This window comes from Adhaeribacter radiodurans (assembly GCF_014075995.1).
Lineage (GTDB): Bacteria > Bacteroidota > Bacteroidia > Cytophagales > Hymenobacteraceae > Adhaeribacter > Adhaeribacter radiodurans.
In genome coordinates this window covers 1,326,444-1,557,129 of sequence record NZ_CP055153.1, presented here as the reverse complement: position 1 = coordinate 1,557,129, position 230,686 = coordinate 1,326,444, and the positions used below count along the sequence as shown (strand labels likewise).

The 230,686-nt window shown below is 39.4% G+C and carries 180 protein-coding genes and 2 tRNA genes (1 of these 182 running past the window's edge); 102 read left to right on the top strand and 80 right to left on the bottom strand.

What is annotated here, in order from left to right; all coding sequences use genetic code 11:
• Positions 1–178 carry the 5' portion of a sensor histidine kinase gene (locus tag HUW48_RS06565; RefSeq protein ID WP_182414920.1) on the bottom strand. It extends 1,001 nt beyond the left edge of the window, so only the first 178 of its 1,179 coding nucleotides appear in the window; it begins with the start codon at positions 176–178; its stop codon lies beyond the left edge, outside the window.
• Between the two features lie 246 nt (positions 179–424).
• On the opposite strand from HUW48_RS06565, the gene hemA reads away from it, so the two are divergent.
• The 3 genes from hemA to HUW48_RS06550 all read left to right on the top strand — a co-directional run bounded on the left by hemA (position 425) and on the right by HUW48_RS06550 (position 3,219).
• Complete coding sequence (hemA, locus tag HUW48_RS06560; RefSeq protein WP_182414919.1) at positions 425–1,702, top strand: glutamyl-tRNA reductase; 1,278 nt, start codon at positions 425–427, stop codon at positions 1,700–1,702.
• Between the two features lie 604 nt (positions 1,703–2,306).
• Positions 2,307–2,912, top strand: coding sequence for a TM2 domain-containing protein (locus tag HUW48_RS06555; RefSeq protein ID WP_220463996.1), 606 nt, complete (start codon positions 2,307–2,309; stop codon positions 2,910–2,912).
• Entirely contained in the window at positions 2,902–3,219 is a 318-nt protein-coding gene (locus HUW48_RS06550; RefSeq protein WP_182414918.1) for a DUF2752 domain-containing protein, read from the top strand. Before HUW48_RS06555 ends, HUW48_RS06550 begins: the two co-directional genes overlap by 11 nt.
• Positions 3,220–3,282: 63 nt before the next feature.
• Here the strand turns inward: HUW48_RS06550 and HUW48_RS06545 are convergent, their stop codons facing one another.
• Positions 3,283–3,591 carry an ArsR/SmtB family transcription factor gene (locus HUW48_RS06545; RefSeq protein ID WP_106929154.1) on the bottom strand — a complete coding sequence of 103 codons (309 nt, stop codon included), beginning with the start codon at positions 3,589–3,591 and terminating at the stop codon, positions 3,283–3,285.
• 132 nt (positions 3,592–3,723) lie between these two features.
• On the opposite strand from HUW48_RS06545, the gene HUW48_RS06540 reads away from it, so the two are divergent.
• Both HUW48_RS06540 and HUW48_RS06535 read left to right on the top strand, forming a co-directional pair.
• Positions 3,724–4,806, top strand: a complete 1,083-nt coding sequence (locus HUW48_RS06540; protein WP_182414917.1) for an anhydro-N-acetylmuramic acid kinase — start codon at positions 3,724–3,726, stop codon at positions 4,804–4,806.
• Positions 4,807–5,038: 232 nt separating this feature from the next.
• Positions 5,039–6,172, top strand: coding sequence for a mechanosensitive ion channel family protein (locus HUW48_RS06535; protein ID WP_182414916.1), 1,134 nt, complete (start codon positions 5,039–5,041; stop codon positions 6,170–6,172).
• A 162-nt stretch (positions 6,173–6,334) separates the two neighbouring features.
• Here the strand turns inward: HUW48_RS06535 and HUW48_RS06530 are convergent, their stop codons facing one another.
• The 3 genes from HUW48_RS06530 to HUW48_RS27215 all read right to left on the bottom strand — a co-directional run bounded on the left by HUW48_RS06530 (position 6,335) and on the right by HUW48_RS27215 (position 11,323).
• Positions 6,335–7,597: a PepSY-associated TM helix domain-containing protein gene (locus HUW48_RS06530; RefSeq protein WP_182414915.1), complete on the bottom strand. Its 1,263-nt coding sequence runs from the start codon at positions 7,595–7,597 to the stop codon at positions 6,335–6,337.
• Between the two features lie 78 nt (positions 7,598–7,675).
• The gene (locus tag HUW48_RS06525; RefSeq protein ID WP_182414914.1) at positions 7,676–10,165 is read right to left on the bottom strand and encodes a TonB-dependent receptor; all 2,490 of its coding nucleotides are present in this window, start codon (positions 10,163–10,165) and stop codon (positions 7,676–7,678) included.
• Positions 10,166–10,540: 375 nt separating this feature from the next.
• A complete protein-coding gene (locus HUW48_RS27215; protein WP_262891494.1) occupies positions 10,541–11,323 on the bottom strand; it encodes a tellurite resistance TerB family protein in 783 nt (260 codons plus the stop codon).
• A 309-nt stretch (positions 11,324–11,632) separates the two neighbouring features.
• Here HUW48_RS27215 and HUW48_RS06515 point away from each other — a divergent pair, with 309 nt between their 5' ends.
• Positions 11,633–12,277: an alpha/beta hydrolase gene (locus HUW48_RS06515; RefSeq protein ID WP_182414913.1), complete on the top strand. Its 645-nt coding sequence runs from the start codon at positions 11,633–11,635 to the stop codon at positions 12,275–12,277.
• A 15-nt stretch (positions 12,278–12,292) separates the two neighbouring features.
• Here the strand turns inward: HUW48_RS06515 and HUW48_RS06510 are convergent, their stop codons facing one another.
• The 3 genes from HUW48_RS06510 to HUW48_RS06500 all read right to left on the bottom strand — a co-directional run bounded on the left by HUW48_RS06510 (position 12,293) and on the right by HUW48_RS06500 (position 20,646).
• Entirely contained in the window at positions 12,293–14,722 is a 2,430-nt protein-coding gene (locus HUW48_RS06510; RefSeq protein WP_182414912.1) for an outer membrane beta-barrel family protein, read from the bottom strand.
• A 552-nt stretch (positions 14,723–15,274) separates the two neighbouring features.
• Positions 15,275–16,555, bottom strand: coding sequence for a glycoside hydrolase family 2 TIM barrel-domain containing protein (locus HUW48_RS06505; RefSeq protein ID WP_182414911.1), 1,281 nt, complete (start codon positions 16,553–16,555; stop codon positions 15,275–15,277).
• A 119-nt stretch (positions 16,556–16,674) separates the two neighbouring features.
• Positions 16,675–20,646 (bottom strand): glycosyltransferase family 2 protein, encoded by a 3,972-nt coding sequence (locus HUW48_RS06500; RefSeq protein ID WP_182414910.1) that lies wholly within the window; start codon positions 20,644–20,646, stop codon positions 16,675–16,677.
• Positions 20,647–21,533: 887 nt separating this feature from the next.
• Between HUW48_RS06500 and HUW48_RS06495 the strand changes: the two genes are divergently transcribed.
• The 15 genes from HUW48_RS06495 (at position 21,534) to HUW48_RS06425 (ending at position 39,548) form a co-directional block, all read left to right on the top strand.
• A complete protein-coding gene (locus HUW48_RS06495; RefSeq protein ID WP_182414909.1) occupies positions 21,534–23,483 on the top strand; it encodes a response regulator in 1,950 nt (649 codons plus the stop codon).
• A gap of 435 nt (positions 23,484–23,918) precedes the next feature.
• Complete coding sequence (locus HUW48_RS06490) at positions 23,919–24,296, top strand: response regulator transcription factor (RefSeq protein WP_182414908.1); 378 nt, start codon at positions 23,919–23,921, stop codon at positions 24,294–24,296.
• Between the two features lie 12 nt (positions 24,297–24,308).
• Complete coding sequence (locus HUW48_RS06485) at positions 24,309–25,478, top strand: sugar transferase (protein ID WP_182414907.1); 1,170 nt, start codon at positions 24,309–24,311, stop codon at positions 25,476–25,478.
• Complete coding sequence (locus HUW48_RS06480; protein ID WP_182414906.1) at positions 25,478–26,221, top strand: TolC family protein; 744 nt, start codon at positions 25,478–25,480, stop codon at positions 26,219–26,221. The genes HUW48_RS06485 and HUW48_RS06480 overlap by 1 nt, the downstream gene beginning before the upstream one ends.
• The gene (locus HUW48_RS06475) at positions 26,218–28,413 is read left to right on the top strand and encodes a GumC family protein (RefSeq protein ID WP_182414905.1); all 2,196 of its coding nucleotides are present in this window, start codon (positions 26,218–26,220) and stop codon (positions 28,411–28,413) included. The genes HUW48_RS06480 and HUW48_RS06475 overlap by 4 nt, the downstream gene beginning before the upstream one ends.
• 49 nt (positions 28,414–28,462) lie before the next feature.
• Complete coding sequence (locus tag HUW48_RS06470) at positions 28,463–29,887, top strand: O-antigen ligase family protein (protein WP_182414904.1); 1,425 nt, start codon at positions 28,463–28,465, stop codon at positions 29,885–29,887.
• An 18-nt stretch (positions 29,888–29,905) separates the two neighbouring features.
• Positions 29,906–30,823 (top strand): glycosyltransferase family 2 protein, encoded by a 918-nt coding sequence (locus HUW48_RS06465; RefSeq protein ID WP_182414903.1) that lies wholly within the window; start codon positions 29,906–29,908, stop codon positions 30,821–30,823.
• Between the two features lie 61 nt (positions 30,824–30,884).
• Positions 30,885–32,087, top strand: a complete 1,203-nt coding sequence (locus HUW48_RS06460; RefSeq protein WP_182414902.1) for a glycosyltransferase family 2 protein — start codon at positions 30,885–30,887, stop codon at positions 32,085–32,087.
• 64 nt (positions 32,088–32,151) lie between these two features.
• Positions 32,152–33,360, top strand: a complete 1,209-nt coding sequence (locus HUW48_RS06455; protein WP_182414901.1) for an acyltransferase family protein — start codon at positions 32,152–32,154, stop codon at positions 33,358–33,360.
• A 234-nt stretch (positions 33,361–33,594) separates the two neighbouring features.
• Positions 33,595–34,836 carry a glycosyltransferase gene (locus HUW48_RS06450; protein WP_246343718.1) on the top strand — a complete coding sequence of 414 codons (1,242 nt, stop codon included), beginning with the start codon at positions 33,595–33,597 and terminating at the stop codon, positions 34,834–34,836.
• 69 nt (positions 34,837–34,905) lie between these two features.
• Positions 34,906–35,538, top strand: coding sequence for an acyltransferase (locus HUW48_RS06445; protein WP_182414900.1), 633 nt, complete (start codon positions 34,906–34,908; stop codon positions 35,536–35,538).
• A 22-nt stretch (positions 35,539–35,560) separates the two neighbouring features.
• Positions 35,561–36,421, top strand: a complete 861-nt coding sequence (locus HUW48_RS06440; protein WP_182414899.1) for a glycosyltransferase family 2 protein — start codon at positions 35,561–35,563, stop codon at positions 36,419–36,421.
• Positions 36,422–36,432: 11 nt separating this feature from the next.
• A complete protein-coding gene (locus HUW48_RS06435; RefSeq protein WP_182414898.1) occupies positions 36,433–37,236 on the top strand; it encodes a glycosyltransferase in 804 nt (267 codons plus the stop codon).
• Between the two features lie 43 nt (positions 37,237–37,279).
• Positions 37,280–38,068: a glycosyltransferase family 2 protein gene (locus tag HUW48_RS06430; RefSeq protein ID WP_317173766.1), complete on the top strand. Its 789-nt coding sequence runs from the start codon at positions 37,280–37,282 to the stop codon at positions 38,066–38,068.
• A 127-nt stretch (positions 38,069–38,195) separates the two neighbouring features.
• Entirely contained in the window at positions 38,196–39,548 is a 1,353-nt protein-coding gene (locus HUW48_RS06425; RefSeq protein ID WP_182414897.1) for a lipopolysaccharide biosynthesis protein, read from the top strand.
• A gap of 97 nt (positions 39,549–39,645) precedes the next feature.
• Here the strand turns inward: HUW48_RS06425 and HUW48_RS06420 are convergent, their stop codons facing one another.
• Complete coding sequence (locus tag HUW48_RS06420; RefSeq protein ID WP_182414896.1) at positions 39,646–43,155, bottom strand: PA14 domain-containing protein; 3,510 nt, start codon at positions 43,153–43,155, stop codon at positions 39,646–39,648.
• 484 nt (positions 43,156–43,639) lie between these two features.
• Here HUW48_RS06420 and HUW48_RS06415 point away from each other — a divergent pair, with 484 nt between their 5' ends.
• Positions 43,640–44,824, top strand: a complete 1,185-nt coding sequence (locus tag HUW48_RS06415; RefSeq protein WP_182414895.1) for a glycosyltransferase family 2 protein — start codon at positions 43,640–43,642, stop codon at positions 44,822–44,824.
• Positions 44,825–45,081: 257 nt separating this feature from the next.
• Here the strand turns inward: HUW48_RS06415 and HUW48_RS06410 are convergent, their stop codons facing one another.
• The gene (locus HUW48_RS06410) at positions 45,082–45,378 is read right to left on the bottom strand and encodes a DUF4349 domain-containing protein (RefSeq protein ID WP_182414894.1); all 297 of its coding nucleotides are present in this window, start codon (positions 45,376–45,378) and stop codon (positions 45,082–45,084) included.
• Between the two features lie 261 nt (positions 45,379–45,639).
• Positions 45,640–45,706: transfer RNA gene (locus HUW48_RS06405), tRNA-Phe, on the bottom strand.
• An 84-nt stretch (positions 45,707–45,790) separates the two neighbouring features.
• Here HUW48_RS06405 and HUW48_RS06400 point away from each other — a divergent pair.
• The 6 genes from HUW48_RS06400 to HUW48_RS06375 all read left to right on the top strand — a co-directional run bounded on the left by HUW48_RS06400 (position 45,791) and on the right by HUW48_RS06375 (position 53,329).
• A complete protein-coding gene (locus tag HUW48_RS06400; RefSeq protein ID WP_182414893.1) occupies positions 45,791–46,930 on the top strand; it encodes a tyrosine-type recombinase/integrase in 1,140 nt (379 codons plus the stop codon).
• A 103-nt stretch (positions 46,931–47,033) separates the two neighbouring features.
• Positions 47,034–47,747 carry a hypothetical protein gene (locus tag HUW48_RS06395; protein ID WP_182414892.1) on the top strand — a complete coding sequence of 238 codons (714 nt, stop codon included), beginning with the start codon at positions 47,034–47,036 and terminating at the stop codon, positions 47,745–47,747.
• A 288-nt stretch (positions 47,748–48,035) separates the two neighbouring features.
• Positions 48,036–50,378, top strand: coding sequence for a sensor histidine kinase (locus tag HUW48_RS06390; protein ID WP_182414891.1), 2,343 nt, complete (start codon positions 48,036–48,038; stop codon positions 50,376–50,378).
• A gap of 11 nt (positions 50,379–50,389) precedes the next feature.
• Complete coding sequence (locus HUW48_RS06385) at positions 50,390–51,061, top strand: DNA-binding transcriptional response regulator (protein ID WP_182414890.1); 672 nt, start codon at positions 50,390–50,392, stop codon at positions 51,059–51,061.
• Positions 51,051–51,713 carry an HNH endonuclease gene (locus tag HUW48_RS06380; RefSeq protein ID WP_182414889.1) on the top strand — a complete coding sequence of 221 codons (663 nt, stop codon included), beginning with the start codon at positions 51,051–51,053 and terminating at the stop codon, positions 51,711–51,713. Before HUW48_RS06385 ends, HUW48_RS06380 begins: the two co-directional genes overlap by 11 nt.
• Positions 51,710–53,329 (top strand): Eco57I restriction-modification methylase domain-containing protein, encoded by a 1,620-nt coding sequence (locus HUW48_RS06375; protein WP_182414888.1) that lies wholly within the window; start codon positions 51,710–51,712, stop codon positions 53,327–53,329. The genes HUW48_RS06380 and HUW48_RS06375 overlap by 4 nt, the downstream gene beginning before the upstream one ends.
• Before the next feature lie 691 nt (positions 53,330–54,020).
• On the opposite strand, the gene HUW48_RS06370 is transcribed toward HUW48_RS06375, so the two are convergent.
• From HUW48_RS06370 to HUW48_RS06350, 5 genes are all read right to left on the bottom strand, one after another.
• On the bottom strand, positions 54,021–54,371 hold the full coding sequence (locus HUW48_RS06370) for a hypothetical protein (protein WP_182414887.1): 351 nt from the start codon (positions 54,369–54,371) through the stop codon (positions 54,021–54,023).
• An 824-nt stretch (positions 54,372–55,195) separates the two neighbouring features.
• Positions 55,196–56,503, bottom strand: a complete 1,308-nt coding sequence (locus HUW48_RS06365; RefSeq protein WP_182414886.1) for a VapE domain-containing protein — start codon at positions 56,501–56,503, stop codon at positions 55,196–55,198.
• A gap of 178 nt (positions 56,504–56,681) precedes the next feature.
• Entirely contained in the window at positions 56,682–56,867 is a 186-nt protein-coding gene (locus HUW48_RS06360) for a hypothetical protein (protein WP_182414885.1), read from the bottom strand.
• A gap of 119 nt (positions 56,868–56,986) precedes the next feature.
• Entirely contained in the window at positions 56,987–57,832 is an 846-nt protein-coding gene (locus HUW48_RS06355) for a hypothetical protein (RefSeq protein ID WP_182414884.1), read from the bottom strand.
• A 570-nt stretch (positions 57,833–58,402) separates the two neighbouring features.
• Positions 58,403–58,475, bottom strand: a tRNA-Phe gene (locus HUW48_RS06350).
• Between the two features lie 139 nt (positions 58,476–58,614).
• Here HUW48_RS06350 and HUW48_RS06345 point away from each other — a divergent pair.
• The 7 genes from HUW48_RS06345 (at position 58,615) to HUW48_RS06315 (ending at position 66,887) form a co-directional block, all read left to right on the top strand.
• A complete protein-coding gene (locus tag HUW48_RS06345; protein WP_182414883.1) occupies positions 58,615–59,970 on the top strand; it encodes a (Fe-S)-binding protein in 1,356 nt (451 codons plus the stop codon).
• Between the two features lie 281 nt (positions 59,971–60,251).
• On the top strand, positions 60,252–61,025 hold the full coding sequence (locus HUW48_RS06340; RefSeq protein WP_182416290.1) for a (Fe-S)-binding protein: 774 nt from the start codon (positions 60,252–60,254) through the stop codon (positions 61,023–61,025).
• A 201-nt stretch (positions 61,026–61,226) separates the two neighbouring features.
• Positions 61,227–61,739, top strand: coding sequence for a hypothetical protein (locus tag HUW48_RS06335; RefSeq protein WP_246343715.1), 513 nt, complete (start codon positions 61,227–61,229; stop codon positions 61,737–61,739).
• Between the two features lie 182 nt (positions 61,740–61,921).
• Positions 61,922–63,835 carry an OmpA family protein gene (locus tag HUW48_RS06330; protein WP_182414882.1) on the top strand — a complete coding sequence of 638 codons (1,914 nt, stop codon included), beginning with the start codon at positions 61,922–61,924 and terminating at the stop codon, positions 63,833–63,835.
• Positions 63,836–64,019: 184 nt separating this feature from the next.
• A complete protein-coding gene (locus HUW48_RS06325; protein ID WP_182414881.1) occupies positions 64,020–65,183 on the top strand; it encodes an AIR synthase related protein in 1,164 nt (387 codons plus the stop codon).
• A 234-nt stretch (positions 65,184–65,417) separates the two neighbouring features.
• Positions 65,418–66,197, top strand: a complete 780-nt coding sequence (locus HUW48_RS06320; protein WP_182414880.1) for a DUF4476 domain-containing protein — start codon at positions 65,418–65,420, stop codon at positions 66,195–66,197.
• A gap of 210 nt (positions 66,198–66,407) precedes the next feature.
• Positions 66,408–66,887, top strand: coding sequence for a hypothetical protein (locus HUW48_RS06315; RefSeq protein WP_182414879.1), 480 nt, complete (start codon positions 66,408–66,410; stop codon positions 66,885–66,887).
• A gap of 86 nt (positions 66,888–66,973) precedes the next feature.
• Here the strand turns inward: HUW48_RS06315 and HUW48_RS06310 are convergent, their stop codons facing one another.
• Complete coding sequence (locus tag HUW48_RS06310; RefSeq protein ID WP_182414878.1) at positions 66,974–67,399, bottom strand: hypothetical protein; 426 nt, start codon at positions 67,397–67,399, stop codon at positions 66,974–66,976.
• 384 nt (positions 67,400–67,783) lie between these two features.
• Between HUW48_RS06310 and HUW48_RS06305 the strand changes: the two genes are divergently transcribed.
• Positions 67,784–68,701: a hypothetical protein gene (locus tag HUW48_RS06305; protein WP_182414877.1), complete on the top strand. Its 918-nt coding sequence runs from the start codon at positions 67,784–67,786 to the stop codon at positions 68,699–68,701.
• A gap of 211 nt (positions 68,702–68,912) precedes the next feature.
• Here HUW48_RS06305 and HUW48_RS06300 read toward each other — a convergent pair whose 3' ends face one another.
• Positions 68,913–69,767, bottom strand: coding sequence for an AraC family transcriptional regulator (locus HUW48_RS06300; protein ID WP_182414876.1), 855 nt, complete (start codon positions 69,765–69,767; stop codon positions 68,913–68,915).
• 151 nt (positions 69,768–69,918) lie between these two features.
• On the opposite strand from HUW48_RS06300, the gene HUW48_RS06295 reads away from it, so the two are divergent.
• From HUW48_RS06295 to HUW48_RS06255, 9 genes are all read left to right on the top strand, one after another.
• A complete protein-coding gene (locus tag HUW48_RS06295) occupies positions 69,919–70,731 on the top strand; it encodes a phytanoyl-CoA dioxygenase family protein (RefSeq protein ID WP_182414875.1) in 813 nt (270 codons plus the stop codon).
• 855 nt (positions 70,732–71,586) lie between these two features.
• A complete protein-coding gene (locus HUW48_RS06290; protein ID WP_182414874.1) occupies positions 71,587–75,084 on the top strand; it encodes a PVC-type heme-binding CxxCH protein in 3,498 nt (1,165 codons plus the stop codon).
• 79 nt (positions 75,085–75,163) lie between these two features.
• Positions 75,164–76,075 (top strand): sugar phosphate isomerase/epimerase family protein, encoded by a 912-nt coding sequence (locus tag HUW48_RS06285; protein WP_182414873.1) that lies wholly within the window; start codon positions 75,164–75,166, stop codon positions 76,073–76,075.
• A 723-nt stretch (positions 76,076–76,798) separates the two neighbouring features.
• Positions 76,799–77,911, top strand: a complete 1,113-nt coding sequence (locus HUW48_RS06280) for a Gfo/Idh/MocA family protein (protein ID WP_182414872.1) — start codon at positions 76,799–76,801, stop codon at positions 77,909–77,911.
• 1,032 nt (positions 77,912–78,943) lie between these two features.
• The gene (locus HUW48_RS06275) at positions 78,944–79,375 is read left to right on the top strand and encodes a hypothetical protein (protein WP_182414871.1); all 432 of its coding nucleotides are present in this window, start codon (positions 78,944–78,946) and stop codon (positions 79,373–79,375) included.
• Between the two features lie 72 nt (positions 79,376–79,447).
• Positions 79,448–79,984: a hypothetical protein gene (locus tag HUW48_RS06270; protein WP_182414870.1), complete on the top strand. Its 537-nt coding sequence runs from the start codon at positions 79,448–79,450 to the stop codon at positions 79,982–79,984.
• Positions 79,985–80,102: 118 nt separating this feature from the next.
• A complete protein-coding gene (locus HUW48_RS06265; protein WP_182414869.1) occupies positions 80,103–81,461 on the top strand; it encodes an SMP-30/gluconolactonase/LRE family protein in 1,359 nt (452 codons plus the stop codon).
• Positions 81,462–81,771: 310 nt separating this feature from the next.
• Positions 81,772–86,499, top strand: coding sequence for a DUF3320 domain-containing protein (locus HUW48_RS06260; protein WP_182414868.1), 4,728 nt, complete (start codon positions 81,772–81,774; stop codon positions 86,497–86,499).
• A 144-nt stretch (positions 86,500–86,643) separates the two neighbouring features.
• Positions 86,644–88,023 carry an aspartate kinase gene (locus tag HUW48_RS06255; RefSeq protein ID WP_182414867.1) on the top strand — a complete coding sequence of 460 codons (1,380 nt, stop codon included), beginning with the start codon at positions 86,644–86,646 and terminating at the stop codon, positions 88,021–88,023.
• A gap of 440 nt (positions 88,024–88,463) precedes the next feature.
• On the opposite strand, the gene HUW48_RS06250 is transcribed toward HUW48_RS06255, so the two are convergent.
• The 4 genes from HUW48_RS06250 to HUW48_RS06235 form a co-directional block, all read right to left on the bottom strand.
• Positions 88,464–91,790, bottom strand: a complete 3,327-nt coding sequence (locus HUW48_RS06250) for a choice-of-anchor tandem repeat GloVer-containing protein (protein ID WP_182414866.1) — start codon at positions 91,788–91,790, stop codon at positions 88,464–88,466.
• Positions 91,791–92,190: 400 nt separating this feature from the next.
• Complete coding sequence (locus HUW48_RS06245; protein WP_182414865.1) at positions 92,191–92,733, bottom strand: hypothetical protein; 543 nt, start codon at positions 92,731–92,733, stop codon at positions 92,191–92,193.
• Between the two features lie 204 nt (positions 92,734–92,937).
• Positions 92,938–93,225 (bottom strand): Crp/Fnr family transcriptional regulator, encoded by a 288-nt coding sequence (locus HUW48_RS06240; protein ID WP_182414864.1) that lies wholly within the window; start codon positions 93,223–93,225, stop codon positions 92,938–92,940.
• A gap of 49 nt (positions 93,226–93,274) precedes the next feature.
• Positions 93,275–93,529: a cyclic nucleotide-binding domain-containing protein gene (locus HUW48_RS06235; protein WP_182414863.1), complete on the bottom strand. Its 255-nt coding sequence runs from the start codon at positions 93,527–93,529 to the stop codon at positions 93,275–93,277.
• A gap of 741 nt (positions 93,530–94,270) precedes the next feature.
• Here HUW48_RS06235 and ggt point away from each other — a divergent pair.
• The 8 genes from ggt to HUW48_RS06195 all read left to right on the top strand — a co-directional run bounded on the left by ggt (position 94,271) and on the right by HUW48_RS06195 (position 103,397).
• Entirely contained in the window at positions 94,271–95,983 is a 1,713-nt protein-coding gene (gene ggt / locus HUW48_RS06230; RefSeq protein ID WP_182414862.1) for a gamma-glutamyltransferase, read from the top strand.
• A gap of 196 nt (positions 95,984–96,179) precedes the next feature.
• Positions 96,180–97,352, top strand: coding sequence for a dipeptidase (locus tag HUW48_RS06225; protein ID WP_182414861.1), 1,173 nt, complete (start codon positions 96,180–96,182; stop codon positions 97,350–97,352).
• A 215-nt stretch (positions 97,353–97,567) separates the two neighbouring features.
• On the top strand, positions 97,568–98,629 hold the full coding sequence (locus HUW48_RS06220; protein ID WP_182414860.1) for an NAD(P)H-dependent flavin oxidoreductase: 1,062 nt from the start codon (positions 97,568–97,570) through the stop codon (positions 98,627–98,629).
• 41 nt (positions 98,630–98,670) lie between these two features.
• The gene (locus HUW48_RS06215) at positions 98,671–99,627 is read left to right on the top strand and encodes a nitrilase family protein (RefSeq protein ID WP_182414859.1); all 957 of its coding nucleotides are present in this window, start codon (positions 98,671–98,673) and stop codon (positions 99,625–99,627) included.
• 275 nt (positions 99,628–99,902) lie between these two features.
• Entirely contained in the window at positions 99,903–100,487 is a 585-nt protein-coding gene (locus HUW48_RS06210; protein ID WP_182414858.1) for a hypothetical protein, read from the top strand.
• Between the two features lie 127 nt (positions 100,488–100,614).
• Positions 100,615–101,187, top strand: coding sequence for a Crp/Fnr family transcriptional regulator (locus tag HUW48_RS06205; protein ID WP_182414857.1), 573 nt, complete (start codon positions 100,615–100,617; stop codon positions 101,185–101,187).
• 74 nt (positions 101,188–101,261) lie between these two features.
• Positions 101,262–101,690, top strand: coding sequence for an ester cyclase (locus HUW48_RS06200; RefSeq protein ID WP_182414856.1), 429 nt, complete (start codon positions 101,262–101,264; stop codon positions 101,688–101,690).
• A 564-nt stretch (positions 101,691–102,254) separates the two neighbouring features.
• A complete protein-coding gene (locus HUW48_RS06195; protein ID WP_182414855.1) occupies positions 102,255–103,397 on the top strand; it encodes a DUF3179 domain-containing (seleno)protein in 1,143 nt (380 codons plus the stop codon).
• Between the two features lie 347 nt (positions 103,398–103,744).
• On the opposite strand, the gene HUW48_RS06190 is transcribed toward HUW48_RS06195, so the two are convergent.
• The gene (locus tag HUW48_RS06190; RefSeq protein ID WP_182414854.1) at positions 103,745–105,205 is read right to left on the bottom strand and encodes a polysaccharide lyase; all 1,461 of its coding nucleotides are present in this window, start codon (positions 105,203–105,205) and stop codon (positions 103,745–103,747) included.
• Positions 105,206–105,753: 548 nt separating this feature from the next.
• Between HUW48_RS06190 and HUW48_RS06185 the strand changes: the two genes are divergently transcribed.
• The gene (locus HUW48_RS06185) at positions 105,754–106,107 is read left to right on the top strand and encodes a YciI family protein (RefSeq protein ID WP_182414853.1); all 354 of its coding nucleotides are present in this window, start codon (positions 105,754–105,756) and stop codon (positions 106,105–106,107) included.
• 42 nt (positions 106,108–106,149) lie between these two features.
• Positions 106,150–107,379 carry an RNA polymerase sigma factor gene (locus HUW48_RS06180; protein ID WP_182414852.1) on the top strand — a complete coding sequence of 410 codons (1,230 nt, stop codon included), beginning with the start codon at positions 106,150–106,152 and terminating at the stop codon, positions 107,377–107,379.
• A gap of 209 nt (positions 107,380–107,588) precedes the next feature.
• Here the strand turns inward: HUW48_RS06180 and HUW48_RS06175 are convergent, their stop codons facing one another.
• Entirely contained in the window at positions 107,589–110,336 is a 2,748-nt protein-coding gene (locus HUW48_RS06175) for a T9SS type B sorting domain-containing protein (protein WP_182414851.1), read from the bottom strand.
• A 391-nt stretch (positions 110,337–110,727) separates the two neighbouring features.
• Between HUW48_RS06175 and HUW48_RS06170 the strand changes: the two genes are divergently transcribed.
• The 4 genes from HUW48_RS06170 to HUW48_RS06155 all read left to right on the top strand — a co-directional run bounded on the left by HUW48_RS06170 (position 110,728) and on the right by HUW48_RS06155 (position 114,961).
• Positions 110,728–111,399: a succinate dehydrogenase cytochrome b subunit gene (locus HUW48_RS06170; RefSeq protein ID WP_182414850.1), complete on the top strand. Its 672-nt coding sequence runs from the start codon at positions 110,728–110,730 to the stop codon at positions 111,397–111,399.
• 18 nt (positions 111,400–111,417) lie between these two features.
• Entirely contained in the window at positions 111,418–113,331 is a 1,914-nt protein-coding gene (locus HUW48_RS06165; RefSeq protein ID WP_182414849.1) for a fumarate reductase/succinate dehydrogenase flavoprotein subunit, read from the top strand.
• Between the two features lie 185 nt (positions 113,332–113,516).
• Positions 113,517–114,272, top strand: coding sequence for a succinate dehydrogenase/fumarate reductase iron-sulfur subunit (locus tag HUW48_RS06160; protein ID WP_182416288.1), 756 nt, complete (start codon positions 113,517–113,519; stop codon positions 114,270–114,272).
• Positions 114,273–114,436: 164 nt separating this feature from the next.
• Positions 114,437–114,961 carry an NADPH-dependent FMN reductase gene (locus HUW48_RS06155; protein ID WP_182414848.1) on the top strand — a complete coding sequence of 175 codons (525 nt, stop codon included), beginning with the start codon at positions 114,437–114,439 and terminating at the stop codon, positions 114,959–114,961.
• A 291-nt stretch (positions 114,962–115,252) separates the two neighbouring features.
• Here the strand turns inward: HUW48_RS06155 and htpG are convergent, their stop codons facing one another.
• A complete protein-coding gene (gene htpG, locus HUW48_RS06150; protein WP_182414847.1) occupies positions 115,253–117,076 on the bottom strand; it encodes a molecular chaperone HtpG in 1,824 nt (607 codons plus the stop codon).
• 469 nt (positions 117,077–117,545) lie between these two features.
• Here htpG and HUW48_RS06145 point away from each other — a divergent pair, with 469 nt between their 5' ends.
• Positions 117,546–119,849: a LysM peptidoglycan-binding domain-containing protein gene (locus tag HUW48_RS06145; RefSeq protein ID WP_182414846.1), complete on the top strand. Its 2,304-nt coding sequence runs from the start codon at positions 117,546–117,548 to the stop codon at positions 119,847–119,849.
• A 155-nt stretch (positions 119,850–120,004) separates the two neighbouring features.
• Here HUW48_RS06145 and HUW48_RS06140 read toward each other — a convergent pair whose 3' ends face one another.
• The gene (locus HUW48_RS06140; protein ID WP_182414845.1) at positions 120,005–121,342 is read right to left on the bottom strand and encodes an MFS transporter; all 1,338 of its coding nucleotides are present in this window, start codon (positions 121,340–121,342) and stop codon (positions 120,005–120,007) included.
• 324 nt (positions 121,343–121,666) lie between these two features.
• Positions 121,667–121,792, bottom strand: coding sequence for a hypothetical protein (locus tag HUW48_RS27210; RefSeq protein WP_262891493.1), 126 nt, complete (start codon positions 121,790–121,792; stop codon positions 121,667–121,669).
• A gap of 37 nt (positions 121,793–121,829) precedes the next feature.
• Between HUW48_RS27210 and dnaE the strand changes: the two genes are divergently transcribed.
• Positions 121,830–125,465, top strand: coding sequence for a DNA polymerase III subunit alpha (dnaE, locus tag HUW48_RS06135; protein ID WP_182414844.1), 3,636 nt, complete (start codon positions 121,830–121,832; stop codon positions 125,463–125,465).
• 220 nt (positions 125,466–125,685) lie between these two features.
• On the opposite strand, the gene HUW48_RS06130 is transcribed toward dnaE, so the two are convergent.
• On the bottom strand, positions 125,686–126,765 hold the full coding sequence (locus tag HUW48_RS06130; protein ID WP_182414843.1) for a DUF4056 domain-containing protein: 1,080 nt from the start codon (positions 126,763–126,765) through the stop codon (positions 125,686–125,688).
• Between the two features lie 273 nt (positions 126,766–127,038).
• Positions 127,039–128,943 (bottom strand): tetratricopeptide repeat-containing sensor histidine kinase, encoded by a 1,905-nt coding sequence (locus HUW48_RS06125; protein ID WP_182414842.1) that lies wholly within the window; start codon positions 128,941–128,943, stop codon positions 127,039–127,041.
• Positions 128,944–129,302: 359 nt separating this feature from the next.
• Here HUW48_RS06125 and HUW48_RS06120 point away from each other — a divergent pair, with 359 nt between their 5' ends.
• From HUW48_RS06120 to HUW48_RS06095, 6 genes are all read left to right on the top strand, one after another.
• On the top strand, positions 129,303–129,875 hold the full coding sequence (locus HUW48_RS06120) for a pyridoxamine 5'-phosphate oxidase family protein (protein ID WP_182414841.1): 573 nt from the start codon (positions 129,303–129,305) through the stop codon (positions 129,873–129,875).
• Positions 129,876–130,397: 522 nt separating this feature from the next.
• The gene (trxA, locus tag HUW48_RS06115; protein ID WP_182414840.1) at positions 130,398–130,724 is read left to right on the top strand and encodes a thioredoxin; all 327 of its coding nucleotides are present in this window, start codon (positions 130,398–130,400) and stop codon (positions 130,722–130,724) included.
• A gap of 215 nt (positions 130,725–130,939) precedes the next feature.
• The gene (locus tag HUW48_RS06110) at positions 130,940–131,347 is read left to right on the top strand and encodes a 6-pyruvoyl trahydropterin synthase family protein (RefSeq protein WP_182414839.1); all 408 of its coding nucleotides are present in this window, start codon (positions 130,940–130,942) and stop codon (positions 131,345–131,347) included.
• Positions 131,340–132,020, top strand: coding sequence for a GTP cyclohydrolase I FolE (gene folE / locus HUW48_RS06105; RefSeq protein WP_182414838.1), 681 nt, complete (start codon positions 131,340–131,342; stop codon positions 132,018–132,020). Before HUW48_RS06110 ends, folE begins: the two co-directional genes overlap by 8 nt.
• A gap of 161 nt (positions 132,021–132,181) precedes the next feature.
• The gene (locus HUW48_RS06100; protein WP_182414837.1) at positions 132,182–133,099 is read left to right on the top strand and encodes a TIGR01777 family oxidoreductase; all 918 of its coding nucleotides are present in this window, start codon (positions 132,182–132,184) and stop codon (positions 133,097–133,099) included.
• A gap of 128 nt (positions 133,100–133,227) precedes the next feature.
• The gene (locus HUW48_RS06095; protein WP_182414836.1) at positions 133,228–133,689 is read left to right on the top strand and encodes a DUF4268 domain-containing protein; all 462 of its coding nucleotides are present in this window, start codon (positions 133,228–133,230) and stop codon (positions 133,687–133,689) included.
• Positions 133,690–133,728: 39 nt separating this feature from the next.
• Here HUW48_RS06095 and HUW48_RS06090 read toward each other — a convergent pair whose 3' ends face one another.
• Positions 133,729–134,064 (bottom strand): DUF2628 domain-containing protein, encoded by a 336-nt coding sequence (locus HUW48_RS06090; RefSeq protein WP_182414835.1) that lies wholly within the window; start codon positions 134,062–134,064, stop codon positions 133,729–133,731.
• 171 nt (positions 134,065–134,235) lie between these two features.
• On the opposite strand from HUW48_RS06090, the gene HUW48_RS06085 reads away from it, so the two are divergent.
• From HUW48_RS06085 to HUW48_RS06010, 16 genes are all read left to right on the top strand, one after another.
• Positions 134,236–135,780 carry a TolB family protein gene (locus HUW48_RS06085; protein WP_182414834.1) on the top strand — a complete coding sequence of 515 codons (1,545 nt, stop codon included), beginning with the start codon at positions 134,236–134,238 and terminating at the stop codon, positions 135,778–135,780.
• Between the two features lie 148 nt (positions 135,781–135,928).
• Entirely contained in the window at positions 135,929–136,762 is an 834-nt protein-coding gene (locus HUW48_RS06080; RefSeq protein ID WP_246343708.1) for a 3-keto-disaccharide hydrolase, read from the top strand.
• Positions 136,763–136,995: 233 nt separating this feature from the next.
• Positions 136,996–137,643 carry an OmpH family outer membrane protein gene (locus tag HUW48_RS06075; RefSeq protein WP_182414832.1) on the top strand — a complete coding sequence of 216 codons (648 nt, stop codon included), beginning with the start codon at positions 136,996–136,998 and terminating at the stop codon, positions 137,641–137,643.
• 94 nt (positions 137,644–137,737) lie between these two features.
• Positions 137,738–137,938, top strand: a complete 201-nt coding sequence (locus tag HUW48_RS06070) for a hypothetical protein (protein ID WP_182414831.1) — start codon at positions 137,738–137,740, stop codon at positions 137,936–137,938.
• Between the two features lie 510 nt (positions 137,939–138,448).
• Positions 138,449–139,057: an SET domain-containing protein gene (locus HUW48_RS06065; RefSeq protein ID WP_182414830.1), complete on the top strand. Its 609-nt coding sequence runs from the start codon at positions 138,449–138,451 to the stop codon at positions 139,055–139,057.
• A 286-nt stretch (positions 139,058–139,343) separates the two neighbouring features.
• Positions 139,344–140,387 carry a nucleoid-associated protein gene (locus tag HUW48_RS06060; RefSeq protein WP_182414829.1) on the top strand — a complete coding sequence of 348 codons (1,044 nt, stop codon included), beginning with the start codon at positions 139,344–139,346 and terminating at the stop codon, positions 140,385–140,387.
• 147 nt (positions 140,388–140,534) lie between these two features.
• On the top strand, positions 140,535–141,119 hold the full coding sequence (locus HUW48_RS06055; protein WP_182414828.1) for a hypothetical protein: 585 nt from the start codon (positions 140,535–140,537) through the stop codon (positions 141,117–141,119).
• Positions 141,120–141,273: 154 nt separating this feature from the next.
• Positions 141,274–142,182 carry an FkbM family methyltransferase gene (locus tag HUW48_RS06050; protein WP_182414827.1) on the top strand — a complete coding sequence of 303 codons (909 nt, stop codon included), beginning with the start codon at positions 141,274–141,276 and terminating at the stop codon, positions 142,180–142,182.
• A 159-nt stretch (positions 142,183–142,341) separates the two neighbouring features.
• Positions 142,342–143,673, top strand: a complete 1,332-nt coding sequence (locus HUW48_RS06045; RefSeq protein ID WP_182414826.1) for a Gfo/Idh/MocA family protein — start codon at positions 142,342–142,344, stop codon at positions 143,671–143,673.
• 102 nt (positions 143,674–143,775) lie between these two features.
• On the top strand, positions 143,776–144,585 hold the full coding sequence (locus tag HUW48_RS06040; protein ID WP_394368453.1) for a 3-keto-disaccharide hydrolase: 810 nt from the start codon (positions 143,776–143,778) through the stop codon (positions 144,583–144,585).
• Between the two features lie 218 nt (positions 144,586–144,803).
• Positions 144,804–145,580: an SDR family NAD(P)-dependent oxidoreductase gene (locus tag HUW48_RS06035; RefSeq protein WP_394368471.1), complete on the top strand. Its 777-nt coding sequence runs from the start codon at positions 144,804–144,806 to the stop codon at positions 145,578–145,580.
• A gap of 78 nt (positions 145,581–145,658) precedes the next feature.
• Positions 145,659–146,513, top strand: a complete 855-nt coding sequence (locus HUW48_RS06030; protein WP_182414824.1) for a fumarylacetoacetate hydrolase family protein — start codon at positions 145,659–145,661, stop codon at positions 146,511–146,513.
• A 379-nt stretch (positions 146,514–146,892) separates the two neighbouring features.
• Entirely contained in the window at positions 146,893–150,492 is a 3,600-nt protein-coding gene (locus HUW48_RS06025; protein ID WP_182414823.1) for a PAS domain S-box protein, read from the top strand.
• A 245-nt stretch (positions 150,493–150,737) separates the two neighbouring features.
• Positions 150,738–152,015, top strand: a complete 1,278-nt coding sequence (locus HUW48_RS06020; RefSeq protein WP_182414822.1) for a purple acid phosphatase family protein — start codon at positions 150,738–150,740, stop codon at positions 152,013–152,015.
• A gap of 3 nt (positions 152,016–152,018) precedes the next feature.
• Positions 152,019–152,852, top strand: a complete 834-nt coding sequence (locus HUW48_RS06015) for an amidohydrolase family protein (protein ID WP_182414821.1) — start codon at positions 152,019–152,021, stop codon at positions 152,850–152,852.
• A gap of 192 nt (positions 152,853–153,044) precedes the next feature.
• Positions 153,045–153,836: a glutaminyl-peptide cyclotransferase gene (locus tag HUW48_RS06010; protein WP_182414820.1), complete on the top strand. Its 792-nt coding sequence runs from the start codon at positions 153,045–153,047 to the stop codon at positions 153,834–153,836.
• A gap of 115 nt (positions 153,837–153,951) precedes the next feature.
• Here the strand turns inward: HUW48_RS06010 and HUW48_RS06005 are convergent, their stop codons facing one another.
• Positions 153,952–154,557, bottom strand: a complete 606-nt coding sequence (locus tag HUW48_RS06005; protein WP_182414819.1) for an HAD family hydrolase — start codon at positions 154,555–154,557, stop codon at positions 153,952–153,954.
• Between the two features lie 221 nt (positions 154,558–154,778).
• On the opposite strand from HUW48_RS06005, the gene HUW48_RS06000 reads away from it, so the two are divergent.
• The 5 genes from HUW48_RS06000 (at position 154,779) to HUW48_RS05980 (ending at position 159,000) form a co-directional block, all read left to right on the top strand.
• A complete protein-coding gene (locus HUW48_RS06000; RefSeq protein ID WP_182414818.1) occupies positions 154,779–155,636 on the top strand; it encodes an alpha/beta fold hydrolase in 858 nt (285 codons plus the stop codon).
• Positions 155,637–155,830: 194 nt separating this feature from the next.
• Positions 155,831–156,505: an oxidoreductase gene (locus tag HUW48_RS05995; RefSeq protein ID WP_182414817.1), complete on the top strand. Its 675-nt coding sequence runs from the start codon at positions 155,831–155,833 to the stop codon at positions 156,503–156,505.
• Positions 156,506–156,781: 276 nt separating this feature from the next.
• A complete protein-coding gene (locus tag HUW48_RS05990; protein WP_182414816.1) occupies positions 156,782–157,573 on the top strand; it encodes an SAM-dependent methyltransferase in 792 nt (263 codons plus the stop codon).
• Positions 157,574–157,682: 109 nt separating this feature from the next.
• Positions 157,683–158,195, top strand: coding sequence for a hypothetical protein (locus HUW48_RS05985; protein WP_182414815.1), 513 nt, complete (start codon positions 157,683–157,685; stop codon positions 158,193–158,195).
• A gap of 130 nt (positions 158,196–158,325) precedes the next feature.
• A complete protein-coding gene (locus tag HUW48_RS05980) occupies positions 158,326–159,000 on the top strand; it encodes a response regulator transcription factor (protein ID WP_182414814.1) in 675 nt (224 codons plus the stop codon).
• Between the two features lie 74 nt (positions 159,001–159,074).
• On the opposite strand, the gene HUW48_RS05975 is transcribed toward HUW48_RS05980, so the two are convergent.
• The 3 genes from HUW48_RS05975 to HUW48_RS05965 are packed head-to-tail and all read right to left on the bottom strand — an operon-like array spanning position 159,075 to position 161,422.
• On the bottom strand, positions 159,075–160,037 hold the full coding sequence (locus tag HUW48_RS05975) for a succinylglutamate desuccinylase/aspartoacylase family protein (RefSeq protein WP_182414813.1): 963 nt from the start codon (positions 160,035–160,037) through the stop codon (positions 159,075–159,077).
• Positions 160,037–160,951 carry a 30S ribosomal protein S6--L-glutamate ligase gene (gene rimK / locus HUW48_RS05970; RefSeq protein ID WP_182414812.1) on the bottom strand — a complete coding sequence of 305 codons (915 nt, stop codon included), beginning with the start codon at positions 160,949–160,951 and terminating at the stop codon, positions 160,037–160,039. The genes HUW48_RS05975 and rimK overlap by 1 nt, the downstream gene beginning before the upstream one ends.
• Positions 160,952–160,972: 21 nt before the next feature.
• A complete protein-coding gene (locus HUW48_RS05965; protein ID WP_182414811.1) occupies positions 160,973–161,422 on the bottom strand; it encodes an ATP-dependent zinc protease family protein in 450 nt (149 codons plus the stop codon).
• Between the two features lie 194 nt (positions 161,423–161,616).
• Between HUW48_RS05965 and HUW48_RS05960 the strand changes: the two genes are divergently transcribed.
• Positions 161,617–162,141, top strand: a complete 525-nt coding sequence (locus tag HUW48_RS05960; protein WP_182414810.1) for a hypothetical protein — start codon at positions 161,617–161,619, stop codon at positions 162,139–162,141.
• A 144-nt stretch (positions 162,142–162,285) separates the two neighbouring features.
• On the opposite strand, the gene HUW48_RS05955 is transcribed toward HUW48_RS05960, so the two are convergent.
• The 5 genes from HUW48_RS05955 to HUW48_RS05935 form a co-directional block, all read right to left on the bottom strand.
• Complete coding sequence (locus HUW48_RS05955; RefSeq protein WP_182414809.1) at positions 162,286–163,086, bottom strand: alpha/beta fold hydrolase; 801 nt, start codon at positions 163,084–163,086, stop codon at positions 162,286–162,288.
• Between the two features lie 95 nt (positions 163,087–163,181).
• Positions 163,182–163,724 (bottom strand): DUF502 domain-containing protein, encoded by a 543-nt coding sequence (locus HUW48_RS05950; protein WP_182414808.1) that lies wholly within the window; start codon positions 163,722–163,724, stop codon positions 163,182–163,184.
• A gap of 84 nt (positions 163,725–163,808) precedes the next feature.
• Complete coding sequence (locus HUW48_RS05945; protein ID WP_182414807.1) at positions 163,809–164,690, bottom strand: 4-hydroxy-3-methylbut-2-enyl diphosphate reductase; 882 nt, start codon at positions 164,688–164,690, stop codon at positions 163,809–163,811.
• A 191-nt stretch (positions 164,691–164,881) separates the two neighbouring features.
• The gene (cmk, locus tag HUW48_RS05940) at positions 164,882–165,595 is read right to left on the bottom strand and encodes a (d)CMP kinase (protein WP_182414806.1); all 714 of its coding nucleotides are present in this window, start codon (positions 165,593–165,595) and stop codon (positions 164,882–164,884) included.
• A gap of 18 nt (positions 165,596–165,613) precedes the next feature.
• Positions 165,614–165,775, bottom strand: a complete 162-nt coding sequence (locus HUW48_RS05935; RefSeq protein WP_182414805.1) for a hypothetical protein — start codon at positions 165,773–165,775, stop codon at positions 165,614–165,616.
• A gap of 82 nt (positions 165,776–165,857) precedes the next feature.
• On the opposite strand from HUW48_RS05935, the gene ade reads away from it, so the two are divergent.
• Positions 165,858–167,507 carry an adenine deaminase gene (gene ade / locus HUW48_RS05930; RefSeq protein WP_182414804.1) on the top strand — a complete coding sequence of 550 codons (1,650 nt, stop codon included), beginning with the start codon at positions 165,858–165,860 and terminating at the stop codon, positions 167,505–167,507.
• Between the two features lie 124 nt (positions 167,508–167,631).
• Positions 167,632–168,468, top strand: coding sequence for a sulfite exporter TauE/SafE family protein (locus HUW48_RS05925; RefSeq protein WP_246343706.1), 837 nt, complete (start codon positions 167,632–167,634; stop codon positions 168,466–168,468).
• Between the two features lie 506 nt (positions 168,469–168,974).
• Here HUW48_RS05925 and HUW48_RS05920 read toward each other — a convergent pair.
• The 8 genes from HUW48_RS05920 to cysQ all read right to left on the bottom strand — a co-directional run bounded on the left by HUW48_RS05920 (position 168,975) and on the right by cysQ (position 176,407).
• Positions 168,975–169,952, bottom strand: a complete 978-nt coding sequence (locus HUW48_RS05920; RefSeq protein ID WP_182414803.1) for an EamA family transporter — start codon at positions 169,950–169,952, stop codon at positions 168,975–168,977.
• Positions 169,953–170,320: 368 nt separating this feature from the next.
• Positions 170,321–171,259 (bottom strand): NAD-dependent epimerase/dehydratase family protein, encoded by a 939-nt coding sequence (locus HUW48_RS05915; RefSeq protein WP_182414802.1) that lies wholly within the window; start codon positions 171,257–171,259, stop codon positions 170,321–170,323.
• Between the two features lie 3 nt (positions 171,260–171,262).
• Positions 171,263–171,940 carry a phosphoadenylyl-sulfate reductase gene (locus tag HUW48_RS05910; RefSeq protein WP_182414801.1) on the bottom strand — a complete coding sequence of 226 codons (678 nt, stop codon included), beginning with the start codon at positions 171,938–171,940 and terminating at the stop codon, positions 171,263–171,265.
• A gap of 171 nt (positions 171,941–172,111) precedes the next feature.
• A complete protein-coding gene (gene moeB, locus HUW48_RS05905) occupies positions 172,112–173,254 on the bottom strand; it encodes a molybdopterin-synthase adenylyltransferase MoeB (protein ID WP_182414800.1) in 1,143 nt (380 codons plus the stop codon).
• A gap of 99 nt (positions 173,255–173,353) precedes the next feature.
• A complete protein-coding gene (locus HUW48_RS05900) occupies positions 173,354–173,629 on the bottom strand; it encodes a MoaD/ThiS family protein (RefSeq protein ID WP_182414799.1) in 276 nt (91 codons plus the stop codon).
• A gap of 3 nt (positions 173,630–173,632) precedes the next feature.
• Positions 173,633–174,070 (bottom strand): Mov34/MPN/PAD-1 family protein, encoded by a 438-nt coding sequence (locus tag HUW48_RS05895; protein ID WP_182414798.1) that lies wholly within the window; start codon positions 174,068–174,070, stop codon positions 173,633–173,635.
• Positions 174,071–174,232: 162 nt separating this feature from the next.
• A complete protein-coding gene (locus HUW48_RS05890) occupies positions 174,233–175,165 on the bottom strand; it encodes a PLP-dependent cysteine synthase family protein (protein ID WP_182414797.1) in 933 nt (310 codons plus the stop codon).
• A 462-nt stretch (positions 175,166–175,627) separates the two neighbouring features.
• Positions 175,628–176,407 (bottom strand): 3'(2'),5'-bisphosphate nucleotidase CysQ, encoded by a 780-nt coding sequence (cysQ, locus tag HUW48_RS05885; RefSeq protein WP_182414796.1) that lies wholly within the window; start codon positions 176,405–176,407, stop codon positions 175,628–175,630.
• Positions 176,408–176,665: 258 nt separating this feature from the next.
• On the opposite strand from cysQ, the gene cysC reads away from it, so the two are divergent.
• From cysC to cysN, 3 genes are all read left to right on the top strand, one after another.
• Positions 176,666–177,274: an adenylyl-sulfate kinase gene (gene cysC / locus HUW48_RS05880; RefSeq protein WP_182414795.1), complete on the top strand. Its 609-nt coding sequence runs from the start codon at positions 176,666–176,668 to the stop codon at positions 177,272–177,274.
• Positions 177,275–177,428: 154 nt separating this feature from the next.
• Positions 177,429–178,334 (top strand): sulfate adenylyltransferase subunit CysD, encoded by a 906-nt coding sequence (gene cysD / locus HUW48_RS05875; RefSeq protein ID WP_182414794.1) that lies wholly within the window; start codon positions 177,429–177,431, stop codon positions 178,332–178,334.
• Between the two features lie 191 nt (positions 178,335–178,525).
• On the top strand, positions 178,526–179,794 hold the full coding sequence (gene cysN / locus HUW48_RS05870; RefSeq protein ID WP_182414793.1) for a sulfate adenylyltransferase subunit CysN: 1,269 nt from the start codon (positions 178,526–178,528) through the stop codon (positions 179,792–179,794).
• Positions 179,795–179,900: 106 nt separating this feature from the next.
• Here cysN and HUW48_RS05865 read toward each other — a convergent pair whose 3' ends face one another.
• The 4 genes from HUW48_RS05865 to mutL form a co-directional block, all read right to left on the bottom strand.
• Positions 179,901–180,290, bottom strand: coding sequence for a hypothetical protein (locus HUW48_RS05865; RefSeq protein WP_182414792.1), 390 nt, complete (start codon positions 180,288–180,290; stop codon positions 179,901–179,903).
• A gap of 194 nt (positions 180,291–180,484) precedes the next feature.
• Positions 180,485–181,384 (bottom strand): rhomboid family intramembrane serine protease, encoded by a 900-nt coding sequence (locus tag HUW48_RS05860; protein ID WP_182414791.1) that lies wholly within the window; start codon positions 181,382–181,384, stop codon positions 180,485–180,487.
• A 9-nt stretch (positions 181,385–181,393) separates the two neighbouring features.
• Entirely contained in the window at positions 181,394–182,170 is a 777-nt protein-coding gene (locus HUW48_RS05855) for a rhomboid family intramembrane serine protease (RefSeq protein WP_182414790.1), read from the bottom strand.
• An 11-nt stretch (positions 182,171–182,181) separates the two neighbouring features.
• The gene (gene mutL, locus HUW48_RS05850) at positions 182,182–184,047 is read right to left on the bottom strand and encodes a DNA mismatch repair endonuclease MutL (RefSeq protein ID WP_182414789.1); all 1,866 of its coding nucleotides are present in this window, start codon (positions 184,045–184,047) and stop codon (positions 182,182–182,184) included.
• A gap of 481 nt (positions 184,048–184,528) precedes the next feature.
• On the opposite strand from mutL, the gene HUW48_RS05845 reads away from it, so the two are divergent.
• The 3 genes from HUW48_RS05845 (at position 184,529) to HUW48_RS05835 (ending at position 190,403) form a co-directional block, all read left to right on the top strand.
• Positions 184,529–187,486, top strand: a complete 2,958-nt coding sequence (locus HUW48_RS05845; RefSeq protein WP_182414788.1) for a glycoside hydrolase family 3 N-terminal domain-containing protein — start codon at positions 184,529–184,531, stop codon at positions 187,484–187,486.
• A 462-nt stretch (positions 187,487–187,948) separates the two neighbouring features.
• Complete coding sequence (bshA, locus tag HUW48_RS05840) at positions 187,949–189,097, top strand: N-acetyl-alpha-D-glucosaminyl L-malate synthase BshA (protein WP_182414787.1); 1,149 nt, start codon at positions 187,949–187,951, stop codon at positions 189,095–189,097.
• A 154-nt stretch (positions 189,098–189,251) separates the two neighbouring features.
• On the top strand, positions 189,252–190,403 hold the full coding sequence (locus HUW48_RS05835) for a hypothetical protein (protein ID WP_182414786.1): 1,152 nt from the start codon (positions 189,252–189,254) through the stop codon (positions 190,401–190,403).
• Between the two features lie 107 nt (positions 190,404–190,510).
• Here the strand turns inward: HUW48_RS05835 and HUW48_RS05830 are convergent, their stop codons facing one another.
• On the bottom strand, positions 190,511–192,532 hold the full coding sequence (locus HUW48_RS05830) for a tail fiber domain-containing protein (protein ID WP_182414785.1): 2,022 nt from the start codon (positions 192,530–192,532) through the stop codon (positions 190,511–190,513).
• Between the two features lie 694 nt (positions 192,533–193,226).
• Here HUW48_RS05830 and serA point away from each other — a divergent pair.
• Positions 193,227–195,119: a phosphoglycerate dehydrogenase gene (gene serA, locus HUW48_RS05825; protein WP_182414784.1), complete on the top strand. Its 1,893-nt coding sequence runs from the start codon at positions 193,227–193,229 to the stop codon at positions 195,117–195,119.
• A 132-nt stretch (positions 195,120–195,251) separates the two neighbouring features.
• Positions 195,252–196,340 carry an aminotransferase class V-fold PLP-dependent enzyme gene (locus HUW48_RS05820; protein WP_182414783.1) on the top strand — a complete coding sequence of 363 codons (1,089 nt, stop codon included), beginning with the start codon at positions 195,252–195,254 and terminating at the stop codon, positions 196,338–196,340.
• A gap of 189 nt (positions 196,341–196,529) precedes the next feature.
• Here HUW48_RS05820 and HUW48_RS05815 read toward each other — a convergent pair whose 3' ends face one another.
• Positions 196,530–197,054: a DUF7935 family protein gene (locus HUW48_RS05815; protein ID WP_182414782.1), complete on the bottom strand. Its 525-nt coding sequence runs from the start codon at positions 197,052–197,054 to the stop codon at positions 196,530–196,532.
• A gap of 143 nt (positions 197,055–197,197) precedes the next feature.
• Between HUW48_RS05815 and HUW48_RS05810 the strand changes: the two genes are divergently transcribed.
• A complete protein-coding gene (locus HUW48_RS05810; protein ID WP_182414781.1) occupies positions 197,198–197,551 on the top strand; it encodes a HesB/IscA family protein in 354 nt (117 codons plus the stop codon).
• Between the two features lie 95 nt (positions 197,552–197,646).
• On the opposite strand, the gene HUW48_RS05805 is transcribed toward HUW48_RS05810, so the two are convergent.
• From HUW48_RS05805 to HUW48_RS05760, 11 genes are all read right to left on the bottom strand, one after another.
• Positions 197,647–198,504 (bottom strand): bestrophin family protein, encoded by an 858-nt coding sequence (locus tag HUW48_RS05805; RefSeq protein ID WP_182414780.1) that lies wholly within the window; start codon positions 198,502–198,504, stop codon positions 197,647–197,649.
• Positions 198,505–198,570: 66 nt separating this feature from the next.
• A complete protein-coding gene (locus tag HUW48_RS05800; RefSeq protein WP_182414779.1) occupies positions 198,571–199,866 on the bottom strand; it encodes an ABC transporter permease in 1,296 nt (431 codons plus the stop codon).
• Positions 199,859–200,770, bottom strand: coding sequence for an ABC transporter ATP-binding protein (locus HUW48_RS05795; protein WP_182414778.1), 912 nt, complete (start codon positions 200,768–200,770; stop codon positions 199,859–199,861). Before HUW48_RS05795 ends, HUW48_RS05800 begins: the two co-directional genes overlap by 8 nt.
• A 534-nt stretch (positions 200,771–201,304) precedes the next feature.
• Positions 201,305–202,444, bottom strand: coding sequence for a molecular chaperone DnaJ (gene dnaJ, locus HUW48_RS05790; RefSeq protein WP_182414777.1), 1,140 nt, complete (start codon positions 202,442–202,444; stop codon positions 201,305–201,307).
• 3 nt (positions 202,445–202,447) lie between these two features.
• Positions 202,448–203,026 carry a nucleotide exchange factor GrpE gene (locus HUW48_RS05785; protein ID WP_182414776.1) on the bottom strand — a complete coding sequence of 193 codons (579 nt, stop codon included), beginning with the start codon at positions 203,024–203,026 and terminating at the stop codon, positions 202,448–202,450.
• Positions 203,027–203,173: 147 nt separating this feature from the next.
• Positions 203,174–204,169, bottom strand: a complete 996-nt coding sequence (gene obgE / locus HUW48_RS05780; protein ID WP_182414775.1) for a GTPase ObgE — start codon at positions 204,167–204,169, stop codon at positions 203,174–203,176.
• A gap of 360 nt (positions 204,170–204,529) precedes the next feature.
• Positions 204,530–205,120, bottom strand: coding sequence for an adenylate kinase (locus tag HUW48_RS05775; protein ID WP_182414774.1), 591 nt, complete (start codon positions 205,118–205,120; stop codon positions 204,530–204,532).
• A 587-nt stretch (positions 205,121–205,707) separates the two neighbouring features.
• Entirely contained in the window at positions 205,708–205,839 is a 132-nt protein-coding gene (locus tag HUW48_RS27205; protein WP_262891492.1) for a hypothetical protein, read from the bottom strand.
• 186 nt (positions 205,840–206,025) lie between these two features.
• Positions 206,026–206,568, bottom strand: coding sequence for a hypoxanthine phosphoribosyltransferase (gene hpt, locus HUW48_RS05770; RefSeq protein ID WP_182414773.1), 543 nt, complete (start codon positions 206,566–206,568; stop codon positions 206,026–206,028).
• Between the two features lie 460 nt (positions 206,569–207,028).
• Entirely contained in the window at positions 207,029–209,242 is a 2,214-nt protein-coding gene (locus tag HUW48_RS05765; protein WP_182414772.1) for a sodium-translocating pyrophosphatase, read from the bottom strand.
• Between the two features lie 125 nt (positions 209,243–209,367).
• Positions 209,368–210,282, bottom strand: a complete 915-nt coding sequence (locus tag HUW48_RS05760) for a M20/M25/M40 family metallo-hydrolase (RefSeq protein WP_182414771.1) — start codon at positions 210,280–210,282, stop codon at positions 209,368–209,370.
• A 600-nt stretch (positions 210,283–210,882) separates the two neighbouring features.
• On the opposite strand from HUW48_RS05760, the gene HUW48_RS05755 reads away from it, so the two are divergent.
• Complete coding sequence (locus HUW48_RS05755) at positions 210,883–212,157, top strand: tetratricopeptide repeat protein (RefSeq protein WP_182414770.1); 1,275 nt, start codon at positions 210,883–210,885, stop codon at positions 212,155–212,157.
• A gap of 131 nt (positions 212,158–212,288) precedes the next feature.
• The gene (locus HUW48_RS05750; protein ID WP_182414769.1) at positions 212,289–213,587 is read left to right on the top strand and encodes a hypothetical protein; all 1,299 of its coding nucleotides are present in this window, start codon (positions 212,289–212,291) and stop codon (positions 213,585–213,587) included.
• Here the strand turns inward: HUW48_RS05750 and HUW48_RS05745 are convergent.
• From HUW48_RS05745 to HUW48_RS05670, 16 genes are all read right to left on the bottom strand, one after another.
• Positions 213,539–214,603, bottom strand: a complete 1,065-nt coding sequence (locus HUW48_RS05745; RefSeq protein ID WP_182414768.1) for a glycosyltransferase — start codon at positions 214,601–214,603, stop codon at positions 213,539–213,541. The genes HUW48_RS05750 and HUW48_RS05745 overlap by 49 nt on opposite strands.
• Positions 214,604–214,608: 5 nt before the next feature.
• Positions 214,609–215,871, bottom strand: coding sequence for a glycosyltransferase (locus HUW48_RS05740; RefSeq protein ID WP_182414767.1), 1,263 nt, complete (start codon positions 215,869–215,871; stop codon positions 214,609–214,611).
• A 182-nt stretch (positions 215,872–216,053) separates the two neighbouring features.
• Positions 216,054–216,953 (bottom strand): glycosyltransferase family 2 protein, encoded by a 900-nt coding sequence (locus HUW48_RS05735; protein WP_182414766.1) that lies wholly within the window; start codon positions 216,951–216,953, stop codon positions 216,054–216,056.
• Positions 216,943–218,061 (bottom strand): glycosyltransferase family 4 protein, encoded by a 1,119-nt coding sequence (locus tag HUW48_RS05730; RefSeq protein WP_182414765.1) that lies wholly within the window; start codon positions 218,059–218,061, stop codon positions 216,943–216,945. The genes HUW48_RS05735 and HUW48_RS05730 overlap by 11 nt, the downstream gene beginning before the upstream one ends.
• A gap of 351 nt (positions 218,062–218,412) precedes the next feature.
• Positions 218,413–219,201 carry a glycosyltransferase family 2 protein gene (locus tag HUW48_RS05725; protein WP_182414764.1) on the bottom strand — a complete coding sequence of 263 codons (789 nt, stop codon included), beginning with the start codon at positions 219,199–219,201 and terminating at the stop codon, positions 218,413–218,415.
• Positions 219,202–219,210: 9 nt separating this feature from the next.
• Positions 219,211–219,846: a CatB-related O-acetyltransferase gene (locus HUW48_RS05720; RefSeq protein WP_182414763.1), complete on the bottom strand. Its 636-nt coding sequence runs from the start codon at positions 219,844–219,846 to the stop codon at positions 219,211–219,213.
• Positions 219,847–219,856: 10 nt separating this feature from the next.
• A complete protein-coding gene (locus HUW48_RS05715; protein WP_182414762.1) occupies positions 219,857–220,786 on the bottom strand; it encodes a glycosyltransferase family 2 protein in 930 nt (309 codons plus the stop codon).
• Between the two features lie 46 nt (positions 220,787–220,832).
• Positions 220,833–221,738: a hypothetical protein gene (locus HUW48_RS05710; RefSeq protein WP_182414761.1), complete on the bottom strand. Its 906-nt coding sequence runs from the start codon at positions 221,736–221,738 to the stop codon at positions 220,833–220,835.
• Positions 221,723–222,715 (bottom strand): hypothetical protein, encoded by a 993-nt coding sequence (locus HUW48_RS05705; protein WP_182414760.1) that lies wholly within the window; start codon positions 222,713–222,715, stop codon positions 221,723–221,725. The genes HUW48_RS05710 and HUW48_RS05705 overlap by 16 nt, the downstream gene beginning before the upstream one ends.
• 11 nt (positions 222,716–222,726) lie before the next feature.
• Positions 222,727–223,698, bottom strand: a complete 972-nt coding sequence (locus tag HUW48_RS05700) for a glycosyltransferase family 2 protein (protein WP_182414759.1) — start codon at positions 223,696–223,698, stop codon at positions 222,727–222,729.
• Positions 223,699–223,802: 104 nt separating this feature from the next.
• Positions 223,803–224,600, bottom strand: a complete 798-nt coding sequence (locus HUW48_RS05695; protein ID WP_182414758.1) for a glycosyltransferase family 2 protein — start codon at positions 224,598–224,600, stop codon at positions 223,803–223,805.
• An 81-nt stretch (positions 224,601–224,681) separates the two neighbouring features.
• The gene (locus tag HUW48_RS05690; RefSeq protein WP_182414757.1) at positions 224,682–225,521 is read right to left on the bottom strand and encodes a DUF5672 family protein; all 840 of its coding nucleotides are present in this window, start codon (positions 225,519–225,521) and stop codon (positions 224,682–224,684) included.
• 141 nt (positions 225,522–225,662) lie between these two features.
• Positions 225,663–226,592 (bottom strand): glycosyltransferase, encoded by a 930-nt coding sequence (locus tag HUW48_RS05685; RefSeq protein ID WP_182414756.1) that lies wholly within the window; start codon positions 226,590–226,592, stop codon positions 225,663–225,665.
• A 2-nt stretch (positions 226,593–226,594) separates the two neighbouring features.
• Positions 226,595–227,335: a hypothetical protein gene (locus tag HUW48_RS05680; RefSeq protein WP_182414755.1), complete on the bottom strand. Its 741-nt coding sequence runs from the start codon at positions 227,333–227,335 to the stop codon at positions 226,595–226,597.
• 1 nt (position 227,336) lies between these two features.
• Positions 227,337–228,605, bottom strand: coding sequence for an ABC transporter ATP-binding protein (locus tag HUW48_RS05675; RefSeq protein WP_182414754.1), 1,269 nt, complete (start codon positions 228,603–228,605; stop codon positions 227,337–227,339).
• A 73-nt stretch (positions 228,606–228,678) separates the two neighbouring features.
• Positions 228,679–229,530 (bottom strand): ABC transporter permease, encoded by an 852-nt coding sequence (locus HUW48_RS05670; RefSeq protein ID WP_182414753.1) that lies wholly within the window; start codon positions 229,528–229,530, stop codon positions 228,679–228,681.
• Positions 229,531–230,686: the final 1,156 nt, after the last annotated feature.

Here is a 230,686-nt window from a genome sequence, read left to right as displayed (position 1 = left end):
TCTCGCTATCAATCATAAAGCGTAACCCTCTGGCATATAGAGCTATTCGTTGTCTTTCGATTTCCGATAGTTTACTTACCAGAATGTTACTGTAAATAACAGTTGCCGCTCCAATGAGTAAAGCAATAACTATAATAACTAACTTTAATCTGGTTTTTTTGGAATAAATTGGTATCATTCTTTGTTAAGATATCAGCATACCTACTTTAAATTTGTAGGCGTTTTTATAGAAAATTGTACCAGTGCTGTTAATAAACGAAAGTTACTTCAGAAACAGATACCTTGAGTTGAAAATAATTATTAGGTTATCGGGTTAAGTCATCAGATTTATTTAAAATGATTATAAATAAACTTGGTTTTTGAATAGATAGTTTTAAATTAATAAATAGCAACGTAATATTACGGGCTAGTTCGTACCTTTATTATGCTTCAAAATTTTAAAGCAGTATCGTTATCGTATAAAAAGGCACCTTTGGATATCCGCGAGCTAATAGCTTTAGACGAGATATCTTGTAAGCAATTCTTACAGAACCTAAAAGATTTTATTCAGGCGTCAGATTTGCTGGTTCTTTCTACTTGTAACCGTACCGAGGTTTATTACACTTCCGACTCGGATGCCAGTGCTGAAATTGTTAAACTTTTAGGTATAACTAAAGGCATTACCAATATAACGCAGTATCTCGATTATTTTACCATTATCAATAGCCACGCCGATGCTGTTCAGCATTTGTTTGACGTATCTATGGGGTTGGATGCACAGGTAGTAGGCGATATTCAGATTTCTAACCAGGTTAAACAAGCTTACCAATGGTCAGCGGATAATGCTACTGCAGGTCCGTTTTTACATCGTTTGCTGCATACTATATTTTTCACCAACAAACGCGTAGTGCAGGAAACTTCTTTCCGCGATGGGGCAGCCTCCACTTCCTACGCTGCTATTGAGTTGGTAGAAGAGTTAACCGTCGATATTCCCGAACCAAAGATTCTGGTAGTAGGTATTGGGGAAATTGGAGCAGATGTTTGCCGTAATCTGAAGGAATCATCTGTTTTCCAACACATAACTATAACCAACCGTACGCAATCAAAAGCCCAGCTTTTAGCCGACGAATGCCAGTTACAGGTACTTCCTTTTGAAGATATTGTACAAGGCTTAAAAGAAGCCGACGTTATTATTTCTTCTATTGCCAGCAATACGCCTTTTTTTACTTCCGAAATGATAAAACGGTTAAATGTTTTATCGTATAAATTTTTTATTGACTTAGCTGTACCCCGTAGCATTGAAGCCGAAGTAGAAAATATTCCAGGAGTATTGGTTTATAATATTGATACCATTCAAAACAAGGCTACCAAAGCTTTAGAACAACGCTTGGCGGCTATTCCCAAAGTACGGGAAATTATTGCCGAATCAATTGATCAATTTAACGATTGGTCGAAAGAAATGATGGTATCTCCTACCATTCATAAACTAAAGAATGCCTTAGAAACCATTCGGCAGGAAGAAATGGCCCGTCATCTGAAGAAATTAAGTCCGGAAGAAAGCAAGCGAGTGGATGAAATTACCAAGTCGATGATGCAAAAAATAATTAAATTGCCGGTACTGCAATTAAAAGCTGCCTGTAAACGAGGCGAAGCCGAAACTTTAATTGACGTTCTGAACGATTTATTTGATTTAGAAAAACAACCCGACGAACATCAATCATAAAATATAAACTTTTAAAAAGCCCGAGTTCTTCGGGCTTTTTCATTTACTTAAAGTTCGTTTTTATTTACTATTTGCTCGTTTAAACGAATCAATCTATCCTCAATTTACTAAATCCTGAGCGATTACCTAGTACCAACTTCTACCAACCTATACAAACTTGTTACAAGAAAGTACAAATCAGGTATAGCTCTTATCTATTTCTTTTACAAGCATTTACAATATGCATTAAACCTTTAAAAATAAGCAGGTTAAATAATGAAGAAAAAACAAGTAGTCTACGTAATTTAAAATTTAACAAAAAGCATATTTCTTACAATTGTTTTATTTAAAATTTGTTTAGTACATTAATAAACTTTTATATATTTGAAAAAACATTTAAATAGCAATTAACTTTTATATGCCTATGTAACAAGATAACTCTTTCTCTCTATGCCTTTTAAACCCACTTAAACTTTTCTAACTAAAGTTTAGGTTGAGTTTTATTCTAGTCGAATCTAAAAATTTATTTAATCCTGTTTTTAACTGCCTCTACTTAGAAGCACGCAATCTTTTTGCGTTTTTTTTAAGTCAAACAATTCATTTAAACTAAATCAATTCTTTAATCATGAAACTAAAGTTTTTACTATCCAACCTTATTGTAGTTCTATTATTATCTGCTTGTGCCAGAGAAACTTACTATTTTCCTAAAGTAGGAGATCCTTATGGCAGCTACCATAAGAAAGTCGCTCCAGCTCCTGAAAAAGTAATTACTGCTGCTGAAATGGTAGCCGAACCAAATCCGGCTAAAGAAGAAGCTGTATTAACGGCTTCTACCAATAAAGCTTCGGTAGCTCCTGTTAAATCCAGAATAACCGTAATTAAACCAGTAGTCACTAAGGAAACTAAAATTTCTAAAATTGCTGAAATTAAAGCGGCGCTAAAAGTTAAAAAACAAATTAAAGCGGTGGTTAAAGCTGCCGAGAAGAAAGAAAAAGCCGCTAACCCAGCCGAAGCTGCTTCTGGCAAAAGCCAGTTAGTAGCTGCTGTTCTTGCTTTTGTGGTTGGTTATATTGGGATTCACCGTTTTTATTTAGGCTATACTGGTATTGGTATTGCGCAAATATTAACTTTAGGTGGTTGCGGTATTTGGGCCCTTATTGACCTTATTCGTATCCTGATGGGTGACTTAAAACCAAAAGATGGCGATTACACTGAAAAACTTGACTTCTAGTCATTTCAGAAGAATTTTGTCGTATGGTAAAATTAGCGGGTACATTCTTATTCCAATTATCCTGCTGCTTTTACCTGCCAATCAGTTTGATACCGGTACTTCGCTCTGCTTGAGTAAGCTCTTACTGGATACTGAATGTTACGGCTGTGGTATGATGCGCGCCATTATGCACCTGATTCATTTAGATTTTAGTGCGGCATTAAATTTTAATAAATTATCTATTATTGTTTTTCCCTTGCTTAGTTATTTGTGGGCACAATCTTTCTTGCGGGAAGTAGCTAAACATCGAAAATACCGGCGAGTATAAACCGTATAATAAAAAAGGATGGCTGTTATAGCCATCCTTTTTTATTATACGGTTAGTAGTTTATTAAATATCGGTGCAGCATTCTTCCAGGCAATCGATAACATCAATAAGCTTGGGAATAGAAAGTGAATAGTAAATTTTAGTACCCACTTTAAAAGAAGATAATACTCCTTTATCTTTTAAGGTAATCAGGTGTTGAGAAGCAATGGCCTGCGGTAAATCTAAATACTTATAAATTTCCGTTACAGTCATTTTTTCTTCTTTCCCTAAAAGATCAACTATCGCAAGGCGTTTCGGATGAGCTAACACCTTGAGCATCGAGGCAGCTTTGTCTATTTTCTTAGACTCCACCCTCGATAATAAATTTCTCATACTCATAATTAAAAAATTAAAACAAGTTCCTACATACAACACACAGTTTTTAACGTCATTGGGATTCAAGCGCGTATGAACAAGGCCCTAATAATAAGCTAAGCATTTATAAAAAAAGTATACCTTTAAATTATGAATACTTACCATGTTATCGGGCTCATGTCGGGCACCTCTCTGGATGGAGTCGACTTAGCATACTGCATATTTACGAAAAAAAATCAAAATTGGATATATAAAATATATTATACTACTACTTTGCCATATACTTTTTTTTGGAAACAGCGTTTAAACACTCTAATGGATGTTTCGGCAGAAAAATTTATTTTGGCCGACCACCAATATGGCACCTATTTAGGCGAAGCAGTACGGGAGTTCGTAAGTAAAAACGGAATCTCTCCTGATTTTATTGCTTCTCATGGCCACACCATTTTTCACCAACCCAGTCAACATATTAGCTATCAATTGGGGCACGGTGCTTACCTGGCAGCAGCTGCTGGTTTACCCGTAGTATGCGATTTTCGGACGCTCGATATTGCCCTTGGAGGGCAAGGTGCCCCCCTTGTACCTATTGGCGATCGGTTGCTGTTTAACCAATATGATTGTTGCCTAAATTTAGGTGGTATTGCCAATATATCGGTGGCCAGTCCAAACGGGCGAATTGCTTTTGATACGGGAGCTTGTAACATCTTATTAAATACTCTGGTAAGCGAAGTAGATTTATCTTACGATGAAGATGGCCGCTTGGCCCGCCAAGGCCAGGTACAAACCGATTTACTGGAACAACTTAACCAGGCTGATTACTTTTCGGCCCCACCGCCCAAATCCTTAGGCAAAGAGTGGATAGATGCCCATACTCTACATTTACTTTTGGCCGCTAATTGTTCTTTAGCAGATAAACTACAAACCGCCTGCCACCATATTGCCTACCACATAGCCCGAAGCATAAAAGAAGTATTAACCAATACTAAACCATACCAGGTACTAGCTACGGGTGGTGGTGCTTTTAACACCTATCTAGTTGAACTTATTCAACGAGCTTTGGGTAACCAATTTGCTGTAATAGTGCCTGAACCGGAGTTAGTAAGTTTTAAAGAAGCCTTGGTTTTTGCTTTTTTAGGAGTACTCCGTTGGCAACAACAACCCAATTGTTTGAGCAGTGTAACAGGCGCATCACACGACAATGTTGGCGGCGCTATTTATTGGGGAAAAAAGTAAAAGATAGCCTTAATTTTAGCTTATTTCTTTTACGCGGCCAGTTATCGTTCCGCACTATAATCAACACCTATCACCAATCTAATTTATCTTTGTAACTAAAAAATCTTCACGAATAGTAATAAAACAGTTTTACAGGAGGTTTTCTAAAAATATAAGAAACTTTGCCTGCTATTTCAATCTGCCTTATTTACTCAATAGATAGAGTAAAATCCTTGTATGTACTTTTATGATTATGGATATACGTGACTTGTTACAGCAAAAATTCCTGGGAAATACTCTGGAGAACTTCATTTGGTTTGCCGGTATTATGTCGTTCGGTTACATATTTAAAACCATGTTATCGCAATTACTTTCCGGTATTTTATACGGGTTTGTGAAGAGCTACTCCGTTGATGTAACAAAAGCTGATTTCCGGCGCTTATTGGTAACCCCTCTGGCTTTCTTAACTTTTTTAATTTTTCTGTACCTGGCGTTCGACAGGCTTCATTATCCAACTGAATTTTTTGGTTTACCGGAGAAAGGGAATTTGGGCTTTAAGACGATTACGCAACGGATTTACCGCATATTTTTAATATTATCCATAACCTGGGTGATACTAAGGTTAGTAGATTTTTTTGGAATGATCTTTATGAAACGGGCCGAAAAAACAATTTCGAAGCTCGATGACCAATTAGTACCGTTTTTTAAAGATTTTACTAAAATTATTTTAGTGCTAATTGGCTTTTTTGTAATACTGGGAACGGTTTTTTACGTGGATGTAACCAAACTAATAACTGGTTTGGGAGTAGGCGGACTAGCCTTAGCTTTTGCCGCTAAAGAAAGCATCGAAAATTTATTAGCATCGTTTACCATTTTTCTGGACCAACCATTTGTAGTAGGCGATTTGGTGCAGGTTGGAGAAATAACCGGGGTAGTAGAAAAAATTGGATTCCGGAGTACCCGCATCCGTACACTCGAAAAAAGTTACGTAACGCTGCCCAACAAACACATGATTGATAAACCTTTAGATAACCTTACACTACGTACCTTCCGGCGGGTTTTATTTGATGTGTCGGTTACCTATAAAACTACTTCTGAACAAGTTCGGGCTATTGCTGCCGAAATCCAGACCTTTATTGATAATCATCCTCATACGAATCAGGATGGCCGGGTGCGTTTCAATCGGTTAGGCTCACATTCTAAAGACATTATGGTGCAGTACTTTGTAGATACCATGGACTGGAACGAATATATTAATATAAAAGAAGAGATTAACTACAAAATTGTAGAGATAGTAGAAAAGCACCAAGCCGAATTTGCCTTACCTACTACTTCTATTGTATTGCAAAAAACGGAGCAAGACAAACTGAATACAACAGCCAAGTAGCTTTTTTAAAATTTCTGTAAAAGATTTAGCAGATAGATTTAGTAAATAATTATTAATATCAAATGCGTATCTGGCTTCAGATAGAACATAAAAAATAACCCTGGTTGAAGTTAAATTCCACCAGGGTTATTTTTTATGTTCTATAAACCTTTACTTTCTAACTTATATCGCTTGAGCTAAAGCTTTTTTTATTTTTTTCTTTTTATTCTTACGTAAGCGGTTGATCCAAAGTATAACCCCCGTAATGGGGAATGTAAAGCCTGCCAAGCACGAAATAAAAGCAATAATGCGACCCGGTAAACCGCCAATAGAACCTACGTGAACCGGATAAAAAGTACTACGAACGCGTTGCCCTAAATTCTTATCCTGAAATAATAGCTGGCCAATTTTCGCGCCAGAATACTGATCTAAAAATAATTGGCTGGTAGCCCGCTCATGAGCAGCATCTTTTGGCATTACCATTACCGTAAAGGCATCTTCGGCCTCCCGCGGACGATTGAACTGGTAGAATTCAGCAGAAGGCATTTGCTGCTGTGCCGTTGCATAAGCTTGATCAAAAGTAATTGGCTGGGCGCTTTCTTTAACCTGCGATTGAGGCGGTTCAGGTTGTTCTTTATTTGTGTTGGTAATGGTATAAATGCCATCGTTAAACCATTCGAACGACCAGGCTAAGCCGGTAAAAGCAAAAACAAATAAGAAAATAGCAGTATAAAAACCAATAACAATGTGCCAGTCGTGGTTAATGCGCTTCCAACCGGCATTCCATTTAATAGTCAGGCGTTGCTGAAGGATTTTTTTGTTTTTAGGCCACCACAAAATAATACCTGTGATCAAAATAAATAGAAACACCACAGTGCTTACCCCCACAATCATTTTACCGGGTTCTTGCACTAACAGCCAGCGGTGCAACTCAAACATATTCCGAAAAAAAGCGTTTTTTTGCGTAGAAGTAGCTACTAACTGACCGGTGTAAGGATTAATGAAAGCCACATTGCCTGGTCGGCCGCCGCCTTTACCACCTTTACCATGGCCGCCCTTTTCGCCTTTAACGGCTTTTTCATGGCTTTCTTTGCCTTCTGCTTTCGCTTGTTGGTCTTTGTTTTCCCGGGCCTTATGTTCTCCTTTGCCCACCTCTTTGTTGCCGGGTTTTTCATCGGAGTAGCTTAATTCAACGGTACGATTAGGATCGCTGTAAACTTTTACGCCAGCTACTTTTACGCCTGGTTTAGCCTGGTTAAAGTTGGCCAACAGTTGTTCCAGGGGTAAGCGTTGGGTACCCGGAATTACTTTGTACCGATCCGGGTAAATAGCCTGCATCATTTCCTTCTCAAAAACCATAGCTGCTCCCGTAAAGCAAACTAAGCCAATTACCAATCCGCCGGCCAGGCTCAGGTATAAGTGGATAGACCGAAAGAAGTTTTTCATATATTTAAGTTTGTAATAATATCAGCGAAACAGCCAAGCCTACTAGTGTTAGTAGGCTTGGCTGTTTTTAAATTTTAATTAAAACCGGAACGATACAGTAGTTACAAACTGACGTGGCGGTATCGGGTTCACGCTGTAGTTTTCGTGTACGTAGTAATTCAGTTCATTCGTAATATTAGATATTTTACCCAAGATAGTGAATTGCTTGATGTTGTATCCTAAGCTTAAGTCTAAAGTAGTAAAACTAGTTACAGGAACTAAACGCTTGTTCAGGGTTCTGGTAACGGTGTTATCCGGATTTCTTGTAACAACATGCTGTGTATTCCAGCCGGCATTGCGCTCGCCAGTATAAAAACCAGATACACCTACTTTTAAACCTTTTAAAGCTGTATTCTGGAGGGTGTAAAATAAGGTAGCGTTAGCAGTGTGTGCCGGATTGCTAACTAACCGTTCTCCTTCTAAATAACTGCCGTTTTCCGAGGAGGTTTTTGTGTAGCGCATGAAGTTATAGCTATAACCGGCCAGAAAATTTAATCCTTGAGTAATGTTACCGCTTAAATCTAGTTCAGCGCCATCGCTGGTGGTTTGACCGGTTAATTCTTTAATGTTTGCATCGGTGTTAACCGTAACGCCATCAGCTAAGAATTGCGCTTGTTGGGCCAGGTTGTTATTAATGATGTGGTACAAAGTGAAATTGGCCGAAAGTTTATCGTTGAAAAAGTCGTTTTTAATACCCACTTCATACTGATCAATGATAGAAGGAGCCAGGTTTTCGTTGAAAACATCTCTGCCGGTATTAGGCGTAAAGTTGTTAGAGTAGCTGGCAAAAAAGGCAGTATTAGAAACCGGCTGGTAAACAATACCTACGCGCGGCGAGAAAGCCCGGTCGTAACGGTCTGCAGCAGTAGGGTTAGGCGTTTGTGCATCGGTAGCTACGTCGTAGGTTTTAGCGGCAACTGTTTTTTGGTAAGACCAGCGTAAACCAGCTAAAACTTTGAATTTTTCTGAAATTTTAATTAAATCCTGAACATAAGTTCCAAAACGGTAAGTTGGTGCTTCGGTACGGGTAGTATTCGTTGCCAGTGGCTCATCGGTGCGGGCTATAAACTTGATCGGATTCAGGATATTGATAGAGTCATATACGCCACCTAGACCCAGCGAAGCAATATTAAAAGCGTTCGAGGTGTTTAAATATCTTTCGGCATCAGTACCCACTAATAATTTGTGTTCAAAAGCACCTGTGTTAAAGCTTCCAGTTAAATTAACCTGACCGGTATAATAATCTTCAGCAATTTTAGAGCGGGTTAACTTCCGGCCCCAGTCTCCGTCCGCATCGGCTTGAATCCGTTCGGTAGAAAAATAATTGCGGTCGAATGATTGATTAGAACCCATTACACTCAACTTCCAGGAGTTGCTCAGTTGGTGGTTAATGTTGATAGAAGCCGTACGTTGCTCAATTTCATTATAAGCCCAAGGAGCGTTAAAAAAGCTGGATCGCGAAACAGAAGTAGGAATCTTGCTATCTAGTGTTCCGATACCGAAATCCGGAGTTAAATCAGCTTTTAAATAATCTCCTTGAACTAAAATTTCGGTTTTGGCGCCTAGTTTATAAAGTAAAGAAGGGTTAACGTATAATCTTTTAGATTCTACGCTCTTGCGGTAGCTCTCTGCGCTTTCGTATGTACCAATAACCCGAAAAGCCAGGTTTTTAGAAATCGGGCCGTATACGTCAGCAATAGGCTTCCAGAGGTTATAGCTGCCCGCCCGCAGCGAAACTTCGCCGCCGTACTCAAATTTAGGTTGTTTGGTAACCATATTTATCACCGCGCCACCGCTTACGTTCCCGTAAAGCAAAGCCGCGCTGCCTTTTAACACTTCTACTTTTTCTAAAGTACTGGCTTCCGGAATAGCACCCGAATTTACCCGGGCACCATTTTTCATGATATTATTAGCACCCAAGTTATACCCTCGGGCAAAAAAGGTTTCGGAAGTAGTACCGCGGGTAGTACCTAAACTAACACCATTTACGTTCCGGATTACATCGCTTAATTTAGAAGCTTGCTGGTCGGCAATTACCTGGCTGTTTACAATGGTAACACTTTGCGGTAAATCTAGTGGACTAATGGCAATCTTACCAATGGTTACCGGAGTTTTGTTTTTACTCCGAGTAGCGGTTACCATTACTTCGTTTAGTTGTTGGCTATTTTTAGGCAGTGTAAAGTCGGCTAGGCTGGATTCATTGTTGGTTACTGAAACGGTTATTTCCTGAGCTTGTAACCCCATAAAGCTAGCTATTAAAGTATAAGAGCCTTCTTTAATATTCTTGATGTAAAACTTACCGTCTTCGGTAGTAATTGCACCTTTATTAGTACCTTTTATATAAACATTTACAAAACCTACCGGATTGCCATCGGTAGAAGTGATACTTCCTTTAATAGAACCATTACCCACATTTTCGTCTAAGTAGGCAAACTCTTGCGCATTGGCATAAAGATTAGTAAAAAAGCTTAGTAGAATAAATAAAAATCCCGTTTTAAGGAATTTAGGTAGAAGGTCGAAATCTATCATGAGCAATTTTTTATGTTTATTTATTAAGACTAATTCTAAATTGATGCAAAGCAAATTATTATTTAGAATCAATCCAAATAAATTTGTTTAATTTTTTGCTCATTTTGGAACTAAATTTTAATAAAACAAATACAATACTCACTATCAATTATTTAGCTAAAGAAGGTTCTATGTGTAGAAGGAATGCTGTAATGAGCGCTCTTACAGTATTATCACAAGAGCATATTTTAGAATTATAAAGAAATCCTTTTAGCATTAAGAGCTATTTCAATTTTACCTAAAAATTCAGGAAACATGTAAAACAAAAAAGCCGGCATTGAACCGGCTTTCTTAATAATGATATAAATTATTTTTATCGGCCGCCTAAAACAGAGCCTAAAATGGAACCCAAACCGCCTCCACTAAAGCCCCCCCTTGCTTACCTAGGCCACCAAGTACGCCCATTAAACTACCTAAACCTCCACCGCCTAATCCGCCGCTCGTAGAACCACCGCCCATTAGGCCGCCTAAACCACCCATGGAGCCGCTACCGCCTAAAACGCCATCTAATAAACCACCTAAACCGCCCATCCCGGTATTCATTCCTCCACCAGAACGGCCACCCAGCACCTTAGAAATAACCATGGGAGCCAAAACGCCGAGTAGGCCCTGCATTAAACCACTGGTAGGAATACCGGCCTGTCCCAAAGAATTTGCTAAGCCGGTTTGTTCCAAAAATGAATGATCCGTAGGATTCTGGCCTTGCTGCTGTGCTTGGCTAGCTTTATTTACATACTGATGCAAAGCACCGTATTGTTGCTGATTAATATTGAGATATTGCGCCATTTCCTGAATTCTTTTTTCTTCTTCGCCGCTTAACTTTCCATCAGCTTGGGCAAAACTCATAATATCTGTTATAAGGGAAAAACGCAATTCGCTATTTTTTAACTGATCAAGGTACCTTCTTACATTTGCATTAGATGGATCTTGAGCCGCTTGAACAACTGATTGCTGCTGTTCAGGCGATAAACCCGTATTTTGCGCTAATGCTTCCAGAAAAGTAATTTCTTCCTCAGAAGCTACCCGGTCAGCGGAGGCAATACTGGCAATGGCACCTAAATAAGCGGCTCTTTCATTTTCAGAATAATTTTGTAACAACTGTGATTCGTGATTTTCCATAGTTTTAAATTTAGTTTGGTGCCTTCTGGTAAACGAGATAAAACCGGAATAGTTAAATGTCTTTTAGGACTAATGTTGCCTGAAAGTAGCGTATCACTTTAGTGGCCAAATAAATTTAATACGGATGTAATAATGTTTTTCGATAGGAAACTTGGTCTATAAGTAGTCGAATTTTTCAGCTTTATTTGAGAAAATGCCTGATAACCTCGTAACAAGTTAAAACTTGTCAGTATACCCATAATTAATTCTTATAATTGAACTGAATTCTGGCTTAATCCAGATTAGCAATTACATAACAGCTAATAGTACATGTATACACATCAAAAAAATATTATAACGGCTGGTAAGCCTTTGCAAGAAACAGGTAAAGCTTTAATTATGATTCATGGCCGGGGAGCTACTGCCAAAAGCATTTTATCTTTAAATGATTACCTGAATGTAACTAATTTTTCTTTTTTTGCCCCTCAGGCTACCAATCATAGCTGGTACCCCTATAGTTTTATGGCTCCGGTAGAACAAAATCAGCCTGCCTTGGATTCAGCTTTATCGCTCCTGAATGAAGTAGTTGATAGTATTCAAAACCAGGGAATTAATAGTAAATCCATTTATTTACTGGGTTTCTCACAAGGCGCTTGCTTAACAGCTGAATTTGCTGCCCGAAAGGCCCAACAATATGGCGGCTTAATACTTTTTACAGGCGGCCTGATAGGGCAACAGCTAAATACGCAGAATTACACCGGTGATTTCGGTGGTACACCGGTTTTAATAACTACCGGCGACCCCGATCCACACGTACCCGTAAGCCGGGTAAACGAAACAGTACAGATTTTAGAAGAAAAAGGCGCGACAGTTACTAAAAATATTTACAAAGGACGTCCTCATACTATTTTACCAGAGGAGATTGCCTTAGCAAATAAAATTTTAAATAATGCCGCTGCAAATACAAAAAATTAGATTATCCTATAAGTTTTAGTAATCGCCTTCTCCTGGTTCTTTTACTGCTTTTTTAGCTTGATGCAAACGGTAGTTAAGCGTTAAGTTAACTTGACGTAGTCGCCCCTGCGAATTGGTTTCGGTATAGAAGTTATCTCCTTCCACAATGGAGCGGAACCGGCGGGAGTTAAAAACATCGATTACGTTAAGAGTAAGAGTTCCATTGTCTTTCAGGATATCGCGGCTAAGCGCCAAATCCAAAGTAGCAATAGCTTTGCGCCTGCCTTGAGGCATTTGTTGTGGGGCTTCGTAATTACCGCGTAATTGCAAATCAGTGTCTTTCCAGAGAGTAAACCGGGATGTCTTCCGTACAAACCAACTGTAAGCATCGCTATTAAAATCTTCGTCCAGGTTACCACCATCGGTTATAGCCCGGAAAAAATTAAAGCTACCGTCTATTTTCCACCAGGAAAAGGGAGTATACGAAACTGCGAACTCCGCTCCAAATGCATCTTCGGTAGCTAAGTTTTCGGGTAAAGTAGTGGAATAACCTAATTCGTTTACTCGCCGGATACGCAAAATTTTATCCATTGTATAGCGGTAATACAACGAAGAGCTAAGGGAACCTTTATCAAAATACTTAATATGCCCTAATTCAAATGCATCGGTAAACTCAGGATTTAAGTCTGGGTTACCGCTGAAAAAATTACGGCTATCGCTAAAAGTCATAAACGGACTTAAATCATTGTATTGCGGCCGACGTACCCGGCGGCTGTACGAAAGTTGTAAGGCATGTTGTTTCGGCAAATCGTAGGTTACATGCACACTCGGGAACAAGTTGGCATATTTGCGCGGATTCACTTCGTTTGTCTTTTTTAGAGTAGTAGTTACTCCGGTCCACTCGGCCCGTAAACCTACCTGGTAACTAAACTTGCCCATTTTATTACCTAAAATACCATAAAGAGCATGGATGTTCTCTTCGTATAAAAAGTTATTTGTTAAGCTATCAAAAGGCATCCAGGCACCGTCCGCCACTTGCTGGGTAACCGAAAAATTATTAGTCATGTCACGGGAACTGCTGCGCAAACCTGCTTCTAATTTACCGTCCTTACCAAACGGGTGTACGTAATCTACTTGAACTAAAAATTGCTTTTCGGTTTCATCATTCAAGGAACGCTGCAAAATATCTTCGATAGTAGATGGGTTTCCATCGGGCAATAAGGTTTTCTGAGTGTAATACTGATCCGATTTTTCCCAATTATCCAGGTACCGGACATCGGCCGTGAGTTCTTGCCCTTCGCGGGTAAAGGTTCTTTTGTAACTCAGCGCGTACTCCGAATTTGGTTCTGTTTCTGTTTCGTCCTGAGTCCGGTTTGTAATACTTTGCAGATTTGTAGTATTAGATAAATAATCTAAGTATTGGATATCTGAAAACCGCTTCCCCTTATTAAGTCGGTAGGTGTATGAACCCGTGAGTACATTTTTAGGATTAAAAAAGTAATCTATACCCGCACGGGCATTATTATACATTCCTTTTAACTCATTTTCGGAACGCTGGCGGGAAATAAAAGTAGAATCGTTGCGCCATAATTCCTGATAGAGCGTGCTTCGACCGGGTGCCTTGCGATAAGAAGCCGTATAATTAACGAAGAAATTTAAATTTTTCTTCCGGTAGTTTACGTTTGCCCCTAATCCAAAATTATCCGGATTTCCGGTAATAAAATCAAAAGAGCCATTAATTCCTTCTTTGCGTTCTTTCTTCAGTACGATGTTGATTATCCCTCCCATACCTTCTGCTTCGTAGCGGGCGGATGGATTAGTAATAACCTCTACCCTCTCAATGCTGCTGCCCTGGAGCTGCTGCAAACCACTGCCGCCTTTTATACTTACCAAACCAGATGGTTTCCCATCAACTAAAATTCGCACGTTACCACTCCCGCGCAAACTTACATTTCCTTCCACATCTACCGCTACTGAGGGCACATTACTTAATATATCAGAAGCCGTACCACCAGAATTTGCAAGATCTTTACCAACATTAAAAACTTTCTTATCTAAGGCTAATTCCATTGTGCTGCGTTCGCCTTGCACCACTACTTCTTTCAACATTTCGGTACTTAAATTTAGTACTAACGAACCCAATTGCACATCTTGATTTTGAATATTTACATTCGGAATTACTCTCTCCCGAAAAGAAACCATGCTTATTTTTACGAAATACCTGCCCTCTTTAGCAGACAGCTCAAATTTACCAGCATCATCTGCCGCAGTTCCCGTAACTAAACTGGAATCCACAACTCGGTACAATCCTACGCTACTATATGGAATAGGTGTTTTTTGGGCATCTGTTATAGTGCCCCGGATAAAGAATGAGGGTTGACCCTGGATTTGAGCGAAAGTCCAATTAGGTAGTAAGAGAAAAAGTAACCAATAAACTTGTTTAATTTTAGTAAATAGTTGACTCATATATGTAGTAAGTTTAATCCTCTCTTTGCCCTATAAAAGTGGTACAAGACTTTGAAGTAATTTTGAAGTTTTAAAGAAATTTGCTTTTAGTGACAAATGTTTCTTATAATCTTTTCAAAATAGCGCAAAATAGCGCTTGTGCCGGATTAAACCTACTTCTTAATCTTTCTTAATTTAAATAAAGGATTTTTTAAGTAACTATTTACTATTTGTACCTTTTTAAAGGCATTTTCCGTCGTAAGAATGTTTACTGAGCTTGCATTTTAATACAAGTAATGAACATTGGTTTAAACAAAATACAAGTTGCTTTATTTTATTAGTATAACTTTTAAATAGAGTATAGAGTTTTGGTAAATGCACTCTTAAACAATGTTAGAAAAGCGATTCTTTGCCATTTAACGAGTTCAGAGTCTGTAAGTAAATCTTAAATAGGCTGATGGTCAAACAATAAGCATCAGGCAAATACTTTGGTTAACGCGTTTAAAGATTTCACCAACCCGGTTATCAATTTTATAGTCTATAATTTGTTAATAAAGATCACTTATATTTTTTTTAGTTCATTACGTAAAAAGCCACATTACCTGTAGCTACTTTATTATGTTCATCGGTTAAATATAAAAATAACCTATAAGGTCCTTCATAGGTTGGAGAAGGAAATTCTAATTGATAATTTTGCCAGGTGGCAGAGGTCGTTTTTACTTTACTTTCTTGCAACTTCTTAAAATTCAGGTTACCTCTAGCAACAACCTCGGGTTTATTTTGTGCCAGAGTAGGATCAAAATAAATTTCTACGTTATCTTTATGTATCTCCCAATTTAGCTGTAAATTCTCGTTTTCGGGATCATAAGCTTTTAAAACTGCTTTAAACTTTTTAGATGCCGATTCTAAATATACATTTTTTGTATTTTTAGGGTTATTAATGATCAGTGAAGCAATACTTGGAGCCCGATTCGCTGGCCATTCATTCATCCAATTATGCTGTAACGCATCAATCATTTCGGTAGGTTGGCCTGTTTCCGTAAACAAACTAAACCAAGTGGTGGTATATTCTTGTTTCTGGCTCCACAAGAAAACATAAGATCCTAGGCATTTACTATTACCTTTAAATAGCTCTTGGTATTGTTTTCGAATATTATGCGATTTAGTATAACTTGTTGGTTCTACTTTAGCGTACCAATCCGTTTGGTCTGCAATCCAATAACCAGGAGTACCGTATTCTGATGCAATGTAAGGGCCTCGCCAGGCCCAATCAATTGTAGATTTTAATACACCTGACATTTTATCGAATATGTTTACAGATAAAATATCTATTTCATCGCACAGGAGACTAATAAGTACTAAAGGTTTTACATCTGATGAAATCATAGTGGTAGTAGGATGATTGGGATCCACATCATGAATCATTTTACCAATGTCATTAACCGCCCGCCACAAACGGTAATGCTCAGTTAGACGTTTGAATTCCAGTTTAAAGCTTAATTCATTCCCAATTCCCCACATGAGCAAGGCCGGATGATTTTTCAACTTCAACACATCTTGCCTTATTTTTTGTTGTTGAGCCGCTACTGCCTCATCATCGCTGTAGTCTAAAGTTCCGGCTGGTAGTACATTTAACCCTACAGTTACCGTAAGTCCATCTTTTTGAGCCTTATCTAAAATTACTAAAGCACTATCGGCATCTACGTTATATAAACGAATGGAATTTCCGCCGCTTTCTTTTAGTAAATGAAAGTCTTTATACACACAGGCCCCTTTTATAAAATAAGGTATCCCGTTACGATACAATTGATATTGCCCATTCTGTTCCCGTATCTCTACGTACGGAGGTCCCATGTGATTCTTAAGTTGAGGTTTTCGACTGCAGGCGATCAGGGGCAAAAAGCAAATAAGTAAATAATATAGATTCCTACGCAGCATAAAGTAATTAATAAAAAGCATCCTATACTTACCCCTTACATTATAATGGATTTACTGGCAGTAAGCACATTTCCTTTACCATCCGTCACATAAACATACAGTCGGTAATTAGTGCGATGGTACGCGCCACCTGGCTCGGGTAAAGTAATTACCACTCTACTGGGTTGATTGATTTTTTCTGAAATTTCCATTTTTTCCAGGTAGTCGTCCTTGTACAACTGCCATTCTACTTTAGTAGTACTATCCATATCACCGATTACGGTAAATTCAAAAGGTGTCTCAGGAATTAGAAAGCCGGATGGGCCCACTATCCGCACTTGAGGCATAGGAGTAGGTGCTTGATTTTTCCATGTATCCTGCAAGGCATAGTACACCGGCTTTTTACGACCGCGAAAATCGGTTAATCCAAACCAGGTAGCTGAACCTTCGAACCGGTCGCGCCAGCAAAAAGCAACCCCTCCTATATTATGGCCTTTATTTTTCTGAATAAATTGCTGCCATTCCTGCGTATATAAAGCTGCTTTTTGGGCGTTCGACTCTTCTATTAATAAGCTATTTTTATCTGTTTGCGAATACTCAGGATCCCAATACCCACTCGGGCCAAATTCGGATATTAAATAAGGCCGATGTGGGTTAAACTGTGCCGTTATTTGTTGTAATTTACTAATTTGCTGCGTGTAATACGAGTTAATTCCTACTACATCTACCGAAGGAACCAATTGGTCATAAGCCAGCAATTCACCGGGCAACTGCCGCGAATGTTCCAAGGAGGTAAAAACGGGCTTGGAAGGATCGATTTGGTGGATGCGCTCAGCCATGAGTTCAATCATGTGCATGTAGGCTTTTCGGTTCAGGCTCAAGTAAGGTTGGCTGAAATGTTTTTTAAGCAAACTGCTCGTTTCGTTTCCTATTGACCAACCCAGTACAGCCGGTGCCCCTTTAAACTTACTTACGGTTTCTTCTACCTTTTGCAAGTATTTCTTAACCTTTACCGTATCCTTATAATAATCTACTTGGGGGTCGAACCAGAAACCGTAAAGCACTTTCAAATCGTTTTCCTGGGCAATCGTCAGAATATTATCATCGTATAAACTAGGGCTATACCGACGAATAGTATTAGCTCCCATCGCTTTTATAGCAGTAAAATCCTGTTCAAGTTGATGACGGGTAAGCGGATAATGACCATCCCGCCAATCGTGCCCGGGGTTATAAGCGACTCCCTTCACATAAAAAGGCTGGTTATTTACTAACAAAGTATACTGACCCATTTTACCCGTTAAATAACCTTCTTGGTTTTTCCGGAAAGTTTTGGCTAAATCAGGTCGTAAAGCTTTCTGTTCCAACGTAGGCTTTTGCCAAATAAATGATTCTTGTTTTATTTTCCGGTAAAACTTAGCTATTTGGTTCGGGTTTTTAATAGTCCAATCCATTTCTAAAGCATGGCTGCTAGGACGCCAGGTACCAGGCCAATTTTGATCTTGGTTATTCGTAAAAAATACCAAAGAGCGAATTTCCCGATAGTAATTCGGAATTAAAGGCAGGTAATATTCTAGCCATTCCTGCCCATTACCCCCGTAGTGCGTAGAACCAAATTCGGTGAGTATAACGGGTTTGTTCAACTTGAGTATTTCGTTTCGAAAAGGCCGGTAAAGTTCTTCAAAGGTGCGCCATTTGCCATCTTCGGCAGCCTTACCGTAATTTAAACATGTTACCCCTACCCAATCCACGTAGTTCTCGCCCGGGTAATAAGCTTCTATGTTTTGAGGACTGGCTGGGTGCCAAATCCAACTTACATTATTGACGCCGGTGGTAGCAAATGTAGCCACCACATGCTGGTAAGCCGCAACAAATACTTTCGGACTAATTTTTAAAGGTTGATTGTAACTATCCTTATAATTATCGGCTTCGGGAGCAAACTGAATATAAATCGGATGATTATACCGCTGAATACGACGCGCGTAGGATTGTATATAGGAATCATACTTACCGGCCGCAATTGCTATTAAAATATTTTCATTAGTTTCATTTGATTTTTCTCCCGGTTTATTATAAATCGGGTTCCAGGTAATAAGAGGAATGGCCCCACGCTGGGCAATGCGGTCCAATAAGGTTTGCGGAAAAATGGCAGCATTCTCCGGTTCCCAAGGTTGCTGCACTGTAAGAATATTTAGGTTACTACCTAATTGCTTCTGGAAAGTATCGGCAATAGGTAAGGTTTTTTCTTCTTGTCCGGCTGGCAGGTACATACCGGTATAAAAACCACCTGTAGCTTTGGTTTGCGGTCCGTTGAGTACTTCTACGTCTTTGCTGGGATTATAATCCATCAGGATAAAGCTGTTGCAGGTTAAGAAAAGAAGAATAGCAAAGGCAGGTGCTCCCTTCCGCAAAAGCCGGTAAGTATCTGGTAAAATAACCTGGTGTATTAACTTTAATGGTTGGTAAAGCAAGTGCGTAATAGAAAAAGGCTGCAGCCAAATTTTTACTTTCTTAAGCAAAACGGGTTGAGCTGCCACAATTGTAACACTTAAAAGCAAACTGTTTAGCCCTACATAAGATGCCATCATCCAGCTATAAGGGCTCCAATCGCGCGATAAGCCGTATACCATAACCGCTAAATTCAACCCGCATACAATTATATTGGGCATACTTAAAGACCAGTTGTTACGATCTTCATCGTTTTTGGGGGTAGCGATATACGGTACTTTAATATTAAAAATTGTATAGATTAATCCTAAAGAAAATACCCACCAACTGGCAAAGAGCAATATTCCACCGGAGATATGAAAACCCTTTTCGTGGTCTTCCAGCAACCACCGTTGAGCGTACTGCCGAATAAGGGTAGTAAACCCTAGATAAGGGAGTAGTACCCAGAAAAATTGATGCCATTCAATATTAACAGGAGTTTGCCCCAGTAATAAGGAAATTACTGGAATTAAAATGTCTAATAAAACAATCAGGCCAAAAGCATAATGCAGGGGCAACAATAAGTAATGTAATTTCTGGCGCCAGGTAAAATTTTTAAATAGCCGAGGGTATACATGAGCCAATAAATCAAAAGTACCACGGGACCATTTTATTTGCTGTTTAAAATACGAAGCCAGCGTATTTGGCACGAGCCCCCGGGTTAATATTTTGGGTGTATAAACGGATTTCCAACCTTTAGCGTGCAACTGCATGGCCGAATGCATGTCTTCGGAAAGACCGGGAGCATGACCGCCAATAGAATCTAAGGCTGCCCGGCGAAAGGTACAATTCGCGCCAATAGCCTGCACCGTACCATGCCCATTCATGCCCAGCATCATGGGGCCATAAAATAAATAAGTCTGTTGGGCGGCTCCCCGGGCAAAAAAGCTATCTTCGGCATTGTAGTAGGCTTGTACCATTTGCACGTATCCTAATTCTGAGTCTTCGAAATAAGCTACTACTTCGTCTAAGTAAGAAGGAACCGGAATGTGGTCGGGGTCCATAATAACGCACAGTTCTCCGGTAGCCTGCTGCAACGCATTATTGATATTACCGGCCTTGGCATTAATCTTAATAGAGCGGGTAACATGCACCACCTCTAACTCCTGACATAGTTTAATTAAAGCCGGGTCATTACCTTCGTCACAGAGATAAGTAGTATGGGGGTAACGCACTGTTTTCATCGCTTTAAGGGTTTGCTCAATCATCGCGAAGGGCTCACCAGGCACGGCGGTGGTCAGCATATCTACGGTCCAGGTGCGGGTAGGCTTGGGGAGCGGCGTAGTTTTGATACCCCAGTAATGGTACCACTCGTGGAGTACCCGCAACATTTTATATCCTAAGGAAAGTAAGAGTGAAACATAAAGAGGGAAATAGCCAACTTGCTCCTCACTTAATAACCAGCGGGCAAATATAACCAAGCTGATGAGGCCTCCGCCAATAAGAATTTTGAGAATAAGCAACTCTCTCTTGGTGGGGGTTTTTAAGCCCACAATGTTTGTAACCTTCAGCCCTCCAGCTTCTTGGTCGATTTTATTAATCATCTTACAATAAGTAAACTGTATACCATACTCAATTCTTCTGATAATTTAGAGTGAGCAACTTATTTAATGCTTATAAATCTGAGGTTAAAAGGATTAACAGCTTAGATTGTGATAATCTTTAAATATTTACTCAATTATAGTACTTGAACTAAGTTGATCTTTTCCTTCTTAACTTCTTCTAATTAGTTCAAGCAGTACTAACATTTATTTAAAAATAGAAAACACATTCTTTCTAAATATATATTTATTAAATTATTCAAATATTATTCCAAACATTTTGCTGAATTATACCGTAGTTTTGAATAACAATGAAATAATTTTTCAATTAAATAGTAATATATAAGGGTATGATATAATCAATAAAAAATATATTTAATTGAATATTATTTAAAATATACAAATTAAATAATTAGTGAAAGTATAAAATAAGCATTATACCTTAAATAAACATAATCCAAAGTTAGTTAAAACAAAATCCTTGCTTTTAGGAACCAAAATTATAACATATAAGCTCCTGTCAGTAATTAAATTCTATGTTAATTTAATTTTACAAGTTAAACCCACCATAATATTATAAAAAAAGTAATATTTAAGTTATATAAAATTTTTGCTTTTATTTTAAAGTACTACCTAATTCCTGTACTTTTGCTCAAATTTCAAGAATTACTACTATCATCATTGCTTATATAACTATTCAATTGTAAAGATTAATTCACTTTCTTATAAATGAAATTTTACTTTACCTTAACATTATAAATATTTTATAATCAAGTCTACTTACTATCATCAACAACTCTGTAAAACTAAGACTAAACACAAACGTTAAGTAAAATGCCAAGCCAATCAATTTTACAGACAGTTGGTTATTTTTTCAAAAAAGAAACAGAATGGAATTTATTCGGCAACTAGTTGAAATTAGCCCTAATCCTATTTATGTACGAGATGAGCTAGGTAAGTTTGTGCTTATGAACGATGCTTACGCTCAGTTACACCAGCAAAGTGCATCGTATATCTTGAATAAAGGCTTTCTAGATTCTGATTATTCTTACGAATCTGATTTGGAGATTATAAAATCAAACAATCAGGTTACTATAGAAGATTTATTTGAGCAAGAGAATGGCCAACAAATTTGGTTTAATACTACTAAAAAGCCATTTACATCACCGGATGGTGCCCGTTTTCTTTTATCTACTTCCAACGACATTACTACGTTTAAAAAATCTATACTAGAAAAACAAGAAGCTAATCAGATTAAGCTGCAATTTGTAAATAACTTAAAGGAAGAATTTAAAGCTGATATAAATACTATTGTCGGCTTAACAAGACTTTTAAAGAAAGGCTTTATTAGCGTAGAGCAGGAAGATTACCTACGCCTGATTCAATCTATTGCTGATAATCTTTTAGATGCTCCTGACCATGTTCTGGAATTTACTAAATTACAAACAGGCGACATTGTTTTTAAAGCTACAACGTTTGACATTGCTTCTATTTTACATTACTCCACCAGCGCACTAGTTACAAAAACTGAAGACCATAAGATAGAAGTACAAATTGGTGAATTACCTAACCAGCTTCCTTTGGTACAAGGCGACCCTTATCGTTTAAACCAAATTTTTACTAATTTGATCTCCTACTCTGTAAAACATGCTTCTAAGGGTCAGATATCAGTTGGTGCCCGAATTCAAGCTAAATTGGTTAAAATAGTAAATGTGGAGTTTTCGGTTAGGGTTAATAATTGGAATAGTAACTCAGATAAACTAGAAAGCATTTTTGCTAGTTCTACAAAGCCCGATGGCAACGAACATTTTACGTTTGACAACCTGGATGTTAGACTAAAAATTTGCAAAAAAATAGTAGAACTTCAGGGTGGTAAGATGTGGTTAAAAACAATATCCAACCAAGAAAAGGAATTTTCTTTTATTATACCCTTTCCAATAAAGGAAGAGAAAAATGAATCAGGCAAGCCAGAAATACCAGAGAATTCAGATGAATTAAAAGGACTGCACATTTTATTAGCAGAAGATAATCCAGCAAATCAACTTTTAGTAATTTCACAGCTTAAATATTGGGAAGCACAAGTAGAAGTAGCCCAAGATGGAGTAGAAGCTTGTGAGAAAGCCAGAGCAAAGCCGTATGATCTTATTCTGATGGATATTGATATGCCGCATATGAATGGGATTGAGGCAACCGCTACTATTCGAAAAGAGTCTAATCCCAATCAAAACACCCCAATAATTGCATTTACGGCTAATGCCAGTAAAATTGATGTAAACAGATATAAAGAATCCGGCTTCTCTGATTATTTATTTAAACCATATCCTGAAGCGAACTTGTACCTGACCGTTGCTCGTAACGTTATAACTCAAGGTGAAGAAAATCTTGTGAAAGGCTCTGCTGAAAGCAATTTACTTTCTTCTACTATCCATAATCAGGAACCGCCTACTATTACTCCATTAGAAAGTGCGCTAGAACCAATAACTCTGGAACCTGCATTGTACGACTTTTCGGGTTTAGGCAATTTGGCTGAAGATGCCAATTTCGTGAGAAAAATGCAGCAACTGTTTATTGATTTAGTGCCCAGCCAATTAGAAAAGCTTTCTTTCTCTATTTCTCAGGAAGATTGGAGTACCGTTGCGCATATTGCCCATAGTCTTAAATCTACATACGGGAACATAGGAATTAAAGGAGCTGCTCAAGCTGCCACAAAAATGGAAGAAATATGTAATAAGAGAAACAATTTCTCTGACCTGGATAATCTTCTTAAAATAGTTAATAGTACCACTGATAAGGTAATCGCTGTATTCCAAGAACAACTTCACTCCACGATCAATTCTTAAACGAGTCTTAATTATTAAATTTTATATATATATTAAATATAATTTAATTAACTCCATCTTAGATAACAACTCTTATATTTTTATTCAAAAAAGGCTAAAGTCCTATAATTTTATAAAATTATTAATATTATAATACTGTATGCATTTGAACTTAAGCAATATGGTTCAAGTTTATAGTTATTATAAAGGCTTTTTTATTGGTTATTAGTAAGGAAACTGGACAAAAAAATATTTTTACAAATATTACTTTTTTAATAAAAAGAAATATACATTTGTTTCATCATACTCTTAATAATTTAGTATAGCACAATTTCTTTTCTGGATTAAGATTTAAATAAAGGCAATAAATTGCCTTAATGGAAGAATATTGTATTTAATAAAGAAAACGGCTGCTACTATATAAATAATTTAAACAATAATCGAAACTACTTATCTATGAAGAAAAGATTACTTATTGTAGACGATGAACCATCTATAGGTCTGATTTTAGAGCATTATTTCGCAAAAGAATACTTAGTACAAGTAAAGTCAAACGGACAGGAAGCCATGACCTGGCTCCAGGAAGGTCATCACATAGATGCTATAGTAGCCGACTTTGAGATGCCCTTGATGAATGGCCTCGATTTTATTAAGCAATTACGTGCTACTACTAAGTTTAGTGATATTCCCTTAATCATGCTATCGGGTAAAGATGAAACCAGCAACAAAATTACCTGCTTAAAACAAGGAGCCGACGATTACATGATAAAACCTTTTAACCCGGAAGAATTGGATATCCGGATTAAAAATGTACTAAGAAGAATTAAAGCTTAATTAATCTTTACTATGAGAAAGAGAGTAGTTTGTCTCGGCTCTAACGAACAAGAAGTTCAAGACTTCACTTCTGAATTTGCAGCAGATGTAGATGTTCAGCATTTTGATAATCCAACCAATTTTTTGTCGTGGTTAGCCAAAGGTGAATACTTTGATGCCATCTTAGATTCGGCTAGTCTTACTTCGCCCCTAGGCTTAAACTTAATCCGGACCTTAAAAAAAGATATCGGAATTAAAGAACCCATTTTCTGGTTAACTAACGATTCTGTTTCATCGGGTTTACAATCGATGCTGGTTGATGCAGGAGTAACGGATATCTTTTCGCAAAAAATAGAAAAAGAAAAACTACTCGCCCAACTTCAATTAACCGATACCGGCAAAACAGCTATTTCTGCAACCCAGAAAAATCCTTACGCCTACCAAAATCCTATAGGTAAGCGTACTTTTGATATTCTGGTTTCTGCTACTGCCCTATTATGCCTTTCTCCTTTATTTCTGCTAGTTGCTTTATTAGTTAAGCTGGAGTCTAAAGGACCGGCTTTTTATTATTCTTACCGGGTTGGCACTGGTTATCGTATTTTTCGCTTCTGGAAATTCAGGTCTATGCGGCAAAATGCAGACAAGATGCTGACTTCCATGAAAAATTTAAATCAGTATCAGACTGCTATTGCAGAAGAGCCTGCTCAACAATTTACCAGTTTATGTGCGGCCTGTACGGCTGCCGGTACCAATTGCCAGAGCCCACTTATTGATAGCCAGGGAAAAACCATTTGTGAAAAGCAATATAAGGTTGCGAAACAAGCCGAAAATGGAGCTGCTTTTATTAAAATAGCGAATGATCCCCGCATTACTAAAATTGGCATGTTTTTACGTAATACCAGCCTGGACGAGCTCCCGCAGTTGTATAATGTATTGCGTGGCGATATGTCAATAGTCGGAAACAGGCCATTGCCTTTGTACGAAGCTGAAAAAATTACCACAGATCATTTTGCCGCCAGATTTATTGCTCCTGCCGGAATTACTGGCCTTTGGCAGGTAAGTAAACGCGGTAAAGGAGGAAATATGTCGGAAGAAGAGCGCAAAGAGTTGGACATTGAATACGCCAAAAATTTCTCCCTTAGAAAAGACTTGCAAATAATTCTAAAAACTTTTCCGGCTTTATTTCAAAAAGAAAACGTTTGATGAAAAAAATATTAGTATCTCTTCTTCTTTCTTCCAGTATACTGCTGGCATTTGGGCAAAATAATCCCCAACCAACAGATTGGCAGGAAAAGTTCTTCAAATCGCCGGAAATTGCGCTTCCGCTGTTGATTGATGCGGCCGTAAAGTACTCTGCCCAAATTGAAAAATTGGACGCGGCCAAACAAATTGCTTATGACAATATTCGGCTATCCCGCAAACAAATATTAAACGGGCTAGCAGTGGGGTCAGGCTACAGTTATGGCACCATGTTAAATACCGTTAACGGCGACCAACAAGTGAGTCAGATCAATGCTTTTAATTTACCAGCCCGGGCACAGTACAATTCCGGAATAAATTTAAGCCTTTCTCTGGGCCAGCTACTTGGCCGCAAGTATGAAGTGCACCGGCAAGAATTAACTTTAAAACAAGCCGAAGCGGATCGTAAAACCGAAGAAAGAGAAATCAGGCAGTTAGTTATTAAAACCTACCAAGAAGTAAGCTTAGCAAAAGTTACCTGGGAGCAATCGGTAGATGCCTTGCAGTCGGCGGATATAAACAAAAAATTAGCTGATAAAAAATTCAAATTAGGTCAGATTGAACTGGATGAGTTAATGGTGGTGAATGATTTCTACACCAAGTCGGCCATGGCGCAAGAACAATTTAAAAATAAGTACGAAACAGTATACCTAATATTAGAAGAACTAACAGGAATCACCATTAACGATTTAATGAACCGAAAATGACATTTAAGAGTTTTTACCGGTTAATGCTGCGCAATTGGCTTATACTTATAAGCATACCATTAATTACTGCAGCCTCCATATATTACTTTGCCCGTAAAATGGATAAAGAATACACTTCAGATACTGTTATTTACACTGGTATCGCATCTGGAGTAGGCATAAAAACAGATAACAGCTCAGATTACTTTGCTACCAATCGGGCTTTTGCCAATTTGCTTAACCTTATTAACTCCCGCGAAACTAAACAAGAAGTTGCCCTGCGTATATTGGCTTCGCACCTACAGCTAAAGAAGTATGACCCGGCAGTACTTAGCTGGAAAACGTATACTCATTTAAATGAACTAATTTCAGAGCCTTTAAAGAAAAAGTTAGTTGGCACAACAGTAGAAGAAACTGTTAAAAAGCTGGAAAATTATTTAAAATCTAACCAGCAGAACGAAATCTATACTATCCTAAACTCCGAGGAACCTGGGTATTCTTTAAAAGCACTTTCTAAAATTAACGCTACCCAACTACCTAATAGTAATTTACTAAAAATAGATTTTTCTTCTAATGATGCCGTTATGTGCCAGCAAACTCTTGAAATTCTAAGCAATGTTTTTATCCGGAAACATACAGAATTGATGGAAGGCCAAAACGAATCGGTAATGAACTACTTTGAAACTGCTACTACTAAGGCCTATAAGAGACTGGAAGCTGCCGAAGAAAATTTCTTGAAATTCCATAAAACTAATAGCCTCATTAATTATAATGAACAAGCATCTGCTATTGCCGCCGACAAGCAGCACATGCTCGAAAATTACAACTCCTTAGAAATGCAGTATGCCGGTGCTTTTGGTGCGCTTAAAGCAGTTGAAAAAACATTAAAGGAACGGGGTGCGGTTAATCTTTATAATCAAGAAATTTTACAATTAAGAGATCAGCTTTCTAAACTCAATACGCAACTTGCAGAAGTAGAAGTAATAAATCGGGGAAAATCTAATGCAGCAGCTACCAGTCAAATAGCTACTTTAAAACAACAAGCTGATGTAATTGAAAACAAAATTAGAATAACCATGGATAATGCGTATTCTAAAATTCAATCTGTTCAAGCGGTATTAAGCAAAGACTTACTGAATGAATGGATCAAAAATACCGTTTTAGTGGAGGAACTAAAAGGTCAGCTTTTTGTAATTCGCCGGCAATTAAAAGTTTTTGGAGAAGAATACGACAAGGTGGCTCCTTTAGGAGCAGAGCTTCGTAAAATAGAACGGGAAAAAGATTTAGCTGAGAAAGAGTATTTTTCTTTGCTCAATGGCTTAACCGAAAGCAAACTTAATCAACGGAACATCGAAATCACATCGGAACTTACCGTAGTGGATCCGCCTTATACCCCAGTTAAGGCTATTAAATCTAATTTGCTATTACTCCTCTTATTTGGCGCCTCCGGTACCTTCTTTATGGTTACTGCTTACTTGGTTGGTTCTGAAATGTTAGACAATTCGTTAAAGAATACCTTTGTAGCAACTCAGCAAACCGGATTCCCGATAGTAGGTATTCTCCCCGTATTATTTGGCAAAAAGAAACAGCAGATTTTACAGGCTAAAACCGCAGAAGAATTACTTTCTCGGCAAGTACTCCTAAAAATGCAACAACGGAACAATGCCAATGAGCCATTTATTATAGGCGTTTTAAGCAGTTTAGCGGAAGAAGGAAAAAGCACAGCAATCAGCATTTTAACGAATCAGTTAAATACCAAAGGTATAAAAACGCTTGCCTTATTTCCTGAAGATCATACTAACCAAATTGCTTCTGGTACGCATACTTCTTTTTACTCTCCTCTTTACGGCTTAAATAACCGGATAACCATTGCTGATATATTAATCGGTAAAAATTATCCTTCTTATTCTGTGATTTTTATTGAATTTCCGGCTGTTTTAGAAAATACCTATCCCGCATCGCTATTAAAGTACCTGGATTTTATAGTGCTTACTGTAAGAGCAAATCGTACCTGGCAAAAAACAGATCAAGCAGTATTTGAAGAGATTAAAAAAGTTTCGCATGCTCCCATTGAAGTTTTACTAAATGGAGTACTGGCCAAAAACGACGATACGCTCACAAGCATTAAGCACACAGCAACTCCCAAAGCGGTAAAGCCAAAAGTAATTCAACCAATTATAGGCCAGCAAGAGGAAGTACACCTGCCAGTTTAATTTAGTAAGATTTACTGGTGTACTTTTAAAGCTAATCATATAAAAAGGCATGCATTCAACCATCATTAAAGAGCCTAAGGCAAATAATATTATTTTGCCTGTAGCCATAATCGCTGCTATTGCATCCGGTTGGCTAACGGTTAAAGTTGGCGTGTTCATGCCTTTGGCACTGGTGGGTATAGTTATAGCATTTGCTTTTACGGCCGCCGTATTTATTCAGCCTAAAGTAGGGTTTATTGCTTATATTATTTATTGCTTTATAATAACCGCTATTCTTAGAAATTCACCTGTTGCTCCTCCCATTGGCCCTTTAATGGACGGGTTATTGTTACTTTCCTGTGTTGCAGTAGCTTTCAATAGGTACCAATACCATTGGAGCAACCTTCGAAACGGGCATTTTTTGCTTGCTTTTGTTTGGTTCCTGATAAACTTAATTGAAATAGTAAACCCAGCAGGTGCCAGCAGGATAGGCTGGCTTCAGGAAATGCGGTTTACTTCATTAAACTGGTTATTGATTGCCCTGCTCAGCGCTGTTTTATTTACGCAGAAGAAAGATTTAGACTTTTTTTTAAAGCTTGTACTGGGCTTATCTCTCCTGGCTACTTTATATGGCATGAAACAGCTGTATATTGGATTAACCGAAGGGGAGCAAAGATGGCTGGATGCAGGCGCAGACCTAACCCACATCGTTTTTGGTAAGCTACGGGTTTTTTCTTTGTTTACCGATGCCGGTCAGTTCGGGGCATCCCAGGCGCATTTGGGTTTAGTAGCCCTGGTTTTGGCCCTAGGCCCGTTTAAATGGTGGAAAAAAATAGTATTAGGCATAGCTTCGGCCATTTTGCTGTATGGTATGCTAATATCTGGCACCCGCGGTGCTTTATTTGCCCTGGTAGTAGGCGTTTTTGTGGCTTTATTCTTAAGCAAGCAAACTAAAACGTTAATTGTAGGTTGTGCACTGGCTTTAGGCAGTTTGTATATTTTAAAATACACTACTATCGGTAATTCTTATTCTTACCACATAGTAAGGCTCCGCACAGCACTTGATCCCGAGGACATATCTTTAAACGTACGGTTCAATAACCAACAAAAATTAAAAAAATACCTCGCTGATCTTCCTTTTGGCGGTGGTGTTGGCGTAAGTGGCATGAATGGCACTACCTACAATTCAGATAAGTTTCTTTCAATCATCCCGCCCGATAGTTACTGGGTAAAAGTTTGGGTAATGTACGGCGTGGTTGGTTTAGTTATCTGGTTTGGCATCATCATGTACATTCTGGGTAAATGCAGCGGCATTATCTGGAACCTAAAAGACCCCAAATTACGCATAAAATTAATAGCCCTAACGGCTGGTACCGCCGGAGTTTTCGCCTGTAGCTATGGCAATGAGGTAATAAACGGCATTCCTTCGGCCCTGATTGTTTATATCTCCTGGTCCTTCGTTTTCCTGGCTCCCAAATTAGATTCAAAAAATTAATAATATTTACTATTTTATATGTCTACCCCTTTAGTTTCTATCATTTCGGTTAACTACAACCAAGCCCGGATTACCTGCGAAATGCTGGCTTCATTGCGGCAAATTACTTATCCGAACATTGAAGTAATTGTAGTGGATAATGCCTCCCCTACCGACAAACCTGATGTAATTAAAGAACAATATCCCGAGGTAAACCTTATTCGCTCGGCAAAGAATTTAGGGTACGCCGGCGGTAACAACTTAGGCATAATTCAGGCTAAAGGAAAATATCTTTTCTTTTTAAATAACGATACCGAAGTAGAAGTTGGATTTTTAGAACCTTTAGTTAATTTTTTTGAGAAAAATCCGCAAGCAGGAATTGCTTCGCCTAAAATTAAGTTCTACGATAGCACAAACATTATTCAATATGCTGGCAGCACGGGCATTAATCCTTGGACAGGCCGTAGCAAAACCATTGGCAACCACGAGGCAGATTTAGGGCAACATAACATTTCTATTTCTACTAACCTGGCAGATGGCGCTGCTATGATGATTCCGATGGAAGTGGTAAAAAAAGTTGGATTAATGCCGGAAATTTACTTTTTGTATTATGAAGAACACGACTGGTGCGAAATGATTAAAAGAGCTGGCTACTCTTGCCACTATATCGCCGAATCAGCGATTTACCATAAAGAATCGATGTCGGTTGGTAAAATGTCGGTTCTTAAAACGTATTACCTGAATCGCAATCGTTTACTTTTTATCCGGCGCAACTTAAAAGGCAAGCAATTTTATATGAGTGCTGTATTTTTCTTTTTGCTTGCTCTGCCTAAAAATTCTTTAATGTTTGGTGTAAAGCGCCAATGGCAACATTTAAAAGCCCTTTGGTCCGGATTATTCTGGCACCTGCAACCTGTAAAGGTTCACCAAAATATTGCTTTTAAATCAGTAATATAAACCCAAAAACACCATTCTTTCCCACCTAATTATCCACCCACTCATTTAACAAATTATTCAAATGCACATCCTGGAGCCTGTTTTAAACATTTTGCTTTATGTTATAGGTGGATACGCGTTTTTCAACGTTAGTTATCTTTTATTCTTTTCACTGGCGGGGCACAAAAGTATTCGGCAAAATACCCGAACTGCTTTAACTGCCAGAAGAATGTGCGTGCTTTTTCCGGCTTATAAAGAAGATGTTGTTATTATTGAATCTGCTTTAAAAGCGAAAGCCCATTCGTACAATGGCTCATTTGATATTTGCGTGATAGCGGATAAACTAAAACCCGAAACCATTGTAACTTTAACGCGAAATGGCATTAAGGTAATAGAAGTAAATTTTGAAAAAAGTACCAAAGGCAAAGCTTTATTAACTGCTCTTAACCAGCTACCAGAAAGCAACTACGATGTGGCGGTAGTATTGGATGCCGACAACCACATGGGTAAAGAATTTTTAAAAGAAGTTAATTTAGCTTTTGAATCCGGCTATAAAGTAGTGCAAGCCCACCGTACGGCCAAAAATTTAGATACTGCCTTTGCTTTTTTAGATGCCTGCAACGAGGAAATTAACAACCATATTTTCCGGAAAGGTCATTTTGCGCTTGGCTTATCTTCTGCTCTGATTGGCTCGGGCATGGCCTTTGAATTTTCCTATTTAAAAAATTTACTGTCGAATATTGGCGAAACCGTAGGAGAAGATAAAGAAATTGACTTTAGGATTGCCCGGGACCAGGTTAAAATTTGCTACCTGGATAAAGTTTACGTTTACGACGAAAAAATTGATAATGCCGCTGTATTTACCCAACAAAGAACCCGTTGGATTGCCGCGCAATTAGAATTTTTAAAAAAATATTTTTGGCAAGGTTTTGTACAACTATTTAAGAATGGCAACGTGGAGTTTTTTAATAAAATGGTGCAGGCCATGTTAGTACCCCGGATTTTACTTTTAGGCTTATTAGGTTTCTTATTTATGTTGTCTCTTGTAGTGCCTTATGGCCCATCCGTTAGTTTCTGGGCAGTTTTATTGGGTATGGTTAGCACTGCTTTATTTATTGGTGTTCCTGGTCGTTTATATAATAAACAACTTTTCGAAGCCTTATTACGGATTCCTTACGCTTTTTTCTGCATGTGCTTGGCCTTGTTAAATACAAAAAAAACCAAAACTTCTTTCCTGGCTACCCCCCACAAAACCAAAGTAGTTTCAGCTAATTTAGACAAGTAATCAATCTAGTTAAATATAATTTAGAAAGTACCCACTCAAAGTTTCAGAGCTTCATATTCCAATTATGTTATCGTTCATTAAGTTAATTCCAGAAAAATTAAGCCGGGTAACATCCGGAAGAAAGCTGATAAAAGAAATAGATGGGCTTCGTTTTATGGCTATTCTGCCGGTACTTATCCAGCACATGGCCGAACGGTTTGAACGGAATACAACTATAAATTTTACAACTCCGCTCAGTGAAAACGGTTTTGCCTTTTTGGCTTCGAGAGGCTTTTTAGGAGTGTACCTTTTTTTCGTTATAAGCGGCTTTATTCTGGCACTTCCTTTTGCTTCCAGTAGATTAAATAATACTAAAAAAGTAAAATTATCCGATTATTACTGGCGCCGGGTAACCCGCCTGGAGCCACCGTATATTTTCTGGATAACTATCTTTTTCTTAGTGATCATATTTTACGGTCAGAGAAACTTTTTAGAATATTTACCGCATTACCTCGCTAACCTTACCTATACGCACGGTCTCATTTATAAAGAATGGTCACCAATAAATCCTCCTACCTGGACTTTAGAAATTGAGATTCAGTTTTACATTCTGGCGCCGTTTTTAACTCATTTATTTTTTTCGATTAAGAACAAAACGTTAAGAAGAGTTTGTAATTTATTTATCATTCTGGGATTAATGGTTGCCCAGCAATACCTTAAATTTTATGCAAACCCGGCTAACTTAAGTATCCTGGGCCATTTACATTACTTCTTAATTGGCTTTATGCTAGCCGATATTTACTTATGCGATTGGAGTACTAAAATTAAGAAGCAAACTATATATGATTTTACCGCTGTACTTGCTTTAGGTACCTTAATTTATATTTTTAGCTGGGAATTCAATTTTACCAACCGGATTTTAGTAGTTGCTTTGTTGTTCACCTTCTTTTATTCGGTATTTAAAGGCAATTACGTAAATAGATTTGTTTCCAACAAATGGATTATGTCCATTGGAGGCATGTGTTACACTATATACCTGATTCATTTACCTTTAGCCGAATTAATAGTTGTTTTCACAAAAAACATTCATATCACAAACTACTACAGCGTTAATTTGCTGGTACAACTTCTTATATTTTTACCTATTGTTCTTGCCCTTAGTGCTTTATTCTTTTTATTCTTCGAAAAACCATTCATGAACAAAGACTGGTCAAAGTCTTTGTTCTCCAATTTCCCCAAGTACGCAAACTCTTTGGTTCCCTTTAAATATGTTTTAGGCAGAAAAACCAAGTAATCTGGTTAATAATTTTGCATTTTTCTAATAAAACAGTTTAACAAACGAAAGAACAATATTAATATAGTGTCATTACAGAACTAAGCTATCGGCATTATTGTAGCTTTGATGTAGTATATATATGGTAAAAAAATGCCTTGGGAGATTATCATTATACCAGCCTTATTGTGCCTGCTGTTTGGGTTTAAAAGTGGCTTAGACGAACATAAAAAACAATAAAAAGATAAAGCTAGCGTGAAAGATAAAGATATTATAATGATTGGGCAACAAAGCTGGGATGTAGGCATTGGCAGCAATGCCCACAATATCGCTGCAACTTTTGCTCAAGCCAATAGAGTACTTTATGTTAATCCTCCGTTAGATATTAACTCGTTACTAAAAGGCAAGCTAAAATCCAGGCTAAAAACCATTTCCCAACTTTTATTTGGGAAAAAAGAAGCTATGGTGAAGCATTCCAAAAATTTGTGGATTTATACTCCCGGCATTCTTTGCCTTTCAAATAACTGGATAACTTCTTCTAAAATCTTCAGATTATTAAATTATTTCAACAATAAACTATTTGCTAATAGTATAGCAAAGACTATCCATAAGCTAAATTTTAAAAATTACACTCTTTTTAACGATAGCTTAATGTTTCTGGGTCTGGAACAAAAAAGACTACTCCAGCCTGTTAATTATATCTATTACGTGCGCGATTACATGGTAGCGGTTCCTTATTTTAAGAAACACGGTACCTGGGCCGAAGCCGAACTTATGGCAAAAGCAGATTTAGTTGTCACTAATTCTTTATTCCTGGCAGAATACGCCTCTCAATTTAATCCTAAAAGTTATGATGTAGGTCAAGGTTGCGAATTAAATTTTTTTAATCCAGAGGTAGAAACAAAAATACCAGCCGACTTAGTAGACTTGCCACAACCCATAATTGGTTACGTGGGGAATCTTACGGCCAGCCGCTTAGATATAAATCTCTTAGAGCAACTGAGTACTGCCCAACCAAATTGGACAATTGCATTAGTAGGATTTGAAGACGAGCATTTTAAAGCTAGTCGCTTGCACAAACTTGCGAATGTACACTTTTTAGGCGCAAAAGCACCAGCAGAACTACCATCCTACATTCAACATTTTGATGTGTGTATTAATCCGCAAGCAGTAAATGAGATTACTATTGGCAATTATCCGCGCAAAATAGATGAGTACTTGGCAATGGGAAAACCAGTAGTTGCTACTAAAACTAAAGCCATGCACATGTTTGAAGACCATACTTACTTAGGTTCTTCGGCAATAGAATACATTAGTTTAATACAAAAAGCTTTATCTGAAAATTCATTTAACAAAGCCGAGGCAAGAATAGCCTTTGCAAAAAGTCATACTTGGGAAGCTTCGGTGCAAGCAATATATAATCTTTTAATCCAACTGGAACAAAAGGATAAAGAACTGTCCGTTAAGGAAAATGCGCAACCGGCACTTTCTTATTAATTAGTAGAAAAAACTACTTAATCTGAGCTCAAAACTAAAAGCTTCATAGCAGACCTTTCAATTACCCATATGAGTTTTATTCAATCTATAAAAAATAATCCAAAGCTTAAAAATTTAGCGCTTTGGTTGCTTATTCCTCAAAATCAAGCCAGACCGCGCTTATGGGTTAAACTGTTTCTCAATCCTTTTAAACATAATAAAGGCAAAGGGGCAACGATTAGAAGAAATACCCGGATGGATGTATTGCCTTTTAACAACTTTTCAATTGGCCAGAACTCAACTGTTGAAGATTTTTCTACAGTTAATAATGGCATGGGCGATGTACTAATTGGCCGAAATAGCCGGGTAGGTATATCTAACGTAATAATTGGCCCAGTTGCAATAGGCAACTATGTTATACTGGCTCAAAATGTAGTTATATCGGGTTTAAACCATGGCTATGAAGATATAACTATTCCGATTGACCTGCAGCAGTGTACGACCAAAGCCATCACGATTGAAGATGAGTGCTGGGTGGGGGCTAATGTAGTAATAACGGCGGGGGTTAGGCTAGGAAAACACTCGGTGGTGGCAGCCGGTAGCGTCGTTACCAAAAACGTTCCACCTTATTCTATTGTGGCTGGTAATCCGGCCAGAGTTATTAAACAATACAGCCACGAAACAAAACAGTGGGAAAGAACAAACATATTAGCTACCATATAGAACATCTTTACAATTATTCTTTATGAGAATTTTTAATAATCCAGGCTGGATAAATCAATTTGAATATCCTTACGAGAAATTTGAAGATATTCCGCAAAGTTTATTTGATAAAATTAATACTGATTTAAATCGGGTACAAAGCCAGCAACCTGTAGTAAGTGTAGTTATTACTGCCTGGAATGAAGAAGTAAACATTCTGCGTTGTGTAGCGAGTCTCTCCCGGATGAAAACCAAACATCCTTTTGAAATTATTGTGGTAAACAATAATTCTACGGATAGAACGCAAGATACAATCGATAAATTAAGTATAAAATCCTATATCGAAAGAGTTCAGGGCGCTGGTCCGGCCCGGCAGTTGGGTCATGAAAAAGCTACCGGCAAATACATTTTAACAGCCGACGCCGATTGCTTTTATCCTGCCTGCTGGATAGATGAAATGATGCAGGTTTTACAACAACCAGATGTGGTATGTGTGTACGGACGGTATTCTTTCATCAGCGAACCCAGCTTTCCTCGTTGGAAACTAGCCATTCTGGAGTCCATGAAAGATATCATTGCAGAAGTACGTCATATCAACCGACCGTATTTTAATGCTTTTGGAATCAGCATGGGCTACGTAAGAGAATATGGATTAAAAATAGGGTTTATTAAAATAAACCGGCGCGGTGAAGATGGCCAGCTTTGCCTAGATTTAATGAAATACGGTAAAGTAAAACAAGTACGCTCAAACGCTGCCCGGGCCTGGACCGGAATACGCACTTTACAACGTAGTGGCAACTTTTTTCAAGCTTTAAGCACACGTATCGGGCACGAATTAAGTCGGTTCTTTAACAATTTTCACTCTCGCTTACCGGAAGAGAAAGAAGCTTCTAAAAATGCTTAATGGTAAATCGAATGACAAGTACTAACTATTATTTCCCGGAAGTTACCTTACTGGTTACGCATTATAACCGGAGTAATTCTCTTGAAAATCTACTTCATCAATTCCAGGATCTTAATATATCTTTTCATGAGATAATAGTTTCTGATGATGGCAGTAAGCCTGAGCATTTACATAAAATTAAAGATTTACAATCAAACTTTGATTTTCGGTTAGTTACTACTCCCCAGAACAAAGGGTTAGGTAATAATATAAACAAAGGACAAGCGCAGGTAATGAGCCCATATACCTTATACGTGCAAGAAGATTTTTTACCAAAACCGGCCTTTGCCCAGCACTTCCGGGATGCATTGGATTTTATGCAGGCTGATGCTGATTTAGATATTGTCCGGTTTTATGCCTATTTCAGCTATCCAACTCTTAAACCGTTTAAGAAAGGCTTTTCCGAAATGGTTTTGAGCCCTTGGTCTTTAAATCATTTAAAATTTTATTACTACAGCGACCATCCGCATTTAAGAAGAACTTCTTTTTCGGAGAAATTCGGCCCTTATGCTGAAGGGGTAAACGGCGACCTTACCGAATACCGGATGTGTATTTCTTTTATTCAGAACAAAGGCAAAGGGCTCTTTTTTAACAATTTTACGGAGTTGTTCGACCAGGTAAACACCAGCCAGGAACCAAGTACGGCCACCTTCCGGAGTGCCTGGAAGCAAGAAAGCAACAGCATCGTTCGTTTAATGCGGTTAGTTTACCTGCGGTATAAATTTTTAAAATTCCGGTGGGATGTAGCTTTCCTGAAGCTGCCTTCTTACAGATAAATCAAATTCTTTAACAACAATTAACGCAATCTATTATTCCAGTATGATGCCTATTACCCAAACTTTTGAAGAAGTTACTTTACTGATAACGCATTATAACCGGAGCAACTCTCTTGAAAGATTACTGCGGACTTTTAAACAGCAGAATTGTTCTTTTCAGGATATTGTTGTTTCTGATGATGGCAGTAAAACCGCACATCTGGATAAGTTAAAAGAATTACAAGTTGTTTATCCTTTCCGGCTTATTACTACCGATAAAAACCAAGGCCTTGGTAACAACATCAACAAAGGTCAGGATGCGGTAAAAACTCCATATACTTTATACATCCAAGAAGATTTTGTTCCAAAGCCCATTTTTATAAATACGCTTCGGAATGCCTTGGGCTTTATGGAAGAAAAGAACGAACTGGATATGGTTCGTTTTTACGCTTACTTTAAATATCCTTACCTGAAACCATTAAAAAATGGCTTTTCGGAAATGCTTTTTAGCCCTTGGCCTTGGTACTGGGGTTACCAGAAGTTTTATTATTACAGCGATCATCCACACCTGCGCCGTAATAATTTCCTGGAAAAATTTGGCCGTTACCCCGAAGGATTAAAAGGAGACGTAACCGAATACCGGATGATGATGTCTTTTATACAGAAAAAAGGGAAAGCCTTATTTTACGAAGATTTTCAAGGCTTATTTGATCAGGAAAACTCATTCGCAGAACCCAGCACCATGAAAAGAAATTATTGGCGCGAAAGTGAACAACCATTAGTTACCGCAGCCCGGCATTTGTACCGGCATTTACGGTTTAACTTAGATTTTCATTTTTCCCGGTTTGCTTAAATCAGAACGCATTTTGGGTTAACTCAAAAAGGTATTTTTAAATAATTCACCCAAACGAGCAACGCCAATTCAAAAAGTTTACAATACCATTACCCATCTACTCGCATTTCCTTATTCATTCACTTTTATGCAAGGTATTCTCAAAAAATTCAGCAACATGCACTTTTTATCGTTGCTGGGTAATGGCAGTATGTCGATAATAAACATGGTTACAGTAGCCTTACTTTATCGTTCTTTGCCAATTGCAGATAATGGGATTTGGATTTTATACCAGACAGTAACATTGTTTATAGATACTTTCCGGCACGGCATTCTAAATACTGCCTTCATTAAATTTTATGCGGGTGCTGCTAAAGCCCGCGCCGAAGAAGTTATAGGTTCTACCTGGTCTATTGCCGTAACTATTTCGGGTTTCTTTATTCTGCTAAACATTCCCATGTTTTTCTTAATTAGCTATGTTCAGGATAAGGCCATTGTTCTTTTTATAAAATACTTAGCGATAAACCTGATTTTTAGTTTGCCAAGCTTAGTAGCCATTTGTATTGCGCAGGGCGAATTACGCTTCGACCGACTCCTTTACCTTCGGGTGTCGAATAATGGTTTATTTTTACTTTTCTTGTTGGTTTTATTTTTAGTAAATCAGGCAACCCTGCAAAACATAGTTTACGCTAATTTATTAGCTATTTTATCGGCCAGTTTAATTGCTTTGTTTGCCGGTTGGACCAAAATCCAATTCTTCTCTAAAAGCAGCACAGCCTGCGTGAAAGAAATTGTTCATTTTGGCAAATTTACTGTAGGTACTTTCATCAGTTCGAGCTTATTTAAAATTACAGATACTTTTATTATAAATTTTTTACTGGGACCAGCCGCTCTGGCAATTTATAGTCTGGGGCAACGATTAATGGAAATTGTAGAAATACCATTGCGCAGCTTTGTTGCTACTGCCATGCCATCTATGTCTGCAGCCTACAACCGGGGAGAGAAAACAGAAGTTATCTACATTATGCAAAAATATATTGGCATGATTACTTTGCTTTTGATTCCGGTATTATTAGGTGCATTCGCTTTCTCAGATTTAGCTATTGGCCTGATTGGCGGAGGAAAATACGTTGGCACCGAAGCCGCTAATGTATTTCGTTTGTTCATGACCTTTGCTTTACTTTTCCCAGCCGATAGATTCTTTGCTATTGGTTTAGATGTAATAAATAAACCAAACATTAATTTCCAGAAAGTTTTAGTAATGTTGGTGATTAACCTGGTAACCGATTTTGTAGGAATTTATATTTTCGGTAATGTTTACGGTATTACTATTGCTACTTTATTCCCTACCCTTTTTGCCGTTATAATTGGGTATAAAGCAATGCAGAAGCATTATATCAGTTTTAACTTCTGGGATGCTTATCAGGTTGGATTTAATGAGTTAAAGTCATTAATCCGGTTTACTCTGTTTAAAAAACAAGAAACTTTCCAAAATCATTAATCCAGAAGGTGTACCGTACAAATCAGAACATGTACGGTACACCTTTTTTAAAAAATAAATTTTTAGCAAGAATTAGGTACAGCCCTGGTTAGATTGATTACTTAGTTAATATAACTTTTTGAGTTAAAACTTTAGCACCGGTATTTAATAGAACAATGTACATTCCAGGGGCTATCCCTTCCGCATTAAAAGTTACATGTTTCGTAACTCCTGCTTCGGTCTTTCCTGTAAATAATTGCCGTACCAGCTTACCTTGGGCATTATACAACCCTACAGTAGTTTCACCAGTTTCTTCCGGATTGTATTGAATATTTAGTTGTTTCTTAAATGGGTTAGGATAAGTAATGAAGGAAGCGGCCTGTTCCGCTGAATGGTTATTACTTGAATCAACAACTAATCTACTAGTTTGAGAATTACTACTTTCTGCCCCACTTGGTTTGAAAGGAGAAAGGCGACTACCTGAAATAGGTGCCTCAACCACTCCGTTGGGTAATTGCCAGGAAACGGAAATATAATCTTTGCCCGTAGCTTCTTTGTGCAAAGCCTCTACGTAATAACGTTTACCAGCTATTAAATTTATCTTTGCTGATTTTTGTGAAGCAAACTTATCCCATTGCCGGAAAGTGGTATAACTTTTAAATTCAGCAATTTTCTTTTTATTAGCTGGGTTATCATCGGTACTAAGCCAAAGTTCTCCGCTATCGTCGCCGGCAATCCTAAAAGTATATGCCCCGCTCTGAGGCGGGCAAATATAACCCCGAATGCGGGCGCCGTAATTATCCTGGCTATTACCTTGGCTTTCAAACTGCTTTAACTGAACAGAACTGGTAGGCGTTTTTTGTACCGGAACAGCAGTAATTAACTTACCTGCTATCCCACTCCATTGTTCTTTCAGAATGGTTCCGGAAGCGGTGCAATTATTAATAGGCTCAGGCACTACAAATACTGGCGTTTCGGTAACTACAATTTCTACTTTACCATTCTTCGGATATATTTTTTGCTTCTCCATGGCATCCTGCCCAATTTTTGGTCGGTACACGTAAGCAAAAGGAGATTTACCTATGTCTAAAAAATAATCCGTAGTTCTGTCAACCTCATTCGGTACTACTAAAGCGTAAGCCGATTGCCCGTTTAATTCATATCGGTCTACAATTGGATCGTTCAATAATGTTTCTTTATACGTGTATTCACCAAACTGCTTTTTAACCTGATATATATAATCGGCGGCTGGTCGGCGGGTTTTATTATTATTCACTAAGCCCATGGAGCTAAATTGCATTGGGTTAGCTGGGTCCGTAGGATCATACATAATAAAGAAGAAAGTTTTATCAATCCCCATCCGGGCATAAAGTAAAGATGATCTTAAAATCCAATCGGCTTGGGTTGCTAAAACGCTTTTTTTACCAACTGCCACCGCTTTTAACGGACTAGCCTGATTAAAATCGTACCCTAATTCGGTTATCCAAACAGGCATATCTTTGGTGTACTCGTGCGCCATTTGCACAAAATCTGCGGCCACTTTACCTGCTTCCGAAACCTCTGGGGCAGCCCCCCGGGATGGACTTTCTCCTTGTAATGTTTGGGCATCGGTAGCATACAAATGGTAATTTAATACATCCCAGCATAAATTAACCGAACCATCCGGATTATATCCTCTGAACTCCTTACACCAGTCAATCATGCCTTTTACATAATCAATACTCGGGAGCGCCAAACCACCCATTACCACTTTCATGTTGGGGTCGGCATTTTTTACGCCTACCCCCGGCCCCATGGTATTTTTGTGCCCATCGTAAAAAGCTGATAAATTAGCCGCATACTCCCGGGCTGTTTGGTAAGCTTTCCGGCCTTTCCACCATTTATCGCGCTCGTTATCGCACTCTATGTACTTAATCAAATCCAGGCCAATTTTTACCGTATTAATGCCATCGTTTGTCCATCTTTGATTTTTATTAACACTCAACAAAGCCGGGTTAACCTTTTTGTTACTACCATAACGAGCCGCAAACTGAAAAGCCACTTTTGCTTGTTCAATATAAGATTTAGGGTCAGAAAAATTTTTACCATACTTCACAGGCACATTTTCATCGTCGCGCTCTTTCTCCGGGTAAGTGGCCATCATCCAGTGGGGCAATGTCTTTAAACAAGCTAAAACTTCTATCTTTTCGGCTTTACATCTTTCGTATATGGCATCGTAGTTCCAGCCACCGCTGTGCGCAGGATTGTAAGTATAACTGCCTTCTTTTGATTCCAGCCTTTCCCAATCCAGATAATGCCGGATGCCCGAAAAGCCTTTTACCAATTTCATTCGGGTTTCATCTATTATTACCGGATTATTTGGTTCTAAAAAATCCCACTCAAAAGCATTTACCCCAAATGCATCTTTTAACTTTATTTCTTTTTTAGGAGCTAAGGTTACAGGAGCAATAGTACCCGATGTTGTTTTATAGGTACCATATATTTCTATTTCCGTTGGATAAGCCCAGGAAGTTGTTATAACCAAATACTTAATATTTTTTAAAGGAGTCTGTAATTTAAAATTTTCCGGATTACTTGGGTTGGGGCCTACCCACGTGTTGTATTTTTCGCCCAGGAAAGTGGCGATGGGAATGCGTTTCCAATCGTTTGTAATAACGGATAAAGTCATGGGGTTATCTTTGTTATGCCCTTCACCGTCGTAGAATTTAATACTTTGAATAACAAGTTCTTCTCCTTTTAAAATTGGGTAATAAGAATCATAAGTATTCAGAATTTTACTCCAACCCGTTTCTATTCTTTTATCAGTTTTACCATCAAACAATGCTACTAAGCTATTACTCGTATTATTTAACTGGTACCAACGGCGGGAATCAATCGGGATTTTGCCCGTTAATGAAGTAATTGCTGGTTGCACCACTTGTTCGCGGGTTACATTTTGGGCGGCAATGTAATTTGTACTCCCGGCTTGCGAAGCAGTAATTTTTGCTACTCCTGGTGCCAGAACCGTAGCTTTCCAGGTGCCACCTACATTAGAAACAGTTACAACACTTGGATTAGTAGAAGTAAATATTATTGGGGTTCGCGGGTTATTGCTTGTAGCTAATAAGTCGAAAGGAGCCCCTCCAACCCTTTTAGAAGCAAGTGCCGGGAAATTAATAATAGATTGAATTTTGGAAGCCGGTAACCCGAATACTTTTATTTTTTGCGGAATATTATTGTTGTATTTGCGAATAATAATGGCATCGGCCCAGGTTGGTTCTTTTAACAATAAGTCCACAAAGCTTAAGTAAGCCTCTCCTTTAAATAAGCCCAAAAACACTTTTTGTTTCCCATTAAGCGCGTACACTTCGGCCGGCTTAGCAGTAAATACGCCTTCGTGGTCGTAGAAAGACAATTTTTTAATTTTACTTCTTTTCTCTAGTTTAAGCGTTACATCCACGTATTTTAAATTGGCGGGCAACCAACTGCTTTTCACCAGATGCTGCAGGTTATCATCTAACCAGGGCGAATAATCCAGGCCAGTATCTTCGGTAGTTGTAATAGAAGTAAATCGGATTCTTTCCTCTTGTTGCGCAAAGCTCAATAAGCTAATTAATATTAGTACAATGGTGAAAAAAGGAACTCTCATAAGGCAGGCATCAATAAGGTTCGTTAAAACCTTTAAACACATAAGGTATTTACTAAGGGTGTAGGGTATGGCTAAATATTTGTACTATTTTTTTTAAATTAATTATAGCGTTTAAATATAGCGCTGCTGCATTGTTAAGAATTAAATAAAAATAATACAAAACAGATCAACTAATCACTTCAGCTTTCTACTTTAAATTAATATAAATTAAATAAAATATATTAATAATAAAATATTATTCCATCAGTTTACGAAATAATTCTCATAAACAACTTAGGGTTTCTCAAAAGCTACAAATACGAAGTAAATTTCTCTACAATCTTTATTTTTCGTCTTAAGGCAAGCTATTTTATTGGAGTCTGGCGGGATTTGTATATAACTCTTCCAAATAAAATAAATCATATTGCTGTATTTCGCATAACAAGAAATTTACTGCTTCTATCTTTAGTTAGTTAAAGCAAACCGATTTAATTTTTCTAAGTTCATGCTAATATTTTTTACTATTTGTTTTTGGTTAAGTCTGGGCATATTATTTTACTCCTACTTCGGGTATGGTTTAGTTTTATTTGGTTTAGTTAAAGCCAAAAGAATTTTTAAACCCACGGTTCCTTATTTTACTGACTCAGAAGAATTGTTACCAGACGTAACCGTTGTAGTAGCCGCTTATAACGAAGAAGATTATATTACAGAAAAAATTGAAAATACGCTGGCTTTACAGTATCCATCAGAAAAGCTAAAGCTGCTCGTAGTAACCGATGGTTCCTCAGACCAAACACCGAATTTAGTAAAAAAATACCCTCAAGTTACTTTATTACACCAACCCGAACGAAAAGGGAAAATTGCGGCCGTAGAAAGAGCGATGCCTTACGTTAGTACCGGAATTGTTGTATTTACCGATGCCAACACCATGCTTAACCAAGAGGCTATTGTAAAATTGGTGCGGCATTACCAAGACGAAAAAGTAGGAGCTGTTGCCGGGGAGAAACGCATTTTAGTAAAAGAAAAAGATGCTGCCCATGGCGCCGGCGAAGGCATTTACTGGAAGTATGAATCTGCGTTAAAAAAGTGGGATTCCGAACTTTATACCGTTGTAGGAGCTGCCGGAGAACTGTTTTCTATCCGTACCAAACTTTTTGAGCCAGTACCCCACGACACGCTTATTGAGGATTTTTATATGACCTTACGCATCGCCCAGAAAGGCCATAAAGTGCGCTACGAACCCGAAGCTTATGCCTTAGAAGGTCCATCGGCCTCCGTAGGCGAAGAATTGAAACGTAAAATTAGAATTGCCGCGGGTGGCATTCAAGCTGTTGTACGCTTAAGCTCTTTGTTGAATTTGGCGAAGTATGGCTTACTAAGTTTTCAATATATCTCGCACCGGGTTTTAAGGTGGACCCTGGCTCCGCTTGCTCTTTTAATGCTATTAATCAGCAATATAGTTTTAGTTAAAATAAGCTATAATCCGTTTTTTCAGTTGGTGTTGGTGCTTCAACTGTTCTTTTATTTGGCAGCTTTGTTAGGCAAAATTTGTGAAACCCGTAAATTAAAGATAAAAGCATTTTTTGTCCCTTATTACTTTTTAATAATGAACTATGCCGTGTATTTGGGATTTGCCCGGTTTTTAAAAGGGTCGCAATCGGTGCTTTGGGAAAAAGCGAAGAGAGGGTAAGCTTAGAATCTTAATAATTATAAAATCTATATTTCTTTCGTTATAAGTAGTACAACATCAATTTACTTTATAGAAGTACTCTGTTTAGTAACTCAAGTTAGTTCCAAGGATTATTGAGTAACTAAACCAAGTACTAAGCTATTTTAAATAGAATAAAGAATTTTTAATAAAACCATTCTATTTAAATCATTCTTCCATTATTAAGTAAGCAGTTATTTGTTAATAATCAGAAGTTATTTATTAAAACTACTTTCGATTTAATTATCACTGGGTTTAAAAAGAAGTAACACTGCTTTCAACGGAATGCCTACTAATCCTCTTTCAAGATATTTCAATCTTTCTTCATTTCTGCAAATTTCTTGTTTTATTATAGCTAATCTTCTTTCTACAGTATCCATCTCTTCCATATTCTTTAATAATAGAGCCCTTTCTGTTTGCAAAGATTTAAGCAGGCGCTTAGCTTGTAGATAAAGTCTGATATTAATAAAAGTAATTAAAAGAATAATAACAACCAGAGTTGTTATACCGAAAATTAGAGGATAAGAGTTCTGCATTCGTAAATAAATATATGAAATACCATATACAAATAAAGAACCAGAATATATATTATTATATATATAATAAATTAAATTTTTAAAGGATAGCTAAGTTTTTAAAAATCAGCGCGAAATTTATTAAGTATAAAACTTTAAAATTTTTAAAAGTAAGTAAAGAATATGTTATTACGGAAGTGCTATGTGTATGTAGGAACTTAGCCTATTTTTAAAATGAAGCATAAAAAAAGCCCCAGAAAAATCCGGGGCTTTTTATTTTCGTGGTGATGATTGGAATCGAACCAACGACACAAGGATTTTCAGTCCTTTGCTCTACCTCCTAAAAGCTGTTTTTAAGCTAAAAGGAGCATGTTTTAGTAGAGATTAACCTAAGTGAGTCAGTAGGTGAGGCAGTAACCTTATAAGACTGCTTATGTACACTGACCCACAGATCCACAATCCTAAGGATGTAGCTCAAAGAAGTTATATCCTCTTCTATTACAATGGCAAACGCTGTCGTTATTACAATGGGAAAGCTCTAAACATTTCCTGCTTTCCCAATAATGCTAAAACCTATAGTGAACGTGAACGCCTGTTAAAACAACTACAAAGGGAGTATTCACGAGCCCTGTTGAAAGGCTGGTCGCCTGAGACTAAAGAGGCAGAGTCACTACCTAAGCCTAAACAACCCTCTTTTATTGAACTATTACACAGGGTTACTAAAGAGATAGATAATAGTTCTTATAGCAAGACTTATAAACGTGATATAAGGAGCGTTGCTGAACAGTTCACACAGTTCCTTGAAAAGAGTAAAAGAGAAAATGTATTACCAAACCAAGTTACATCTGCTGATGTGGAGCGATTTCTACAACAGTTCTCTTCTTCAGGAACATACTACCAAAATAAGAGAAGAACATTTGCTGCATTGTTCTCCAAGTTGGTTAATCAGGGATACTGCCAATCTAATCCTGTATTTGCTACAACAAAGCGTAAAGCAAAGGCAGTGCTTCATCAGGCGTATACCACTGAACAACTGTCCCTGGTGCTACCTTATCTTAAAAAGCATTATCATAACCTATTTCTTTGCGCATTACTAATGTATGGCACGCTTCTTCGCCCTCATCAAGAGATTAGGTTGCTTAAACGTAAGCATTTCGATGAATATTTCTCTCGCTTTATACTAGCAGGTGATGAGAATAAAGGAGGCAGAATAAGAAGTTTACCAGTTCCAGAGTTTGTTAAACAAGAGCTTCTAAACAGGAAGATACATGAGCTATTACCAGAACAGTACATCTTTACTGGTAATTCCTTGCCCTTTAATGATTCTTACTTTAACACAGTGTGGTCCAGGGCAAAAGTAAGAATGCTACAATTAGAGCTAATTGGGCCTAACCAAACCTTGTATAGCTTTCGTCATGCTGCTTCAGTAAATGTGTTCGAACGTTCTCAGAATCTCAAGTTGCTTCAGCAGTTGCTTGACCATTCTAGTATGACTACTACCTTAACCTATTTGCGAAGTATTGGGGTAATACAATTAGAGAACTCAGTAATGCCTGAACTTGGATTAATATGAGGTAATGAGTTAAAAGATGTATCATTTAAATCAGTACCTTGTCTGATTACTAGTCTTTTGTATATTGATAAAGGTTAGGTATTAACTAAAAAATGGGAGTTCTATGAAACAGCATTTCTGGCATATCAATTATGTTTTAGTATTAGACTTAATTTCTATGGTTTTTATTGCCATAGCTTTCTATCTACTTACCCATGAGCAGATTTGGGTAGCAATTTCAACTCTGGCTGCTATATGTTTAATTGCTATAATTATTTTTAAAGCTAATCACAACATGAAAGGTGCTGCATTGATAAAGAATCCAACCTTTGAAGGTGCAAAGGATGCATTAGAACGTTTATCAGATTGGGCGAAATGGTTATCAGGTATCCAGACAGCTGCCTTAGGAGGCCTTGCTCTATTAATAAATAATAGACCAGGAATAGAGAAAGAACCATTTGTATTAGTAACTGCTCTTCTCTTTGGAGTAGCATTAATTTGTAGTGCTTGGGTATTATCCTCATTACCTTCCATCTCTTTAAGAATATATGCAACATATGGTAGTCAAATGAGACTTAAGTCACCTAGAACTGGAACCTCCAAAAAGTATGAAATTTATGAATTACCATTCTACCATGCATTTAAAGGCATCCCTCTTTCCTATGTTGTAACGCTTCAGCACTGGTATTGGGGGATTGGTATACTAAGTTTTACTTGGGTATTGATTCAGTTACCTAACTATAAGCCAAAACAAAAAGATAAAGCTTCATTGATTGACATACAAATAAATAAAGAATCAAACATCGCTTTATATAGAACCAAAAATATATATACTTAGTTATATAGAAAAAATATTATATATTTCCTTGATAATCTCAAGTAAAAAGCAATTTAGAATACATAATAATTAAAAAACATACAAGTATATTAGAATACATATAATTACTACACATTAAAAAGCTCAGTACTCAATAATAAACAAACATAAAGTATAAGAAATAATGTAAGGCTAAGCAATAATATTTGCTTGGTAATCATTTCCTTCATATAATTAGAATATATAAGTATTTTATAATAAAGAAACTTAAAAGAAAGTATAAACTAAAGATGTCACTTAAAATTTTGTATGGAATCAAAGGAAGAAGTAAAGGATAAGCTTAAACATTTGTTAGATGCTGACGAAACTGATATAAGAGCCATTTTTAAGTTATCTAATGAATTGTCCAAGTTTGATGATAGATTCCAACGATTCTTTGTTGATGCAAAAACTCTTATACACTTGGGAAGGGATAGTATAAAAGATCATGCTACAGCCTTAATAGAATTAGTAAAAAATAGCTATGACGCTGATTCGCACAATGTTGAAATTGAAATATTATGCAACAATGGAAGCGATATAATCAGAGTGGCTGACAATGGATTTGGAATGTCTAAAGACGAGTTATTTAACAACTGGCTTAGAATTGGATTTTCGAAAAAAAGAAAAGAAAAAACAAGCGGATATGGGAGGAGACGAACTGGAGAAAAGGGCATAGGAAGGATATCCACAGATCGATTAGGAGCCGAATTGGAGTTAATTACTAAAACAAAAGAGGATGGCATTATAGGTTTAAAAGTAAATTGGGATGAATTTGACAAAGAAGGAAAAGATATCTTTGACATTAATGTAGAAGTAATACATCCTGAATCTATAAATATACCAGACACAAATGGTGTTGTTAGTGATACTGGCACTGAGATTAAAATAACTAAACTACGTCAAACGTGGACACCAAATAATATTATAAATTTATTTAATGAATTGTCATCATTAACTCCTCCATTTAATGAAGTTGAAGATTTTGTAATTAACCTTAAAAACGATGTATTACCTTCCTTTTCTACAAGAGTAAACTCTGACTTTTATAACTTAGCTGAAATACAATTAACTGCAATCTATGATGGCAAGGGCCCTAATATAATTTATAGTATCAAGGATAAATATACTAATAATGAAACAACTAGTATTGTTGAATGGAAAACATTACTACAGAAAATTGGAATTATTCCAAAAGATTTCAAGGGCTATGTTGAGGATTTAAAATGTGGCCCAGTAACAATCAAATTACTTTTCTTTTTAAGAACTGGAGCTTCAGTTGCGAGTAGTGATTTTAAACTGTCTGATTTACGTGAATTTTTAGACACTAATGTAGGAGTAAAAATTTATCGTGATAACATTGCAGTCAAACCATATGGATTTTCTAATTCTCAATTTGGTTATGATTGGTTAGATCTAGCAGAAAGAAAGGCTAAAAACCCTGCTGGAATAAGTAGAGCAGAAGATTATAAAGTTACCCCTAACCAACTAATTGGAGCAGTCTTTATTTCAAGGGATACAAACATAGCATTATCTGATAGCGCTGCAAGAGAAGGTCTAATTGAATCAGAATCCTTTTATGAACTTAGAAATTTAACTTTAGCTTCAATCAATATGCTAGAATCATATAGATCCAAATTATATCCTAGCATAGAGAAAAAAGAACAAAATAAAAAGACAAAAAAATCTTTTAATGAAGAAGCTGAACAAATAAACCAAAAACTTATTGATGTAAAAGGAGGGTTAAACACATTAAAAGAAACAATAGAGAAAGGGGGTGCTGAAATAAAGCCAGTCCAGTTACTTAAACCCTTATCAAACAGCATTGAGCAAGTTGACACTATTTCTAATGAAGTAAATAATACAATAACAGGATTATTAAATTGGCAAAGAGTTTTGGGAGGCTTAGCAACAATTGGTATATCATCTGCGGTGTTTGGCCATGAAACTGAAAATGCTATGTCTGCCTTTAGGATTGCTTTAGACAACGCAATATCAGAAATAGAAGAATTCGAGCCAGACTTGGACATTGTTAATTCTGAACTAAATAAAGCAGTCAAGAATTCGAATAAAATTTCTGCATGGGGAGCTTTTGCATTAACAAGAGTTCAAAAAGAAAAGAGGAGCAAAAAACCAGTTAATATAAAAAAAACTGTTGAGAATGTTGTAAAGGAGCTTAGACCTGTCTTTGAAGCTGCATCAATTTTATTAAAAGTTGAAGGTGATTCATTGGTAACAAAGACTTATCAAATGGATATAGAATCATTACTTATAAATCTGCTAACAAATTCATATACCGCCTGTACTCAAAATGGAGATGATAGAAAAGTATTAATTAACATATCTCGAGAAGATTTAGATAGTACAAGAGGATATAAGATATCAGTTTCAGATTCAGGTCCTGGAATAGCTGATGAACATATACACAGGATTTTTGAACCACTATTCTCTACAAAAGCGATTGCGACTAATCAAAGCAAAAGTATTGGTACTGGATTAGGATTAACAGTAGTTAAATCTATAGTAGATGATTTAAAAGGTAATATTAAAGTTAATAGAGATACTGTTTTAAAAGGCGCTCTTTTCGAAGTTTGGTTACCTATAGAAAAATAAAATAAATTAAAATGGCAAAAATTGCTTTTGTTGATGATGATAAAGAGATCAGAGAAAGCCTTAGTATAAAGCTTTCCAAAATGCTAAGGAAAAGTGGCAGCACTTTAGAAGTTATAGATATTTTTCCATTTCAAGATTTTGCCTATTACTTTCCTTGGATTGAAGAGAATGACATTTGCGTGATAATCCTTGATGAAAGGTTATTTAATGGTCGAGAAAATGGAAAAGGTCCTGTAAAATATAGGGGTAGTGAATTGGTGAGAGCCCTTAGAGAAAGGTTTAAAGATATGCCAATCTATACTCTATCAGCATATACAGCTGATGATGACTTACAACATGAATTTAACGAATTTGATAGTATTATTAGAAAGAGAGACTTTGCTGATAAAAATAAAGCTTCTAAATACGTTGAAATTATCATAAGAGCAAGCCAGAGATATTTAAAAGAAAACGAAAAGGAACTTTCCACTTATGACGAACTTACTAGGAAAGTAGCTTCTGGTCAAAGCGATGAAGATGATATTCAAAGATTACAAGCCTTACAAACGAAGCTTCATTTACCAATGATGGATAGCTTAAAAGATCGTAATACTTGGCTTGATGAGTATGAAAGCCAAGTAAATTCTTTAAATGACATTAAAAGAATCTTAGAAGAAAAGATTAAAAAGATTAATGAACAATGATTTAGAACAATGCCTGAAGTGGAAGAAGGTTCATAAAGCCCCTTCAAAACAACCACTTACAGGAACCTATTCTGAATGGAAAGAACAAATAGCTTCTGAATGCTTTCACCAATGTGTTTACTGTTCTATACACGAAGCTCAATTTGGAGGAATAAATAATTACCATATTGAACATTATAAACCTCAATCTAAATTTAGACATTTAGAAAATGATATATGTAATTTATTTTTAGCATGTCCCATTTGTAATAAGTTCAAAAGCGATGATTGGCCCTGTGATTCTGATGATTTAAATAAAGTTTGTTATCCTGATCCATCTAAAACAAATTATAATAGTATATTTGAAGCCAATTCTGATTTTAGGCTAGTGGGGAAATTTACAGCGTCTAGGTACTTGATTACTAGACTATTTTTAAATCGTCCTCAACTAATCTTCGAGAGAAGGGAAAGTGTTTTAAGATATAAATGTTCCAAATTGATTGAAAATATATCGAGTCTCATTCAAATACTAAGTGATGACTCAGATAATTTATCTTTTATTCTAGATGTTTTACGTAAAATAGATTTAGTTAAAACAAATATTTTAAAGCTTGATAATCAACGTAGAACTATCAGGCCTTATTCCTTATTAGATATCAGAAAAACAAAGTGACTACTAAGAAAAAGATTGGTTCATACTATACTCCATCAATTCTTTCAACGTTTATAGTTAAGCATTCATTTAGAAAAATTCAAGATAAAAGTTCTATAAAAGTTCTCGAGCCTAGTGTAGGAGATGGTGAATTTATTAGAGCTTTAAGTTCAGTAAAAATCCCTAAAGGGCTAAATACAATTGAATTTTTTGCTGTTGAAAAAGTTGAATGCGAGTATCTTAAGGCTAAGGATGCAGCTTCAAATAGCACCATAGCAAACATAACATTTGATATCGTAAATCAAGATTATTTAAAATGGCAAAAGACTAACAACATTAAATTTTCTTTAATCATAGGAAATCCACCCTACATTAAAAAGGAATTACTAAATGAGGAGCAAATTAGTATTTGTAAAGAAATCCATTCTTCTGTAGGACTGAATAATTCTATTAACAATATATGGAGTAGTTTCCTCTTTAGTTGTTCATTGATTTTAGACAGCCAAGGAATTCTTTCCTTTGTATTACCTGCTGATTTATTACAGCATAAGTCCTCAGAATTTATAAGAAGTTTTTTAGCTATACATTTCCAAAGAATTGAAATATTTACATTTGACCAACTATTATTTGAATCAATTGGTCAAGACACTATTTTATTATTCTGTTATAAAAAGTCTAACGATCCAGGGCTTTTTTACTCAAGAATCAAAGATAAAGATCAGTTGACAACAAGCAACTTTACTCTTGCTTCTAATAACATATTAATTTCTACTAATACCAAATGGAGCCACCACATCTTGGATCAGGATGAAATTCAATTTTTACATAATTTAAAAAATAATTTAAGTCCTATAAGTAATTACTGCATATCAAAGCCAGGAGTTGTAACTGCAGCAAATAGCTTTTTCATAATCACATCTGAAACTGAAAAAAATTATAATTTATCAGAATTCACTATTCCAATTGTTCAAAAAGGACAGTTTGTTAATGGCAAGTTATTGTTTACTTACAATGATATGATGAACTTAATTGAGTCTAAAAAGCCATCAAAGTTTTTAATGCTTTCTGACGAAGTCCCTGACAATGGTTCCAAATCTTTATTAGAATACTTATCAATTGGAGAAGAGAAAGGATTACCTTTTAGATATAAGTGTAGAAACCGTAAAATATGGTATTTGATACCTAATGTTCCTTCAAAAGCTAGTGATGCATTCTTTTTCAAAAGAAGTCATAATTACCCCAAATTTTTAATTAACTCTGCAAAAGCATATGTTACTGATTCAGCTTATATGGTTGATGTAAAACCAGAATTTACAATTGAAAGCGTTGTTGTAAGTTTTTACAACTCTTTAACCTTAACATTTGCAGAGCTAGAAGGAAGATATTATGGTGGAGGTGTTTTAGAACTTACTCCCAGCGAATTTAAAGGGCTACCTATACCATATACAACTGTTACTAAATCGTATTTTGATACTTTTACTGAAGCATTTAGATCTAAAATTAATATAGATGAAATTACTAATCTCAATGATAATCTTACTCTATCTAAACTTTTATTATGTAATAATGATGATTTAATTAAAATTAGGTTAATAAAAAATAAATTATTAAATAAGAGGTTAAGAAAAGACTTTTAATGTAAAGTTGAAGATGACCTTATTGATCTTCTGAAATTTTCTTTAATTAAGTTTGAATTAAGCAAAAATTTTGAATCAATTAAATAATCATGATTTTATATTTAGAAAAATATTTTTTGATATAATTAACTATTTTTATCATGGTATAGCAAATTGGATAGATAGTAGACTCACATAGCCTACTATCCTTTTTCCATCTTGCTGCAGCGAATGGCAATGGCTACGTTGCTTTCAGTGGTTTTTTTATTGAGGAGAGACCATCTCAAAGAACTATGGCCTAAGAAATACAGCATAACTCCTACTACTCGCCAAAAGGCCTTGGGAAAGAAAAAGAATGGTCAAGTAATCTATCTGAGGCGAGTAATAACGAAATGGTTAGGAGGGTAATGGTGAAAACAGTAATGAGGATAATAGCTACCTTCCACTTTAAAGAGCAGTATACTTGCATCCAAGCCAACAACCTGGCTGACCTCAACTTTATCTCCAGTCAGGAAATCTTTGGTCGATACAAGACATGTAACCTGGAAGGGACAGGAAGCTCTGTACAATTTATAAGAAGATAAAAATAAACAGCTATCCTCATCTGTAGAACTATAAAACTCCTCATCCTGTGATTCCTTCAGCATAGTGCTTGTTCGTTGTTGATGAGTTATATGATAAAAAGAGTAGCATAAGCTACCCTTTAGAGCTATTAAGCAGCAGCTCTTAGTACTGGCTTACCAAATACCTCCTGCTCCATCGTTCTGGGATTGGGATTATAGTAATAGGTGTGATGCAGAGTAATCAATTCTCCTGTGGAAGGTACTGCGTATTGGTATGGTTCGCATTCCATCCTCTCAATACTGCCTGGTATGTTTCTGCCTTTTAGGCCTTCACAAATAACATCATTAAATGTACAGGAAATGGTACAAGTCTTCGCAGTGGCATAAATTCTACCAGTTTCTTTAGATTGAACCATTTCGATATCACTCTGCAAAACTAAAACATTAAATTCTTTACCTTCTTGAGTAGTTCTTTTCTTGTAATCAATAATAGTTACCATAATGCTATATAATTAAAATTGTTATACCTAGCGAGAGGCCCCATGCCAGTCGCAGACCTAAGCTGGGGGGGAGACTTATTATGTTATCTCTCGAAAAGAGACACACCAAAAAATTATAAAAAATTTTAGTAGGGCAGTTTACATATACATATTAAGGTACCAGAGTTCTTGGTTAGAGAAGGTCTAACGTTTGTGGAACCAACATACTATGGCAACTTAAAACAAGGTTGATTAAGGTAGATTGTTATTACATTTTTACTCTTTCCAAAGCACTTAAGCATACGTTAAGCTTAAAAAATAGTACTATAATCCTTTACAGTTCCTTGCAAAGATAGAATGACATAAGGCTTATTCCTTTCTTTCCAAGATACTATGATGAGCTACTATAAAAGTATATTGATATTTGCCCTCCACATTAAAGCTATATTAATGTAATATGTGGGCTTTTTTAGATAGGTAAAACTAGGCTAAACCCGCTCTTTCGCATAGCCTCTCGAATGCACAGACATAGCAAAATTGTTAAAGCAGGATCTTGGGGTTATGGCTCCTTATTGCTTGTGGGAGTTGTTTTACTATCTTTTAAAAAACTATGCTGAGCCTGTTAAACGAAAGTAGAATAGACTAATTTACTTATCTCCTTTAAAAAAAGCTATATATATACTATGCCTGAGGTTTTCTGGAAAGTTATTTTAAGATATTATTTATATAGTAGGGTAGGTAGGGTAACTACTTTTATCTAAATCTATTTATAAAGACACTTAGTGTACAAACTAATAGGGCCCACCAATTGGGTGAGCTCTATTTTAATAAGAGTTTTAGGACAATTATCCTACCTTACCTACCTCGCTCTCTTCTAAGGTTGAAGATTGAGTTTGTTTAAGCATTACAGCATACTTTTGAGATCCACTCCTTTTATATGTTTTAAACCCATGCTTTTTTAAAGCACTTCCTAAACGCTTAATTGTTGCGTTATTCACCTGAAATCCAGTTGTTGAATCTGCTACATATCTAGCAATTTGGGTAGTTGTATAAAACAAACATGCTGCATCACCTTCTTTTGCTGGCTGGAATACTTCAAGAACCAAGTCCTCTTCTACTGTTGAACGCTGAAACTTACTGTTATTAGCTTCCAGTTCAGCAATATCTTCTAGATCAAGCCAAAATTTAAAACCTTGGTTAAATAGAGCATAAGCCTGTGCATAGACTTTGTCCATATCTACACCATGATTATATTCTATCTCTAAAGATTCAAAGCAGAGAAACCTACGAGAACCAGTAGAATCATTAAGGAATTGTGCAGAATTAACAGAACCAACAAATGAAGCTCTTCTAGGCATTTCTTCAGTATTCCTGCCATAAGGCCTTCTAAGCTTTATATTAGGCTTAGTAATTATCTCCTTTATCGCTCCAACTTCTGTACTATTCAAGTTCTCCAATTCATCCAGGTTAATCAACATATTAGTTGCCATATGAATTAATGTGTCCTTGTTATCAGGATTAATAGTTCCAGTGTACACATATCCTTTAAGAGCCTTTGGGGCAAGATTCAACATCCAAGTTGATTTACCAATCCCTTGCTTTCCTGAAAAGATAAGTGCAGTATGGTTTATAATCTCAGGTTTAATAAATGAACCAACTGTTGCTACCAACCAAACCTTTAAGCATTTACGAAACAGCTTATCATTATCAGTTTTAACAGTATTTGCTAATTGATCAATATAATCAGTATTGTTATTCCAACTTGGCAGAGCTAAAATATATTCATTGAAAGGATCGTAAGAAGTAGTGAAATCAGAATTTAATAGATTTCTAAGATATGACAAGCTAAAGGTTCCCTTATCTTCACTAGAGGAAATACGCTTTTGAATTAACCTCCAAATGGTAGTTTCATCACGATCTTTTATAACCTTAAAACTTTTTCCTTCAACAGGCTTTGTACGATATTCCAAAACACCAGTTACCGTATTATACCTAAATTCAAATTTTGTTTTAAGGAAATTCTCAAGTCGTTCAACTTCAGTTGCTCCCCCCTTTTCTTTCTTATTCTTTTCCCAAATTACATATTCAATATATGTAACAGGATCTAATGACTGCTCTTCCTGAGCAGCCAGCATATTATTATTTGTATTCATTTTATAACAGTTTATATGGCCATTTCGAATGATTATTAGGTAAGTACTTTATGACCTTTTCAATACTACCAATAGCCTTTTATAAAGGCAACAAAATAGGCGAAAGAGGCTTCCTGCTCTGGCAGCAGTAGTAAGCTCGATATTTGCAGGAAGGTCTCTTTCTGTATGTGATAAAGAATTAAATTATGTCATGCATTCTCGTTTTTTTGACTACTAACTTGTAGCCTAATCTATCTGGTAGTTCTGGAACCTGTGCTTCCATAGTTTTGAATTTCCTCCCAGACTCATTTTCAAGTTGTTCTATTTGTTTATTTAAGTTGCTCATTATAGAGCTAACCTTAATCCAATATTCTACTTTTGTCATTGTATTATATTTAAAAATTTAAAAAATGTGCCTAACCCAACCTAACAGAGGCACTTACTGTTGGAAGGGGAACAAATGTCAGAAAAGTAGATAGTAGTAACTGGGGTACAGGAGGGGTACTATTTTCTTGAACTGCTATTTTTCTTTTTTTGGTTATCGATTTCAGTAATTACCTCTGATAGAAGTTTTTTTACTGTATCTAAGTTATAATCAGGAACATGGTTGAAAGTATTATCCTTTACTGTGTCTTCCATTATATCCCAAATAACACCTAATCCTTTTTCAGTTCTTAATTTTTGTTCAGAATGGCCTGTTAAAGCATGCATGAGCTTTGCAAGGCTAGTATCAGAATAATTTAGAATAGCATCGAATTTTCTTAGATAAAAGTAAAGTAAAGCACTTTGCCTGGTATCTAGCCTCTCAATCTTTTTGCTCTTTTTAGGGAGGGGTAGTTTGATCTCACTTGGCAACTCTAACTCAAGCTGCTTTTCTTCATGTATTGGCTGGGGAAAAGTATTAAGATTAGAATAAAGCAGAAGATTCATTTCGATCTTATCCCTAAATCCAATCAATACAGTTAATGTAGCTGAATATTTTGAAGTAATTAATAGGTTTTCCCAATTTCTGATTACTTGGTCTAAGCGATTTAGAATTAATAATATAAAGCTATGCCTTTCCTTTTCATTGTTTATAGAAAAAATTTTGTCTTCCAACTCTATGTATATTCTATCTAAAAGGGAGGTTAGCTCTTTTTGTAAAATAAAGGAGAAAGATAAAGATCCTTCTAATTCTTCTTCTGTAGCATCATTTACATAGATAAAATTGTAAGTTTCTTTATCCTTATTATAGTCAATATCAAATGCTGATTGAGGTAAATATGTTGAATCTGATGAGAGAAATTTGCTTTTCAGAGCTTTCATTCCTTCATCTGATAAGAATTGGTCTAGTTGTAAAAGTGGGTTCATTATAGAAATATGTATATTTTACAACTGCAATATAAATGCAATTCGAATACAAGTATTCCTCTGATTAGCTAAACAAATAAAATTTTTATCAGAAAATAGAGGTTACTGCTAAAGTATTGTTTTATGAATGGCTCTTTAGCATTAACTAGAGTTAGGAGCTGTTTCGCAAGCTTTTTTCTTAAGTTCTGGGTAGAGGCAGCTAAAAGGGTATCAGTTACTTTGGCGTAGTTTAGGATGTTTTAACAAGGAATAGAATACTATCTTTTTTACTATACATAAATGAGAGCTGGTGCATTATTTACCTTTCCCAAGAACAGCTTCAGTTTAGCCTAATAAGGTAGATATATAGCCTTAATCTTAAAACTTCCTTAATCAAGAGGATTAGTTAAGATGAGTGAGTCAGTAGATGAGTCAATTCTTAGATAAAATTTGTTAAGAACTAAGCTTTTCCCCTCAAATTACGTATATTTATATAGCCCTCCTTATTGACTTATCAAAGGTAAGGCACTGGAAATCAAAGAAATAAAAAAAGCAGCTACAGAACTGAGTCCATAACTGCTTTTTATTTCGTGGTGATGATTGGAATCGAACCAACGACACAAGGATTTTCAGTCCTTTGCTCTACCGACTGAGCTACATCACCAACGACTTTTGTTAAAAGTGATGCAAAAGTAATAATTTGAGCGGATGATGCAATAGATTTTAGAAATTATTTTAGCTGGATTTTGTAATAATAGTTTAGTAAATTACGTACTCGTTATGCATAACAAATTTGCGTACTCATGCTAAGCAACTTTATATTTCTGATAATTACGGTGTTGGCTGTTGGTCTTTTTATTTGGCAGATAAAAAAAATACGCCGCAACATTAAACTGGGACGCGAAAAAAAAATTAATAATAATGCTTCGGAACGCCTGAACAAACTATTACTGGTGGCTTTTGGTCAGCAGAAAATGTTTAAACGCCCTTGGCCGGCAATTCTGCACGGCGTAGTTTACGTGGGGTTTGTGGTAATTAACATTGAATTACTAGAAATTATCACCGACGGCATTTTTGGTACTCACCGGGTTTTAGGCTTTCTGGGTCCGGTTTACAGTGCCTTAATGGCAATTAACGAAATCCTGGCATTTCTGGTAATAATTGCCTGCGTTATATTCTTAATCCGGAGAAATATCACCAAAGTGCCCCGGCTTACCCGTGGTCCGGAAATGCGGGCATGGTCTAAGCTTGATGCAAACGTTATTTTAATTACTGAGATTGTTTTAATGCTGGCCTTGTTTGCCTTTAATATTGCCGATTTAAAATTAGCAGCTATCTCGAACGAAGAACTAGCGGGCAGTTTCCCGATCAGTAATTGGCTGGTAAATGGGTTAAATACTTTTAACGTATCGGCTTTAGAAGCTGTACGCAGCGTTGGATGGTGGTTTCACATACTGGGCATATTTGCTTTTTTAAATTATCTGCCCAGCTCCAAGCACTTCCACATTATCATGGCTTTTCCGAACGTGTATTACTCCAAACTAGAACCTAAAGGTAAATTTACTACTAACGAGAGCATTACTCACGAAATAAAAGCCATGCTCGATCCTAGTTACCTAGTTCCGACATTGCCGGAAGGTGTAGAACCGCAAAAGTTTGGGGCGAAAGACGTAGAAGACCTTACGTGGAAGCAACTTTTAGATGCTTATACTTGTACCGAATGCGGGCGTTGCACGGATGTTTGCCCGGCTAATTTCACGGGTAAATTACTATCGCCTCGGAAAATTATTATGGATACCCGAGACCGTATGGAGGAAAAAGGGGAACATCCGGCCATCTTCCGACCTAATCATTACAAAGAACAAGGTGAGCCCCGGGTGAAAGTAACCGAAGAAAAAACGTTACTACGCGGCTATGTAACTCCCGAAGAACTTTGGGCCTGTACTACCTGCAATGCTTGCGTAGAAGCTTGTCCCGTAAATATCGACCAATTATCTTCTATTATGGAAATGCGTCGTTTTTTAGTACTCGAAGAATCAGCGGCACCTACAGCATTAAATGCTATGTTCACCAATATCGAAAATAACGGGGCTCCTTGGGCTTTCTCCCCCTCCGACCGCCTTAATTGGGCCGATAACTTGTTCGTGAATGTAAAATAGTTGAAGGTGGTTACAAGTTAAAGGTTGCAAGTTGCACATTGGAAGGTTTTAAAGGTAAAAGGTTAAAAGTTGTTTATTTTTTAATTTTAATCCGAATCCAGATAGCACTACTGTTATTAGAACAATCAACCGGTGAAATTCAAAATATTAAAATTTAACAGCCGAACATACGAACGAACTAGATCCAGAAAGGGCTTTGACTAATCTTAGTCTAACATCTACTATCTAAGGTCTAATATCTAAATAACATGAGTGAAAAAAAACAAATTTTGGTACCGGTTATGGCCGACTTAATGGCTAAAGGAGAAGAACCGGAAATATTATTTTGGGTAGGTTGTGCCGGTGCATTTGACGACCGTTATAAAAATGTAACCCGTGCCTTTGTCCGGATTTTAGAACATGTAGGAATAAAATATGCGGTATTGGGTTTAGAAGAAAGCTGCACCGGTGATCCAGCCAAACGAGCCGGCAACGAATTTTTGTTTCAAATGCAGGCCCTGACCAACATAGAAGTACTGAATGGTTATAACATAAAAAAAATTATTACTGCTTGTCCGCATTGTTTTAACACGATTAAAAACGAATATCCCAGCTTAGGTGGCAACTACGAAGTTATCCATCATTCCACTTTTTTACAGCAATTAATTAATGAGGGTAAAGTGCGCGTGGCTGGTGGCGAAGCTTTTAAAGGCAAGCGCATTACTTTTCATGATTCGTGTTACTTAGGCCGAGCCAATGGAATATATGAAGCTCCGCGCGAAGTTTTAGCTACCTTAGATGCCGATTTAGTAGAAATGAAGCGGAGCCGGGCCAATGGTCTGTGCTGCGGTGCAGGTGGCGCTCAAATGTGGAAAGAACCCGAACCTGGTAATAAAGATATCAACATTGAACGTACCGAAGAAGCTTTGGCTACCGGTGCTACCGTTATTGCCTCTGCCTGCCCTTTTTGCCTGACCATGCTCAGTGATGGGGTAAAAAACAAAAACCAGGAAGATCAGGTAAAAGTATTTGATATTGCCGAACTAATTGCTTCAGCCGAAAACTTAAATGCTTGAGCTAGTCCATAGTCCATGGTCGACAGTCCATAGACACCATGGTTATAAAGAATTTATTAGTAGATTACTTTATTATTAAGATTGATACATTTACAAAATGATAATCATTCGGTACTTTAGTGATACTATGACCAAAAGGAAAGTCCGATATTGCTATTGATAGATTAAAATTCAATAATTTACAACTACATTCCGTGGACTGTGGACCATGGACTCTTGACTAAAACCATGTACGTACCTTTTCAACAATTACCTCCCCGTTCCCGCATTTGGATTTACCAGGCAAACCGGCCTTTAACAGATGCTGAAGTTGAACAAGTAAAACCGCAGTTAATCCATTTTATAACTCAGTGGACGAGTCACGGTGAAGAATTGCAAGCCTCTGCCGAACTTCTATATAATCGTTTTTTAGTAATTGCGAACGACGAAGATATTAATTCTCCCAGTGGGTGTTCAATCGATGCTTCTGTCCGGTTTGTAAAACAATTAGAAGCCGAATTAAATGTTTCGTTCTTTGATCGTACCCAATTGGCTTTCTTGCAAAACGAAACCGTAGAAACAGTATCATTACCCGAAATAAAAAACAAAATAAAAGAGGGTCTTATTCAAGCCGATTCGCTCTACTTTGATACCTTGCTCAGCACCAGTGGGCAATTGCAGGCAGCCTGGCCTAAACCGGCAAAAGAAAGTTGGCTCGCCAAATATTTTGCCTAAGTTTTACGTTTACTTATTATAATTTATGGGAGTAATATTAATTTTTTTAAGTAAATACGGGCACCAAGTTTTTATTTAACGCAGAGGGCTTGTTTACTTTTAATTTTATGATTGCCAAACAAAACATAAAACGTACAACGTATTACTTAAAATTCACGACCTTCTTGCCACACTACCGCTATATGAATAGATTTTACCTGACTCTTCTACTTGCCACTCTGGTGGGTTTTACTTCCTGCAAAACTTTAAGCAGCGTAGGAAAAGCCGATAAAAAATTTGCTCAGGGAGAGTACGATGATGCCATTCGTTTATACCAACAGGCTTTAAAAAACACCAAAGAACCGGGTCCGGTTAATTATAAACTTGCCGAATCGTACCGTTTATCTAATCGTATTTCGCAAGCCGAGCCTTTTTACCAGGCAGCTGTAAACTCTGGTTTCAAAAAAGAAGATGCCATATTTTATTATGGTTTAGCTCTGAAAGCCAATGCTAAATACAACGAAGCCGGCGCTCAGTTTACCCGTTACGCCCAATCCGGAGGCAGTAAAACCTTAGTGCCACGCGCTAAACTAGAAGCGGCCAACATGAGCGCTATTCCAGGCATTATCAATACCAAAACGTACAACGAGATTACACCGCTCGATCAGTTAAATACCGCAGCAGCGGAGTTTGCTCCTACTATGCTGAACGGCGAACTATATTTTGCTTCTACCCGAGATGGTAAAAAATATACTGGTAACGGCGAAGGTTTCAACGATTTATTTGCTGTTCGTTTCGCTGACTCAACGCAAATGACAGGCGGAGCCGTACGCAAAATAAATGAACCCATTAATACTCCGGAAGCCCATGAAGCGGCCGTAACTTTTAGTAAAGATGGCACCACCATGATATTTGCCCGCAGCAACACTGGCAAACGAAAAGGCACTTTAAACGTGGATTTATACGTTTCCCGGTTTAAAGGCAGTTGGTCGGAGCCACGTTTGCTTAGCGTTAACAGCAAAGATGCCTGGGATTCGTCGCCGGTACTTTCGCCGGATGGAAAAACTTTATACTTCTCTTCTGACCGGAAAGGCGGCCAGGGAGGTAATGATATTTACCGCTCTACCCTGGATGGTCAGGGCCGTTTCTCTACTCCGGAAAACCTGGGACCTGAAATTAATACGCCGGGCAACGAAAACTTCCCGTTTGTTGCCGAAGATGGCACATTATATATTTCTTCAGACGGGCATCCGGGTTTAGGCAGTTTGGATATTTTTCGGGTAGAAAATGGTAGACCGGTAAACTTGGGAGTTCCTGTTAATTCCAATGCCGATGATTTTGCGCCTTATATGCTCAATAACGAATCGGGCTATTTTTCTTCTAACCGGGCAGGTGGTAAAGGCAGCGATGATATTTACTATTTTAAGAAAGCTAAGCCCAAAATGGTCAATTTCTACGTGGATGTAACCGTGCGGGAGTTACTACCTAATACGGCCAATTATAAACCAATGAGTAGAATCCGGGTAGAACTGCAAGACGCCAAAGGTATTGCCGTAGACCAGGCTTTTACATCCGTAGATGGTAAACTAAGCTTTAAACTCGATACTGCTACTGCTTATTCCGTGTTAGCTGAAAATCCGGGATACTTTGCGGCCCGCCAGGCCGTAACTACCATTGGCAAAACCCCTCCGCAGGCAAGCTTAACCAAACCCGAAACCGACATTCGCTTAACGGCTGATTTAGTTTTAAGTAAAATCGTGAAGGATAAAGCAATTGTAGTAGAAAATATTTACTACGATTTAGATAAAGCTGATATTCGTCCGGACGCTGCCATAGAACTAGATAAGATAGTTCAAACCTTGAACGACAATCCTAAAATTACCATAGAGCTGAGCTCCCATACCGATGTACGCGGAAAAGACGCTTACAATTTAGACCTTTCGCAACGACGCGCCCAATCAGCGGTAGATTATATTATTTCTAAAGGCATTGCACCTAATCGAATTACGGCAAAAGGATACGGCGAAACCCGCCTGGTTGTAAAAAATGCTAAAACCGAAGAAGAACACCAGCGTAACCGGCGCACCGAGTTTAAAGTAACCAAAATTGCTCAATAATATAGTTATTGGTTGCTGGTTGTTCGTTACTGATTAATTTAAATTAATAATTAAATCTTAAAGGATACAAAATAGAAAGCCGCTTATTAGAGCGGCTTTCTTATTTTTGCAGCATTGTTAAAGTTGGCGATTTTTCTTGAATGATAATTCTAACAACAAACAACGAATAACAAACAGCTATATCATGGAAAACAGGTATCTCCGGCGGGGCGTTTCGGCCTCGAAAGAAGACGTACACGCAGCTATTAAAAACATAGATAAAGGGCTTTTTCCGAAAGCATTCTGTAAAATTATTCCCGATATTTTGGGTAATGATCCGGATTACTGCAATATTATGCACGCCGATGGGGCCGGTACTAAATCGTCGTTAGCGTATCTTTATTGGCGCGAAACTGGTGATTTATCGGTTTGGAAAGGCATTGCGCAGGATGCCATCATCATGAATACCGATGATTTACTGTGTGTAGGAGCAACAGATACTATTCTGTTATCGTCTACCATTGGCCGGAACAAAAACCTGGTACCCGGCGAAGTAATTGCCGCTATTATTAATGGTACCGAAGAAATTCTGCAAATGCTCCGCGATAACGGCATTGGCATTTACAGCACGGGCGGCGAAACCGCCGATGTAGGAGATTTGGTCCGGACGATAATTGTAGATAGTACTGTTACTGCCCGCCTACGCCGCGACGAAGTTATTTCCAATAATACCATTCAACCCGGCGATGTGATTGTTGGGTTTGCTTCCTTCGGACAAGCAACTTATGAAACAGAATACAATGGCGGTATGGGCAGCAATGGTTTAACTTCGGCCCGGCACGATGTTTTTCATAAATATTTAGCAGCCAAATACCCCGAAAGCTTTGACCCAAGTGTACCCAAAGATTTAATTTACTCCGGTAAATATAAACTAACCGACCCAGTAGCCGACACGGGTTTAGATGTAGGCAAATTAGTACTCTCCTCTACCCGTACGTATGCCCCGGTAGTAAAAAAAATATTAAACCAGCACCGGGCAAATATTCACGGCATGGTTCATTGCAGCGGTGGCGGCCAGACCAAAGTGCTGCACTTTACCGATAAGGTGCACATTGTAAAAGACAATCTATTTGAGATACCACCTTTATTTCAAATTATTCAGGAAGAAAGCCAGACCAGTTGGGCCGAAATGTATAAGGTGTTCAACATGGGCCATCGTCTGGAAATTTACTTAAATGAAGAACATGCTGCAGATTTAATTGCGATTGCCAAATCGTTTAACATCCAAGCTCAAATAATCGGCCACGTAGAACCAAGCGATAATAATAACCTGACCATTCGAAACAAACAAGGTGAATTTACCTATTAAATAAGATCGAAAAAACAGTTAATAAAAGCTGTTGCAGGAAACTGTAACAGCTTTTTTATTGGCATAATAATTGGCTTTTTACTCGTACAAAATTGTTCTTTTCAGCAAGCTTCTACATAAGACTATTACTGTTTTTTTTTAAATGCAATGATTTTAAGTTCAAGTATTTAAATATTAAAAATCTGATTTAATTAAATGAATTAAACATTCACCTTTTAGATAAGCTTTAAGAAAATGAAACGTTTGGGTATCTTGTTATTCGGGCTCTTCTTCTGGACTCAGTATGCGCTTGCTTTACCAAGCGCTACCGCCACCTTTTTTAGTAAAAAAGGCGAAGCCTTTCAGTTTATTTTTGATGGCCGGTTTGTCAATCGGGGTGGAACCAATGTAGTGCGCCTGTACGATATTCCGGCGGGTTATCATACTGCTGAGTTCCGGATACCCGGTCGGCGGGGAGTTTTAGTTCACCGAACGCAAGTATATATAGAACCAGCCCGGCAAAGTGAATTTATACTGCAAATAGTTGGCTATGGCCGGCAGGCTTTAGTGCGAAAAGTAGCTGAAAAACCCTTACGCCCCTATCATCCTAACCAGCGACCATCCTCATCACATTATCAGGAAACCGAACCTTATGGTAATAACGATTATGAGTCTAATGTTGACCGGTATGGACAAGACGACCGTTACAACGAATCTGATAATACGAACAGGCCAGAACAATGCCGTGATATACTGGGAAAACAGCAAGTAGACCTTTTACTGCAAAGTATGGCCACTCGCAACAGCGAAACCAGTAAAGAATCTATTGCCCGGCAGGCTTTGAGCCAGAACAGTGTATTAGCCGAAGATTTAAAAGAAATTCTGGCGCAATTTCAATACGAAAATACCCGTTTAGAATTTGCTAAGTTTGCCTACAATGCCACCTGCGATCGTCGCAATTTTTATGTTGTAAACGAAGTATTAACCTACGATGCTAGTATTCGCGAGTTAGAAGAATATATTAACCGGCGTTAAAAAGTTAATTAATAGATAAATTATTCAACAGGTAAGAAATTAAACTTCTGCCTGCCTGGTATTTAAAAAAAGGAATAAGGATTTTGGGCATTTACCGACTCGTAATCCTTTTTTACTTTTATCCTAACTCAACTTGTAGTGCCGTTAGCGCGTAAACTTTAAGCACATGTAAATGCATGGCGAGAGTTTTAACTGTAAACCAATAAAACGATGGCAACAAAAGATAGTGGAAATAGTCAGGGACAGAATACACCTAATGCGCCTCAGATAGATAATATTGATGAGGTAACCAACGTAGATGAAAACAACCGTAACCTGGACGATGTAAACGATGTGGGCGGCGAAATTGATAAAGGTCAGGCACATGATGATTTCAACGGCGGCGGCGACATACTAGGAAGACAAGGCGGCGGCCCCGGTGAAAAGAGTGGTTTAGGCAAGGAACCAACTCCTCATGGTAAACAACCTCATACCATTAGCGATAAAGACACCGGCCACGGCACGCACCGGGGCGGTATGGGTCCTGGCCACAGTGGCCAAAAAGGTAACCACCAAGGCGAAGATACACAAAGTCCAGGACAGAATACGCCAGGTAAAAACCGTAAAGAAGAACTAAATACCGGTAGCCTCGAAAACCAGGCAGGTTTAAAAGAAGAAGGGGAAGGCGGTCAACAACCCAGAAACAGGTAAGCTTCTATATTTAAAAAATAATTTTAACTACAAAGGCTGCTTTTTAAATACGCAGCCTTTGTAGTTAAAATTACTAAATAAAGCTTTTATTCCGATTTACGCGCAATTTCGTCTAGTACGCAACTTTGGACAAACGAAATATTTGCGCAAATTTCAAATTCTTCTAATTCTGCAAAAACTAACTCCTGAAAACGGAGATTAAGTAAAATTTCCTGCAAATCTTTCTGTAAAGCAAAAAACACCAATTGGTTAATTACTGAATAAGTTTGCTGATCAGTTGCTTGTAACAAATTATTATTAAATACAAGCTGGCACATATTATCCAAGTGCAAACAAAGATTTTCTAAGTATTGATCGTTGTAATTATTTTTTACGCCGCTTTCAAAAATTAAATGCAGAAAGCGCATACGGGCAAATAATAACATATCGTCTTCCGTGCGGTACATTTGTACTACGTCGCCTACTAAGTATCCTTTGTCTTCAAAGAATTGCTTGCTCTCTTGAATGGTCATGTACTTTAATTTAATACGGATTATATTGGTAATTTACAGGTAACTTATAAAAATCAAAAAAACTGATTTATAATTTTTTTAATTTCTTTTAATTTCACAAAATAAACTTGCTATTTAAATATAGGTATTAGTAATTGTTTAAAAGCCGCTTACTATATTTAATTAAGCTATATAACCTTATCTAAATATAATTAGAATAAGATTTACTTTTTTGCTGCATCGTTTCTATTTGTATAATAGTAATAAGGCAAAACTCAGGTAATAAATTAACTCCTCCACTTATCTTATTACAACAGAAAGCTTAACCCTAAAAAATAGTCTTCGTAATAAATGAAACTTAGCCTTTGTAAGAGGCAGTTTTACTCTCATTTAAATAGAAGCTATATGCAAGAATATCAAAATAGAAACCGGAATGATCGGGATGATCATCTCGAAGAAAACCAACGTATAGGTAAACGCATTGCTGAAGAAAATCGCAACCGTAATAGGAACGATCAATACGGGAGCAGTAACAATTACCGGAATAACAACAATGTAAATAACAGAGGCGGCCAACACTACGGCGCCGACCCCAATAGTGCTTACCGGAATGCCGACATTAACTTCGGAGACAGCCACGACCATCGTAGAGATTCTAACCATAATTATGACCAGAATCAGGTATTCGGGCAAAACAATTCTCGTAACCAGCAGCAATGGCCGGTAGATAAAGGTCAGAATAATTACCGACACGAAGAACGTGTTCGGGATAATCAATTCAACCAGAATAATAGAAATCAGAATAATTTCAGTTCAGGTAACCAATATTCAAACGATCGGTACCAGGCCAATCGGTACAATAATAATGAACGCTACGATGTAAACCGATACAACGAAAGTGATAATCGCTTTTACGCCGGAGAAGAGCCGCGCATGTTCGACGACCGCAAACAATTTGCCGCCGAAGATTATCGGTATGGCAGCGGAAACCGTCAATGGGGATCACCGGGCCATGATAACGATTACGATGCCGATAACGACCGGAACCATAATCGTCAACGCCACAACGATGACCAGCGGGAGAATCGGGGCTTTTTTGGCCGGATAGCTGATCAGGTTCGCGAAGACTGGCGTACTTTTACGCATCCTGATGATGATCGTGACCAGAATAATCGAAATTATCAAAATAACTGGCGCGGCGAATCTCGTAACTTTAACCGGGGCTACGAATCCGGACCACGTTGGGCCGATGAAGATGATGCCCAACGCAGGAACGACGACCGTTGGCGCGACCGTAATTTCAACGAAGATAACCGCAGATAATAAAAATAAAAAAGCCGGATTTTTATCCGGCTTTTTTATTTTCACGATTCCGGAAAGAAACTTTAATTTAAGTTGGAATGCGGATTTTATATTTGCCTGACCATAGAAGAACCAGCAGTTTAATTAACCGGCTTACGAATACCTGGTTTCATTTTAACCTTTAACCACTATCATCATTTTATTTTAAATAATGTTTCCTGCACTTAAAACATTAAAATTGCCGGCGGTATTCTAAAGGCGAAATATGTTGAAGTTCTTTAAACCGCCGGTTGAAATTGGATAAATTACGAAAGCCACTGGCATAACAAATTTCCGAAATAGTACGGTCGGTTTCCATGAGCAACTTACAGGCATTCCCAATCCGGATTTCATTCACAAATTGCGAAAAGCTGCGGCGAGTTCGTTTTTTAAAATAATAACAAAAAGCGGGTACACTTAAATGAGCTAGCGAAGCCGCGTGAGTTATTGTTACTTCTTCGGTGAAGGAATTAAATACATATTGGCAAACGCTGTTAATCCGTTCACAATCAAAAGTATCGGCGTACAAACTAAAGCCCGCACTGGCTATTTGCTGTTGGCCCGGCGAACTTGCCAGAAAATCTAAAAGTGCTAAAAGTTCAAATAATTGTTTGGCCCCATTTAGTTGCAATAAATGCTGCATGCGACGGGCTGTTTCCAGGCGAACTTTCTCCTCAAAAGAAAGACCTTGCCGGGCTTTATCGAGTAAGCGCCGGATATTTGTCATTTCGGGTATGGAAAAGAACTTCTCGCCTAAAAAGTGGGAATCAAATTGAATTACAATAGATTGCGAGCTTAACTTACCATTATCATATTGTTTATCGCTGTGCCAATAATGGGGCAAATTAGGACCTAATAAAGCCAAATCGCCCGGTTTAAAATCCACAATTGAATCTCCTACAATTCGTTTACCTTGGCCGGCTAAAATTAAGGTAAGCTCAAATTCCGAATGAAAATGCAAGGGCGCATCAAAAAAAGGCAACTTAAATTCTCGAACCGTAAAAGAACCTTGCTCGGTTGTGGGTATTTTCTCTAATAAAGCACGCATTGGTACTAATTTAAATTATTTTTCAATAATTCTAGATCTTATTTTAATAGAGTATCATAAGTTATAAATACAGGTGTAGCATTCATTTTACTATTATCATTCATTTGTTAAGTAAATTAACTTTTTAATAAACTCTTCTGAACGGACCAATATGATAAACGAAACGCTTGCTTCTCCTACAAATTACCCGCTTAGCTCCGCTGATATAGATTCGTATCACCGGGATGGCCACATTTTACTGCGTCAGGTGGCCAGTACCGAGGAGGTGAAAAATTACCGCACCGCCATTAATGAGGCAGTTACTAAATACAATACCGAAACCCGCGCTTTATCAGAACGCGATACTTACGGGAAGGCTTTTTTGCAGATTATGAATTTATGGGAACAAGACCAAGCGGTACGTAAGTTTGTGCTGGCCAAACGATTCGCCCAAATTGCCGCAGACCTGATGGGTTGCGAGAACGTACGTATTTACCACGATCAGGCTCTTTTTAAAGAACCCGGTGGCGGTTTCACGCCCTGGCACCAAGACCAATATTATTGGCCTTTAGATACTAACAAAACCATTACCCTTTGGATGCCACTGGTGGAAATAACCGAAGAAATGGGAATTATGAAATTTGCCTCCGGCTCCCATACCGAAGGCTACATTGATAAATTAGGCATATCAGATGCTTCCCAAAATTTTCTGGAGGAATATATTAAAAAGAATAATTTTCCGGTTAGTACCACTTCGTTCATGCAGGCCGGCGACGCTACTTTCCATTCTGGCTGGACTTTACACGGTGCTCCCGGAAATAATTCTGGTACCATGCGCGAGGTAATGACCATTATTTACTTTGCCGATGGTGCACGCGCCTTAGAACCCGATAATAAAAACCGCGTAGCTGATTTGGAACGTTGGTTACCCGGCATAAAGCCAGGTGAATTAGCAGCTAGTCCGCTAAATCCTTTGGTGCTATAGAAAAATTTACTAAATAAGTAAAGAGGCACAATTATCAAGATATTAGACTTTTGTGGGTGTAAGTAATAGAATATGAATGCAATATTTTGTTTATCTCGACATCCAGTATATTAAACTAATTTTGTACAGTTACTTAGTTAAAAATAATTGATTCTTTGAACCATAAAAACCGGTGAACTTTGGAATATTATCCAGCTCACCGGTTTTTTATTTACTTATTTAAAGTAGTTAAGTCTTTAAGAAGCGGTGGAACAATAACCAGTTTACCTCGTTGCTGGTGGTACTCGTTTTGATTTTTTAGAAGGGCCGATGCTTATTTTGTTCGTTCTTAACTTTGCCTCGTGTCTCAACACCAATGGCAAACAATCAAAAAATTAAATAACATTAGTTTAGTTAACAAGCGCCTGCCAGGTTTCCCATATTGCGCAGCAGGATTCTGTAAACTTAGCCAAGTAAAAAAGTAATAACGTTCTCTCCTCCTCAGTTATTAAAAAGGGCACCCTTTAAGGCGGAGAGGTTTACCATACCCATCAGTTAAAAGACGACTCGGTCACTTGGTAAATAGTTAATTTTATGATTAGTTCGTACCATCACGTGAAGGCTTAAATAGGCTTCAAAGAAATACTTAAAATATCTAGGCTTTGCAAAAAATTAAACATAGCCACAAATACTTTCCTGTTTATGTACCATATTTTACTAAAAACTAATCAAACAAGTCAAAATACAGTCAGTTTCAGTTAAAAAACAGGCAGTTTTAATTCTAGAATTGAAGTAAACTTGTAAATGCGTCTGAATTTTTACAGGCTTATACTATAGCATTACAAGTTCTTGCAAATAAGAAATAAATTATACCCTATGCAGCGAAGTATTTTTATCTTTTTCTTTATTACTCTGGTTGTAGGCGGTTGTATGAAAAACCCCAACTCCAGCCAAGGTACCAGTCAGGCTCCCCGGCGGGTCGAAGTTTTGTTTTTGGGCCATAAAAGTGAGCACCACAACTCCGATAAATATGCGCCTACTTTAGCCACGGCCTTGTTCAGCCGCGGCATTAATATCACGTACACCACCACCCCTACCGATTTAAATCCGGAAAATTTAAAAAAATACGACGGTTTAATTATTTACGCCAACCACGAAAAAATTGAGCCGGAGCAGGACCAAGCTTTAACGGAGTTTGTGGAGAGTGGTAAAGGATTTATTCCTATTCACTGCGCGTCGTTTTGTTTCCAGAACTCCGAGAACTACATAAAAATGGTAGGTGGGCAGTTCAAGACTCATAAAACCGGCGACTTTACCGCTAAAATTACGGATGCCAAACACCCAACCATGCAAGGCATTACCGAGTTCTCTACCTGGGACGAGACCTACGTACACGACAAATTGAACCCCGATAACAAGGTACTCATGACCCGCGACGAAGGCGGGCGTCCGGAGCCCTGGACCTGGGTACGGGAGCAAGGCAAAGGCCGCGTATTTTATACCGCTTACGGCCACGACGAGCGCACCTGGAACAATCCGGGCTTTCAGAAATTAATTGGCAATGGTGTTTTATGGGCCGTAGGTGACAAAGTGAGCAAGCAAGTTGAGAAATTAGCTTTGCCGACCTTAACCTACGTAGATGCCGCCGTTCCGAACTACGAAAAACGCGATCCGGCTCCAAAATTTCAAAATCCATTAAGCCCCGCCGAATCGCAGAAATTAATACAAGTACCCGTTGATTTTGATATCCAATTATTTGCCGCCGAACCAGATATTATCAACCCGATCTCTATGGCCTGGGACGAACGCGGCCGTTTGTGGGTAATTGAAACCGTAGATTACCCCAACGAAGTGCGCGAAGAAGATGGCGTGGGCGACGACCGCATTAAAATTTGCGAAGACACCAATGGCGATGGCAAAGCTGATAAGTTTACCATTTTTGCGGATAAGCTCAACATCCCTACCAGCATTGTGTTTGCCAACGGCGGTATTGTTATTTCCCAAGCCCCGGTATTTATGTTTTTAAAAGATACCAACGGCGACGATAAAGCCGATGTGCGCGAAGTAATTATTGATGGCTGGGGAAAATCGGATACCCACGCCGGACCATCTAACTTAAAATATGGCCTGGATAACAAAATCTGGGGCACGGTAGGTTACTCGGCTTTTAAAGGCACCGGCGAGAATCAAAATCTTGCTTTCAGCCAGGGCTTGTACCGCTTTAACCCCGATGGTAAAAATTTAGAATTTTTAGCGAAAACCAGCAACAACACCTGGGGTTTAGGCTTCAACGAAAACTTTGACGTGTTTTTATCCACAGCTAATAATACGCATAGCGCTTATTATTACATGCCCGATAAAAATTTAAAAAGAGTATTAGTAGGTGGCAGCGGCGCCCAAGGAATTAAAAAAATCGATGGCCACTACGACATGCACACCATGACGCCTAATTTGCGCCAGGTTGACGTACACGGTGGTTTTACCGCCGCCGCTGGTCATAACCTGTATACGGCCCGTAACTTCCCGAAAGAATACTGGAACCGCATTGCTTTTGTGTGCGAACCAACCGGCCGCGTAGTACATAACGCCATCATGGAGCCGAGCGGCGCTGGTTACGTAGAAAAAGACGGGTGGAATTTCCTAGCTTCTTCTGACGAATGGATGGGCCCGGTTCACGCCGAAGTTGGTCCGGATGGCGCCGTGTGGGTTGCCGACTGGTACGATTTTATTATTCAGCACAACCCTACCCCAACCCCGGAGCGCGGTGGTTACCAAGCCGAAAATGGTAAAGGAAACGCCTACATCAACCCATTGCGCGACCATGACAAAGGTCGGATTTACCGGGTAGTTTACAAAAACGCCAAACCCTACGAGCCAATTAAATTAGATAAAAACAAACCCGAGACTTTAGTAGCTGCTTTAAACAACGACAACATGTTTTGGCGTACTACGGCCCAGCGGTTAATCGTAGAAGGCAAACATCAATCTGTATTACCAGAGTTATATAAAATAGCCGCTAACCAAAGCGTAGACGAAATTGGCGTAAATGCTCCGGCAGTTCACGCCCTTTGGACCATGCACGGTTTAGGTGCTTTATCGGGCTCTAACCCCGAGGCTTTGCAGGTAGCTATTAGAGCTTTATCGCACCCGGCAGCTGGCGTTCGTAAAACCGCCATTCAGGTATTACCCCGTACGCCGGAAGTAAAGCAAGCGTTATTAAAATCTAATCTGATTAATGATCCGGCGCAGCCTACCCGTTTAACCGCTATCCTGGCCATGGCCGAAATGCCGACTGCTTCCGATATTGGGCAAGCAGTTTATACCGCTAGTTTATCCCCGGACAACGACAAAGACCCGGCTTTAGCGCAAGCTTTATTTGTAGCCACGGCCAAGCATCAAGCGGGCTTTAAAGAAGCCATGCAAAAAGATACGAAAGCAGCAGAATCAGCTTCGGCTGGTTTAGTACCTCGCATTACTCAAAGCTTAGATAAAGATGTGCGGTTACTGGAAAGATGGTCCCGGATGCCGGCTGCCGAAGCACCGAATGTAGCAGGCAAAGAAATCACCATTAAATCAGCGGTTATTAAGCCCAGAACCGGCAAACCTAGCGGCGTTATCATGACGCACGGCGATACCAACCAAGGTTACGGATTGTACATCGATGATGATAAGGTAAACCTGTTGGTGAAACAAAACGGCAAACCTTACTCTATTTCGGCCCCCGTACCGCAGGAAAACCGCTTCGAAGTAATAGCCCAAGTGGCGCAAAATGGCAAGCTAGTCCTACAACTCGATGGTAAAACCGTAGCCGAAGGCAAAGCGCCGGGTTTGTTTAAGCAACCGCTTACTTCTGATTTGGCTATTGGTGTAGGTGGAAAAGACGACAAAAAATTCGGCCCGTATAAAGACGATTTTAACTTCGATGGTAACTTATCCAACACTTTCCTGGAAGTAGGTTCTATTGTGGTTACCGCCGTTCCTACTACTGAAAAAGCTGATGTTACCATTAACATGAAGGTGGTGAAAGATCAGATGCAATTCGATAAAAAAACCTTTACGGTTAAAGCCGGTCAGGTAGTAGAACTGGTACTGGAAAATCCGGATTTTATGCAGCACAACTGGGTACTTGTAATGACGGGTATGGCCGATAAAGTTGGTGCTGCTGCCGATAAACTAGCTGCCGATCCCAAAGGAGCTGAGAAAAACTACGTACCCAAAATGAATGAAGTAATTGCCGCCACTGACTTAGTAAATCCCGAAGGCCGTACGGTAATCCGGTTTAAAGTACCGCAAAAAACCGGTGACTACCCTTATGTGTGTACCTTCCCGGGCCACTGGCGCATCATGAACGGGGTAATGAAAGTAACTAACTAAGGCAAACCAGCTAAAATTTAAAAATCCGGCAGGTTGCTAAATTCTGCCGGGTTTATTTCCCACAAATTTTTAAAATTTTATGGCATTAAACGTAAAATTTGGAGTAAGCACCTGGCTCTGGACATCCCCTTTCGATTCTACTACGCTGGACTTGTTTCCAAAAATTAAGTCGATGGGCTACGACGTAGTAGAGATTCCCGTGGAAGATACAAGCCTGATAGATGCTCCTAAGTTAAAAGAAGCACTGGAGGCAAATGGCTTGGAAGGACTAATCTGCGGCGCCTTTGGTACTACCCGCGATTTAACCCACGAAGACGAGCTTTACCAACGCAACAGCATCGAATACATTACCCAGTGTTTTCAGATTTCTGAAGCCATTGGCTGTTCGTTCGTGTCGGGCCCCATGTATTCGGCCGTAGGTAAAGCCCGCTTGGTATCGCCGGAGCAAAAGAAAATAGAATGGGATCGCGCTGTAACCAACCTGCGGAAAGTTTGCGAAATAGCCAACCAATACGGCCAGGCCATTGCATTGGAACCTATCAACCGTTTCGAAACGGACTTAATTAATAACGCCGAAGATGTCATGCAATTAATCCGCGACATCAACCATCCGGCCGCCCAGGTTTCCCTAGATGGTTTTCACATGAACATTGAAGAACCCGATATCGAGAAAGCGATCTTATTAGTTGGGGATAAACTACGACACGTGCAAGTATCCGAGAATTACCGCGGTACGCCCGGCACCGGCCAAACCCGCTGGGATGCTTTCTACCGCGGCCTCACTGCCATCAATTACCAGGGCACCGTCGCCATCGAAAGTTTTACGCCTAACGTGAAAGAACTTGCCGGAGCCGTGTGTATCTGGCGCCCTTTGGCCGAAAGCCAGGATGGTTTTGCTTCGGAAGGCATTCAATTTTTAAAAAAATGGGCCAGAGGGGAAGAAAAAGTAAAGAATGAAGATGGTATTGCGAGTGCTTTAGTAGGGAGGTAATATGTTGTTTGCATAGCACACTATGGCGCGGAAGTTACTTCCGTGCCTTGCGAATCAGATCAAGTAGATAAATTTAAAAATTCTCGTTCACATAGCGGCGGCTGATGCTTAGTTCGCTAAGTGAAGTTATTTCATTGCCAAGTTCTGTTCTTTTTGTCTTGACACAAAAAGAACCAAAAAAGTCAAGACGCTAAAAACTCGCTGACCGCTCGAACAGTTTAGCGTCATTCTTTGCACCTGGCTTAGGCTACTTGTTGCATAGCAGACTAGGGAATTTTAAAAATTTAATTTTTAAAATTCCGTCATTCAGGAGGAACTTATTTAGCAACGTAGCTAAATAGGTTCCTCCTGAATGACACTAAATGGCATTAATAAATAAAAAGGCTTAATCGAATTGTAAAGTTAAAGTATTATCTATTTACACTGATTGAATCTAAACATTCTTCTATCCTAAATGAATGAGTAAAAGCTGAAGCTAAGCATAAACGACACCAGTTTGGCTTTGGAGGGCCTTCTAAGGTTCCAGTGCCGAGGCACGAGGCATTGTGAGGAACGAACAAAACAAGCTTAGACCAGCCCGGAAGAGCCAAACGAGGCCCGCCGGCCAGGAGGCAAACTGGTTACTTGTCAAGCTAGATAGCACCAGCACATGGAGACTTGCAAAGGCTCCAAAGAACAAATTAAAAAACTGAAAACGTACTAATTTCAAAAATCATAAAAACTATGACGCAACAAAAAATCAAAGTAGCCATCGTCGGATTGGGCTTCGGTGCCGAATTTATTCCGATTTACCAGAAGCACCCGAACGCCATTATGTACGCCATTTGCCAACGCAACGAGGACAAACTAAATGAGATTGGCGATGCCTTTGGTATTGAAAAACGCTACACCGATTACGCCGAGTTGTTAAAAGACTCGGAAGTAGATGCGATTCACATAAATACGCCCATCCAAAGCCACGCCGAGCAGTCGCTGGCCGCTTTGCGGGCTGGCAAGCACGTTGCCTGTACGGTGCCTATGGCTACTACCGTAGAAGAATGCCGTCAGATTGTAGAAGCCGTAAAAGAGACCGGCAAAACTTACATGATGATGGAAACGGTGATTTACAGCCGCGAATTCTTGTTCGTGAAAGAAATGTACGAGAAAGGCGAGTTGGGTAAACTGCAATTTATCCGGGCTTCGCACCAGCAAGAAATGGCAGGTTGGCCGGGTTACTGGGAAGGTTTGCCACCCATGCATTACGCCACCCATTGCGTAGGTCCGGTGCTGGCTTTACCCAAAGCGCAAGCCGAATACGTGTCGTGCTTTGGTTCGGGTCGCATCGATGAAAACTTAATTTCGAAATATGGTTCTCCGTTTGCCATAGAATCCTGCCACATTAAATTGAAAGATTCCGATTTATCTGCCGAAGTAACGCGTTCCCTATTTAACACAGCCCGCCAATACCGCGAGAGCTTTGATGTGTATGGCTCGAAGAAGTCTTTTGAATGGACTTTAGTGGAACACGAAGACAACGTAATCCATACCGGTGAAACCCCCGAAAAAGTAAAAACCCCTGATTACGCGCATTTGCTGCCGCAAGAAATTCAATCGTTCACCCAGCAAGGCGTTTACGATTCCGGTGACAATCAGCACTTATCTTTTATTCAGGGTTCCGGCCACGGTGGTTCGCACCCGCACCTGGTACACGAATTTTTAACCGCATTAGTAGAAAATCGCGAGCCGTATCCCAATGCGCAACAATCCGCTAATATTACCTGCGTCGGTATTCTGGCACACGAATCGGCCATGAAAGGTGGCGAGATTATTCCTTTACCGGATTTTACGCTGGCTTAAGCATTTAGTAAATATTATCTTAATCCCGCTACCCGGTAATACATCTACCAGGTAGCGGGATTTTTTATGCGGTTTAACTTAAAAGTAATAACCGGAAAATTTCTCATGTTGTCGAGGAAAGAAGATGTTTATTAGGCATGTAGTAATATATTTCTTTCCGGTTTATATAGAAAGTATATCCGTGTACTACTCGATTATAAACGGATAGTACACGGATAAAGGCGTAATAACCATTATCTGTCTTGCCGGTAAAGAGCAATAAAGTAAGATCCTATTCTTTGTTTACTTTTATACTACGCTTATTTTTTGAGTACAAAGATTATTAAAAGTTTTTACAACCCTAAAAGGCTAGCCAGAAGTATTTTGGAAAGAAAATTTTAGGCTAACTTAGCTAATTGGCAAAATTTATATATATTACTTGTAATATATAATATACAATTATACGTAGGTAAAGTCAGTAAAACCCATTAAACAGACCTACTATTCCTCCGTACATAGTGCAGATAACCGGAACAACTCCGTTTATCTGCTAGTTGGCAGTAATTTATAATATGAGATTAGAACCGATATCCGCTTTATTGATTATGACTTATTGGGTTTTTCTGATAGACCCATTCAGAAGGAGGCCATTAAAGCGCAATTACTTACGACTTTATAAAGACTCTCAATTTTTAGTTATAAATCTAATATTGTCCTTAGGATTCGTAATTGCGAGGTTTATTTATTCTCACCCTGACAATACGATTGGATTTGCTACACTTCCATTGGCTTTCATAATTATAGATTTGTTACTTGTTCAAGTATCGGTATCTCATTTTGGAAGACCTTTCAAATTCATTCAACGCTGGGACATGGTGAATGGAAGCTTTGCTGAACACAGTTATTCATTTATTCTTTTGCTGTTTCCTTGGCTTCTCTCATTGATAATAGAAATAATTTTAAAATAGAAAAACTACTGCCAACAACAGCTAAACGTCATCTCGGCCGACGGCCTCCGCCGCCGTTTAGCCTATTACGTTGTGGTACATTAAAATGACAGAAGAACAAAAATATCTACCTTCCGAAATTCTGCTTAAGTCAACTCTAAGCGGTCAAGAATATGGCTGGAAAAGAGAAGATTTTAAAGAAGTTGTAGACTACGCTGTTAAAGCTGGACTTGCAATAATAGGTGGACAGGTTCAATTTAAGTTTCCTGATGGAACGTGTGAACTGTACTGGCGAAAGTATGACACCAATGAAAGAAAAGCAAATGAAGATTGTACAAGCTATTGTAATAGAACCAAAACGGAATGTCTGGAGCAGTTTAAAGAAACACCTAATAATCAGAAATTAATAGAAGAAGGAATCGAGAGTTTTAAGTTCTTGAGAGCGAAATCGGAAGAAGGTATAAATCTTGAAAATCACTTAATATTCATTCTTTACTTTGAGGATTCTGAAACGGAAATAGCTAAAAAAGAAAAATAACGACACCACAACAAAACCTATACGGCAGCTACGCAGCCGCATAGCCAAGAACGTTAGCTGCTATATATTGAAATGGACGATAAAGAAGAAAGAAAAGAAAGGATAAAACTTTTAAGGCGACAGGAAGACCGTAAGCATAGGCTTCCTAGCTTAATAAATTATTTATCTATAATAGCTGACAGAGAAATTCTTGAGAATGAAGTTCTAACGCTTGAAGAAATTGACAATTATAATATTTCTGTTAACTGTTCTGACTTTGATTTCAATTATTTAAACATCAGCTTTCCTCAGGAGAGAGCCCAAGACCTGCTTGATAAGCTGCAAGTATTAGCAAATGAATTAGAAGGCAGGAATTTTCTAACTCTTCCCCAATGGGCTGACATTGCTGTAATGAAAGTTAAAGCAGATCTTGTTCTGTTGAAATTTCAAGAATTAATCGATTTAGACAAAAACAGTATTTACGTTTATGACCTTAACTACCAGAACGGGTTATGGATTGATTTATACAGTGAGTATTGGTACTTAGATGGAAGTGCGAAGTTGAGGCAAATCCTTGAACTACGGATATTCGGGAAAGAGTGGATGAAAAAAGTAGCAGCATCACTGTAGTTATAAATACAACAGCTAACAAAAATTATAGCCCCTCAAAACGTGCCATAGCAAATCCGTTGGGCGGCATACGCCTTGTTATTCTTTTAACGCTAACTTTATTGAAACCTCTGCTTAGATGAGAATTGCTTCACTGAAGTCAACTTTACTTTTTTTTGCCTTGTGGTCTGTCTTTTTTGCGAAAGCACAGACGACATATACCACAATTGGAATAATTGGTTCTTCTACTTCAAAAGGATGGGATGCTTCCATTCCGATGAAACCAGCCGCAGGGAACAATCCGCATCAATGGCAGGTAACGTTGCCATTGTCGGAGGGGGAAGTAAAATTCATAGCAAACAACAGTTGGGATGTGAACTGGGGCAATAGCCCTTTTCCTTTGGGTATCGCTATTCCAGGCGGAGCAAACGTTCCCATTTCCCTTGCTGGCACCTATAAAGTGACCTTTAACAACATTACAGGAGACTACTCGTTTGCTACTATTTCCTATGCGGCCCCACAAAAAAGAAGTGTGCAAAAAAGCTTAGGCAGCCAAAAAACCGGTGGCGTTAACATTTTTCCAGCAGAGGCAAAGGTTCAGGAGATCTTTTCAAACGGCGAGGATTTTCTGGAAGGACCTGTGATGTCCCCGGATGGTCTTCTTTACTTCTCCGACTTTAGTGAGCAAACAAGAACAGGCATCATCTGGACGTTGAACCCGCAAACCAGAGCTTATAAAGCCTTTCGTTCTCCAAGTGGAATGGCAAATGGGCTTGCATTCGATGCCAACGGGGACCTTATAGTTTGCGAACAGGCAGGTGGTGGTGGCAGACGCGTGACAAAGACAAACATGAAAACGGGCATTACCCGCATCATTGCCGGTCAGTATCGAAACAAGCCGTTCAATTCTCCCAATGATCTTTCTATTGATGCAGAGGGAAGAATTTACTTTACTGATCCCAGCTACGTTGTAAATGATCCGGTAGAGCAGAATCTAATGGGCGTGTATCGCATTGACAACGACAGTAGTGTTCATTTGGTTGCTGCTAATGTGAATAAGCCCAATGGCATTGCTGTTTCTCCCGACCAGAAAACCCTTTATGTAGTAAATTGTGATTACCCGGGGAACGGCAACAGGTGGTTTTTGCCAGAAGAAAAGGCAGTTGTAAAGCCAAACGGTGAAGGTTCAATACTAGCCTTTGAACTAAAGGAAGATGGTTCGCTGCAGGCCCCTTCGAAACTTATTGAATTTGGGAACAGCATTGCACCGGACGGCATGACAGTCGATGCTGACGGCAATCTTTACATAGCTGTTGGAAGCCGTGTTGTTGTTTATGATCCTAATGGAACCAAACTTTCGGAGATTAAATGTCCACAAGCAACTAACCTTTGTTTTGGAAGAAGTAAGTTTAGTAAAACACTATTTATTGCGGGTGGTAAAAGCATCTTTATGGTAGAGACAAACAAAGAAGGATTTGCGTCTTCAGGAAACAAATAAAACAGCCAACACTAACGCACAACATGGTGTTTCTACAACAGCGTCTTGCCTATAAATACTCAACAACATATCTTTATTCATCAACAAATCATAGTTGTGGCTGAAGGTACATGAAATACCACTGCTTCAGAAACACCTTAAACGTTACTCAGCATTTCCGTCGAATTCCGTACACCTCATTCCATTCTTTCTTTCAGAATCAGACTAACTTATTAATTCCAGTTATAAAATACCTAATATATGCCGGAAGAAAATACCGGTTTTGTTGCCAGAAAACGTTTAGATTCGCATAGAATCTGAATCTTTTCCTATGACTGCCGCATCCCAGGTAAATGCCCGCCTAGAAGCTTCGCGCCGCGATTTGCTCGATTTAAGTTTACGTAATCCGCTCCTCCATTATCGGCCTTTGCAAGCCAAAGGGGTAGAAATAGTAAATGAAGTACCCGCCGAGGTGTACCGATTACTTGTGCTGGAAGGCAAAGCCATGACCTTTCTGTCCATGGACAGCAAAACGGCGAACAGCCTCCTGAATACCCAACAAAATACTCCGGAAAATGAGAAAATACCCAGTGCGTCAATAGCTATAACGCCGGCCCAAACCGACAATAAACTGCAAACCCGCGAAACAATACCTAAACTGGAAAACCGCTTATTGCAGACGTATCATGCGGCCAGGCTTTTTGTGGAAGAACAAGGCGTCAATATTCTGTACCTGGCATTGGGCGCGCTAACCTGGTACGAAGCTGGTAATACCGAGGACCCGCGTCAAGCACCATTGCTGTTAATACCTGTAGAATTAACGCGTTCCTCGGCGCGGGAGCGGTTTCAGTTGCGGTACACCGGCGGTGAAGTAGGCGAAAATTTATCTTTAATTGCTAAAATGAAAGCCGACTTTGGCTTGCAGATTCCGGAACTGCCCGATACCGAAGAAGTAGATGTAACCGCTTACTTTGATGAAGTCTGGAAGGAAATTGTGGGGCGGAAAGGTTGGCTGATTAATTCTTCGGCCATTGCGTTGGGCTTTTTCTCTTTCGGGAAGTTTATGATGTACAACGACCTGGATGCCGCTAACTGGTCCGAAGAAGCAGGTCCCGCGCAGCACCCGTTGCTGCAAGCTTTGCTGCACGAAGATGGCTTTCAGGAGCCAGATCCACTTATTTCCGACGAAGATCACCTCGATCCACATTTAAATCCCGCCGAAGTGCGCCAGGTAGTAGACGCCGATTCATCGCAAACGCTGGCCATTCTGGACGTAAACCAAGGTCGTAATTTAGTAATTCAGGGACCGCCCGGTACCGGAAAATCGCAAACCATAACCAATTTAATTTCAGAAGCGATTGGTAAAGGAAAAACCGTGTTGTTTGTGGCCGAAAAAATGGCGGCTCTGGAAGTAGTAAAACGGCGGCTGGATAAAGTTGGCCTAGGCGAAGCTTGTTTGGAACTGCACAGCCACAAAACGAACAAAAAAGAAGTAACCAAAGAACTCGCCCGCACCCTGGACTTAGGCAAACCCAAAGTAAAAGAACAGGAAAGCGAACTAAATTTGCTAATTCAACTGCGTGAACGCCTGAACAACTATTGCGAAGCCGTAAACCAGCCCATTGCCCAAAGCGATTTAACTACTTACCATGTTTACGGCGAACTTTTGCAATTGCGGCAACAGTACCCACAAGTAGATTTGCCCCGTTTTGCTTTGCCTACCCTGCTTAACTGGTCGCGCGATGAATTTCGCCGCCGCGATGCGCTGGTGCAAGAATTACAAGCTCGCCTAAAACAACTAGGCGAACCTATAAATTTACTATTTTGGGGCAGCCAACGTCAGCAATTATTGCCCGCCGATGAAAACCAATTAACGCGAGCTTTAGAGGCTGGCCGTCAATCCATAACTACCCTGCAACCAAAGGCGCAACAATTAGCCCTTATTGTTATGTTACCGCTCCCAATTAACTCTTCGGAAACAGTGGCGTTGGTTACTTTAGTAAATCGTTTGCTCCAAAGTCCGGATTATGCGGGAGTAGCGGTAAAAACAAATAATTGGCTGCAACAACAAGCCGACTTAGAGCAGTTGCTAACTGCGGGTAAAGCCTTTGCCACTATCCAGACCCAGTTTCAGGATAAGCTGCTGCCCGAAGCCTGGACAGCTACCACCGAAGCTTTAGAAATCCGGGAAAATATAATTGCTTATGGTGAAAAATGGTGGAATTTTTTGTCAGGAGCTTACCGACGAAGCAAGAAAAAACTGGCCGGTTTAAGTAAAACCATTCTGCCGGATAATACCAATGAGCAATTAAAATTAGTAGATGCCATCCTGGAAGCGAACCGACAGCAGAAAATTATCCAGCAACATCAGGAATTAGGCCAGGCTACTTTTGGAAAACAATGGCGCGGAGAACGTTCCGATTGGCTGCATTTAACGAAAATAAAAAACTGGCTTACCGAAATACATCAGGATGTAGCCAACCAACTTATTCCCCAGACAGTTCTTGAGTTTCTGGCGAGCGAACCAAATTTACCTTCTTTACAACTAACTGCACAGCAAATAGAGCAGAATTTACTAAACTACCGCACCCGCTTAGCCGAGGTAAAACAATTGCTCTTGCTGGATGAAGTTCTCCGCTTTGGTCAGGATAATTACTTCCGGGAACAATCTTTTACCGAACAATTAGGGCTGTTGCAACAATGGCAATCTCACTTACCTGAGTTGCACCAAATAGTAGGTTGGAATAATTTAACCGTTAGGTTACAACAAGAAGGCTTGCAGGAAATTACTAATCGTGCTACTAGCTGGCCCGAAGCAGCTCGTTATTTGTATCCGGCTTTCCAGCAAACCTGGTTGGAAGCGCTCCTGGAAAAAGCTTATACCGAACGGCCCGCATTGCAGCAGTTCCAGCGGGCAGGTCACGAAGAGGTTATTCAAAAGTTTAACCAGTTAGATACCTTAATGCTGGCGTATAACCGGGCAAAGCTGGCAATGGCGCACTGGCAGCATTTACCTTTGCACCAGGCCGGTGGGCAATTAGGTATTCTGCGCCGGGAATTTGAAAAAAAAGCTCGCCATTTACCTATTCGGCAATTAATGACTAAGGCCGGAAATGCTATTCAGGCAATTAAACCGGTATTTATGATGGGGCCACTTTCCATTGCCAACTTTCTACCACCCGAATGCTTGCAATTTGATTTAGTAATTTTTGATGAAGCTAGTCAGGTAAAACCCGTAGATGCGTTTGGAGCCATTTTGCGGGCCAAACAAGTGGTAGTAGTGGGCGATAGCAAACAAATGCCGCCAACGAGTTTTTTCGATTCATTGGTAAACGAAGAAGAAGCCGACGAAGAAAATATAACCACCGATGTAGAAAGTATACTGGGCTTGTTTGCCGCTCAGGGTGCACCGCAACGCATGTTGCGCTGGCATTACCGTAGCCGCCACGAATCGCTAATAGCGGTTTCGAACCAGGAATTTTACGAAAACCGTTTAGTTATTTTCCCGAGCCCGGATGCCGCCAGAAAAGAAATCGGATTACTGTACCATCATCTGCCGCACACCTTTTACCACCGCGGAAAAACGCGCACTAATCCGCAGGAAGCCGAGACTGTAGCCCAGGCAATTATGCAGCACGCCCGTACTCATCCGGAATTAACGCTGGGAGTAGCTGCTTTTAGTATGTCGCAAATGCAAGCCATAATTAACCAACTCGAGATTTTACGCAAAGCCGATCCAGCAACCGAAGCTTATTTTCAGGCTCATCCAAACGAACCATTTTTCGTGAAAAACCTGGAAAACGTGCAAGGCGATGAACGCGATGTAATTTTTATTAGTACCGGCTACGGCCGCACTGCCGACGGTAACTTAACCATGAATTTCGGGCCACTTAATAGTACGGGCGGCGAACGGCGTTTAAACGTATTAATTACCCGTGCCCGTCTGCGCTGCGAAATATTTACTAATTTATTACCCGATGATATTGATTTAAACCGCACACCTTCCCGCGGGGTACAGGCTTTTAAAACTTTCCTGACTTACGCTAAAAACGGGCACTTACTCCACGAAAACAGCAATGCCTTACCCTCAGAAACAGATAACTTGCCTTTTGAGCAAGTAATTTACGATGCTTTAACCCAACAAGGATATCAGTTAAAACCCAAGGTGGGCTCCGCCGGATTTTACGTGGATTTTGCCGTGGTTGATCCACAGCAACCCGGCCGTTATGTTTTAGGAATTGAATGTGATGGTGCCACTTATTATAGTGCTCGTTCGGCCCGCGACCGGGATCGGTTGCGCCAGTCCGTTTTGGCAAGCTTAGGCTGGAATTTGTACCACGTTTGGAGTACCGATTGGTTCCGGAACCCTGAAGCAGAATTAAAGCGTCTGATTTCGGCAATAGAACAAGCATTAAATAATACTCCATCAAAAGGAACGGTAAATAAAAGCAACCAGGAAGAACCCATAATAACCCGGCAGGCCGTTACCAATCAGGAGCAAACCACAGGCTTGCCGCTTTACCAGGTGGCTACTGTTCCGGTAAAATTAGTAAATCCAGAGTTAGCAGAAGTGCCCACTACTAAATTGGCCGATTGGATTTGGCAGATAGTGCAGGTAGAAAGTCCGGTACATATTACTGAAGTTACCCGGCGGCTAGCCGAGGCAAGCGCACTAACCAAAGTTGGCCCCCGGGTAAAAACCGCCGTAGAACAGGCCATTGATTTTGGTATCCTGCAGGGAGTTTTCCGGCGGGAAAAAGATTTTCTTTGGTTACCCACCATGGCGCATCCTCCCCTTCGCGATCGCAGTCAATTACCTGCTTCCTCCCGCAACATAGATTTTATTCCGGCGGCCGAAATCAAATTAATCATTCAAAAAGTGGTTACGCAATCTTACGGTCTGGCTACCGAAGAAGTGGCACCCACAGTTGCTAAATTAATGGGCTTTCTGCGGGTAACGGACGATATTCGGGAGCAAATTGAAGTGTTGGTAGAAGAACTGCTACAAGCCGGAATCTTAGCTCAGCAGGAAGATCATATTGTAAAAGCCCGTCCTTAGAAACACTTATAAAATCAGCTTGAAAGCGTAAGTCTAGTAAATGACTGATAAAATATAGTTAAAATTGCCAATGAACTAGTATTTTTGAAGTTCAGGTTTTAGCAAATACTTATTACATAATATATAATTTTCTTTTCGGAACACATGTTAACAGTAGAAAAAATTGGCGGCACTAGTATGAGTGCGCTGGACAAAGTTTTAGAAAATATAATTTACCACGGCCGAACTGGTGATCAACTATATAACCGGGTGTTTGTGGTTTCGGCTTTTGCAGGAGTAACCAATTTGCTCCTCGAGAATAAAAAAACCGGTGAACCAGGCGTTTACCACCACATTGTAGGGCATAAAGACTTTCACCAGTCGTTAAACCTAGTGTCTGAGAAGCTACAAGAAATAAATAAAAGTTACGAATACCTGGGTTTGAACCTGGAGGTAGCCAATGATTTTATTCAGCAACGCCTGCACGAAGCACAGTTATTTTTAGAAAATCTGGTAAATGTTTTGGCCTCTGGTTACGTGAGCGCCGAAAGTATTTTACAAGCCGCCCGCGAAATTTTAGCCTCTATTGGAGAAGCCCATTCGGCCTTTAACTTTGTTAATATTCTGCAAAACCGTGGTTTACACGCTACTTTAGTGGATTTAAGCGGTTTCCACGATCACGAACCTTACACCATCGATCAGCGCATTGCTCATTCGTTAAAAGGTATAGATTTTGACAAAACCATTACCATAGTTACTGGTTACACCAAAGGTACCGAAGGTATTATGCGGGAATTTGACCGGGGCTATTCCGAGGTAACTTTCTGCAAAGTGGCGGTGGCTTTAAAACCCAAAGAAGCTATCATTCACAAAGAATATCACCTTTCCTCGGCTGATCCGGCTTTGGTAGGTTTAGAAAATTGTGTTCCTGTGGTAAATACCAATTACGATGTAGCCGACCAATTAGCTGACGTGGGCATGGAAGCTATTCACCCCAAAGCCAGCAAGCCTTTGGAAATAAGCGGTATCGACCTGCGCATTAAAAACACCTTCGAACCCGATCATCCGGGTACCTTAATTACCCGCGATTACGTTTGGCCAAACAAGCGCGTAGAAGTTATAACGGGTACTAATAAAGTAATTATTCTGGATATCTACGACCCTCTTATGGTAGGAACGGTAGGTTCCGACTTTGCTGTAATGCAGGCTTTTCACCAGTTTAACATCAGCTATATTTTTAAAGCTACCAGTGCCAACAGTATTTCCATGGTTATCTGGGAAAAAGATTATAAATCTGAATTAGTAGAAGCCCTGGAAGCTCAATTTCAGGAAGTAACCGTTGAAAAAGTAGCTATTGTGTGCATGATTGGTTCTAACATCGATCAGCCGGGTGTGTTGGCCAAAGCTGCCGGAGCTTTAGCGGAAAACAACATTAATATTAAAAGCGCCGGTTTCTCTCTTCGAAAAGTGAACGTACAATTTGTAGTTGCCCGCGAGGATTTTAAATCTGCCGTAGTAGCCTTGAATAAAACTATGTTTTTTTAAAATAATAACCATCTTTTTCTCCTGGCTAAGTTGGGGAAAAAGATGGTTATTATAGTTGTTGTATACAGATTTAACAAAGCGCTATACCTACTTTCTGAACAGCCAATCTCTTTCTCGGGTTAGTTCCTTTAGTAGATGATAATCCTTTAATATGACCTTTTAATATGGCGCGGAAGTTACTTCCGTGCCTTACCCAAGTACTTTCTTCGTTGCGTGATACAACTTACTAACTTTTCGGCAAAACGCGAGGAAAGTCACGGAAGTAACTTCCGCGCCATAGGGAGCCATATTGAAGGAAGGCTATAGGACCTTATAGAGATGTGTAAGATTAAAAACAACTTTATACAGTAGTTTGCTTTAAAAGAAAAGGGTTACTTAGTTGAGTAACCCTTTTCTTTTTAATAGGATTGATTAAATTATTTTTCTGATTTGTCCAATGCTTACTTTTTAATAAACCGTAAGATTTGCTGACCACCGTTATAATTAACCAGTAGCGTGTACAACCCGGGTGGTAATTGATCAACGGTAAATTCAAGTTTACCGGTTTCTACCCTAATTTGAATATTTGCTTTTACTACAATACCCGAGGCATCCAGAATAGAAGTACTAATTTGCTCTGTTGGTACTTTTAAATCTACCGTAAACTTATAAGTAGCTGGATTGGGATAAAGGTTTGTTACTAATTCGCTTTCCTCGCGCGTGGGTATATCCGCCACCAGTTGCTCTGTTCCGGAAACAGGCAGCACTTCAATAGCCGACACACAAGCTTTATCTACTGTAGAGATGAAATTTAAATTGAGGGTACCATCGCTTACGGTCACGTTCCGGGTTGCCACTACTGCTTTGCGTGCCCCGCCGGCGGCCGCGTATATGTCATAATTAGTTAACCAAATAGCCCCTTCCGCCGTGACGTTAAACTTGCGTTGTCCGGCTGCAGAATAATAAATTTCGGCAAAGTGGAGTTTTACCGTATACGTGCCGTTAGTTACCGGAATAACATACTGGAAACTTCCTCCGGCCGCACTGGCCCGGCGATTATCCTGGTACAAGTCCTCATTAGTCGTATTGGCAATAGCCGAAGCAGTTGAAGAAACATCTGTTGCGCCCGTAAAGTAAGTATCGGCACTAAAGTTACCCAGCGAAGTAGTTAAACCGCTTCCTCCGGTATTAATCCGGATGGTGCTGGCCACTGCTTTACCTACCTGAATGGTAATAATTTTAACGGTAGAACTTTGGCAGCCCCAGCTTACCCGGTAAGTAAAGGTATCGGAACCATTAAAATTAGAGTTAGGCGTGTAGGTGCGTTTGGCTCCGGAACCACTTAGGGTACCATTTTTTGGTTGGGATATAATTTCGTAGACCAACGGACTACCACCGGTTCCTTTTAAGGTAATGGCCTTAGCTGTGTTCACCGCTGTGGTAACACTCTGGGCGTATGCCGTTGGGTTTGACTTCTGGAAAATCAGACTGCCAAAAGGACTTCTACCTTCGGTAGGGCCATCCAGATGGTGCAGAATGGTATACTTACCGTCCGGCGTAATTTTAAAAATAACACCGCTAAAGTTATGTCCTCCTCCCCAGGTTAAACCGTAAAAGTTGCCCACCTTATCCATTATTAAACTACCCTGCGGGTTAGCGCCATCCGAGATCTCATCCGTCATAAACTTTAAAACGGTTATTTTTCCGGCGGGGGTAAATTTAAAAATTGTACCATGTCCATTTTTACCACCCCGCGCTGCCATGCCGTAAAAGTTACCGTCTTTACCTTGTACCAGGCTACCCGCCGGCAAATCGCCATCGTCGTACTGGTAGAAAGAATGCAGTTTAGTAACGGTACCATCGGGAGCCATCTTAAAAAAAGTACCGGTATTGTAATCGCCGCCTACATTGGTAAGGCCGTAAAAATTCCCGTCTTTACCTTTAATTAAATTTCCTCTGGGCGAGGAACCATCTTCGTAATTATCAAAGCTGTGCATTACCGTATATTCGCCGGATGGAGTTACCCTGAAAATTACGCCCGCTAAAAACGAACCTCCGGCATTTGTCATGCCGTAGTAATACCCGTCGTTCCCGTCTAGCAAAGTGCCCCAGGGCGAATAGCCGGTATCGTCGTTCTGGAAAGAATATAATACTTTAAAATCACCTTTAGGCGTTATCCGGAAGTAGGTGCCACTGCCATTAACACCGCCATGGCTGGTTAAGCCGTAAAAATTGCCGTCTTTTCCCAACATTAAGTCGCCCCGGGGATATCCTCCATCGTTTACATCATCTAATGACCTTAAGATTTTAAAGGAGCCATCGGAACACAACCGGAAAATAGTGCCGTGATTATACTCTCCTCCCCATTCAGTCATGCCGTAGAAAAAGCCGTCGCGGCCTTGTACTAAGCCACCCCGGGGAGTTACCCCGCCAAAAGTACCCGGCAAGTCTACTAATATTTTAAAATTACTGCCATTGGGTAAAATACGATAGATAACGCCATCACCTTGGGGTCCACCGATTTCGTTCATGCCGTACAAATAACCATCGGAAGCTTGCATCAGACCGTTCGCCCGTCCACCATCTTCTGAAGGTAAAAAAGGGTGCAAGGCACTTACGGTACCACTTGGAGTTACTTTATAAACGGTGCCGTTGAACCAGTCTCCCCCATTCATCGTGGTACCGTAAAAATTTCCATCCTTTCCCAGCTTCAGACTTCTTTTGGGTGTGTCGCCAATTTCATCGAAGCCATAGTGATGGAGTACCTTATAGTCTCCGGTAGCAGTTATTCGGTAGATGGTACCACTAAAGTTATCGCCCCCAGCCGTAGTTACTCCGTAGAAATTACCATCTTTGCCTTTAGTCAGGCTACCAATAGGAGTACCTCCGGTGGCTGTTTCAAAAGTATGCAACAAAGTAAAGGTTCCAGTTGGAGTTATTTTAAAGATGGTTCCCAACTGGTTAGCGCCGCCGCTGGTGGTAACCCCATAATAATTGCCATCGTTACCCCGCACTAAATTGCCCGTAGGCCAACCGCCCCGGGAAGTACCATTAAAGTTATGCAGCACGGTATGCGTACCTGTTGGGGTAAGTTTAAAAACCGTGCCCTTATCAAAAGTACCACCGTAATATGTCATCCCGTAAAAATTGCCATCCGTACCCTCCACTAAATCGCCGTAGGGCCGATAGCCTAGGTGCCTGATAAAGGAAAAGATAACTTTATACTCGCCACCCGGAGTCATTCTGAAAGCTACCCCCGGTTCTGCTCCCTCGTTATTCAGTCCGCCGGAGGAAGTCATGCCGTAAAAATTGCCATCAGAGGCCTGGATAAGATTGTTACCACCCGGGGCGTTACCATCATAACCAGCAAAACTATTCATAATGGTAATCTTACCAGCCGGGGTCATTTTAAAGATGGTTCCGTAATTACTGGCGCCTCCGCGAGCAGTCATCCCGTAAAAGTTACCATCTTTGCCTTGAATCAGCTCTCCGCCTGGGTTAGAACCCAGTTTGGTAAAGGTGTTATGAACGGCAAAGCTGGTACCATTTGATTTAATGGAAAAGGCAGTTCCCCCACCTTGTAAACCATAATCAGAAGTGAGCCCCAGTAGAACCTCCTGCGCTTGAACCTGAAAGGTTGTAAATAAAACAAGCAGTACTGCTGCAATTCTGACTGGCACCAAACGAGGTAGAAACAAAGTACTAGAAAGGTTGTATACCAACCATTGAAGAATTGAACTTCCCTCGAAAGTGTTTTTCCGGTTTGGGGAAGGTAAAAGATGTTTCATAGTTAAAGAATAGGTTTGTGGATTGTTAAATGTTTAAGAATTAGAGGAGAAGAATATAGTGTAGCCGAGTTATCAAAAATTACTATTTTATTACCCTGGTGGGGATTGTTTGTTGTTTTACATAAGTAGTTTTATGGCTAGCACAGTAAATAGAACAGGAATTAACAAATTGATTTATAAGCTATAAGGGTTTAATTTAGACTAGAGAGTTAATTTTAAAATAAATGGTTGCAAGCTTCCATCAAAAAATTATCTAATTCTTTAACAGCAGCTTACAACTAAATAAAAAGAATTTGCAAATCGGCTTTTACATTAAATTATAAACCAGTTTTTGAGTTTAAACCTAAATAGCACAGTTGCTATTACCAATGTATTTATATCGTAACAGATGGTTTGTTTGCTAAACCAAATGCAATTGTTTGCGCAAAAATAACTGACTAATAGAAGCGTAAGTAAACCCAGCAGGAATACTAATAAAAGTCCAAAGAAGAATATCCGCTCCCATGCCGGTCATATTTTTGATAAAACCAAAGTAAGCCCCAAAACCACAAGCTGCGCCAATGGCCAGAGATAGTATTATTTGCCAGGTCCATTTTTTAGCATCCGCAAAATACTTTTTCAACCGCCAGGCGTTGAGGATGCCAATGGTGAGGTACATAAAAATAATATCAAACGGAATGTACAAGGTGTAATATCCCAACCAAAAAAACAGGGGAATCAGCACCGCAAAATAACCTGCATCGGCAAAGGTAGGCCGAGCAAATTTATGCTGCAAAGCTTTGTTTTGCAGCCCGTTGAGCAGTAAAGCAAAAATTACAATAGATAGAGTATGCCATACCAATTGGACAACTGTTAAAGAAACCCCGTGCGCCCCACCGAAGCCGTGTGCAATAAGGGTATGTAGTAAAGCTAAACCCAGCGTATTTGCTACAAGGTGGTTCATTTTCTAGGCTTTCAGAAAAGCTCGGTTGTTGTCGGTTGTTTCCGCTGACGATTGAATGGTTAAAGTTTGTTCCATGGTGTAAGTTTTAAGTTAAATAATAACGAAGCAGCGATAATCGAATAAAATCCTGGGTGGTAGGTTATTGAATATCATAGCTTTATTTACTTACAAAACTAAGGGGGTGGAACCTTTAAAATTCTTGACTTAAGTTAAGAATTTAGCGGGAGATAAAATTCTTTTCCGGATGCGGCTCAAACTTTCGGGGCTGATACCCAACATGCTGGCAATATATTTTTGCGGCACCCGCCGGAACAAGTCTTGATTTTGCGTCATTAAAGAAAGATAACGTTCTTCCGGAGTATCGCACGAAAGTGCGGCGGCCCGCTCTGAGGCACTTTGCACGGCCCGTTCGGCCATTATTCTTCCTAAAAATTCGAAGCCGGGACTTTGCTGATAAAGCAATTGCAAGTTGGGCCGGGTAATGGTGAGCACCACAGAATCCTCTATTGCCTGCGAGTTAGTATGCGTAGATACATGATTATTAAAAGCTATTATAGTCCGTAAAAAACATGTTTTCTAAAGAAATGCCACAGGTTTTTTCTTCTCCTTCTTTATAAAAGAAATGCCGGATGGCACCTTGGCTAACAAAACCGATTAGGCTGCACACCTCTCCTGACCGCCACAAAAAAGCTTTTTTCCGGAGTTTTACCGGTTTAAAATACACATCAACCAAGGCCAAGTCTTCGTCGGACAAGCCACCAATTTGTTTGCAAAAAACTTTCAGCTTTTCAGTCATGGATAATTAAAAAATTATAGTAAACCGGATAAAACAGGAAGAAGCGTAAGTAATTGACACTACTAAATCAGGATACCTAAGTTATAAATTTTATTAAAAAAATCAAATTCAAATTTCATTTCTTCTAGTAGATAATCAATAGAGAAACCCAAGTATTCAGATAATAGATGCCAGTCTTTTTTTTGTAATTAATCCATTGAATACCAATATTATTTACTAAAAGACCGACCTTAATTATAGTAAATTATATTTATTCAATTACTTTATTTGTTGGTTCGATTAACTTGATAGAGCATGAATAAAAAATTCTAAATAGAAGACCCGGATAAATCCTCGGGGTTTAGTAATTGATCAATAATGGATAGTACTGCTAATACTTTTTAAATCCATTTCAGACCATGCAGCTCATAAACCAGAAAATGAAACCATAAGAAGAGTAAACGCTTGAAAATTCTTTTTTAAAGATTTTTCAATTTAAATAAATAATAAGCACTGCTCTTTAAAAATATTCTAATCGTATTTACACTTCGGAAATCAATTAAAAGCAAGTTTTGATTCTGAAAGAATTATTCATTTTTTCCATCTTTTTACTTTGAGGGAGTATCATGCAATAAAATATTTTGTTGCATATCTTTAACCAGGTTGCCCGTAAACAATATTCCTATTGCGCGAAGAAGTTTTTATGAGTAGAGATTGAATAAAGAAAGGTATCGTATAAAAATTACAAAGCAAGTTCGCACCATGAAGTCCATTTTACATTTCTTTCTTACCCTGTTTATTGTATTCTTTAATACTCGCGTCTCCTTTTCCCAAAGCGGCCGCCTACCCGCTCCGGCCGAAAAAGGAATGGTAGTCAGCAGCCATTACCTGGCTTCGCAGGCAGGTGATGAAATTTTGAAAAAAGGAGGCAACGCCGTAGATGCCGCCGTAGCCACAGCTTTTGCTTTAGCGGTTACCTTGCCTTCGGCGGGTAATATTGGGGGAGGTGGTTTTTTGGTATATCATGGGTACAATGGCCAACAAACTACTTTTAATTTCCGCGAAAAAGCTCCTTTAGCGGCTACCTCCACCATGTACTTAGATGAAAACGGAAAAATAAAAAATAACTCTAACCACGAAGGTCTCTTATCGGTGGGAGTTCCGGGTACAGTAGCCGGCTTGTACCAAGCGCACCAAAAATTAGGTAAATTAAAATGGGCCGAATTAGTAGCGCCGGCGGTAAAGCTGGCTAAAAAAGGATTTTCTTCTACCTGGGCCATGCAAGACTTTTTAGAAAACATAGAAGCGAACAAAGAAAAATATCCGTCTACGGCCGCTGCTTTTTTAAAAAATGGAGAAACCAAATACAAACCCGGCGAAAATTGGAAGCAAAAAGACTTGGCCTCCAGTTTAAAACGCATCCAAAAACATGGAGCCGATGGATTTTACAAAGGCAAAACGGCTCAACTTCTGGTAGATTTTATGAAAGCCAATGGCGGCCTGATTACCCACGAAGATCTGACCAGCTATAAAGCCGAAGAGTTAAAACCTATTCATGGTACGTACCGGGGTTATGATATTTATTCTATGCCGCCCCCCAGCTCCGGAGGAGTAGCTTTAGTAGAAATGTTAAATATTCTGGAAGGATACAACCTTACCGAAATGGGCTCAAATTCTGGCAATTATTTACATCTGCTTACGGAAGCCATGCGCCGGGCGTATGCCGATAGAGCGCAATTTATCGGTGATCCTAATTTTAACCCGGACATGCCCATTGAAAGGTTAATTTCTAAACCTTACGCCGAAAAGCTCCGGAAATCCATTAACCTGAACCAGGCGGGCGTGAGCGATTCTTCCAAGTTTGCAGCTGTTTACTTACGCCCCGAAAGTCCGGAAACAACGCATTTATCGGTGGTAGACCAGGAAGGGAACGCTGTGTCGCTCACCTATACTTTAGAAAATTCTTATGGCGCTAAAATAGTGGTACCTGGGGCCGGATTTTTATTAAATGATGAAATGGGCGATTTTAACCCGGTACCGGGAGTAACCAACAGCCAAGGGCAAATTGGGACTCCTCCGAACCTGGTAGCTCCCGAAAAAAGAATGTTATCCAGCATGACGCCCACCATTGTAGCAAAAGATGGTAAACCAATATTAGTAATTGGTAGCCCCGGCGGCCGCACTATTATCAACACTACCATGCAGGTTATATTAAACGTGTTGGATCATCGAATGAACGTAGCCGAAGCCATTGAATCGCCCCGGATACACCACCAATGGTTGCCCGATGTAACCTCTTTTGAAAGCTTTGGCTTTTCGCCGGATACCCGCAAAATTTACGAAGGCCTGGGGCACCGGATTAACTCTACCGGCAATATTGGTTCGGCCATGGGCATATTCATTGATCATAGTAAAAAACGTTTATACGGAGGAGCCGATTCCCGAAGCTTCGACGGCAAAGCAGTAGGACATTAATACATTTACCATTTACCAATAAGCATTTACTGAATTAATAATTTACTAAATACAGTTTTCTATTCGCCTTGATTTCCATTTCTCTTAAATTATGTTTACATGAGTTTATCTATTTAAATTTTGCATTTGGTAACTGGTAACAATAGTTAGAAATTAGTTTCTGTTAAATGGTAAATGGTAAATGGTAAATGTCAAAATGAAATACTTTCTCTTACTTTTCTTATTGTTGATTTTAGTAAATCCTGGTAAAGCTCAGGACTTTCAGAAATGGCACGAAAAGGCGATTTTGGTGGATACCCATAATGATGTATTGTACGGCGCCATAATGGAAGGAATGCCCATTGAAAAAGATTTAACCGGTAAAGCGCATACTGATTTAAAACGATTGCAAAAAGGCGGGGTAGATGCTCAGGTTTTTGCCGTTTGGTGCGATGAAACGTACGGCAAAAACACTGCTTTTAAATATGCCAACACTGAAATAGATTCGCTAGAAGCCATTGCCCAGCGAAACCCGGATAAAATGGTATTCGTTAACACTCCCTCCGATTTGCGGAAAGTAGTAAAGCATAAAAAATTAGCCGCTATGATTGGGGTTGAAGGCGGCCACATGATCGAAGATAATATAACTTACCTGGATAGTTTGTTTCACCGCGGAGTTTGTTACCTGACTTTAACCTGGAACAATTCTACTTCCTGGGCAACTTCTTCGCGCGATGAGTCTACCGGTAAAATCCCAAACCCGCAGAAAGGTTTAAACGACTTTGGCCGAAAAATAGTAAAACACATGAACGAGCTGGGCATGTTAATAGATGTTAGCCACGTAGGCGAACAAACTTTCTACGATGTAATCCAAACCACTACTAAGCCTATCATCGCGTCGCATAGTTCGGTTTATGCCATTTGTCCGCACCACCGCAATCTAAAAGACAACCAAATTAAAGCCATTGCTAAAAACAAGGGCGTTATTCAGGTAAACTTTGCTTCTGATTTTATAGATCCGGACTATGATAAACGCACTAAAATTTTTCTGGATGCCCATAAACCAGAATTAGACTCATTAGAAAAAATAAGCGGAATAGATGTGGCTTCGTATTTTACTAAAAAGTACCCCACAGAAACCTACGCCTTACGCCCACCCTTATCCCTGCTCCTGGACCATATTGATTACATTGTTAAATTAGTGGGCGTGAATCACGTAGGATTAGGTTCCGATTTTGATGGCATTTCGTCTTCCCCGAAAGACATAGAAGATGTTTCGCAGTTTCCGAATATTACTAAAGGTTTAGTAGAAAGAGGCTACCGCAAACGGGACATTCAGAAAATTTTAGGTGGTAATTTTATCCGGGCCTGGGAAGCCAATCAACCTTAAAACGGTATCAGGAAAACAGCTATTCTTACCCATTATTTGCTTCATTTCAAAATTAAATTTTCACTTCGTTCCCAAAGAAAAGCCTAAGCAATTCCTCGTTTAGTAATTCTTAATAAATAGTATTTTATCCATTTAAAATATTTGGATAAAGAAATGAAATAGGTTTATATTCATCTGCATTTAGCTACTTTTTAAAATCTTAAATAGAAAAGCTGATGGAATGGCAAAATGAGTTAACTCGTTTAGTAAAAACTTCTTACCCTATTGTGCAAGCGCCTATGTTGGGCGTAACTACTCCGGCCATGGTAGCTGCTATTTCTAATGCCGGAGGTTTAGGTTCTTTACCAGTAGGTGGTTTATCCCCAGATCAAACTCGTTCGCTTATCCTTCAAACAAAAGCTTTAACTACTAAACCGTTTGCCGTTAACTTGTTCGCGCATCAAAACTCACCAGTAAATACTGCTCAGGCAGACCAAATGCTTCAGTTTTTGAAAAAACTATGCGCCCAACACCAAATAAATTACCCTAAACCAGACTTAAATTCTATTATTTTTCATTCTTACGAAGAACAAATTGATATTCTGCTAGAAGAAAACATTCCAGTAGTTAGTTTTACTTTTGGCATTTTAAACAAAGAAGTAATACATGCATTTAAAGAAAAAGGAACTGTATTAATTGGTACTGCCACTTACCTGGCAGAGGCCACTTTATTAGAACAAAATGGAATAGATTGTATTACTGCGCAAGGCATGGAAGCAGGCGGTCACCGGGGTACTTTTCTGGATAGTAAAACTTTGCCTTTAATTGGCTCCTTTTCTTTAATTCCGCTGGTAGCCGAAAACTGCCAGGTACCTGTTCTGGCCGCTGGAGGTATATATAACGGAAAAACTATTAAAGCTGCTTTTACTTTAGGAGCAAAAGGAGTACAATTAGGTTCAGCCTTTATATCCAGCAACGAAAGCCTAGCTATTGAATCTTATAAAAAATCTATTCATGATGCTGCCGAAACTGATAGTGTATTAACCAAAACATTTTCGGGCCGGTGGGCCCGTGGAATCCAAAATAAGTTTATGATGGAAGTAGAGAATTCGGGTTTAGCTATTCCGGACTATCCAATCCAGAATGCTTTAACTACTCCATTACGGGTGCTGGCGCAAAAACAAAACAATAAAGACTTTACTACCCTCTGGGCCGGACAGTCAGCTTCTAAAGCCGAAAGTAAACCCGCTGGTGAAATCTTTCAGAAATTAATTAAAGAAACCGAATCTTTACCTTAATTTACTTTTTATCAATCCTTATTTCCTTTCAAAACTAAATAATGGAAAATATAAAAATAGCCACTGCTCAATTCGAAAATAAAAGCGGCGACAAAGCTTATAACCTAAATGTAATTGAAAGTTTAAGTAAACAAGCTGCCAGTCAGGGAGCCCAGGTAGCTGCTTTTCACGAATGTTCTATAACGGGCTATACCTTTGCCCGCAATTTAACCAAAGAGCAAATGCTGGACTTAGCCGAATTTATTCCGGATGGCCCCAGCATACAGCGCTTAACGGAAATTGCTGAAAAATTAGATATAGCCGTTCTGGCCGGGCTTTTTGAGAAAGACGCCGAAGATAAAATTTACAAAGCATACGTTTGCGTGGACAAGACTGGCCTAGTGGCCAAATACCGGAAGCTACATCCTTTTATTAATCCCCATATTACTCCCGGCAACAGCTATTGCGTTTTTGATTTACTAGGCTGGAAATGTGGAATTTTAATTTGTTACGATAACAACATCATTGAAAATGTTAGAGCTACCAATTTGTTAGGTGCCGACATTATTTTTACACCCCATGTTACCATGTGTACCCCCTCTACCCGACCGGGTGCCGGGTTTGTAGATGCCAATCTTTGGGAGAACCGCGAAGCTGATCCTACCTCTTTGCGTTTAGAATTTAACGGGATGAAAGGGCGCGATTGGTTAATAAAGTGGTTACCGGCCCGGGCTTACGATAATGCGGCTTATATAGTTTTTTCTAACCCAATTGGCATGGACGATGACCAGTTAAAGAACGGTTGCTCCATGATTATTGACCCTTTCGGAGACATAATTGCCGAATGCCACTTGCTTGGTAATGATATTCAAATGGCAACAATTACACCCGATAAACTTAAAAATGCGGGCGGCTACCGCTACAAAAAAGCCCGAAGACCAGATTTGTACCGCGATATTATTGGTCAGCCCCACACCCCGGATCAAAAAGTTGTTTGGCTAAATCCAGGCGAAAACTAGTAGTCAGGAAATCAAAAGCACCTATTTTAATATTCCTGCATAGTTGGGTCATGGTCATCGTATGTGGTATCAATACAAAAATTTAATAAGCGAGTTTAAGAATTAGAAATAAACTAAATAGAAATACTTTGTAAAACGTACGGCCGCCTGAAATAAACTAAATTTTGATTTTACAGTTTTAAGTTTAGTACCTCTTTTAAGGTTATACATTATCAATTTGTAAGCAGATAAAAACAAATACGGAATCGTATATTTCACTCTAAACTACTGAATAAGTGAATGAGCAGGTAAAGGTGAGTTCCTTTGGTAAACAAGACAAAACTTTAATTATTACCGATACCACCATCCAATTAGAGAAATTAGTAATTAAAAGAGAAGAAATAACGGAGATAATCTACGACATTCAAGCCATTGTTTTTTATCGATTTTTGGTTGGCAGAAAATACCACATCGGGTTTAAAACACCCACGCAACAACTAAATTTAATTTTCAGGAGCTACTTTGGTATTAGCCAGGAATACTTTACGAATGTTTGTAACCGGATAATAGAAGAAGTTTGGGAGAAGGCTACCGATACCATCTGGAGAAAAAATAAAAATTTGCTTTTAGCTGGCGATGTTGTGCAAATTGGTCAATGCCAGTTACATAAAAATGGCATATTCCTAATTAAACAGCAAAAACAAATTAGTTGGGAAAATCTTCATTACGAAGTATTGTACGATCGGCTGGTTTTAAACCATAAAAACGATTCCTCTGTTTATACCAACCTTTACTTTGCCAACACCTGGAACATTGATATTTTAATATCTCTGCTCGACTGGATAACGAAAGAAAATGGTTTAGCGGAGTGGCGCGAATAGAACATTTGTTACTAATATTTAAAATCTTAAAATCGGCTACAGATTAGTCTAAAAAGTAAATTTAAGAAAAGGAGTACAGGAAATTTTACTTGCAAAGCAAACGCCAACGCTTTCAAAATCCACAGTTATGACCGAACTATACGCCTTTATTCAAAGCATTGCAGAGCTTTCTGAAAAAAGTTGGAATATTCTTCGAGCAGATTTAATTAGTTTAACTGTACCCAAAGGTGATTATTTAGTGCGCGAAGGGGAAATTTGCGCTTCTATCTATTTTATTACCAAAGGATATTGCCGGGCTTTTTACAACCAAGACGGAATGGAAATAAATACGGCTTTCTTTTTCGAAAATAGTTTTACCACCAACATAAAAAGCCTTACTCAAAATGTCCCATCTGATTATTTTATTCAAGCTTGTGAAGATTTAAAAGTAATTAAACTACAAAAAACCAAATTATTAGAAGCTTACCAGAAATCGCACGAAATAGAATCATTCGGCCGTAAATTGCTGGAACTAATGATAAGCCGGCAGGAAGAACATAGTAACCTTTTTAAATTACTTACCGCCGGGCAGCGCTACGAATATTTAACAAAAAACCACCCGGAGATTTTGCAACGGGTTTCCTTAAGTCAGATTTCGTCTTACCTGGGAGTTAGCCGCGAAACGGTTAGTCGCATTCGGAATAAAAACTTAAAAAAATAATTTTGTGATTTTTGTCACAGGTCTTCCAGTTTCTAAAAGTCCAATTTTGCATATCACAAACAAACCCTAATGCTATGCAAACATCAGCAAAAACCTTAATTTCCGGATTTATTGAGCAAATTTGGAACAACCGCAACTTTCAGAAAATGGATGAATTTCTGCACCCTAACTTTAAAGATTATTCTTTACCTGCTACCTTGCCGGCCAACCAAGAAGGTAGCCAAAAATGGATTTTAGGAACCGGCATTTCCTTCGAACATCAAACCATTATTGAAGATTTAGTTACAGAAGGCGAAAAAGGAATTGTTAAAATTAAAATGAAACTGAAACATATTGGGGTTTGGCGCCAGATCGAACCTACAGGTATGGAAATAGAAGCTGCCGGTTACCGGTTTTTTTTAATGAAAGATGGAAAAATTATAGAACACGCAGCCCTAATAGATGGTCAAGCTATTGAAAACCAATTAAAAAAGGCAGCTCAAGGTTGTAAAATAGCGCAATAAAGCTAAGCTCCTTATCTTAATTAGTAAAGAGACACAAGTATCATGATATCAGAGGTTAGAATTAGGCATATGATGATTAATCTACTATTTCGTGTATCATAACATCCGGTATATTGAATTGATTTTGTTCATTTATTTAATAATTTAAAAAACAAAAATACAGGTTCTGAACCCAGGAATTTGTAAATGAAAGAACAATCAACCCTAACGCTGCTCCTAAAATTATAAGAAGACATTACTAATTTTCAGGTCGCCACTCGTGCTGAATGGCGACCTGAAAATTAGTAAATATCCCAATGTATATTACCCTGAAATAGTAAATGAAGCCTTTGCTTCGGTTAGATAAATAACAAAGCCAACAAACGCTACGCCAGCTACTACCTCTTTTACTAAACGCCACCAAAATATTCAGTAGAGCCAGGTACCTTTCTCCATCTTCTCCTGGTAAAGAGTTCTTTATTACTATTATTCTTTTAATTTAGGGAAGGATTAATATCAGCTAGTCTAAAGCTTTCCGGTAGCTGTTTAATTTATTGTAGCCGCTTGTACGGTACTTTACACCTTATGAAAAAACTATTTTACGCAGGCATCATTGGTCTTATATTATTTGAATTAGCCAATGTGTATTTTATAATGCCCATGCCCGGCAGCCAGGAGATGAACAGCATTCACTTCGCTTATTTCCTTTACTCCTGGCGCTGGATATTTAGGGTAGTTTTTGCGCTTTTTATTATAGTAGGATTTATAAATGCCTTTAAAAGCTCCCGAATTTTAACCGTGCTTTTTTTGCTGGTAGTAGCCGGAATAACCTATGCCGCTAATTTTGAAATGGCCGCCGACTCTATGTTTTTAACTCCTGGAACTGTAAAAATGCGTAACGCCGATGAAAATAAAGTAGATCTGGACCGGTTAGTACTCGGCGTTGCACTAAATGGCGAGGCGAAAGCATACCCCATTCAGTATTTAGGCTATCATCATCAAGTAATAGATACCATTGCTAAAAAACCCATTATGGTTACGTATTGTACGGTTTGCCGTACGGGGCGCGTGTTTGAACCCCAGGTAAATGGGAAACCCGAAACTTTCCGGTTAGTAGGCATGGATCATTTTAATGCTATGTTCGAAGATAAAACTACCAAGAGCTGGTGGCGGCAAGTTACCGGGGAGGCTATAGCCGGAAAATTAACCGGGCAAAGTTTACCCGAAGTAAAAAGCTCCCAAATGGCTTTAAGTCAGTGGTTAGAACTAAATCCGAATAGTTTTATAATGCAACCTGACCACGATTTTACCGCCGAGTACGATAGCTTAAGTAATTACGAAACCGGCCAGCGCAAGAGCAAATTAACGCGTCGGGATACGCTTTCGTGGCAAGATAAGTCGTGGGTAGTAGGCGTTGTACTTGGCCGGGAAAGTAAAGCTTATGACTGGAACACTTTATTAAAAGAGCGCATTATTTACGACGAACTAAACGGGCAACCAATAGCTCTGGTAATAGGCAGCGATAATAAAAGTTTTGCTGCTTTACAACGCACAGATAAAAATCAAAATTTTGTTTTCCAGAATAATAGGTTGCAAAGCCCACTTAACACTTACAATTTACTAGGCTCAGCAATTAACCCCTTAGTACCTGACTTAGTAAAACTAGATGCCTCGCAGGAATACTGGCACAGTTGGCGGACTTTCCATCCGGGTACTAAAAAGTATTAATTCAACTGGTTGAATATTGCCTCATACATATTTAGTAAAATTATTTCTGATAGTCTATTTTAAAACAATAAAGCAAATGAAAGCTATTCCTTCATTTGCTTCAATTCAACATAATTATTCAAATAAGAACTACTTTCTTCAAATATTAGGCTAATCCATTCCTAAAATTATAATGCAAATAAAGTAAGGATTTAGAGGTACAATAACTCATTTGCTGCTTCTTCTAATTTTTTAAATTTATAATTGATTTAAAATACCTGTTTATACCTTACAAAAAAGTCCCTGGTTATTTAAACCAGGGACTTGCAACTTAAATTGGATATTTTAGAATGCTTTGTGCTTAATTATTATTTTAAAGTAATACCATCAGAGGCAGTAGCCGACATAATACCCATAACATTTTTAACCTGCACTTTTACCCACTTAGAGCCGGCTCCACTAGATAAAGTCCAGGGACGAGTAGCGGCAATTGGTTCCCAGTTTGTCCAGGTGCTGTTGGCATTATCATAAAACCGCATGTGAGTGGCATTTACAGCTTTAATAGTAAGAGTAGCCTGGTTAGAATAGGTAACGGAAGCGTTATCGTTAATTACAATACTAGCTACTGGCGTACCTGTTCCATCGGTGGCATTATTTACTACGGTAAATTTTACTGAACTGGTATTGGTTCCGCTGGTGCTGTAAGTGGTAACAGTAAGAGTGTAGCTGCCAATAGCCGGTGTCCAGGAGTTTGGATTTCCGTTGGTATAACCATACAGGGCATAAGGAGCCCCTGTTTGCGTAACATTTTGCGTTTTAGTACCGGTTAAATTAAATTTAACGCTGTCGGGAGAGTTACTTGTAATAGCTGCTATGTTTAAATTACTGGTGTTTATGTTAGCTAAATCTAAAGTGTCGCCATTCGTAATTGTTTTGAGCAGTTGATTGGTATTCGCATTAAGCCAGCTAATTTTAACAGGTTGTACCAAATACGAGGAAGAAGCACTAGTTATTGGCATAGAAGTTAGTGGGTTAATAGTACCGGTAGGAGCTACATCTTTATAAGTAGCATCGCTGTTACCGGTCCGGACCTCATCTATATATAAAACCCGTTTTGTAACATCGTACCATCTTCTCTTATAAATACCCGCTTTAAAATAAGGGTAAACCTGGTCGTTGTAACAATTAGGGCCTTTATAATCTACCACTTTCACTCCGTTTTTCCATACTTCCAGTACCCCATCCGATTCGTGCGAGAAGTTAATGTGGTACACCATGTCCAGCCATTTATCTTTTTCTACCGGACCTAAATCAAATACTTTTTTGCCGCTTACCGAACCATTAGTATTAGTAGCCTCGGTTGCCCAGTTAATAACAAAAGAAAGCCGGCCTTTTGCTACAGTTAAAGAAAGCGGGGGAAGACGAGCATCTTCGCCGGCATCTTCTACGGCATGCCACTGCGAGATAATGTCCCAGCCTTCTGCATTATAATCGCTTTCCCAGGAGTCGCTGGGCAAGTACAAACTAGTACCGTACCAACGGTTACTTTCGGTTTCAGCGGGCAAAAGAATTTCAGAACGAACACTGCCGTCGCCGTTGCGCATTTCAAACCGGGCGGCGTTTGCCCCGTTTCTCACAAAATCGTTACTACTGGTAAACCCGTAGGTAGTATAAACCTGTTTTCTGAAATAAGAACTTAAGCTGGGTTCAAACAAAGCTTCGGATAATAAATTTGGCCGACCATCTGAGCTAATAATAGCGTTTGATGCAGAAACCTTAGAAGCGGAAACAGGATCCGGAGCAATTAATTCATCTTGCTCGCAAGACATAGTTAATAAAGATAAAAAAGACAAACCAACAAGTAGATTTTTTTTCATATAGTATAGCTTTCAGAATTTTAATTAAATTTTATTTTTTATTTTAAGTACAATTTTTTAAACAACTTCTAAGAAACCAAGGCAGGTATTAAGACTAAACATTAACCAAATACAAGATTTTATAAAATGGTATTATTTAAATATTTAACCTTAATAATCAGCTTTAATGACATTTTATTTAGTAATTTTCTTCTTTCAATAACGATTTACCTCTCGTTTACAAAAACGGGGCTAGAAATTACACACTCGCTCCTTCACATCAGAATATTTATAATAATACAATTGTTATATTAGAAAATTAATATAAATTAATAAAGATCAAAGAATGCAGCCAGCGGATTTAATAATGGGGAAGCAATTATTTCCTAATAAAGTAGATGTCTTGAATTCTAGTAGAGTTAATTTTATAAATAAATGTAGCCGCACCCGTCCAATTAGTTTAATCTCGTTTGCTATTGAGTTGTAATTAGTATATTCAATAACTATTAATTAAAAACGAAATGGATGAATTTATTTTGATTTTCCGGCACGAAGATGGTCAGAAACTAGCATCGCCGGAGCAAATACAAATCTGGATGAAGCAAACAATGGACTGGATTGGCGGTATTGCAGCTCAAAACAAATTTAGTAGCGGCACTGGCTTACCCTTCGACGATGCCCGAGTAGTAAGGCCCAACAACGTGGTTACCAACGGACCTTTTGGTGAGATTAAAGAAACCATTGGCGGTTACATTATTGTAAAAGCCAATTCCGTTGACGAAGCCGTGGAATTTGCGAAAGGATGTCCGGTATTGCAAGGCGAAGGCAATAGCGTGGAAGTACGAAAAATAGCAAAAGCAGACAATGTTCATTAAAAGATTTAACGCTTCTGTATTTTTGCAGAAGCGTTTTTTGTTATGTCACACGAATTAGTACCCCATTTATTTAGAACGGAGTTTAGCAAAATTACTGCGGTTATAAGTAAATTTTTAGGTTTAGAACACCTGGAAGTAGCCGAAGATATTGCCAGTGATACGTTTGTGGTAGCCCTCGAAACCTGGCCCTTCCAGGGTATTCCTGAAAACCCGACGGCTTGGCTGTACACGGTAGCAAAAAACAAAGCCAAAAATTACATCAACCGCCACTACTTATTTACCGGAAAAATCGCACCTCAGGTAAAATCTACTTGCCCCAATGTTCCTGAAATTGAAATAGACTTGTCAGCTCAAAACATTACTGACAGTCAATTACAAATGTTATTTGCAGTTTGCCATCCTGCTATTGCTTCGGAAGCACAAATTGGATTGGCTTTGCGTATTTTGGGCGGATTTGGCATAGACGAGATTGCGAATGCTTTTTTAACGAACAAAGAAACCATTAATAAGCGGCTATTCCGGGCAAAAGAAAAGTTGCGGCAGGAAAAGGTACAACTGGAATTTCCACCATCTACTGAAATAGATAAGCGGCTGGAAACCGTGCTCACTACGCTTTATTTACTTTATAACGAAGGCTACTACTCCGAGAGTAGGGATGCTGTTTTACGGGAAGATCTTTGTTTAGAAGCAATGCGGCTTACTTACCTGCTCTTACAAAACGAGAAAACTAATCTTCCTCCCGTAAATGCTTTACTTTCTTTAATGTGTTTTCATGCATCGCGATTTCCGGCTCGGAAAGATGCAAATGGGCAACTTGTTCTGTACCATGACCAGGACGAAACGCTGTGGAATCGGGAATTAATTACAAAAGGAATTTACTATTTGCAGCTAGCCGCCCAGGGAAATAAAATTTCGAAATATCATTTAGAGGCCAGCATTGCTTATTGGCACACTCAAAAAGCAGACACTCCAGAAAAGTGGGAAAATATTCTGCAACTGTACAACAAATTATTGGTACTCGAATACTCGCCGGTAGCGGCTCTTAATCGGACGTACGCATTGGCTAAAGCCAACGGCAAACAAGAAGCAATTATTCAAGCAGAAAAACTACAACTTACCCACAACCATTATTATCATACTTTATTAGGAGAACTTTACGAGAATTTAGATAATAATAAAGCCATGGCGTGCTACGAAACTGCTTTTACATTGGCTAAAACTCAACCGGATAAGCAAATAATTCAGAAGAAAATAGATAGATTAAAGACATAAGTATGGAGATAGTAGACAAACGACTTTCTTGTATGTTGTATCGATTTCTTAGAAACTTGGATCATCAAAAATAAATTCGGCCACTGGAAGATTTGGAAATAGTAAAATCAGCCATTTCGGAATAGTAATTGTATAAGTTCGCCGTGCAAAAAACAAAAGGCTGAAAAAATTCAACCTTTTGTTTTAAATATCCCAAGAAATTAACTGCCTTACCGCACAATTTCTACCCAACCTTTGTACGTTTTGCGGGCATTGGCAGGATCTAAAGTAAAGAACTCTACATCGGCCTGGTAGTAGTAAACGCCATCCGGTACTTTGTTACCGCTATTATCTACTCCTCTCCAGTTTATAAACGGATCAGAACTACCTTCGTACAGTTTAGCGCCCCAACGGTTAAATACCGTAAACTTAGTTGCTTTTATAAAGCTTGGCCGCTTATCGTCGGGTTTAAACACGTCGTTTTTACCATCGCTATTAGGCGTAAATATATTTGGTAAACTAAAGTAGAAGCAGTTGTCTTTACAAACTTCGTTGCTAACCGCACTTTCGTTACCAGTCGCATCCGTAGCTGTAACTACGTAGCAACCCGCAAATGATGTTAAATTCTGGTGGGTGTACGTTGTAATATCCGGACCAGTAGTGGCGATAGAATCGTATTCACTTTCCGGTGAAGCTTTAAAATAAATAGTATAGTAAGCAATATCCGGACTACACGGCGGGGTAACATTCGGTACCCAGGTTAAAATGTTCTGAATAGGAGTATTAGCTGTTAACTTATCGCAATCAAGCTGATTTAAACTAAGCACCGGCGGACACGGAGCTGTTATATCCTCAAATTGCACGCAGGAAATCTGGCTATCGTTGAGCAGTAAATACGGAATCTTCGGATTGGCGTAACGCCCTTTGGTAGTTACGTAATAACAATATTCCTGGCTTTCCTGCAAGGGCTGGTTGTTAAAAGTACCCCGATCCGTGTAAGTACCACCGGTTAAAGTAGCATCTACACTATCAATTAAAACAAAGTTGGTTCCAATGCGCCGGTATATTAAATGCTTGCGCGCCGTATTATTCCAGGGTACCCGGTAAGTCCAGGTCAGAACGTTGGTTTTATTTTCAGAAGCCGAAGTGAGTCGCACACTAGAACCCGGGGAAGCCGTATCTACCAAAGCCGAAGGCGTACCCCCATTAGGCGAATGGAAAAACTCTATCTTATACGTATACGCGTTTTCTTCGGTATTCAGGTTTGTGTCGGTATAGGTAGTATCGTTTAAATTATTAGTTTGATAAATAGGTGCAAACGCAGCTACAGTACCTACCTGCCCTTCGACTCGGGATAAGCGATATTGCAATGGTGGGGTTAAGCCTTCCACTCCTTCGCGTGGCTTGGTCCATTTCACTAGAATTTTACCAGTTGTGGTCGATGTTTCCGTAACACTTACATTGGTAAGCATGGGCACATTATCCGGTAAAGTAACACAAACGGGAGCAGCCGCTAAACTTTCGCCGTTGCCCGGAGGTGCCCAGCCCGCGTAAATGGTATAGCAATACGTTTGGCCCCGTTTTAAGCCTCCGGCTATGCCGTTATCGTAAAAAGTAACTTCCCCGTTATTCACTTCGCCAATGCGCACGAAACCGGTAGATGCCGGTACCCCGGTAATACATACTTCGGGAACAAAATTAGATTCGCCTTCTTTACGGTAAATGTAAAGTTTCTCGGCGCCTTCGCACTCGTAGTTTTGCCAGTTTAATCTTATTCCGCCACCTTCAATTGTAGCCGTCAAGCCTTGCGGGGCCGGACCAATTACCCGAATACTCCAGGGTTTTAAGTCGGCCAACGGTATGGCCGCATTATCTACCGCCCGGAAAACTACCTGATAAGGTTTATCCCGCACATCTAAACAACTGGTAAGCCAGTTAAACTGACCATTGTTATTGTTAATTTGCTTGAAAGTAGCCGGTGGAAAAATACCCCCATACGCTTCTATTTTTAATATATTACCCGGATCCGGATCAGTGGCGGTAATCGTTTCCTGGATAGAAGTTCCGGCAATTACGCAAAGATCTTTCTGGTTAAGCACAGGTGGGCGATTATCCGTGGGCAAAACCCGGATTTGCATGTCGCGGAGTACTTCCCCTATTTTACGGCCATCCCGCCATTCTTCCACGAAGAAAGCCACATTATAATCCCCCAGGCGCCCAGGCGTGTTCCAGGTAATTTGGCCGGTTACCGCATCAATGGTAAACGTAGGTGGTCCACCTGGCGGATTAGGTAAAGCGGTTCCCCCAAACATATTTGGCCATTGAAAGCCAAAAACATCGGCTAACATAGGCATTTTTAAATCGTCGGTTAAATTCTGTTGCGAGGGAAACAGACGAAAAGCGATACTATCGCCATCGGCATCGAATGCGCCGGGATTATGCACCCAAAGCTGACCCGAGGTAGCCACATCAATCGGTGGCACCGAAAGTTGTGGAGTATGGTTTATGGGCTCAAATAAATCAATGGTAAGAGTTGTTTTTATTACAAAATCCTGTTGGTCGGATTGGGTCATGTTAACCACGTTTTTACTGCGGTTTACTTCGTAATAAACAACGGTAAAAGTACCTGGACCACTATAGGTATGTTCAAAATAATACACGTTTTCCCAAGTATCCGGAGTTATTTTTCTGTGGACAGTTCTAGGGGCACCAGGCTCCGCTGTATAGGTTCCATCCCCGAAACTTACCATAGCCGTAGGGTTATCGGCCTGCGAATTTACATCCGCATATTGTACCATTTTAAAAAAATAACGAAGCGGGTTGCGGTTGGCGGCTGGTAAAGTAGTATCGCTTCGGGCAATTATTTCGCCGGCCCGGATGTGTGTGGCCTGCACCGTGGTAGAAAAACCCAAACACCAAACCAGTACCCACACGCAGAAAACCGGCATTGATATGTTGGAGGGTAAGTTTATTCGCATAGAAAAGCTTTTTAGCAATAGAACGTAGGTGTTGGTAAAATTGATATTATTTTATGACAATAATTATATTTAAATAATTATTAAAGGCATATTTTTTAAGTGAGTAAAAAGAAGTTCCTTCTAATCAGACATAGTCTTTACTTTCCGTTGCCCATATATCAGGGAATATCTTTTTAATTATTTATTCGGATAAACGTATAATAATTTAGTAACAAAACAAAAATAATTACTGTTATACATACAGCAGTATTCAAGATAATAGTGGCCCTGCTCTCCTAATTTAGATTCATTCAAAATATGCATTTGTTTTGTTTTATATACCCTCCGCCATTACCTTTGAAAACGTAACAAAACATTGCTTTAACCTATCACTTAAACTTTATTTGTATAAATGAGTTGGTTCACAAAAACGTTCTCTAGTACCATCGGCAGAAAAGTTATTATGTCCATAACGGGTCTGTTTCTCTGCTCTTTTTTAGTAGTTCACTTAATTGGCAACCTGCAGCTTTTTAAAAACGATGCTGGCCAGGCTTTTAACATCTATTCGGAATTTATGGGGCATAATCCTGTAATCCGGACGTTGGAAATTGTACTCTTATTAGGCTTCTTTTTTCATATTTACGATGCCTACATGCTCACTTCCCGCAACAAAAGTGCCCGATCGGTAAAATATGCCGTTAACCACCTCGACCAAAACAGCAATTGGTCGTCGCGGAACATGGGCTTGTTAGGAACCGTGATACTGGTGTTTTTACTGGTACACTTGTATAACTTTTTCTGGCGCGCCCGCTTTGGCGATATTCCCGCTGACTCCTATGGTAACGAGAATTTATACATGGTGGTAGTGGAGTCGTTTCAGATTTGGTGGTACGTATTATTATACGTAATTGCCATGGCAGCCCTTTGTTTTCACTTAATTCATGGTTTTGCCAGTGCCTTCCAGACCCTTGGCCTGAATCATAAAAAATACACGCCTGCTATTAAAGCAATCGGCTATGGTTTCTCTATTTTGGTATGTTTAGGTTTTGCCGCCATGCCGCTTTACTTTTTCTTTCAGAGTTAATTTAATTCATCTGCTTATATGATATTAGATGCGAAGATCCCCGAAGGCCTTTTAGCCGAAAAATGGGAAAAACATAAATTTAACGTAAAGCTGGTAAACCCGGCCAACAAAAGAAAATACGATATTATTGTAGTAGGTACTGGCTTGGCTGGCGCTTCGGCTGCCGCTACTTTAGCTGAATTGGGGTATAATGTAAAAGCATTTTGCTACCAGGATAGTGCTCGTCGGGCCCACAGTATTGCGGCTCAGGGTGGTATTAACGCGGCTAAAAACTACCAGAACGATGGTGATAGCGTGTACCGGTTATTTTACGATACCATAAAAGGGGGCGATTACCGGGCCCGCGAAGCGAACGTGTACCGCTTAGCGCAAGTATCTGTTAACATTATAGACCAATGTGTGGCGCAAGGGGTACCATTTGCCCGCGAATACGGCGGTTTATTAGCTAACCGTTCGTTTGGGGGTGCGCAGGTATCGCGCACGTTCTACGCCCGGGGTCAAACTGGTCAGCAATTATTATTGGGAGCTTACAGTGCCCTTAACCGACAGATTGCAGCCGGTAAAGTAAAAATGTATCCGCGTACCGAAATGCTGGATTTAGTAGTAGTAGATGGCAAAGCCCGCGGTATTATTACCCGCCATTTAGTTACTGGTAAAATAGAAAGACACAGCGGACACGCAGTAATTTTAGCTACTGGTGGTTATGGTAACGTGTTTTACTTATCTACCAATGCTATGGGTTCGAATACTACAGCCATCTGGCGGGCCCATAAAAAAGGCGCTTTCTTTGCTAACCCGTGCTTTACTCAAATTCACCCAACCTGTATTCCAGTATCCGGCGATTATCAATCTAAATTAACTTTAATGTCGGAGTCTCTTCGGAACGATGGCCGGGTATGGGTGCCTAAAGCAGTAGGAGATAAACGCGCTCCGCAGGATATTACGGAAGAAGAACGTGATTACTTCCTGGAACGTAAATATCCATCTTTCGGTAATTTGGTGCCGCGCGACGTGGCTTCGCGTAATGCCAAACAAGCATGTGACGAAGGTCGTGGGGTAGGCTCTACTGGTTTAGCCGTTTACCTCGATTTTGCCGATGCCATTCAGCGCGATGGACTAGATAAGGTAAGTCAGAAATACGGTAACTTGTTTGATATGTACGCTAAAATTACCGGCGAAAATCCGTACGAATCACCTATGCGTATATACCCGGCAGTACACTATACAATGGGTGGCTTGTGGGTAGATTATAATTTAATGACGACTATACCGGGGTTGTACGCTACCGGGGAGTGTAATTTCTCGGATCACGGTGCTAACCGCTTGGGTGCTTCGGCGCTGATGCAAGGTTTAGCAGATGGTTATTTTGTGATTCCGTATACTATCGGTGATTACCTGGCACAAATGCCGGCTCAGAAAATACCAACTGATCACCCGGCGTTCAACCAAGCCGAACAGCAGGTAGTAAGCCGGGTAAATCAATTTTTATCTACTAATGGCACCAAAACCGTTGACCACTACCACAAAGAATTAGGTTTACTTATGTGGGATTATTGCGGTATGGCCCGTAACGCCGAAGGATTGCAGCATGCTAAGCAAAAAATCCGGGAGCTGCGCGAAGATTTCTGGCGCAACGTGCGGGTTTTAGGAGCCAACGAAGAGTTGAACATGACTCTGGAGAAAGCCGGACGGGTAGCTGATTTTCTGGAGTTAGGTGAATTAATGGTAGATGATGCCCTTCACCGGAATGAGTCGTGCGGTGGCCACTTCCGGGAAGAATATCAAACGCCGGAAAACGAAGCCTTACGCGATGATGAGAATTTTGCCTACGTAGCTGCCTGGGAGTACTCCAGCGATAACCAGCCGGAAAACTTGCATAAGGAAACGCTTAATTTCGAAAATGTAAAACTCACTCAACGGAGTTATAAATAATTTTAACAAATTAAAAATCAGAAATTATGAATTAGAAATTTAAATTGGGAAAATAAGAAATGGACAAAAAAGAAGATATACGTGCCAGTGAGCCATTTCTAATTTCTAATTCATAATTTCTAATTTGTTATTCATCATTCATAATTAAAGATAAAATGGCTGGTAATAACCCAAATGCAAAGCCCATGAACCTGACCCTTCGGGTGTGGCGCCAGAAAAATGCAAATACACCAGGTAAACTGGTTACATATAATGCTAATAACATTTCGCCTGACATGTCTTTTCTGGAAATGATAGACGTGGTAAACGAAGATTTAACTCTGAGTGGCGAGGACCCAATTGCTTTTGACCACGATTGCCGCGAAGGAATTTGCGGTATGTGCAGCATGTACATCAACGGCCGGGCGCATGGTCCGGAAAAAGGTACCACTACCTGCCAGTTGCACATGCGTAAATTTCAGGATGGTCAAACCATTACTATTGAACCTTGGCGCGCCGATGCCTTTCCGGTGCACAAAGATTTAAGTGTGGATCGCTCCGCTCTCGACCGGATTCAGCAAGCAGGTGGTTATATCTCCGTTAATACCGGTGGAGTACCCGATGCCAATGAAATTCCAATTCCGAAATCAATTGCGGATAAAGCTTTTGATGCCGCTACTTGTATTCAGTGCGGTGCTTGCGTGGCAGCTTGTAAAAATGCTTCGGCCATGTTATTTGTAAGTGCCAAAGTATCGCAGTTAGCTTTATTACCGCAAGGAAAAGTAGAGCGCAAAACCCGCGTTGAAAATATGCTAGCCCAGCACGATGCCGAAGGATTTGGTGCCTGCTCCAACATTGGTTCCTGCGCCGCCGAATGTCCGGTGGGAATTTCCTTGGAGAATATAGCAATGCTTAACCGGGAATACCTGGGTGCTAAACTTACTTCCGAAAACGTAGGTTAATTACTAAATTTACTATTATTGAAAGCGAATCGTAAGGTTCGCTTTTTTTATGGCCTTTTAGTAACCGGTATTCTTTTGCTATTAATGAAATCCTCAGTTGTAAAACAAAAATGTACTTTTAATGGTAGCAAATACCAAAGGTCTATATTTTAAAATTCTCGTTCATGATCACCATTATATCCGGCACCAATCGTCCTCGTTCCAACGCCCGCGTTATTTCTGATATTTATGCCCGCTTGCTATATAAACGCCAGATGCCCAATCAGATTTTGGATTTAATGGATTTGCCGGCTGATTTTGTTTTTACCGCCTTGTACCACAACGCCGGTAAAAACGACCAGTATAACGAGCTAACCAAATTAATTGAAAGTACCGATAAGTTTGTTTTTATAGTGCCGGAGTACAATGCATCTTTCCCGGGCGTGCTGAAAGCCTTTATTGATGGCCTGAGTTATCCGGGAAGTTTCAAGAATAAAAAAGCAGCGATGGTGGGCATCTCTACTGGTTCGCAAGGCGGGGCTTTAGCGCTCAGTCACCTGACTGATATTTTACATTACATGGGCATGCACGTATTAGCCGCTAAACCGCGATTAAATTATATTTCTAAGAGCCTGGCTAACGGGGAACTAACTAATCCTTTGTACGAAAGCTTATTGCTAGAGCAGATAGATTCTTTTATCGATTTTTAATTAAATAATTCAGTTTAAATGATTCTTTACTTGTAAAGCAACCTATAAGTTATATATACCTAATTATGGCACTATGGCGCGGAAGTTACTTCCGCGCCTTCCAGGAAAAAAGCCAAGGTCATTTTTTACTAAACAATAGCCTTTCTCCAAGCTCATTGGCAAGTCACGGAAGTAACTTCCGCGCCATAGTGGGTGCCATAGTGTTGTTTTCCGGCTATTATTTACTTTAGGGCATAAAACAAAAAGGCCGGAGCAGTTCCGGCCTTTTTGTTTTATTAAAAATTTTAAAAATTAGTCTTTCTCGATCAACTCTACGCTGCGTTTTACGAAGGCAGTTAAGGCCGGACCGGTTAACATGTTTTGCGACAATAAAGCTAAGTCAAATGCTTGCTTCGCAATTTTTTCTTTGCTGTCGTCTTGCGCGCTTAAAATCCGGTTGTTGATAGGGTGGTTCGCGTTTACGCTTACGTTGTACGTATCCGGCATATTGCCCATAAACATCATACCACCTCCACCGGTTTTGCTCATATCTTTCATTCGACGCATAAACTCCGGTAAAGTAATTACCACCGGTTGGTCTTGCGGCGAAAGTGGCTCAATGGTAACGTGCATATTGGTATTATTGATCGCCTTTTCGTAAATTTCTTTCAGCTGGGTTTTCTCATCCTCGCTCAAAACCGATTCTTTGGTTTCATCTTTTTCGATGAGTTTATCAACTGTTTCAGCATCTACGCGCTTCAGGGTAACTTTCTCCAGCTTTTGCTCCAGCATACCAATAAAGTGGCTATCGATCATCGTATCCAACTTTAAAACATCGTAGCTACGGTCTTTAGCCGATTCCACAAAAGCATGTTGCTTATCTTCGTCGGTAGTATACAGAATTACCAGGTTATCGTTTTTGTCTTTCTGGTTGGCCTGAATAAAATCTTTGTACTCGTCAATGGTAAAGTATTTGCCCTCAATGTTCTGTAAAAGCGCAAAATCTTTGGCTTTTTCGTAAAACTTATCGTCGGACAGCATACCGTATTTCACGAAAATATTAATGTCGTTCCATTTGTCCTGGAAGTTCTCGCGCTCTTTCTTAAAGATTTCGGCTAGTTTATCAGCTACTTTTTTAGTAATATAAGTATTGATTTTCTTTACGTTCGAATCGGCTTGCAAGAAACTCCGGGATACGTTTAAAGGAATATCCGGCGAGTCAATAACCCCGTGCAGCAACATTAAAAATTCTGGTACTACATCTTTAACCTCATCGGTAATAAATACCTGGCGGCTGTACAGCTGTATTTTGTTTTTCTGAAATTCGAACTCGTTTTTCAGTTTCGGGAAGTACAAAATACCCGTTAAGTTAAAAGGATAATCTACGTTTAAGTGAATCCAAAACAGCGGATCTTCGGAGAACGGATACAGCTCTTTATAGAAATTCTTGTAATCCTCGTCGGTTAATTCGGAAGGCGATTTGGTCCAGATTGGGGTTGGGTTATTAATTATTTCTCCTTTAAACTCAACTGGTACCGGTAAAAACTTGCAATATTTATTCAGGATAGTCTGAATGCGGGCTTCTTCTAAAAACTCTTCCGAATCAGCCGCAATATTTAATATTACGTCAGTACCCCGTTCCGCACGTTCCGTATCGGAAATAGTAAATTCCGTAGAGCCGTCGCAAACCCAATGCGCAGCAGTAGTGTTTTCCTGATACGATTGCGAAATAATTTCTACGGTATCCGCTACCATAAACGAGGAGTAGAAACCTAAACCAAAATGACCAATAATCTGGTTAGCGTCGGGTTTGTCTTTGTATTTTTCTACGAACTCAGTAGCGCCCGAAAAAGCAATTTGGTTAATGTATTTTTTAATTTCTTCGGCAGTCATACCAATACCGTTATCGCTTACGGTAATAGTACGGGCTTCTTTATCAACGGCCACTTTCACTTTCAGGTCGCCCAACTCTCCTTTGTACTCGCCAATTGCCGATAAGCGCTTTAACTTTTGAGATGCGTCCACGGCGTTTGACACCAGCTCGCGCAAAAAAATCTCGTGGTCGGAGTACAAGAACTTTTTAATAATCGGAAAAATATTCTCGGTGTGAATCGAAATATTACCTTTTTCTGCCATAATGCTTTTTATAATTTATATTAAGTCTGTTTTCGTTTACGTTGTAGGATAAATGCCCGGTCTCAAAATTTATTCCAGCCGAAAAGTTTTCTTTAAAACGTGACAGCTTGGCAGTTTTACTTTTTCCTGAGATTACGTTCCAAGTCAAACAATACGGGTGGCTAAAACAGAAGTAGTACGCAAAAAATATAATAGTGGGTAAAATCAACACCAAATCTCCCGCTAAAAACCTAATTAACAATTTATTACCCAAAATAACATTTAACCTATGTGGATAATAGCTGTGGAAAAAATGTAGAGAAGTAATTACGGCAAAAATTTACTATCTGGTTTTAAATAGGGTAATTTGCTTCTGGGTATATCCAATATTTTCGATACTTTCTGCTGCAAACTAGCGAGCAAACAATACTGCCCGGGTTACCCAATTAGCTGAAGTGCGCTCTTAATTTAAATTTAATTGCTGAATACCATGAAGAAGAATCTCTTACTGCTTCTGTTCGGATTATTTTGTTTGGTGGCCCAGGCCCAAACTGTAGTAGTACCGGATAATATTTATTTTGCTGATCAGCATTTAATAATTAACGAAGATGCCCGAAAAGCTATTCAGAAGCAGGTAGATGGTTTGCTCAAATATCCTCAGTATTTTCAGGCGAAAGTAGATCGAGCCGACGCTTATTTCCCGATTATATCCCGCATTTTTGCCGAAGAAGGCTTACCCGATGATTTTAAATACCTGGTATTACAGGAAAGCGGTCTAGTTTCGGATGCTATTTCTACTTCAAATGCGGTAGGTTTCTGGCAATTTAAAAAAGAAGCCGCCGCGGATCATGGTTTACTTATAACGCCGGATGTAGACGAACGCAAGCACATTGTTAACTCCAGCCGGGGGGCGGCTAAATACTTAGTAAAAAGCAATTCTATTTACTATAAAAACTGGTTTAACACCTTACTTTCGTATTATTTAGGTTTTACCGGCGCCAAATCGCATGCTAAATCAGACCACACAGGTAGCAAGGAAATGGAAGTAACCGGTAAAACCAATTGGTATATTTTAACCTTTTTGGCCCATAAAGTTGCTTTCGAAAATTTTATTGGTAAAAACCCTTCTCCCCCGATTGTATTGCAGGAAGTACCCGTAACTGTTGGCCAAAGTTTAAGCGATGTTGCATTAGCTACACAAACCGATTATGCCGAAATTCAGAAGTATAATAAATGGCTGAGTGGCAGTGTTGTACCCGGTAATAAGCCCTATACGGTATTGGTACCCGTAACCAACGTTAATCAGCAACAAGTTGTACTGGCCGCCAACAAAGCTGGAATACCCGCAGCTAGTCCAATTAAATCCAGCTCTTTGCCTGGTCCGGCTATTCTTAAAAAGCATAACGGTTTAAAAGCAATTGTAGCCCGCCAGGGCGATTCGATTGATAATTTGGCTAAAGCGGGTAAAGTAAGCAGCAAACGTTTCCGGCAGTATAACGATTTAGGGAGCCACGATGCTGTAATTGCCGGCGAAACGTATTACTTAGAACGAAAAGGCAGCAAAGCCAGTACCGCTTACTATGCAGTTCAGGAGGGAGAACAAACCTGGAACGTAGCGCAAAAGTTTGGGGTAAAAGTAAAATCTTTGCTTTGGTATAACCGCTTGCGGAAAAATGAGCGTCTGCTAGCGGGTCGCGTTATGTGGTTGCAGCAACGGCGGCCAAGCCATGTACCCGTAGAATACCAGGAAGTTAAACCTTCGGCTCCTACTCCGCAACCACAAACCCCGGAAAAGCCCCTTATAATTGCTAAAAACGAGCCCAAAGTTGCTCCCCAAAAATCTTCGGCCCCAGTTAGTAAACCAGCTCCAAAAAATACAGTTGAAGATAAGTTAGCCAATATCTTCGGAGTAAAACCAGATCCGGAAAAAGTAGCAAAAGTAGATACCCAACCCGTAGAAGTAGACGAAAATCTGACCGAAGTAAATGAAGAAGCCGACGATACTGAACCAGTAGCTACTGCACCCGTGGTACCTAATGCAGGTTCAAAAGCCGAAACGGGAATTACCTCCAAAAATGATTCCATTCAGGAATCAGAAAATCAGGCATCCTCTTCGAGCGATGTTGCTCAAGTTTCAGATTCCGAAGACGATGTGATAGTAGATTCTACTTTAGCCAGTGAAGAATCTCAAGAGGAAGTTGCCCAAAATACGGAGCCTAAAAACCAGAATTTGTATCCTAACCGGAAAGGAACTTCAACCAATGATTCTGTTCTTCTTGATTCAGAATCTATAGCCACTGCTTCCGAAACTTCAGATACAGTTAATTCGAAAGAAAAAGTAAATATTACTCCGTCAGGAACTATTGCCAACACGGTTTCCGTAACTATAACCGAACACGTGGTTACGAAGGGTGAAACCTTGTATAGTATTTCGCGGCTTTACGATATTCCGGTAAATCAACTGCAAACCTGGAATAATTTAAGCACTTTAGGATTAGCTATTGGGCAAAATCTACGGCTTACTCCGCCTACCGATACTCCTGTTCAAAGTGTTTCGGTAGTTACGAAACCAATAGTAACAGTTGCTTCTATGCCACCGGTAACCGAACGGGCTACTACGGCAAATGCGGTAACTACGCAACACGTGGTATCAGCCGGCGAATCTATGTACCAGATTTCCCGGAAATACGGAGTTACCATTAAAGAAATTATGGATTGGAACAACAAATCGGATTTCAGCGTGGCGCCGGGTGAAAAACTTACTATTAAACCAAAATCCAGTAGCCGGAAGTAGTTGGTTTCAAGTTATAGGTTACAGGTTACAAGTTGCAAGTTATAGGTTGCAAGCTAAAAGGTTTAAAAGTTAGTTAATAATTATAAAGGAAAGCTCCATGCTTCAGATGAAGTGGGGTTGGGAGCAGTTTATTACCTTTTATCTAAAGCTACTAATTACCGCTGTTCGGGAGCCATGGTTAAGTTAGAGGCGGTTTGTACTCCGGTTGCCACCTGCGGTAAAATACCTAATTGTTGGTAAATTGGCCGTACTAACCGGCGCATTTTGGGCAATTGTATTGCAAACGGAATTACAATTAAACTACACAAACAACCACAGATCAAAAGCGTGTAGGGCACCCCAATACGATTGGCCAAGGTACCTGCCAGCAACGAACCAAATGGCGCCATTCCCAGAAATGCCATGGAATAAAAACTCATCACCCGGCCACGTTTATCATCTTCAACAATAGTCTGCAAAATAGTATTATTTGCCGCCATTTGCACAATCATGCCAAAACCGGTAATAGTAATAAATACAAGTGCAAACCCAATGTGGCGCGTAAAAGAGAAACAAATTAAGCCAAAAGAAAGCATTAAGGTAGCCGTAATAATTACTTTTCCTAAACCTAACACCGACGGACGCTTTGCCAGGTATAAAGCCCCGGTTAATGCCCCAATTCCGGAAGCTCCCATTAAATAACCGAGTGTGTTAGCGCCACCGTGCAAAATATCGCGGGCAAATACTGGCATTAAAACACTAAAAGGCATGCCAAACAAGCTAATTAAGCCAATTTGCAGCAGAATTGCCCGAATGGGTGGAAAACCTACTACGTATTTAAATCCTTCGCGCAACGATTCCCATACCCGTATGTCTTTTTTTGTAGAAGGTTTAAGCTGAACCCGAAGACTTAAAAGAGAAAAAAGTACGGCTATATAACTAAGCGCATTAAGTGCAAAGCACATCCCCTCCCCTACCGCCGCAATTACTAAACCTGCAATAGAAGGTCCGGCTAAACGGGCCACATTAAACAGCGACGAATTTAAAGCAATGGCATTACTAACATCTTCCCGCTTATCAATCAGGTTTATGACGAAGGACTGCCGGGTAGGAGTATCAAAAGCATTAACAATTCCTAAGAATATACTCAGAGCCAAAATCCAGTAGATAGTTACCGCATTAGTAAGCACCAACACGGCTAGAATTGTAGCTTGCAGCATAGCTAGAGATTGCGTTAAAATTAAAATGCGGTGTTTATTAAATCGATCAGAAAGTACACCGGCAAAAGGCCCTAACAGAAATGCTGGTACCTGACCGGCAAAACCCAAAATACCTAACAACAAAACAGAATTAGTAAGTCGATAAACCAGCCAGCTCATGGCTACCTGCTGCATCCAGGTACCAATTAAAGAAACACCTTGCCCCATAAAAAAGAGCCGGTAATTCCGGTACTGCAAGGCCCGAAACATTTCGGCTAATGTAACTTTGTTTTTCTTCTCTGCTGTTGCTTCCATTCGTTTACCCTGATCTGGTTTTTCGTTACCAAACTAACTTTACGAAAAAGTTAACAATAGGCTGAAATAATTTTAAATCAGTAAAAAATTAAATCCGGAACTAAGGTTGGGCTCTTTTAAGAAGGTTTATGCTTCCATTCGTCAGAAAGTGCCCACTGTAGGCACCAGAACTTTAAAAAACCATTTATTGCCAAAGGAAACAGGTGTCAGGCTTTCTTCACTAACTGATTCGCCGAAATATTTACTAAAACTAGGATGCGGATTTAGTAACATAACTGGTGCTTTGATTTTTAGCTTATCTAACTTTCCTGCTTACCCATAATCTTAAGCAAGGAGTAACCTAATGAGCTTAACTTTTGCTTTCGGAACTGCTACTTTTTGCTTAATTTTATTGTTGTGAACCGGAGATAATGGTAGTTCAACCGATGCTGATTTTTCCTTATCTTCCATTTCTAATTTGTAATTATTAATTTCTAATTCACTTCTCGTGCCTGAATTCTCGCATTTACACTGCCATACTCAATACTCTTTGCTCGATGGTGCTGCCAGCATTGGCGGCCTGATGAAGAAAGCCCAAGCCGATGGTATGAAGGCCGTTGCTATGACCGACCACGGTAATATGTTTGGGGCTTTTAACTTTGTGGCCGAAGCCAATAAATACAACGTAAAACCCATTGTGGGCTGCGAATTTTATTTGGTGCAGGACCGCCATCAGAAAGTTTTTACTAAAGAACAACGCGATAACCGCTACCATCAACTTTTATTGGCCAAAGACCAGGACGGCTACAAAAACCTGTCGAAGCTTTGCTCCATGAGCTACATTGAAGGTTTGTATAGTAAATGGCCACGCATTGATAAAGAGCTTCTGCAAAAATACTCGAAGGGCTTAATTGCCACCAGTTGCTGCATTGGGGCGGAAGTACCGCAAGCTATTTTATGGAAAAGCGAAGAAGAAGCCGAAGAAATATTGAAATGGTGGCTCGATTTATTCGGCGAAGATTATTACATCGAAATTCAGCGGCACGGCCTGCAAAATATTGATAACACCGGTAAGAGCCAGGAAGATGTAAACCAGGTATTACTCAAGTGGGCGAAGAAATACAACGTAAAAGTAATTTGCACCAACGACTCGCACTACATTGAGCAAAACGACTGGAATGCCCACGACATTCTGCTCTGCGTGAATACCGGCGAAGACGAAAGTATTCCGGTTGGTGATTTCAACACCAAATATTTCCGGTTGTTAACTTCTAAGGGCGAGGTTGCTTACGACCACCTGGATAACCTCCGCAAAAACTTAAACAACGACGAAGTAGCCCGCCGGATGCTGTACCGGATTGAAGAAGAAATGCAGAAGCCCCGGCCGCAAACCCGCTTTGGTTTCCCCAACGACGAATTCTACTTCAAAACGCAGGCGCAGATGAACCAACTGTTCCGCGACGTGCCGGAATCAGTAGACAATACAAACGAAATCGTTGATAAAATAACGCCGCCCAAACTGCAGCGCGATATACTATTACCCAACTTTCCGATACCGGCGGAACACGCCGGACCGGATGCTTTTTTGCGCCATTTGACCTTTGAAGGCGCTAAGAAACGGTACAAAGAAATTACCCCCGAAGTTGAAGAACGCCTGAACTATGAGCTGCAGATTATCGAAACCATGGGATTTGCGGGTTACTTTTTAATTGTGCAGGACTTTATTAATCAAGGCCGGGCCATGGGAGTAGTAGTTGGGCCGGGCCGGGGTTCCGCCGCCGGTTCGGCGGTAGCCTATTGCGTTGGTATTACCAACATCGACCCCATAAAGTATTCCCTGCTTTTCGAGCGTTTTTTAAATCCGGAACGGGTAAGTATGCCCGATATTGATATTGACTTCGACGACGAAAACCGCCAGCGCGTAATCGACTACGTGGTGGGGAAATACGGTAAAACCCAGGTAGCCCAGATTATCACTTTTGGTACCATGGCGGCCAAATCGAGCATTAAAGACGTGGCCCGCGCTACCGAATTGCCTTTATCTGAGGCTAATGAACTGGCCAAAATGGTGCCCGAAACGCCGGGTACTACCCTGGCTAAAGCATTTATAGAATCGCCGGAACTGGCTAACATTCGGGCGGGCAACGACCACCGGGGAAAAGTAGTGCAACTGGCAGAAAAATTGGAAGGTTCTGTCCGTAATACCGGTATTCACGCGGCAGGGGTAATTATTGCTCCCGATGATATTACCAATTACATTCCGGTTTCTACCTCTAAAGATTCAGACCTGCTCATAACGCAGTTCGACGGTAAGGTAATTGAAAGCGCGGGCATGCTGAAAATGGACTTTTTGGGTCTCAAAACCCTAACCATTATTCGCGATGCTTTAGAATTGATTAAGACCAATCACGGCGTAGATATTAATATCGATGAAATACCTCTGGAAGACGAAAAGACTTTTGCGCTCTACCAACGCGGTGACACCATTGGTACCTTCCAGTTTGAATCCGAAGGCATGCGGATGTACTTAAAAGATTTGCAGCCAACGAATATCGAGGATTTAATTGCCATGAACGCGCTTTACCGGCCCGGTCCAATGCAGTTCATTCCTAACTTTATTAACCGGAAACACGGCCGCGAACCGGTTGAATACCCGCACGAACTGCTGGAACCCATCCTGAATTACTCCTACGGCATTATGGTGTACCAGGAGCAAATTATGCAAACGGCCCAGATCTTAGCGGGCTACTCCCTGGGTGGTGCCGACTTGCTGCGCCGGGCAATGGGTAAAAAAGATATGGCCAAAATGGCCAAAGAGCGAGAGAAATTTATTAAAGGTGCCAAGGAACTCCATAAAATACCCGAGAAAAAAGCGTCGGAAGTATTCGACGTAATGGAGAAATTTGCCCAGTACGGCTTTAACCGGTCGCACTCGGCGGCTTACTCGGTAGTGGCTTACCAAACAGGTTATTTAAAAGCGCATTACCCCGCAGAGTACATGGCGGCCGTTCTCACGCACAACATGAACGATATTAAGAAAGTAACTTTCTTTATCGAAGAAGCGCGTCGCCAGCAAGTACCGGTGTTGGGTCCGGACGTGAACGAATCCATCTATAAATTTAACGTTAACAAAGATGGCGCTATTCGTTTTGGTTTAGGAGCGGTAAAAGGAACTGGCGAAGCAGCGGTAGAAGCTATTCTGGAAGAACGGGAGAAAAAAGGACCCTACTCCGATGTTTTTGACTTTGCCAAACGAGCCAATTTGCGGGCAGTAAACAAGAAAACTTTTGAAAGTTTAGCCCAAGCCGGAGCATTCGATTCGTTTGAGCGCTACCACCGGGCGCAATACATTGAAATACCCGACGGCGAAAACCTGAATTTACTCGAAAAATCTATCCGTTTTGGTAACCAATACCAGGCCGAGCAAAGTTCCTCCCAACAATCGTTGTTTGGCGGTGGTAGTGCCGTGCAAATTCCCTTGCCCAAAGTACCGGAAGTAGCACCTTGGAGCCAAACCGAAATGCTGCGCCGGGAAAAAGAAGTGGTAGGTTTTTACATTTCCGGTCACCCGCTCGACCAGTTTAAATTAGAAATTGACTCGTACTGCACTTGTCCTTTGGACCGAATTGCCGAATACAAAAACCGCGATATTTCAGTGGCCGGTATTGTAAGTAATATTGTCATCCGGACGGGAAAAAACGGAAATCCATTTGCGCTGTTTACCCTGGAAGATTATGATTCTACTTTAGGTCTGGCTTTGTTCGGGGAAGATTACGTAAAGTTCTCGCCTTATTTAAAAGACGGTATGTTCTTGTTTGTAAAAGGCAAAGTAACCTTGCGTTATAAATCAGAAGACCAGTGGGAATTGAAGCCTACCAACATGCAATTGCTCGGCGATGTGGCCGAAAAATTAGCCCAGGGTGTTCGGTTAGACATCGACCTTCGTACTCTGAATGCTCTGCAAATCGACCATATTGAACAAGCCGCACAGGAATCACCTGGCCAGAAAAAACTGGAACTGGTACTCTGCGAACCCAACGAACGCCTCACCGTGGAAATGTTCTCCCGCAAATACCGCATCGACCCGAAAACATTTATTTTGAAGGTAAAGGAAAAGGAATTGGGGGTTTGTAAGTTGTTGTAGATTTTAATGCTGTCATTAAGTGTCAGGTGATAACACCTGACACGGCAGAACCTACAACAAGAAGGTTTGCTTAGCTGCCCCTGCATGCCGCCAGTCTGAGTTTATACACCTGGATAAGATAGCAATATGAAGGAGTAAAAAACGAAAAAGGCCCATGTATTATGGGCCTTTTGTTGTAGTAATTTATCTGAGATTAATAATCAATATGAACAAAAATATTTCAACTACCAGACCGCCAATTTACGATTCGTGAATTAGTTTGCAGTTGTTGGGCCCGCTCTTCTTTTTCAATCTGGCGCAGAAGTAAAGCAAAATCTGTTTGGGTAACAAAATGTTTTTCTTCTTCCGGAAAAATTAAGTGAAGCGGCACTTTATAGCTTGGCTTAATCGTAAGCTGGTAAAAGTCAGATAAGGACTTATGAGCTTGTGTCTGGTCCGGAACAGTTAACTCAAAAGCAGCTGCATCTAGGGCGTTAGCTGTACCCGGGAGAAGCAAAGGCCTTACAACTGGATAAACCTCTATCTGGCGCGCCAACAATATTTTGCCGCTAGGTAACCTTTTATCGCGTGTCCACCAAACATTAAGTACACTTTCCATGGCAGCATGGGTATCTGCTTCAGTGGCTACAGCTTCTAAATTATTTAATGTTTTGGCTATTAATTGAGTTATGGCTTGCTCGTAGGGTAAATCGCTTTTAAGAGCTTCCATGCCCAAGGTAACCCCTAATAAGTTGGAGTATGCATCTTCGATAGAAAAGCTGGAATACCGTTCGGTAACAAAAGGGATATAAGAGGCGCCATACCAGGTGGCTATTTCGTGCCACACCGATAAGTCATAAGCAATCCGGCCAGCCAATAAAATGGCATCTGTGCTATCTAAATCGGCGGGTATATTCAGGTTTAACTCTTTTGTACCACCTTCATGTCCCAAGCGTTGGATTGTTACGCCATTTTTTTGACTTTCCCGAATTAAAGCATACAGGTAGGCTGTCCAATCGGCTTGATCACGTAAGTGGCCCATATCAACAAAACCGCCGTGTTTGGTATAAATGATGCCGTTACCTTCTTTACTGCTGCCTAAATATTGATGTGGACCTAAATTGCTGATACAACTAATTTGCGTAACCTTTTTTACCGGTATAACTGCCATTTTTAACTCAGAACCAAATGAGCAGCAGGTACGAATGATACGAGGAGGAGGAGTAGCTAAGCCTTTGGTATTTAAAGTAACTGGTTTCCCCAGCAAAGAAGTAAGATTCAGGCATAAAATGCCTGCCAATAAAATATTTAATAGTCTCATAAGAATTCAAAATTAACTATTAAATGTGAAATTGGAAAAGAAGGGTGCATCAGAAAACTAACTATTGGGTAGACCTTGTAAAACTTCTTGCCAATTAATACACATAGCAATTTTTTCTCCCGCGTTAGGTGTTATTGCTTTCACACAATGCGCTTGATTGAATTATAGCCAGGAAGCTTTATATTGAAAAAGTGTATACAGCTACTAAATAACTGGGTTTAAAAGTTTACCTTATGTAACTAGTATAAACATTCCGGTTTAAACATCAGATAACTATCTTGTTATTTCTTCCCTCACGGATTCCACGGTACATTCAGTAGTATCAAACTCCAGATAAACACTTACGCCCTGCCCAACATCTGAAGAAACATCTATTTTGCCCTGGAGAGCATTTACCCGCGACCTCAAACTATGCATACCCATCCCCTCTTCGGAAAGGTTATTCAGATTAATACCAACTCCGTAATCCTCTATTGTAATCGAAAGGACATTACCCTGGTAGCTTAACTGTACAATAGCTTCGGTAGCATGAGCGTGTTTGATGGTATTGTTTAACAGTTCCTGCACAATTCTGTAAACCGACAGCTCAAATTCTGCCGCAAACCTGCCAATGTCTCCCCACGAATCGTATTGCACCACCAGCAGTTTATCATTGCTTATGTTGTTACAAAAGCGGCACAAGGCTTTATCTAAACCATGTTGCATTAACACCTCCGGCATTAAGTTGTGCGCCGTTTTCCTCACCGACACCGAAGCTTCGTCCAAAAGATCTACTACCTGGTGGTAACCTTTATGCTGAATAATTTCCTGTGCCTGTAAAACCAGCGAATTCATGTGCATTTTAGCGGCCGCCAGCATACCGGCTACCTCATCGTGCAGGTCCCGGGCAATGCGGGTGCGTTCTTTTTCTTCGCCCTGCATCAAGGCCTGTAACACCTGTATTTCTTTTTCCTGCTGAACAGCTTTTAATTGTTTGTGGTAAATCTTTCCTTTGTAATTAAAATACAGATACAGTAACAGAACCACCAATAAAGCAATCAAAAAGGCGCCAATGCTATAAATTACATATTGCCTGCTCTTTTCTAGTTGCAATTGTTGTTGGGCCAATTCCTTATCTTTTTGCAGCGATTGGTACTTTACCTCTAATTCATTTATTATTTTTAATTGTTTTTCTCCCAAAATACTGTCCTGGTATTGTTGAGCTAAGGTCTGGTAATTATAAGCGGGTTTATAGTCTGCGGTGGCCGCATATAGCTTATGCAAAGAAGTATAAACAGTAGCAGAAATCTCCGTGGCTTTTATTTTTTCGGAAAGTTCTATGGCCTCTAGGTAAAAAGTTTTGGCTTTAGCAAAATTTCCATTTTCCAGATATAAATCTCCTATTCTTTTCTTTATATCAGCTACATCATAAGGAGTAGAAAGCTTTTGGGCATAATGTAAACCCTTCAGTCCAAACTGTATGGCTCTGGCATATTGTTTCTTTCGTTTATAATGATCCGCAAAATTTATATTGGCCAACTGAAGACCATAATCATCCTGAAGTAGTTCAGCAATTTTTAATGCCTGAATATTTATTTTAACAGATTCATCGTATTTCTTTAAATCGTTTAAGGCCGTACCCTTATTAATTAAGGCCCGGCATAAGGAAAGCGAATCATTAACCTGCGCCGCCGCATTTACCGCTTGTGTAAAATAATTATTGGCTTTCTCAAATTGCTTCATCTGCTGAAATATCCCTCCCGCATTGCCATACGCCATAGATAATCCGTCTAATTGCGACGATTGTTTAAAAAAATTAATGGCAAATTGGTGATATGCTAAGGCACTGTCCAGTTTACCTTGATACCGAAACAGGTTACCCATATTCGTATAACAAGCGCCAATCCCTCTTTTATAATTAATCTGTTGGTAAAGCTTCATGGCTTTCTGGTACCGCATTAAGGCAGATTGGTATTCACTGCGGTCTGAATAAACAATGCCACTGTAATGCTGCGCTTTTGCCTGACCCAAAACATAATTTATTTTTTTACTAATTTGATTGGCTTCGGCGTAAATATTTAAGGCCGCCTGGGGGTTGATGCTTTCCATTACATAACCCGAATCCAGCAATTGCTTAATTAAATTACTATCCGGCTTCTGAGTAAAATGAATGTCAGCGAACGTACATATTGGAAGCAAGAATAACAGAATAAGGAAAACACATTTTATGCAGCAATTTTGGGTGGGATACTTATCTAAGGAACCAATCGACTTCATATATTTTATTTCAGCTTCTAAATGGAAGATAAAACATTTTTTCGAAATCTTATTGGTTTATGGTATATACAACTATGCTAATAAATAGGCTATAGGTTTTTACTATTCTAGATTTCGAAGTAAATCTACTTTAATAAGGGAGAATAGATTTTCTACTAATTTTTAGTAAATAATAAATAATGTAAAAGAGATACTTACTTCTAAAATCTAAACAGACCATAAATTATAAACTTAATTCGTATTTCTTACTTTTCATGCACAGCCATTAAAGCATTCAGACTATGGGTAAATTTCATGACTCTATAAAACCGGCGCATCAGGAGTTTATTCAAAAGCAGCATATCTTTTTTGTGAGTACCGCGCCTTTAAGCCCGGAAGGTCACATTAATTTATCGCCCAAAGGGTTGGATTGTTTCCGGGTTTTGTCAGAAAACCAAGTAGCCTACATGGATTTAATCAGCAGTGGTAACGAAACCTCGGCGCATACCCTGGAAAATGGCCGGATTACTTTTATGTTTTGCTCTTTTGCGGGAGCTCCTATCATTTTAAGATTATACGGCAAAGGCTTTACGGTGCTGCCCAATTCTACGCAATGGGCAACGTACGCACCCAATTTTACTATTTACCCCAGTACCCGCCAGATTATAGTGGCCGATATTCACCTGGTACAAACATCCTGTGGTTTTGGCGTGCCCTTATACAATTACGAAGGCGAGCGCGCTATTCATTTTGATTGGGCCGAGAAAAAAGGAGCAAAAGGATTAGAAGCATACAAGCAAGAAAAGAATTTAGTAAGTTTAGACGGTTTGCCCACCCATTTAGCAATACAACCTTCACCAGAAGAACTTACTTAAAAGCAATTTACTATTTAAATTACTTTCGAAATATGTTGCTATTAGTAGTGTCATCCCAACCCAGACCGCATATCTCCCCGAATTACTTCTGGTAAAAACCTTAAAAGGTGTTATACTAGATAAACTTTGAAACGCTAAACAACTTTTAAATTAAAGAAGCTATACTTTATCTGGCAAAAAAGAACGAACTATATCACTACGTTTTTCTAGAACTACTTTCGGGTTATTAACCTTAGACGTAACAATTTTAAAGGATAGCTGTTGAGTAATTTATTGCAGAAAAAGCACAATTTAAACCTGCACCTGACAGATTGTATGGCAGCCAGGTTGTCAGGTGAAACAAAATTTGCTTTTATCGTGTTTTTACGATAGATTTACAAAACTTTACTTCTTTTTAAAACCTAATTTGATTGTTTAGAGTTAAAAGAAGTAAGCCGAAATGGCAGAAATTCTGCCTGGAACTATATTTGAAGCCTATATCACTATAATAATTATTTTAACTTAATGCTTAATTAAAAAGTTATGGCACACAAAGCAATTGAAATAACGGATGCAAACTTCGATGAAGTTATTAATTCTGATAAACCCGTACTGGTAGATTTTTGGGCTGAATGGTGCGGACCTTGCCGCATGGTTGGTCCGGTAGTAGAACAATTAGCCGGCGAATACGAAGGTAAAGTAGTAGTAGGTAAAGTAGACGTTGACGCTAATCCGCAAACATCGGCTAAGTTTGGCATTCGCAGCATTCCTACCCTGCTCGTATTTAAAAACGGCCAGGTTGTAGATAAACAAGTAGGTGCTGTACCAAAAGCTACCCTTGCTCAGAAATTAGACGCCCAAATAGCCTAAATTATATTATCTTAATTTTAAAGGCCCTTCTGCAAACCAGGCAGAAGGGCTTTTTCTTTTAATGCCATTTTGAAAGAATTATGCAGGTACTTATTTGCTTTATGATTTAAAAAAGTGAATAAAAAATTTTGCCCTGCGTATAATAACTACATCCAATTTACTAAAAGACCTTAAATCCAGAACAATTTATTACCTTAGCCTGTTAAGCTCTATTAATGAAAGTAACCGTTTGTAGAAAAGAACATTTTAATGCTGCTCATCGGCTGAACAACCCAGCCTGGAGCCCCGAAATGAATCAGCGGGTTTTTGGCAAATGTAATAACCCGAATTATCACGGCCATAATTACTCTTTAACGGTGAAGCTAACCGGCTCGGTTAACCCCGAAACGGGTTACGTGTACGATATGAAATTATTGAGTGATCTGATTCAGACGGAAGTCATTGCTAAATTTGATCACCACAATTTAAATCTGGATACCGAAGAATTCAAAAATCTGAATCCTACAGCCGAAAATATTGCTATCGTGATCTGGAACCGGCTACGGGAGAAAATTCCGGCGGCGTACGAACTATCCGTTACTTTATTTGAAACCGACCGTAATTTTGTTGAATACCATGGATAAACCTGATACTACTAATATACCTCTAGATTTGGAATCCGAAGACACCGACCCAATTCCTACTAATTCTTCTATTGGTACTCCGCTGCGTCCGGATGCTTTTGCTCTTTCGGATGCCGAAAAAATTGAGCGTATTACTTTTTACTTCCGGGAAATTATGCACACTTTGGGCTTGGATCTAACGGACGATAGCTTGCAGGGAACCCCGCACCGGGTAGCTAAAATGTACGTAAACGAAGTTTTCCGGGGCCTGAATCCGGAGAATAAACCGCACGCCAAGCTTTTCGAAAACCGGTACGCGTATAACCAAATGCTGGTGGAGCGCGATATAACCATTTATTCGTATTGCGAACACCACTTTGTGCCCATCATCGGCAAAGCGCACGTAGCCTATATTCCGGAGAAAAACGTAGTAGGCCTTTCTAAATTAAACCGGATTGTGCAATATTTCGCCAAGCGCCCGCAGGTGCAGGAACGCCTCACCATGCAAATAGCCGACGAATTAAAACAAGTATTACACACCCAAAACGTAGCGGTATTTATTGAAGCCGACCATTTATGCGTAATGAGTCGAGGAGTGAACGATGTAGGCAGCAGCACTATTACAACGGAGTTTTCGGGGTTATTTCAGGAAGATAAGTACCGGCAGGAGTTTCTACAGTACATTCGGAAATAATTTTAGATTATTTTTATAATAATTTACTTTTTATATATATAAATTTTAAATTACTTTGTAAATTAGTCTTTATTATAAATTCTCGCCCCTGTAGCTACTTGTTGCGTTGTTTCGTTTTAGTACCATAATTAAAGTATACGGATTCAGCCAAAACAAATTTCATGGCAGGTAAAATTTTAATAACCGGTGGTACGGGCCTGATTGGTACCCGTCTTTCGGAAATGCTCATTGATCTGGGTTACGAAGTAGCCCACTTAAGCCGGAGCAGCGCCAAAAAGTCGAAATACAAAACTTTTAGATGGGATATCGAAAAAGATTATATCGAAGAAGCTGCTCTTACCTATACCGATTATATTATTAACCTGGCAGGGGCAAGCGTGGCCGATGGCAAATGGACCGACAAACGCAAACAAGAAATTCGCGATAGCCGCATCAAAGGCACTAATCTGTTGATAAACCAATTACAAAAAGTTCCTCACCACGTAAAAGGCTTTATATCGTCTTCGGCAGTAGGTATTTACGGGAACAGTGGGGAACGTTTGGTAGCCGAAGAAAGTAGTTACGCCGAAAATGACTTTTTAGCCGAAGTTTGCCGGGACTGGGAAAAATCTGCTCAACAGGCTACTAATCTGTCAATTCGCACGGTTATTTACCGGATAGGTATTGTTTTAAGTAAAGAAGGCGGCGCCTTGCCTCAATTAGCCAAACCAATTAAATACCTGGTAGGCGCACCGCTGGGTTCGGGTCAGCAATATATTTCTTGGATTCACCTGGATGATTTATGCCGCTTGTTTATTGCTGCCATCGAAGATCATCAGTTTCATGGTGTATATAATGCTGTAGCGCCGCACCCCGTTACCAACGAAGAATTCACGCATAATTTAGCCGAAATCCTGCATAAGCCCCTTACCGGCCTGAAAGTACCGGCCTTTGGATTAAAATTAGTTTTAGGCGAAATGAGTATAGCGGTATTGGGTGGTTCGCGGGTGAGCGCCAATAAGGTACTGCAAACCGGTTTTACTTTTGAATATAATTATCTTAACGAAGCACTGGAAGCGTTTTACGTAAACGAGGTTTAAAATTAATTACATTTAGATGCATTATACTTTTACTTTTCTTTACAGCTAATACATTACTTCACATTTTAAATTTTAGAACCAGGTATAAAATAAGAAAATACCATTACTTATACCAACGTTCTTTTGGCATGTACACCCGCGAACAAACTTCCCAACTCCGCCAAGCTTTCTGGACCACTTTTGGCCAATACATGATGCCGGTACTTTCGGCCGAAGGATTAAAAGCCAATTGGGTTAACTATAATACCGGCTTTAAACACCTTTACTTCCGGATGCGGGCCGATAAAAAAACTGCTTCAATAGCCATTGAAATTACGCATCCCGATACTGAAATGCAGGAATTAATTTTTGAACAGTTCACCCTGCACAAGTCGATGCTGGAAGAAATAACCGGCGAAGATTGGCAATGGGATTTACATACTACCGACGAAAACAACAGAACTGTTAGCCGCATTTACCAGGAAATTTCGCCGGTTAGCGTATTTAACCGCGACGATTGGCCTGCTTTAATCTCGTTTTTTAAACCCCGGATTATTGCCTTAGATGCTTTTTGGAGCGATGCCCAATATGCGTTTGAAGAATTAAAATAAGTAACTATTCAAAATCTACCTACCTCGGTTGCCGAAGAATTAATACGTCTGCCATATTGGAGTTATGCCAATAGGTCCATGAATTTGCCGGGAAGCTTTTACTTCTCCGTTGCGGTTTTCATAAATATAATCACCTACTAAAAGTAATCCTACCACCACTACTGATATCCACGATTTACCTCCTTTTTGGTGCAGTTTTGCATAATACTTTTCCGCGGGCATATACATTTTGCGGTAAAGCATCCAAAGTATTCCAAAGAAGAAGGCAGAATAATTAAAAGAAGAAATATCAAATTCTTTTATATTCCTCCACTCCGTTAAGTAGTGCGCATCATCGTGCAAAAAAGCCGCAAGTTCTTCACTGGAAGTTTCCATACAAACAGAAGTTAACAGACTATAAATACCAGGGTTGCTTTTATTAATAAGTATAATAAATTTAGTAATTATTATTTCTACTTGCGGCATTTAATTATCTTGTACCCATTAAAATGCGGCTTCTTTTAACTGCTAAAATTTAAATTCTCTTAACTTTTAAGGAATTACTTCATGAAATATTCATTTTATAACTTTTGCTTACTAGTTGCCGTTTGTTTCGGTTCGTTTTTTCTCCCGACTTTTACCACGTTCGCGCAGAAATCTGATTTAGGTATTTTTGAAGGGCAAACCGATGTAGGAAAAGTACGCCATAAGGGTTCCGCTACTTATAAATCAGCTACCGGCGACGAATACGAATTAGCTGGTTCTGGTACCAATATGTGGGGCAACCACGATGAATTTCATTTTGTCTGGAAACGCCTGAAAGGCGACTTTATCTTATATACCCGCGGGGAGTTGTTGGGCAAAGGCGTTGATCCGCACCGTAAAATAGGCTGGATTGTCCGCCAGAGTTTAGATTCCAGTTCGGCCCACGTAAATGCTTCCGTTCACGGCGATGGCTTAACAGCTTTGCAATACCGGCCCACTTCCGGCGCAGCTACCGAAGAAATCCGTTCTACTGTGACCGGACCCGATGTAATTCAACTGGAGCGACGCGGCGGTAAATACACGATGAAGGTGGCTAAGTTTGGTCAGCCCTTTGTTGCGACGGAGTTAACTAATGTGGACTTGGGGGATCAGGTATACGTTGGTTTGTTCATCTGTTCCCATAACCCCCAAGTTACAGAACGGGGTATGTTCCGAGATGTACGTATTTCTATTCCAGCCAAACCTGATTTTGTTCCTTACCGGGAATATATTGGCAGTCAGGTGGAGTTGATGGACGTTGCTACGGGTAACCGGCAAATTATTTATACTGCGCCTAAATCGTTACAAGCGCCTAACTGGACTCCCGACAATAAAAAATTAATTTATAACGCGGAAGGTTTAATGTATACCTTAGACCTGGCTAAGCGTACTCCCCAGGTTTTAAATACCGATTACGTTAAGAAAAACAACAACGACCACGTTCTTTCCTTTGATGGCAAAATGCTAGGCTTAAGTAGCTCCGGCGACGATCCTAAACAAGGGTCTCAGGTATATACCGTACCCGTAACCGGGGGTAAGCCCAAGTTAATTACGCCAACTGGTCCCTCCTACCTGCACGGCTGGTCGCCGGACGGGAAAAATTTGTTATTTACCGGCGAACGCAACAAAGAATTTGATATTTATAAAGTACCCTCTAACGGCGGCTCGGAAACCCGTTTAACTACTGCTCAAGGCTTAGACGATGGTTCGGAATATACCCCGGATGGCAAATGGATTTACTTTAATTCGAACCGTACCGGCACTATGCAAATCTGGCGTATGCGCCCCGATGGCACCCAGCAGGAAGCCGTTACTACCGGCGATTTTCACGATTGGTTTCCGCACGTTTCTCCGGATGGCAAATGGCTGGTAATGTTATCGTTTAACAAAGACGAAGTAAAGTCAGATGATCACCCTTTTTACAAGCACGTTTATTTACGCTTAATGCCTATAGCTGGCGGCACTCCTAAGGTTATTGCTTATGTATACGGCGGACAAGGTTCGATTAACACGCCTTCCTGGTCGCCGGATAGTAAACGAATTGCTTTTATCAGCAACACCGATCTTGGACCGGCTCCAGCGAAATAATCCAGGCAGAACTGAGTTGGGGTTGGACTCTAAAATTTACTTTTTTCAGTTTTTAAATTCTTTTAACTTTTTTACTAATTCTTAAGGAATGCACTTTAACACTAATCTACGCGTGCTCTTTTGTTTAAGCTTATTATTTAGCATTTCTGTGAACGCGGGATACGCTCAGCAAAAATTGAAGCGTGCGGCTCAGGAGAATTGGATTTCGTTATATAACGGAAAAGATTTAACCGGCTGGGATATTAAAATTGCGGGTCATAAACTGAACGACAATTACAAAAACACCTTTCGGGCCGAGGGAGATATGATTCGGGTGGCCTACGACCAATATCAAAAATTTGACGGCAAATACGGGCATATGTATTATAAAACGCCTTATTCGCATTATATATTACGGTTTGAGTACCGGTTTTTAGGCAACCAGGTTCCGGGTGGCGAAGAATGGAATGTTCGTAACAGCGGAATTATGTATCATTCGCAACCGGCCAAAAGCTTAACCATGGAGCAAGAATTTCCGGTATCGTTAGAAGTTCAATTATTAGGTGGTTTGGGAACCGGCGAACGCCATACAGGTAATTTATGTACGCCGGGTACACAAATGCACGACATGCAAGGCAAACTAGTTTCAGCCCATTGCATCGACTCTAACTCAAAAACTTATAATGGCGACCGTTGGGTAAAAGCAGAAATACAAGTATACGGCGACTCGCTGGTGCGGCATATAATTGAAGGTGACACTGTATTAACCTACCAAAAACCTGAAATTGGGGAAGTTAACTGGAAGCAAGGCAAAGAAGATGCGTACAGCAAAATCTGGAAGGCGCAGGATGGCGCTCCCCTGAAACAAGGATACATTGCGCTACAGGCAGAAAGCCACGCCATTGATTTCCGGAATTTACGCTTACTAAATTTAAGAACAACAACTCCGCCTAAACCCCGTGTAGGCAAAAGAACCTTAAAACCGGCCACCGGGCAACATTAATTTACAGATCAACTACGGAATACAAAACCTACCGGCCAGAAGGAATATTGCCTTATTTAAAGCAATTTAAAAGCAATTGCATGAGTAAAATACTGAGGTAAATTTAACTTACCGGTTCTAAATTCCAGGTTAATTTTAAAATTTCGAAAACCAGCAGTAGGAAATAGAAGAGAAATCGTGCTATTTCGTGTTGCAATAAACCAATCCAGCATTATTTACTTTAAATCTTTAAAATGAAAAAATTATTTTACCTTTTGGTAATAAGTGCATTTTTTGGCGGAAATCTTTTTCTTACGAGCTGTCAGCAAAATGCGAAAGTAAAAGAGAAAAGTCCGGCTACCACCCCGCCTACCACCGATAAAGCCCAAGTTAATTTACCGGCTTCTGATTCAGTTACGCTGCAAACTCAGGCAAGTGCACCAGCTACCACGGGCAATGGGCAAAAATTTGGCTATATTAACTCAGCTGATTTAATAAAAGTAATGCCTGAAACTAAAAAGGCCGAAGCTAGTCTGCAAGCCTTCGTAAATGGGTTAGAAAAGCAATTTGGCGGTTTACAATCCAGTTATCAAAAGCAGGTTACCGATTTCCAGTCGCAGGAGAAGACTATGGTAGATGCGGTAAAACAAACTAAAATAAAAGCCATTCAGGATCTAGAACAACAATTACAACAATCTCAGGCTTCGGGTCAGCAAAAAGTAGCCGCCAAACGCGAAGAATTGTTTAAACCTATATTGGATAAAGCCGAAAAAGCAGTTAAAGAAGTAGGTAAAGAAAACGGGTACGATTATATTTTTGATGCCAGCACGGGTTCGTTTATCTACGCCAAAGACAGCCACAATATTATGCCGCTGGTAAAAACGAAGCTTGGCATTAAGTAATTTTTACTTTTTTCTGCTACTCCTCTTTCTAATCTGCGTAAACAACAAACCGGCTTACTATTAACCGGCAGAGTTCCACTAAAAAAACCAGACTATGAAAGATAACCAAAATAAAAACAACGACAAGAAGGATGACATTCTAAAAGATATCCGTTCCGTTGACAAAGCCCCTATGAATCGGAGTGGTAACAAAAACGTAGACGATCCTAAACGGCCAGCTAAAGGTGGCCGGCACGATGCCAACAGCACCGAAGATGGTGGCCAGGATGTAGGTACTTCGGCAGGTAGTCATTAAAATCCGGAATGTAGTTTAAACGTTCTGATAAACTCTGTTGTGTAAAGCAACAGAGTTTTTTTATGCATTCTGTTTTATACTTTAGGCCTTAAACTATAGCTCATAAGCTTAAGCAAACCCGGCTAGTTTTTAAAATAAGATTGTTCTGCATCTAGACCTAGATCCAGGCTAAGGCTATCAATTGTACCCGCGTCTTTTCCGTCATCCTGCAAGGATCTAACCGGTTCATAGCGACTACCGGAGATAAGACATACTGTAATACTCAATAGTAACTACTTCTTACTATTTAGTATAATATCTAGGTTATAGAATCATTCTTTTAGTAAATTTTTGTAAGCCTTAAGTCTTAAATCAGGTAATTTCTGGTTGAATTAACTATTTCACTTTCAGCTATATCTTCGAAATATTTATTTAGTAAATCTAATAACTGTCCGGGTATTAATTCCGTAGCCATAATTCGATTAAATTACTAATCTCGTAAATTCTTAAGTTGTAAGCTGGTTCATATTTATGATTCATCCGCATACTAAACTTCAATTTATTAGCGCTGAAAAAGGCTACGGTGTGGTAGCCACCCATTTTATTCCGAATGGTACCATTACCTGGGTGTTTGCCCCCCTGGACCAGGTTTTTACTCCCGAAAAAATAATGCAATTGCCGGCTTTTTTTCAAAAAATCGTGAATACGTATTCCTACCGCGATAATAAAGGCGATTATATTTTGTGCTGGGATCATTCCCGTTTTATCAATCATTCGTTTCATTCTAATTGCATTTCCACGGCTTATAATTTTGAATTAGCCGTACGCGATATTTACCCTGGCGAAGAACTTACCGACGATTATGGTTATTTAAATGCCACTGAGCCGTTTGAATGTTTACCGGAGCCCGGTACTACCCGCACCAAAGTAATGCCCGACGATTTGCTGAATTTTCACGGACAGTGGGATGCCCAGATAAAAGAAGCTTTTACTTATTTTAACCAGGTGGCCCAACCCCTTGGTGAATTGGTTGAAGAACAATATCAGGAGAAAGTAAAACAGGTTGCAGCAGGCTTAAAGGAACCCGATTCTATTTTGAATTGCTATTACCAACCTTCTAAAATAGCATTAGCCGTTTAACAAAAATTATTAGTCGGTAATTAATTTCCAGCCACCCAGAAAGATAAATAGCCAGATGAGCCCTTTAATTAAAAAGAACAGAAAGCCGGCTAGCCCTAGCTTTTTAAAATAACGTATTACTCGTTCACGGTCCATTAGCAATGCAAGTGTATGTATTTTAGCCCTTATTTACAACGTTAGCCGTTAATTAGAGTAGTTAAGCCTAGTCTGCTTTGGCTAAACAATAAACTGCTCTTTCGGATAATTAAGTATCTTTGGCCCCCGGAAAAATTACCCTGTTGTGTTTATGCTCGTTACCTCCGAAGTAAAACTAGATTACATTATTTTGCACAAAGTAGGCAATAAAAGCCGCGACGAAGCAATTCAATTTTCTAAAAAACCACTGGACCTCGACGATTCGGTGAAGGATTTGTTACAGCGTTACTTTTTGTCGCCGTTTAAGTCCGAAGCGTATTATAACTTGTTTCACGAATCAGACATTAACCTGAATGAGGTGTATACTTTTGTCTCGCGCATTTTTGATAGCCCTACAAACATATTTGAACAATCCGAAAATTTAGCCCGGCACTTGTACGAGCAAAGTACGCACCCAAACGTAAAGACCGGCGAATTTTACGTAACCTACCTGCGCGATTTAGTACTGGACGGCGAAGCACTGGAAGCCGTAGGCTTATTTAAATCGGAGAGCCGCGAAACCTACCTGAAAGTTTACCCCAATGGCGACACATTTGACATCGACAGCGAAGATGGCGTGAATATTAATAAACTCGACAAAGGCTGCCTTATTTTTAATACTGATCGGGAACATGGCTTTGTAGTGTTAACGGTAGATAATTTAAACAAACGCGAAGAAGCCGTTTACTGGAAAGATGAATTTTTAAAAGTACAATCGCGCCAGGATGCCTACCACCATACCCAAAACATAATGAGCCTCTGCAAAAACTTCGTGGAAAAACGCTTACCCGAAGAATTTGAAGTATCGCGAGGCGAACAAGCTGATTTACTAAATAAATCAGTAAAATTCCTGAAAGAAAAAGAAACCTTTGATTTGCAGGAATTTCAAAACGAAGTAATTGCCCAACCCGATTTAATTCAAAGTTTTCAGAGTTATAAAACTGAGTTTGAAGCCGATCGCGGTTTTGAAATTAAGCCGGAGTTCGATATTCACGAAAATGCCTTTAAGAAAAATACCCGCTTCCTGAAAAGCGTAATTAAGCTGGACAAGAATTTTCATATTTACGTGCACGGCAACTCCGAGAATATGCAAAAAGGCTACGACGAAGAACGCGGTCAACATTTTTACCAATTATTTTTTAAGGACGAGAGTTAGATAGTTTTATTAATGACGCATCAAGGTAACTCCAAAATTAAAGAAGCTTTTAAAGTAATTTTTCAACGTTGGTAAAGTCGGAACTATTCATAGCAAGTTTGCGGTTAGAAATCTAAATTTTATAGCTATATAGAGAATTACTATTACATGAAAACATTTAAACGCCTAGCCGGAATGGCTCTTTTTACATTTTTAGCTAGTCATGCAAATGCTCAAAAATTTGATATTGTAATAACATCTAAAGGCGACACTCTTGCTGGAACCATAATAGGAGAACGGTTTACTTCCTTGAAGTTTAAAGACCTGACTGGAACCAGGTTTGAAAAATTCTCCTCCAGTCAGGTGAAAGAATTTAGGACCAATAAGAAAATATTTATTTCTAAAAACGTGCCGGGTGAAGTAGAACCTTTGTTTTTGGAAAGATTAGAAGCGGGTAGTATTGCCTTGTATGAATATTATAAACGCACAGGGGCAACTGGCAACTCGTACATTATAAAGTGGTATGCCAGCAAAAACAATGAACCTTTGATTGAGCTAAAAACCAATTGGGGTGCCACTACTGCCCGCAAAGAACGTAAAGCAGCCTTTGAAGAACTAATTAAGGATGATACCGAATTATATAATCAGTACTTACCAATTAAATCATTTGATTATAACACCTTAAGTTCATTTATCAAGAAATATAATAATAGTAGAGCCCAGTTGAGCAGTAAAATCCTTTCAAAAGATTAGACTACGAATCAATAATTTAATTGATTCTTAACCTAATCTATGTTTTAATTAGGTTCTTTGTAGTCGCCTAAATGCTCCGGATTATTTAGCAAAGGTTATTTTAAATCTATTAACTATAAATATTTTCATTTAGCCAGCTTTGGTAGCCATTTAAATGCATCCACTCTCACAAGCTTTAACTTACGTAGAGCGCCTGGCGCAAGCAACTAAACTACAGCGTTTTTGGGCGCACCCTCTGCGGTATGCCTGGGCTATTTTGTTTCGGCAACTTATTTATCCTCGTACCCGGCGGCCCGCTTATCAAAAAAGTAAAACTTTTTTTGGTGAACCCATGACGGTTGCTTTACCCGCTGCTACCGATATTTATCTTACCGGCGGCAAATCCCACGATTCAGAAATTCGGCTAGCCCGTTTTTTAATTCAAAATTTAACTACTGGTGATCAATTTTTAGATGTAGGTGCGCACTTTGGTTATTTTAGTTTGCTGGCTGCCAAATTAGTAAGAACTCAAGGTCGGGTGCTTGCTTTTGAGGCTTCCCAAACTAATTATGAGTTATTGGAGCAAAATACCAGTCAAGTAGAACAAATAAACGTTTACCATCAAGCTGTTTCGGATCAGGAAGGAACATTAACCTTTTACCAATTTCCCATTCAATTTTCGGAATACAATTCCCGTGATATAGCTCAGTACCAACACGAATCCTGGTTCCAAAAATATCCGCCCGAAAAAATTACCGTATCTGCCGTTACCATTGACTCGATTGTACAACCGGAAAAATTCACTCCCAAAATTATTAAAATTGATGTAGAAGGAGGCGAACAACAAGTTATTAAAGGCGGTACCCAAACCTGGGTAAATCTGGCACCACTTATTGTAATGGAATACCTTACTCCTACCCGCTTAAATACTGCCCACCAACAAGCCCGTAGAATATTACAACAATATGGCTACAAAACTTTCGCGATTAATGCCGAAGGGGTTTTAGTTCCCTGCCCGGAGCCAGACCAGTATTTGGCGGCCAACAAACTGGACTCAGATAATCTAGTATTCCGGAAAAAGTAAAAATTAACTTAACAATTGATTAAGCTTGAATAAGCCACTTACTAAATTCATTAAGATTTCCCTTCCCCATATTTAACTCTTCCTTTTAGGACAACACAGGTAAAATGCGTATCTTTCAACTACTGTGTAGCTGTATTTTTCACCTGAAGTACAAAAGATATGCCTGCTTTTACCCGACGTCAATTTCTGCAAAATTCATCTAAATTAGTAGCGGGAGCTGGTTTGTTGTCTATTCCAGCTACTGCCGAAACGCTGGTGGTTACGAAACCCGTCGCTCCAGCCGACCAGGTACGATTAGGATTAATTGGTTGCCGCGGGATGGGCTTTGCCGATCTGTCTTCGGCTCTTAAACAGCCAGATGCAGCTTGCGTAGCTCTTTGCGACGTAGATAGTACCGTATTGAATCAGCGGGCTACTGATGTGCAAAAGTTAAAAGGCAACTCACCCACTTTATACAGCAATTACCGAAAGTTATTGGAAAATAAAGACATTGACGCCATTATTATTGGCACCCCCGACCATTGGCACCCATTGATTATGATAGAAGCCTGCCAGGCTGGAAAAGATGTGTACGTGGAGAAGCCCATTGCGAATACCGTGCAGGAAGCAAATTTAATGGTGGCCGCGGCTAAACGTTACAATCGGGTAGTACAAGTGGGCCAATGGCAGCGAAGTGGCCAGCATTACCAGGATGCAATTAATTATGTTCAATCGGGTAAATTAGGTACCATCCGGCTGGTAAAAACCTGGGCTTACATGACCTACGTCAAAGATTTCCCGAAAGTAACCGATAGTGCCGTACCTGCAGGAGTAGATTATACCATGTGGCTGGGACCAGCCCCTAAACGGCCTTTTAATAAAAACCGGTTTCATGGTAGTTTCCGGTATTTCTGGGATTATGCCGGTGGACTAGGATCCGATTGGGGCGTGCACATGTTGGATATTGCTTTAATGGGAATGAAGGCTACTGCTCCTAAAACAGTAACCACAGTAGGCGGTAAATTCGGCTTTCCGAACAACGATGGCGATACCCCGGATACGCAACAAACGATTTATGATTTTGGCAATTTTACCATGCTCTGGGAACACGGCCTAGGTTTGGGTCAGGCACCTTATAACCGGGATGCGGGAGTTGCTTTTATTGGTAACAAAGGAACTTTGGTAATAGACCGGAGTAAATGGGATGTTTATCCCGAAATTGAAAATGGGGCCTATCTCACCGAAGCCATTCCAACGCAGCTTTCTAAAGACAATGCTTTAGATAAACACACCCGTAACTTTCTGGATTGCTTAAAATCCCGCCAAACTCCTAACACTAGCATTGTACATGGCCGAAATGCTGCTTTATGTGCGCAACTGGGCAATATTTCGTACCGATTGGGCAGGCAATTACATTGGCTCGATGCGGAAGCTAAATTTAAAAACGATAAAGAGGCCGATCAGCTCATGCGCCCGCATTACCAAAACAACTGGAAATTACCGAATGTGTAGTTTTGCCTCAGGAAAGATTTTAAGGAATGTAACTTTTTGCAAACTTTTGTTTAATTTTCAACCCGGTTAAAACTTCTTCATTACTTCATTTTAAATTCTTCTATGAACTTACACTTCACTTTTTCTAAAAAGTTTATTCTGGCGGGTATGATGCTGGGCGTATTTACTTTTGCCAAAGCACAAACTACTCCTACCCCGCCCAAAATGGTACCCGAAATGACTGAGTTCTGGGAACCGGAAGTTAAAGTAATTACCCCAGGTACCGGTGCCGGAACAACCGCCCCTTCGGATGCCATTGTTTTATTTGATGGTAAAGATTTATCGCAGTGGGTTTCAGTAAAAGATCCTTCTGCACCCGCTCCCTGGACCGTAAACAAAGGCGTATTTACCGTTAAAAAAGGAACCGGTAACATTCAAACCAAACAATCTTTCCAAGACTACCAATTGCATATTGAGTGGCAAATTCCGGCGAATATTACTGGTAAAAGCCAGGCCCGCGGCAATAGCGGTATATTCTTAGCCTCTATTGGCAATGGCGATGCTGGTTACGAATTGCAGGTGTTAGATAGCTATAACAACCGGACGTACGCCAACGGACAAGCCGGCAGTATTTACAAGCAATTCCGCCCTTTAGTAAATGCTATGCGTAAACCAGGCGAATGGAATGTGTACGATGTAGTGTTTACCGCTCCCCGCTTTAAAGAAGATGGTTCTTTGTTTTCACCTGCCCGGGTAACGGTAATCCACAACGGGGTAATTATTCAAAATAATACCATGATTAAAGGCCCAACTCAGTACATTGGTATCCCGGATTACAATCAGCCGCACGGCAAAGCGCCCATTAAATTACAAGACCACGGTGATCCGAGCGAGCCTATTAGCTTCCGTAACATCTGGATTCGGGAATTATAATTTAAAATCAACCTGATTTAAACTAGTTTCAGAACAGATTTATAAAACAAGAAAGGCTCCGGTATTCTGGAGCCTTTCTTGTTTTTAAGTAAGTTATATTCTAAAAAATTGCTTTCAAGAATTATCTTCTTATACTTGTTGCTTCAAATTTGAAAAATCAATAAGTTACCCGCTTATGGCACACTTTAATTTCTGGTTTTAACTAATCTTATATGGCTATATTAGATTTAACGGGCAAAACGGCCGTAGTAACTGGTGGTGGTAGTGGTATTGGTAAAAGTATTTCTCAATTATTCGCTCAGCAAGGCGCTCAGGTTTACATTTTAGAGCTAAACGCCGAAGCCGGAGAACAAACCATTCAGGAAATTACCGCTGTCGGCGGAAAAGCTATCCTGCGTACCTGCAATGTGTCTCAACAATCGGAAGTTCTGCAAGTATTTGATAGTATTGAACAAGAGGCTGGAACAATCAACATTTTAATTAATAATGCTGGTATTGCCCACGTAGGAAATTTAGAAAATACCACTGAAGCCGACATTGACCGCATTTATAAAGTAAACATAAAAGGCATGTATAACTGCATGCTGGCGGCGGTTAAAAGCATGAAAAATGCCAATCAGGGAGTTATTGTAAATATGGCATCCGTAGCTGGTTCCGTGGGTATTCCCGATCGCTTTGCTTATTCTATGAGCAAAGGCGCCGTTATTGCCATGACGTACTCCGTAGCGCGGGATTATTTGCCTTATAATATCCGGTGTAATTGTATTTCGCCGGGGCGGGTTCATACTCCTTTTGTAGATGGCTTCATCGCCAAAAATTATCCGGGCCGGGAACAGGAAATGTTTGAGAAGCTTTCTAAAACGCAACCTATTGGTCGGATGGGTTCCCCATCCGAGATTGCGCACCTGGCACTTTACCTCAGTTCCGACGAAGCTAGTTTTATTACCGGCACCGATTACCCCATAGATGGTGGTTTTATTACCCTAAATAGTTAACCAGCGCGGTTATATTTTATTGCTTACAAAATAGTATTAATTATAATTTGTAAATAACTCTTAGCATCTCAAGCATACATGAAACTAATCCGTTTTGGAGCGCCTGGTCAGGAAAAGCCGGGTTTGCAATTACCTGATAACCGCCGTATAGACGTTAGCGCCTTTGGAGAAGATTATACCGAACAGTTTTTTGCCACCGATGGCTTAGTCCGCTTGCAAGCCTGGGCAGATGCAAACGCCGCTTCGGCTCCTGAAGTAAGCCCCGAAACCCGATTAGGACCGCCCATTGCGCGCCCAAGTAAAATAATTTGTATTGGCCTTAATTATTCCGACCACGCCAAAGAAACCAATGCGGCAACTCCGCAGGAACCCATCGTTTTCTTTAAAGCTACCTCTTCTTTAGTGGGTCCGAACGATGATTTAATTATTCCGAAAAACAGCGAAAAAACGGATTGGGAAGTAGAACTAGCGGTAATTATTGGTAAAAAAACTTCTTACGTAGACGAATCCGAAGCTCTGGATTACGTAGCCGGTTATGCCCTCCACAATGATTATAGCGAACGGGCTTTTCAGTTAGAACGCGGGGGCCAATGGGTTAAAGGTAAAAGCTGCGATACTTTTGCGCCACTCGGACCATTCTTAGCCACCAAAGACGAAGTTGCTGATGTACATAATTTGCGGCTATGGCTAACCGTAAACGGCGAAAAAAAGCAAGACGGAAATACCAGCAATCTTATATTTAACGTACCTTTTGTAGTAAGTTACCTGAGTCAGTTTATGTCTTTATTGCCCGGCGATATTATTTCTACGGGTACTCCGGCTGGAGTAGGTTTAGGTTTTAAACCACCTCATTATTTAAAACCAGGTGATGTAGTGGAGTTAGGAATAGATGGTTTAGGAACCTCTAAACAAGTAGCCCAAGCATTTAGCTAAAATTAAATAATACCGTAAGTAATCTGGACAGGCAGTTAAAATGCAAGATTTTTACTGCCTGTTTTTATATTAAAAAAAGCTTCTCTTAAATACTACATCTTAGCTTTTTATTGCATTTTTTTTATTTAATATTATCACTTCTATTTTTAGATTATCTAAAATTCAATTTAATCCTTTTACCTTTCATCTTAAGCCTTTCTCCTATTTTCTTAGCTAGTATTATTGTAGCCAGAGGTAATGGCTATTATTACAAAGCCAAGCAAGGATAATTGTTTCATGTACGCTGAATTATTTTCAAATTTTGATTGTCTTAGTAAGTATAATTCTTCTAATAAAGCTAACCAGTATTTAAGAGCCGCCACCCAATTACGATCCCTGAATGCTTGATTCTAAATTTACTTTCCATACTCCGCAAGAAGAAAAAGAACGTTTACATGTTCTTCATCAGTACGAGATATTAGATACCGAAGCAGAAGCTGACTTTGATGCTATCACTAAATTAGCGGCTTATGTTTGCAATACGCCTATCTCTCATATTTCCCTGATTGATCAAAATTGCCAGTGGTTTAAATCAGCCATTGGGATGGATTTAACGCCAACCCCGCGTGATACTTCTTTTTGCCAGTACACCATTTTAAATGATGATATACTGGAAATAAACGATGCGCACCAGGATACTTTATTTAGTACTTATCCCTCGGTTTTAGGAGATCCGCACATTCGGTTTTATGCCGGCGCTCCACTAATTAGCCCGGGAGGATACAGGATAGGTGCCTTGTGCGTAATTGATTCTACTCCTAAAACCTTAAACGACGCCCAACGCCATGCGCTACAAACGTTGGCCCGGGAAGTAGTATCGCATTTAGAACTGCGTCGTCATCGTAAAAACCTGGAGCTGGAAAATAATCGCTTGCACCTTTACCAGATGCTGTTTAATTACAGCTCTGAAATGATGTGCATTATTGATATAAATACAAAAAGGCTTTTAGAAGTAAACGCTGCTTTTGAATCTATTATGGGCTATTCTGCCCACGATTTGATAGGAAATTCGATAGATGAATTTATTCATCCGGATGATAAATCACACTGGATGGACTTGTTAGAAGAACTGCCTTATCACAAAGCGGTTGAATCCGAAACGCGCTATTTTGCGAAAGATGGTACTATACGCTGGTTAAGCTGGAACGCCCAGGCGGTAAATGGGAAATTGTTCGCCATAGCCCGAGACATTACCAAACTGCGCCGAACGGGTAGTGAAAACCTGAATTTGGAACATCTACTCATTCACGTTTTAGATAACTCTCCTTCGGGTATATGTGCTTTCCGCAGCATTCGGAACAAAGCTGGTGAAATTTTAGATTTTGAGTGGACGATGCTCAACCATGCAACCGAAAACATTATTGGTAAAAAGGCAAATGAATTAATTGGGCAATCTGTTTCAAGCTTAGCGGGTCCGGTAAACACAGAAATTGTGCTGCCTTTATTTAAACAGGTTATTGAAGAAAATTTACCTTTATATCAAGATCAGGTTTTCTTTGACTTAGAAGGAAAGAAACATTGGTTACAGTTAATTGCCAACAAACTGGAAGATGGTCTTATTTTAATCTTAAACAACATTTCGGAACGTAAGTTAGGTGAAGAAAAACTAGAGCAGCAGCGTACCTTTTACGAAAGTATTTTAAATAATATTCCTTCGGATATTGCGGTATTAGATCAGCAGCAACGCTATATGTTCCTCAACCCGATGGCGGTAAAGGATCCGGAGGTGCGGGCTTGGATGATTGGGAAAAATGATCGGGAATATTGTACCTATCGTAATCGCGATATTCAAATTGCCTACCAGCGCGAGCAAGCATTTAATCAGGCAATCTGCGAAAAGCAGATTGTGCACTGGGAAGATGTAAGTGTTAAGGCTAACCAAAAACCAAAATACCATCTCCGCCGCTTTAACCCAATATTTGACCAAACTGGAAATCTACAATTTGTAATTGGATACGGCTTTGATATTACCGACCGCAAAGAAATGGAAACAGAACTGCACTACCAGAAAGAATTAGTGCAGCAGGTTATTGATACCAACCCCAATTTAATTTACCTGAAAGACAATGCGGGTAAATTCACATTGGTTAATCGGGCATTTGCTAATTTCCTGGGTTTTCCGGCAGATTACTTAATTGGCCGAACTTCGCAGGAATTTGAATCTACTCCGGAAGAAGCTGCTTTAAGCCTGGAACAAGATCGTCAGGTACTAGAAACCGGTCAAACAGTAGAGATAAATGAGATGCACGTTATTTCTTCGCAAGATGGCAAACGATCGTGCTATCATTTATTAAAAGTACCCTTTATCCAGAAAGATAATCAAGCCCAGGTATTATGCATTGCAACAGATATTACCGAAGCTAAAAAGGCAGAACACAAATTACTAGAAAACCGCAATTTGCTTAACGAATCACAGCAAATTGCGCATTTAGGTTCCTGGTCAATCAATTTAAAAACCGAAGAAGTTGTCTGGTCGGAAGAAGCATTTCGTATTTCGGGTTTTGAGCCCCGGGAAAAAGCACTTTCTATGGAAGAATATCTGACTATCCTTCATCCGGACGATGTGCCTCTGTTAATTGAAAAATTAGAGCTAGCTATTACCGAACACCAATCATATGCAATAGAGTTACGCTTAATCTTACCGAGTGGTAACTTGCGCTATACCTGCGTTTTAGGGCGTATAGAATTTGATGAGGTTGGCCAACCCAGTCGTTTACTGGGTACTGTACAGGATATTACGGATCGCAAGCAAATTGAACAAGAACTTATTAAAGCTAAAGAGCAGGCAGAAGAATTGGTGCGGGCAAAGGAAATGTTTTTATCCACGATGAGCCACGAAATCCGGACACCGCTGAATGCTGTAATTGGTATATCGCACTTACTTTTGCAGGAAAATCCTAAATCCGAACAAATTGAAAACTTAAAAATCTTGCGTCTTTCCAGCGAAAATTTACTTGTTCTTATCAACGATATTCTGGACTACAGTAAAATAGAAGCTGGTAAAATTTCTTTTGAAAAAATAGATTTTAATTTATCTGAATTAATTAAAAATATTCGGCATTCATTTGGCTACCAGGCCAACGAAAAAGATTTAAAAATAAGGGCCTGTTTGGATAATACTTTGCCAGCTGTTATTGCGGGTGATCCGGTTCGTTTAAATCAGATTATTAGTAATTTACTTTCAAATGCCATTAAGTTTACCGCTCAAGGTACTATTACTATTGATGTAATCTTGGAAAGAGAAACTGCCGACCAAATTGAAATATCATTTTCGGTAACAGATACAGGAATTGGCATTCCGGCAGATAAATTAGACCTTATTTTTGAGAGTTTCACGCAAGCCCAATCAGATACTACGCGTAAATTTGGTGGTACTGGTTTAGGTTTAACTATTACAAAGCGATTAGTAGAACTACAAGGTGGCCGCATTACAGTAGAAAGTACCGAAGCGAAAGGTAGCACTTTTACCGTAACCCTCGCCTTTACAAAAAGATTACAGCAGGTAGCTCCTCCTGATTTATATTACGCAACGGGTACTTTCCAGAATTTAGATCATTTGCGGTTGCTTTTGGTAGAGGATAACGAAATTAATCAGCTTGTTGCCACCCGCTTTTTAGAAAATTGGGGTATTACCCCCGATTGCGCTATTAATGGGAAAATTGCTGTAGAAAAAGTGCAGCAGCAACCGTACGATATAATTTTAATGGACTTACAAATGCCCGTGATGGATGGTTTTGAAGCGACCCAACTAATTCGGAAAATGGGCGGTCGTAATGCCGAGGTGCCCATTATTGCCCTAACCGCCAATGTTATGCCAGATGCCCGCCAGAAAGCACTGCAAGTAGGAATGAACGATTTCGTAAGTAAACCTATTGATCCGGCGGAGCTGCATTTAAAAATTTCTAAGCATACACAATCAGAAATTTTATCTAAAATTTAAGTTTAATAAATTTTCAGGCGATTAGTTTTGGTAAGTGAAAGAACACGTTCGTAAGCTATAATTCAGACTTATTTTAGTCTTAAGTAAATTAGATACAAGATTTTAAATTATTCATATAAATTTAAATAACCGAAAGAAGCAACCCATTAAAAGAAAATTACGCTACTTTACTCAAATTATCTACGAATTGTATGTTGCGGAGAGTAAACCGTTTTTTTCTCGGAAATTTATTTTTTTTGGTATTTATGTTTTGCAAATGCTGGTCGCAAAATCTAGAAACTACTCTTGTTTCGCCGGTAAATGCTACTCCTTCGCCACGGCCCGATCGAATAATATTGAGTTGGGTAAGCGATCCTACCCAATCTTTCACCGTAACTTGGCGCACCGATAATTCCGTTAAAACACCTCGTGCAGAAGTTGCCGAATCCAATGCTTCTCCCTATTTTACTTCTCCGACCCAGGTTATTCCGGCCAGCACCGAATCTATCAAAACCGAAAGCGGAGCTGCTTTATACCACCACGTAAATTTTACTAAATTAAAACCCAATACTTTATATGCTTACCGGGTAGGCGATGGCACCTATTGGAGCGAATGGTATCAATACAAAACGGCGAATAACCAACCCGAACCTTTTTCTTTTATTTACCTCGGCGATGCCCAAAATGAATTATTTTCATTATGGTCGCGCACGATACGGGCGGCGTATGCCAGTGCGCCGCAGGCTAAATTTATGGTACATACCGGCGATTTAATTAATCACGCCGAAACAGATGCGGAATGGCAGGAATGGTTTGCAGCGGGTAGTTTTATTCATGCTACTATTCCCAGTTTACCGTGTCCGGGCAACCACGAATATACGCGTACCTTAGCTATACCCACCCTTACCCGCTTGTGGCAACCGCAATTTACCTTACCCGCAAACGGAGTAAAAGGCCTGGAAGACACCAATTATTACGTTGATTACCAGAATGCCCGCATTATTTCGCTGAACTCCATGATGCACGTACCCGCGCAAGCCGATTGGCTGGAGAAAGTTTTGCAGCATAATCCCCAACCCTGGACTTTTGTATTTTTTCATTACCCGGTTTTTTCCACTTCGGGTCGCTCCGAAATTAATAATTTAGCAAAATACTGGAAACCGATTTTTGATAAATATAAAGTGGATTTAGTAATGCAGGGCCACGAACATAATTATGCCCGGGGCATTAATCTGCCCCGGAGAGTAACTTACAAAGATAAAGAAGCGGGTACGGTTTACGTAGTATCAGTAAGTGGCCCTAAAATGTATGAGGTAAAGTCTAAACCTTGGATGGAACGCATAGCCGAAAATACGCAGCTTTATCAAGTTATAACGGTAGAAAGTGACCGGCTTTTGTACCAGTCCATAACCGTTACCGGCGAAGTTTACGATACCTTTGAACTGCGTAAGCAAGCGGGCAAACCTAATAAGATAGTGGAATTAAAAGCTGATGTAACTACCGAACGGCATTTTAACAATACTTTACCCAAGCTTGATAAATAACGAATGAAAATAGACGCGCACCAGCATTTTTGGCAATATTCCCCCTCTACCCACGCCTGGATTACCCCTGAAATGGCCATTTTACAGCGCCATTATTTACCCTCAGATCTTCAACCAGAACTGGAGCAGGTAGGCTTTGCCGGATGCGTAGCAGTGCAAGCCTCCCAAACCGAAGCTGAGACAGAATTTTTACTAAACTTAGCGACTAAATTTTCTTTTATTAAAGGCGTAGTTGGTTGGGTAGATTTACGAGCCGAAAATGCTCCCGAACGATTAGCCTATTTCGCTCAAAATCAGTTATTTAAAGGAGTACGTCATGTTGTTCAGGATGAGCCCGATGATTTATTCTTGTTACAACCCGCTTTCTTAAAAGGCATTTCGGCTCTCCAACCACTTGGCCTTACTTACGACATATTAATTTACCCCCGCCATTTACCAGTGGCCGCGGAGTTTGTAGCTCATTTTCCGGAGCAAAAATTTGTGCTCGACCATTTAGCAAAACCTTTCATTAAAAAAACTGAATTACAACCTTGGGCGAATGATTTGAAAAAGTTGGCTCAACACCCTTTCGTATTTGCTAAATTATCCGGGTTAGTTACCGAAGCCGATTGGCATAATTGGCAACCGCAAGATATACGCCCTTATTTAGAAGTAGCTCTAGAAGCTTTTGGCCCAGATCGTTTATTAATTGGCTCCGATTGGCCGGTTTGCCGTTTGGCCGGAGAATATGAGGCAGTGATGCAGGTAGTTCTGGATTTTATTAATAAGCTTTCTGCCTCGGAACAGCCAGCTATCTTGGGCAAAAATGCTATCCGGTTTTATAATTTAGTAAAGTAGTTAAGCGTTTCAAAACTGGTATTTAAGTCAAAATTAAAAATAAGTACCTTGACCTGTACCATGTATCCTCTAACTTAGCGCTATTGTTATCTTTTACTTACTTCATCTGTGAAATACCTTGTTTATTATATTCCATTAAATTTGAAAAATAATTATACCAGTATCTTTTTCCTTATTTTAAGTTTTGGGCTAATGATTAGTTGCTCGGGCGATAAAAAAGAAACAACCGAATCGCAAACGGTGAACCAAGAACCAGCAATAGTAGCACCTGTTACTTTAACCTACGAACTAGTCCGTACTTTTCCGCATGATACTACTGCTTTTACCGAAGGCTTGCTCGTACAGGATGGGCAATTATACGAAAGTACCGGTTCGCCGGAAGAAATGCCCCAAACGCGCTCTGTACTAGGCCCCGTTGATTTAAAAACCGGTAAAATTGATGAAAAAGTAAAATTAGATAGAACCAAATATTTTGGCGAAGGAATGGTTATTTTAAACGGAAAGATATACCAGCTCACCTATACCACCAAAATTGGCTTTGTTTACGACGCTAAAACGTACCAGAAATTACAGGAATTTACTTTTCCGAGCAAGGAAGGTTGGGGCCTAACTACCGACGGTACTCATTTAATAATGAGCGATGGCACCAACTTATTAACTTACCTCGACCCTACTACTTTTAAAACAGTTAAAACCTTAAATGTAAAATATAATTACGACCCGCTCGTAAATTTAAATGAACTGGAATACGTCAATAATGTGCTGTACGCTAACATTTATACCACCAATAGCATTGTAAAAATTGATGCTGCCAGCGGTCAGGCTACCGGAATATTAGATCTTACTCCGCTTATTAATGAAGTAAAAAAAATAAACCCGAACGCACTGGAAATGAATGGCATTGCTTACAATCAAGCGGCCAGCACCTTTTATGTTACCGGTAAACTCTGGCCAAATATTTTCGAAATAAAAATAAAGCCTTAAGTGTTCTGAAAATAAAAAAGTAAAACCCGGTAAGCACCAAAACTTACCGGGTTTTACTTTTTTATAACACAAATTTACTATTGTGCACTTTTACATAATCTGTTAAATTTTACCTTTACAAGATACCTAAAGCATTCAACTCGGCTCGTAAGGCTTCGGGCGAGGTAAAATGAATGGTTTTAATCCCTACAGCTTCTGCGGCGTGTACGTTCCGCAGGTTATCATCAATAAATATTGCTTCGGAGACATTAACGTTGTACCGGTTTAATAAAGTCTGATAGAAAGAGGCGAAAGGCTTACGGTCCTTTTCCGTACCTGATACCACTACTCCATCAAACCAGCTCAGAAATTCATATTTTTCCTGGGCAATCGGGTAAGTTTCGGCGGACCAGTTAGTGAGCGCGTAAAAATTATACTCCTTTTTCGCTTTCAGTTCTTTAAAAATATCTACCGTTCCCGAAATAAGGCCACCCAGCATTTCTGGCCAACGCTCGTAATAAGCCCGAATATTATCGGCGTACTCCGGGTGTTTGGCCAGCAGATAATCTGTAGCTTCTTGTATAGTTCGTCCGCCGTCTTGCTCTTCGTTCCAATCCGCAGTACAAATATTTTCTAAAAAATAATGCATTTCGGATTCGTCGGTAAAAATTTTCCGGTATAAGTACTGAGGATTCCAATCAACAAAAACGCCGCCTAAGTCAAAAATTATAGTTTGTATCATTGGTAGTTTATTCCTATTAATTTCTCGGGAGTAAGTTTAAACAGATTATTTTTATTTATAGAAGTATTATTTTGTTAAAGGCAACAAAAATCAAATATCTAATTGCATTTCTTCAAAAACCAGCTTATGAATTCGAAACATCTGAATACATAGAGTGCCTAATCTTTAAAATTAGTAATTCTGTACATCCTGGTTTTAAGTTTTACAGTAGTAGGCAGAGTATGATGGTTGAACAAAAAACGTATAAAGTAAATGGAGTAAGTTTACGTACTTATGAAGCAGGCACTCCTGGCCAACCCTTAATTCTTTTTTTACACGGTTTTCCGGAAATGGGCCAAGCCTGGTATAAACAACTTTATTTTTTTGCCGAAAACGGATTTCACGCGGTAGCACCAGACCAAAGAGGGTATAACAAAAGCAGCAAACCAAACGGTGTAAAATCTTATAACCTTAAGTTCTTAACCAGCGATATAGCAGGTTTAATAGAGCAGCTTACAACCGATAAAGTTTATTTAGTAGGGCACGATTGGGGCGGAGCGGTGGCCTGGGCAATGGCACTTAATTGCCCCGAGATAATAGAAAAAGTTATAATCCTGAATATGCCGCACCCGGTTGTAATGCACGAACACTTGCTCCACAATTCCAATCAAAGACGTCGGAGCTGGTACGCTGGCTTTTTTCAAATACCTTTTTTGCCGGAATGGTTGAGCCGCGTTTTTAATTACCGGTCGTTAGAGAAAACTTTGGTAAATACGGCGCTTCCCAATACTTTTCCGAAGGAGCAATTAGAATTATACAAAACTGCTTGGCGGCAACCCGGTGCTCTAACTGCCATGATTAACTGGTACCGGGCTTATAAATACAATCTGGTAACCACTACTGATTTAATAACAGTTCCTACCTTATTGCTTTGGGGCAAAAAAGATGCTTTTCTAATAACCGAAATGGCGCAGCCCAGCATAGATCAATGCCGCAACGGTAAATTAAAATTTATTAACGAAGCCACCCATTGGCTACACCACGAAAAACCAGATTTAATAAACCAATCTATTCTAGCGTTTATTCAGTCTCCGGCTTAAAGCTTATTTATAGCAGAACCTAATCTCAGTTATTTTTAGTAAAGTAAATTATTGAAAAATGATTTAAAATTCAGAACAACGAAAAGAGAAATCCGAATCTATTAAAACTAATTTGAGCATGATTTAGTAAAATAGGCTTACTTTAGATTTCTCTAATGCATTTCTCTCACCTAAAATATTAAGGCGTAACCCGTATGATTTCTACTGCTCCTAAAACCGCGATTATTGCTGGTGCCAGTGGCTTGGTAGGCAGCTATTGCCTGGATTTACTTTTACAAAGTAGCCGCTACAAAAAGGTAATTTCAATAGGTAGAAAATTGTTACCCATTGAACACCCGAAACTGGAGCAAAAACTGGTGGATTTTGAAATTTTAGAAAGTTACCACCATAGCCTAATTGCCGATGATATTTTTTGTTGCCTGGGTACTACAATAAAACAAGCCGGCTCCAAAGAAAACTTTTATAAAGTAGATTTTACCTACGTGATGAAATTGGCGAGTATTACCGCAGCAAATTTTGCTTCTCAGTTTCTGGTAGTATCCGCGATGGGTGCCGATGCCAACTCACGCATATTTTACAACCAGGTAAAAGGTAAAATGGAAGCTGCCATAAAACCTTTGCACTTTTTAGGGGTTCATATTTTTCAACCTTCGTTGCTCTTAGGTCAGCGCCATGAGAAAAGATTGGGGGAGCAAGCAGCTCAGGTATTCGCTAAAATATTTCCTTTTGTTTTTGTCGGGCCATTACGCCCCTACAAACCCATTCATGCCCGCGATGTAGCAAAAGCTATGTTATATGCAGCTGCTCAAGATGGTGCCGGTATCAGTATTTATTCCTCTGCCCGGATTGCTGCCACCGCTAAGTTATAATGTAATCCAATAGACACTTATTAGCCCAGTGAGATTAGGAAAGGCGAATAGTAATTATGTAATCGGACAAAATCAATTTACTAAATTGGATGGCTAGGCTATTGCAGTACTTTATTAGTGATCAATTATTTAATCACAAAAAGAGTCTAACATCTACTATCTTGATATTAGTGCCTCTTTCCTTATCATATCTTTAATGCCTGTAGAAAAGCGCTATAATCCATCCGTACAGTAATACTTTCCGTAGACTATGGACTATTGTTTATTGACTAACGTATGGCTATTACTAAAAATAAATTATATGCTACTTTTCCCCGCTCTGCCCGGTACGATCAGCAATGGGTACGGCAGCACTCCATGGGCGAAAATGTATTGTTTAACCTGGAAAGTCTCACCGCTCTTGTATCTTTAAAGCCCGGAATGCGGGTATTGGATTTAGGATGCGGCAAAGCAATTAGTTCTATTTTTTTAGCCAAGGAATACGGCGTACGCGTATGGGCAGTAGATGAAGCCATTGCTCCGACCGAAAATTTAGAAAGAGTGCAGGAAGCAGGGGTAGCTGAAACGGTATTTCCATTGGAAGGCAATGCCCGGGAACTACCTTTTCCGGAAGAATATTTTGATGCGGTAATAGTAGTAGATGCCTATACTTACTTTGGTACCGACGAAAAATACTTACCTTACATTTGTAAATTTATTAAACCTGGAGGCTATCTGGCTATTGCCGATGTGTGCTTTACCCGAGAAATCACTACTTTGCAAGAGGTACCACCGTTTTTAAGGAAAGATTTTCAAAATTATTGGTACTTTATTCATTCTATTAACTGGTGGCGGCAACTTTGGGAAAAGACCGGTTTAGTAGAAATTACAACCGCCGAAGAACTACCCGCTGCTGACCTTATCCGCCAGGAGTACATTCGTGATTACCAGGGAAAACAACATAAAGATCCCTTTGCGCGCGCTTTAACGGCCGATGCAGCAGGTATTATCACTTTCTTTCGGCTTATTGCCCGCCGCACCGATAAAAACACTTATTTACAGACCTATAAACCTAAATCTAAGAGTTAGTTCTTCATTTATATACCTCCAAAAATTGGTTATGGTATAATTTATGCAGGATAAATTATAAAGCAAATTGTAATTTATACATCCTGATTATTCCATTAGCCAGTCCTTTATGAGGCAATATACCTTTACTTTTTTTCTGTTTTGTTTATTACTTGTTCTTACGAATACCAGTTTTGCTCAAAAAGGGGGCACTACTTATAAAACAGGTATTGGTTTGCGGGGTGGCTATTATGCTACTGGCTTATCCATTAAACATTTTATTAAAAGCGATGCAGCCGTAGAAGGCATTTTAGGAACTGGCAACCGCCGCCGAGGTTTACTATTAACTCTGCTCTACGAAAAACATGGAACTGCTTTTCAAACTCGAGGATTAAAGTGGTTTTACGGTTTAGGTGGTCATTTAGGTAATTACCGGAGTGATTATTACCACCGTGCCCGCCATTACGATTACCGCGAGGTTACCATGTTTGCGGTAGGAGTAGATGGAATTCTGGGCTTGGAGTACAAATTTTCCGAGATTCCGTTTACACTCACCCTCGACTTTAAACCATTTGTAGAAACAATTCCGGGTGGTATTTATGGCTACGGAGATGCCGGCTTAACCGTACGTTATGCTTTTTAAGAGTAGCATACGGTTACACCTCTCGGTTTAGGGCAACTGTACTTATTACCTAATAAAAATTTATTTTGAGCTAATTCCAAGCTGTTACTCATTAAAATCTAAAACTTAAACCTGTTCAAACGCAACTTAAATGGTAAAAATTGCCATAGTAGAGGATAACCAGATGTTGCGCGAAAACCTGGAACAGCGTTTAACATCCTTTCCGGGTTTTATAGTTGTTCAAGTATGTACCAATGGTTTGCAATTCCTGGAAATTATACAAACATCAACGTCTGATAATTTGCCGGAGGTGGTTTTAATTAGTATTCAAATGAACTTACCGGACAGCATCGAAACTACTTACCAGGCAAAAGTTAAATTTCCGGAAATGCAATTTATTATACTGGCAGTAAACAACGATGACGAACACATTTTCCGGGCAATACAAGCGGGTGCCAGCGGTTATTTACTAAAAGAAGAGCCTACACCGGTAATAGCCCAAGCCATTTGGGATATAAAAGATGGCGGCGCTTATATGTCGCCGAGTATTGCAAAAAAAGCTTTAGAAATATTGCGTAACCAAACGCTTACAAGTAATAAAGATGCTGTTACCCCGGCGTCCAATCTTGGAACATTATCGAAAAGAGAACTAGAAATTCTGGAATTATTAACCATAGGGCATTCGGCTCAAACTATCTCCCAAAAATTATTCATTAGTTCTCATACGGTTCAAACGCACATAAAAAGAATTTACAATAAATTAGAAGTAAAAAATAAATGGGCGGCCATTAAAATGGCGCAGGACCGTAAGTGGTTTAGTAAATAAGTGCTAATTCCTTCAGCAAACTATTTCTACTTAATTATCTAAGAATGTATTCTTAATTGCTTGTATTTAGTAAATCAAGGTTCTGTTCCTTCCGGAAAGCCAACGTGCAGGAGCGCATCTCCTTGATTTACTACGGTCATGTTATTTAGCCCTATAATATACCCGTTATAAGGGCTTTTTAGGCGAATAGCGGTATTGCCGTATGGGTCGGCTAGGCTACCATAAACCTCTCCGGATTTTACATATTGGCCTAATTTTACCCGGCACCGGAAAATACCCGAAAATTTAGCCCGTATCCATTTCGATTTTATACAAACCAATGATGGCGCAGGAGTAATTTTTTGATTAACTTCTTTCATTCCAAGCTCCTGTAAAACCTGCCCGGTGCCTTGTATCGCCTGTTTAATACCTAATTCATCTAAGCGCAACGACTCCCCCGATTCGTACACAATGATGTATTTACCCTGGTTAAAAGCTTCTTTTCGCAGCGATTTAGGTCGTAATTCTGCATTTAGTATAAAAGGTGCTCCGAAAGCCCGAGCCATTCTTTCATTTTCCGGATACTCCATTAAACAACGGATTTGCGGGTAATTGCTGATGCTGGCGCCACCCGTATGAAAATCAATGCCGTAATCAATATAAGGTAAAATTTCGCGGGTAAAACGGTCGGCTACCCGGCTGGCCAGGGAACCAGACTTAGAACCCGGAAAACTACGATTTACGTCCTTCCCATCGGGCACTTCGCGCGAAAAATTTAAGAAACCGTAAATATTTAAAATAGGAATAGCAATTACGGTACCCCGGAGTGGATGTAACATTTTCCGGCGAATCATCCGCCGGATAGTTTCAATACCATTTACCTCGTCGCCGTGCATACCCGCCATCAACAACAAAACCGGTCCATCTTCCAGAGCGCGGTAAACGTACACCCGAATATCAATATCGGTACCACTCGGCAACTTCGACACCAATAACCGGGTCTGTACATTTTCTCCGGGCAGTATAGTTTTACCGTTAATGGTAATTTTTTTTGCCATTATTCCTTGGTAACCTTAGTACTGCGTTTTAACTTCTTCTTTTCCACTAAACTTTCTGTGTATTCAATAATTTTAACGGCAATATCGGTTTTAGTGGCTTTTTCAATACCTTCTAAGCCCGGAGAGGAATTTACCTCCAGAATAAGCGGCCCTCGGGCAGATTGCAGCATATCTACTCCGGCAATATCTAAATCCAGAACTTTAGCGGCTTGTAAAGCAACATTTTTTTCGGCCCGGCTTAGTTTAATTAACTGACCGGTACCACCGCGGTGCAAATTAGAACGAAACTCGCCTTCTTTTCCCTGCCGTTTCATGGCCCCTACTACTTCGCCGTTTACCACAAAGGCCCGGATATCTGCTCCTTTAGATTCAGCAATAAATTCCTGTACAATAATGCGGGCTTTTAAATTATGAAATGCTTCAATTACCGATTCGGCGGCTTTATCGGTTTCGGCCAAAACTACACCTAAACCTTGCGTGCCTTCGAGTAATTTAATTACCAATGGTGCTCCGCCTACCTGCGCAATAAGTTGAGTAACATCTTTAGAATAATTAGTAAAAGCTGTTTTGGGCATACCTAATCCAGCCCTTGATAAAATTTGCATGCAGCGCAGTTTATCGCGCGAACGAACAATGGCTTGCGAGTTAACGGCACTTTTTACTTTCATCATTTCGAACTGACGAACGGCCGCAGTGCCGTAAAAAGTAACGGAAGCACCAATCCGCGGAATAATGGCATCTATATCGGTAAGTTTTGCTCCTTTATATATTATAGCAGGTTGCCCCGCCTCAATTACTAAATCGCATTTTAAATGATCTAATACTACTGTTTCGTGCCCCCGTTGCTGGGCTGCTTCTACTAAGCGCTTGGTAGAATAAAGCTTCGCATTCCGGGATAGAATGGCTATTTTCATGATTTCTTTTTTTCCTGTATTTTATTTTTTGGCTTTAGCCGACACATTTTTACGCGCTACATCTACAATAAAATTTTTCTGCAATACAGCCCGTCCTATTAAGATGGGGTACTTCATGTCTTTCCGATCCGAAAGTGAAAAATCTGCTTCCCATAATTTATTAAAAAGCCGGATTTGAGTGCGGATAACATAACGTTCCTGCACATCGCCGAAAGAATTTTTAATGTCGCGTAACGAAAATTGAGTAAACTCAAATATTTTATGATGATACTTAGGATGAGAGGGATCTAACAAATTAAAACGGATCACCGGCGTACCATCGGGTAAAATAGCCTCCCTAATATCTGAGCAATGAATAGCCGAGGTAAAGGCTCCCGTATCTATTTTTGCTTCTACCCCAAAAAGTTCTAAAGTTGGCAAATCTATTAACTCGCGACGGCCAATAATTCTTTTTTTCGTTTTTAAAAGCATGCTTTCTTTACTATTCCGAACATTCCATACGCGCGTTCCTGCTTATCTGTTAACAGTTTTACTCCAGCCATTTCTACGGTAAAAGTAAATAATACGTGCTATTTCGCGTTAGAAATATTTAGATCAACCAAAATAAGTCTACTTCTGATTATTGCCGTATATATTACTTCTGTGCACCCAACGATTGAAGCCTTATGAAAAATATATTTTTAATTTTTACCGTTCTTCTTTTTGCCAATGTTTTGTCATCGGCCACTTACCCCATTAGCTCATATTTGACTAATGTACCGGCCGAGCGCGGCGCAGCTACGGCAAGCGAATTAGCCAATGTGGTTTTTACTGCCGTACAAGCAAACGACTTCGAACAACTTCCCCTTTATGTACCCACCGATACTGAATTAGCCGCTGTTAAGAAGACTGCATCCGAGGATATGCAGGCAGTTTTAGAAGGATTAACTTCGGAAAGTATTACCGCTAGCCTGAAAGAATCGTTTGAAACAGTTATCCGGGAAGGTATAAGTAAAACTTTAAATTTAACCGAACTAACTTTAGCGGATGTGCGGGAAGGTACTTCCAGCGCCAAAAATAAAGCGTTAATTCCAGTTACGGCTACTCTAACTACTCGTACGAACCAATCTTTACCCCTCCGTTTTGAAGTCTTAAAAATTAATGGCCGTTATTTTTTATTCCAACGAATGATTTGGCAATCAGCTAATTAAGCAGTAGTTCGTTACCCTTTGTTTGTTGTTCAATTATTGATATTTTGGTAGTCAGTTAAATAGCGGAAAATATACTTTAACCTAATTTAGGCAAGGTACTTAAGTAGGCAAATTATTGATTACTATTTAAGGGAAGTAAATTTTTCAAAAAACTCCTGGATGACGGCGCAGATAAGTTGCAACCTCGTGCAGTAAAAAAGTGTGACCGGTTTTTAGAAGAATAAGCTGGCAATTCTGAATAGAACGGGCAAAAACCTGGAGTCGTTTGCCCGATATTACCTGATCGTACTCGCCTAAAAACAAAGTAAACTTAATCTGGCGGCTATTTAATAAGCGTACAATTTTTCGAATATCGAAAGTTAATGTCCGGAAACCGGTCCAGCTTTTATAAACCCGCAACCGTTTTTGAGTGCTATTCATTTGCCAGGCGGCAAACTTAGTTAAACCTGAATCAACTAAACGGGTACTATCTAACCAATTAATAATTTTGAAAAAACGGGCCGGACGGATAACAGTGCGTTTAAATAACCCCTGTAACCAACCAGGATAAGTGGCTACGTTGTACCAAAAACTAGTGCTAATTCCGTCCGGGGCAATTAGTAAAACCTGATCTATTTTATCCGGAAAGGCTTCTAATACAGCTAAAGCAAACTTGCCTCCCATACTAAAGGCCATTAAAGAAAAACGGCTAACCTGTTCTTCTTCTAAAAACTTAGAAATGAGTTGAGCCAGAAACTCTTTTTGCAAAGGCGTATTTCCCTTATATAATACGCTTTGGCCGTGAAAAAATAAATCGAAGGCTACTATTTTAGCGTGCGGCAACGCCTGCGACATGTTGTAAAAATGCGAATGATCTTGTCCGTACCCGTGAAAAGCCAACACCACCTGTTCGCCGGTTCCATATACCCGATAATGCAACCGCGACCTACCTATCTGAACAAACACGAGCGAGTAGAAAGTTAAAAGTTAAAAGTTATGAGTTTAGTAAAAATACCACTACTCAAAAACTATGGTCTATGTACTATCGACTGGGGACTAAATCACAATTTCGCCACTCCGCCGGAGACAATAAATTTCATTACTTCGGAGCTAGGCAAATCTAAATGAACCACATTGTCCCGGTTAACAATCCATAATTCACCGGAAAAATTATACGAGTCCGGAAAATAAACGGCCATTTTTTCTTCCTGGTTAATAGCCGTAAGGCTTTCGTGCGTAATAAAACCCATCCGGAAGGTTTCGGGTATTTCGTTCATTTTAACCAGCACGGGTTTATTAAATTTCTGGTTATCGCCTACAAAGGCATTAAATAAATCTTTAATGGAAGAATAAATAATACTAACAATAGGTACCCGGTTAAAAAGCCTTTCCGTGATTATTAAGAAGGGTCGTACCAGAAACGAGGAACTGATAAAACCTACCAGGGTAAGCAGCACTATCATTACCAGAATACCCAAACCCGGAATACCTAAGTCAAAAAACTCATCTAACCATTGGATAATTGCCAGAATGATATAAATAGTAATACTGATAGGCGCCATCACCAGGAACCCGTTCAGGAAATAACGGAAAAAACGTTTCATTGAGCAAGTATGGTAAACAGATCGGGGTAGCAGTTAAAAAGCTAGGAGCAGTTAAGCAATAGCCAAAATTTAATATCTATCCGCTTACTTAACTGGTATTAAAGCTTCAATTTTAGTAGCTACTTGCTGCATTAGCCACATAGGAGTGGAAGTTGCGCCGCAAATACCCACTGAGTTAACTCCTTCAAACCAGGCTGGTTCCAATTCATCGGCATTCTCCACGAAGTAACTATTAGGGTTAGTTGCCTGGCAAACCGCAAATAAGGCTTTACCATTCGAGCTTTTTTTCCCGCTTACAAAAATAATTACCTCGTACTCGGCGGCAAATTTAGTTAACTGGGGCTCCCGGTTAGATACCTGGCGGCAAATACTATCATTAGGGTCAAAGTTAGCCAGGCGGCCGCCCGCTTGCGCGATTTGCTGTTCAATGCTGGCTTTAATCTGGTAAAAACCTTTAGTGCTTTTAGTAGTTTGGCTAAACAAGGTAACAGGTTTAGTAAAATCTATCTTAGCTAAATCGGCTTCGGAAGTTACAATAATAGCTTCGTTCTGGGTTTGCCCGGCTATACCTATTACTTCGGCGTGGCCTTGCTGCCCGTATATAACAATTTGGCCATTTTTAGCTTTAGATATATCAAACGCGTGTTTTACCCGGTTTTGCAATTTTAGCACTACCGGGCAAGAAGCATCAATCAGCTCCAGGTTGTTCTCTAAAGCAATTTTGTAAGTTTCCGGCGGTTCGCCATGAGCCCGAATCAGAACTTTGCTGTCGCGCAACTCTTTTAATTGTTCGCGGTCAATAATGCGCAGTCCTTTTTCGTACAACCGCTTTACTTCCATACTATTATGAACAATATCACCTAAACAATACAATTCAGCGGCATTTTCCATTTCGTCTTCGGCCATTTGAATGGCGAATTCTACTCCAAAACAGTATCCGGAATTTTTATCTATGGCTATGTCCATATTGAAATTGGTAAAAGGTTAAATTGTTGAATTATTACTAAAATCAGGTTAAATAGTGTTTTTCAGCATACAAGAATTAATCCATTTTGATTCCATTCTGTAAGTAGTTAATAATGATGTTCTGGCAACATAAAATAACCCAAGCAGCTTTTAAAATTTACTAAATTTAAAATTTTGTTTTAGCCACCGCCCTATTTTATTTGATTTTTAGACTGTAAAAACTCCGGACTGCAAATTTTTTCGGCCACTTTACGCAGCACAAAATCAACTTGTTCGTCAATAGTAATATAAGATGTGTCCAGCAAGGCGGCATCGGGCGCCTGAATTAACGGGCTTTCTTTGCGGGTTGAATCAATTAAATCGCGCTTTTTTAAATTTTCTATTATAGCATCCAAAGGCACCATTTCTTCTTTTTCAAGTAATTCGCGCTGGCGGCGTTGGGCTCGGGTAATTACGTCGGCGGTCATAAATATTTTTACTTCCGCATCCGGGAAAACGGCCGTACCAATGTCCCGCCCATCCATTACTACTCCCCGGCGCTTGCCCATTTTTTGTTGCTGGTGTACCATGGCGTGGCGAACTTCTGGTATTACACTAACTTCGCTTACTTTATCGGAGATGTACATTTTTCGGATCTCATCTTCCACATTCAGGCCGTTTAAAAAAGCTTCGTTGCGTGAAGTTTTCGGATTCCGCTCAAAAGTAATATGGATATTTTCCAGGGCTTGCAAAATTCTTTTTTGATTGGTAAAATCAATGTAATTCTGGAGAAAATATAAGGTAACTGCCCGGTACATGGCACCGGTATCAATATAAGCGTATCCCATTTCTTTGGCTACCAGTTTAGCAGTAGTACTTTTCCCGCAAGAAGAATGTCCGTCAATGGCAATGACAATTTTTTTCATAAAAACCGGGTTGGTGGGCTAACAATCTTTCTTAGGGCAAGGCATGGATTTACCTGCCCGGTGGCTACGTTTAAAGGATTTCGTTTTTTTCTGTTGCGGAGTTTGTTGACGAGTACAAGCTGTTTCGGAGCCAGCCAGCAGCAACCCTACAACCGCTAAGCTTAAAATTATCTTTCTCAAAACTTCAAAATTTCGTGCGAATATAGCGTAAATTGTACTTACGATTCGTAGTATACGTAAATTAATCGGAACCAGCTAAACCATGTCTTACCGGGAATTTAAAGTCAGCGGCCAGATCGTAGACGTAATACATAAACAAATTTTTAGTGGAACTATTGCCGTAACTAACGGTAAAATCGCGCATATAACCCGCGAACCAGTAGTGAGTCAGCAATTTATTTTACCTGGCTTTATTGATGCGCATGTCCACATCGAAAGCTCCATGCTTGTTCCGAGCGAATTTGCCCGGCTGGCCGTTCCGCACGGTACGGTAGCTACCGTATCGGACCCGCACGAGATTGCCAACGTGCTGGGAATAAAAGGCGTGGAATACATGATAGAGAATGGCAAAAAAGTACCGTTTAAATTTTATTTTGGCGCTCCTTCCTGCGTACCCGCTACTCCTTTCGAAACGGCCGGTGCTGAAATATCGCCGGATGATATTGAAGATTTATTTCAGAATCCGGAAGTAAAGTATTTGGCCGAAATGATGAACTGGCCCGGCGTATTACAGCAGGACCCGCTGGTAATGCAAAAAATTACTTTAGCCCAAAAGTTTGGCAAACAAGTGGATGGTCATGCTCCCGGCTTACGCGGCGAACAGGCGCAAAAATACGCTGCAGCCGGTATTACTACCGACCACGAATGTTTTACCGCCGAGGAAGCCCGGGATAAATTAGCAGCCGGTATGAAAATTCTTATCCGGGAAGGCAGCGCAGCCAAAAATTTTGAAGCTCTGATTGAGCTATTACCGGAGTATCAGAACCAGATTATGTTTTGCTCCGACGATAAACACCCGAACGATTTAGTTGAAAGTCATATTAATGCCTTAGTTAAACGAGCACTAGCCCGCAATATAGATGTGTTTACCGTATTAAGAGCGGCTTGCGTTAATCCGGTAGTGCATTACGGTTTAGAAGTAGGTTTGCTCCGCGAACATGATCCGGCTGATTTTATTATAACTGATTCGCTAAGCCCTGATTTTTCGGTTTTAGAAACTTTTATCAACGGCGAACTGGTAGCCGAACACGGAGTAACCAAATTAGAATTTACGCCCAGCGAAATTATAAATAACTTTAATACCCAGTTAAAAGCAGCCGCTGACTTTCATTTTCCGGTTTCCGGGTCCGTACAACTAAACGTAATTGAAGCATACGACGGTCAATTAATTACAGGCAGAATAAATGCACCCGCTTTGCTCACCCCCGAAAATAATGCTATAGCCGATGTAGAAAACGATATTCTAAAAATTGCGGTAGTAAACCGGTACCGAAACGAAAAACCAGCTATTGGCTTTATCAAAAATTTTAATTTAAAAACTGGTGCAATTGCTTCGTCAGTGGCGCATGATTCGCACAATATTATTGCTGTAGGTACCGATGATGTTAGCATTTGCAAAGCTGTAAACTTACTAATTGAAGTACATGGCGGAATTGCGGCAGTAAATGGCGGTGATTTAAAATTATTACCGCTGCCGGTTGCCGGAATTATGTCGGCTGAGAATGGGTATGAGGTAGCACTGGCCTATTCGGAGATAGATGCCATGAGCAAAGAATTGGGTAGTACCCTGCATTCTCCTTTTATGACTTTGTCGTTTATGGGGCTATTGGTTATTCCGGCATTAAAATTGAGCGACCAAGGATTATTCGATGGCGAGAAGTTCACTTTTACTCCGGTTACCTTGTCCACTTAATTACTAAATTATTATTTTAAGATTATTTAAGCCGGCTAAGTAAGCGGCTTCTGATATATATTCGGCTCCCGTATGCCAAAAATTTCAGGTGCGGATGGATTTTTTGATTACTCCTCTCCTACTGATGCTAGTAGGTATACTGGTTAGTGCTTTTGGTACCATCGTTGGCTTTGGCGGTGGTGTTTTCATGGTACCTATTTTAATCATATTCTTTCAGTATCCCATTGAGATAGCTATTGGCAGTTCCATGTCGGCGATGGTACCGGCGGCTTTAATTGCCTCGTTTTTTAATTACCGCGAAAAGAATATTGATTACCTGGTAGCCTCACTTATTCAATTTCCGGCCATGGGCGGTACGGTGCTTGGGGCTTTTCTGGTAACTTTTTTACCAGTATTAGAATTGCAGTTTACCTTTGCGTTTTTTGTTATTATTGTAGGTTTCTATTTATTAGGCACTCCCAAGAATGCATCTCAAAGCTTGCGCCACACGGGCATGATGTATCGCATGAGCCACCTGCCTACTTCGTTCATTCGTAAAAATCATAACAAACACCTCGCTTATCGTTTAAACGGGAGCCTGGTAGTTTTCTTTGGCTTTTTAACAGGTACTATTGCCGGGTTATTTGGTATTGGAGGAGGCTTTCTGCAAACCCCAGCTATGATCAAAATTTTCCGGATGCCTAACAAAATAGCGACATCCACTTCCTTATTTATTTTACTAATTACTAGCATAACCGGCTTCAGCACGCATTTCTGGTTAGGTCATGTTGTCTGGGAAAAATGTCTACCGCTTATGCTGGGCTTTGCTTTGGGTGCAACGATAGGTCAGTATTCAAAGAAGTTAGAATCATCTCTGCCTCGTTTAGATTACTTAATTGGGATGGGCTTGTTTTTAGCAGGTATGACGCTTATTATAAATATTATCTTTAAAGCTGGGGTTCTTTTTAATATTTCTTTCTGATTGAATGCTACAGTTGTTAATAGCAACCTTACAATAAATTTATTAAATGTAATTAACTCTTACTTACTAGTAATTATCCTTTTACCATAAACCTTTACTATAAATTACCTCATTATTTAAGTTGATTTTGGCCATATCTAATTTAATCAACCTTTGCTGCATCCTGATTTTTACGGCTAGAAATTTAATTCTCTTAACTATAAGTAAATATTGCCGCGCTTTCCCCAAATTATAAGTCGTATTTTCCAATACCCTCATTCTACCTAATTTACCTATATCCATAATAGCGAATATATCATCTAACAACCCAGTCCTTATACAATACCATTCAGTTATTTTGCAATTACATTTTTCACTATAACAAGAAAGTTAGTAGGTATTGATTTACAAGCAATTAAATATGAAAATTGCTTTTTCTTGTAAAAGTTAATAAAGTAAGTGTTTATCTGGAGTAGGCTATCCTGAAACTGGTTAGTTAAAATTAAAGAGTAGTAAATTTAAAAATATTACTTACCCTTTTCTGCTCCGGCAATTTGTGGTGTTGGAATAGGTACTACCTGTTCTTTTTGGGCATTAGCCTGTAGTATTAGAATTACAGCGGGCAGTATGAATAAAGCAGCCAGTAACATTTGAAAGGTAACTGCTTCGTTCGCAAACAACCAACCCAATAATACAGCTACGAGCGGGTTCACGTAGGCATACGTTGCCACCCGGCTGGGCGGCGCCACCCGAATAAGCCAACTATAAGATGAAAAGCCAATTAATGAACCAAATACTACCAGGTAAGCAAAAGCCAGAATAGACTTACTGGAAAAAGCTGCAAAATTCAATTCATTGTATTCCCCTAGAAATATGCCAAATACCAACTGCAGCAAGCCACCCGTAATCATTTGAATGGCCGTTGACATAACAGGAGCTGCTACATTTTTGCCGCGCGCGGCATACAAAGAACCAAAGGCCCACGAAACTGTACTGATAATAATTACTAACATGCTCCATACATCCATTTTACCGTGCCCTAATAAGTTATCCGGACCAATTAAAGTAAGTACCCCAACCAAACCTAAAAATAACCCAAGTATAGTTTTTGTACCTGGTTTTGACTTCCCGAAGAACAGATAACCTAATAAAGTAATCCATAACGGCACAGTAGCAATAAGTAATGCTGCCATACTCGAAGGTACTGCCTGTTCGGCCCATGCTACTCCCCCATTGCCTACTAATACCAGAAAAAAACCAATTATGGCACTGGTTTTTGCTTGTTTTAAGCTCGGAGTAGGAATTTTCTGCAAACGGGCAAACGCGTACAAAATAAGCCCAGCCAGTAAAAAACGGGTACCAGACATAAACAAGGGGGGCATGGTTTCTATAGTAAACCGAATACCTAAAAAAGTAGATCCCCAGATAAGGTAAATAGCCGCAAAAGCCAGGTATATTTTAACCCGCGAAGGGGGCACAGTTGGGGTCATAATCGAAGTTTTCAAAAATAAAAGTTTACATTATTAGAACTTTCCGGCGCTAACACTACAAAGAGAGGCATTTACTACCACAAGTGCAATCTCCTAAAAAGGTTAATTTTAAACATTGGGGGGCAAACCTGAAAAATTCTTTTGGTAAGTTATACCTGAAGACAGGGATATTCTAAACTAGAGGAGGTAAGAAAAGGCTAAAGTTTCACTCTTGAAATGGAAACTTTACTTAATTAGAAAGACTTGTTGCTTTCCAGAAGCGGCATCACTCTAATCCTAAACAGAGATTTTACTTTAAAAAATAACTTCGATATACAAAACAAAGACAAAATATCGCTTAAAACTGGCAATATTTTGTCTTTGTTCAGTACTATAGTTAACGTTTATTTATAATAGCCACTAGGTACAAATGCAAAGTGGTGGCTAAACTCAATTAGTTCTTCGGTAATAGTGCGGGGCCGATACGTTGAAATAGACTCTAAACGGCTATCCGGATTTAAAAATAACGTCCTGGATTTACGATCTTGTAAAACAAAAAGCATTTCCAGATCCGGATAAATTTCTTTCATGGTATCTGCCAGCTCATTAATGCTTAAATTCTTATCTACCAAATTGTACGTTCCAGAAGGGAAATCGTGGGTAAGGATACTGGCTAAATCCTGGCTTACCTTGTGAATATGCACAAACGCTCGCTGTTGTTTGCCACTCCCTTGTACCGTAATCCGGTTAGTAAAATGCGCATCGAACATAAATTTATTAATCACCGAATCGAACCGTAAGCTACGGCTATAACCATACACATTACCGCACCGGATAATATAGGTTTGTATCCGATCTGATAAGCGAGAAATCATCTTTTCGCCGTTGTGCTTGGATAAACCATAGTAGGTACGTGGCTGCGGTTCGGTGTTTTCGTCCATCGGCACATTTGAATCGCCATAAACCGAAGCAGAACTGAGGTAAAATACCTTTTTAACGTTGCTTTGCTCCAATGCATAGCTTAATTCGGCGCTACCCCAATGGTTCACCTGTTCAAACAAATGCGGATCGTCGTTCGAAAAAGTAGTAAGTACTTTAGCGGCCAGGTGGTACACTACATCTACCCCACTAATAACCTTGCGCAGTTTGTAAGAATCCAGAATGTCGCCCATTATAAATTTCACCCGATTATCGGGTAAATGGTTACGACCAATAAATAAATTAAAATTACGCCGGCTAAGATTATCGTAAATAATTAATTCTTCTACTTCCGGGTTTTTCAGGAGCTCATGCGTCAGTTCGGTGCCAATATACCCAGCACCGCCAGTAAGGAGTATTTTCATGTTTTATTTGGTGATTAATTGCGTATGTAAACCGCATTCGGTTTTGTTCAGGCCAAACCAGCGGCCATTGCGGTCGTCGAGTAAAGCATCTACGTCTATTTTGCGGGTGCAAGGCTCGCAGCCAATGCTTACATAGCCTTCGCCTTCGAGCGGATGTTTGGGTAATTTATGCAAACGGATGTAATCGTATACCATTTTACTTGTCCAACCGAGCATTGGGTGGTAACGCAATACGCCATTAGGCGCTTTTTCTTCGCGTTTCATTTGCGCCCGTACTTTACTCTGATCGCCGCGGACGCCGCTAATCCACACATCGTTACTGGCTAAAATAGGCTCTAACGGCTGTATTTTGTTTAAGTAGCAGCAATAATCCGGGTCGGAGGTAAACAACAAACGGCCAGAAGCATCGCGTTGCTGGTATTTGGGTACCGCGGAATATAAATCGGTAATATTTAAACCTAGTAAATCTTTCACCTGTTGCCGGAAAGCCAGCGTTTCCGGAAAATGGTAACCGGTATTTAAAAAATAAACCGGTATTTCGGGAGCAACCTGGCTAATAATATGCAGGAGCGGCATACTATTCGTTTGCAACGACGAGGAAGCAAATATTTTTAAACCGCGGGCTTTATAGCCATCTAAATCCTGCCGGATATCTTCGGTTAATTGTTCAAATTCAGTCATTGTTTTTAGTCCATAGTCTATGGTCCATAGACCACAGTTTCATTAATTCTCGTTTGTTGACAGTTAAATTTTAGTATGATAGTCAATAGTTCATTGTATTTGTTTTAAGGATGATAATTGCAATATTGCTCCTTAAACTCTATGGACTATGGACTATGGTCTGTCGACTAATTAATACTTTGCCATGGTTGGGTCAATTTCATTGGCCCAGGCTAAAATGCCGCCTTTTAAATTATACAAGTTTTTAAAACCATACTTCTTCTCTAAGGCGGCAATAGCTTTTGCGCTACGGGCACCAGAGCGACAATGTACTACTACATTTTTATCGGAAGCAATTTTATCAACGGCCGTTTCTACTTCGGCCAACGGAATTAATTCGCCGTGCAAATTGGCAATTTCGTATTCGTAAGGTTCGCGCACGTCAATCAACTGGAAGTCGGTATTAGTTTCTTGCCAGGCTTGTAAATCGCTAACTGTAATTTCTTTTACTTTTAGCTTATCTTCTTCGTCTTCGGCGCCAATACCACAGAAAAATTCGTAATCAATCAGTTCCGTTATGGGAGCGTTGCTTAGGTCTTTGTGAACTTTCAATACCCGGGTTTCGAAAGTAGCCGCATCGAACAAAAATAACCGACCGGATAAAGGCTCTCCTACTCCGGTTAAGACTTTAATTACCTCGTTGGCTTGCAAAGAACCTATAATACCAGGCAAAACGCCTAGCACGCCGCCTTCGGCGCAGCTGGGTACCAAACCAGGCGGTGGCGGAGTAGGAAATAAATCGCGGTAGTTGGGTCCGGTTTTACCTTCGGCATCGGTATAGTTAAATACCGAAACCTGACCTTCGAACCGGAAAATAGAACCGTAAACATTAGGTTTCCCTAAAATAACACAGGCATCATTTACTAAATAACGGGTCGGGAAATTATCGGTACCATCAGCTACCAGGTCGTAATCTTTGATAATATCCAGCGCATTTTCGGAGGTGAGGCGCTCGTTATGCACTACAAAGTTTACGTGCGGATTTAAAGCTTCCAAGCGGGCTTTAGCAGCTTCCACTTTAGGCCGGCCTACGTCCGAAACGCTAAACAGAACCTGGCGTTGCAGGTTGCTATCATCTACAATATCAAAGTCTAGGATTCCAATAGTTCCTACGCCGGCAGCTGTTAAATATAACAACAGCGGACTTCCTAAGCCGCCGGTGCCTACTATCAACACTTTGGCGGCTTTTAAGCGGCGTTGTCCCTCAATATTAAATTCGGGGATAATTAAATGGCGGCTGTACCGCTCTAATTCTTCTTTACTGAAAGTTACCATTTTAATAGGTATAAACTTTTACTTTTGGTATGCCGGTATTTTCTGGCATTTTATTTACTAAATTTTATGATATACAGATAATCAGCTATTTACTTTGATCTAAACTCCACCTGCAATAGCTGGAATAATACTGATAACCGAGCCGGATTGCACCGGCGTTTGTTCATTTTGCAAAGCTTTAATGTCTTCGTCGCCCAGGTATAACCGCACAAACTTACGTACTTGTCCCGCATCGTCGAATAAGTGTTTCTTTATTTCAGGATGCGTTTCAGCTAAGCTTTGCAAGCTTTCCAGTACAGTGGTTCCATTTGTTTCAATGGTAGCCTGGTTGCCGGTAAATTTCCGGAGCGGAGTAGGAATAATTACTTTTGCCATTTTTTAGGTATTGCTAGTATAATTTTCGGTTTGTAAAATTTTCTCTTCTTCGAACTGGCTATCTTCATTTAATTGCCAGGAAGTTATATCCGCTACTTTTCCCTCCATTACTGATACAATAATGTAAGAGAAAAAAGGTACGGCTTGCTTTAAATCGTGCTCAGAAGGCCGGGCCGGATGATTGGGGTGCGAATGATACACCCCCAGTAAATTCGTGTTATTTTCCAGTGCGTATCGTTCGGCCCGCATGTAATCTTCCGGCGATATTTCGAAACGGCGGCGTTTGTCTCCGTCTTTGCTATTTATTACTTGTATAGCTTCTTGTATCAGTCGAACGTCATTTTCTTCGCCGTACAGAAAACCGCAACACTCATCCGGATAAATCTCAGTAGCGTGTTCTTGTATAATGCGTTGAGCGGCTTCTGCCAGTTGTAGTTTCATTTATTTCGTTTTACTAATTCTATAAAGAAAGAACTCGGGTATTTCCGCCAGTTACAAACTGGCTTCTTATTTTTATGCTTCGCTAAACTTGCACCAGGAAATCAGATAAAATTTTAAAGAATTACTAAATCCCATCTAAAACTAACATCCAGATACTAGTGTCTAAAAAAGCGATTTTAAAACTTCACTATACTTTTCGGCATTATCCGGGAAAACCGTAACAATTACACCTTCGTCGATGCTTTCGGCCACTTTAATGGCTCCGGCCAGGTTAGCGGCCGCCGATGGACTAACCAGTAAACCTTCGGTTTGCGATACTTTCTGTATTAAATCAAAGGCCTCATATGTGTCGATAGCTAAATTCTGGTTAGCCAATGTACCATCGTAGATTTTAGGCACGCGCGCTGTTTCTAAATGCTTCCAACCTTCTAAACCATGCATGGCCGCATCGGGCTGCAAAGAAATTAATTCAATCGCTGAATTTAATTCTTTTAACCGCCGACTGGTTCCGGTAAAAGTCCCGGTAGTTCCCAAACCCGCTACAAAGTGGGTTATTTCTCCTTTGGTTTGCCGGAAAATTTCGTTGGCGGTAGTATGGTAATGGGCTTGCCAGTTACTTTGGTTGCCATATTGGTCAGCGTAGAAATACCGGTCAGGGTAATCTGAGAACAACTGTTTAGCTATTTCCTGGGCCTCATCTGTAGAGCCGAACCGCGACGTATAAACAATATTAGCTCCAAAAGCTTTAAGTAAAGTTTTACGTTCTTCCGAGGCATTTTCGGGTAAGCAAATAGTAACGGGTATTTGAATAGCAGCGCCAATAGCAGCGTAGGCAATAGCCGTATTACCGCTCGAAGCATCTAACAAAGATTGACCAGGCTGTAAGCGGCCGCTTTTTACCGCATCCTGAATAATCCGGAAAGCCGGTCGGGCTTTTACGCTCCCTCCTAATTGCTGCCACTCCAGCTTAGCATAAATTTTTACTCCCGGTTTAGAAAAAGCCCGGGTAATCGGGAATAACGGTGTATTGCCGACAAAGGAACTCAAATTATTTAATTGCTCTTGTAAATCAAGCGTTTCGGCGGTAAGAAGCATATTTTAAAATGTTTAAGTCTTAAGTTTTTTATGAAAAAGAAATAAAAAAAGCCTTTCCGGTTTGGGAAAGGCTTGATGATATATACGTATCCTAAAATCAACACGCAGGCGCATCAAGGCCTTCCCGAGGGCAAGCACAGCAACAGCAACACGCCGCAAAGTTGAAAATTAGTTGTTCGTTCATTTTTTATTTCTTTTATCTATAAACAAAAAAAGCCGTTCCTAGTTTCGGAAAGGCTCTAAATATTTACTTTTTTTAAAATAATTATTTAACCGTAAACCTTTCCGAAGGTACAGACTTAGCACAACAGCAACAAGCCGCTCCGTAAATACCCAAAAAAAGGCTTTGTTTTACTTTCATAATTATAGTAATTGGGGCAAAGGTAAAAAACTAAACCATAGCACAAAATATTTAGGCACAAATTTAATGCCGCCATTCATTTAGAAGCTACCAACAACTATTTACTGCCATCCTGTACATAAAAAGCTGCCATTTAGTAAATTTGGCTTGTTGTAAGGAAAAGATTCGCCGTTGGGTTGCGTTAACTGCCCGCCTGCCTGAGCCAGAATGGCTTGCCCGGCAGCAGTATCCCATTCCATGGTGGGCCCGTAACGGTAATAAAGCTGCGCCCGGCCTTCGGCAATCAAACAAAATTTTAAAGAAGACCCAATCCGCACTTCATCTGAAACCGGAAATGATTGCAAAAAAGTAATTTCTTCAGGCGTACTATGCGACCGGCTTTTTACTATTACTAAATTTTCTGTTTTACCGCTTACCTGAAGTTTAATTTCTGGCTGGTTACCAATTTGTTTAAAAGCACCATTCTGCCCGTCGGTATAATAAAGTTCGTCGGGTACGGGAGCATAAATAACGCCGGCAACTGGTTTATTGTTAGCCATTAAAGCAATGTTTACCGTAAATTCCCCGTTGCGGCTAATAAATTCTTTGGTACCATCCAAAGGGTCAACGCACCAGTAGTATTTCCAATTTCGGCGTTCTTCGTAGGGCACTAACTTTCCTTCTTCGGATAATACCGGAATGTCGGGTGTTAGAGTAGCTAAACCAGTAGAGATGATATCGTGAGCTGCCTGATCGGCTTGCGTTAAAGGTGATTGATCGCTTTTTAATGTAACCTGCGTAAAACTGGCTGGTTGGTTATACACCTGCATTATAGCTTGGCCAGCATCTTTCGCTAATTGCAAAAGCGATGGCATTAAGGAAGCAAGAGAAAAAGTTTGCATTATGGTTTTAAAAGGGTAGCAGAGTTTAAATCGAAATAAAAGTCTTGCAATAGGCGGGCAATTTATAATTAATTAGTTAAAATAATAGTAGCTCCTGGTTGTTATTACCTTTCAGACTTAAAAGTACTAAACCTCTTTTTTATCAAGAATTCCAATCAAGGATTTCACCTGTTTTGTTTCTTTTTCAAACTTCCGCACGAAAACTTATTATCTTATTTAAATACCGCTTAATTTAGCCGCGAATTTTTCAAAAACAACATGGCAGAAAATATTCATCCGATTTTCGACCAAACGCTTTCGCGCACCAGTAAAGAAGAATTGCTTCGGCAACGGGCACTCGTTATCTGGATGGTAGGATTATCCGGCTCGGGTAAAAGCACATTGGCAAAAGGTTTGGAGTTTGCCCTGCACCAGCGCGGCCACCTTACCCAACTACTCGACGGCGATAATTTGCGAAGTGGCATAAATAATAATCTGGGCTTTTCCGAAACTGACCGAATGGAAAATATTCGTCGTTCGGCTGAGGCTGCCAAGTTATTTTTAAGTGCCGGCGTGGTTACCATTTGTTCGCTTATTAGCCCAACTAGCGAAATCCGGAATTTAGCGAAAAGCATTATAGGCGAATCAAATTATTACGAGGTGTACATTAATGCTCCTTTTGAAGTTTGTGCGCAGCGCGATGTAAAGGGCTTATATAAAAAAGCTTTAAACGGCGAAATCAAGAACTTTACCGGTTTGGATGCACCCTTTGAAGAACCTCAAAACCCTCACCTTGAAATTCGTACCTATCAAGATAACTACGAGGTTAGCTTACAAAAGCTTTTGGATGCTATCTTACCCCGCATTACCTTTGCCGCTTTAGGTTAAAAGGTTGAAGGATGGAAAGTTGAAAGGTTAGAAATTTAAAAATGGATAACATTCTTCTACTAACCAATATCCTTAATACCAATTAGTAAAAACAAATTCGACTATATAATAAATAAACTGTGGTCCGTGGACCATGGACTGTGGACTAAAACACATGTATTCCTATAAACTTAGTTATCTTAAGCAACTCGAAGCCGAATCTATATTTTTGATTCGCGAAGCTGTTGCGCAATTTGAAAATCCGGTATTGCTTTTTTCCGGTGGTAAAGATTCTATTGTAATGGCACATCTGGCGCGCAAAGCTTTTTGGCCCAGCAAGTTACCTTTCCCGATGTTGCACGTAGATACTGGTCACAACTTCCCTGAAACCATTGAATTCCGTGATTACCTGGTGAATAAAATTGGCGCCCGCCTGATTGTTCGCACGGTTCAGGATTCTATTGACCAAGGTTTGGCTCAGGAAGAAAAAGGCCCCAACCCAAGCCGAAACGGTTTGCAAACCATTACTCTTTTGAGCGCCATCGAAGAATTTAAGTTTGATGCAGCTTTTGGCGGTGCCCGGCGCGACGAAGAAAAAGCCCGCGCCAAAGAGCGTTTCTTTTCGCACCGCGACGAATTTGGCCAATGGGACCCGAAAAACCAGCGCCCGGAGTTGTGGCACTTGTACAATGGTCGTAAAAATGTAGGCGAGCATTTCCGGGTGTTCCCGCTGAGTAACTGGACGGAATTGGATATTTGGCAGTACATTGCTTCCGAAAACCTAGAAATTCCGAGCATTTACTTTTCGCACCAGCGCGAAATTGTGAACCGCAAAGGCGTGTTACTTGCAAAATCCGAATACATTTCCTTACTAAAAGACGAACAGTACGAAGAAAGAACCGTGCGTTTCCGGACGGTGGGCGATATGACCTGTACTGGGGCGGTATTCTCACCGGCTAGTTCCATCGACGACATTATTGCCGAAGTAGCGGCTGCCCGAGTTACCGAACGCGCTGCCCGCGCCGACGACCAACGCTCCGAAGCTGCCATGGAAGACCGTAAAAAACAAGGCTATTTTTAAAATAGTCCATGGTTCATAGCCGATGGGCCACAATCTAATTTATTTATTGTTGCATAGTTCTAATGGTAATTGCGGAATGATCAAATGGTTAAATTTAGAAAAAGTATATTTCTAAGTTTTAACTTTAAAACCTTTCCACTTTCTAACCTTTCAACTTGCAACCTGTAACCTGCAACTTGCAACCCAATAAAATGGAAATAAAAGAACAAAAACGCGATGCCGATTTGCTGCGGTTTATTACCTGCGGCAGCGTGGATGACGGTAAAAGTACCCTCATTGGCCGTTTACTGTACGATACGAAAACAATTTTTGAAGACCAGCTCCAAAATATTGAGCGTACCAGCCAAATGCGCGGGGAAGAGTACGTAAACCTGGCGCTACTTACCGATGGCTTGCGTGCCGAACGTGAGCAAGGAATTACCATTGATGTGGCTTACCGGTACTTTGCTACGCCCAAACGCAAATTTATCATGGCCGATACTCCCGGTCATATTCAGTATACCCGCAACATGGTAACCGGCGCTTCTACGGCTAATTTGGCCGTGGTTTTAGTAGATGCCCGCAAAGGAGTAATTGAACAAACCTGTCGCCACACTTTCATAACCTCCCTGTTAAAAATTGATCATATTATTTTGTGCGTGAACAAAATGGATTTGGTGGATTATAGCCAGGAAGTTTACGAAAAAATTAAAACCGATTTTCAGAATTTTATTTCCCGCTTAGATATTGCCGATGTGCGTTACGTGCCTGTAAGTGCCTTGCAGGGCGATAATATCGTAAACAAATCTACGAACATGCCGTGGTACGAGGGCTCCACCTTGTTGTACATGCTCGAAAATGTGCACTTGGGCAGCGACCTGAACCACGTAGATGCCCGTTTTCCGGTGCAATATGTGTTACGCCCGCAAAGCACCGAGTACCATGATTTCCGGGGATATGCTGGCCGCCTGGAAGGTGGCGTTTTTAAACCGGACGATGAAGTATTAGTGCTTCCCTCCGGATTTACGAGTACGGTAAAAAGCATCGAAACCTTTGACGGACCTGTAGCCGAAGCCTTTGCGCCCATGTCTGTAGTTATTACGCTGAACGACGAAATTGATATTAGCCGGGGCGATATGATTGTAAAGCCTAATAATCAACCGGAAGTAAGCCAGGATTTAGAAGTAATGGTGTGCTGGATGAGCGAAAAGCCGCTGGTAAAAGGCAAAAAATACATTGTGCGCCATACCACCAAAGAGGCCAAGTGTTTGGTAAAAGATATTCGTTACAAGATGAATATTAATACTTTGCACAAGATAGAAGACGACCTGAATATTGGATTAAATGATATTGGACGGATTACCCTTCGTACTACCCTGCCTCTATTTTACGACGATTACCGGAAAAATAGCGGTACCGGCAGCTTAATTTTAGTAGACGAGTTTACCAACGAAACGGTAGCCGCTGCCATTATTTTGTAATATTGCTTTGCATTAAATAAAAGAAGTGGCTGTTCGTATCAATGAACAGCCACTTCTTTTATTTAAAACTTATAATTAATTCTTTTTTCCTTCGGGAGGAGTACCTCTAATCTACTTTTTGATTCCGCTCTACTTTTACTTCTGATTGATCCTGAAAAACTTTGCCTGCTTTCAGGTCCACGTGGTAGGTAATATCCGAATCGTAAGCAATAGAATACCCCGTTTTAGGGTCATACACTTTACCTAACTGCGGAAAAATTCTTAAACCCGTTACAGAATCTTCCATATAAGCTTTAGAGGTATCAATGGCATTAGGCATAGAAGTTAAATTACTGCCCGGATTTACTAATGGCATGAATGATTTAATCTTGGGAGAATGTGCCGTTGTAAACGTTTTAAACCTTACCAGAAAGTCGTTTCGTTCATTAGTCTGCGATTGGCTTTCAAAATAAATTAGCATTCCGAAAGCCACCAAAATATATTTAACGTACTTCATAGTTGAAAATTAGTAAGTTAGATAATAATTCCTGTTAAGTTCAACAACTTACCCTAGCGATGCAAAAGGTTAAGCAAATGCATAACCTAAAAACCAAATAATAATCTAATCAATAATTTTTACCTGGCTAGCTTTTTTGAACTGGTCAGGAAACTATGAAAAATGTAGAAGTTTGACTGCTACAACCGTAATTACTAGTCTTTTTTCTGGCTAGCGCGGAATAGCTTTTGTTTTTCGTCTTTTGACAAACTCTCGTAGCCCGACCGCGAAATTTTATCTAAAATTAAATCAATTTCGGTTTGCGAAGGCTCACTACTGCCGGAAGAAGAATACGTGCTTGACCGGTTTTGGCTTTTGTAGGTTACCTTTAACGGAGTACGGGGTTTAAAAATATTCCGGAAGAAATTGGCTACCGCGTGAATAGGTCGGCCCAAATCGGAACCTCGTTGCAATTGTTTAATAAATAAAAATCCGATAAAAGCACCGCCCAAGTGCGCTAAATTACCTCCGGCATTATCGCCGATGGCCCCGGAAATAGATAAAAGCACGAAGAAAGCGGCAATGTATTTAATTTTTACCGGCCCAATAAACAACAGGTTAAATTGAAAATTAGGTAATAAAGTTGCGGCTGCAACCGTAACCGCCAGAGTACTCGCCGAAGCCCCAATCATGGTAGCGTATACGGCTCGAGGCTGGTAATATGGAATCAGATTATAAAACATCAGAAAAAACAAACCACCCGCTAAACCACCCAGAATATACAAACTTACCAGTTTTTTATCGCCTAAATACTCGCGAATAATCATCCCAAACCAATATAGATTGAGCATGTTAAAAATAATATGAAAAAACTCGCGATGAGTAAAAAAGTAACTAAATATAGTCCAGGGGCGGGTAATTAAAACTCCGGGATTAGCCGGCATGGCAATATATTCCAGAATCGTTTCAAATAAATCATCAGAATGGGTAGAAATCCGCAGAATAACCCGCAGCAGCAACAAGGCCACAAACACAATTACATTAATTAAAATTAATTGGTTGAGGGCATTGCGCAAACGGAAAACATTCCGGACATCGTCAAAAATACTAGTCATACAGGTTGGTTAGTAAAGGTTAGATCGGTCACGTTCCCAAACTTTCAGCAATATAAACGCAAAGAGCATTCCGCCTAAGTGGGCATAATGCGCGACGTTATCGCCGGGCAAGCGTTGCACGCCCGCATAAAGTTCGTAAGCACCGTAGAATAACACAAAATACTTGGCTTTTATGGGAAACGGAAAAAATAGGAGGAATAATTCCGTATTCGGGAACAACAATCCAAAAGCCATTAACAATCCAAATACAGCCCCGGAAGCTCCTACCATTGGAATGTTAATGATACTCTCGTAGATGTTTTTAATTGCTTTCTTTGAGGCCGCTATAACAGTAGGGTTGTCTGCGTTGCGTTTATATTCAATTACTGCTTGTTTATTATACTGACCTTCGTAATGGTCTTCCAGAAAAGAACTTAATTTCTCCGGTGATGGGTCTACCAGAAAAGTTTGCATTTCCTGCTGCATATTATTGAACTGGTAAGAACGAATGCCTGAATATAAAATTCCTGCCCCTACTCCACAAACCAAGTAAAAAATTAAGAAACGTTGTGCTCCCCAGCGATACTCCAGCATGGGTCCGAAAATAAATAAACTAAGCATGTTGCTGAACAAATGGCCAAAGCTACCGTGCATAAACATGTAGGTAATAAATTGGTAAGCACCAAAATGCTGCGAACGAAAATCATATAAAGCAAAAGGAGCCGAACTGCCAAAATAAGAAAAAGCCAGAAACGCCACTACATTAATGATAAGTAGGTTTCGGACCATGGGGGTTAGATTCATCATACTATGTAATATCAATTTTTAAGAAAAAAGTTTTGCAACTGGCCCAATTCCATCATTACTAACGTTTTTTGCCCGGATGGGGTATAATTCGGGGTTTGGCAGGCAAATAGCTTGTCTACGAGCGCATTCATCTCTAAATCAGTAAGGCGGCTAGTATAGCGCGATGCTACTCTTTTAGCCATAGACCGGGCCAGGTTTTCTTTGGTTGATAAAGTTATTTCCTGTTGATTGTTTTTATATTGTTCGAGCAATTCTTCGAGCAATGCTTTCTCATCGCGGGCCGGCACATCGGCTGGTATCCCATTCAATACAATGGTGTTTTTGCCAAATTCACTAAATACAAAACCAAGAGCATTAAATTCTTTCGTAAGCTGCTGTAGCAAATCGTAATCGCCGGGCGAGAGTTGTACTACCTGCGGAAACAGCAAGGCCTGCGAACTGCCACTGTTTTTTTGCAGCGAAGCTGAATATAGTTCGTACAAAATACGCTCCTGAGCAGCTTGTTGGTCTACGAGCATAATCCCCGACTTTACCTGCACCATTATGTACTTCTGGTGTACCTGCAAAGCCTTTTTACCCGATAAATCGCTGGCTCCTGTGGTACCAACGCTGCTCAGAAAATCAAACTCCGATAAGTTACTTTCGTTTATTTCGCGCGGAAATTCTCGTGAAACTTGTTGTAAGGGTTCAAAAACTTTCTGCCAATCCTGCGCTGGTTTACTTTTTCCTGTAGCAACAGAAGCTTCAGGAGCCCGCGTAATTGTATTTTGTTGAATAAAACTTTCAAAACTAGCGGCTTTAGCAAAATTACTTTCATTAGCCGGCGAAACAACTGGGTGCAGGGCTGAAAAATTTACGTCGCCGTCAAAATCCAGCGAAGGAGCAATATTGTGCACTCCTAACGATTGCTTCACGGCCGCCCGAACAATAGCATAAACGGTTTTTTCATCCTCAAATTTTATTTCGGTTTTGGTAGGATGCACATTTATATCTATACTTTCGGGAGCAATTTCAATAAATAACACGTAAAACGGATGGCTGTCTTTGGGTAGCAAACCTTCGTAAGCCGTTAATACAGCGTGGTTTAGATACGAACTACGGATATACCGCTCATTTACGAAAAAGAATTGCTCGCCCCGGCTTTTTTTAGCAAACTCTGGCTTGCCAATGTAGCCTTTTACTTTAATAAAAGGCGTTACTTCTTCGCAAGTAGCTAATTGCTCCCGGTAATTATTACCAAATAAATTTACAATACGTTGGCTGAGTTTACCGGCCGGTAACTGAAAAATTTCAATTTCGTTCTGGTAAAGCGAAAAAGCAACGTCCGGATGGGCTAAGGCGAGATGCATAAATTCATCTAAAATATGCCGCATTTCTACCGGGTTCGATTTTAGAAAATTTCTTCGGGCCGGCACGTTGTAAAACAAATTTTTCACACAAACCGAAGTTCCATCCGGTACAGCTACTGGTTCCTGGCTTATTAATTCAGAACCTTCCATCACAATTTTGGTTCCGGTATCGTTGGTGCGGGTTTTGGTTTTAAGCTCTACCTGGGCTACCGCTGCAATAGAAGCCAGCGCTTCGCCCCGGAAACCCATGGTGCGTATCCGGAATAAATCTTCGGTAGTTTTGATTTTAGAAGTTGCGTGGCGTTCGAAGCACATGCGCGCATCGGTGTCGCTCATTCCCAAGCCATTATCTACCACCTGAATCAATTGTTTTCCGGCTTCTTTCACTATCAACTGAATGCTGGTGCTCTGGGCATCTACAGCATTTTCGAGCAATTCCTTCACCACCGAGGCCGGCCGTTGCACCACTTCCCCGGCCGCAATCTGGTTTGCTAAATACTCGGGCAACAAACGAATTATATCGGGCATGCAGCAATATTTAAATTTAATAACAAGGCAAACTTAAAAAATTAATTTAAAGGAATACGACACCAGTTACAACACTTTTGCATCAGACGCCTTCGTTTATTATGTATCCTATGCGCCGGTAAAGGCAAGCAGAAAAAGAAAGGTAAAAAGAATTAGCTAGTTTAAACCAAGTAGTTTTAAATTACCTTCTACTTATTCAATCGAAAATTTATTAGTAATATTACAAACGATTTGTTGGATTTTGCGTTTTGAATTTTGGTTTTTATCGGGATAGTTTTTTGTTTATAGAATAAACTTGCCGCTAAAGGATGAAAAACAAAGGTAGCAGGAACCGAAATAGGAAAAGATTGGTTTTTTGGCCACAAACTACGGTAAATTGTAGTAATATTTATAGGAGGCGAACTTTCGTTACGAATTAGAATCTGGTCTGGCAATTTCGGTTTTATTCTAGCCTATTCAAAATAACTAGTATTTGGTACCCATGTGGAAGAGAATTTTACTTCTTGTTTCGGTTAGCGTTTTTCTGGGATTAACTTTACTTCTGTCGTCGTATAGCCCAACAGATCAACCTGTTGTAAGTAAAATTGAGCAGAATTGGGTAGATAGTGTTTTTTCGTCGCTTACTTTCGATCAAAGGCTGGGCCAGTTATTTATGGTAACGGCCCTTTCTAACCGGGGTTCCCAGCATGTGCAGGAAATTGAAAAATTAGTAACCCAATATAACATTGGGGGTTTAATGTTTCTGTATGGTAGTCCTTACCGCCAAGCCTCACTCACTAACCAGTATCAATCAAAAGCTAAAGTTCCGCTGCTTATTGCCATGGATGCCGAATGGGGTCTAAATATGCGCCTGGATAGCAGCATGCACTTTGCCAAACAAATGACTTTAGGTGCCATGGCCGATGAACATTACGTTTATTTGATGGCTCAGGAGATTGCGTTAAACCTGCACCGATTGGGCGTACAAGTTAGTTTCTCGCCGGTGTTGGATGTAAATAGCAATCCTAAAAATCCCGTTATAGGTAACCGTTCCTTCGGAGAATCAAAAGAACAGGTAAGTCGCCGCGGAATAGCCTACATTAAAGGTTTGCAGGATAACGGTATTATTGCCGTAGCCAAACATTTTCCAGGTCACGGCGACACCGATACCGATTCGCACCGGGCACTTCCCGTTATTAACTCTGATTTAAAAAGATTAACAGAAGTGGATCTTTACCCGTTTGTGCAATCTTTTCAGGCGGGGGTAAAAGGAGTAATGGTGGGCCACCTCTATATGCCCCAGTTCGATTCTTCGGAAGTGAAAGCCACTACCCTGTCTCATAAACTGGTAACCGGCTTATTAAAGCAAAAGATGAACTACCAGGGATTGGTATTTACCGATGCCTTAAACATGAAAAGTGTAACCCGGGCGTACAAACCAGGCCAGTTAGATGCCATGGCGCTGCTGGCGGGTAACGATGTGTTATTATTTTCGGAAAATGTACCCACTGCCATTACCGAAATTAAAAACGCAATCGGCCGAGGGGAAATTACTCCCGAAGATATTGATGCCCGGGTCCGGAAAATATTACACGCTAAATACTGGGCCGGATTGGGCCAATATCGCCCGATAAACCTGAGCCACCTGAAAGAAGAATTGAATCGCCCCCATAGCCGGGCAGTACAACACAAACTTTACGAACAATCGGTAACTGTAGTGGCTAACCACGGTAATTTACTGCCTTTCCGGGAAGTAGATACCACCCGTTATGCTCACGTGAGTATTGGTATCCGGCCTGATAATCCATTTACCGAAACCCTGCAGCATTACGCTCCTTTTGCCACTTTTAACGTACGGGAGCGGTACGTACCCGATTCTGTTTTTATCAACCTGCGGAAAAAGTTACGCGGTTTTGATGTAGTAGTAGTTAGTTTACATAGCCTGAACAGCACTTCGGTGAGCAATTACGGTATCGGTGAGTATTCCCGCACCTTTATTCAGAAACTGCAAAAAGAAAATCCGCGGCAAAAAGTGGTAGTATGTGTATTGGGCAATGCCTACAGTTTAAAATATTTTGAAGGCAGTAAATGGCTGGTGTGTAGCTACGAAGATAATCCGGTTTCGCAGAGTGTAACGCCGCAGGTATTATTTGGTTCTTTACCTGCCCAAGGCAAACTGCCGGTTACCGCTTCGGCCGCTTTCCCGGCGGGCTTTGGTCTGGAAACGGCCAGTTTAAATCGTCTTCGCTACGATGTTCCGGAAAGCGTTGGTCTCGACTCAAACGTTTTAAGCGAAATTGATGAATTAGCCATTGAAGCTATTAACACAAAAGCTACCCCCGGTTGTCAGGTACTGGTAGCCCGCGACGGGGCCATAGTATTTAACAAATCCTATGGCAAGTATACATATGAAGGTAACCAATCGGTTACAACCAATACCCTCTACGACATTGCTTCCATTACTAAAGCAGCCTCTACTCTGCAGGCTATTATGTACTTAAAAGATCAAGGCAAGTTAGATTTAAACCAAAAGTTATCTTATTACCTCCCCGAGGTGATTGGCTCTAATAAGCAAAATTTAATAATTAAAGATATTTTGCTGCACCAAGCGGGTCTGCAACCGGGTATTCCTAACTGGCAAAAAACCTTGGCTTCGATGCAGTTGAGCCCAACTTACTACGCGAGTGCGCAAACTACCATTTACCCGAACGAGGTGGCTCCCGGCATTTACTCCGTGAAAACTATGGAAGATTCGCTCTGGTCCTGGACCTTACACTCGCGCCTGTTGCCTAAGAAAAGAGGAGTTGCCCGCTACGAGATGAAGTACAGTGACCTTAGTTTTTACATTTTAAAACGGGTAGCCGAACGTTTGCTGCAACAACCACTTGCCGAATTTAATGACAAATATTTTTACCAGCGCTTAGGTTTACATACGCTTACTTACAATCCTTTAAATAAATTCCCGAAAGAACAAATTGCTCCTACCGAGTACGATAACTATTTCCGACGAAGCTTGATTTGGGGTACGGTGCACGATCAGGCAGCAGCCATGCTGGGTGGCGTAGCCGGTCACGCCGGCTTATTCAGTACAGCTACCGACCTGGCGGTTTTAATGGAAATGAACCGATTAAACGGAAATTACGGGGGCATTCAGTATTTTAAAACACCCGTAGTAACGGAATTTGCGCAACAGCAAGACCCTACTAACCGTCGCGGTTTAGGCTGGGACAAACCTAACCCGAATGGTTTCGGACCTACCTCTATTAAGGCTTCCATAAATTCATTTGGCCATACCGGTTTTACCGGCACCTGCGCCTGGGTTGACCCCGATCAAAAACTCGTGTATATCTTCTTATCGAACCGCGTGTATCCGAACGCTGCCAATCAAAAATTACTTACCGAAAATTTCCGGACCCGCATTCACGATGTTATTTATAAAGCTATTCTAACAAAGTCGTAATTTTAAGTGCAATCAGGCATTTTTGAGGCTAAAATTTTAGCCGGGCAAATTAAAAAGTAAATAAATTAAAGTAATAACTCACCTTTTTGCCTTACAATCGAAAATGCTGTATCTGCCACTACCAAATATTTCGTAAGCCATAAGTAGATATTGCAAGAGCAGGTTACTAAGTTTGCTTTCTGGAAGAAAAGGGTATAGAATGAGCTGTAATAGCTCTACAACTTAAATTTCTGTTAGCAACCATTGGCTCCTTCAACTGCATTTTTATCCTGTGGTTTTTAGTAAATTTTTCTAATAAGAATCAACCTAAGTTATTGTTACAGGTAAGCTTATTTAAACTTTTACTTACTAAATTAAAATAGCTTAAAATTAAAGTTTGCGAAAGTTAATTTATGCTGCCGAACATTTGTTCTTTTTAATGGTTGTTGTACGTACATTGCTTAAAACTCATTTACTTTTACCATGAATATCGGAGTTGTTTGTTACCCTACTTTTGGCGGCAGTGGTGTTGTAGCCACCGAATTAGGGAACGCTTTGGCTGTAAGAGGCCATAAAGTTCATTTTATTACCTACAGTCAACCCGTTCGGCTTGATTTTTTTAGTGCCAATGTTTTCTACCACGAAGTAAACGTTCCCTCTTATCCCCTTTTTCAGCATGCACCATACGAGTTGGCCTTAGCTAGTAAAATGGTAGATATTGTGCAGTTCGAAAAGCTGGATATTTTACACGTACACTATGCTATTCCGCACGCATCGGCCGCTTTTATGGCTAAACAAATCCTGAAAACAAAAGGCATAAACATTCCGGTTGTAACAACTTTGCACGGCACTGATATTACCCTGGTAGGAAAAGATTCGTCATATGAACCGGTGGTTACCTTTAGTATTAACCAATCAGATGGCGTAACGGCTGTTTCGAATGATCTGCGCCGGGAAACCTACGAGCATTTCGCTATTGAAAAAGAAATTGTAGTTATTCCTAACTTTATCAATTTACAGCGATTCCGGAAACAACACAAAGACCATTTTCGGGCAGCTATTGCTCCTTTTGGCGAAAAGCTTTTAGTGCATACCTCTAACTTCCGGGGTGTAAAAAGAGTACAGGACGTATTAAAAATATTTGATAAAGTCCGGCGCAAAATTCCGAGCAAATTACTTTTAGTCGGCGACGGACCCGACCGGCAGAAAATGGAAAAACTTTGTCGTCAGCTTAAAATTTGCGGCGATGTTCGTTTTTTAGGCAAGCTTGATGCCGTTGAGGAAGTACTTTCGGTATGTGATTTATTTCTGATGCCCTCGGAAAAAGAAAGCTTTGGTTTGGCAGCTCTCGAAGCCATGGCCTGCGAAGTACCGGTTATTTCCTCGAACGCCGGCGGTATTCCGGAATTGAACCTTGACGGGGTAACTGGTTTCGTAAGTAATGTGGGCGATGTGGAAGATATGGTTAAAAATGCTTTGTTTATTTTAGATGATGCCCAATTACCCCAGTTCCGCGCCAATGCCTTAGCCCGCGCCCGCGAATTTGAAGTAGACAAGATTGTGCCCCGCTACGAAGATGTGTATCAAAAAGTAATTGACGCCCAACTACAGGAAGTAAGCGCCTCAGTTTAGCCTCAAACATTCTATAAATAAGAAGCCTCGCCGTTTGGTGGGGCTTTTTTATTTATCAGGCAGAGAGTAATAAGCGTTTTCTTTTTAATTGAATTTGCTCGTATACAAAATATATTAAGCTTTGCTTTTAACAACCAGCAGATTTAAAATCAGAATGAGTAGTTTAGAAATACCGGGCTTTAAAGACAAACAAGAACTAATAGATAAAATTGTAGCTTATCCTTTAGAATTTTCGGAAGCAGAATTTAAGCAATTGGTTGATCCCGAACTACAACTGAATTTTGCCGATTTACGCCAATTATTGCTGCGGATATTCGACCTAAACGAAAATTCTCTCCTGGTTGAATCAGATGCAACTACTGGTATTTTAGGTCTATTAAACAAACTAAGTACGTATTTCCGGCATGTCCATTACTATCAGAAAATCAAAAGAGGTTTTCGGAACCCCAAGTATACCAAGCATAAAGTAATCGTAGCGGAAGGCGATTCGTGGTTTCAGTTCCCCTTTTTTATCAAGGATATTTTGGATTGGCTAAGCAAGGAACCGAACTATGCCATTTACAGTCTGGCCTACGGAGGCGATTGGTTTACTAATATCTTGTACGACGAAAAATACATCGAAGAACTCTCCATTCACCGGCCCGAAGTATTTTTGATTAGTGGGGGCGGTAATGACTTATTAAGCTTTAATCGCCTGGCCATAATGGTAAAAGCAAAATGTACCGGCCCTTTGCGCCCGGCTCACGAAATAGAAAAAATGCTGGCCGGGGAAAATGAGCAGGATAAAGCAGATATTTTAACGGGTTACCAGTATCTAACCAAAGATTTTTATTCTTTTATCTGGACCATTAAAGCCCAATATTATCAACTTTTTCAGCGTTTGCGTGATTCCGGCAAGTTTAATGACATGAAAATAATTACCCAAGGCTACGATTACGCCATTCCTACTTATAAAACCCGCTGGAAAAAATGGTACGCCTTACAACCTATTCTAAACCTAATGATAGGCTCCGGCAAATGGCTTAAAAGGCCCCTTATGATTAAAGGCATTACGGATGAGGTAACCAGCCAAAAAATTATAAAAGCCATTATCTTTGAAGTAAATTATATGTTTGCCGATGTAGCTCGTTCATTCAAAAACGTGTACCACATTGATTGCCGGGGTACCGCATCTAATTTTAATGATTGGTTCGACGAGCTGCACTTACATTCCGAAAAATTTAAACAAGTTGCCGAAGCATATAAACATTGCATTGAAAATTCACCCGGCAACAAAGTTATAAAGGTAGTTGGGCAACCAGGTTAAAAAATAATTTAAATTTTCAAAACCTAATAATTGTAAAAACTGCAGCAAGTAGCATTTAAAATATAAATAATACTACCTGCTGCAAAGTACAATATAGTATTTCAAACTTATTTACTAACTACAAGTTTTTTACTTGCGGCACTTTGTCCATTAATTAAAAGCCGGTAAATGTAAACACCTTCCGGCAACTGTCTATTATTTAAGTTAAGTTCTCCCAAGCCTTTTTGACTGATATTGACGGAATGAACCTCTTTCCCATCTGCCGAGTAAAACTTAAGCTGTGCCGCCATTGCTGATTCTGGAATAAAGTAGCGGATAAGAGTAGATTCTTTCGAAGGATTAGGTTCATTTTGCCACAGTTCTGCTCCCAATGGAGTTTTTTCTGAAGGAATTAAAGGAGTATTAGGAGAAAGTAACTGTTTTACCTGGGCGAGTTCATTTTGTAAAGCAGTAATTTGTTGACTTTGTTGCTTTACCGCGTTAATCAGCATATAAGTAAGCGCATTGCCATCAAATTCAAGATATTTTTCCTCCTGACCAGTTTCATCTTTAAAAGCAAACTCACTAACAGTATAAGGTGCCACCTTTTGCATGTCCTGGGCAATTACTCCTACGTAACGGTCTTCACTAGTAATACCTGCTTTACCATTATACCGAAACCAAACCGGATTCACTTTTGAAAGCATTTCTAATCCATCGGTAAACGATTCCACATCCTTTTTAAGGCGGTTATCCGAAGCAGCTATCCAAGGTCCACCCCCAATTTTTGCCGCATCCCTAGAGTTAACGTGAAGCGTATGCTGAGGAGCGGTGGTACGAATACCTACATTCGTGTTAGCTGTAGCATTGTTAACCCCAAAAATGGCTCCAAGCACAAGTGAATTATCTTGTGATACCTGAGCCCTGATACCAATGGCTGTAGCATTGGAAAGAGTTCCAACACTTGGACCAGCTAAATAGCCTAAACTGCTGTTACCAGAGCCAGTAGTATTAGAAATACCCGCATCTCTTCCAACAAAGGAATTATAATCACCAGAAGTATTATCTCTACCAGCTCTGTATCCAATAAAAGAATTACTTTGACCTACGGTATTTGCATAACCAGATCGCCAGCCTAAAAAAGCATTTAGACCACCGGTGGTATTTGAATATCCCGATTGATAACCTATAAGTGAATTAGAACTACCAGTTGTATTGCCATGACCAGCAGCAGCTCCTATGAAAGAATTATGTTCACCAACATTATTGGCGTCACCAGCTCGGTAGCCTAGGAAAGTATTAAAACCACCAGTAGTATTCAAGCGGCCTGCCGCAAATCCTACAAAAGTATCGCCAGCACCCGTAGTATTAGTTAAACCTGCAGTATAACCAAAGAAAGAGTTATAAAAACCTGTGGTGTTACTTGCACCAGCATTACCTCCTACGAAAGAATTACCAGACCCAGTAGTATTTTTGTAACCAGCTCGCCAGCCTAAAAAAGCATTTAGATTACCAGAAGTATTTCTAAACCCTGATTCGAAGCCAATAAATGAATTAGAACTACCAGTTGTATTGGCTCTACCTGCACTCCTGCCAAAGAAAGCATTTTCACTACCAGTGGTGTTGACTCTACCCGCGCTGTAACCTACGAAGGAATTAGAATTACCAATAGTATTGCCACTACCGGCACTATATCCTACAAAAGAGTTGGCTTCACCGGTAGTATTTGAATATCCAGCTTGATAACCAATAAATGAATTAAAACTACCAGTACTGTTTGCATAACCGGCATAGTAGCCAAAAAAAGAATTATTATTTCCAGTTGAATTCGTAATTCCGGCACTTCTTCCAAAAAAGGAATTATTACGACCGGTAGTATTGCCTCTACCTGCACTATAGCCTACAAAAGAATTGCTGCTTCCTGAAGTATTAACATACCCTGCCCTATAACCAAAGAAAGAATTATAATTACCTACAGTGTTGAATCGTCCAGCCTGGTATCCTACAAATGTATCATAACTGCCAGTTGTATTAGCAAAACCTGCCCTAGAACCGGCAAAATAATTTCCGGTTTGTGCTTTAACCTCAACCTGTAACCAAATACTAATTAGCCCACAAAAAAAGCCTGTACATAAAATTTTAGATTTCATGATGTCTGAAATAAATTGATATTCGAAAGGTAATATGTAAGGAATGTACTCGACCAAGCCTTCGAAATAAGGCTAAACTGATGGGTTCAACTCGGGATAAATGAAAAAGCCTTAAAGATGCTTAGGCTTGACTGGCAGAAGATACTCCTTACTGGTAAAAAAGCCTAAAAAACAAGCTTTACAGGCAGAATATACTATATGTTCTTTAAGGAAAAATTATTTAACATTAAATTCTCTTCATTCTGAAAAGAATATGTTATTCAATAGAAAATGAGAAAAGAAAAGTTGTGGTATTTATAAGCGTACGGTATTAAGTAAATTTAGTTATATAGCTTTAATTTTTAATAAAATTTTTCAGAGAATTTTATTAAAAATTGTAAAATAATAAAAAAGTAAAATTTATAACCTAGGTTGTTAAACTAGAATTTTTATAGAATGCTACTTAAACTGAATGAAATAAATTATTAATTACTCTTAAAATTTTATACTTAATTTTACTGTTCGGCATTCATAGTAAATCTTACATTAGAAAATTACTCTTTTTTACTGCACATTATTATAAAATTTCAAATTAGGAAAGATTATTAACTTTAAATTCCGGACTCTTTCTAATTTTTAGAATAAAATAATTAATCGCTTCGATAAACAGTAAAAAATTTTCAACTTTGGTTTCTAGTTTTCAAGTTTTATTGCCATGATCAAAGACAAATTCTTCATAATAGATTTCGATAGTACATTTACTCAGGTTGAAGCCCTAGATGAGTTAGGAGAAATTTCGCTGAAAGACGATGAAAATAAAGAGCAGATTCTGGCAGAAATTAAAAACCTGACCAATAGTGCTATGGATGGTCGCAGTTCTTTTACCGAAGGACTAACCCAACGTTTGATTTTACTAAAAGCGAACAAAAAGCACTTAAACCCGCTCATTGCCACGCTAAAAACGAAAGTATCAGACTCTATTCGCCGCAATAAAGATTTTTTTACTGCCTTTGCCGATCAGATTCTGATTGTATCAAGCGGTTTTAAAGAATTTATAACTCCTATTGTTACCGAGTACGGCATTAAAGAAGAAAATATTTATGCCAATACTTTCCGTTACGACGAGAATGGTAATATCATAGGCTTCGACCAGGAGAACGTGCTGTGCCACGACAAAGGTAAAATTAAGCTGCTGGAAAATCTGGCCCTACAAGGCGACGTGTACGTGCTGGGAGATGGATACACCGATTACGAAATTAAAGAAGCTGGTTTAGCTAATAAATTTTACGCTTTCACCGAAAACGTAGTTCGTGATGCGGTAGTGGCTAAAGCGGAACACATTGCCCCTAGCTTCGACGAATTCTTGTATCAAAATAAATTACCAATGGCCATTTCGTATCCTAAAAACCGGATTAGCGTGTTACTTTTGGAGAATATTCACCCGGAAGCAGTTCGTTTGTTTAAGCAGGAAGGCTATCAGGTGGAAATTATGAATACCGCTTTAAACGAAGAACAACTTTGTGAAAAAGTAAAAAATGTATCCATCTTAGGTATCCGGTCAAAAACCCACGTTACGCAAAAAGTAATTGAGAGTGCGAATAAATTAATGGCGGTAGGAGCTTTTTGTATTGGTACCAACCAAATCGACCTGAAAGCCTGCGCCAAAGCGGGTATTGCGGCCTTTAATGCCCCGTATAGCAACACCCGAAGTGTGGTAGAACTAGCCATTGGCGAAATAATCATGCTCTCCCGGAATATACCTACCAAAAGCGAAAAAATGCACCAGGGCAAATGGGATAAATCGGCGCATAATAGCTTTGAAGTACGGGGTAAAAAGTTAGGTATTGTGGGTTACGGCAATATTGGCTCGCAATTATCTGTTCTGGCCGAAGCTATGGGCATGGAAGTGTATTACTACGACATCGTTGAAAAACTACAACTGGGTAATGCTAAAAAATGCACTTCGTTAAAGCAACTCCTTAGCATAGCCGATATTATAACCCTGCACGTAGATGGTCGGGCCAGCAACAAAGATTTCTTTGGACCGGCCGAGTTTGAAGCCATGAAAGACGGCGTTATTTTCCTGAACTTAAGCCGTGGCCATTTGGTAGATATTGCAAGCTTGGTAAAAAATATTAAATCCGGTAAAATTATCGGGGCTGCTGTGGATGTATTCCCGCATGAGCCGGCGAACAACGCTGAGGAATTTGTGAGCGAACTGCGCGGTTTAGCCAATGTAATTTTAACGCCCCACATTGGCGGCAGCACTTCCGAAGCCCAGGCTAATATTGCGAACTTCGTTCCGAACCGCATTATGGAGTACATTAACACCGGTAATACCTATCAAAGCGTTAATTTCCCGAATATTCAATTGCCGGAGTTAAAAAATGCGCATCGTTTAATTCACGTACACGATAACGTTCCGGGGGTATTAGCTAATATTAATAATGTGCTGGCAAACCACCACGTTAATATTTTAGGCCAGTACTTAAAAACAAACGAAAATATTGGCTACGTAATCACCGATATCGATAAAGCTTACGACAAAAACCTGATCGGCGACCTGCGGAATATTCAGAATACGATCAAATTCCGAGTGCTTTATTAATAGTTGAAAGGTTAGAAGGTTGAAAAGTTAAAAAGTTATTTAAAAACTTAAAATATATTTATAACTGATTTAACTTTCCAAACCTAAACTTGGAAACTTTCCAACCTTACAACTTTGTAACTTTTCAACCAAATGACTAACAAAATTTACTTTACGCCAGGGCCTTCTGAGTTATACCCAACTATATCCGCTCACATGGCTACGGCTATGGCAAACAAAATTGGTTCTATTTCGCACCGGAGCCAGCAGTTTAAAGATATTTACGCGCACGCCGTAACCGGTTTACGCCAATTGCTGCAACTACCTGCTAACTGGGATATTTTGTTTGTTTCTTCGGCGAATGAAGTTTGGGAACGGGCTATCCAGAATAATGTGGAAAAAGAAAGTTTTCATTTGGTAAACGGGTCTTTCTCTAAACGTTTTTACGAAATCTCGCTCGAACTAGGCCGGAAAGCAACCAAGCACGAAGCTCCTTTTGGCCAAGGTTTTAGTATTGCTGACCTGGATGTTCCCAAATCAACTGAATTAATAGCGGTAGTACAAAACGAAACCAGTTCGGGTGCAAGTACCCCAGTGGCTGATATTAATTTGTTACGGGCTAAAGTAAATTCAGAAGCTTTAATTTACGTAGATGCGGTTTCGTCGGCTCCTTACCCGGAGTTTGATTTTAACCTGATTGATTCTACTTATTTTTCGGTGCAGAAAGGTTTTGGTTTACCGGCCGGCTTAGGTATTTGGCTAGTAAATGATCGTTGCGTGGCTAAGGCAGTAGCATTAAAAAGTAAAGGTTTGTCTATCGGTTCGTTTCACAGTATTCCGAGCTTACTCAGCAAAGCGCGCACCTATCAAAATCCGGAAACACCAAACGTTCTGGCCATTTACTTGCTCGGTAAAGTTTTAGAAGAAATGAATCATCATGGGGCAGCTACCATAAGGCAAGAAACGGAAACTAAAGCTAAATTAATTTACGATTATCTGGCCACCAGTCAGAACTTTGATATTGCTGTAGCTGAACCAACACACCGGTCGCAAACTACTATTATTGCCAACACCAAAGTATCGTCGGCGGAAGTAATAAAAAAATTAGCTCCTTTTGATATGGTAATTGGCAGTGGTTACGGTAACTATAAAGATACCCAAATCCGGATTGCTAATTTTCCAGCGCATTCCCTGGCGCAAGTGCAAGCTTTAGTTTATAAATTACAAGAGTTATTTAATTAATTTAAAAGATTCTATTATATAAAAACAAACCCGGTAAGCGATTGCTTATTGGGTTTGTTTTTTATTACAGGTTTAAAAAAAGCCGTTTGTGAAGACACAAACGGCGGCACCAGGCGGCACTAGAAGCCGGTGACCCCAGCCATTGGCACTGTCTTCACTGACAATTAATTTTTGCGAAAATTCAAAAATTTAAAACACCTGATTTATTTCCTGTTTAATAAAGCTTAGTGCCACAGCGGTGGGTTCGTTATTATCTGCAATTACCGATTCCAAAATCCGCTTAGCCAGATCAGTTCCTTTGGCATTTTCGGGTAACTCGTGGAAGGCTTTATTTACCATGGTAACCACATCTTCTTTGGCTTGTTTTACGTGCTGCCAGGCAACTTCGCTCATGTATATTTGTTGCGAAGCGTTATGACTAAACTCACTCCGGATTTCGGCTAAAAGCGTGTATTGAAACTCCGTTGCATTCTGCCCGGCCGGGCTTACCCGAATAAGTAAATTACTGGGAGCAATTCGCTCTAATAACAAACCAATTCGTTCGTAGGCTTGTAGGCGGATAGGTAAAACTACCTCGGTGTTTTTCATGCGTAATTCTAAAACCCGGCGCTGAGTTTCTTTATCAAGATAAGATTTAATTACCAGGTACATGCCTACGAGTACCAGGCCAGCGGGCAACACAATTTTTAGCAAATCGATAAGGTAATCTTGCATAGTTGTATTTGTGATTTAAATAATGACCGCAATACTGCATCGGAATCATTTAGGTAATCGGCCTGTTTTAGCTTATATTAGTTATGCAAAACAATTATACTGAATATTAGTTATTTTTGTGAACAATTTATTTTTCTATTAATATGGTAACTACCACTCTAAATAAAATAGCTCCCATTACTATTACTCCTCGGGCTTTAACCGAAGTTAAAATTATTATGCAGGATAAAAACGTACCCGCCGAATATGGGTTACGCGTAGGAGTACAAGGCGGTGGTTGTTCTGGTATGTCTTATTTGCTGGGTTTTGATAAAAAGAAAGATAGCGACGAAGCCTACGAAGTGGATGGCGTACTTGTTATAATGGATAAGAAACACGGTATGTACGTTATAGGGATGGAAATTGACTTTCAGGATGGCCTGAATGCCCGGGGTTTTACCTTTAACAATCCGCAGGCAACGAGTACCTGTGGCTGCGGCAGTTCATTCTCCTCTTAAAGCTAGATTTTTAAATTTATAATTAGTCAGAAACAAGAAAAGCCACTATAAAGTGGCTTTTCTTGTTTCTGACTAATTATTACTAACTGTTTATATCATATTAATTCTCCAACGTGTTTGCGGATGTTTAAGCAAATTTGGTCAATGGGTAAATCATTGGCATCGGAGCCAAACGGATTTTCAATTTCTTCGGCAATTAACTCTAAACTAGCCAGAGCATATAAAATTAATACCACTACCGGCACTATGTAATAACCCACGCTAAACACCCAACCAAAGGGCAAAGTCATGACGTAGAAAAAAACGAATTTCTTGATAAACACACTATACGTAAATGGTATAGGCGTATTCTTAATACGTTCACAAGCTCCGCAATGCTCGGTTAAGGACTTTACTTCTTCGTTTAAAATCCATAATTGAGCATCAGAGATTTTGTTTTGGGAATACAGGGCATTTACATGTTGGTAAATAGCGGCAGCAATTTGATTAGGTACGTGTTTCTCCAGCTTTAAATCTAAAACCGGATCTAACTCATGGTAATCTTCGTTTTCACGCAGTAAATTTTTTAAAGCAAAGGCATAATTCGGAATCATTTTCCGGAAAAACTGCTTATCTGCTTCTTCTTTCAAAAAAGAAGAAATTTTTATTGCTAAATTTCGCGAACTGTTTGTTAAACCTCCCCAAATCTTGCGTCCTTCCCACCAGCGGTCGTAAGCGGTATTCGTCCGGAAAACCAATAACAACGAAATAACAAAACCCAGCACATTATGCATCATTCCCACATTCCGAAGATTCTGAGAATCGTTGATGTTAATATAATTTAACTCAAAATAAGCAATGGCCGCTGAATAAACACTTACTGCCAGCATTAAAGGCAGCAACTTCCGGAAAGTATCGGCCCGCGTTATCCGGAAAATAAAGGTAAACCAGTCTTTGGGGTTGTAATTAATCACAAGCTAAATGTTTCTTTTACCCTGTCGTTTGAAGGGATTATTTTGCTTAAATTTTTGGGAAATTATTTAATAAAATAACCACTTCGATAATTCTTTGTAGGTAGGCTTTTTCCCGTACAACAAAATTCCGACCCGGTAAATACGGGCGGCTATCCACGTCGTAAAAACAAAACCCAGTATTAAAAAAAACATAGACAACAGAATTTGCCAATAAGGTACCCCAAAAGGCAAACGAAGCATCATGGCAATAGGCGAAGTAAACGGAATCATAGACATCCAGAAAGCAACCGGCCCGTCCGGGTTTTTGATTATTACCGTTTGCGCCACAATAAAGGATAAAACCAGTGGGATGGTAATGGGCAACATAAACTGTTGCGTATCTGTTTCGTTATCTACGGCCGAGCCTACTGCTCCAAATAGGGCCCCATAAAGTAAATATCCCCCTAAAAAGTAAAAAACAAAACAACCGAGTAACAAAGGCACGTTCAGGCTGTCCAGGGCACTTACTATGTTGTTCATTTCTTTGGCTTTTGCCGGATCTTTGCTTTCTTTTAAAGTTTCCGAAATGCGGGCATCCGAAAACCGGTCAACCTCAAACCGGGAAGAAACCACCGTAGTAACAGCGGCCGACAATATAATCCAAAGCAAAAATTGGGTAAGCCCAACAGCCGCAATCCCAATAATTTTACCGGCCATCAACTGAAAGGGCTTCACCGACGAGATAATTACTTCTACAATGCGATTGGTTTTCTCTTCAATTACTCCCCGCATAATCTGTACTCCGTAAATAAAAATAAACATATAAATCAGAAATGCCCCCACATAACCAGCAGCAGTAGTAACCATAGCATTATTATTTTGCTCGCCGTTATCGGTAAGGTTAGTAGTATTAATGCTGACATTCGTTTTCATTTTTTCCAACACTTCCCGGTCAATGCCAGATTGTTTGAATTTTAGAGTTTCAATCTCTTTTTTTAGAATATTCTCCAGTTGCAATTGCTTGCTAATACCCAAATTAGTTTTGGAGTATAACCGAATACCTTCGGGTTTATCTAAATTTAACTTCGGAATGTAAAGCAGAGCGGTATAATTGGTTTGCAGAAAAGCTGTTTTATGAGTTTCCAAAGATCCACTTACCGGAATGTATTTGGTTTCGTTGGTATCTTTAAAAGCGTTTACGAAAAGGCCACTCTCGTCGAGCACTTCAATGGTATTGGTAGTATCCGAAACACTGGCCAACCAAATAGGCACCACCATAATTGAGGCCAATAAAATGGGACCAAGTAAGGTCATGATAATAAAGCTTTTCTTGCGCACCCGCACCAAGTACTCCCGTTGAATAATAAGCCAGATTTTATGCATCCTGATTTTCTTTTACCTGTTTGATAAATATGTCGTTAATACTTGGAATTTGCTCTCGTAAAGCGTGTACTTCTACCCGCTCGATTAAATATCGTAATAAGTGGTTGGGTGACACACCGTGCAATAACTGAATCACTCCCCGGAAATAATTACCGTTTTGTTGTTGCTCCACTACTTTAAAATCAGGGGATAAAATAAGCAATCGGCCGGTTCCTTCTACCAGATAAGTATTGGTTTTATAGGTGTTTTTAATTTCTTTCACCGGGCCATTTAAAATCATGCGCGACCGATTAATTAAGGCAATATCATCGCACAGTTCTTCTACTGATTCCATGCGGTGCGTAGAGAAAATAATAGTAGAACCTGCCTCCCGGAGCGCTAAAATTTCATCTTTAATAACATTGGCATTAATCGGGTCAAATCCCGAGAAAGGTTCGTCGAGAATGATAAGTTCAGGCTGGTGCATAACCGTTGCAGTAAACTGCACTTTTTGCTGCATACCTTTCGATAAGTCTTCTATGGGTTTACCTAACCACGAACGAATTTCCAGTTTATCTACCCATTTTTTTATCTTATCCGTAGCTTCCGCTTTTGATAATCCTTTTAGTTGGGCCAGATAAAGCAGTTGCTCTCCTACCTTCATTTTTTTGTATAATCCCCTTTCTTCGGGCAAGTAGCCCATCGATCGAATATGGTTGGGATGCAGCAATTCATCTTTAAAAAAAATCTGGCCAGTATCAGCACCCGTAATTTGAGTAATAATCCGGATAAGCGATGTTTTACCGGCTCCGTTAGGACCTAATAAACCAAAGATGCGTCCGGTGGGAATATCGAAGGTAATATCTTGGAGAGCTTGGTGGGAGGCGTATTTTTTACTTACTCCTACAATTTTGAGTATACTCAAGGTGCTTGCTTTTATTTTCAAATTTAGTCTTTCGGCTTAGATTCACAAGCAGTCTGGTAAGGAATTAGGTAAACTGAATTCTTTTGAGCCTGTTCCAGTCTCAATACTACGGTGCTATCAAGATTGAACCGTTCCCTGTTTGCCTCGTGCCCGGCGGGCCTTGCCCATCTCTGGTTCAGCCTGTTGATCTTTCCTTTCCTAGTATCTCAGAAAGCTTTGCACCCGAAAGCTCAAAGGCCTGAACCAGAGATGGAATAAAAATTTACTTTTTCTCATCGAATCAGATGATTTCGAAGGCACCATTAAGAATTAGCGCTATCTTTTTCTCTAAAATTAACTTCCCCTGTTCCCTTAATTTAAGGAGGGCATTCTGTTATGTTTATTATTCTAGTTTACTGCTTTACGCTTTTAATTCTATTATAACCCTTTTAAAAACAAAAATGCCTCTCCTTATTCAGAAGAGGCATTTTATAATACGTTAAATCTGTGATAAGGAATCCGCGTAATCCTGTTAATCCGCGAAAATCCGTGACCCTATTGGAAATATTCTTTCATTTTCTCGAAGAAGCCTTTTTCATTTTTGCCCGGGTTGGGCACAAAATTATCGGAGTTACGCAATTTCTCCAGCACCTGGCGTTCGTCGTTGGATACGTGTTTCGGGGTCCAAACATTAATATGAATCAGTTGATCGCCTTTACCGTAGCCGTTTATATCTTTAATCCCTTTACCACGTAAGCGTAAAATTTTGCCTCCCTGGGTACCCGGATCAATTTTAATTTTTACTTTACCTTCAATAGTGGGCACTTCAATATTAGCCCCTAAAACGGCGTCTACGAAGCTGATGTACTGCTCAAATATAATGTTATTGCCTTCCCGCTTCAGTAATGGATGCGCTTCTTCTTCAATCTGAATGAGTAAATCGCCGGCAATACCACCGCGTTGCGGCACGTTACCTTTGCCACTCATAGAAAGCTGCATGCCATCGCCTACCCCAGCCGGAACGTTAATAGCAATTACTTCTTCTTTTAATTCCCGGCCTTCGCCCTGGCAAACTTCGCAGTTCTGGCTTACTTTTTTACCTTCGCCATCGCACACGGGACAGGTAGACGTGGAAACCATTTGGCCCAACATCGTATTTACTACTTTTTTCACCTGGCCGGTACCCTGGCAGCCACTACAGGTTTGCAGCGCCGTACCATTTTTAGCTCCGTTTCCGCCGCAAGTATTACAAGCTACGTACCGTTTTACTTTTATTTTTTTCTCCACCCCATTGGCAATTTCTTCCAGGTCGAGCTTTAATTTAATGCGTAGGTTGGTACCTTTTCGTACCCGGCGTCCATTACTGGAACGGCCACCGCCAAAAATGTCACCAAACGGGCTGCCACCACCGAATATATCTCCAAACTGAGAGAAGATATCATCCATGTTCATATGGCCATAACCGCCTCCATTTACGCCCTGGTGACCAAACTGGTCATAACGACCGCGTTTATCCTGGTCGCTGAGAACTTCGTACGCTTCGGCGGCTTCTTTAAATTTGTCTTCGGCGGATGGATCATCCGGATTTTTGTCCGGATGGTATTTAATGGCAATTTTACGGTATGCTTTTTTAATTTCGTCAGCACTGGCGCTTTTGCTCACCCCCAATACCTCGTAGTAATCTCTCTTAGCCATGGCCTATGCTCCTATTATAACTTTCGCGAAGCGAACAACTTTATCATTCAGGTAATATCCTTTTTCTACCTGGTCTATTACTTTCCCTTTCAGAGCTTCGTCTGGGGCCGGAATCTGGGTAATGGCTTCGTGCAGCTCGGCGTCAAATGGTTGGCCTACGGCTTCCATGGGTTTCAAACCTTTTTGCTGCATTATAGATTGTAGTTTATTATAGATTAAATCCACGCCGGCTTTTACCGCTTCTACCTCCTGGGCATTTTCCATTGCCTGACGAGCCCGGTCGAAATCATCCAGAACCGGCAGCAAAGCAACAATCATTTCCTGATTGGCAGATTTCAACAAATCTAAACGCTCCTTAGAAGTGCGGCGTTTGTAGTTGTCGAATTCTGAATATAACCGTAAATATTTATCTTTTAATTCGTTCAATTCCGCTTCTGATTTAGATGCCTGGCCATTACCGGTTGATTGCTCGGTTTCGGCAGGTGAATCGGGCTGCTCGGAGCCAGTATCTTCGGGTAAACTGGCCTCCGTTACATTTTCAAAATCTTCGGCTTCGGGTTGTGTATTGTTATCCGCTGACATAGCTTATTTATTCTTCCAATTGGTTTGTAAGGTGCGTATCAATTTATTTGCCAAAGCCTTAAAGTGACAATCTGACACATCTGAGGCCTGGGTTTCTTTTCTGGTAAATGAAAATTTATACTTTTTAATTCCGCAGGCTTAAAAAAATTACGCGTTCGTTAAAACCTGCCACAGCATATCTTTTAAAACCTGAATATTTTTCTGGGTGATGCTGGATATAAATACAGCGGGTACCTGCGGCGGCAAAGTCTTCCGGATTTCATTTTCCAATTCTTCGTCGAGTAAATCTGCCTTAGTAACCGCTAGCAAACGTTTTTTTGCCAGCAATTCCGGGTTGTAAGTTCCCAACTCGTTTAAAAGAACAGCATATTCATTAGCAATATCGGCACTCTCGGCAGACACCATAAACAAGAGAATGGAGTTGCGCTCGATGTGTCGCAGAAAACGTAGGCCCAAGCCTTTTCCTTCCGAAGCGCCTTCAATAATTCCGGGAATATCGGCCATTACAAACGACTTGTAATCGCGGTAAGGCACCACGCCTAAATTTGGCACAAGGGTAGTAAAAGGATAATTAGCAATTTTAGGTTTAGCCGCCGACACTACCGACAACAACGTTGATTTTCCTGCATTAGGAAATCCAACCAATCCTACATCGGCTAATAATTTAAGTTCCAGTATTACCCATTCTTCCAGGCCGGGTTCGCCGGGTTGCGCATAACGCGGGGTTTGGTTGGTAGGAGATTTAAAATGGGAATTTCCTAAACCACCCCGACCACCCGGGGTTAGAATTACCGTTTGGCCATCTTCTGTTATTTCTGTTTTCACTTCGCCGGTTTCGGCATCGCGGGCAATGGTACCAATGGGAACCTCCAGAATTACATCTTCCCCGTTCGCACCCGTAGACGTATCTTTACTACCGCCTTCGCCGTGTTTGGCAATAACGTGTTTTTGATATTGTAAGTGCAACAAAGTCCAGAGTTGGGCATTACCTCTTAAAATAATATGCCCTCCACGACCGCCATCGCCGCCATCCGGACCACCTTTGGCGTTTTTTTTATCCCGGAATAAATGTGCCGATCCAGCACCTCCGTGACCAGAACGGCAGCATATTTTAACGTAATCAATAAAGTTGGATGTAGCCACGAGTTGGTTTTTGGTCTACAGTCCACGGTCGATAGACCACGGCAGTAGTTCGTAAGTTTAAAGTTTTAGAACGAAGCAGTTACTTGTATTAGATTATAACCAATACAAGTAACTGCTTCGTTCTAAAACTGGTTCAGATAGTGCTTAATTTTAAAACCGCTATAAAGAATTTACACAAATTCCATGAAATCTGATTAGCTGCGGCTTTAAATGCACGCAGCCAAAAGATTTTAAAAATGAGTTTCTATTAAATCTTTCCCAGTAGTTTAAACCCAAGATCACTACTCCATTCTCTAAGCAGATTTTTTAATATTGCTGTCCCAGATGGGCTTGGTCTATTGTCCTTGGGTTTTCGTCTGTTTACGCTTTTGGCTGGACAGCGAAGGCATCAACAATTTCGCAAATTTCGGTGAAGATTTCTTCAATTTCCCCAATACCATTAATAGCGTTGAATTTGCCCTGATTAGCATAATAACCCGCTACGGGAGCAGTTTTGGTATTGTATTCCTGTACGCGCTTCCGCACTAATCCTTCGTTTTGATCGTCTGGACGGCCGGAAGTTTGCCCCCGGATTAAAAGGCGTTTGGTTAGCTCTTCTTCGTTTACTTCCAAGGCAATCATGCCACTTATAGCCGTATGGTTTTGTTCGAGTAAAGCATCTAAGCTTTTAGCTTGAGGTACTGTGCGTGGAAAACCATCAAATATAAAACCAGCCGCGTTCTTATTTTCTTTGAGCTTGGAATCAATCATTCCAATTACTACTTCGTCGGGCACCAGCGTTCCTTGATCCATTAGTTTTTTGGCCCGCAATCCCAATTCGGTACCAGCCGCAATTTCTGAGCGCAGCAAATCACCGGTAGAAAGGTGAATTAAGTTATACGTATCAATTAATTTCTGACTTTGCGTTCCTTTTCCCGCACCCGGAGGGCCAAATAAAACAATATTTAACATGCCTTTTTTAAGTTAATAAATTCAAAAGTACAAATAATATTGAATCGTTGATTAAACAAATTAAAGGATTACACGGAATTTCTTAAAAATTTATCTTGATAGAACCTTGATAAAGAAAACTTTTTGTAAAAATACAGGTATATCTCTCTTAATTTTAAAATTTTTTAAAATTGAAGTTACAAGACTTCTTATTAATCCATCTTTGGAGCCGGTTCCCGTCTCCAGGCTGCAGTGCTGATGCAATAGAACAGCCTAAGTTTGCCTCGAGGCTGGTAGGCCTAGAAAACCCCTCCGCCTAAAGGCACCTCCCCTAAAAACAGGGGAGGAGATGCCGTTATTTTCTAAATTACTCCTACAGAATGCCTGCGGTACCAGAAGCCTAGCAGGTGCTCCATAGCCCAACCGGTGCCTTTGCATTTAGCTACTGTTTTTACTTTTTTAAGAATTATTAGATTGTATTAAACTGACTTTATCAGGAAGTGCTGAGCGAGAAATAGAACCAAGAAGTTTAATTTTAAAAATTATTAGGAGACGGTTAAAAAATTTTCCTATCCTTCATTATACAAGATGTGGAAGAAATGCATTAGCTAAGCACAAAGACACCAGTTTGGCTGTTGAGGGCCTTTTAGCGTTCCGGTGCTGCAGAGGAGCATGGCGCAACGCAGTGAGCCAAGGTTCGCTAAAAGGCCCTCAATAGCCGAACGAGGCCCACCGGCCACGAGGCAAACTCAGCCTTGTCAAATAAGTTAGCACCTGTGTCTGGAGACTTGGAACCGGCTCCAAAGAAAACGCTTACTAGCAAGCAAAACCTATGTTAACATTTTGATACAATAGCACAATTATCAAAATGTAATCAACCTATCATCGAACAACGAACAACGAACAACTACTTAAGAACCTACTGATTAGCTCTTGACCTTGTAAAGATGGCGAAGGTTGCGTCCTAAACCGTTATAATCTAGCCCGTACCCTACCACAAAATCGTTGGGAATAGAAAGAGCGGTGTACTTTAATTGCAAAGGATGCTGCAGACTGGCTGGCTTTAAAAGCAAACTTGCTATTTGGATAGAAGCAGGGGAAAAGGCCTGTAATTTCTCTAAAAGTACACTTACGGTATGCCCTGTGTCCACGATATCTTCTAAAATAATGATATGCCGGCTTCTTACTTCTTCGTTTAAGCCTACCAATTCTTTCACGGTACCAGTACTTTGGGTATTTTGGTAGGAAGCTAATTTGATAAAAGAAATTTCGCAGGGAATTTTTATTTCTTTCATTAAATCAGAGGCAAACATAAAAGAGCCATTCAGAACAGCTAAGAAAACCGGGGTGTTTTCTTTGTAATCTTGATTAATTTGAACAGCTAAACGTTCGATTGCTTGCCGGATTTCATTTTCCTGTAAGTAAATAGTAAATTCTTTGTCGTGCAGTTGAACCGTTGAGTCGCTCATAATTAGTTGCAGGTTTTTAGTTGCCAATTGCAATTTACGAGTTGAAAATAATTTAGACGCTTCTTTTATTTAAGTAATATTTAGGTCGAATTAAAATCTACCGCCTATTAGATTTTCCCTTCCGAATTGGGGAATAATAATGGTTTTAATACCCAATAGTATTAGCTCAGTTCGATAGATAATCAAAAGCTGTCCGAGCGTATGATTGAAAGAAGTAAAAGAAATAAGCTAAAATGTGCGAACCCTTCAGCAGTAAACTATTTAATATAGTCTCCTCCTGAATAACCCGACAAATAAATTTTCCTTCCTTTACCCTAATTCTAACCTTTTACTAATACCCAATTTCTCCTGGTATTTAGTAAATACTACCTCGTATAATATCCGCACGAAAGATAACCTTAATAAAAAACAAGCCCTTAAATTGCTTTAAGGGCTTAGATAATTGTACAATATCTTACTATTACCGTCCGGCAATAAAAAGTATTTTAGCCTCAGAAATAGTACTGGTTGTAGCTGGCGCAACTTTTTGTTCAGGTGATTTTTGCAGATGCGTTGTCGGAGTTTCGGTTGGTTCGGTATCCGGAACAGCAATATGCGGTGCAATTACCAACGATACAATCGACATCAGCTTAATCAAAATATTCATGGACGGGCCAGACGTATCTTTAAATGGATCACCTACCGTATCGCCGGTTACCGAAGCCTTGTGCGCATCTGAACCTTTGTATTCCATTTTCCCATTAATTTCTACGCCTTTTTCAAAAGACTTTTTCGCATTATCCCAGGCACCACCAGCGTTTGATTGAAACATGGCCATTAAAACACCTGATACCGTAACCCCTGCCAGCAAGCCACCTAAAACTTCCGGCCCAAAAGTAAAACCAATAATAATAGGAACAATTAAAGCAATAGCGCCCGGCAACATCATTTCCCGGATAGCCGCCTTCGTAGAAATAGCCACGCATTTATCGTATTCCGGTTTACCGGTTCCTTCCATAATACCAGGAATTTCGCGGAACTGCCGACGTACTTCTTCTACCATGGCCATCGCTGCTCTACCTACCGCCGAAATAGCCAGTGCCGAGAAGATAAAAGGAATCATACCGCCCACGAATAAACCGGCCAGTACCCGGGCGTTCGAAATATCAATGCGGGTAATATTAGCAGTTCCCATAAAAGCGGCAAATAAAGCAAGGGAAGTTAAAGCCGCCGAGGCAATCGCGAAGCCCTTACCGGTAGCCGCTGTAGTGTTCCCAACAGCATCCAGAATATCGGTTTTGGCCCGCACGTCTTTGGGCAACTCACTCATTTCGGCAATACCACCAGCGTTATCAGCAATCGGCCCGAAAGCATCAATGGCTAATTGCATGGCAGTAGTGGCCATCATGCCTGCTGCGGCAATGGCTACCCCGTATAAACCCGCAGCTTCGTAAGATAAAATAATACCACCTGCTAAAACCAGAATAGGCAATACCGTAGATTCCATACCCACCGCTAAACCACCAATAACGGTAGTTGCGTGGCCGGTACTGCTTTGGCGCACAATACTCATAACCGGCCGCTTGCCCATGGCGGTATAGTATTCCGTAATAATACTCATTAAGGTACCTACTACTAAACCCACGAGTACCGCGTAAAAAACATCCATCCTGCTAAACTCAAATCCGCGTAAGTTTAAAGAACCTTCGGGCAAAATAAAGTTAATTACAAAATAAGAGGCAATAGCCGTTAAAATTACCGACGACCAGTTACCCAGGTTTAAAGCACGTTGCACGTCGCCGCCTTCGCTTACTTTTACGAAAAAGGTGCCGATCATCGAGAAGATGATGCCTAAACCCGCAATTACCATAGGTAATAAAATCGGCGAAATGCCACCAAAGTTATCGGTAACGGTGATTTCCCGACCCAGCACCATGGTTGCTAAAATAGTAGCCACGTACGAACCAAATAAATCGGCTCCCATTCCGGCCACGTCACCCACGTTATCGCCCACATTATCGGCAATAGTAGCGGGGTTACGAGGGTCATCTTCGGGAATACCTGCTTCTACTTTACCTACTAAATCCGCTCCTACGTCGGCAGCTTTGGTGTAAATACCCCCGCCTACCCGGGCAAACAAGGCAATACTTTCGGCACCTAGCGAAAATCCGGTTAATACTTCCAGGGCACGTTCCATTTCGTCGGCGTTGTAGGTATCGCCCACAAACATAGCCTTAAATACAATAAACAAGCCTCCTAAACCCAACACCGCCAAACCTGCTACGCCCATACCCATTACGGCGCCACCGGTAAACGATACATCTAAGGCTTTAGATAAACTGGTACGGGCTGCCTGCGCCGTACGAACGTTGGCTTTGGTTGCAATCCGCATCCCGATAAAACCCGCTAAGGCGGAGAAAAAAGCACCAATAATAAAGGCGACCACAATTACCGGCGAGGAATTCTCTCCTACCGTACCCAGGTACCCTAAAAAAAGACTAGCAATAACAACAAAATAAGCTAACACTTTGTACTCGGCCTGCAGAAAAGCCATCGCTCCCTCCGCAATGTATTTAGCAATGGTCGTCATCTTCGCATCGCCGGCATCCTGGCGACTGACCCAAGCCGATTTCACAAATGTATACAATAAGGCAATTACTCCGAAAGCCGGAATTAAGTAAACAATGTTCTCCATGTAGACGGGTTTAAGTTGATAAGAATGCTTTTTATACTATATGCGTATCTGGTAAATTAAACCTATTAATTCCACATCTGCAAGCCACCAAAGCAAATAAAAAAGAATCACAGATTAAACGGATTTCACAGATTTCGCATGAGTACTTGGTACAAGGCTACCATGCTTTGAATGTCGGCTTTATAAACGATTTCGTCGGGAGAATGTACGTTGTCTTCGGGGGCTCCCACGAAACACCAATCCCAGGGCACACTACTTTGTTGCAATTCTTTGGCATCGCTGCCGCCAGCTCCTTCCACCTCTAACTGAAAAGAAATATTTGTTTGCTGTGCCAGGGCAATTAATTTATTCACAAAACTGCGCCGCGGAATTAAAGAATCGCGCAGCGAAATAACTACACCTTTACCCGAATGAACTCCTTCCGTTACCCAGGTAATATCAGAAATCAAGGCTTGTTTTACCCCATATTTTTCGTGTAAATACTTTGCCAGGTAGGCTACCGAACCACCCCGGTGTTCTTCCCAGCACGAAAATACAATAGCTCCGTTTTCCAAAGTTTTAGCCACCTCTAAAGCATTCCAAACGCCTAAACGGTTATCCAGGTAGCACGATTGTACCGTAGTTTCTGTCTCCCGGAAATCGCAGGCAAAAACCAGTTCGGTACCGCGTTCAATTTCCCGTTCAAACTCGTAACTCAAACTATTATCTTCTTCAGACACGTGTAAGGTACAGGCAATGGGTCCCTGACTATCTTCTCCCACCAGCCGGTAACCCGTTTCGGTATCCGGCCCGCCAATTGTAATTAACTCCCGGCTATAGCGAACTGTAAAGCCAATTGAGTCGATGTGCGCAAATAGGGCGGTACGGGGCTGCCCGAACACTAGAATAATACAATCCTGAAATCCTTCACCGGCAATTACTTGTGGCGTTATCCGCCAATTGGCTTTATTCTGTTCAATGTATTCCAATAAAAATTGAGTGAGTTTCACCTCATTGCCCGAGGGAGCATGAATCTGACAAAGTTGTTTTAATAATTCCATAACGGGTGTATGTAAAAGCAAGGCTTATTCGTTTTGTAATAAAATTAATTTATCAACCAAAAGCTACGTGCTTCATTTTAATTATGCAGAAAGTATTTTTATAAAAATAGATCAACAAAAAATTAAAGATAGTACGATTTTATGGATGAAAGAATACTATCCCATTCTTCCGTAGATTCAGGTTCTTCTTCAACCAGATTCTTATTCTTACCCTTATTAAAACAAGATAAAAAGTAAGCATGATTTACTAAATTAGTTTTTCTTCAAAAACACGAAGGCTAATTTACTTTTCAAAATTAAGCTTCGGATAAAAGCTTTTAGATTATATAAACATTTTACCAGAGATGTTGCATTATGGGAAGCTTTGCTAAAATAAAGAAATTCCTGGAGGCGAATTTTGCGTATGAAAGCATTACCTTGGTCGATTATTTAAATTTTTTGCCATAATCTTGGTAAAATTTTACTTTTACTCGTTTGGATTTAATTTAGGCTAAGTTCATTAATGAGCCGGAATTATATAACTAAACAATTATTTTGCTATCGGAACCTTTATACGGGAAACATTAGTTACTTTTAACGTAAAAAAGCTTTTATTTGAGCATGAAGAAACTGTTTTTTTTCTTTTGGATAGGCTTACTCCCTTTTCTAAGTCAGGCCCAAGACCTGGAAGCCCCGGAAAAAGACACCTTACCTACTATTATTCCGCCCGATACGTTTATTATGCGGGATTTATATATTGATTCCATCTACATTACGCCGCAAGCTATTGAAACCGATGGCTGGTTGCTGATGAACGAAGATATTAAAAACGAATTGAGCGGTGCCGTCGACAACATGTATAATTTTAAATTCGACCGGGCTGAAAAACAATTTCGATCGCTGCGTCGGCGGTATAAACAACATCCCATGCCGTATTTCTTAATGGGGCTAAGTTACTGGTGGAAAATTGTTCCTACCAACGTGCAGGCGAAGCAATACGACGCACCTTTCTTCGCCTACATGGATTCCACTATTACTTTTGCGCAGCAGTTATACGACAAAGACTCGAAAAACCTGGAAGCAGCTTTTTTCTTATCGGCCGCTTATGGTTTTCAGGCAAGGTTGCATTCTGAGCGTAGCAATTGGCGCAAAGCTACCATCTGCAGTCGGCACTCTCTGGAATTTCTGCAGAAGAGTAGAGTAGCTAACGGCTTAAGTCCGGAATTTTTATTCGGTGAAGCGCTCTATAACTACTATGCCGTCTGGATTGCTCAAAATTATCCCTTGCTACGGCCAGTAATTTTATTTTTCCCACGCGGAAATAAAGAATTGGGTCTGCAGCAACTTAAAATGGTAGCCCGCAATGGCTTTTACACCGGCACAGAGGCTAAATTTTTCTTAATGAAAATACTGGCGAACGAAGAAAACGACCACTTCGCCGCTATGCCCATTGCCCGTTACCTGGCGAACACCTACCCCGATAATGCTTACTTTCAGCGTTTCTACGCCATGATGAATTTCCGGGAAGGTAATTTTAGAGAAACTGAACGCCTATCTAACGAAATTCTGACAAAGTATAACAAACACATGCCCGGCTACGAAGCTATTGGCGGCCGCTATGCCTCGTATTACCTGGCGTATATTTGCCAGAACCGCAAAGATTTTCCGAAAGCCAAACAACTCTACGAACAGTGTATCCGCTTTGCCCGCCAAACCGGCGAAGTAGAGTCCGGCTACTACGTGTCGTCGCACTTAAACCTGGCCCGTATTTTTGTCCAGGAAAAAGATTTGGGGCGCGCGAAAGAACACTACGAAGAAGTTAAAGACAAAGCCGAACGCCGCACCGACGCCTTCCGCGAAGCCCGCGACTTCCTGCGTAAGAACCGTAAGGTGTGAGGGTAGTTGCAGGTTGCAGGTTTTAAGTTGATTTTTAGCACCTTACTTAATTCTAAACGTAATAGTAATTACGTATAATTTACCTTTCTGTGGAATCTAAAGACTTAATTCTTACTCCAATGTACCTGGTAATGTTTTATGCCATTGCCTACTGGGTAAGACCACTTTTCACTAACAGATTTACTGAAAAATATTTTGTTCCAGCATTAACCGTAAAATTTATTGGAGCTATTGGTCTAGGGATTATTTATCAATATTATTATGGCGGAGGTAGACCTAGTGGGGATACTTTCAACTATTATAACCAAAGTAAAGTAATTTACGAAGCCTTCGATTACTCTTTTAAAGCAGGTTTAAAATTATTATTAGCTAATGGAGAATTAGATATTGATACGCATAATTTTGCAAGCAAAATTTCATGGTATCACTCTCCAACCGAATACTTCATCATTAAATTAGCTGCTTTCTTTGGGCTTTTATGCTTCCAAACGTATACCGTTATAGGCTTATTTTTTGCTTTAGTAAGTTTTTCGGGTATGTGGGCCATGTACCGCACCTTTTTAAAACTTTTCCCTCACCTCTATAAAGAATTTGCCATTGCGGTGTTCTTCTTACCTTCGGTATTTTTCTGGGGTTCTGGTCTCTTAAAAGACTCTATTACAATTGGTGCATTAGGGTGGTTGTTTTACGGCTTCTATGCCACTTTTATTCAGAAAAAAAAATTACTACTCTCAGGCCTTTTAACATTTGTCGCAGCTTATGTTATTTATTCTGTAAAAATATACATTCTTCTTTCTTTTCTTCCTCCGGCCTTGTTCTGGGTGTTTATTGAAAATAATAATAAGATAAAAAATGTTGCCATCCGGAATTTAACTAAACCCGTTTTTCTGCTAATTGGGCTTGCCGGAGCCTATATTGGTGCAACTAGATTAACCGAAGGGGACAGGCGATACGATTTAGATAAAATCACACAAACCTCACAAATAAATACTATTTACCTTACGGAACAAGTAAAAACAGGATCAGCCTATAATATTGGTATTTTTGATGGAAGTATTAGTAGCTTACTAAAGGTAGGACCTCAGGCAGTTATTGTAGCTCTGTACCGTCCTTTTTTGTGGGAAGTACGAAATCCAGTAATGCTGTTATCTGCTATTGAAGCTTCTATTTTTATCTTTCTTACATTGCGTTTCTTTTTTAAAACCGGCTTTTTTAAAACCTTAAAGTTAATAAGCTCTAAACCAATTCTTACATTTTGTTTTCTTTTCTCAATCGTATTTGCTTTTGGAGTAGGAACTAACAGTGGTAATTTTGGAACATTAGTACGGTATAAGATTCCTTTAATGCCTTTCTATCTTTCTGCTTTATATATTATGCAGAGTTACACAAAAAGACCTAAAAAATTAGTGCGATTACTTAAAACTGCATAATCCTGCTCTATTTTTTGACGGGCTGCTTTCCCTTGTACTTCCCTTAAGGTTGGTTTACTAATTATTTCTGCCAAACTGGTATACCATTGTTGGGGAGTGCTACATATATAACCATTTACCCCATGCTCAACTACTTCGGTATTCATACCTACCGGTGAAACAAGCGCCGGAATACCTAAAGCCATGTATTGTAGAGCTTTAAAGGCACATTTTCCTTTGGCCCAGATATCATCTTCTAATGGCATAATTCCAACATTAAAGCTTAGTAAATCTTCAATTTCAGTTTCTTTCTGCCATGGTTTATATACCAGCGACTGAATATTCCAAGCGGGTGCTTTATTGGAAATCACACAAAACTTAAAACTAAATTTTTTTTCCAACTCCTGTAAAACAGGTACAATCTGGTCCAGGTATTTCAAGGTAGAGTGAGTTCCCGTCCAGCCAATAACTACCGGGTTAGTATTTTGATTTTTAACCTGATTATGAAGGTGAATGGTATCGATGGTGGTTGGATTAATGAAGGCATTGGGATTATACTGCTTGGCAAACTCGCACAAAAAAGAATTGCCACAACTAACTATATATGCCCACCGACAAATGGCTTTTACTTTGTGGTGCCATTTAATTCCGCCCACTATTTTATTGTTTTCGGAAGTATTAGGCAACCAGATTGCGTCATCAAAATCATAAATAATCTTTTTTCTTAAAATTTTAGCTATAATCCATTCAAACCAAGGAGGCCCAATAGGTGTTGCTTCACGGTGAATAAAAACAAAATCAAATCCTGATGCTGAAAAAAGCAATATAAATCTTTTAAAAAAACCTTTGAGTATTCCCCAAACTTTTTGCCCAGTATGTCCCGGTTTGTAGAGGATGTTCCAGGTTCTATCATCTAAAAAAGGGGCAAAAGTATACTGCCAGTTATTTTCCGTTAAAAAACCAAGATACTGTTCAAACCGGAACCGTTGAGAAGGTGCTTTACCGTAAGGATAAGGTACTACAAATAAAATTTTCATTAATTTTAAACTTGCTCCGGAAAGTTACTAACCACGCTAGTAGACTCTGGAAGCAAATAACGATAAACCTGCGCATACTTTTTTATCGCATTATCCAAGGTATAATATTCCAGAGCGCGGTTCCGGATATCCGCAGGATCTTTAGCTAAAAGTGCCGGTATCTGAGCTACAATCTTTGCGTAACTTTCAGAAGAAAAATCAGGGATTGCTATCCCGGCATCCATATAGCGAATAATACTTTCTACATCTCCTACTTTAGAGTTACAAATAACCGGTATGCCCATAGCTAGAATTTCGCCTAATTTGGTAGGAGAGCTGGCAATTTTAGAATAGCTCTGTTTAATAAAAAATAAATTAATATCGGATGCCGCAGTAAAAACCGGCACATCTTTTCGACTGGCTGCCTTAATAACGAAATCTTTTGGTTTTAAGTTAAATTTGCTAGCGGCTTCTAAAATAATAGTAGCCGGTTCAGTGGTTATAAAAAGGAATACTGCATTGGAATTTTTTTCTTTAATCGCAGAAAAAGCAGCCAACATTTCGTCTAAAAGGTACCAAGCCCCAACTGATCCTAAATAACTAATTACTAAGGCATCTTCTATTATGTTTAAAAGTTTACGAGAGGCAAGTTTTTTCTCCGGCGAGGTAAGGCTAAATAAATTAAAATCAGCACTGCAGGGGATTACCTGAATGGGAGCTTTTTGGTAGCTTTTCCAGGTTTGCATTTCCTGTTTACCTGCTTCCGTTAAACTAATAATGGCATCGGCTTGGGCTATGTATTTGGCCTCTTTGCTTTTATAATTTTTGTAAGCCTGTTTAAAAATAGGATTATTTAAGTTCCAGGAACCTCCATCTACCCGTTCATCTACCCAAAAGCCCCGCATATCGAATAAAATTTTTATGCCGAACTTATTCTTTAGATGTAAACCGATTGCTGCACTTACGTAACTCCGGCAATGCACCATATTAAACTTTTTCTTTTGATGCAGTTGCTCAGCTGCTTTCCGGAGTTGGTACAAATCGTAGTATTTAGCTAAAACAGGCGGATTAGAAGTAAAAGGTATAGGCTGCCAATCAATATTATTTGTTTGAGTTATTTCATCAATTAAGAATTTATTTTTTTTGAACCGCTCAGGTTTTTCGCAGGACAATAAAGTGATGCTATAGCCTAATTCACTTAAGCCAGCCAGGTACGGTAACACTTGCGACTGCCCTAATGGATCTGTCATTCCATCATAAGATATAAATAAAACGGAATCGTTGGGCATTTAGAACACTTTTATTAAATTAAATAAACCAAAAGTTGAATAGTTATTGAACAATTATTCTTACCACTTTGAAACTAATACTTATAGAACAAGGAAGCTTTTAATTACACTAAATTTATCTTTCAGTTTAATATTTTTTAAAGAACTCAGAAGATATATAATAGAAAGGAGCCTCAAATTTATTAATAATCAAGTTTAATAAGATTTTTTAGTGTTGCCCAAAATCTTCTGGTTCCTAAAGTTGCGGGTCTGGCTTTTATAGATTTAAATAAATACAATAAAGTGCTAATTCTATGCTTTTTTGTTAAGGCTAAATGCAAGGCAATGTAAGTATAGCTATTTGCTAAAACTAAATCTTTGTAATTGCTATACTTTTCTCTAACTGCTTCATCTTCCCATAAGTATTTCACGAATGAATTTTTCCTTTTAATAAGTTTATCTTTATTTGTTATCAACACACTCCTCGAATCATGATTAATCAACGTAGAGGTAACAATATTGGAATAACGTATAGGATATCGGGCGGCCAATCTTAACCACAATTCATAATCCTCCGAAGCGGATAAATCTCTATCACCATTAAAAGGGTGTTTTAATGCAATATCACGCCTTAGAAAAACTCCGTTACAACCTAAGAAATTTCCAAAAATTAACTTCTGGTTTATATCTCCAGATAAAGAATTAATATTGGTAATAACGTTACCTTCCGTATCTTTAATTTCGTATCCTAAATGAAGAAACTCCGGAAATTTATATTTTTGAATAACATTATTAGCTTCTTCTAAATGATTCGGATACAATAAATCATCAGAATCAAAGAAATTAACATATTCGCCTTTACTCAATTGTGCTCCGGTATTTCGTGCTATAGCTCTTTCTTCATTTGCCTTTTTGTAATAGGTTACTTTGTCGCTTTTAATTGAATTCACTAACTCCTCGGTATTATCAGTGCTTCCATCATCAACAACTATAATTTCAAAATCCTGAAAAGATTGGTCCAGCACTGACTGAATAGTTCTTTTAATGAAGCTAGCCCGATTATAGGTTGGTATTACAATAGTAAAAAATGGCTTAGACTTCATATATTTTCTCTAATTTATTGATCATCTCCTTTAGAGTAAATCTAGCAAAAACATCTACCTTCCCCTTGCGAATAATACTACTTCTTAAACTTGCATCTCCTAATACCTCTATTATTGCCTCATATATTTCCTCTGAATTCTTATGCGAAACAATATAAGCATTTTTCCTATGTTCAATGAATTCTGAAGCGACTCCGGATAAAGTAAAAACAGATGGAATACCTGAAGCCAAAGCCTCAATGTAAATCTGCCCAAAAGCTTCTGAGCTTTGTTCGATAGGTACGTGAATAAATAAATCAAATAATTTGTATAATGTAGATACTTCTGCTTCGAAAGGGATTTCTATATAGCTTTCAGAGTCCAATTGTGCTAAAAGATGCTGCACTTGCGCCTTATAGCTACCATTTGCATTAGCTAATAGTAACAAAGCATTTGGATACAGTTCCAGAGCTCTTTTAAAAGCAGGAATAATATATTGGATACCTTTTAATTCTAGGTACCTGGATATTACTCCAATAACCGGCCATTTATTATTTGGATTATACTTTTGCTGTAAAGATTCAACTGATTTACTATCTACCTGACTAAAATAGGATAGATCAAAACCGTGGTTTATAACTTTAACTTTTTCAGATTTTACTCCTTCTAAGTTTGTTAGAATATTTTTAACAGATTCAGAAGGTGCTATAATATGAGTAGCTATGGAATTTATGAACTTATCATAATATACAGCATTAGGGAAGTAAACATGATGCTGGTTTCCATGATGCCGGGTTAAAATTCGTTTAGTTATACCGGCTAATTTACCAGCTAACAAACCAATTAGACTGGCATCAAATAAATGGGTGTGGATTATAGCAGGTTTTTCCTTTTTTAAAATTCTCCAAATAATAAAGAAGGTTGCTGGAATATCTTTTTTACCTCTGTAGTTTATAAAGTATATTTTTATTCTATTCTGTTGTAGAAATCTTTGTAATTCAGAAGAACCTGAATTTAAAAGAATAAATTGTAATTCAAATTTATTCTTATCAAAGTAATTAGCTATCCACTCAAAAGCTAACGCTTTATCGATATTAGAAATAATGTAGGTTATTTTAATTTTATCCAATTTATGCTCATTAGTTAAATAAAAATAAAATCATTATTATAACATTTTCTAAAACTGATTTTGAGGTACTTACCATTAAATAGCTTATTCAGAAAATTAAAAGACAAAATGCATTCCTGCTATTAACCTACAAAGTTTGATATACATATTAATTGCTTATATAATCAAAAAAAATAGGCCGCGCACCATTATAAATTAGAGGTTCTTTCCGACTACCCCATTCTCTTTTGTATTTCGTAACATCCGTAAAAAGATATGGAAGAACCTTAAGGGAGGTTTTTATATCGGTTAAAATAATTTTCTTGCTGGGCTTTTTAACAAATAACAACAAAAAAATATTCATTATCATATTTAGATAGGTAAAAAAAAGTACAATATATAATCTATATTACCTTTCTTGTACCATAATAAAGCCCGTGACAGCTTGGCCTGTATTTGCATGGGCTCTCTGGGGGCACTTTTGCCTCCTAAATGTATAATTGCAGCCTTAGGAAAATATATAATTTTAAAGTATTTAGCTATCCTCTCACGGCACCACTCCGTCTCTTCACAATAAAGGAAAAAATCAGGGTCAAATCCACCAACTTTATCAATTACCTTTTTACGCAATAACATAAAAGCTCCCGAAACATCACCAACTTCTAAGATTGTATTAGTTTCCTTAAAATATCGGTTCACACGAAATATTTTGTTAAGCAACCAATTACTGGTAATTAGATAATTGAATATTGTATTTTTGCGAAAAGGATAGAAGGATGATTGAAAAGAGTTATCTTCATTTAAAAGCTTACAACCTAACAAGCCAATTTCCTCGGCATCATCAGCTTCCATAGCCAAATAACATTTTTGCAAACTATCATCAAAGACTAAAGTATCAGAATTTATTAATAAAATGTACTTACCTGTAGCCCGTGCTATTCCCAAGTTATTAGCACTTCCAAATCCAATATTTTCAACAGATCTAATATAAATTAGATTTTGTAATACTTTTTTAAATGCTCCACTATAATCTTCTATTGGTGCATTGTCTATGAGTATAATTTCATACGATAAATTAGTAAGATTAGCAACAATAGAATTTATACAGCTTACAGTTAGGTTAAAAGTTCGAAAATTAACGATAATTATAGATAAGTCCATTTTTGAAAGCTAGTTACTATTTTGAATCAGCCTTAAGAACTTATCAATGTTCTGCATACTTTGACAATTATCTCTTAACCAATCATCACTTTGTTCCCACCATTTACTATTTAATAATTTATCTATAGTTTCATCAGAAAATCTTTTCTTAATCAGCTTCGCTGGAACGCCACCAACAATTGCATAAGGTTCAACATCCCGATTTACAACTGATCCAGCAGCTACAATAGCACCATGACCAATTTTAACATCATCTAATATTATAGAATTTGAACCTATCCAAACGTCATGACCAATCTCTACGCCACCAGATTCATTAAAAGCTTGAAATGACGAAAACGTAGGTTTATGTAATGAATAAAACACAGGACTTGTTGACACAAAAGTACTAGTTGGATGTTTACCAGGGCAGATGGAAACAAACAAACCTATAGAACAAAATTTACCTATATTACTATTTACTATAAGGTTATAACCAGAAAAATAAGTATAGGATCCAATTTGAGAATTATAACAATAAGAGTATTTACTAATACGCACGTTTGCCCCTAAAACACTTTGCTGAACGTTTGAAGTAATATGAATTTTACCCCCTATCCATTTAGCATTAAACCAATCAAAAGTTTTTTTAAAAAATTTTATCATCAATAATATTTTATAAAGCTACCTTTTCAGGAAAAAACCTTCCATTAGCTGTAACAACAATATCGTAAATCCTACATCTAATATCTCTTGGCAACCATTTCAAATAGCCCTGTTCCGCAGCCTTAATCCAATATTTATTAGCAAATAATTTAAATACTTTCGATTTAATGCCAGAAGGATTTACGGGAAAACGTTCATTTTGAGCTTTATCACCATAAAGTTCTGGCTTAAAATTTATCAATTTCTCCTGAGCTTCTCTATATTGCCTAATACGCTTGATATAACTTTTAAAGTTTTTTAATCCAAAATCAAAATGATATGCATAGGCTTTAGAACTAATGTAAATAGGATAATTTTCCTGAAAAGCTCTTACTGCTAAATCATAATCCTCGGCATCGTTAAGTCTATAATCAAACTGACCTAACTTAAAAAATAAATCTTTAGAAATTGAGAAATTATTTGCCGATATATAAGGAGTCTTAAGTAAAACTTCTTCTTCACTTGTATGGGTTAAATCTTTATTCCATTTTTTATTCTGCCAATTTTCAAATAAAATAAACTCTCCCGCTAACTCCGTTTTTGGCGACTCCAGCTTTCCCACTAATAAGCTATTCTTTTTTGAAATATGATGTTCCAAATGGGCGGAAAGCCATTTCTCAGGTACAATTATATCGTCATCCATAAAAACCAGTAAATCTCCTTTTGCTTCTGTCGCTCCCCGATTCCTAACTGTAGCTCGTCCACTATTTGCTTGCTCTATCATCCTGAAACCAAGTAAACTTAAATCAGAACTACGTATAATTTCTGCAGTACCATCAGTGGAGCCATCCACAACTACAATTACTTCATCCGGTTTACGGGTTAGCTTTTCCAAGCTTTTCAGAGCATTAAGAATTTTATTCGCGCCATTATAGGTAGGTATTATAATGGAAGTTTTCATTGTTGTCATTATTAATTAACTATCTGCCATAAAGAGGCTTAAACAATTACCTACCAGAAGGTATTCTTAATGCAGATTTTATTCTGGAAAGCCAAATAGAATTAGCTTTTTTTAAGTTCCAATCTGTGATAGGTAAAGGGAAATCATTATTATTTAATAATATGGCTTCTTGGATACTGTTTACTTTGGATTGTAACTCCAACGATGGCCAAGTTTCGCCCGTGAGATAATGGATATTTTTATAGGTTTTATAGTTTCTACTATTGGCGTTCTTCCAGAGATTATAATACCTACTTACATCGAAGTCTTTGGAATGTCCCCAGCTGTTTAATTTGCGCCACATTTCTTCACTGCTTCTTGCCCATGATTGGTGTATAATTGGAAAATTAGCTATAACATTAAAGTATCCATTAATACGCGCACTTTCATAGTAAGGATATTTCGTCGCAATATTAGCATATTCAATTTCTTCAAAGGAGTTTGGCTTTACCCACAAAACACCACCTGGTAATATTTTATATAGATTAATTAATGGACAACGAATATTTACCTTTCTATCAGACTTAAATTGTTTTAAAAATGCAGCGAAACCTTCGAAATCAATAAAAAATTCATCAGAGTCAATTTGTATATGCCAACCATCTTCTTTCCCTAAAAAATCAGCCATTCTATTTCTTTGCCTGGTATCATTTTCTATAGGTGTTAGGTTCGGTAAATAAAACTGGTCTTCATAAATTGTAATCTTACCCATCGGATCTAATTCTGCTATCAACTTCCTGAAGCTATCTTCATCCCAGGCATATGGCTCTCCTGACCAACTTCGGTGATTGCTATCTATGGATAAACAAATAACATCTGCTTCCTTATAAACAGGGGGGATGGAATATTTGAGCATTTCCCAATCGTAGGCAACACAAAAACCTACTTTAATCTTTTCTAACTTTTTATCCATTTTCTAGCATGGTAGGAAACATCTTTAAAGAACTTAAAATCAAAAGGAGTTTTGCTAAAAACTTTTAGGGCATACTTAAACCCCTGCCCATATTTATGTTCGTTAAAGGCTTGTATGGCATTATCCTTTACCCTTAAAACATGTTCTTCAAAATGCCTGGGAAGTAATTTGCACCATTTTCTTACTTGTTCTAATTTCTCAGGTAATGCCTTTTCACCCCAATTGGTATTTATTTGCTCGGCAAGAAAAAGGTCAATTATTTCTTTTTTTATGCGGTACCAATAATGATAAATCACCGAATTACAAGGTTCTAGCCTTGCATTTTCCTGTAGAATCACGGAAAAGGCGTACTGTTCGCTAGCGTGACTATGCGTAAATGGATAAAACTGATCTGTTAAAGAGTAAACATCCGGAATAAATCTTGCATGGGTCGCATGCAAAAACATTACCCCCGCATTCCAGGAGTGAAGCTTTGGAGCAATACTTATTCCGCTTCCATCTGCTAACAAGAATTTTTTAGATTCTATTAGTTGTATAAAAGCATGCGGTGCCTGCCCAAAAGGCAAAGACTGATTTCTTAATGCTTCGAATTCATACTCTCTAACATGCATAAAGCTCTTATCAGGACTTAAACTTTCTAAAAGCGGAGTAGGGTCAGCGATAAAAAAAGTGTCTGAATCCGCATATATTAAATTACCATCAGAGAGCTGAAAAGCTTCTTCAATTAAGGCAATTTTAATTCTATGCAGAAAATTTATAGTACCTCGCATTACCCTAATTTTATCAGGGGTGAGTAAAATGTATGTTAATGGTACCCCCTGCAGATATAATTTAAAATAATCGGGTTTATCTGTAAACAAGATTACTTGGGTACTCGGTAATGAACTGCTTATATGCGCATAAAAACTAAGAATAGTTAATATTGCTCTTTTATACTCACTTTCCTTACCAAAAGATTGGATAGCTAAACTTACCATTAACTAAAAGTTTATGTTTTTGCTATTCGATACGCCAATTTAGCTAGTCTTATTTTAACCGACATAGCGGAAGTAATGCTGTTTGCTAATTTCCAATTAAACCACGCAGTCTTCTTATCACCTGCATTTAAGGCATTTTCTATTTCGTACATCACCCAGGTTTCACCATAGTAATTCAAAACTTCTTTAAGATGGCTGGATTTTGCTTCCTCAGGCAAATAGTTATTCACCATTTTTATACCTTCTACAAAATCAAGCATTTTAATAGCATTTTTGGCGTACCTTGCCGTATTGGAAGTATTATGAACCCGGTAACAAGCTAGTGCTTTAGGCACATAGCCAAATTCATAATATTTACTTATCCTGACCCACATTTCCCAATCTTCACACCATTTTAGGCGTTCATCAAACCCTCCTAAATCTTCATAAACTGCTCTTTTAACTACAATACTTGGGGTAAATATTCTTTGACGGTATGCTATAGTGCTTAAGAAATCAGGTATAACTCCAGCTTCCGTTTGGATCAGACTGCTTAAACCAATAAATTGATCATTTTCATTTATTGAAAAGTTTTGACAAAATGCTGCTCCTATTTTTTGGTTATTTTGTATTACTTCATGAAGCTCATCATAAAATCCTGGCAAAATATAATCATCCCCATGTAATTGATGCACCCACAAACCATTAGACCTTTTTAAGCATGTTTCAAAATTCTTTGTATGACCAAGATTTTGCGATTGTCTAAAGTAGTTTACTCTTCCATGACCTACTTCCCAAACAACCTTTTCTGGATTATCAGAAGAGAAATCATCAACCACTTCTATTTGCATTTGCTCTTCACCAGGAGCTTGCATCAAAACAGATTCTAATGTTTTAGCTAAATACTTAGAGCAATTATAAACCGGTATCATCACAGACCAAAATGGCCTTACACTTTCTTCTACTAAAGGAATATTAGCTCTATATTTCGGCTGTAAATTCATTATGAATATTTATGTTTTACACTAATTGAGGTTAAAAAGAAGTTTAAAGCTATAATAATCAACTAAGCAAAACATCCATAAAATGAACAAAGTAAAAAAGGCTTCTATGTATTTCCTTTAAAATATTGATATTTATCATTTAATAAGATTGCAGCTTTTATAATTTTAAACTCTATTAAATTCTTATATTTATCATTCTCATTAATTAGTTCATTTACGACATCCGGAACTAAGGACTGCCAGATTAAGAGCTTTTCTTGCTTATATTTTTCAAAGTTGTCACTTGAACTAATTCCAGAAAAGTCATAATTTACAATGGGAAAATCAATGTGTTTAAAATTTTTATTTTTTAATATAGCTTTTAAAAAAAACCAAAAATCAGAGGCTAACTTATATCTTTCTAAATAAGGTCCAAATTCTTTAAATAAAGACAAACTTATTAATGAGGCTTGATGATTAATATTATTGTCTTTTAAAAATTTTAGCGTTATTTTATTTGGATGTTTGTGAATTCTTGATTCTGACGAATTTATATCATTAATAACAATCATATCTCCATAGTAAATATCATTTCCAGGGAACTTAATAATAAACTCATAACATATCTGGATAATATTATTACTACAGAGATAATCTCCACTATTTAGAAAAATTAAAAAGTCACCATTAGCTTTAGCTAGTCCTTTATTCATTGCATGGTAAATACCATTATCCGGTTCACTTACCCAATAATAAATATGATTCTTATTCTCTTTAATAATGTTTACACTTCCATCAGAAGATCCTCCATCTATTATAATGTACTCAATATTAGTATAGGTTTGTCCAACAACACTTTTAATTGTTTCTTCTAAGCCTATTACATTGTTGTAATTAATAGTTATAATAGATATTTTTATCATTTAAGTAATTAAATTAAAAATTCATATTACCTAAGCAAACCCTTTTACCAATCCCACTGATTATACCAACTATTTAAAACTTTATAGCTCTAAATGGTAACCAAATTTTTCAATGTAGTACTTCCAAAATTCAGGATTATACTTTTGCCAAGCATGGGTAGCCATTGGCAAACGTTGATTATTTAATTTAAACAAAACATCAGGGTTAACTTCAAAAGAGAAAGCAATGGAGTCTTCTACATTACCTACTTTAAACCAAGGAAAAAATTGCCTTATGTAAGTACTCCAATATAGGTCTTCGTTATGAGGAAATTGCCATGGCAATATTGATAAATATCGTTTTTGTTTACTTAACAAGCAATATTTTACTATCCTCAAGAATGAATTTGGCTGCACTGCAGCTTCCTTTATTCCTTTATAATTTAAAAATCTAAATAAATTGAATAGATCCAAAATCCTAAGGAATGAACTTACCTTTCTAAGAGAGAAGCCTCCATTACCAGTACCTATAATTTTGCTTGTTCTTAATGCAGTACTATACCCTTCAAACCAAGGGCCCCCAATATAATCGTAATTCAATTTTGAAAAATAATCCAACTGGTCAGAAAACACAAATACATCTAATTGACATATTAATATATGTGAATAAGATTCAAATGCTTTATAAAATTTTTGCTCTAAAAGAAGCCTATTGTATCCCTCAATATTGGCAAAGAAATATTTGTCAAAAAATAAGGTATTTACATTTAACTCTAAAGGTTGATTACTGTAATATAATTTTGAGATTATCTCATTGTGAGTAACAAAAAAAATATCGTAATTAGCTAAAACTTTAAACGTTTGTTCCAAAGATACCTTTTCAACAAAGTTTAGATCAGAATATTGTTTATAAACTGGTATAACTACAGCAATTTTAGGCATTATCTAAAAGTATAAATTTTGCAGAAATAAAATATTTCTTTAATGCTAAATGCAAGATATATCTACTTTAATATGTTAATAAAAAAAAATTATATTTTTAGTTGTTTCTACAAGTAAATATCTAAACAATATTGGTTTAATTTAAACTCTTAATAGATTTTTAAGGCTATATAATTTTCTGATAATTTTATTTATTGTACTTTGATTTGATATAGCAAAATATTTTTTTAAAGATTTCATTGCAATTCTACTATGTAATTCTTTATGTTTAACAACTTGGATGTTTTCAATAATATCCATTGACAACATTTTATTGTCGTAACCACAATGAACTCCGCTTCCATCAAAACCAATATTTTTTGTTAATGAGCTTCTTGGATGTAATATCATTCCATCATTCAAGTAAACACAAGCATGCCATTTTACAGCCCAAGTCTTAATTCGTCCATTTAAATTATCCATCAATTGATCTTGAAATGCTCTTCCTTGAAAGGCATTAAACTTCTTCCAATTAACAGGTTTTTCAATTAATCTTTTATATATTATGTTTATATCATCTATATAATAATCCCAAGCCCTTTTCCAAGTTCCCCATCCCCAACATGAATTAGCATTATAAAAAAACGTTTCTGGTAAATTAGTTTTATCTATCGGATATATAAAACCTGTTACTTGCATTACTTTGGAATCATTTCTATAAGTATTTAAAGCTGAGTTCATGTATGTTAAAAACCCTTTAGAAGTAACTATATCATCTTCCAAAACAATGACACTTCCATGCTTATTAACAATTTCTGTTACTCCGAAGATAATGGAATTTGCTAAGCCTTTATTTTTTTCTGATTCAATAATATGAACTTCTCTACACCATTGTCTTTTTCTTAGTATTTGTCTTGTTTCAGTAATGTATCTTAAATCTTCTTCAGTTGAAATCTCCTTTGGTCCATCTACATATATATATAAGATACTTTCATTAGCCAAATCGTTTTTAAACAAAGCTTCCAAGGTTTGTTCAGTATGTTTTGGTCTATTATATACAAATAATACTATTGGTGTAAGTAAATTATTCATATCTAAGCTGTAGTTAAAAACTTATACTTTTCACTACAAACAACTACTTGTTCTTTGTCTCCACCATAAAATCCAAAATAACAATCATTATTATTCTTAATAAGGACTCTCTTTAATTCTTCAAAAGTATCTTTTTCACCTTTTCTCTGGAAATCATCTATTATTATTATAAAATCATCATCTAAAAAGTTTTCATTAACTAGATCAATTATATTGTACCTAGAGTAATTACTTGATCCAAATGGTCCATCAATTAGGATTAAATTAAACTTTTTATTTAATTCCTTTAGGTTCTCCACTAAATCTTTATATACAAGAGACTTACTATTAAATATCTTTTGTTCAATCACCTCCGAAATTATTATATTAATATATTCAGGTAAAATCCCATTCTGTTTTTTCAGATCTATCCAACTTTTATCATGTTCTACGGTTGCACAAAAAGCATTTTGATTATGGCCTTTCTTATATGCTTGAAAAACTTTTGTAGTTTCACCAAGCCCTAGCTCTAATGTATTTAATGGCTTTGCTTCATTTAAAGCTCTAAACAAAATGTATAATAAGGAATAATTTGCTGCCCATCTCCCTACATTAAATGATTCATTTTGAACCCAGGAACACCCATTTGTACTTGAACGAAATACATTAGCCCAATAATTTTCTAGAGTTAATTTTCTAAGTTGAGATATTTCTTCAACTAGCGACGAGGTTCCAATGAGGTTCTTAATTTTTCTATTTATCATTTTAATTTATTGTTTTATAATCCAATACTAAATAACCTTGACCTCTTGGAACTGTCCTTCCTGTCAAATAGTAATCTGATTCTACAACTTCGAAAGAATATACATTTTCAATCCAATCCGCAACTTCATTCTCAATATTACAAAAGACATTAATGTTATAAATCCCAGGGGTTAACACAACTTTTTCAATTTCAAACATTAAATTTTTAGAAAAATCCAAATTTTCATCAAATATTGAAGTGCTCATCCAGGCAACTCTATCATTAATATTATTATTGATACCTATATCTACATTTGCTCTAATCCTTTCAGTTTGCCCTTTATGATCAAAGGAAATTTTTAGTTTTAATTTCTCTCCTACTAAAAATATATCTGTTTCTTCATTTCTATTATTTGCTCCAACTATATTAATTACTCTGATTCTACCATTTCCCTTTCTATCGATGAGTGTTTTCATATTTTTAGTAGAAGTCTCCTTTAAAGTAGATAGGTAAGTTGTAATAACCTTATCTATTTCGCCGAAAGCAATTGCTTGTCCGTTCTTCATATACAGTCCATTTGTACATAGATTTTGAATTGCAGCCATATTATGACTAACAAACAATACCGTTCTCCCGTCATTCACACTAACATCCTTCATCCGGCCCAGGCACTTTTTCTGAAATTCCGCGTCGCCTACTGCCAACACCTCATCAACAATTAAAATTTCAGGCTCCAAAAAAGCAGATACGGCAAAAGCCAGGCGCACGTACATACCACTGCTGTAGCGTTTTACCGGGGTATCGATGTAGCGTTCTACGCCTGAGAAATCCACTATTTCGTCGAACTTGCTGCGGATTTCGGCTTTGGTCATGCCCAGGATAGCGCCGTTCAGGAAAATGTTTTCGCGGCCGGTTAGCTCCGGGTGAAAGCCCGTACCTACTTCGAGCAAGGAAGCAATACGCCCTTTTACTTTTATGCGACCGGTTGTAGGCGAAGTTACTTTCGAAAGTATTTTTAATAAAGTAGATTTACCGGCACCGTTGCGGCCAATTATACCCAATACCTCACCTTGCTTTACTTCAAAATTTACGTCTTTTAACGACCAAACATAATCGCTGCTGCCTTTTTTGGTCCGGTCGTTGGTTTCGCCAATTTTGGCAAATGGATCTTCCTTCCCGCGCATCCGGGCCCACCAGCGATTCAGGTCGTGGCTTAAAGTGCCGGTACCCACTTCGCCGAGGCGGTACAATTTGCCGAGGTTCTCTACTTTAATGGCAATGTCACTCATTTAATACTTAAAATATTACTAATTTATATGATAGGAAGTAAGGCATTTATTGGCTACTAATTTTTGTATTTAACTAAACTGTATCGGTAAAGCTTTTCTGTACTTTGTTAAAGCTAATAATACCCACAAATAAAATAATTAAACTAACGGCTAAACTATACGCCAGGTAACTCCAGTTAAAAGTACCGGAACCCAGAAAGGCGTACCGAAACGTTTCGACAATGGAACTCATGGGGTTAACTAAAATTAACCATATATACTTTTCGGATAAACTGGAAAGCGGATAAATAACCGGGGTAGCGTACATGAGCAATTGAACGCCAAAAGTCAGCAACATGGCTAAATCGCGGTATTTGGTAGTGAGCGCGCTGAAGATCATACCAAAGCCTAAAGATAAAATTCCCATTACTAAAATGAGTAGGGGCGTAAGGAGAATAAACCAATTAGGCTGAATAGCATCGCCCTGCACCAGGTAATACAACCAAACCACAAAAAATAAAGAAAACTGAATACCAAACCGCACCAGATTAGAAATAACAATAGACAATGGCATCGTCAGGCGCGGGAAATATACTTTCCCAAACATCTGGGCATTGTCTTTAAAAACAGTGGACGTGGAGGTTAGCGTTTGGGCAAAGTAATTCCATATGGTTACGCCTGCCAGGTAAAATACCATCATGGGCAGACCATCGGTGGAGAGCTTGGCTACCCTGCCAAAAATTAAAATAAAAGTAAGGGTAGTTAAAAGAGGCTGTACAAAAAACCAGATGGGCCCCAGAATAGTCTGTTTATAAGTTGCCACAAAATCACGGCGTACAAACAACAGTACCAAATCACGATAACGCCATACATCTTTTAGACCTAAGTCCAGTAAGCGGGTACGCGGCTCAATAATTTCAGTCCACTCCTGCTCTTCGGCTGGCATTGTATTACTAAATTGATTTGAAGTTTTTAATACTTGAGTTGTCTCCACTTATCTTTAATAATCTAACTAATAGAAGCTTCTGTCTTTGTAATTCGGGTGATATCTTTTAAGAACAGCCTTATCTTTATATGATAATCTACTGTATTTTTCCTGCCAGCACAATTAGCTTATTTATAAGAAAACACCTTAACGATTTTGCTGTTTTTTTAGAACTAAACGCCTAAGATTTCAGAATTAGTAATTAAATACTTATACTACTTTCTCGGTGGATGGTTATAAAATATAAAATTACCTATACTTAATAAATTCTTCTAAAAAATATAACTTACAAAAGCAACGCTTCAAAATTGAACTATCACTTTAATTAGGACGCAAAAATACATTTCTACCATCACTTAATAAAGCTTTTTTAGCAAATAGATAGTGAAACTCTATTGCACATTACAGAGAAGAAAGAATTTACTATCAAGAACTTAAAGTATTTATATATAATATAAACATTGTACTTTTCCTAAAATGTATACTTATGTTACTAAACTTTAGAGTAGATAAATAGTAAATGAAACTTTAAAGGCGAAACAGCTTATTGGTAGCTAAGAAAAACTGACAGCAGCTTGACTCCAGAGGGTTGCCATTAGCTCTCTATGAAATATAGACTTTGCTTGCTAGTAAGCGTTTTCTTTGGAGCCTGTGCCAGTCTCCATGCCTTGGTTCATCTTATTTGCTAAGCCTAAGTTAGCCTCCTGGCCGGCGGGCCTCGTTTGGCTTCTTCGCGCGGTGTATCCTTCCTTTCCTCCTGCGTCGGAATGCCTCGTGCCTCGGCACCGGAAGTCTACAAGGCGCTCAAAAGCCAAACTGGTGTTGTTGCCAGTAGCTACCTGGTTCTAGCTATCAGAGATAAAGAATTTAGTAAATCTGCCTCTTCGTGCAAGTGTTAAGCCTAGCGTCACTTGGGTGTAAGAACCTAAATTAGTTTCCTGACTGACGTAAAAAGGCTGGGTTTCCGACAGTCGGGAAACCAATGTTATTAAGTTAAGGATTGACACGTATCATAACCTTTGATCAGATGCTTTAAATCATCACCCTTCCCCTTCAAAGGGGGACTTTTTTCTTTCAATTAGCTCAACGTTATAACATTGGTCGGGAGACGGGCTTT

Coding starts and splice junctions, on each gene's coding strand:
- hemA (WP_182414919.1), top strand. CDS start 425: ATGCTTCAAAATTTTAAAGCAGTATCGTTATCGTATAAAAAGGCACCT.
- HUW48_RS06555 (WP_220463996.1), top strand. CDS start 2,307: ATGAAACTAAAGTTTTTACTATCCAACCTTATTGTAGTTCTATTATTA.
- HUW48_RS06545 (WP_106929154.1), bottom strand. CDS start 3,591: ATGAGAAATTTATTATCGAGGGTGGAGTCTAAGAAAATAGACAAAGCT.
- HUW48_RS06540 (WP_182414917.1), top strand. CDS start 3,724: ATGAATACTTACCATGTTATCGGGCTCATGTCGGGCACCTCTCTGGAT.
- HUW48_RS06535 (WP_182414916.1), top strand. CDS start 5,039: ATGGATATACGTGACTTGTTACAGCAAAAATTCCTGGGAAATACTCTG.
- HUW48_RS06530 (WP_182414915.1), bottom strand. CDS start 7,597: ATGAAAAACTTCTTTCGGTCTATCCACTTATACCTGAGCCTGGCCGGC.
- HUW48_RS06525 (WP_182414914.1), bottom strand. CDS start 10,165: ATGATAGATTTCGACCTTCTACCTAAATTCCTTAAAACGGGATTTTTA.
- HUW48_RS27215 (WP_262891494.1), bottom strand. CDS start 11,323: ATGGAAAATCACGAATCACAGTTGTTACAAAATTATTCTGAAAATGAA.
- HUW48_RS06515 (WP_182414913.1), top strand. CDS start 11,633: ATGTATACACATCAAAAAAATATTATAACGGCTGGTAAGCCTTTGCAA.
- HUW48_RS06510 (WP_182414912.1), bottom strand. CDS start 14,722: ATGAGTCAACTATTTACTAAAATTAAACAAGTTTATTGGTTACTTTTT.
- HUW48_RS06505 (WP_182414911.1), bottom strand. CDS start 16,555: ATGGGACCTCCGTACGTAGAGATACGGGAACAGAATGGGCAATATCAA.
- HUW48_RS06500 (WP_182414910.1), bottom strand. CDS start 20,646: ATGATTAATAAAATCGACCAAGAAGCTGGAGGGCTGAAGGTTACAAAC.
- HUW48_RS06495 (WP_182414909.1), top strand. CDS start 21,534: ATGGAATTTATTCGGCAACTAGTTGAAATTAGCCCTAATCCTATTTAT.
- HUW48_RS06490 (WP_182414908.1), top strand. CDS start 23,919: ATGAAGAAAAGATTACTTATTGTAGACGATGAACCATCTATAGGTCTG.
- HUW48_RS06485 (WP_182414907.1), top strand. CDS start 24,309: ATGAGAAAGAGAGTAGTTTGTCTCGGCTCTAACGAACAAGAAGTTCAA.
- HUW48_RS06480 (WP_182414906.1), top strand. CDS start 25,478: ATGAAAAAAATATTAGTATCTCTTCTTCTTTCTTCCAGTATACTGCTG.
- HUW48_RS06475 (WP_182414905.1), top strand. CDS start 26,218: ATGACATTTAAGAGTTTTTACCGGTTAATGCTGCGCAATTGGCTTATA.
- HUW48_RS06470 (WP_182414904.1), top strand. CDS start 28,463: ATGCATTCAACCATCATTAAAGAGCCTAAGGCAAATAATATTATTTTG.
- HUW48_RS06465 (WP_182414903.1), top strand. CDS start 29,906: ATGTCTACCCCTTTAGTTTCTATCATTTCGGTTAACTACAACCAAGCC.
- HUW48_RS06460 (WP_182414902.1), top strand. CDS start 30,885: ATGCACATCCTGGAGCCTGTTTTAAACATTTTGCTTTATGTTATAGGT.
- HUW48_RS06455 (WP_182414901.1), top strand. CDS start 32,152: ATGTTATCGTTCATTAAGTTAATTCCAGAAAAATTAAGCCGGGTAACA.
- HUW48_RS06445 (WP_182414900.1), top strand. CDS start 34,906: ATGAGTTTTATTCAATCTATAAAAAATAATCCAAAGCTTAAAAATTTA.
- HUW48_RS06440 (WP_182414899.1), top strand. CDS start 35,561: ATGAGAATTTTTAATAATCCAGGCTGGATAAATCAATTTGAATATCCT.
- HUW48_RS06435 (WP_182414898.1), top strand. CDS start 36,433: ATGACAAGTACTAACTATTATTTCCCGGAAGTTACCTTACTGGTTACG.
- HUW48_RS06430 (WP_317173766.1), top strand. CDS start 37,280: ATGATGCCTATTACCCAAACTTTTGAAGAAGTTACTTTACTGATAACG.
- HUW48_RS06425 (WP_182414897.1), top strand. CDS start 38,196: ATGCAAGGTATTCTCAAAAAATTCAGCAACATGCACTTTTTATCGTTG.
- HUW48_RS06420 (WP_182414896.1), bottom strand. CDS start 43,155: ATGAGAGTTCCTTTTTTCACCATTGTACTAATATTAATTAGCTTATTG.
- HUW48_RS06415 (WP_182414895.1), top strand. CDS start 43,640: ATGCTAATATTTTTTACTATTTGTTTTTGGTTAAGTCTGGGCATATTA.
- HUW48_RS06410 (WP_182414894.1), bottom strand. CDS start 45,378: ATGCAGAACTCTTATCCTCTAATTTTCGGTATAACAACTCTGGTTGTT.
- HUW48_RS06400 (WP_182414893.1), top strand. CDS start 45,791: ATGTACACTGACCCACAGATCCACAATCCTAAGGATGTAGCTCAAAGA.
- HUW48_RS06395 (WP_182414892.1), top strand. CDS start 47,034: ATGAAACAGCATTTCTGGCATATCAATTATGTTTTAGTATTAGACTTA.
- HUW48_RS06390 (WP_182414891.1), top strand. CDS start 48,036: ATGGAATCAAAGGAAGAAGTAAAGGATAAGCTTAAACATTTGTTAGAT.
- HUW48_RS06385 (WP_182414890.1), top strand. CDS start 50,390: ATGGCAAAAATTGCTTTTGTTGATGATGATAAAGAGATCAGAGAAAGC.
- HUW48_RS06380 (WP_182414889.1), top strand. CDS start 51,051: ATGAACAATGATTTAGAACAATGCCTGAAGTGGAAGAAGGTTCATAAA.
- HUW48_RS06370 (WP_182414887.1), bottom strand. CDS start 54,371: ATGGTAACTATTATTGATTACAAGAAAAGAACTACTCAAGAAGGTAAA.
- HUW48_RS06365 (WP_182414886.1), bottom strand. CDS start 56,503: ATGAATACAAATAATAATATGCTGGCTGCTCAGGAAGAGCAGTCATTA.
- HUW48_RS06360 (WP_182414885.1), bottom strand. CDS start 56,867: ATGACAAAAGTAGAATATTGGATTAAGGTTAGCTCTATAATGAGCAAC.
- HUW48_RS06355 (WP_182414884.1), bottom strand. CDS start 57,832: ATGAACCCACTTTTACAACTAGACCAATTCTTATCAGATGAAGGAATG.
- HUW48_RS06345 (WP_182414883.1), top strand. CDS start 58,615: ATGCTAAGCAACTTTATATTTCTGATAATTACGGTGTTGGCTGTTGGT.
- HUW48_RS06340 (WP_182416290.1), top strand. CDS start 60,252: ATGGCCGACTTAATGGCTAAAGGAGAAGAACCGGAAATATTATTTTGG.
- HUW48_RS06330 (WP_182414882.1), top strand. CDS start 61,922: ATGAATAGATTTTACCTGACTCTTCTACTTGCCACTCTGGTGGGTTTT.
- HUW48_RS06325 (WP_182414881.1), top strand. CDS start 64,020: ATGGAAAACAGGTATCTCCGGCGGGGCGTTTCGGCCTCGAAAGAAGAC.
- HUW48_RS06320 (WP_182414880.1), top strand. CDS start 65,418: ATGAAACGTTTGGGTATCTTGTTATTCGGGCTCTTCTTCTGGACTCAG.
- HUW48_RS06315 (WP_182414879.1), top strand. CDS start 66,408: ATGGCAACAAAAGATAGTGGAAATAGTCAGGGACAGAATACACCTAAT.
- HUW48_RS06310 (WP_182414878.1), bottom strand. CDS start 67,399: ATGACCATTCAAGAGAGCAAGCAATTCTTTGAAGACAAAGGATACTTA.
- HUW48_RS06305 (WP_182414877.1), top strand. CDS start 67,784: ATGCAAGAATATCAAAATAGAAACCGGAATGATCGGGATGATCATCTC.
- HUW48_RS06300 (WP_182414876.1), bottom strand. CDS start 69,767: ATGCGTGCTTTATTAGAGAAAATACCCACAACCGAGCAAGGTTCTTTT.
- HUW48_RS06295 (WP_182414875.1), top strand. CDS start 69,919: ATGATAAACGAAACGCTTGCTTCTCCTACAAATTACCCGCTTAGCTCC.
- HUW48_RS06290 (WP_182414874.1), top strand. CDS start 71,587: ATGCAGCGAAGTATTTTTATCTTTTTCTTTATTACTCTGGTTGTAGGC.
- HUW48_RS06285 (WP_182414873.1), top strand. CDS start 75,164: ATGGCATTAAACGTAAAATTTGGAGTAAGCACCTGGCTCTGGACATCC.
- HUW48_RS06280 (WP_182414872.1), top strand. CDS start 76,799: ATGACGCAACAAAAAATCAAAGTAGCCATCGTCGGATTGGGCTTCGGT.
- HUW48_RS06275 (WP_182414871.1), top strand. CDS start 78,944: ATGACAGAAGAACAAAAATATCTACCTTCCGAAATTCTGCTTAAGTCA.
- HUW48_RS06270 (WP_182414870.1), top strand. CDS start 79,448: ATGGACGATAAAGAAGAAAGAAAAGAAAGGATAAAACTTTTAAGGCGA.
- HUW48_RS06265 (WP_182414869.1), top strand. CDS start 80,103: ATGAGAATTGCTTCACTGAAGTCAACTTTACTTTTTTTTGCCTTGTGG.
- HUW48_RS06260 (WP_182414868.1), top strand. CDS start 81,772: ATGACTGCCGCATCCCAGGTAAATGCCCGCCTAGAAGCTTCGCGCCGC.
- HUW48_RS06255 (WP_182414867.1), top strand. CDS start 86,644: ATGTTAACAGTAGAAAAAATTGGCGGCACTAGTATGAGTGCGCTGGAC.
- HUW48_RS06250 (WP_182414866.1), bottom strand. CDS start 91,790: ATGAAACATCTTTTACCTTCCCCAAACCGGAAAAACACTTTCGAGGGA.
- HUW48_RS06245 (WP_182414865.1), bottom strand. CDS start 92,733: ATGAACCACCTTGTAGCAAATACGCTGGGTTTAGCTTTACTACATACC.
- HUW48_RS06235 (WP_182414863.1), bottom strand. CDS start 93,529: ATGACTGAAAAGCTGAAAGTTTTTTGCAAACAAATTGGTGGCTTGTCC.
- ggt (WP_182414862.1), top strand. CDS start 94,271: ATGAAGTCCATTTTACATTTCTTTCTTACCCTGTTTATTGTATTCTTT.
- HUW48_RS06225 (WP_182414861.1), top strand. CDS start 96,180: ATGAAATACTTTCTCTTACTTTTCTTATTGTTGATTTTAGTAAATCCT.
- HUW48_RS06220 (WP_182414860.1), top strand. CDS start 97,568: ATGGAATGGCAAAATGAGTTAACTCGTTTAGTAAAAACTTCTTACCCT.
- HUW48_RS06215 (WP_182414859.1), top strand. CDS start 98,671: ATGGAAAATATAAAAATAGCCACTGCTCAATTCGAAAATAAAAGCGGC.
- HUW48_RS06205 (WP_182414857.1), top strand. CDS start 100,615: ATGACCGAACTATACGCCTTTATTCAAAGCATTGCAGAGCTTTCTGAA.
- HUW48_RS06200 (WP_182414856.1), top strand. CDS start 101,262: ATGCAAACATCAGCAAAAACCTTAATTTCCGGATTTATTGAGCAAATT.
- HUW48_RS06195 (WP_182414855.1), top strand. CDS start 102,255: ATGAAAAAACTATTTTACGCAGGCATCATTGGTCTTATATTATTTGAA.
- HUW48_RS06190 (WP_182414854.1), bottom strand. CDS start 105,205: ATGTCTTGCGAGCAAGATGAATTAATTGCTCCGGATCCTGTTTCCGCT.
- HUW48_RS06185 (WP_182414853.1), top strand. CDS start 105,754: ATGGATGAATTTATTTTGATTTTCCGGCACGAAGATGGTCAGAAACTA.
- HUW48_RS06180 (WP_182414852.1), top strand. CDS start 106,150: ATGTCACACGAATTAGTACCCCATTTATTTAGAACGGAGTTTAGCAAA.
- HUW48_RS06175 (WP_182414851.1), bottom strand. CDS start 110,336: ATGCGAATAAACTTACCCTCCAACATATCAATGCCGGTTTTCTGCGTG.
- HUW48_RS06170 (WP_182414850.1), top strand. CDS start 110,728: ATGAGTTGGTTCACAAAAACGTTCTCTAGTACCATCGGCAGAAAAGTT.
- HUW48_RS06165 (WP_182414849.1), top strand. CDS start 111,418: ATGATATTAGATGCGAAGATCCCCGAAGGCCTTTTAGCCGAAAAATGG.
- HUW48_RS06160 (WP_182416288.1), top strand. CDS start 113,517: ATGAACCTGACCCTTCGGGTGTGGCGCCAGAAAAATGCAAATACACCA.
- HUW48_RS06155 (WP_182414848.1), top strand. CDS start 114,437: ATGATCACCATTATATCCGGCACCAATCGTCCTCGTTCCAACGCCCGC.
- htpG (WP_182414847.1), bottom strand. CDS start 117,076: ATGGCAGAAAAAGGTAATATTTCGATTCACACCGAGAATATTTTTCCG.
- HUW48_RS06145 (WP_182414846.1), top strand. CDS start 117,546: ATGAAGAAGAATCTCTTACTGCTTCTGTTCGGATTATTTTGTTTGGTG.
- HUW48_RS06140 (WP_182414845.1), bottom strand. CDS start 121,342: ATGGAAGCAACAGCAGAGAAGAAAAACAAAGTTACATTAGCCGAAATG.
- HUW48_RS27210 (WP_262891493.1), bottom strand. CDS start 121,792: ATGGAAGATAAGGAAAAATCAGCATCGGTTGAACTACCATTATCTCCG.
- HUW48_RS06130 (WP_182414843.1), bottom strand. CDS start 126,765: ATGAGACTATTAAATATTTTATTGGCAGGCATTTTATGCCTGAATCTT.
- HUW48_RS06120 (WP_182414841.1), top strand. CDS start 129,303: ATGGGTAAATTTCATGACTCTATAAAACCGGCGCATCAGGAGTTTATT.
- trxA (WP_182414840.1), top strand. CDS start 130,398: ATGGCACACAAAGCAATTGAAATAACGGATGCAAACTTCGATGAAGTT.
- HUW48_RS06110 (WP_182414839.1), top strand. CDS start 130,940: ATGAAAGTAACCGTTTGTAGAAAAGAACATTTTAATGCTGCTCATCGG.
- folE (WP_182414838.1), top strand. CDS start 131,340: ATGGATAAACCTGATACTACTAATATACCTCTAGATTTGGAATCCGAA.
- HUW48_RS06100 (WP_182414837.1), top strand. CDS start 132,182: ATGGCAGGTAAAATTTTAATAACCGGTGGTACGGGCCTGATTGGTACC.
- HUW48_RS06095 (WP_182414836.1), top strand. CDS start 133,228: ATGTACACCCGCGAACAAACTTCCCAACTCCGCCAAGCTTTCTGGACC.
- HUW48_RS06090 (WP_182414835.1), bottom strand. CDS start 134,064: ATGGAAACTTCCAGTGAAGAACTTGCGGCTTTTTTGCACGATGATGCG.
- HUW48_RS06085 (WP_182414834.1), top strand. CDS start 134,236: ATGAAATATTCATTTTATAACTTTTGCTTACTAGTTGCCGTTTGTTTC.
- HUW48_RS06075 (WP_182414832.1), top strand. CDS start 136,996: ATGAAAAAATTATTTTACCTTTTGGTAATAAGTGCATTTTTTGGCGGA.
- HUW48_RS06070 (WP_182414831.1), top strand. CDS start 137,738: ATGAAAGATAACCAAAATAAAAACAACGACAAGAAGGATGACATTCTA.
- HUW48_RS06065 (WP_182414830.1), top strand. CDS start 138,449: ATGATTCATCCGCATACTAAACTTCAATTTATTAGCGCTGAAAAAGGC.
- HUW48_RS06060 (WP_182414829.1), top strand. CDS start 139,344: ATGCTCGTTACCTCCGAAGTAAAACTAGATTACATTATTTTGCACAAA.
- HUW48_RS06055 (WP_182414828.1), top strand. CDS start 140,535: ATGAAAACATTTAAACGCCTAGCCGGAATGGCTCTTTTTACATTTTTA.
- HUW48_RS06050 (WP_182414827.1), top strand. CDS start 141,274: ATGCATCCACTCTCACAAGCTTTAACTTACGTAGAGCGCCTGGCGCAA.
- HUW48_RS06045 (WP_182414826.1), top strand. CDS start 142,342: ATGCCTGCTTTTACCCGACGTCAATTTCTGCAAAATTCATCTAAATTA.
- HUW48_RS06040 (WP_394368453.1), top strand. CDS start 143,776: ATGAACTTACACTTCACTTTTTCTAAAAAGTTTATTCTGGCGGGTATG.
- HUW48_RS06030 (WP_182414824.1), top strand. CDS start 145,659: ATGAAACTAATCCGTTTTGGAGCGCCTGGTCAGGAAAAGCCGGGTTTG.
- HUW48_RS06025 (WP_182414823.1), top strand. CDS start 146,893: ATGCTTGATTCTAAATTTACTTTCCATACTCCGCAAGAAGAAAAAGAA.
- HUW48_RS06020 (WP_182414822.1), top strand. CDS start 150,738: ATGTTTTGCAAATGCTGGTCGCAAAATCTAGAAACTACTCTTGTTTCG.
- HUW48_RS06015 (WP_182414821.1), top strand. CDS start 152,019: ATGAAAATAGACGCGCACCAGCATTTTTGGCAATATTCCCCCTCTACC.
- HUW48_RS06010 (WP_182414820.1), top strand. CDS start 153,045: ATGATTAGTTGCTCGGGCGATAAAAAAGAAACAACCGAATCGCAAACG.
- HUW48_RS06005 (WP_182414819.1), bottom strand. CDS start 154,557: ATGATACAAACTATAATTTTTGACTTAGGCGGCGTTTTTGTTGATTGG.
- HUW48_RS06000 (WP_182414818.1), top strand. CDS start 154,779: ATGATGGTTGAACAAAAAACGTATAAAGTAAATGGAGTAAGTTTACGT.
- HUW48_RS05995 (WP_182414817.1), top strand. CDS start 155,831: ATGATTTCTACTGCTCCTAAAACCGCGATTATTGCTGGTGCCAGTGGC.
- HUW48_RS05990 (WP_182414816.1), top strand. CDS start 156,782: ATGGCTATTACTAAAAATAAATTATATGCTACTTTTCCCCGCTCTGCC.
- HUW48_RS05985 (WP_182414815.1), top strand. CDS start 157,683: ATGAGGCAATATACCTTTACTTTTTTTCTGTTTTGTTTATTACTTGTT.
- HUW48_RS05980 (WP_182414814.1), top strand. CDS start 158,326: ATGGTAAAAATTGCCATAGTAGAGGATAACCAGATGTTGCGCGAAAAC.
- HUW48_RS05975 (WP_182414813.1), bottom strand. CDS start 160,037: ATGGCAAAAAAAATTACCATTAACGGTAAAACTATACTGCCCGGAGAA.
- rimK (WP_182414812.1), bottom strand. CDS start 160,951: ATGAAAATAGCCATTCTATCCCGGAATGCGAAGCTTTATTCTACCAAG.
- HUW48_RS05965 (WP_182414811.1), bottom strand. CDS start 161,422: ATGCTTTTAAAAACGAAAAAAAGAATTATTGGCCGTCGCGAGTTAATA.
- HUW48_RS05960 (WP_182414810.1), top strand. CDS start 161,617: ATGAAAAATATATTTTTAATTTTTACCGTTCTTCTTTTTGCCAATGTT.
- HUW48_RS05950 (WP_182414808.1), bottom strand. CDS start 163,724: ATGAAACGTTTTTTCCGTTATTTCCTGAACGGGTTCCTGGTGATGGCG.
- HUW48_RS05945 (WP_182414807.1), bottom strand. CDS start 164,690: ATGGACATAGCCATAGATAAAAATTCCGGATACTGTTTTGGAGTAGAA.
- cmk (WP_182414806.1), bottom strand. CDS start 165,595: ATGAAAAAAATTGTCATTGCCATTGACGGACATTCTTCTTGCGGGAAA.
- ade (WP_182414804.1), top strand. CDS start 165,858: ATGTCTTACCGGGAATTTAAAGTCAGCGGCCAGATCGTAGACGTAATA.
- HUW48_RS05925 (WP_246343706.1), top strand. CDS start 167,632: ATGCTAGTAGGTATACTGGTTAGTGCTTTTGGTACCATCGTTGGCTTT.
- HUW48_RS05915 (WP_182414802.1), bottom strand. CDS start 171,259: ATGAAAATACTCCTTACTGGCGGTGCTGGGTATATTGGCACCGAACTG.
- HUW48_RS05910 (WP_182414801.1), bottom strand. CDS start 171,940: ATGACTGAATTTGAACAATTAACCGAAGATATCCGGCAGGATTTAGAT.
- moeB (WP_182414800.1), bottom strand. CDS start 173,254: ATGGTAACTTTCAGTAAAGAAGAATTAGAGCGGTACAGCCGCCATTTA.
- HUW48_RS05900 (WP_182414799.1), bottom strand. CDS start 173,629: ATGGCAAAAGTAATTATTCCTACTCCGCTCCGGAAATTTACCGGCAAC.
- HUW48_RS05895 (WP_182414798.1), bottom strand. CDS start 174,070: ATGAAACTACAACTGGCAGAAGCCGCTCAACGCATTATACAAGAACAC.
- HUW48_RS05890 (WP_182414797.1), bottom strand. CDS start 175,165: ATGCTTCTTACCGCCGAAACGCTTGATTTACAAGAGCAATTAAATAAT.
- cysQ (WP_182414796.1), bottom strand. CDS start 176,407: ATGCAAACTTTTTCTCTTGCTTCCTTAATGCCATCGCTTTTGCAATTA.
- cysC (WP_182414795.1), top strand. CDS start 176,666: ATGGCAGAAAATATTCATCCGATTTTCGACCAAACGCTTTCGCGCACC.
- cysD (WP_182414794.1), top strand. CDS start 177,429: ATGTATTCCTATAAACTTAGTTATCTTAAGCAACTCGAAGCCGAATCT.
- cysN (WP_182414793.1), top strand. CDS start 178,526: ATGGAAATAAAAGAACAAAAACGCGATGCCGATTTGCTGCGGTTTATT.
- HUW48_RS05865 (WP_182414792.1), bottom strand. CDS start 180,290: ATGAAGTACGTTAAATATATTTTGGTGGCTTTCGGAATGCTAATTTAT.
- HUW48_RS05860 (WP_182414791.1), bottom strand. CDS start 181,384: ATGACTAGTATTTTTGACGATGTCCGGAATGTTTTCCGTTTGCGCAAT.
- HUW48_RS05855 (WP_182414790.1), bottom strand. CDS start 182,170: ATGATGAATCTAACCCCCATGGTCCGAAACCTACTTATCATTAATGTA.
- mutL (WP_182414789.1), bottom strand. CDS start 184,047: ATGCCCGATATAATTCGTTTGTTGCCCGAGTATTTAGCAAACCAGATT.
- HUW48_RS05845 (WP_182414788.1), top strand. CDS start 184,529: ATGTGGAAGAGAATTTTACTTCTTGTTTCGGTTAGCGTTTTTCTGGGA.
- bshA (WP_182414787.1), top strand. CDS start 187,949: ATGAATATCGGAGTTGTTTGTTACCCTACTTTTGGCGGCAGTGGTGTT.
- HUW48_RS05835 (WP_182414786.1), top strand. CDS start 189,252: ATGAGTAGTTTAGAAATACCGGGCTTTAAAGACAAACAAGAACTAATA.
- HUW48_RS05830 (WP_182414785.1), bottom strand. CDS start 192,532: ATGAAATCTAAAATTTTATGTACAGGCTTTTTTTGTGGGCTAATTAGT.
- serA (WP_182414784.1), top strand. CDS start 193,227: ATGATCAAAGACAAATTCTTCATAATAGATTTCGATAGTACATTTACT.
- HUW48_RS05820 (WP_182414783.1), top strand. CDS start 195,252: ATGACTAACAAAATTTACTTTACGCCAGGGCCTTCTGAGTTATACCCA.
- HUW48_RS05815 (WP_182414782.1), bottom strand. CDS start 197,054: ATGCAAGATTACCTTATCGATTTGCTAAAAATTGTGTTGCCCGCTGGC.
- HUW48_RS05810 (WP_182414781.1), top strand. CDS start 197,198: ATGGTAACTACCACTCTAAATAAAATAGCTCCCATTACTATTACTCCT.
- HUW48_RS05800 (WP_182414779.1), bottom strand. CDS start 199,866: ATGCATAAAATCTGGCTTATTATTCAACGGGAGTACTTGGTGCGGGTG.
- dnaJ (WP_182414777.1), bottom strand. CDS start 202,444: ATGGCTAAGAGAGATTACTACGAGGTATTGGGGGTGAGCAAAAGCGCC.
- HUW48_RS05785 (WP_182414776.1), bottom strand. CDS start 203,026: ATGTCAGCGGATAACAATACACAACCCGAAGCCGAAGATTTTGAAAAT.
- HUW48_RS05775 (WP_182414774.1), bottom strand. CDS start 205,120: ATGTTAAATATTGTTTTATTTGGCCCTCCGGGTGCGGGAAAAGGAACG.
- hpt (WP_182414773.1), bottom strand. CDS start 206,568: ATGAGCGACTCAACGGTTCAACTGCACGACAAAGAATTTACTATTTAC.
- HUW48_RS05765 (WP_182414772.1), bottom strand. CDS start 209,242: ATGGAGAACATTGTTTACTTAATTCCGGCTTTCGGAGTAATTGCCTTA.
- HUW48_RS05760 (WP_182414771.1), bottom strand. CDS start 210,282: ATGGAATTATTAAAACAACTTTGTCAGATTCATGCTCCCTCGGGCAAT.
- HUW48_RS05755 (WP_182414770.1), top strand. CDS start 210,883: ATGAAGAAACTGTTTTTTTTCTTTTGGATAGGCTTACTCCCTTTTCTA.
- HUW48_RS05750 (WP_182414769.1), top strand. CDS start 212,289: ATGTTTTATGCCATTGCCTACTGGGTAAGACCACTTTTCACTAACAGA.
- HUW48_RS05745 (WP_182414768.1), bottom strand. CDS start 214,603: ATGAAAATTTTATTTGTAGTACCTTATCCTTACGGTAAAGCACCTTCT.
- HUW48_RS05740 (WP_182414767.1), bottom strand. CDS start 215,871: ATGCCCAACGATTCCGTTTTATTTATATCTTATGATGGAATGACAGAT.
- HUW48_RS05735 (WP_182414766.1), bottom strand. CDS start 216,953: ATGAAGTCTAAGCCATTTTTTACTATTGTAATACCAACCTATAATCGG.
- HUW48_RS05725 (WP_182414764.1), bottom strand. CDS start 219,201: ATGGACTTATCTATAATTATCGTTAATTTTCGAACTTTTAACCTAACT.
- HUW48_RS05720 (WP_182414763.1), bottom strand. CDS start 219,846: ATGATAAAATTTTTTAAAAAAACTTTTGATTGGTTTAATGCTAAATGG.
- HUW48_RS05715 (WP_182414762.1), bottom strand. CDS start 220,786: ATGAAAACTTCCATTATAATACCTACCTATAATGGCGCGAATAAAATT.
- HUW48_RS05710 (WP_182414761.1), bottom strand. CDS start 221,738: ATGGATAAAAAGTTAGAAAAGATTAAAGTAGGTTTTTGTGTTGCCTAC.
- HUW48_RS05705 (WP_182414760.1), bottom strand. CDS start 222,715: ATGGTAAGTTTAGCTATCCAATCTTTTGGTAAGGAAAGTGAGTATAAA.
- HUW48_RS05700 (WP_182414759.1), bottom strand. CDS start 223,698: ATGAATTTACAGCCGAAATATAGAGCTAATATTCCTTTAGTAGAAGAA.
- HUW48_RS05695 (WP_182414758.1), bottom strand. CDS start 224,600: ATGATAAAAATATCTATTATAACTATTAATTACAACAATGTAATAGGC.
- HUW48_RS05690 (WP_182414757.1), bottom strand. CDS start 225,521: ATGCCTAAAATTGCTGTAGTTATACCAGTTTATAAACAATATTCTGAT.
- HUW48_RS05685 (WP_182414756.1), bottom strand. CDS start 226,592: ATGAATAATTTACTTACACCAATAGTATTATTTGTATATAATAGACCA.
- HUW48_RS05680 (WP_182414755.1), bottom strand. CDS start 227,335: ATGATAAATAGAAAAATTAAGAACCTCATTGGAACCTCGTCGCTAGTT.
- HUW48_RS05675 (WP_182414754.1), bottom strand. CDS start 228,605: ATGAGTGACATTGCCATTAAAGTAGAGAACCTCGGCAAATTGTACCGC.
- HUW48_RS05670 (WP_182414753.1), bottom strand. CDS start 229,530: ATGCCAGCCGAAGAGCAGGAGTGGACTGAAATTATTGAGCCGCGTACC.